The sequence below is a fragment of the Brevibacillus sp. MER 51 genome (assembly GCF_023714195.1).
Lineage (GTDB): Bacteria > Bacillota > Bacilli > Brevibacillales > Brevibacillaceae > Brevibacillus.
The window spans coordinates 173,015-384,568 of record NZ_JAMAUS010000006.1; the positions used below are offsets into that span (position 1 = coordinate 173,015).

Below are 211,554 nucleotides of genomic sequence, written 5' to 3' on the forward strand. Positions count from 1 at the left end.
AATATAGGTAAAATATCCGGTAAAGAGGGGGGCATTCCATGAACAAACGTGCAATGATGTCATGTCTACTAGCAGCTGTTCTCGCAATGGCAGGGCTTACTGGAGTAGCTGACAGTTCTAACGTACAGGCTGCTGCGTCAGCGAAGGATTACGCTTCACATACAGCAAAGGCAGCCATTGATTTCGGTGTACAGAAGAAATACTTATGGCTGGATAGCAAGGGGAACTTTTATCCGAATAGTCAAATCACGCAGGGGCAGTTTATTGCGAGTTTAGTAGCGATTCGCGGATTGAAGGAGGCAGAGCCCGTACCGCAGCTCCCAGCGGGGCACTGGGCGAAGATGAGCTATGAGAAGGCGCAGAAGGCGGGGATTTTGGCGGGAGTGAAAGTCGAGCCGAACAGACTGATGACGAAGGAAGAAACAGCAGCGCTGGTGTATGCTGCATGGAAGCCGATTCGGGGTGAAAAGAATCCGAATTTAACCAATACCGGGGCGCTGATCACGTGGGGATGGATGAAGCCTGCGCCTAGTGGACAGCCCAAATTTCGTGAGGATTTGCCTGTGACACGAGGGGAAGCGGCGGAGATTTTGCGTTATTTGTGGAAGGATAAGTGGCAGCTTGAGCAAGGGGCTAAATTTGCGGATGAGTTTCATAAGAGCTTGAAGGTTGTGAATGGGAAGATTAGTGGGAAGGTGCCTAAGGGTGGTAATAATTTCAGGATAATAACACAAATTAATAAAAAACAAGGTGGAAGAGATGGTTATTCAAACAACCAAATCTTTAGTATTTCAGTAAATAACGTAAGCTATATTGTATTTAAAGTAATAAATTTCAACGACTCAACCTCAGCAGGTACCTACTTGTATACAAAATTACCCGGTTTAGAACGAATAAATAACACCCCAAAATTCCATGAATAAGTGAAAGGGGAGAAATAAATGCGAATCTTTTTAACTAAGCATAGAAAATTATTTCTTTCTGCGCTTTCTTTTTTTCTCCTGCTTGGGTTATTAATGACTCAGCCAAATTTGGCGAAAGCCTCACCTAATGATCATGGTATTGTTCTCGCTACTGTTGATTCAAATAAAAAGCTTGCGCCAGAAAACGTATACGATATACTCCAAATCCAGGGGATTGATGCAGATCTAGGTGCAACAGTTTCGCACGTTGAAGTAGATCGAGTTATTGATAGTAATAGAGTGTTGCTCTTTGCTGATGTATTCCAAAAGGCGGATCGGGGTTGGTATTTTGTAGACGAGTCGGAAGCTATCTATTGGATCAAACGTTTTGGTGGAAATTTCAACTACATTCTCGGTGGAGTTGGTAATGTCTATAGTAAGGAGGTTACCAGTGACACTTCAATTAATTTTAAAAAGTACCAAGCCTACAACCTCGCAGAACTAGCCTCCGCTTCAGGCGGCGCAGGCTACACCAAAGGAGACAACCTCGTCCCAGACGGCAAAGGCGGATACATCTCAGTAGGCCACTTCCGAACAACCCCACAACCCAGCGGCAGCATAACCACCAACAAAACCAAATACAACCTCAACGAAACAGTTGAGATCCATGCAAATGCCACGGACTTTTCTTACTATGACCGCGGCATTTTTGTATGGTCTTTAAATGTGATCAACAAGACAACAGGACGTGGATACAAGAGCCTCTTGTCTAATCAAAAATTCAACGATCCAAGCACGGCTACACCCACAGTAAACGAGACAAGCAATCCCCCGGGCTACAAGTGGACCTATAAAAATACCGAATATAAGCCTACCGAGCCAGGAGTGTATGAAGTATCGTTAACAATCACTGACCTGCATCAAAGAAGCCGCCAAGGATCAAGCAGCATAAGCGTTTCCACACCTTATATAGCACAATTCACAGTAGGAGATGTAATCCCGCCGGAGAAGCCTGATCCCGAAAAGCCTGACCCGGGCCCAGCGTGTTTGATCGGATCAACAAAAACCAAACTGAACATTCAAGTCGTTGGCGACAAGGATATAAAAGACCACAATGCTGTTGCCAGCGGCGGCTCAGATATTGCCGTCGAAAAAAATGCCGATATCACTCTCTCTGCCAATAAACCGGGAAAATACACGATGAATGGTTATGACATGAAGCCTGGAGCGAATGGGAATCGGAAGGTCGCGACAGGTAGGGTGGGTAGCTCTGGACGGGTAAAAGTCGTTTACATCAGTGATGATGGAACAGAGTGCTGGGAGAAATATTTGAGAGTCGAGTCGCCAGATGGGGAAGACTCATGCCCCATCGTTACGCTATCGGCATCTGCAGTAAGAAACGGTGAAACGATTGAGATTATGCCGTTCGATACACTTGCGTTCCGAGCCAAATACACAACCAAATACGGAGATAGCTCGGAGGCATCTCTCAAGTGGGATGTATCGCTTCCAAACGGAAAAATCTATACCTTGCCAGTCAAAGAAAATGACAATGGCAGATGGGGACCCTATGATTCCTCCAGTTTAAAGCTTCCGGACGGAAATGTTCATAACCCGTACTATTTTCCATTCGAGCGAGGAAAAACGTACAAACTGAAGCTAAACTTCGATGGAACAAAGTGGGGGGAGCGACCTGAATGCAATTGGGAAATAACGATTGTGGTAAAAGATGCTTCCTGCTCAATCGCTGATCAAAAAAAGGTTGCGTTTTTGGTGCATAGCGAACCACCACTGCCATTTTCTCCCGAAGGGGAAAGCATGAACGGATCGGTCAGCTCAGGTTTTACACTGAAAGACCCCGTATACATCAAGTACTTTACAGAGGTTGGAGATCAATACGATACCAATCTATCGTTTTCTTCGAAGGTATCTGGTACTTGGTATTGGAAGAGCCCCGGTGGAAAAACAGCGTTAACCGACAAGCTTGCAGCGGGCGAGCCATTTAGGCTCATGTTGCCGGCAAACGTAGATGTTGGCGATGAAATTGTACTGCTGTTCGAGTCCGAGACGGGCTGTACAGGTGAGGTGCGATTCACCATTGAGTCTGACCAAAAATGCTGGGATATTCTAGCGTCAGTAGAAATTGATCGAAACAATCAGAAGTGGAGCAAGGATATCCAACGTGGGGAAACCATTGAAATAGCAGCAGATGAGATTCGAGACAAGTATCGGTTTCGGATGTTTTTGTCGGATGATAGTCACTTTTCAATGAGATGGTTTGATCCTGCGTCTGGCTCTTGGGAAAGAAAGCGAGACGGAAAGGCACTCGATAGCTCAAACAGCTCCACAAATAGCCACTGGGTGTATTTCCCGAGAGACGAAAATGGTCTTCTTTTAGAAGGGCTGTACAAGGTGCAATTTTATTCAACCCAGAGTGACGGCTGCGACGGTCATTTTTTTGTGCAAATCGGCAAAGGTGATCCAAAACCGGATGGAGAGAATTTACTCATTGTGAAATCGAGCTTTCAAATTGATCCGAAGAGCCCTCGAGCTGCAGGAACCGATGCGACGATTACATTTAACGTGAAGAATGCCGGGAAATTAACGCATGATACGAAATTGGCTGTTCGCTGGGGTAGCTCAGAAAAGGAAACTCGCTTGGACGTGAATGAATTCAAGCCGGGTGAGGTGCGCAAGATCACGGTTCCGACGAAGTATCCGCGAAAATCCGAGGATTTTATCGCCCATATCAATCCTGCGAAATCCATGCCGGAAAACGAGACGATCTGGACAGACAATCGTGCGGCTTGGCCAGTGAAGATTGTCGGTGGAGAAGTTCCGGAGCCGCCTGGCGGTGGGGGCGATTTTGATGGCGGTGAAATTGGCTTGGAGATTTATGACAGTGACGGTCGACAGCTACAAAAACTGCCATTACATGCTGACGGCGTGTGGGAACGTGAGCCCGCTACGATTCGCGTGGTCATAGATCAGACGAAAATAAACGAAGGCTTCCAAAAAACAGAGCAGGAGATCAATCAGAAAATCACGCAATTTAAAGCACAATTGGAGAGTGCAGTCAGCGGGGACAATATTAAAAACGTAACTGTCACTGCGAATCCGGGGTGGATTTCAGATGCCAAGAGTATGGCTGTCTATACGCCACCACAGCTCGATCTGAAGCTGACAGGCCCAGGAGTGCCGATGCAATGGCAGGTAAGCAGTGCATCTACAGGTACTGAGGTCGTGTACACAGGAACTACGGTCCCAACACAGACTACTTGGCGCCAAGTACTCCAATCGCAAAAGTACAAAGCAGAAATCAACGGCTTTGTCATCGTGATGGATTATCAGGTCGATTTTGAGCTGTCCTACGAGAGCTGTGCTATGAACGACGAAGATGAAGAGGTGTGTGAACCACAGAACCTATCCAAAACGATGGCAGGACGCTATATCATTACGGTAAAAGGGGGAGAGCGCTCCTTTGAGGTCTTTGAGCCCAATGCAACAGGCTCGATTCGCCATACAGCCGAATGGGAAGCGTATCATGCCAGAGACCGGTATCCAAACAGCCAGCCAAATGATTACTATGCGGGTGAGCGCATCTTGACACAAGTGGAGCTGCAGGATCGACACCGTCATCCTGTGAGTAACCAGTTTCCCGTCGTGACATCTGCGCAGGCGTGGATTTCAGAAACTGGCATACGCCAAACGCCGTTACAGTCGTTGTTAGCCTTGCAACAAGCGACTCCTCGGCTCTGGAGAGGCCCCTCCTATTCCGCATCCAAGCTAGGAGCTCGTGAAGTGGGCGTAGATACGCCTTTGATGGGGGATAAACAGCATGGCTTCCAAAAGGATGCGAGCTACGCAGTCTATTACTCTGTTTCCTTTCGTTTTGACGTGAACAAAGGCTTCCCCAATCAAAATAAAGCCTCCGGGCAAGGGCACGAGCTAAAAGATTATCAACTACCCTTCCGAATCATTGCAAATGCATGGGAACGACAAGGAATCCGCAACCATACGACTCAGTAAAAATATTTGCACCCCCTCTCTGTCTTTTTCTACAGTAAAGCTAGAAAAAGGATGAGGGGGATTTTTGTGGGAATAATCACGCGGCGCTTGCTATGTGTACTTCTCCTATTCGCTTTATGCTTGGGAAATATAGTAGAACAGGGCTGGGCAAAAGAACGGGAGATATTCATAGAGGAGGCGTGGGCATGGATCGACGAGGGAGAGGTGCGTTTTCAGGCACAATTATCGGGTACTCCGGATAAAGTAGAGCTGTCTGTCAATCAGGACAGCGACAGCAAAACTCGTTCTTTTCACAAGGAGTCTCAGATTTCCCTCGCTGTAATGCCTACAGATGATAGCCCTGTCCAAATAACGATGTTCATAGATGATTCCGAGGAGCCGTTACGTAGCTGGCAGATATCGTTGCCTGAAAATATAGAGCCGACCGTAGAAAAAATAAAAATCAAAAAGGCGCCTTGGGATGAAATGACTGCCGATCAGGGAGAGCCGTTAGAGTTGGTTGAACTAGAGATTGAAGACCAAAACGCAGCTCCGCCGGAAGAGGCAGAACAAGAACAGGAGCAGGATGCCACTGATGAAGAGCTTTCGCGGCTGGCAGAGGAATTTTATGCGGAATTTTCAGGTGAGAATAAGCCAGGAGAAGCGGAACTGCGCAGTCGAGAAGCTCGCTTTGAGGTAGAACCGAATGATACCTTGGGCAGCAAATCGGATTGGCTCTTTGATGGAAAGGACAGCCATGGAAAGATTAGCAGCAAGGATGATGTTGATTTTTGGAAAATCAGAGGAACAACAAATGGACAGATGAATATATCCCTCACAGATATTCGGGCAAACGAAGACTACAATTTGTATATGTATGATGAGGAGGAACGGGAGCTTGCCCGTTCAGAGCAGCATGGAAATGAGCCTGAGCTCATCGAGGGACTGGCACTTGAAAAAGACAAATGGTACTTCATCAAGGTCGTTGGAAAACAGGGCTCGTTTTCGAAAGATTACTACTACCGCTTGCGAGCTGATTTCTCCGCAGATCAAGGAGGGGGCAAGGCAGATGGATACGAGCCAAACGACACAATGGAAGAGGCCTACGAGCTGGATGCGTATAACCGAAATATCGTAGGGAATCTTCATTCAAAGACGGATGTGGATTTTTACAGCTTATCCATTAAGCTCTCCTCTACTGTGGAGGTCTCCCTCAAGGATATCCCTACTGGAATGGATATGGACGTATTTCTCCTCGACGAGGCCGGAAAAGTCGTCGCTAGGTCCGAGAAAGCGAAAAATTCGGATGAACATATTATCTTCAATGCCTATCCTGGAACCTACAAAGTCAAGGTCATGGCCAGCCAACGCTCGGGATTTACTGCTAACTCGTACAGTCTTTATATAGGAGACAGAACGATTCCGGTTATCTTAATCCCGGGAGTGGGTGGATCGCGCCTGGAAGTGGAGCAGAATGGAAAGAGATCGGAAATATGGTTGGGACTTGGCGATAGTCTCATTGGTATTAATGATCCTAAACACCGTCGGCTACTCTCGTTGGAGCCGATCAAGCCAAATAGTGTAGATGTGCAGCCAGTCGTCCGTGATGCGACGATCCACCCGGAAAAAGATGATTTTTATGCCATCGAGTATCTTTCCTATGCACCGTTTTTAAAAGAACTTACCGAACAGTATTACAGCATGGTAAAGGAACTGGAGAAGGCAGGATACAAAAAGCACCGCACCTTATTTGCACTGCCGTACGATTGGCGTTACAGCAGCACCAAAAATGCCAAACTTCTAAAAGAGAAAATCGACGCTGCACTGAAGGCAAGTGGGGCAAATCAGGTGCATTTGGTGGCACATAGCATGGGTGGGCTCTTGGTAAAAGAAACACTTCTATCCAATGTGTCCTACCAGCGCAAAGTGAATCGTGTCGTATACATGGGCACACCCTTCCTTGGCTCTCCACGGGCCTATCAGGCTCTTAAGCACGGATACAATTTTTCGATCCCTTGGCTGGATGAGGAAACAGGGAAAGTGATTTCCTCTTATGCACCTGCCGTTTACGAGCTGTTACCCTCTAAAAAATACTTTGAAACGGTTGGCTTCCTGAAAAGGAGTAACATTCAGTACTACACCTATGATGAATTTTTAAAGGACAAAAATATTCGCCTCGACTATGCGCCGCTCGTCAAACATGGCGGCAAAATGCATGAAAAGTGGGATAACAAAACGATCAATGTTCCCCAGTATTCCATCGTGGGTACAGGTCAAGTAACACTGCTCGGTTACTTTTACGATTCTTTTTATAACGAATGGTCCCCGATTCTCGATCCTGGCGTTGGGGATGGTACCGTTCCGTATATGAGTGCCAATTACGCCCAGAAGGATATGAAAAAACGATACTACGTGAAAGGCGAACACGCCAAACTGCCGACCATACCAGAAGTCATCGACCAAGTAACGCGATTGCTACAGGGAGATGAGGAATTACAATCAGGATTGCGCAATGCTCCGGACCAAAATGCTGACTACCTGTATTACATCATTGCACAAGATGACAAAAGCTTTCCTGAAGTGACGATAAACAAATCCGGTCAGACCTTTACGCTCGACGCCAATAAAAAAGAAGTGCGGGAAGACCTGTCAATTGAATATCACGATCGCATCGTTGTTATCCATGTTCGAGATGGTGAAAACTTGGAATTCCAGCCGCCTGTAGCTGTAGAGGGAGAGGAGCCAGCGCGCTTTCTGATCAAACGCTTTTCTTCAGATGATTCGGAGCGTTACAAAGAAACAGGAAGACGTTACGTGCTTGATGTGCGTGGACTGACAGAGGTAGAAGAATCTACGGATTCCAATGATGTGTAGTCATCAAAAACAAAGGGTGTAAGGCAATGGATGATAATTGGATAGTCTGGTTCATACTCGGTCCTTTCGTATTTTCATTGATGTTTGCGGGGCCTTTGATCGGTTTGCTCATCGCCGCTTCCATTCGCTTCACGCTAGGCTTTCGAGGCTGGTTGATCTTTCTAAGTGTTCTTTTTATCAGCTTTGTGTACTACCTGTTTATTGTTCCCTCTGACACGATGCTAGGTGAACTGTTAGTCATGAAGGTTGCCATGGCGGTCCATACAGCCGTCGTAACAATCCTGATCATGTGGGGCATCGAAAAAATGATCCAGCTCGTAAACAAAAAACGAAACACCCAATAGCCCATGGATAAATAACTGGGCACATAGGCAAATTGCGTCATCGCACGCTTTTCGAGTAGAATAAAGGAAGGAGAATGATTGTCTGGAGGTTATTCAAATGGATATTTTTGATAATAAAAAAGGCGGCTTTACCATCATGAGTGGAAAAACCGATGTACATGGCGGTTTTGGTCAAGGTGTACTCGACCTGAATGCTGTATCCTCGGTCATAATCGATGGGGACGAAGCGTACATTGACATGGGTGCCTTGCATGCCAAAAGTTCTGTAGAAAAGGGCATCAAATGGACGACAAATAAAGAAGAAGTACCAAATGGAAAGCCTTATTGGCTCGTTTGGGTAACAGTCGATCGCAATGAAGCTGGTCCTTACTATGCAGGGGCAACTGCGTGCTACATGGAAATTGATCGGGAAGCGCGTCGGGGATACAAAATTTTGGCAGATCACGTGAATCGCATGGATTACTCCATGAAGAGACGTATTATGCTGTCCGATCTATCCGATAAGGAAAAGGCCGCTTTGAAAAAGCTTTTGATTGAAAATAACGCAGCGATGTATGAGAATTCCACAGAGGAATTAAAGCAAAATTTGTCCTAAAGTTGGAAATCGTGAACGGTCTGTGAACAAATCGTGAAATCAATTGTTCACACAATTGAAGTCAGGTAAACTTATTTCCATATTGTGTACATGTACACTTGGTCAGCAAACAGGGAGAGAGCCGTCACTCTTTCCCTGTTTGTCTTATATATAATTATCATTGCTGATCATAGTTTTTGGGAAATCGCGGAACACTAATGGGGATTGAACCAAACTGTTTGAGGGAAGGGGCGGTACCCATTGGAAGAAGATCTCCGTGGTAATGAACAATCGCATGATCATTTTGTGAGGCACGGTGGTGTCCATTTCCGCACACACGTGACTCCGACCGAGATAAACAACTTTGTACGCAAGCTCCCTGCTGGAAAAAGGGACAGCTTGTTCGAAGTATTGGAACAGCTTGATCATGCCGGCCTGATTACGATCGTCAACGACCATGTTTTTGCCGATGGAGATGGAGTCGTGGGCGGCGGGGACAATCAGAGCACGCTAGGTTAATAGGCATATCAAAAAGGACGTACTCGATCAAGAGAAACGTCCTTTTTTCTTTATTGATTCGGTTTCCACCAACTGCCCATGCGCTGCCAAAAGGTCGAAGAATCTGGCGGCTTTAAAGGTGTCGGTGTCTCATTTGTCGGGATGTGATCCGTGCAGTAATCTTGAGGCTCTGTTCCGCTGGCGAAATAAAAGAGCTGTGGATTCGGACAATGCTCGGTCGCCAGTTTTCCAGAAGCGGGATCGATATAGACAGAAACAACACCAGCTGGCATGTCAAAGAGCGCAGGGGGCTGACCTTTGAGCGCACTTTCCATGAACTGAGCCCAGATTTTTTTGGACAGATAGCCTTCCTTTACATCATCGACCTTTTGATTTTTGTCGTAACCTACCCATACGGTCGAAACCAGCTGCGGAGTGAATCCGCTCAGCCAAGCATCATAATCTGTTGATCCTGTTTTCCCTGCTACCGGTCGGTTCATTTCGCCAGCTACGCGATATCCCGTACCGCCTTGTTCAAATACACTTTGCATCATATTCACTAAGAGAGCAGAGGCGACCGGATCAGCTACCTGTATTTTCTCAGGTTTTTCTTCAACCAAAATGTTGCCCTCGCTGTCCTCGATGGAGGTGATGGCAATGGGCTTCACTGCTTGTCCCTTGTTGACGATTGCTGCATAAGCTGCGTTTAACTCCAAGGGAGAGACAGGTGAAGTTCCTAGTGCGAGAGAGGGAACTGCTTGCATCGAGCTGGTGATACCTAATTGCTTTGCCTGATCAACCACTTTTTGTGGCCCGAGAAAATCAATGGTCTTGACGGCATAAATATTGTCGGAGGTTTTGATTGCTTCACGCATATTGATCAGTGCGTTTGCATATTTTCCACCAAAATTGCCGGGGATGTACTGCTTATTGTTATCGTAGGTAAAAACGGTCGGTTCGCTTTTCATCAACGTGAGCGGTGTATAGCCGTTTTGCAAGGCTGACAAATACATGATCGGCTTGAAGGAGGAACCGGGCTGACGCTTGCCAAGCACGCGATTGAACTGACTCACCTTGTAGTCACGTCCACCTACCATCGCTTTGATATAGCCAGTAGCAGGGTCCATGGCGACGAGGGCTACCTGCAAATTCGGATTATTTTTTGGTAAGACAGAAGCAACAATATCCTCGGCCTTTTTTTGTACAACTGGATCAAGGGTCGTGTGGATTTTCAGACCGCCATGAATAAATTTTTCTTCGTCAATGCCATATTTGTTTTTTACCAAATTGGCGATGTAATCGCGGAAATAAGGAGCTGGCTCGGTTACATTCTCGTTTGCTCGCTGTTTCAGCTTGATTGGCTCCGCGTAGGCTTGCTCTGCTTCCTTCGATGTCAGTAGATTGTCGCGCTCCATCGCATTCAAAATGAGCTTTTGTCTGGCTTTTGCGCGCTCCAAATCGACAAACGGTGAATAATAAGTAGGACCCTTCGGGATGCCTGCGAGCATGGCGCTCTCTGCTACCGTCAAATCTTTGGCGTCCTTGCCGAAATAGGTTTGGGCAGCAGCTTGTACGCCATAGGCTGAATGACCGTAATAAATCTGATTCACGTACATTTCTAATATTTCATCCTTGCTGTAATTCAGTTCAAGCTGAATCGCAAGAAGGGCTTCTTTGATTTTTCGCTCCCAGGTCTTGTCCAAGCTGAGGTACAAATTTCTCGCCAATTGTTGGGTGATGGTACTGGCACCTTGACGCATGTCCATGTTAACGACATCGACATAAGCAGCCATGGCTAACCGTTTCCAATCAAAACCAAAATGCTCGCGGAACGAACGATCTTCGATAGCGATGGTCGCATCAAGCAATGCTGGTGAAATCTCTGCAAGTGGCACAGAAATCCGGTTTTCGCCACGGTGCATCGTATCCAAAACCTCTCCATTGGAAGCGTAAATCGTCGTGGTTTGCTTCACAAACGTTTCCGGGAGTGGTTGTGAGCGTAAGTACAAAATGAGTAGCAAGATGGCAAAAGAGAAACATAATAGGCTGAGAATGGTAAATTTTACGAATTTCTTAGCCCAACGCAAATAGCGCAGTAATGGGGCTTCGCGAATGACTTCCATGTGTGCCTCTCCTCCTTTCTGCGGTTGAATCAATAAAATAGGACATACTACGTTACTAGTAGTATGTGTCGCTTGCAAGCTGGTTAAACTTTCCTTGCTAGAAAAATATCTTGCAATTTGGAAGACAGCTACTATAATTTTCTTGTTATATTGTATTTTCATGCGGTTAATTGAAGGAGGTTACATAGCCATGAACATGGAATTGTGGTACACCGAAAAACAGACGGAAAATCACGGGATAACAACGAAAATTACAGAAACCCTATACAGTGAGAAATCCGAGTTTCAACAAATCGACGTAATTAATACGAAGCAGTTTGGTCGCATGTTAGTGCTCGACGGCATGGTTATGACTACCGATGTCGATGAGTTTGTCTACCATGAAATGATTTCTCATATCGCGTTGAACACGCATCCGAACCCGAAAAAGGTTCTGGTTGTAGGCGGCGGCGATGGCGGTGCTATTCGTGAAATCGTAAAGCACGCGTCTGTAGAAAAAGCAGTTCTGGCTGAAATCGACGGTGGCGTCATTGAGTCTTGCAAAAAATACTTCCCTGAGATTGCGAGTGCATTGACAGGCAATCCACGTGTAGATGTACAAGTAATCGATGGCATTAAACATATTCACGACCACAAAGGTGAGTACGATGTGATCATGGTTGACTCTACAGAGCCAGTAGGACCAGCCGTAGGTCTGTTTGAAAAAGGTTTCTACCAAGGCATTCACGATGCTTTGAAACCAGACGGTATCATGGTTGCTCAAACAGAATCTCCTTGGTTCAACCGTGATCTGATCAAGCGTGTGTTCAAAGACCTGAAATCGATCTTCCCGGTTACTCGTCTCTACACTTGCAGCATCCCTACTTATCCATCCGGACTGTGGAGCTTCACCATCGCTTCCAAGCAACATGATCCGTTGGAAGTAGATCCAGCGAAAATCAAAGATTTGGGCACCAAATACTACAATGCGGAAGTTCACCACGCTGCTTTCAAACTGCCTAACTTTGTGGCTGAGCTGACCCGCGACTAATCGGGGGAGAACTACACCTATGCGTTTTGACGAAGCATACTCTGGAAATGTCTTTATCCGTAGTCACGGGAATTACGAAGAAAGCCAAGCGGTTATTTACGGTATGCCGATGGACTGGACAGTGAGCTTCCGTCCGGGCTCTCGTTTTGGCCCTGCCCGTATTCGTGAGGTTTCCATCGGACTGGAAGAGTACAGCCCGTACTTGGACAGGCTGTTGGAAGACATCAAATACTTTGATGCTGGCGATATTCCTCTTCCTTTTGGAAACGTGGAAGGTAGCCTGGACGCGATCCGTACATTCGTGGCAAAAGTATTGGCAGATGGCAAATTCCCATTGGGTCTGGGCGGAGAGCACTTGGTTTCCTGGCCAGTATTCCAAGCGGTTTATGAAAAGTACAAGGACATGGTCGTATTCCACTTTGACGCGCATACTGACCTGCGCGACAACTACGAGGGATACGAATACTCCCACTCCACCCCGATCAAAAAGGTATGCAACCTGATCGGCGGTAAAAATGTATACTCTTTCGGAATCCGCAGCGGGATGAAGGACGAGTTTGAGTGGGCAAAAGAAAACATGCACCTGTACAAATACGATGTACTGGAGCCAGTGAAGCAAGTGCTGCCTACCATCGGCAACCGTCCGATCTACCTGTCGATTGATATCGATGTATTGGACCCTGCGCACGCTCCAGGAACAGGTACAACAGAAGCAGGCGGCATCACGTCTCGTGAGCTGCTCGATACCATTCACTTCATGGCAAACAACGGTGCGAATGTCATCGGTTGTGACCTGGTGGAGGTTGCTCCTGTGTATGACCACAGTGAAATGACGCAAATCGCGGCATCCAAAATCGTTCGCGAGCTGCTCTTGAGCTTTGTAAAATAAGATATCCGCTTTAAATAAGCCTTCGGTTTGCAAAAGAACCGGGGGCTTTTCCTATTAGTTGGGACGTTAATTTCGATTAATAAACATTTTAGTTTACAAAGTATAAAATTGTCAGTACAATCATAATAGTAAGATGATTGAAAAGTCGACGGAGGGTTTCCTACAAAGGAGTTGTCTGCATGAAAGAGGTATTTGCCTACGCACCATTTCGAAAGCTGTTCTTTTCCAATTTGTTCTCCGGTTTTGGGCAAGGGATGACGATGATCGGGATTGCCTGGTTCCTCGTGGAAACGACAGGTTCTGCTCAACTTTTGGGCTCGACCATGTTTACTTCTGCGGTACTGATGTTTTTCATTGGGCCGTATATCGGGACGCTCATCGATCGTTACTCCCGCAAGAAGATGCTGCTGATAGAAAACTTGATCGGATTTAGCGTGCTTGGCATGCTTGCAATCTGGGGCTTTTTCGGAGAGTACACCGAGTGGATGCTGATTGTCATCTATTTGACGACGACTTTTATGTACCAAATTCATTACCCGACGCAGTCCGCGCTGGTACAGGAGACGTTTGAGCCCAAACACTACAACAGCATCAACAGTCTGCTCGAGATCGAAGGACAGACGGCATCCGTTCTTGCTGGCGCGTTTGCAGGGATTCTGCTTAGCTCCTATGGACTGCATATGGTGATTATTTTCAATGCGATTACGTACTTGTTCGCCTTTACCTTGCTGTCTACCATGACGTATACCTTCACGCTGGAAAAAGAAGCGAAGCAAAACCAGGGTGTCGCGTGGACGGGGCAGCTGATGGAAAGCTGGCGGTACATTCAGCAAAAGAAAGGATTCCTGCTGTTTGGCATATCCGCACTCATGCCCTTCATCGCTGTTATGGCGACGAACTTATTGAAGCCTGTTTACATAAGCCAAACGCTGCAGGAGGGTGTCTCGGTTTATTCGCTGGGAGAGGTCACATATGCACTGGGGGCTGTGGCGGCAGGTTTACTCGTTGCGATCGTCGTTCGCAAGATGGGACAACTGGCAGCCATGATCGGCAATACGTTGTTGTTCGCGATTGCCATTGTCGTCATGATTGCTATGCCGTATGGCTGGGCGCTGATTGCGGCGTACACGTTTTACGGGTGGAGTAACGCTTCTGTGCGCTTGATTCGGCAATCGCTCTATATGACAGTTGTACCGAAGCATCAGATGGGGCGGGTGATGAGCTTTTTCAACTCAATCGGCATGATGATGCGTCTGGTCCTGATCGGTTTGTTTACGGCTATGATTGATTACACGGGGGCAGGAGTCGGGTACTTGGTGTTGGCGGGTCTACTGCTGCTGGCGGCAATCGGGATTGCTGCTACCATGAGATACCTGCTGGCTGATGCCAAAGCAGAGGCTGCGGTTGCCACAGAAGAGCGATGAAGGGTAGAATGTAGGGATAAATGGGAAGCGAAAGAAAGTGGAGTGTGGAAGCAGCATGCAAGACATACAAGTGAAATTGACGGCACGGCATCATGTCGAAGGCAACTGGGAAGAAACAACCCACAGCTATGAGGGCAGGCGCGTACAAAAAGCATCCGCGTGGTACTTGACCTACAAAGAGCAGATGGAGGGCGTAGGCGAAGTAAGCACGACACTGAAGCTGACAGATACGTCCATAACGTTGGTTCGTCAGGGCGGAGTTTCAACCAGGCAGCAATTCGAAAAAGGTGCCAGCACTCATTCTACCTATCAAAGTCCCTATGGTCCGTTTGCAATGGAGACGCATACGAACAAGCTGCGAATCCGCTACGAAGCAGAGGTTCCTGTACAGGTAGAAATCGCGTACCAGCTATGGATGAATGAGCAGTACGCTGGTGAGCATGAGCTGAAAATAGAGCTAGGAAAATAAGCCGCCCTTTGCAAGGGCGGTTTTTTGCACGTACAATAGGAGTACTTGCGGCTGAAGTGGGAGGGGGATACAGCATGTTTGTACTCGCAAATGGACTAATAGCCGGTCTGGGTCTTGCTGCTTTTTTAGCGCTCGGGGATGGTTTGTTTGATACCAATACCTTTCCCGTTTTAATTGATGTCAGCTATGTACCGGGTATGGAAAACCTGCCCTCTATTGTAGAACTATTGATTCATCTGCTGATTAGTGTGATCGTCGCCTTTTTTCTCATGCACTTTTACCCGCGGGAACGAAAAGCCCGGTCGGTACGATATTTGCTGTACTGGATGCTCAGTTTTTCTGTTGCGTTTTTCCCATTTAGTGTGCTGAGTCAATCCCCGATGAGTATGACAGCGTTCCTCATCTGGATATTGGGACATTTACTGTATACCGCAATGCTTGCCATTCAGGTAGGGCGAAATCGATAAATGCATAAAAGTGCCGAATATTCGGCGAAGTGATGATTTTTTGGCAGTATGGATGAAAGGAAGGAGTGAAAGCCGGGATGCCGTTGTCAGATACGGTAGAAATGTTGCAGGCGATCTTGGGTGCTATCGATGAAGGAATTCACGTTGTGGATGCAAATGGCATTACGATTTTCTACAATCACGTCGCAGCCAAGCTCGATGGGTTGACCCCAGAAGAGGTGTTGGGAAAGCCATTGTTGGAGGTTTTTCCTTCGCTTGATCGACAGTCGAGTACCCTGCTGCGTGTTATCGATAGTGGCGAATCAATTTACAACCAGACACAGACATATAAGAACTGGAAGGGAATGCGTGTAGAGACAATCAACACGACACTCCCGGTAAGAGTAGGCAAAAGGTTAGTCGGCGCAGTCGAGGTGGCGAAGGATATCGGCAAGCTAAAAGAACTGTCGGAACGCTTAGTCGATCTTCAGGCCAAAATTAGCAAGCCGAAACGGACAAAACGCACGGTTGATGAAACGACTTTCCATTTCGAAGACATTTTGACGATGAGTGAAAAAATGAAGCGCCTCAAAGAGCGCGCTCGAAAGGCTGCCCGGACAACTTCTCCTGTATTGATATACGGCGAAACCGGGACGGGAAAAGAACTGTTTGTTCAATCCATTCACCACGCGTCTGTCCGCAGCAGTAAGCCATTCATCGCGCAAAATTGTGCCGCGCTGCCTGCCGCGCTGCTCGAAAGCTTGCTGTTTGGCACGACAAAAGGAAGCTTCACGGGAGCCGATGATCGCCCAGGATTATTCGAGCTGGCGGATGGCGGCACTCTATTTTTGGATGAACTGAACAGCATGCCGCTCGACCTGCAGGCAAAGCTGCTACGAGTCCTCCAGGACGGTCAGATCAGACGGATCGGTGGGAGCCATTCGACCAGAGTAGACGTGCGGGTAATCGCCGCAGTCAACGAAGCACCGCAGTCTCTCGTGGAGCGAGGAGTCATGCGTGCCGACCTGTACTACCGGATCAACGTCGTCTCTTTTGAACTGCCGCCATTGCGCGAGCGCAGAGAAGATGTGGAGATGCTGATCGATCATTTCTTGCAAAAGTTCAACGGGATCTTCGGTATGAATGTGCGTGGAATCAGCAGGGAAGTGGCTCAATTGTTTGCTGCGTATGAGTGGCCGGGGAATGTCCGTGAACTGGAACATGTCATAGAAGCAGCCATGAATATGGTGGAGTCAGACATGATTTTGCTGGATCATCTTCCGGCTCATTTGCTGGAACGCTCGCAGTCCGAGAAAAAAGAAGCGTCAATTTCGGCTCAACTCCTACCCAAGGAAGGCTGTACGCTGCCCGAAATTTTGCGTGAGGTAGAGGAAAAAGTGATCAAAGATGCGATGCAGCAAACGGATGGCAATGTACTTCGCGCCGCCAAGCTCTTGGGCATCCCAAGACAGACGCTGCAATACAAGCTATCGCAGCGGATGATCCCTCCCTGTTGATTGCCGAAAATTCGGCAGACTCGCGAAGGATTACAGGGAATAGAAGCGCTCACAAAACGCTCTATTCCCTATTTTCTAAATTTTTTGATTTGTTGGCATGGCACTTGCATCTCTTGTTGATTGAGTGAAGCGAAGAGGTTCACCATAAGACGAGAGGAGACGGGATGCACATGACAGTAGCGACAAAACGCGATTGGCGTTCGATAGAACTTTGGAAGGATGTCACGGACGAGCAATGGAATGACTGGATGTGGCAGCTTACGCACACGATCAAGACGGTCGATGATTTGAAGCAGGTGATCAACCTGACACCGGAAGAGGAAGAGGGCGTACGTATTTCTACGCAAACGATTCCACTCAACATCACACCGTACTATGCTAATTTGATGGATCCAGACGATCCAAGCGATCCCGTTCGCATGCAGTCTGTACCTTTGTCCTCTGAGATGGTTCGTACCAAATACGACATGGAAGACCCACTCCACGAGGATACCGATTCTCCTGTACCCGGTCTGACACATCGTTATCCAGATCGCGTGCTTTTCCTGGTGACGAACCAATGCTCCATGTATTGCCGTTACTGTACGCGCCGTCGCTTTTCCGGTCAGATCGGCATGGGCGTGCCAAAGAAACAACTGGATGCCTGTATCGATTACATTCGCTCAAGACCAGAAGTCCGCGATGTACTGCTCTCCGGTGGAGACGGTCTGTTGATCAATGACCGCGTACTGGAGTACATCATCAGCAGCCTGCGCGACATCCCGCATGTTGAAATTATTCGGATCGGTACGCGCGCACCCGTTGTATTCCCGCAGCGCATTACTGAAAACCTGTGCAATATCTTGAAAAAATACCATCCGGTTTGGCTCAATACACACTTCAACCATCCAAAAGAGATTACACCGGAAGCGAAGCTGGCTTGCGAAATGCTCGCCAATGCTGGTGTTCCGCTCGGCAACCAGGCAGTTATTTTGGCCGGTATCAACGATTGCGCGAATACGATGAAAAAGCTGGTGCAGGACCTGGTGAAAATCCGCGTTCGCCCGTATTACATCTATCAATGCGACCTGTCTGAGGGAATCGGACACTTCCGCGCGCCCGTCAGCAAAGGGATCGAAATCATTGAGCACCTGCGCGGCCATACTTCCGGCTATGCAGTTCCGACCTTTGTAGTAGACGCTCCACACGGCGGCGGTAAAATTCCAGTCAGTCCGAATTACATCATTTCGCAAGCGTCCGATAAAGTTGTCCTGCGTAATTTTGAAGGCGTTATCACGTCCTACCCAGAGCCGAAGCAATACCATGAGCATGATGAAGAAAACTGCGAATACTGCAAGGCTGCAAAAGGCAAAGCAGTTGGTATCGCAGCACTCATGCAAGACGAGGTAGACAATCTGGAGCCGACTGATCTGCCGCGCAACAAGCGTATCAAAGCAACCAAGGTCAAATCACTCGCAGATGTTCGCACGGAGCAAAAGGCCAAGAAAGAACAGACCACTGCCGAGACCAAAGAAGCTTCAGGAAAATAAGCATGTTGAACAGCTACCCGTATGAAGGTAGCTGTTTCTTTTTTCGTAAGAATATTTCCAACTCTTCGAAGAGGATGGATGATTCGCAACTTGTGTGTTAAGATCGAGTTATACCCATTATGAGCGGTCGCTCAGTATCGTTTCATTTTTCGAAAAAAATAAACAGACTGACTGAATACTCATTCATTTATTTCCATGATTCTGATAAGATAGAAAAAACGATTTCCACGTCCTAAGACAAACTCGCAATAGAGGGGAGTAGAAAACATGCTGGCACTCATTAATTTGATCGCCTTTTTCCTGGTTCTTGCTTACGGGCTGTATTTAGCTGGGCATGTCGTGTACAGCAGATACTTGTTTATCAAGCTGGGGAAAAAGCCGGATGTGAAAAATGACTTTGGGGCACGCATCAATCTGATGCTCGACAACGTCATTTTCCACAAGAAGCTGCTAAAGGACAAAAAGAGCGGCGTGATGCACGTTGTGATGTTTTACGGTTTTATCACCTTGCAATTCGGGGCCATCGAGCTGATTATCAAAGGGCTTTCGAAAGGCTACGAGCTTCCTTTTGGCAGCGCTCACAAATATTTCTCTGTCATGCAGGAGATCACCACGTTTCTCATTTTGGCTGCAGTCGGCTACGCTTTTTACCGCCGCTATATCGAAAAGCTCAAGCGTCTGAAGCGTGGCTTCAAGTCAGGGATTGTTCTCTTGCTGATTTCCTCCCTGATGGCGACTGTATTGCTCTCGCTCGCTTTTGAACAAATTTGGCTCGGACATGAGCCATCGGCGTTCGCTCCGATCTCTTCTGTTTTCGCGATGGCTCTCTCTGCGATTGGGGTAGGGACAACGGGTGCAGTGGTAGGCTTTTACGTTTTCTGGTGGCTGCATCTGATCATCTTGCTCGGCTTCGCGGTGTATGTGCCGCAGTCCAAGCACGCGCATCTGCTGTTTGCGCCAGTCAACGTGTGGTTCAAGAAGCTGGACCCGCCAGGCAAGCTGACGAGCATTAATTTCGAGGACGAGACGCAGGAAGAATTCGGTGTCGGCAAAATCGAGGATTTTACACAAACGCAGCTCATCGACCTGTACGCTTGTGTGGAGTGCGGTCGCTGCACGAATATGTGCCCGGCCTCTGGAACGGGAAAAATGCTCTCCCCGATGGATCTGATTACGAAAATGCGCGACCATTTGACGGAAAAAGGTGCGTCGGTGACGTCGCGTACACCATGGATGCCGAGCTTCGCTTTTTCGCAGACGACTGCCAATCAGATTGCGTTCCAAGCATCTGAAGTAGCGGCGACAGCGGAAGGAGCAACCGCGGTCTATGAGAAAAGCTTGATCGGCGATGTCATTACCGAGCAGGAGCTATGGGCTTGTACGACCTGTCGCAACTGTGAAGACCAATGCCCGGTAATGAACGAGCATGTCGATAAAATCATCGATATGCGCCGCTATTTGGTTATGACAGAAGGAAGCATGCCAGCAGAAGCGCAGCGCGCCTTGAACAATATCGAGCGTCAGGGCAACCCGTGGGGAATCAACCGCAAAGACCGGACGAAATGGATTGAAGGTCTGAACGGTGAGTACGAGGTGCCAACTGTGAAGCAGGTCGAGGAATTCGAGTACTTGTTCTGGGTAGGCTCGATGGGATCGTTTGACTTGCGCAGCCAAAAAATTTCGCAGGCATTTGTGAAGCTTATGCACGAAGCCGGCGTGAAGTTCGCCATTCTGGGCAACGAGGAAAAGAACTCTGGAGATACGGCCCGCCGCATTGGTAACGAGTTCTTGTTCCAGCAGCTTGCCCAAGAAAATATCGCCTTGTTTGAAGCCTATGAAGTCAAAAAAATCGTCACCTGCGATCCGCATGCGTTCAATACGTTCAAGAACGAATATCCGGAGTTTGGGTTGAAGGCAGAGGTGTACCACCACTCTGAGCTGTTGGCGGAGTGGGTGAAGGAAGGCAAATTGAAGCCAACCAAGGAAGTCAAAGAGCGCATCACCTACCACGATTCCTGCTACTTGGGTCGCTACAACGAAATTTACGACAAGCCACGAGTGATCCTCGAAGCCATTCCTGGCGTAGAGGTAGTCGAAATGAAGCGCAGCGGCTGCGACAGCATGTGCTGCGGAGCGGGCGGCGGCTTGATGTGGATGGAGGAACATGAAGGCTCTCGTGTCAATGTCACACGTACGGAGCAAGCTCTGGAGGTCAACCCGACGGAAATCGCGAGTGCATGCCCATACTGCCTGACGATGATGAACGACGGAATCAAGACCAAAGAGCAGGAAGACCACGTTAAAACACGCGACGTCGCGGAAATTCTCGCAGACGCCATCTAGGTTCATACCATGCGCAAGTCTCGGTGCTAATCAAAGCGACGAGGCCTGCGCATTATTTTTTTGCAAAAAACTGTAAGATAAAGGAGCCAGCTGAATCTAAAGGAGTGGGAAGGGAGTGAGGAAGCTGGAGCTTGCAGAGAAAAGTTTAACAAAAACAAAAGAAGCATTATTTGATCAATTAATCCGGCACTATTTAAAAAAGGTGCTGCGACTCGTGTATTTGATGGTCAAGGACCGTAGTCTTGCTGAGGATATTACCCAGGAAGTGTTCCTGTTAGCTTACAAAAACTTGGGGAAATTCCGCCAAGAGAGCTCGATGCAAACATGGGTGTACCGAATCGCCGTCAACGAAGCGAAAAAACATCTGCGCTCGTGGTCGTTTCGTCACCTGTTTTTCAAGCCGGAAGTGGACATAGAGGTAGTGGAGGGAGCAGAGTCGGCTGTTTTGCAAAATGACCTTCGCGCCCGTTTTGCCCATCTCGTTATGAAGCTGCCGCATAGCTATCGTCAATTGATTGTCCTTCACTACTACGAGGAGTTGTCCGTAGAGGAGATCGCGGTCATTTTGGACACGTCCGCAGGAGCCATTTATACGAAAATGCACCGCGCACGCCAGAAGCTCAAAGCGCTCCTGGAAAAGGAGGGGATCGAATGAATCTGGATAAATTGCTGGCGGAATTCAAGGAAACGGCTGACAGGACACTGTTGCGCGGAATGGACGATACGACTGGCTTGGAGGAGAGGATTCGCATGAATATCGAGAAGAAAGGCAAGAAAAGGTTTCGTTTCATCTACCCCGTAAGCGCAGCGCTTGTTGCGGTCGCGCTTGTCATCGTGCTTACCCCTTATCTACTACAGAAGGAAAGCACGACGAGTACACATACGCCGAAGGAAACGTCTGCCGAGCCAGGTACCCATCAAAAGCCCAATCCAAAAGCTCACCCGGCCTCTGATGATCAGGTAATTATGGAAACGGTAGATGGGATCGTCGAGGTCTTGCGTGTTGGGATGACACAAGACCAAATGAAAGAAAAGTTTTCGGTCCCTTACACAGTTGTAGACGATTATGGCGGAAGCGGGGACGATGGCACAGAAGAGTACTGGGGCTATTCGATTCTTGCAAAAGAAGGATATAAGCGAAAAGACTGGACATTGATTGAGACGGAGGCCCTGCTAAAAAGAGACGTGGGCTTGGAGATGTTAGTTGGATGGAAGGATAAAAAACTTCATTGGTACTCCGTGAGCTATGTCCAAGGCAAAGAAGTCCATTTTCTCAAGCTGAACAGCAACGGAACTGTCCAAGAAGAAATCGTTCAAGATGGTGCCGAGACACCTGCTCCTCCGTCTAAATTCGACTTAAAGCCAGGGGAAGAGGATCGTTATTACAATTACATGTATGAGAAAAAAGATGAGCTTTTGCGTGGATTATCTCCAATCGATGTATGGAAGCTGTATGTGAAAGCACAGCAAGAGGGTCAGCTCGAAATGCAGTACGCTTTGCATATCGAGGACGATGGATTCGAGAAGCCGACACTGGAGCAATATTTGGAAGATATGAAGAAAGATCCGGTTGGAGCACGAAATAGCTGGAAGCAGTTGAAAACGATGCGAGAATTGGCAAATGACTTAACGCTTGAACAAACGTCTGACAAGGAAGCGGTTGTCTGGGTGACCTTCAAGGACAACAGGGATAAGGTTGGATATAAAATGCAGAAAAACAAACAAGGCATCTGGAAACTAAGCTGGATGGCACGACAATAGCAGCAACAGCCTGGCTCTCACAAAAGTCAGGCTGTTCTTTTTTTCATTATAGATTGACTATTCGTACGGAAGACGGCAAAATAAAAGTAAGCAAAATGAACGAACGCTCGATCAATTTGGTTTTTATTGATGTGAAACACCATCCGAATGGAGGTCATTCGATGAAAACGGTCATTGCAGGGGCAGTACGTACCCCTTTTGGTAAGTTTGGTGGAGCTTTGAAAGCGCTATCGGCAGTAGAGCTCGGCTCCATTGTGATCAAGGAAGCGGTAGAGCGCGCTGGTATTTCCGGCGATCAGGTGGACGAAGTAATCATGGGTATGGTCTTGCAGGCAGGTGCGGGTCAGGTGCCCTCACGCCAGGCAGCTCGCAAAGCTGGTTTGCCGTGGAATGTAGCGAGTGAGACGATCAACAAAGTATGCGCGTCCGGGATGCGTGCAGTGACGATGGGGGACCAGATCATTCGGGCCGGAGACGGAGAAATCATCGTCGCTGGCGGCATGGAGAGTATGAGCAACGCACCGTATGCACTGCCAGATGCACGTAACGGAATGAGGATGGGAGATTCAACCGTTCGCGATCTCATGATGTACGACGGCCTCACTTGCCCGTTTCATCAAGTGGCGATGGCTGTTCACGGCAGCAATGTGGCGGAAGAGAACGGGATTACGCGAGAAGAGCAAGATGCGTGGGCGCTGCGCAGCCAGCAGAGAGCCGCACAAGCGATGGAAAAAGGACTTTTTGCCGACGAGCTTGTCTCGGTATCCATTCCGCAAAGAAAAGGGGAGCCGCTGCAAGTTACCGTCGATGAAGGACCACGTCCGGATACCACCGAGGAAGGATTGGCGAAGCTGCCACCCGTGTACAAAAAGGACGGAACAATCACGGCAGGCAATGCACCGGGCATCAACGACGGGGCGGCAGCAATGGTGCTGATGTCAGACGCGAAAGCACAACAGCTGGGCATCAAGCCGCTTGCGACGATACTGGGGCACGCCGCAGTCGGCGCAGAGGCTCCTTATATCGCAACAACTCCGGGACTTGCGATCAACAAGCTCTTGGAAAAGACAGGCGTCGCGCTTTCGGAGATCGATCTATTTGAGGTAAACGAAGCGTTTGCCGCGGTGATTTTGACAAGTGGCAAAATCGTTGGCTGGGACGCAGAGAAAGTGAATGTAAACGGGGGAGCGATTGCGTTCGGACACCCGATTGGCGCGAGTGGTGCTCGGATCATTATGCACCTCGCCTATGAATTGAAAAGACGAGGCGGCGGCTTAGGGATCGCGGCCATTTGCAGTGGTGCCGCACAGGGTGACGCCATCTTGATTAAAGTAGAGTAAGGGAGGCCTTTTTACATGAACGTACAAACGATTATGGTCATCGGGGCAGGACAGATGGGCAGCGGGATTGCCCAAGTAGCGGCGCAGGCTGGCTTTCGCGTTTTTCTGAACGACGTCCAGCAAACATTTGTAGAGCGCGGTCTGGCCACGATTACGAAAAACTTGTCGCGCAACGTGGAAAAAGGCAAGCTCAGCGAAGCAGATAAGGAAGCGATTCTCGGCCGTTTGACACTGTCTACTGATCTGGCAGATGCGTCTGAAGCAGATTTTGTGGTAGAAGCGGTGACAGAAAACATGGCGGTCAAAACGCAAATCTTTTCCAAGCTGGATGAAGTATGTCCGCCGCATACGGTGCTCGCGAGCAATACATCCTCGCTGCCGATTACTGAGATTGCGGCAGTTACAAAGCGGCCGGAAAAAGTAATCGGGATGCATTTTATGAACCCCGTTCCAGTGATGAAGCTGGTTGAGATCATCCGTGGGCTGCAAACGTCCGATGAGGTCTATCAGCTGACAGAAGATTTGTCCAAACAAATGAGCAAGGTACCCGTGAGCGTCAACGATTTCCCAGGTTTTGTGTCCAATCGGGTATTGATGCCAATGTTGAATGAAGCGATTTATTGCGTGTACGAAGGAGTTGCAACACCGGAAGCGATCGATGAAGTGATGAAGCTGGGCATGAACCATCCGATGGGACCGCTTCAACTGGCTGATTTCATCGGGCTGGATACTTGCCTCTACATTATGGAAGTACTGCACGAAGGGTTCGGTGATTCGAAATACCGCCCATGCCCATTGCTGCGCAAGTACGTAAAAGCAGGATGGCTAGGCAAAAAATCCGGTCGTGGTTTCTACGTGTACAGCTAGCCGAAGATTTCGCAGAAAGGTAGGACGGACATGGATTTCCGATTGAACGAAGAGCAAGAGATGATGCGCCGCATGGTGCGAGACTTTGCCCAGAAAGAGATCGCACCATTCGTCCCGGTGATGGAGGAGACGGACCAGTTCCCGCGTCAGATCCTCAAAAAGATGGGCGAAATGGGGCTCATGGGCATTCCAATCGCCGAAGAGTGGGGAGGAGCGGGAGCGGACTTTATTTCCTACATTTTGGCCATTCACGAGATTTCCAAGGTGAGTGCGACAGTAGGTGTCATTTTGTCCGTGCATACCTCCGTCGGGACGAACCCGATTCTCTACTTCGGTACCGAGGAGCAAAAACGCAAATACGTGACCAAGCTTGCGAGTGGGGAATACCTCGGGGCTTTTGCCTTGACCGAGCCGCATGCAGGTTCTGATGCGAGCAGTATCCGAACCACAGCCGTGAAAAAGGGCGATGAGTACATCCTGAACGGAAACAAGGTGTTCATCACGAACGGCGGGGAGGCAGATACGTATATCGCCTTTGCTGTTACTGACGCGACAAAAGGAACCAAGGGAATATCGGCCTTTATCGTAGACAAGGATACACCGGGCTTCATGGTTGGGAAAAAGGAAAAGAAGATGGGACTTCACGGTTCCTATACGACAGAGCTCGTATTCGACAATGCGCGTGTACCGGCTGCCAACCTGTTGGGGCAGGAAGGGGAAGGCTTCTGTATCGCGATGGCGAATCTGGATTCCGGTCGCATCGGGATTGCTGCACAAGCCCTTGGTATTTGCGAGGCCGCAGTCCAATACGCGACAGAGTACGCCCGGGAACGCAAGCAGTTCGGACAATCGATTGCCAAGCAGCAAGCCATCGCTTTCAAGCTGGCTGACATGGCGACAAAAGCAGAAGTAGCCCGATTGCTGGTATACCGAGCGGCGTGGTTGCGCAGTCAAGGAATTGCTTGTGGAATGGAAGCCTCGATGGCAAAACGCTTTGCCACAGACTCTGCTATGGAGCTCGCCACAGAAGCTGTACAAATCTTTGGCGGCTATGGCTACACCAGAGAATATCCGGTTGAGCGACTATTCCGGGATGCGAAAGTAACGCAAATCTATGAGGGCACTAATGAAATTCAGCAAATTGTTATCGCCAAGCATTTGCTTGCTGATTGATAGAAAAATGAAAAGCACATGGGGGAGTGAGCCATATGAATTTCCAACTGACGGAAGAACATGACATGATGCGCAAGATGATTCGCGACTTTGCAGAGAATCAAGTAGCTCCGACAGCAGCCGAGCGCGACGAAGAAGAGTGCTTTGATCGTTCCATTTTTGAGCAAATGGCTGAGCTTGGACTGACAGGGATTCCTTGGCCAGAACAATACGGTGGAGCAGGTGCAGATTACCTGAGCTACGTCATTGCAGTGGAAGAACTCTCCCGTGTGGATGCCTCTATTGGGGTGACACTGTCTGCCCATGTCTCCTTGGCGAGCTGGCCGATTTACAAATTCGGGACAGAGGAGCAAAAGCAAACGTTTTTGCGGCCATTGGCAGAAGGCAAGAAGATGGGCGCGTACTGTTTGACCGAGGCGGGATCTGGGTCCGATTCTGCTGGAATGCGCACGACAGCCGTACGTGATGGCGATCACTACATTTTAAATGGCACCAAAATCTTCATTACTAATGCAGGCGAAGCCGAAATCTACATCGTATTCGCGGTCACTCAACCAGAGCTGAAGCATAAGGGCATCACGGCTTTCATCGTTGAAAAAGGCATGGATGGCTTCACGATGGGGAAAAAGGAGAAAAAGCTGGGCATCCGTTCCTCGCCAACACTTGCGGTCAATTTTGAAGATGTGCGCGTGCCGGTAGAAAATAGACTGGGTGAAGAAGGTCAAGGCTTCAAGATCGCAATGATGACATTGGACGGTGGAAGAAACGGTATCGCTGCTCAAGCATTGGGAATTGCACAAGGTGCGTACGAGCATGCACGGAATTATGCCAAAGAACGCAGTCAGTTCGGCAAACCAATCGCTTCCTTGCAGGCAATCCAGTTCAAACTGGCAGACATGGCAACCAAGATCGAGGCATCCCGTTTGCTCACTTATCAAGCAGCGTGGCTGGAGGATCAAGGTCTACCATATGGCAAAGCATCTGCGATGTCCAAAGTATTTGCAGGGGATACAGCGATGGAAGTGACAACCGAGGCTGTTCAAGTTTTCGGAGGTTACGGCTACACGCGGGAGTATCCTGTGGAGCGCTTCATGCGTGATGCCAAAATTACACAAATCTATGAAGGAACAAATGAAATCCAACGTGTCGTGATCAGCAATTTCCTGCTAAAAGAGTAGGAAGCTGTCCCGTCTTCCAACACGATTACACACATAGAAAAGAAAAGTTTGGCTTTGTGCTCTTACTCGCGTATAATGATCTGCGATGATACAAAAGTAGAGTGTTTGCGCCTTCTTTTCTATGAGGCGTCTGACCAAACGCTCAGTCGGTTGGAAAGGTGGATTTTGGAGTGTCTGACAAGAGAAAAACGATACCGTCCCTGGTAAAGGACCCAAAACTGATCGAGAGAAGACGAGAGCAGATTATTGAGGCTGCCGTTCATCTCTTCATTAATAAAGGTTTTCATAAAACGACGACAAGGGAGATTGCCCGGGCGTCTGGATTTAGTATTGGTACGTTGTACGAGTATATCGAGTCAAAAGAAGACGTGCTTTATCTTGTTTGCGATGCCATTCATGCGGAGATGGAGACGCGCTTGCGTGAAGCGATCAACTTCAACGGAACTGGCTTGAAAACATTAAAGGTAGCACTAAAAAGTCTGATCCGCGTGATGGATCAGATGAGCGACCGCGTGTTGCTTATTTATCAGGAAGCCAAATCATTGCCAAAAGAAACACTCCGCTACGTATTGGGCCGTGAAGAAGCCATTTCGCATATTTTCGTCGAAATCCTGGAAAAAGGGATTGCCGATGGTTCGTTGCGCATTGACGAAAAGAACGTCAAGCTAATGGCGGACAATATCATGGTTTTGGGCGAAATGTGGGTCTTCCGCCGCTGGGCATTGAAAAAGCACTATACCATTGAGGAGTACACAGAGAAGCAAATTGCCCTGTTGCTTCGCGAAATCAGTGTCTCCGATTAAGAAGAGAGTTTAAAAAGTCTGGGAAACATAGGGTGCCAAGCATACTTCGCGTCTACCGCGCCTTGATCTGCTTGGCCCTGTTTTTCCGCCTTTTTAAACGTATAAAAAGGAGAGTGGAACGATGGAAACGGAAGTGTATCGTCCGCAAAACAAGGTTCGCTTTGTGACCGCAGCCAGTCTGTATGATGGTCACGACGCCTCGATTAATATCATGCGCCGTATTTTACAATCGTCGGGAGTAGAGGTTATCCATCTCGGACATAACCGCTCTGTTGACGATATTGTAACAGCCGCTGTCCAGGAGGATGTGCAAGGGATTGCCATCAGTTCCTATCAAGGCGGTCATGTGGAGTATTTCAAATACGTAATTGATCTATTACGCGAGCGGGGAGCAGAGCATATCCGTGTTTTTGGCGGCGGTGGCGGCGTTATCGTTCCACGCGAGATTCGGGAATTGGAAGAGTACGGAGTCTGTAAGATTTACTCGCCAGATGACGGCAGACGATTGGGTCTGCAGGGTATGATCAATGACATGATCAGACGCAGCGACTTCCCAACCGTCAAGCAGCTGGAGGAAGAAGTAGCAGGCTTGCGCGAGCAAAACCATCAGGCGATTGCCCGGCTTATTTCCGTTGCGGAGTATGCAGTGGACCAGCCCGAATGGGCAGAGCCTCTCCGTGAAAGTTTAGTGGAAGCCGATTCAACCATACCGGTATTAGGGATTACAGGTACGGGTGGAGCAGGAAAAAGCTCATTAACCGATGAGCTTGTTCGTCGATTTATTCGCGTTTATCCCGAGAAGACGGTTGCGATCTTGTCTGTCGATCCATCCAAGCAAAAATCAGGTGGAGCGTTACTTGGTGACCGCATCCGCATGAATGCCAACTCGACACCGCGCGTTTATATGCGCAGTCTCGCTACTCGCAAATCAGGCATGGAGCTGTCTGCTGCATTAAAAGACGCGATTCAAGTAACACGCTCTGCCCATTTTGATCTGATCATTGTGGAAACGAGCGGGATTGGTCAGGGGGATGCGCAGGTCACAGAAGTGTGCGACGTCTCCATGTACGTCATGACCAGTGAATTCGGGGCTCCATCTCAGCTGGAAAAGATTGATATGCTCGACTTCGCTGATGTGATCGCGATCAACAAATTTGAGCGCAAAGGCTCAGAGGACGCTCTTCGCGAGGTTCGCAAGCAATATCGACGCAATCATCAGCTTTTTGAGCTGCCGGATGAGAAAGTTCCTGTGTATGGTACGATTGCGAGCCAGTTTAACGACCCGGGAACGAATGTGTTGTTTGCTGCCCTGATGCATCGGATTGTAGAAAAGACTGGCGTTGACTGGTCTGTAGAGCATTTGGATACGACCCCCGTAAAGATTCATAAAACTTCGTTGATTCCGACAGAGAGAATCAATTATTTGCAAGACATTGCCAACACCGTTCGTCAATATCGTGCCTATACAGAAGAACAGTCAGCGATTGCACGCAAGCTTTTTCAGTTGCAGGGTGCGAAGGAAACGATTCTGGCTTCGGGAGATTCTGCGGCTTCCGAGCTGGTGGCGGTACTTGATAAACAAATCGTTCTCTTTGAAGAAAAGCTGCATCCGGAGTGCCGACGTATCCTCGAAAATTGGCCCAAGCTCAAGGAGGCCTATCGGAAGGATCAATTCGTCACGAAAATTCGCGACAAGGAATTGGTTACCAAGCTGTTCAGCGTATCTTTGTCGGGTACACGCATTTCAAAAGTAGCCGTCCCTGATTACGAGGATTGGGGCGAAATTTTAAAGTGGTCGTTAAAAGAAAATGTCCCGGGGGAATTCCCGTATACTGCAGGAGTATTTCCGTTTAAACGCGAGGGAGAAGACCCCAAGCGACAATTTGCAGGCGAAGGTACTCCAGAGCGGACGAACAGACGCTTTCACTTCCTGTCTCAAAATGATGAAGCGAAGCGACTCAGTACTGCTTTTGACTCGGTTACGCTGTATGGAGAGGACCCTGACTACCGCCCGGATATTTACGGGAAAATCGGTACGAGTGGGGTTAGCATTTGTACTTTGGATGACATGAAAAAGCTGTACGCCGGCTTTGATCTTTGTGCACCTAGCACCTCTGTGTCCATGACAATCAACGGTCCTGCTCCAATGATTTTGGCCATGTTCATGAATACGGCGATTGAGCAGCAGTTGGATGCCTTTGTTCAAAAAGAAGGGCGTCAGCCTACCGAAGAGGAAGCGAAGCAAATCAGAGCGTACACGCTGTCGACTGTTCGCGGAACCGTTCAGGCAGATATTTTGAAAGAGGATCAAGGGCAAAACACGTGTATCTTCTCGACAGAATTTGCCTTGCGGATGATGGGGGATATCCAGCAGTATTTTATCGACCATAAAGTGCGGAACTACTACTCCGTGTCCATTTCCGGCTATCATATTGCGGAGGCGGGGGCGAATCCGATTACGCAGCTTGCGTTTACGCTGTCTAACGGATTTACCTATGTCGAGTATTATTTGAGCCGTGGGATGAACATCGATGACTTTGCGCCGAACCTGTCCTTCTTCTTCTCCAATGGTCTCGATCCGGAATACACCGTGATTGGACGTGTGGCTCGCCGGATTTGGGCAACTGTGATGAAAAATCGTTATGGTGCAAATGACCGCAGTCAAAAGCTGAAGTACCACATTCAGACGTCCGGCCGTTCCTTGCACGCGCAGGAGATGGATTTCAACGATATCAGAACGACTTTGCAGGCCTTGATTGCGATTTACGACAACTGTAATTCTCTCCATACGAATGCATACGACGAAGCGATTACAACCCCGACTGAGAACTCTGTGCGACGGGCGATGGCGATTCAGATGATCATCAACAAGGAAATGGGACTCGCCAAAAACGAGAACCCGCTTCAAGGGGCATTCATCATCGATGAGCTGACAGATCTGGTAGAAGAGGCAGTTATGCAAGAGTTCGAGCGGATCAGTTCTCGCGGAGGCGTGCTGGGGGCAATGGAGACTCAATACCAGCGCGGCAAAATTCAAGACGAGTCCATGTATTACGAAATGAAAAAGCATACGGGTGAGCTGCCAATTATTGGGGTGAACACGTTCATTAACCCGAATGCATCTGAGGACGATTACGAGATTGAATTGGCTCGCGCGACCGAAGAGGAAAAAGAACAGCAAATCATAAATCTCCGTGCGTTCCAGGAGCGCCACAAGGATGTGTCTGCGGCTGCACTGCGGCGCCTGCAGGAAGTGGCTATGGCGGGAGAAAACATTTTTGCCGAGCTGATGGAGACGGTAAAAGTAGCATCGCTTGGTCAAATCAGTGCTGCCTTGTATGAAGTAGGCGGCCAATACCGCAGAAATATGTAAGACAAATCCCTCGGTAGCGATTGCCGAGGGATGTCTTTGGTTTTGGTGTCGACAAGAATTAGTCAGCCCCTGTTTGAAAGCCTTGCATTTTCGTCTAAAATAAGGAATACTGTATGATAGCCTTCTTATGTTGTACGTTGTACAATCGAAGAAATCGATATCATTTATGAATGACTTATACAGGCCTGCGTCCCCCGAACAGGGCACCGGGTCAGTATTCAAATCAATCGTTTTCATATGGAAAGGACGTGCCCTGAGTGAGTCAATTGTTTGCTCATATTGATTCCGAGAAACTGAGTGAGATGGCGTTAGTTGACATTGCGTATGAAATTTTGCGTGAAACTAACCGCACTTACAACTTCCGCGAGCTGATGAATGAACTGGTTGCAGTGCGCAAGCTAACTGATGAACAACTCATGGCAATCATCGCGCAAGTATACACAGAAATTAACATTGATGGCCGTTTCGTGTGCCTTGGTGACAATGTATGGGGATTGAAACGTTGGTACCCAACTGACACCGTAGAGGAAACTCAAGAGGGTGGCGGAACGAAGAAGAAGAAAATCGTCACGGAAGACGACTTCGACGATTACGATACCGAAGACGAAGGTGTCGAAGAATACGAAGACGACGATGTTGTCATCTTTGAGGACGAAGAGGAATTCGTCGACGAAGATTCTGATATCGAAGAAGAAGAAATCGATGGAGAAATCGACGAGGAAGAACTCGAAGACGAAGAAGATGAGATGTTCGAAGAGGACGAAGAGCTTGAGGAAGAGGAATCCGACGAAGAGCTCGACGACGAAGACGAGAAATAGATCCTTGACTTCCGCTTAAGGGACAGATAAAATACTCCTTGGGCTTCACATGAAGAAGGATCAAATATGGGAAACTATAAAACAAAAGTGCCCCTACCCCATTTCTTTACGGGATAGGACTCGCTTTTGTTTTTCTTTTTTTTTGGAGCCGTCTTCATTCGATTTTTATAACAACTTAAGGGTGAGGGAAAGAGGGGACGTTAACGATGACGAAGTATATTTTTGTGACAGGCGGGGTTGTATCCTCGTTGGGAAAAGGAATTACAGCGGCTTCTCTGGGCCGACTCTTGAAAAATAGGGGTCTGAAGGTAACCATTCAGAAGTGTGACCCATACATCAACGTTGACCCGGGAACGATGAGTCCATATCAACACGGGGAAGTTTTCGTAACGGACGATGGTGCGGAAACAGACCTGGACTTGGGCCACTATGAGCGCTTTATCGATATCAACCTGAGCGCTAACTCCAATATGACGACGGGTAGAATTTACTCGACTGTCATCGCCAAAGAACGCCGTGGCGACTATTTGGGAGGAACCGTTCAAGTAATTCCTCACATCACGAACGAAATCAAAGATCGCATTTTCCGTGCAGGTCGCGAAACCGGGGCAGATGTAGTGATTACCGAGATCGGTGGAACTGTTGGGGATATCGAGAGCTTGCCATTCCTTGAATCCATTCGCCAGATCAAAAGTGACATCGGTCGTGAAAACGTCATGTACATCCACGTAACCCTGGTACCATATATCAAGGCAGCAGGTGAAATGAAAACCAAACCTACGCAACACAGCGTGAAAGAACTGCGCAGCTTGGGTATTCAACCAAATGTGATCGTGACACGTACGGAGCAACCGATGACGCAAGAAATGAAAGACAAGTTGGCTCTGTTCTGTGATATCGATAAAAACGCGGTAGTGGAATGTGTAGACGCTGATAGCCTTTACGATGTGCCACTGCAATTGCAAGCACAAGGCTTGGACGATTACGTATGCCGCCACCTGGGGCTGACTTGCCAGGATGCGGATATGACAGAGTGGAAATCGCTCGTATCGAAAATCAAAAACCTGTCGAAAACGACTACCATTGCAATTGTTGGTAAATATGTAGAATTGCATGATGCTTACTTGTCCGTAGCAGAAGCGCTGTACCATGGTGGCTATGCGAACGACTCCAAAGTAGAAATCAAATGGGTGCACGCGGAAGAAGTTACGCCAGAAAATGTTGGCGAATTGCTCGGTGATGTAAATGGTATCCTCGTACCAGGCGGCTTTGGCGATCGTGGTATCGAAGGTAAAATCATCGCTACGCGCTATGCTCGTGAAAATAAAGTGCCATTCCTCGGAATTTGCCTGGGTATGCAAATCGCTGTGATCGAGTTCGCTCGCCACGTAGCGGGTATGGATGGAGCAAACAGCTCCGAGATCAACCCGAATACAGCGTATCCGGTGATTGACCTTTTGCCGGAGCAAAAAGATATCGAGGACAAGGGCGGTACAATGCGTCTGGGCCTCGGTCCAACCAAAGTGGAAGAAGGCACGCTGACTGAGGCTGCATACGGAAGCACTCTGGTTTATGAACGTCATCGTCATCGCTATGAAGTGAACAACGAATACCGTGATCAATTGGCGCAAATGGGCTTGCGTTTTGCGGGTACAACTCCAGATGGTCGTCTGGTTGAAATCGTGGAAGTTCCCGAACATCCATGGTATGTAGCGACACAGTTCCATCCAGAGTTCACATCCCGTCCGAACCGTCCACAGCCACTGTTCCGTGACTTCGTGAAGGCTTCCCTGAACAAATAACATAGATCGATAAATAGAAAGACGCACCCGCGATGTATTCGCAGGTGCGTCTTGTGCTTTTAGAAGCAGATCAATGGAACAAGGGGGATAGCCAGGCTACCCAGTAGGCGGCGGGAATGAGTAGGAATTGAGCCAAAATCGTTCCGATAAAACGTGAGATCATCAGCCACAGGTACATATCACGAATCGATTGCTGCGTGGTTTTCCCTTGCATTGCTTTTTCTGTCAAAAGGGCAATTTGCGGGTCTACCAGAATCGTCATGAAAATCGTGGCAAATCCGTTGATTAATCCGGAAGACATCAAAACGGTTGCTTTGTAATCGGGGGCTAGCAATGTCGCGTACAACACGGACAGTACGCTGCTTGTGTAGATGGCTGTCCCAAATGCATTTAATAACAGTAATCGTTTGGGAACGCCTTTGATTCGAAACCGAGAGATGGCTTGCCAGCTAGGAATCCGAACATGGTGGTGGACACGTCGGATGGTATCGACACTAACTGCCGTGCGAATCATTTGCGGAATCGAGCCAGCTATCTCCAAGTGCGAGATCATTCGTTTCGATATTTGGACAAAAGTGGGAAACAGTACAATAGCCGCCAAGGTTCCGAGCGAGGACGCAGCAATAATTACGTGCAAATGCGTGCTAGGATCAAAGTGTTCCATTGCAGCTTGATCCATCAATCCCCCAGTAAAGGGTCCTTGAATCAGGTTGGAAGTACGGGAGAGGAGCAATACGATCCCGACCAAAGACATCGCTACAGCAATCCTGCCCGTTTGTACCCCTGCAAAACGGATTCCGTAGGTAAGTGTCTCTGTCGTATGGATAATAAATGTTAACAAGCAAATCAGCCACAGAGCATCCATAGTAAGTATCTGGCTCCTTGTGTGTAGGGGAAATTGGTTTTTCCATTATACTCGAAATGAGGCCCATGGGAAATTTTAAGTTGACGTTTAGCAAAAAAGGTGAAGGAGTTTCCTGATTTTAGGCGAACCCATAATAATTAAGAAAACGCATTCGTCAGGGGGGAATCAGATTGTTCGACAAACAAGATAAAAAGGTACTGGTTGTGGATGACCAGTATGGGATTCGCATTTTACTGTATGAGGTGCTGGGAAAAGAAGGGTACAAGACCTTTCAAGCAGCAAACGGGAAAATGGCATTGGAAATCGTGGAAAAAGAATCACCAGATTTGGTTATCCTCGACATGAAGATCCCTGGGATGGATGGTATTGAGATCTTGAAACACATCAAGAAGATCAATCAGGAAATCAAAGTCATCATGATGACAGCTTACGGAGAGCTGGACATGATCAAAGAAGCAACACAACTGGGAGCATTGACTCATTTTACAAAGCCTTTTGATATCGATGAACTACGAATGGCAGTACATCAGCAATTAGCTTGTTAGAAAACAGACTGCAAAGGTCAGGGTACAAGCGTCCCTGTTAACAAATGCTTGTCTGTGGTATAATAAGCCACATGACTGAAGTCTGCTAGAGGAGGATTTACAAAATGCCACTGGTACCTATGACCGCTTTTACCGAAGACGTCAAAAAGCATAAATACGCCGTCGGACAATTTAACCTGAACAATCTGGAGTTTACTCAAGCGATTACGGAAGCTGCGATGGAAGAAAAATCGCCTGTGATCTTTGGTGTTTCTGAGGGTGCATTGAAATACATGGGGATCGATTATACAGTAGCGATTGCAAAAGTGGCTGCTGAACGAGCAGGAGTTCCTGTTGCTTTGCATCTTGACCATGGTAGCAATTTTGACATGGTAATGAAGTGCATTCGTGCTGGGTTCTCTTCTGTTATGTTCGATGGTTCCCATCATTCGTTTGAAGATAACCTTCGCCTGACCAAACAGGTTGTAGAGGCTGCTCACGCTGTTGGCGTATCGGTAGAAGGTGAACTCGGTACCATCGGCGGGGTGGAAGACGACTTGTCTGTTGACGAGGAAGATGCCACTCTGGCAAATCCTGAGGAAGCAATTCGCTTCTGGGAAGAAACAAAAGTAGACTACGTAGCGATTGCTGTAGGTACAGCACACGGTATGTACAAAGGAGTTCCAAAAATCCGCTACGACATTATCGAAAAAGTAGCGAGCAACATTGGAGCGCCGATCGTTCTTCACGGTGGTTCCGGCGTACCAGACGAAGCGATTATCGAATCCATCCGTTTGGGCGTAGGAAAAATCAATGTAAATACAGAAAGCCAAGTCGCATGCACGGAAACAGTTCGCAAAGTGCTGGCTGCCAAGCCGAATGAGATCGACCCACGCAAATACCTGGGCCCTGCTCGCGATGCGATCAAGGAAGTAGTCAAAGGAAAAATGCGCCTGTTCGGAAGCAGCAACCGCGCGTAACTGGGAGGATAATCATGCGTTTTTTGATCGATACAGCAAACGTTGAAGAAATTCGCGAGATTCACGAATGGGGAGTTCTGGCGGGCGTAACGACAAATCCGTCTCTGGTTGCCAAAGAAGGACGCGATTTTGTTGAAACCCTGAAAGAAATTCTCGATATTGTTGACGGTCCGATCAGTGCCGAAGTCATCAGTACCGATGCAAAAGGCATGATCGAAGAGGGAGAGAAGCTCGCTGCTCTCTCGAAAAACATCGTTATCAAGCTGCCAATGACCGCAGAAGGTTTGAAGGCGACCAAGTATTTTGCCAAGCGCAAAATCAGAACAAACGTAACACTGGTGTTCTCCGCGAATCAGGCACTTTTGGCTGCGCGCGCAGGTGCGAGCTTCGTGTCTCCGTTCCTGGGACGCTTGGATGATATTGGTCAAGATGGTATGCAATTGATCGAAGATATTGCAGAAATCTTTTCTGTTCACGGTATCGACACCGAAATCATTGCGGCATCTGTGCGCCACCCTGTTCACGTAACGGAGGCAGCCCGCCGTGGTTCTCACTTCGCTACCATTCCAGCGAAAGTCTTCAAACAACTCATTGCCCACCCACTGACAGACAGTGGCTTGGAGAAATTCCTCGCTGACTGGGCAAGCATGCAAAAATAAGGACACGTGTTGAAAGTCCAAGCACCTTTTCCATTGGGGAAGGTGCTTCTTTCCCGATTACGCCTGAGGAGAGCAAAGCATGGATAAGCTGATCATCAACGGTGGAAAACCGCTCGCGGGGACGGTGACCATCAGCGGAGCAAAAAACAGCGCGGTCGCACTCATTCCAGCAGCGTTGCTGGCAGATGGACCCGTTGTTATTGAGAATCTCCCCCGTATTCAGGATGTAGGTATTTATCACGAGCTCTTGCAGGAAATGGGAGCTGACGTGCTGTTCGAAGAAGATTGGATGGAAGTAGACGGACGCAGTATGAGGCTGATGCTCATGCCAAATGGTCGCATCAAAAAGCTTCGTGCCTCGTACTATTTGTGGGGAGCTTTGCTCGCCAAGTTCGGTGAAGCCCAGGTAGGCTTGCCAGGTGGCTGTGATTTGGGCCCGCGTCCAGTAGATTTGCATATCAAAGGCTTTGAAGCGATGGGCGCCGAAGTGGAGAACAAAAACGGCGTCATGACTATCCGTGCCCAAAATGGACGTTTGCAGGGTGCGCGAATTTATCTCGATCTGGTCAGTGTTGGTGCGACCATTAACATCATGCTGGCTGCTGCCAAAGCAGACGGTGTGACCATTATTGAAAACGCTGCCCGTGAGCCTGAAATCGTCGATGTAGCAACCTTGCTCAACAATATGGGAGCAAACATCAAAGGGGCAGGAACGGATATGATCCGCATTCAAGGCGTCGAACGCTTGCGCGGATGCCGTCATACGATTATCCCCGATCGAATCGAAGCGGGGACGTACATGATTGCGGCAGCGGCAACGAACGGCAATGTGATGGTGGAGAATGTTATTCCGAAACATTTGGAGTCTGTAACGGCCAAGCTGCGCGAAATTGGTGTGCACGTGGTAGAGCAGGATGACAGTATTCAAGTCATCGGACATGATTCTTATCGATCAATCGATGTGAAAACGAGTCCGTATCCGGGTTTTCCAACGGATCTCCAGCAGCCGATCACGACCTTGCTGACTCTTGCCAAAGGCTCAAGCATCGTGACGGACAATATTTACAGCTCACGTTTTCGACATGTAGATGAACTGCGCCGTATGGGAGCTTCCTTGAAGATTGAAGGAAGATCGGCTGTCATCGAAGGCGGAAGCAAACTGAATGGTGCCAAGGTGGTGGCTTCAGATTTGCGTGCGGGAGCAGCTTTGTTCATTGCCGGCCTGGCAACGAACGGCACGACAGAATTAGAAGGACTCGAACATATAGATCGTGGCTACGAAAACCTGGTGGGCAAGTTGCAAGCCTTGGGGGCCGACATTACTCGTGTGGGCCTGCAAAGCATGGAAAACCACCAGCGTTAACCAATCACCAGGAGAGGAGTCTTCCAGAATGGAACGCAGTTTAACACTTGAATTGGTACGTGTGACTGAAGCCGCTGCTTTGGCTTCTGCCAGTTGGATGGGTCTCGGAAAAAAAGATGAGGCTGATGATGCGGCAACGACCGCAATGCGCAATGAATTTATGAAAGTGCCGATGGATGGCGTCGTAGTAATTGGCGAGGGCGAAATGGACGAAGCGCCAATGCTTTACATCGGTGAGCGTCTGGGCCAGGGAGTGGCTCCAGCAGTCGATGTGGCTGTAGACCCTTTGGAGGGAACAAATATCCTTGCAAAAGGTACGTGGGGAGCGATTTCGGTCATTGCTATCGCAGACCGCGGAAATTTGTTGCATGCTCCTGACATGTATATGGAGAAAATGGCAGTAGGGCCTAAAGCAGTCGGCAAGGTCGATATCAACGCACCGGTTCGCGATAACCTGAAGGCGGTAGCACAGGCACAAGGGAAAGATATCAGCGATTTGGTCGCTATTGTACTTGACCGTGATCGCCACTCCAAGGTGATCCACGAGATTCGTGAGGCAGGGGCGCGTATTCGCCTCATCTCTGACGGAGACGTAGCGGCTGCGATCAATACCGCTTTCCCGGATACAGGTGTAGACATTTTGTTCGGTTCTGGAGGAGCTCCTGAAGGTGTTCTGGCAGCAGTTGCCTTGAAATGCCTCGGGGGAGAAATTCAGGGCAAGCTCTTGCCACAAAATGAAGATGAGATTAAACGCTGTGTCAAAATGGGATTGACGAACCCTCATCAAGTACTGTTCATGGATGATTTGGTCAAAGGTGATGACGCTATTTTTGCAGCGACAGGTGTAACGGATGGCGAGTTGCTCAAAGGGGTTCGCTTCCAGGGAACTCGTGCGACGACCAATTCCGTTGTTATGCGTGCAAAAACCGGAACGGTACGTTTCATTGAAGGGAACCACCGCTTGGAACGCAAGCCGATGAAAGGTTTGTAAGAAAATCATTTTCGCATCTATTTGTTGAGCTAGGTTTTTTCAAGAGTAAATAAAGAGTGGTGGATGTATGTTACTTTCTGAACTAGAAGAAAAGAAGCTGACCGACCTCTATAAGTTGGCCAAGGAATACCATATTCCGTACTACTCCCAGCTGAAGAAGAAGGAATTGATTTTCGCGATTCTTCGGGCACGAGCGGAGCGGGATGGTCTCATGTTTATGGAGGGGGTTCTCGAAATATTGCCGGAGGGATACGGCTTCCTCCGCCCCATTAACTATCTCCCCAGCTCAGAAGATATCTACATTTCCCAGTCGCAGATTCGCCGTTTTGATCTGCGGATGGGGGATGTGGTATCAGGAAAAGCAAGACCACCGAAGGAGAATGAACGTTATTTTGGGCTCCTTCAAGTAGAGGCAGTGAACGGAGAAGACCCTGAGACAGCCGCAGAGCGTCTTCATTTCCCCGCTTTGACACCGTTGTATCCTCAAACCAAGCTCGTACTGGAGACAGCCCCTACACGTGTTTCCACTCGCCTGATGGATCTTCTCTCTCCTGTTGGACTGGGTCAGCGTGGATTGATTGTGGCTCCGCCAAAAGCGGGGAAAACCATGCTGATCAAAGAAATTGCCAACAGCATTACCGAAAGCCGCCCGGATATCCACTTGTTTGTCTTGCTCATTGATGAGCGCCCGGAAGAGGTGACGGATATGCAGCGATCTGTCAAAGGAGAGGTAGTTGCCTCGACTTTTGACGAGTTGCCTGAGAATCACATCAAAGTTGCTGAGCTTGTCTTGGAGCGTGCAAAGCGACTGGTTGAGCACAAAAAAGACGTGGTGATCCTGCTGGATTCCATTACACGTCTCGCTCGTGCTTACAACTTGGTTATTCCTCCAAGTGGTCGAACGTTGTCCGGTGGTATTGATCCGGCAGCCTTCCATCGTCCGAAGCGCTTTTTTGGTTCAGCGCGCAATATTGAAGAAGGCGGCAGCTTGACCATTTTGGCGACTGCTTTGGTTGAGACCGGCTCCCGTATGGACGATGTGATTTACGAGGAGTTCAAAGGAACCGGAAACATGGAGCTTCATTTGGATCGCAAGCTGGCGGAGCGCAGGATTTTCCCGGCGATCGATATCCGCCGTTCGGGTACGCGCCGCGAAGAGCTTCTGCTCACCAAAGAAGAGCTGGATAAGCTGTGGATGATCCGGAAAAACATGAATGAAACAAATGAGTTTGTCGACTCCTTTATTAAAAAGTTGGCAGATACAAAAACAAACGAAGAATTTTTGCAAACCCTTGAGTCTAAGCAACAGGGAAGAGGGAAAGCAGCTAGCACGACGGTGAGTTCATGATGACTCACCGTCATTTTTTTTGTGGCGTTGGCATACCGTTAGGAAGGGAGCTGGAAAAGAAGGAGGAGATGCTTAGTGGAGTACGTGCAAGTTAGCGCTCCGGTGGAGTCACAGATGGAAGCGAAACAAGCAGTCGTGGAGCAAGCGCTATTTCAAGCGTTTAATCCCTATGCCAGTCTGACTTCACCTGCACCAGCAACGAAAGGAAATTCAGTGGTGTACGCTGTTCGGCAAGGAGATACGCTATCTGGTATTGCCCAGCGATACGGCCTTTCTCTAAAAAACCTGGTAGAAGCGAATAGCATTACGAATCCCCATCTGGTAAGCGTGGGCATGAAGCTGATCATCAAGCGTGATGAAGTCGGACATATGGTGAAAAAAGGAGAAACACTGGATTACATAGCAAGGCGGTACGGTGTGAGTCGGGAATCGTTAATCGAACGAAACCCGCTGCTAAAATGGCTGTCGGACAACCTGTATGTAGGACAGGTCGTGTATGTCCCTATCGCAAAAGGCAATCCGATGTTGGGCAACGACCCGGAGCAGAAGCGAAGTGCCGTTCATGCAGCAAGTCGGCAGGTCATCACGAGGATTCGCGGCGGTCTAAGTTGGCCTGTCAAAGAAGCAACGATTACAAGCGGATTTGGAGCACGTTGGGGAAAAACACACAAGGGTGTGGATTTGTGGAATGAACATGAATCAAAGACCCCAATTTTGGCAGCAAGGGCAGGAGTTGTTGTGGAGGCTGGCGCCAATCGGTCTGGGTATGGGCGGATGGTCGTGATTGATCACGGAGATGGCTTGCAAACCTTTTATGCCCATATGCGTCTGTTGTTGGTGTCACCTGGTCAAACCGTAGAAGCGGGTGAGATATTGGGATACATGGGTCAAACGGGTAATTCTACGGGCTATCATTTGCACTTTGAAGTGCGGCAGGATGATGTGCCGATCAATCCACTTCCCTATCTTGGCAGGTAACCCTATACAATTTACATTGCTTTTTCAATGCGATACAATGGGCAAAGCAAAGAAGCGAGGCGATTTTCCTATGTATTTAGTTTACGCAGATGAAAAAGGCAATGTATACGACCACCCAGGTCTTTTTGCAGTGGCTCGTAACGGAGATATATTGACAGAAATTCTGGAAGAAGAACTGATCCCGCTCCCGGAAGGATCGACGTTGGTCAGTTTGCCAGACACCGAGCCGATCGGAATGGACCCCGACACAGGTGAAATGGTCAAGTTGGATGGCTGTACAGCAGTAGGTGCACTTGTGCCACAAGGCATTACAAGGCTCTTGCTGCCAGGCTACGTGAAAACGAACAAGGAAAGCAAGCTGCCTTTGTTTGGTTACTCCGCAGTCGTCTGGAAGGATAACCGTTTTTGGGTAACGGGGCGCGCGAGTGACGATATTTACAAATGGGACCCGTTGAACTTCCCGATGGATGAACTGCGCCAGCGAGTGGCAAAGACGTTGGAGACGTTTCCGCAAAACCGCATTTTGAACCACTTGTCCCACTGTGCGTTGGAGTACGAATGCTTGACGGCCTCCAATAACTTTTTCAACCGCTGGGAAGGCAGCTTGCCTGTTTCCTATACCTGTAATGCGGGTTGTTACGGCTGTATTTCCGAGCAACCAGATGACAGTGGGTTCCCTTCTCCACAGACGCGGATGAACTTCAAACCGACAGAGGACGAGCTGGTGGAAGTCATGCTACACCACTTGAAGACACCGGAGAGCATCATCAGCTTTGGACAAGGCTGTGAGGGTGAGCCTTCTACGATGGCTTCGATCATTGTTCCTGCTATGCGTCGCGTACGGGAAACGACAGATATGGGCTTTATCAACATCAATACGAATGCAGGCTTGACGGATCATATCAAAGGCATTGTCGACGCCGGGCTTGATCTGATGCGTGTGAGTATTATCAGTGCGATTGACGAACACTATCATGCATACTACCGCCCGCGCAACTACACATTGGAAAATGTAGCACGTTCTGCTGAGTACGCGGCATCCAAGGGTGTGTATACGTCCATTAACTACTTGTGCTTCCCTGGTGTGTTTGACCGTGAAGAGGAAATGGAAGCGATGATCGAGTTCATCCGCAGAACAGGCATTAAGCTGATCCAGTTGCGAAATCTGAATATCGATCCAGAGAGCTACTTGGCGATGATTCCAAAAGCGCAAGGCGAAGTATTCGGCATGAAGCAAGCTATCGAAATTTATCAGCAGGAGCTGCCAGATGTCGTTATCGGTTCGTTTACACATATTCCTCCGGATCAGCTCCAGCGCAGGAAAAACATGGCGTAATCGGCCAACCAGTTGCATTTCAACAGTGTTTCATGCTACTATCTGATATGTGTTTATATAACTCTGTTTCGGCAAACGATTCAGGGCGGAAAGAGGTGTAGAAGAGATGAAACAAGACATTCATCCTAAGTACAACGTAGTAACAGTTAGCTGCGCATGCGGTAACGAATTTGAATCCGGTTCCGTGAAACAAGCGTTGAAAGTGGAGATTTGCTCCAACTGCCATCCTTTCTTCACAGGAAAACAAAAATTCGTTGATGCAGGCGGCCGTGTAGACCGTTTCAAACGCAAATACAATCTGTCCTAATCAGAATGTATGGGAACAACCAGGTAGAGCAATCTGCCTGGTTTTGTCTTTTTCTGGCACTGATTTTTTGGGGGAGGACAAGCGATGACTGCCATAGTCTGGTTCCGTCGGGATCTGCGCTTGCACGACCATGCTGCTCTGCACGCAGCCATGCTCACTGGTGATCCGATTGTTCCTGTTTATATAGTGGAGGATTCGCACTGTCTTACTGAGGCTGTAGGGGATAAGCGACTTCATGCGCATTTTTCCGCGATAGCTGCACTCGACGACGCTTTGGTTCAACTGGGAGGTCGTCTCTTGATTCGCCACGGCGAACCACAGCAAGTGCTTAGCCAATTAGCCGAAGAGACGAGTGCAAATAAGCTGTTTTTCAATCGGGATTATACGCTAGACGCTCGCAAGCGAGACGAGCTCGTGTCAGAAGTCTTGAGTAGTCAGGGCGTATTTGTGCATGCATGCAAGGATTTGGTTTTGCATGAGCCGGGGGAAATTATGACAAAGCAGCGTACACCATATGCGGTTTTTACGCCTTATCGCCGCGTTTGGCAGACGTTGCCCAAAGACCGTCCATTCCCTCAACCGACGAGCTGGAATCTATTTGATCGGTTGAAGGAGTTGCCGAGTGAGCCTGTTCCTACTGTGGAAGATTTCGGACGCAACCGACCCTTTGGCATTGAGTGGGAAATGAAGCAGTTCGGGGAGCGAGCCGCACGTCAACGATTGCAGCAATTTTTAGATGGTGACATTTATACGTATAAAGAACAACGTGACATGCCAGGGGTGAATGCGACCTCCCGGCTGTCTTTTGCCCTAAATGCAGGTACTTTGTCTATACGGACGGTGTATCATAGCGTACAGGAAGTGCTTTCCGATGCGCGGGGTGAGCAGGTTACCTCGATCGAAACTTTTCTGACGGAACTCATTTGGAGAGAATTTTATCAGCAGGTGCTTTTTTTCCATCCGCACACGACTGCCCATGCTTACCTGCCGCAATTTGAAGAGGTCGCTTGGGAAAACAGGAAGGATTTGTTTGCTCGCTGGTGTCAAGGGGAGACAGGTTACCCGATTGTGGATGCTGCCATGAAGCAGTTGAATGAAACGGGATGGATGCACAATCGGCTGCGGATGATTTCGGCTTCTTTTTTGACAAAGGATTTGCTTGTGGATTGGCGGTGGGGAATGGCCTATTTCGCACAGCAGTTGATCGATTTCGATGAAGCGGCAAACATCGGGGGCTGGCAATGGAGTGCTTCGACTGGTACCGACGCGCAACCGTATTTTCGGATTTTTAATCCTGTCACGCAAGGGGAAAAGTTTGATCCTGACGGTGTTTTCGTCAAAAAATATCTTCCCGTATTGCGTGAAGTACCTCTACAATATATTCATAAACCATGGGACATGCCGGAGCATATCCAAGAGCAAGCAGGCTGCAGGATTGGCTTCGACTACCCGCTTCCTTGTGTGGACCATGCACAAAGAAGAAAGCTGGCCATGGCCTTGTTTCAGGAGGCAAAAGACCGCCATGCAAAGACTGAGTAACGATTTTTAGGCAAAGGGAGACAGAGACGTGGCACAACTATATTTTCGGTATGGAGCGATGAATGCTTCCAAATCCATTCAATTATTGACCGTTGCCCACAACTACGAGCAATCGGGGAAAAAAGTAGTAGTGTTTACTCCAGCAGTTGATGATCGCTATGGCGTGGGAAAAGTGGCTTCGCGTGTTGGGATTAGCCGAGAAGCGATTCCGATAAGCGAAGAGACCGATTTGTACCAAATCGTAGAGGCAGAATCAGTCAAGCCGCATTGCGTGTTGGTTGACGAGGCTCAGTTCATCAGCCGCCACCATGTAGATCAGCTCGTCAGGATCGTAGATAAGCTGGGAATCCCCGTAATCGTCTATGGCTTGTTGAAAAACTTCAAGAATGAGCTCTTCCCTGGCAGCGCCGCCCTTTTATGCGAGGCAGACAAAGTAGAAGAAATTAAAACAGTTTGTGTGTACTGCAATAAAAAGGCGACACATATTCTCAAGTTCAAAAATGGACAACCCGTCTACTCTGGGGAGACGATTGAAATTGCTGGAAATGATACATACAGCAGCGTCTGTCGCAAGCATTACTATACCCCTCCAGTTGCCGAATAAAGAAAGCATAAGCCACCCCCTGTTTGTCCCGTGCATGAGCCCAAAAGGCGATGCGCAGACTAAGCAAAACAGGAGGTGGCTTTTTCATGTGGACACAGCCAAATTGGCTTTTGCGCAGCCCGCGTGTCGTTCTGGGCTTGGTTGTACTTACGACTGTCCTCACTGTCGGATGCGGGGGAAATACGGCTAAGCAACAGGGCTATAGTACGGATACGAGGAATACCCAGCACAATATGAAGATCAGAGGGGATCAAAGCGGCAATACACTTCAAGGCCGTGCGCCTGTTCCTGCGGATCGTGACCCGTTAATGGGGCGCAATCAGAATCCGAATATGGTTATCGGCCACTGGAACTCACGTAATACCCAAGTCGACGTGACCAATATGGAAAGAATGGCCATGTCGGTAAAAGGTGTGGAAAACGCTCGCATCACACTCAGCGATGCCAATGCATATGTTACTCTTGACCTTGTGCATAACATCACTGCGAATCAGGCGCGAACCATCGAACAGCAGGTGATTTCGCTTCTTCAGGAAAGACTCCCGCGTTACGATTTTCACTTAACCTCGCATGACGGTTACCATCGCTGACAGGTGAGCAGGACGTATGTAGCAAGGCTCGGCATCGCCGGGCCTGTTTGGCATCGGTAAAACATTTCCAGTTATAATGCACTTTGACTTCTTGCGCCATTCCTCCTATAATTTATCTGTTATAACCGTTTTTATGGTAGATAGCATTTTATCGCAATTCATATCTAACATACATGCTACCAAGGCTTCGCCTGCGCCAAAAGGCTATTATTCTTTGCGATGGGGTGAAATAAAAATGTTTACACGCTTATCTGCAGTCGAAGAGCGTTTTGAAGAAGTAACCAACCTCCTATGTGACCCCGACGTCATTAGTGATACAAAACGCTTGCGTGAACTGTCCAAGGAACAATCTTCGTTGGAAGAGACGGTAACGACATACCGTGAATATAAATCAGTGGTGAGTCAAATCGATGACGCCAAAGCGATGCTGGAAGAGAAGCTGGATGACGAGATGCGTGAGATGGTCAAGCTCGAACTCAACGAATTGTCAGCACGCAAGGAACAACTGGAAGATCGCTTGAAGATCCTGTTGCTTCCAAAAGACCCGAACGATGAGAAAAACGTGATTGTAGAAATCCGTGGTGCTGCGGGTGGCGATGAAGCTGCACTATTTGCAGCGGTACTGTTCCGTATGTACACACGTTTTGCTGAGCGCAACGCTTTTAAAATTGAAGTGCTGGAGGCAAGCCCAACCGATATCGGCGGATACAAGGAAATTGTCTTCTCGCTGTCTGGTCGCGGTGCCTACAGCAAAATGAAATTCGAAAGCGGCGCCCATCGTGTGCAACGTATCCCGGCTACTGAGTCCGGCGGACGCATCCATACTTCCACTGCGACCGTACTGGTTCTGCCAGAAGCAGAAGACGTGGAAGTGGAAGTACACGAAAAAGATATCCGCATCGATACGTTCTGCTCCAGTGGTGCGGGCGGTCAGAGCGTTAATACGACCAAGTCTGCGGTGCGCGTAACGCATATTCCTACAGGGATCATGGTTTCTTGTCAGGACGAGAAATCCCAGCATTCCAACAAAGACAAAGCGCTGCGTGTATTGCGCGCTCGTCTGTATGATTTCTATATGCAACAACAAAATGCGGAAGCAGATGCTACGCGCAAAAGCTTGGTGGGTACTGGTGACCGAAGCGAGCGCATCCGCACGTACAACTATCCACAAAGCCGCGTGACCGACCACCGCATCGGTCTTACCCTGCACCGATTGGAATCGGTATTGGAAGGCGAATTGGATGAAGTGATCGACAACCTGATCCTGCATGAACAAACGGAGCTTCTGAAAAGCCATGCACACTCAGCTTGATTGGTCTGATGTCACGACGATTCGAGAAGCCCTATTACGGGCTTCTTCCTTTTTGCGGGAAAAAGGGACAAAGGATCCTTTGTTCGAAGCGGAGCTAATGATTCGTCATTGTCTCGACTGGGATCGGACGCGCTTTTTAATGTCCATGGCGGATTCAATCGATGCAGAAACATTAGTGAAGCTGGACGGACTGTGCGTGCGCAGGGCGAATAACGAGCCATTGCAATACATGTTTGGCGAACAGGAGTTTTACGGGCGTCCTTTTACGGTGCGACCAGGGGTGCTGATCCCAAGGCCGGAAACGGAAATACTGGTGGAGCAAGTGCTGGCTGCCGCTACAAAGCTCTGGCCTGAGAGCGAAGAGCTAGCGGTGGTGGATATCGGCACAGGGAGTGGAGCCATCTGTATTACGCTAGCGCTAGAAAAACCGCAATGGCGTGTAACTACGGTGGACCTGTCTCCTGAGGCAACGGCAATTGCTCGGGAAAATGCAAGTCATCTTGGTGCGGATGTCCGCTTTCTACAAGGGGATTTGGTGCAGCCGCTTTTGGAAGCTGGCGAAAAGGTAGACATCCTCGTATCCAATCCACCTTATATCCCGAGTCGCGATGTCGAGGAGCTGGACGATGAGGTGCGCGTACATGAGCCTCGCTTGGCTTTGGATGGCGGCGAAGATGGTCTGGATTGCTATCGTCGCCTGTGTAACGCGCTGCCGAATCTATTGAAAGAAAGAGCGGTCGTAGCGTTTGAGGTAGGCATTTATCAGGCTGGGGATGTAGCGGCATTGATGAGGGCATCCGGCGTCATGAATGAGGTAGAGATTGTTCCAGACTTGGCGGGGATCGAGCGGGTTGTTATCGGAGTGAGACGATAGCACTGGCTCGTCTCGCCTTTTTTACATAGGAATGAATGTTTGAAATCGTGTGAATCCGTCCATACTGATTGCTAAAGAGAGAAGATCAGTAGAGAGGGAGACGGATAACGATGAAACGGATGTTGTTAATGGCATTTAGCCTGATTATGCTCATGATGAGCTGGGAGGGGCAGCTTACTTCGGCCAATGTGTTGGATAATGGGCCGATCCCTCAAGAATCCGTTCGTTTGCGCATTATTGCGAACAGCGATTCGGTCCAAGATCAATGGTTAAAGCGCGAAGTCAGAGATGCGATTATCGCTCAAATGAATACGTGGGCGGACGATATCGAGACTTTGGCGGAAGCAGAGCAAGTGATTCAATCACAATTGCCTGTCCTTCAACAAGTGGTAGACAAGACGATCGAGGAACGCGGTTTTTCATACAAAGCAGTAGTCGATTTCGGTGAAGTTCCTTTTCCAACGAAGCTGTACGGCTCCTATGTGTATCCTGCGGGTAATTACCGAGCAGTCCGTGTGCAAATTGGAGAGGCAAAAGGTCAAAACTGGTGGTGTGTCCTGTTCCCGCCGCTCTGCTTTATTGACATGTCCAATGGCGACGCTGTACAAGCCAAGCCAACTCCAGAGCCGGAACAATCTGAGCAAAAGACAGTAGCTGAATCCGAGGAAAAGGAAGTAGCGGTCTTCTCCCTGGAAGAGAACGAAGTAGGGTTGAAATCCGAAACAAATAAAGTGGATGCCGAGCAAACGAGAGTAGAGGTAGAAGAAACCGAAGAGGTAGAAAAAGAAGAAGAAGTAACGGCCTCTGCTCCTGAAGTAGAAGTGCGATTTTACTTATGGGAAAAAATCGAGGGCTGGCTCTCCTAGCCGGACATAAAAAAACGACACCCGCCGCACGTGCAGGTGTCGTTTTGAATTGCCACTATTACTTTTTGAACAAAGCCTCACGAATCTCAGGCTTCAACAGACTTTGGTAACGATGAGCAGGGATCGTGAACTCTGGCATTCCTGCTGCATAAGCGGCAATTTCATATTGACCAAAGTGGATCACCAGGTTGCCGTCTTTAAAGGAGAAGCCTTGATCCTCTCTGATGCCCTCGAATGCATCATAAGGGTTAAAGCCATCCGCCTGAGTCTCTGCTTTGATTTGTTGTGTAATGATTTGATTGAGAATAGTACGGTAGTCATAGCCAGGCTGGAACAGGTCAGCCAGCTTCAGTTGTTTTGCCTTGGCCTGATTATCGATAGTGTAATACGTAACATCCGTCATGCCATGTGCTCCGCCTGTATAAATGTATGTCTGTACGGAGAAAGAAACGAGCTTGCCAGCATTGTGTACCTCATAGGAGATGTCGAGTGCATGAGGGCGTAGCTCCCAGCCGTTCTTTTTCGCTTCTGCCGCATCTTCTTTGCCGGCTTTTTGTCCTTCTGCCAGGCCTGTTTGTGCTTCTTTCAGCAGCGTAGCGTTCAGTTTTGCTTCAAAAGCTTTATCCTTCATCCCGCTAATGACTGGGATGGATACTTTACCTTGAAATTCTTTCGTATCGACCGTAATGGTTTTTGGTGTGAACACGACACCGTTAGCTTGTGGCTTTGGTGCTTGCACAGCAGGCTTTGTGGAGGTTGCGGGTAAAGCGGGTGCTGCAAATACTGGAGCAGCAACGGCTGTTAACAATACAGCTGTGCCAAGCAGGCTGGAAGCTAAAGATTTAAAAGATGACATTTCATTCACGGTCCTTTCGATAAAGGGAAAGTTATTGTTTTGTTTTCGTGTTCATTCTACTACAAGGCTATGACGGATAAAGTTAAAAAAAGGTAACAATGCTCTTTTTTCCACGCTGTTCAGAAAAGTTATTCACAGGTTACCCACAGCCTGTTGAAAACTTTTTGGTGCACATCTATACTTAAGGCACTCCTTACAAAGAAACGAGCTAGAGAAAGGATTTTTTAACGATGGAAATGAATTTTGTGACAAAAGTCTGGTCTGTGGATAACGATGTGGAAAATCAGTATAGTTGTGCACAGATTGTGGATGCAGCCCGTTTTCTTCGAGAAGGGGCAGTTGTGGCGTTTCCCACGGAGACGGTTTACGGCTTGGGAGCGAATGCATTATCAAACGAAGCAGTGGAAAAAATATTTACAGCAAAAGGCAGACCCAGCGATAATCCGCTGATTGTACATATTGGAGCGTGGGACCAGTTGTCCACAGTAGCAAGTGAGGTTCCAGAGAAAGGGAAAAAGCTGATGGAGGCGTTTTGGCCTGGACCCTTGACGGTCATTTTGCCAAAAACCGATCAGGTAGCGTCGCTGGTAACGGCAGGGCTGGATTCAGTCGGGGTTCGCATGCCTGATCATCCGATTGCCTTGGCTTTGATCAAGGAAGCGGGTGTACCGATTGCAGCTCCGAGCGCCAATCGCTCCGGACGTCCGAGTCCAACGACTGCGGCTCATGTATTGGCTGACTTGAATGGACGCGTAGCAGGAGTGGTCGATGGTGGGGCAACAGGTGTTGGGGTAGAATCTACTGTTATTGATGTGACGCAGGACCCCCCGATGATTCTGCGCCCAGGCGGCATTACACGGGAGCAAATGGAACCAGTGATTGGCTATGTGGAGCTCGACCCTTCTTTTCAAGTGGGAGCAGCCGAGGCACCGCGCTCTCCGGGGATGAAATATACGCATTACGCTCCGGAAGGGGAAATGTGGCTAGTATCAGGAGAGAGTGAAAAAGTTCGGGCAAAAATGGAAGACATGCTGCAACAGGCTAAGCAGCACGGTCAAAAAACGGGTGTGCTGGCAACAGAAGAAACAGCGCCCTTTTGGCAAAGCCACGCGGCGGCAGATGTCGTTCTTGTGGTTGGATCACAAGCGGATCTCGAAGCGGTTGCCCAACAGCTATATGCAGTGCTGCGAGAATTCGACGATCAGGAAGTGCAGTATATTGTCGGCGAGACTTTCCCGCGAAACGGGTTGGGCATGGCCGTGATGAATCGCTTGGAAAAGGCTGCTGGAGGCCGCGTCTTGTCCGTGTAAACCTGTCCTAAACTCCCCCTTGTCCGCATAAGGTGAAGAGACGGGAGGGGAGCTGCTTGGATCAGGTGTTATTCCAATGGGGGCAATTTTTGACGTTGCTCATTATTGCTTTCGCCTTAAGTATGGATGCCTTTTCGTTGGGAATTGGCGTAGGGATGGTTGGGATTCGGTTACGAGAGATTATCAAAGTAAGTATCACCATCGGACTGTTTCACATTATGATGCCGATCATCGGGATTGTCGTTGGAGCGTACTTGTCCGATTTGATTGGAGATATAGCCGTGTTTATTGGCGGTGGGGTCCTGATGATCATCGGCTTGCATATGCTATGGAATGGCTTCGTTCAAGGGGATCAAAAAAGTGTGTTGAAGACAAAAGGGTTCGGACTTATGCTCTTCGCATTTAGTGTCAGCCTGGATGCTTTCACCGTCGGTTTCTCGTTCGGCTTGATCGAGGTCAATAGAATTTTGGCCATTGCCCTGTTTGGAGTAATGGGTGCCACGATGTCTTACTTCGGTTTAATGTTAGGCAGGAGTGTGGGAGGGTGGCTTGGGGATTACAGCGAATTAATAGGTGGACTTATTTTGTTTGGTTTTGGGTTAAAATTTATGATATAACCGGGCTTATTAACAGGAGAGGAGGAACCATACGTGAAACGGATACTTTTCGTCTGTACGGGAAATACGTGCCGAAGCCCAATGGCCGAAGCGATGTTCCGTGCGAAGACAGACGGGCAGGGGCTTGAAATACGATCAGCCGGCGTGGCGGCATTTGCTGGTCAGGATGCCTCCTTGCACGCCAAACAAGTATTAGAAGAGCGAGGAATTGCCCACGATCATAAGGCCAGCAAGGTAGATGATGGGTTGATTGAATGGTCTGATGTCATTTTGACGATGACGCACGGTCACAAGCGCGCGATCTTGACGTATTTCCCCTCAGCCGCTGAAAAGGTGCATACCCTACAAGAGTTCGTGGGGATAGAAGGTTTTAGTGATATTGCTGATCCGTATGGGGGATCACTGATGGATTATCGCAGGTGCGCCGAAGAAATCGAAGAGTCACTGGAAAGGCTTTCATTGATGCTCAAGGACCCAGGTCTTCGTAAATCAGTGGACGAATAGGGTGCTGGTGTATAGCCAGGACCTTGTTTTTTGTGAGAGTACGAACGATTTTTTAGTGACTTGATAAAAATGTTCACTTTTTACTTATTGTTTTTTGATGTATACTAGACGAAGATTATGAGACAAGCGAGGGATGACAGATGAAAGTAGCACTTGCTGCTGATCACGGTGGATACAAGCTAAAAGAGGAGATCAAGACTCTGCTGGCCTCCATGAACATCCAAACGGAAGACTTCGGCTGCACCTGCGAGGAATCGGTTGATTATCCCGATTATGCTTTGCCAGTAGCGGAAAAGGTGGCAGCGGGGGAATTTGATCGAGGCATTCTCGTTTGCGGAACAGGTATCGGCATGTCGATCGCAGCCAACAAGGTTCCAGGCATCCGTTGTGCACTTGTGCATGATACGTTTTCCGCACGCGCTACTCGTGAGCATAACAACACCAATGTGTTGGCGATGGGTGAGCGAGTTATTGGACCGGGTCTTGCGCTTGATATCGTGAAAATTTGGTTGGAAACAGAGTTTCAAGGTGGTCGCCACGAGCGCCGTGTAGAAAAGATTTCCCAAATTGAAGCGAAGCATGCGGGAGTGAAGTAAGTGGATTTATCCGCTATCGAAAAACAAATCAGTGAAATTGTCGAGGAAGTAGCCGATTTGGCAGAGCTTGCAGCAGGACAACTCATGGTGATTGGGTGCAGTACCAGCGAGGTGCTCGGGGAGCATATTGGAAAAGCTGGCAGCCAAGATGTAGCGAAGGCTCTGTATCGCGGGATCCAGTCTGTTGTAGAGAAGCGCGGCTTTGCTGTGGCCTTTCAATGTTGTGAACATTTGAACAGGGCTCTGGTCGTCGAGCGCGAGGTTGCATTGCGATACGGACTGGAAGAGGTCTCGGTTGTTCCCGTTCCGACTGCTGGAGGCTCTATGGCTGCGCATGCGTTTACACAGTTCACGGATGCAGCCGTTGTGGAGCAAATTCGCGCGCATGCAGGGATAGATATCGGTCATACGCTGATCGGTATGCATCTGAAGCATGTGGCAGTACCGGTACGTCCGAAGCAGCGTCTTGTTGGACAAGCACATGTTACAGCAGCGCGCACACGTCCCAAGCTGATTGGCGGACCGCGCGCCGTTTATGAGAAGACACCACCAAATGAAAGCTGCACATAAAAGAGGAGGAGAAACTACTATGCTAGATTTTTTGCGTAAACAAGACCCGCAAGTATTGGAAGCCATTCAACTGGAGCTCGGAAGACAACGCGACAAGATTGAGCTGATCGCTTCTGAAAACTTCGTAAGCCGCGCAGTCATGGAAGCAATGGGAACCGTTTTGACGAACAAATACGCAGAAGGTTACCCAGGCCGTCGCTATTACGGTGGTTGCGAGTATGTGGATATCGTGGAAAACATCGCGCGTGACCGCGTAAAAGAAATTTTTGGAGCAGAGCATGCAAACGTACAACCACACTCCGGCGCTCAGGCGAACATGGCTGTATACTTCACGATTCTTCAGCCAGGAGACACCGTATTGGGAATGAACCTGTCCCACGGTGGTCACTTGACGCATGGTAGCGCAGTAAACTTCTCCGGTACTCTGTACAATTTCGTTGATTACGGTGTAGATGAAGACACGCACCTGATCAACTATGAAGTTGTTCGTGCAAAAGCATTGGAGCATAAGCCAAAATTGATCGTTTGTGGGGCGAGTGCCTATCCGCGTACGATTGATTTTGCCAAGTTCCGTGAGATCGCGGATGAAGTGGGCGCGTACTTCATGGTGGATATGGCGCACATCGCTGGTCTGGTTGCGGCAGGTCTGCATCCAAACCCAGTACCGCATGCACATTTCGTTACTTCTACGACGCACAAGACTCTGCGTGGACCGCGTGGCGGATTGATTTTGTGCAAGGAAGAATTCGCGAAAGGCATCGACAAATCCGTATTCCCGGGCGTTCAAGGTGGTCCGTTGATGCATGTGATCGCAGCAAAAGCGGTTGCCTTCGGTGAAAACCTGCAACCAGAATTCAAGGATTATGCAAATCGCATCATCAAGAATGCGCGTGCGTTTGCTGAGGCACTGACTGCTGAAGGTCTGACGCTTGTTTCCGGCGGAACGGATAACCACCTCGTATTGGTTGATGTAAGCAAAATCGGCCTGACAGGTAAAGTGGCTGAGCATCTGCTGGACGAAGTAAGCATTACTACGAACAAAAATACGATTCCTTACGATACACAAAGCCCGTTTGTTACAAGCGGTGTGCGCATGGGTACGCCAGCAGTTACAAGCCGCGGTTTTGATGAGGAAGCAATGAAAGAAGTAGCAGCGATTATCGCTCTGACATTGAAAAATCCAGAGGATGCTGCGAAGCACGAGGAAGCACGCCAACGTGTGGCAGCTTTGTGCCAACGCTTCCCGATGTACGAAGGCATGAATATCTAAGCAAGGCAACGTGAAGCAGACCCGGTGGAAATTTTCCCATACGGGTCTGCTTTTTTTCCACTTCGCGGCTGTCGTTAGGGATCAAGGATGAGAAAAAGTACGAAGATTAGGCAAATTGACGGCACCACTCTCACCAGCTATTATAGAAAGGATGTATTGATAGGGAAACGGAGGAAATGACATGAGCCGTGTATATGTGTTTGACCATCCGCTGATTCAGCATAAAGTTACGTATATTCGTGACAAGAATACAGGGACCAAGGAATTTCGCGAACTGGTAGATGAAGTGACTACTCTGATGGGCTATGAAATTACCCGTGATATGCCGTTGGAGGAAACTACTATCGAAACGCCAGTGGCTACCTGTCAGTCGAACGTAATTGCTGGTAAAAAAGTAGGGCTGGTACCGATTCTGCGCGCTGGTCTTGGTATGGTGGATGGCCTGATGAGGCTGATCCCTGCTGCCAAAGTAGGACACGTAGGTCTTTACCGTGATCCGGAAACCCTGCAGCCTGTTGAGTATTATGTGAAGCTGCCATCCGATGTTGCTGAGCGTGAGTTGATCGTAACTGACCCAATGCTGGCGACTGGTGGCTCTGCTGTTGCCGCTCTTACTGCTTTGAAAAAACGTGGAGCGAAAAACTTGAAACTGATGTGCCTCATCGCTGCTCCAGAAGGCATCAAGCTGGTTCAGGACGAGCATCCTGATGTAGATATCTATGTAGCAGCTGTTGATGAATATTTAAACGACCATGGATACATCGTGCCAGGCTTGGGCGATGCGGGTGACCGCTTGTACGGCACGAAGTAGTCGGAGAGGGAAAAACGGATGAAAACTGTAAAAGTAATGACGGTATTCGGCACACGTCCGGAAGCGATCAAAATGGCACCGCTTGTCCATGAATTGAACAAGTACAGCGAGCAGATCGAATCTGTCGTTTGCGTGACGGCCCAACATCGTGAAATGCTCGATCAGGTTTTGGACATTTTTGATATTCAACCAGACATTGACTTGAACATCATGAAGGATCGCCAAACGCTGGTGGGTGTGACCACTCGCGCATTGGAGAGCCTGGATGAAACAATGAAGGAAGTAAAACCGGACATCGTCCTCGTACACGGGGATACGACAACCACTTTTGTGGCGAGTCTGGCTGCTTTTTACAACCAGGTAGCAATTGGTCACGTGGAAGCGGGCTTGCGCACATGGGACAAATACTCGCCGTTCCCGGAAGAGATGAATCGTCAGCTGACAGGTGTCATGGCTGACCTTCACTTCTCCCCGACCAATGGATCGGCTGACAACCTTCGTCGCGAAGCAAAGCCGGAAAAGAGCATCTACGTGACAGGAAACACAGCAATTGACGCGTTGAAAACGACCGTTCGCGAGGATTACACGCATCCGGTGCTTGATCGCGTAGCTGGTCAGAAGCTGGTGCTGATGACGGCACACCGCCGCGAAAATTTGGGCGAGCCGATGCGCCGTATTTTCCGTGCAGTTCGAAGACTGGTGGATGAGCATCCTGAGATTGCTGTTGTGTATCCGGTTCACTTGAATCCTGCTGTACAAGAAGTGGCGCAGGAGATTCTCGGGAATCACGATCGCATTTCGTTGATCGAACCATTGGATGCCCTTGATTTCCACAACTTCGCTCGTCGTGCCCATCTCATCCTGACCGATTCCGGCGGGGTGCAGGAGGAAGCGCCGTCTCTTGGCGTGCCAGTCCTGGTTCTGCGCGATACGACAGAACGTCCTGAGGGAATTGAAGCAGGCACGTTGAAGCTCGTGGGAACCGACGAAGAGCAAGTGTATGCAATGGCAAAAGAATTGCTGACCAACCAAGCGGCTTACGATGCAATGGCGCATGCTGTCAACCCATATGGGGATGGCGAGGCTTCCCGTCGTATCGTAGAAGCAATCCTCTATCATTTTGGTTTGCGGGCTGAACAACCAGAGCCTTTCCAACCAGGTCAGTAACATACAGCTAGGAAAACCCGCCAGGTACCGTTCGTCAAAACCGGGCGGGTTTCTTGTTGTAGAGCGATTTTTGGGGTTTCGATGACTGACGATTTGGTATGTTTTTCTAATAGAGAATCGAGAGAATTGGCGAAACTATCCATGACCTTTTGCGTCTAATATTTAGTTGCTTGGCTTAGATGGTAGAAAGACAGAGTTTGGAATACGGAGAGGAGTTACCAACATGAGAGCGCAAAGGATAGTGACGCTGCTCACGGCTACGACCATGGCCTGGGGAGCTTTTGTTCCGTTTGTGCCGTTTGCGACCAATGTCGCACACGCCAGAGCGGAGACAAGTGCATTGAATATGATGTGGCAAACCCCAATTGGTGAGGGGACCACTTTACAGAAATATACGAAATCATTTGCCAATCAAGTAGTCACGATCATGGTAACCAAGGTTGATCTGAATAATCCTTACGTTGAGGTCAAACCGGTATACGGAACGAAAGGCAAGCTGACAGACAGGCAGACGGTTACACAAATGGCGCGTGAAACCGGAGCTATAGCAGCGATCAATGCCGACTTTTTTAACATGTCCAAACGGGGAGCGCCGTTTGGTATCGTCATGAAAGACGATGAACTCATTTCGTCCATGGGTTTGGTCTCCTACTGGTACGCGTTGGGCTTGACTGGCGACAAGATGGCCATCGTCGACAAGTTTGGGTTTGGCGGCAAGGTTACGGCTCCTAATGGCGCTACCTATTCGATTCAGGGTGTCAACAAGGAAGAGTACAACCCGAGTGATTCACGAAAAAGTCACCAGAACCAACTGAACGTCTATACCCCTTCCTTTGGCAAAACCAGCTTGGGGACGATACCGGGCTACAAAGATGTCGTCGAGATTTTGTTTGTAGACAACGTAGCCAAAGAAGTTCGTGTGAATCAACCTGGCGTATACATACCTTATAACGGCTATGTCCTTTGGGGACATGGAGCAGCAGGAGCATTCCTCAAGCAAAACTTCCCTGTAGGCGCTACTGCAGCGGTTGAGTACCAAACAACACCACAGACACTCAACCTAAAGCAAGCGGTAGGCGGCAATGTGATTTTGGTTGATCAAGGGAAAGCCCTCACTTCCTTTCAAGCGGACAAGTCCATCATCAACAAGACGGCACGTACATCGGTCGGAGTTTCCCAGGACGGGAAGACCTTGTACATGGTTACGATCGATGCGAGCCAAGGCGTTTATTTGGACGAGCTGGCAAAAATCATGGCGGAGCTCGGCTCTTATCGGGCTGTAAACTTTGACGGTGGTGGCTCTACGACCATGGCAGCTCGCATGCTGGGTGAGACACACGCAAATCTGGCGAATAAGCCGAGCGGCGGTGCTGAGCGCCGAGTACCTACTGGACTGGCCGTATACAACACGGCACCTGCGGGAGAATTGAGAGGCTTCCAAATCGATGTACCGGCAGATGTGCTTATCGGACAATCTATCCCGCTCAGCGCATCCAAAGGTTATGACGTGCATTACCAGCCGTATGCGATCAATGCAGGCGATGTGAGCTGGGATGCTAGTCAGTCCGAAGCGGGCTCCGTAAATGGCAAGCACTTCACACCAGCTCGCTCTGGCAAGATCACTTTGACTGCGCGATTGGGCAATGTGACGCAAAATAAAGACATTCAAGTCATTTCCGGCAACGATGTTCAGCAAATCATCGTTTCCCCGAATCCGATCACGATTGCACCGGGACAATCCCTTACTCTCGATGTCAAAATCAAAACGAAAAAGGGCTCAACCGTACAAGCGACACCACTTAGCGTAAAAGCGAGTGTCGATTCTTCTGTAGCGACGATCAACGACAATCTGCAACTGGTAGCAGGCAATGAGCCGGGCAACGGAAACCTGACGATTACGTATGATGGCGTGGCGACAACCGTACCATTTGCCGTTGGACAATTTGAGCAGCCATGGCTCACCTTCGATAATCAAGCCGGCATGTACCATGCAGCAAATCCATCCAGCATCAGTTCGGCTGGTTCGTTTGCGCTCGTTTCCGATCAGACATTCCGCACGAAAAAGGCAGCGAAGCTGGTGTACAACTTCTCTGGAGCACCAGCGAACAACATGCGGATTTCGTACGGCGTTCTGGGGGCAAAACCTGTGACCATTCCTGGCAAGCCGCTCGGATTGGGCTTGTGGGTCAATGGTGACAACAGCGGACATTGGCTCCGTGCAGAAGCAGTCGATGCAAACGGGAAGCCGGTCTACGTCGATCTGGCTAAAGAGATCAATTGGACAGGCTGGAAGCAAGTGAAAGGCTACTTCCCGAGCAATGTTGCCTATCCATTGCAATTGAAGAGTGTGTATGTCGTTGACCAGGCCAATGATGGCATTACACACGACAAAGGAACACTGTACTTCGACGAATTCTCGCTCCTCTTGGGCAACCAGACAGGTCAGCCAAGCGATGCGGCGGTTGTCCCTGAACTGCCAGGAAGCATGTCACTCGGAGCAGAGCTCGATCTCCACTATTCCTTTGAAAATACCGCATCTTACCTGGATAGTGCGCTGATTGATGTGGAGTCGATCGTGACCCAGCCGATGCCAGGATATGTACCTGCTGATTATTCGTTTACGATTAAACCGGGCGAACTAAAAGCAGGGCAAGAGGACGCAATTTCCACTTCGTCTATTCAGTTGACCTTGGCACCGAAGCAATGGCTCGCTGGAAAAGGTGTTGGACTCTTGTACGTAAACCAAGTGAACAATACGTTGGATCCGCTTCTGGGAACCATGAATGCTCAAGGTCAGTGGGTATATGAAGTCAATAGCTACGGCAAGTACATTCCGTACTACCTGGACAATGCGGGCACGGGCAGCGCTGGATTTACAGATATCACGAAGCATCCAGCCAAGGCAGAAATCACCTACATGGCGGAAAAGGGCTATGTGAAGGGGTTGACGGAGACGACGTTCGGCCCAGAGGTTTCTTTGACAAGAGCACAATTCGTCACCCTGCTCGCGCGCACTTTTGAATGGGAGCTTCCTTCCTCGCCAAAGCTGAAATTCAAGGATAAGGTGCCTTCCTATGCGCAAGGTGCCGTACAGGTTGCCGTTTCCAAAGGTCTGGTGAAGGGGTATAACGATAATACCTTCCGTCCGGATCAGCCGGTGACTCGCGCAGAGGCCGCAGTCATTCTCGATCGTCTCGTGAATAAAAAGGGAGCGGCGAAAAAGCTCTCCGATAAAGGGACCTGGCCATCCTGGGCAACTACATCTATCAATAACATGGTCGGACTCGGTCTGATTGATTCAGTTGGAGGAAATTACCAACCGAATAAACCGACGACGAGAGCAGTGTGTGTCGTAGCGCTGTATCGCATCCTGCATCAAGATAAATAGAATCGGAATATAAAAGGTCAAGCTTCTCTAACGAGAGAAGCTTGACTTTTTTTGTAGGCTTCCTGAGTTTTAGAAGGTATCGATAAACTGACAAAGCTGGTGAGAAGAAAAAGCGCAGGGCTCGTAGACCTTGACAACGCCTACCCAGTCGGAGCTTCTAAAAGGGGACCACGCTTGTCGAACACTTCTTCCTTGAGAAGCTTCCGCCCGTAGGGTGGCTTTGGCTCGACGGTCCCCTTTTGGAAGTGGAGACGGACAGTAAATCCCCTTTGCAGGCGTGTCAGAGTCGAAGAGAACTGCGCTTTTTCTTCTCCTCCCCTATGCTGACTAAAACCAGAAAGTCTTTTTATTTTTCAAGATCGAAAAAAAGCTTTGTCAAAATGAGTTAACCATTTTAAAATAACAGTTAACAAATATATGTTAACCAAGGTTGTGATTTGGTTGTTAAATAGTTATGCAGAGCTCTCTGCCAAAAACAAGCGATACGTTTGGCATCCCTTCACCCAAATGAAAGACTACGTTGCACAGGAGCCATTGATTATTGCGAGAGGAGAAGGGATCAAGCTGTTCGATGTGAACGGCAAGGCTTATTACGACGGCTTTTCCTCCGTGTGGTTGAACGTCCATGGCCACAACGTTCCCGAGCTAAATCAGGCAATCACAGACCAGCTCGACCAGATTGCCCACTCTACCTTGCTCGGCATGGCAAACGTCCCATCCATTTTATTAGCGGAAAAACTGATCCAGCTCGCTCCAAAAGGATTGAGCAAGGTCTTTTACTCTGACAACGGGGCAACGGCGGTCGAAATCTCACTGAAAATGGCGTTCCAATACTGGCAAAATCGCGGTCAGACCGGCAAGCATTCGTTTATCACGATGAACAATGCCTATCACGGGGATACGATTGGAGCTACCAGCGTGGGAGCCATTCCTCTCTACCATCAAGTTTACAAACCACTGCTCTTTTCTCCACACGTCATTCCATACCCTTATCCATACCGGCAGGGAGGAGAAGAAGCAGCCGTTCAGGCCACGTTGAGCAGTCTGGAAAGCTTGCTTCGGGAAAGAGCTCATGAGATTGCGGCGATGATCGTAGAGCCTGTCGTGCAGGGAGCAAGTGGCATGATTATCATGCCAGACGGTTGCTTGAAAAAAATCGCGGAGCTGTTGCGCGCCCATGATGTATTGCTGATCGCAGACGAAGTAGCAACAGGATTTGGACGCACGGGCAAAATGTTCGCTTGTGAGCATGATGGGGTCGTGCCGGACATCATGGCGGTTGCGAAAGGGCTCACGGGCGGGTATTTGCCAGTAGCCGCTACCTTAGTAACCGAGCAGATTTATGATGCTTTTTTCGCCGACTATGAGGAACAGAAAACCTTCTTTCACGGACATTCGTTCACAGGAAATCCACTCGGCTGTGCAGTTGCTCTCGCCAACCTGCGGCTGATGGAGGAGCGTGGAGTCGTTCAACAAGTGGCAAAAAAAGCAATCGATCTGGATCAATTGCTAGGGCCGTTATACGACCTGCCTCATGTAGGAGAAATTCGGCAAAAAGGCCTGATGGCGGGAATCGAGCTGGTTCGGGATAAAGAGACCAAGGAGCCTTATCACTGGAATGAGCGGATCGGTGTACGTGTCTGTCAGGTAGCAAGAGAAAAAGGGCTTTTGACACGACCGTTGGGCAACGTCATCGTTTTTATCCCACCGCTTGTATCTACAACCGAAGAATTGGCTGACATGGTTCAGATTTTGGCGGAATCGATTCAGGACGTAACGACAGGCGATACGAGGAGTGATTGATATGGCTGATCGCCCCTTTTCCGGATTGTTCATCACAGGAACAGATACTGGGGTAGGCAAAACGATTGTGACTGCCGGAATCGCATCCGTGTTGCGTGAGACAGGAGTGGACATCGGGGTTTGGAAGCCGGTCCAGTCAGGAGCACGAGCACAGGATGAGGGCAGTGACGCAATGCGCTTGAGATCGTGGAGTGGAGTGCATGACGCGTGTGAGGAGATAGCTCCGCTCTGTTTTGCGGCACCGCTTACCCCTTATCTGGCTGCGGAAGCAGAGGGGAAAAGCTTGACTATGGAGCAAGTAATTGCTGGAGGGCACCCCCTGATGGAACGTTATCCGGCACTCCTAGTCGAAGGAGCCGGTGGTCTGATTGTGCCATTGACTCCAACCGAAACGATGGCGGATCTTGCTGCTCGACTGAACCTGCCAATGCTCATCGTGGCTCGGGCTGGGCTCGGCACGATTAACCATACGCTTTTGTCCGTTTGGTATGCACGGGAACTCGGGATCGAGGTTGTAGGTGTCATCCTGAATCAAAACAACTCAGCTGGTGTCATCGATGAGAGTGTCAAAACAAACGCGAGCATGATTGAGAGCTATGGGGGAGTTCCTGTATGGGGCGTACTTCCATGGATAGACCAACCGTTAGGGCGTCAGCAGTTGACACAGCTAATCCACGAATGTGTAGACATCGGACAGCTGTGCCAGTGGAGCCATAAATAAAATGAAGGGGAGACGAGAAAATGAAGCAAAGCACCTGTCTGGATTGGAAGGAATACGCCCATAAAGCGATTGCCAAAGAAGAGTTTACGCAGGAAGAGGCTATGAAGGTGTTGCAAGCGCCAGATGATGAGCTGCTGCTGGTCATGAACGAAGCTTTTCGCGTCAGAAAGCACTTTTTCGGAAAAAAGGTCAAACTGAACATGATTATCAACGCCAAGAGCGGCCTATGCCCGGAGGATTGTGGTTACTGCTCGCAGTCGATTGTTTCGAATGCTCCCGTATCCAAGTACACGATGCTGGATAAGGAGACATTGCTCGCAGGTGCGCGAGAAGCCATAAATCGAAAAGCAGGTACATACTGTATTGTCGCCTCAGGACGTGGTCCCACGGAAAAAGAGCTGGGGCAGGTCATCGAGGCAGTCAAAGAAATCCGCGAGACAATGCCACTGAAAATTTGCGCGTGCTTAGGGATACTAAGCGACGAACAAGCAACGCGACTAAAAGATTCAGGTGTTCACCGCTACAACCATAATCTCAACACGAGTCGCAACCATTACGAAGCGATTACGACAACGCACACGTACGATCAGCGTGTACAGACAGTCGATACCGTAAAAAGAGCAGGGATGTCGCCCTGCGCAGGAGTGATCATCGGCATGGGGGAGAGCGATAAAGAGATCGTTGAAATGGCATTTGCCCTGCGCAATCTCGACGCAGATTCCATCCCGATCAATTTTTTAAATGCGATTCCAGGAACCCCGCTTGAGGAAAAAGGACGCACCCCGGCAATGAAGGCTCTTCGTGTTCTCGCCTTGTTCCGATTTATTTGCCCGGATAAAGAAATTCGTGTTGCGGGTGGTCGCGAAGTGAATCTGCGCACCTTGCAGCCGCTTTCCTTGTATGCAGCCAACTCATTGTTTGTGGGTGACTATTTGACGACACCCGGGCAAGAAATCACGACAGACCATCAGATGATTGAAGACCTCGGGTTTGAAATCGAGCTGTGTGCGTTGTAGGACAAGTAGGTCAGTGATGAAGAAACGCTACACATGGCTGGAAGAAGAATACGATTCATTGCGCAAACAATCGTTGGCAAGAGAATGGAACACCGTAGAGTCAGCCAGTGATCGCGCTGGCACGTGGATTCAAGTCGAAGGGAGACCATTATTAAACCTGTCATCGAACAACTATTTGGGCTTGGCTCATGATCGACGAATCGTGGAAGCTGGCAAGATAGCGGCAGAGGAGTGGGGGGCAGGAGGAACTGCCTCTCGCCTCGTCCATGGTAACTACGCGTTATACGACGAGCTGGAACAACAATTGGCGGCGTGGAAAGAGAGAGAAGGGGCGCTTGTTTTTGCAAATGGCTATCAGGCAAATACAGGGGTACTTGCAGCGCTTGCTGGAAGAGGCGACGCTGTTTTTAGTGATCGGTTGAATCACGCCAGCATCGTAGATGGGATCGTGCTCAGTCGGGCGGAGCATTTTCGGTACAGACATAACGACATGGAGCATTTGGAATTTTTGCTGAGAAAGCATCAGGATGCCAAACGGAAGTGGATCGTCACGGACAGTATTTTCTCCATGGACGGTGACAAAGCTCCCCTTCTTGAATTGGTACAGCTGCGAGATCGTTACGATGCCATGCTGATGGTTGACGAAGCCCATGCAGGGGGAGTGCGTGGTGAAGAAGGGCAGGGCTTGTGCCACGAGCTAGGCATCGCCGGACAAGTCGATGTTTTGATGGGAACCTTCAGCAAGGCATTTGGTGTTTATGGCGCATACGTATGCGCAGATGAGATCATCATTCGTTATTTGATGACAAAAGCACGCTCGCTGGTCTATTCCACAGCTCTGCCTCCTGCTGTGATTGGTTCGAATCTGGCGGCGTTGTCTTTGGTACAAACAGACTCTTGGCGAAGAAAGGCAGTGAGGCAGAATGCGCTCATGTTTCGCCAATTGCTTCGCTCCCACGGGTTTACCGTAGACGAAGAAGATACGCCAATTATCCCGCTCACGTTAGGAGAGAATGAGTGGACTTTGCAATTCAGCAAAAGGCTTCGGCAGCGAGGGATTGCAGCAGTGGCGATTCGACCTCCTACTGTGCCAGCAGGAACCGCGCGTATCCGTTTTACGGTGATGGCTGACCATACGCGCGAAGAGCTGGAGTGGGCTTGTGAGCAAGTGAGCGAAATCAGAGACGAGCTTCACAAAGGAGGGGCGATATCGTGAGAAAAGTGATGCTGTGGCTAACCGGGTGGGGAATGCCAGATTGCAGCTGGGATGCAGTTCGCTCACAGTTTCCTTCCTGTCAGCATATCATCCCTACTTATTCGGACGTCACGGATTCCTCGCAATTTTACGAGAGAGTAGAGGAGGAAGTCCGCTCCCAATCGGCTCAGGAGCTGATTGTAGTGGGATGGTCTATGGGAGGAATGCTCGGATTACGCCTCGCTGCCCAGTACCCGGTCTCAGGACTAGTTTTGATCGGCACGACAGCACGCTTTACGAGCGAACAGCATGATCTTCGCAAAGGGTGGCATCCCGTTGTTTTGCAAAGAATGAAAAGGCAGCTTTCTGTTGCACGCGAGCGTGTGATGGACACTTTTGTCAAACAAATGCTAACACCAGGAGAGCGAGAACAAACAGGTCTGCAAGTGGGACTGGACAGCCAGAATTGGAGTACGGCGGCGTTGGTTGCGGGCTTGACCTATTTAGAAGAAGAGGATTGCCGCCCGTTTCTGTCTTCGCTGACTACTCCTGCTCTCGTCATTCATGGAATGGAGGATGCTATCTGTTCGTTCTCAGCGGGAGAAGAGCTGGCAAGTAGCCTTTCGGGTGCCCATTTTGTGCAAATTCCTGACTGTGGTCATGCCCCGCATGTATTTGTTCCAGAGGTTGTAGGAGATTCGCTAAAGAGGATGGTGGAGCAGCTTGCAGAAGAGGGCAATCAGCAGCCGATTTAGTGAGAAGGCTGTCTCATACGAAAAATACGCACTCGTGCAAAAGAAGATGGTCGATCATTTGAGTCAAATGATTATAGAGATAGCGAATGAGAATGATGTGGGAAACATCGTAGAGATTGGCTGTGGGACAGGGGGGTTAACCCGCGTCATTCGCAGCTATTTTTCTGCTGCCCATTACGAGGCGGTAGAGATTGCGTCAGGCATGTTGGAGCAGGCGAAGAACAATCTGGAGCAGCAACGCCTGATTTGCTCCTATTTTCAAGCTGATGCCGAAGAATGGGTTTGGGAACAACAGGCGGAGTCAAAGGATTTGATCGTTTCAGGAGCATGCTTTCAGTGGTTTGCCAAGCCAACGCATACGCTAAAAGGATTGGCAAGAATCCTGAAGCCCGGAGCACCTTTGGTTTTTTCAACATTTGGACCCGATACTTTTTGGGAGCTTCATGATTCGTTTGCGAATGCTCATGCGATTTTGGGGGAGAAGGGAGTGCGCCATGGCTTGGAGTTTCTCTCTGCACGTGATTGGCGTGAGCAATTGAAGCAAGCAGGGTTTACGGATATAGAGATCATTAGGAAATATGAGCGGCTAACGTACCCGGGTGTACGGGATTTTTTGCATGCCGTGAAAGCTGTGGGCGCCAGTGCAAGTATGGAGCAAGGGAGCGGTCTTGGCCGCAGAAAACTCCTTGCAGAAATGATTCAATACTATGAGCAGACGTATAAAAGAGAAACAGGCATCCCTGTCACCTACGAAGTTATTTACGTTCGCGCATTTTCATCGGTGTAGTGTGTTATCAATTGTTTTTGTTATGGAAATGAGAATGGTTATCAAATAGAATGAATAGAGGAACGATGGGAGGGCTATCAAGGAGTTGAATGTGGGACAATGAACGTAGATGATCATATTTTTTTATGGAATCAGGCAAGTGTACGATTACATGATGTACGGCATATCGTCATGCGAGCCGGAGAACAGCTGCGGTCCTATCAATTGCCGGCTAGTGCCTTTCTATTTTCGGTGAGAGGCAGTGGTCTGATTCGTCTTGACGGGAATGTGCATGCGATCAAGAATTGCTATATTGCCCATGCTGGCAAAGGTACTTACGTGGATATCGAGGAAATAAAGGATGAGTTGGAATACTATCTGATTATGTACAAAGCTCATTTGCCGTTGCCTTGCCGGCAGGAGCTGCTGCGTTTACTGGAGAAAACACAACCTTTTCACATCCAATACGGCTTTACTCCCATGCATCAGGCAAATGTATTTGTCGCAATATCACGTATGCAGCAAGCATGGAATCAGAGCGGCAATCTGGACAAGCTGCGAGCCAAGGCTCTGCTTTATCAACTCGTATGTGAGCTAATGGCACAGATGCAGTCACAAGGAATCGGAGTAACAGTACCGAACTTGGTCGAACAGGCCATCAGGCATATCGAGGAGCACTACGCAGAGACTTTCACACTCGATGATCTATCTGTGCTCTTAAACTGCAGCTCCCGATCCCTGCAACGCACCTTTAAAGCCCAGCTAGAGGTCGGCCCTATCGACTATCTGATCCAAGTGCGCATTCAAAAAGCGCAGGAACTGCTGCGTCAAACGAATTTGGGACTAAAAGAAGTAGCGGAATCAGTAGGTTATGCCGACAGTTATTATTTCAGTCGTATCTTCAAAAAATACACAGGTATATCTCCGTCTTCCTATAAAGAATATTCTCTGACACCGGAACAACGTCGCCAAAGTCCATCACTCTTGTCGCGATATTCCATTGCTGGTCAAAAGCTGCGGAAATATAATGATCACATTGAAAATGAAAATCAAAATCACCCGCATTCAAGAGATGGAGGAGCCGTACCGATGTATAAGAGTACAAAAGCGATGCTGGCGCTGAACCTGATGCTGAGCCTTACCTTGCTGCTGGGAGCTTGCTCGGCTGGAGGCATGAATTCTAGCAATTCGGGGAGTACAGCAACAGGCGCCTCGAAGCAGGTAGCGACGCAATCGAATACCACGCAACCTAGCGCGAATCAAGAAGTGAAGAAAAGCGAGACACGTACTATCAAACACATGAAAGGCGAGCTGACGCTTGATTTTAAACCAGTCAGAATCGCTGTGCTGGATACGCAGTACGCAGATCAAATGCTGGCCTTGGGCGAGCTGCCTGCAGGCAGTGTAATTACAACGGGGGACGGTACAAAGTTTCCTGAGTATCTCATGGACAAGCTAAAAGATGTACATGTACTCGGGACAAAGGACGAGCCCAATTCGGAAGCGGTCGTGGCCATGGAGCCTGACTTGATTATTTGCACGGAGTTCCAGGACAAAATCTATGATAACCTGTCCAAAATCGCACCAACCATCATGTTTGGCCGAAACGAAGACTGGCGGGATATACTGCTTACATTCGGGAAAATTCTCGAAAAAGAACAAGAAGCTGAGCAAATCGTAAAAGACTACAAAGAGAAAACGAACAAACTGAAAGCAGAACTCGCAACCAAGCTCAAGGGTGAGTCCGTCGCACTTATTCGTCCGCGTGATAATGCCATTCGACTGCACACAGTTGAACACCGTACGGCTGCTATCTTGTATTCCGATTTGGGACTGACTCCTCCCAAGCCAGCGATGGATAAATCTGATACAGCTGCGATGATTTCTCTGGAAGTGCTGCCAGAGGTAAATGCCGATCACATATTTGTCGTAACGGACAAAGCGAACCAAGCATTAACGGACGAATTCAAAAATAGCTCCATTTGGAAAGGGCTAAAAGCAGCCAAGGAAAATAAGGTGTACGAGGTAAACACAACTGTGTGGATTGCCTATTACGGCCCGATTGCCATCAACAATATCGTCGATGAAATTGCAGAGGCGCTTCTATAAATCATACAGACCGTCACTCTCTCCTAAGAGCTGTGACGTTTTTATATGAATTGGAAAAGAAAGCGATTTCCTGGCAGGAATTATCACAAAAAGATGGAATCTTAAGAAGGTTGCCTATCCTGTTTATTCGAGGGGTGTGTGGAAGATGAGTCAAAGAGAAATCGTCATTGCGAGTGCTGTGCGCACTGCTATAGGTAGCTTTCAAGGAACGCTTGCAGGTGTCAGCGCGACAAAGCTGGGCGGGATTGTACTGGAAGCAGCGCTAGAGCGTGCAGGTGTTTCCAAGGATGCGGTCGATGAAGTGATTATGGGGAACGTATTGTCAGCAGGCTTGGGTCAAAACCCGGCGCGCCAGGCTTCTATTCACGCGGGCCTTGCTCATGAAGTTCCCTCCCTGACAATCAACAAGGTTTGTGGTTCAGGTCTAAAAGCCGTTCATCTGGCCGTGCAGTCAATCCTTGCAGGTGAGGCAGAAGTTGTCTTGGCTGGCGGGATGGAGAATATGAGTCAGGCACCATATTTAATGGAAGGTGCGCGCTCAGGCTACCGCATGGGAGATCAGAAAGTAGTAGACTCCATGATTCGCGACGGACTGTGGTGTGCTTTCAACGACTACCACATGGGCATTACAGCAGAGAACCTCTGCACCAAATACGAAATCGGACGCGAAGAGCAGGATGAGTTTTCAGCGTGGAGCCAGGAAAAGGCTCAGCAAGCGCTCGCTAGCGGTCGTTTTCAGGAAGAAATCGTGCCGGTTCCAATCCCGCAACGCAAGGGTGATCCGGTGCTGTTTGCCGTAGACGAATTCCCGCGCGCTGGCGTGACGGCCGAAGCGCTAGGCAAATTAAAGCCTGCATTTAAAAAGGATGGAACCGTGACAGCCGGGAATGCATCTGGCATCAACGATGGAGCAGCAGCTCTCTTGATTATGACACGCGAAAAAGCAGAAGAGCTGGGCGTGAAGCCTCTCGCCCGTATTGTAGCCAATGCGAGTGCAGGTGTTGATCCAAGTATCATGGGGTACGGTCCAGTTCCTGCGACCAAACGCGTACTTGAAAAAGCGGGTCTGTCGATAGCTGACATCGACTTGATCGAAGCAAATGAAGCTTTTGCCGTCCAATCGCTGTCTGTAGGCAAAGCACTAGGCTTTGATCGTGAGAAGCTGAATGTCAACGGCGGAGCCATTGCTTTGGGGCATCCAATTGGTGCGAGTGGCGCGAGAATCCTGGTCACACTCGTGCATGAATTGCAAAAACGCGAAGGGGTAAAATATGGGTTAGCGACTCTTTGCATCGGCGGTGGACAAGGGGTCTCTACAATTGTCGAGAAAATTTAAATTTTAAATTGTGAACGCTTTGTGTACAGACTGAGCCGAACGTTGACAAAGGGAATAATTCTTCGTTAATATGAATGAGGGCAAAGGGGCACTTGACACCAGCCCTCTCCTTATGTATGAAAGGAGAATGTTACTCTGTGTCGAAATTGGATAATCCGTGGCGAGCGATCACGTTGGTCACCCTGATCGGTGTCGATATGGCCGTTTGCGTGATTTCGGGAGTCCTTCTGGGAAAATACTTGGATGGTCTTTTCTCTACCAATCCGCTTTTTTTGATGGTTGGGCTGCTCGCGGGATTAGGAATAGGCGTGTATAGCGTCTACCGCATCGTTCGCGGTTACCTCTAGGGAGATGGAACATGCAAACGTTTTCTTCGGCAATGCGATCCACGTTTCGCTATGCCTTTTTCTGTATGGCAATTGCCTCGATACTCTGGGCGGTGTTGCCATCGTATCGTTTCTTTTTGCAAAGCCTCCTGCTTGGGATGGTTTGCAGTTTGGTGAATGGCACGGTCCTCTTCAGCAAAACCTGGCGCATAGGTCAGATGGCTGTTGATTCAAATGTCCGGCCAAAAGGGACTGGTATGTTGCAGCGACTGGCTGTGGCAGGCTTTGCAGTCTTTTTGACAATGCGTTTTCCTCATTTGTTTGGAATCGGTGGCGTGTTGATAGGTTTATTCCTCTTTCAGATTCTCAGTTTCCTATTTGTGTATCGCTCCTTTAAATAGATAGTAGATATTTTTTCTTTACACGTACGTAAGCAATAGACTCGCGCGGAAGAAAGGGGTGAAATACATGCATTATTCTCTGCGGTTTGAATGGTTGGGCATGGTATTTGACATCTCCACTATTCTCATGATTTTGGTTACCTCTCTGGTGGTGCTTTTGCTGTGTATCGGGATGACCCGCAACCTGACCTCCGCAACTCCAAGCGGCGCGCAAAACGTGATGGAATGGATTGTGGACTTCGTTACCGGCATTACAAAAAGCTACATCACACCGAAGAAGGCTGCGGGCTTTGTCTCGCTGGCACTCACTTTGTTCCTTTACATTTTCCTTGGAAACCAACTGGGTCTCGTATTTAACGTAAACACGGCTCACCACAACGGTCCTGACCATCAAGTAAGTGAAAAGGTTAAAGACATGTTGACGGCTTCCACGAATGAACAAATGAAGCAACAAAAGATGGCCAAGCTTGAAGAAGAGTTGAACTCTACCGATCCGTCCTCGCATGGCGTTGTCATTGGCTGGTGGAAATCGCCAACAGCGACTCCAAGCGTAACTTTCGCTCTGGCGTTCATCGTTCTTCTCTACGCTCACTATCTGGGCATCAAGAAGAGCTTCGGCGGATGGTTGAAACATACATTCCTGAACCCGATTCACATTCTGGAGGAGTTCATCATCAAGCCGTTGACGCTGCCTTTGCGTCTATTCGGTAACATCTTTGCGGGTGAGGTTTTGATCGCCTTCCTGCTGGGTGTAGGGATCTTCGGAAGCATTCCGCTGTTCCTGTGGTTGGGCTACTCAGTGTTCGTTGGTTCCGTACAGGCATTCATTTTCACAACGCTGGCGATGGTTTACCTGTCACAGCAAGTGAATGAAGAACACTAATTTCGCTTACCCGATTTTATTTTCGTTTTTTAAACACTAAGGAGGTTTTTAAACAATGGAAGGTTTGGCTCTTGCAATTGGTATCGTATTTGGTCTGGCTGCTCTTGGCGCAGCGATTGGTAACTCTCTGGTAATCTCTCGTACAATTGAAGGCGTAGCTCGTCAACCAGAAGCACGTGGTAGCCTGATGGGTCTCATGTTCCTGGGTCTTGGTCTGGTAGAGGCAGTTCCGATCATCGCTGTAGCGATCGGTTTCATTCTCTTCGGTCGCCTGTAATCAGCGAGCATTTAGTAACAATAGGCGGGCACTTGATACCCGCCTATATTTTTGACAAAGACAATTAATAACCTTGATGATACATCTTTCTTTTCGCAGGAAGGAGTGAAACGAATGCTCGACTTTGGAGCGGTATCCCTGGAATGGGGAACGCTGTTAACCCAGGCAATTGTGTTCTTGTTGTTGTTGCTGCTTGTTCGTAAATTGGCTATGGGCCCGATCGTAGGGATCATGGAAAAACGTCGTCAGCATATCGAAAGTCAAATCTCCTCAGCTGAGAAGAACCGCACTGAAGCGGAAGCTCTTCTGGCTGAGCAACGTCGCGTGCTGGATGAAGCGCGTGCAGAATCGAAAGCAATCATTGACCGCGCTACAAAGCAAGCGTCTGATGAAGCAACCAAAATCGTGACAGAAGCACAAGCTGCATCCGAGCGTATGAAAGCGGAAGCAAGCGCTGAACTGGCACGTGAAGTGGAAAAAGCAAAACTCGAACTGCGTGAGCAAATGACCAGCCTGTCCGTGCTCTTGGCTTCCAAGATCATTGAGAAAGAACTGGACGAAGCAGCTCAAAAGTCTACTGTTGACAAATTTCTCGCACAAGTGGGAGATCGCCTATGAGTAGCGCAGTAGGAAAACGTTATGCTCGTGCGCTCTTTGAAGTAGCGAGTGAACGTAGCAAGATTGATCAGGTTGAGAGAGACCTGGGGGCGATCGTGGAAGCGGTTGAAGGCAATGAAGATCTGAAAAAGATCATGTTGCACCCGCACATCGCAGCAGATGCGAAAGCTACACTCGCTGACGAATTGTTCAAAAGCCATGTAGAGGAAGAAACCTTTAATTTTCTGAACGTCCTGATTGAGAACGGACGCGAAGTTGATCTGGTTGATATCTACCGTTCTTTTGTACAATTGGCGAACGAAGCACGTGGATTTGCAGATGCGATTGTGACTAGTGCAAAGCCGCTTTCTACTGAAGAGCAAAATGAGCTGGCTGAGAAGTTCGGTCAAACGCTGAATAAAAAGCTGCGTATGACAGCAGTCGTAGATCCAGCGATTCTCGGCGGCATTATTATCAAAATTGGCGACCGTCTGTACGATGGCAGCCTGAAAACGAAGTTGGAAACCTTTGCGCAAAAAGCGTAAAGTTCGATGGCTTTTAAGAAGTTGGATGAATGGGGTGAATTAAGTGAGTGCAATCAGACCAGAAGAGATTAGCTCCCTCATTAAAGAGCGGATCGCTAACTTTAAATCTGAAATCGAAGTTGTGGATGTTGGCACAGTCATCCAAGTAGGTGACGGTATTGCTCGTGTTCACGGTTTGGAAAAGGCCATGCAAGGGGAGCTTCTCGAGTTCCAAAATGGCGTAATGGGTATGGTACTCAACTTGGAAGAGGATAACGTGGGTGTCGTTATTATGGGACCTTTCCGCGACATTAAGGAAGGCGATACTGTAAAACGTACCGGCCGCGTTATGGAAGTTCCAGTAGGGGAAGCGCTGCTCGGCCGCGTTGTAAACCCACTGGGTCAACCAATCGATGGTCAAGGCCCTATCGCAAATAACGGTTTCCGTCCAATCGAGAGCCCAGCTCCTGGTGTTATGGCACGTAAATCCGTACACGAACCACTCCAAACAGGTATCAAAGCGATTGACGCGATGATCCCAGTTGGTCGTGGACAGCGTGAGTTGATCATTGGTGACCGCCAAACTGGTAAAACAGCAGTGGCGCTCGACACGATCATCAACCAAAAAGGTAAAGACATGATTTGTATCTACGTTGCAATCGGTCAAAAGCAATCTACCGTTGCAAACATCGTAGAAACTCTGCGTAAAGCAGGGGCTCTGGAATACACAATCATCGTTTCTGCTACTGCGTCTGACCCAGCTCCAATGTTGTACCTGGCTCCATATACAGGTGTAACAATGGCTGAGTACTTCATGTACAAAGGCGGACACGTTCTGTGCGTATACGATGACCTGTCCAAACAGGCTGCTGCATACCGCGAAATGTCCCTCTTGCTCCGCCGTCCTCCAGGTCGCGAAGCATATCCTGGTGACGTATTCTACTTGCACTCCCGCTTGCTGGAGCGCGCTGCGAAACTGTCTGATGATCTGGGCGCTGGTTCCATTACGGCTCTGCCATTCATCGAAACCCAAGCGGGTGACATTTCCGCATACATTCCAACGAACGTGATCTCCATCACGGACGGTCAGATCTTCCTGGAAACAGACTTGTTCAACGCAGGTCAACGTCCAGCGGTTAACACCGGTCTTTCCGTATCCCGTGTAGGTGGTTCCGCGCAAATCAAGGCGATGAAAAAGGTAGCAGGTCCACTCAAGCTCGAGTTGGCTCAATACCGTGAGTTGGCTGCGTTTGCTCAGTTCGGTTCCGATCTGGACAAAGCGACCCAAGCTCGTCTGACCCGTGGTGAGCGCTTGATGGAAATCATGAAACAAGGTCAGTTCGATCCAATGCCTGTTGAGAAGCAAGTTGCTTCTATCTATAGCGCTACAAGAGGTTACCTGGATGATATTCCAGTAGCAGAAGTGCGCCGCTTTGAGAAAGAGCTGTTGTCTTTCTTGGATTCCAACAAACCACAACTGTTGGAGCACATCCGCACAACGAAAGACCTTCCAGATGAAAAAGAATTCAACGCAGCGATCGAAGAGTTCAAAAAAGGCTTTTCGGTAACTCGCTAATCGTTAACCTGATAGACATCAGATGCATGCCGGGCGATTTGCCCGTGCATGCGTCCTCAAGGTGGTGAAAACGAGTGGCTAAAGGAATACGTGAGATTCGACGCAGTATCAAAAGTAAAAAAGATATGCGCCAAATCACGAAAGCGATGAAAATGGTGGCGGCTGCGAAGCTTCGCCGTAACCAGGATAAAGCTGAGGCGGCACGCCCGTATGCTGACAAGATCCAGGAAGTGATCGCAAGCATCGCGAGTGGGACCTCTGGTTCCAAGCATCCAATGTTGCAAAATCGTCCGGTGAAAAAGACTGGTTATATTGTCATCACTTCCGACCGTGGACTTGCTGGGGGTTACAATGCCAACATTCTCCGTAAAGTGGTAAATACCATTAACGAGAAGCACAAGTCCAAGGATGAATATGGTATTTTTGTGATTGGCCGCAAAGGTCGTGACTTCTTCAGCAAACGGAACTACCCGCTTTTGGAGGAAGTGACAGGTCTGCCAACCAGCCCAGCCTTTGCTGATATCAAGAAAATTGCCGGTGCAGCAGTCCAAATGTTCGAGAATGAGCAGATTGACGAACTGTACCTGTGCTACAACAAGTTCCAAAGTGCAATTTCGCAAATACCTACCGTAAAACAATTGCTGCCATTGGAAGCTCCCGAGAGCAACAATGCGCGCGCAATCAATTACGAGTATGAGCCGTCCTCGGAAGAAGTATTGGCGGACCTGTTGCCGAAATATGCGGAAACACTGGTTTACAGTGCACTTCTCGAAGCAAAAGCTTCTGAAGAAGGTTCCCGTATGACTGCAATGGGCAACGCGACAGACAATGCTACGGATATGATCAACCGTTTAACGTTGAGCTACAACCGTGCTCGTCAGGCAGCCATTACACAAGAGATTTCCGAGATCGTTGCAGGTGCAAACGCACAGGCTTAGTGGCAGCGAATAGCTCCCAATTTAGCTTTACAGGAGGGAAGAAGTAAGATGGCGAATGGACGTGTGGTTCAGGTAATGGGTCCGGTTGTTGACGTCGAGTTCGACCGCGGACACCTGCCTGCCATTTACAATGCGATCAAGATTCAACATAAAGCACAAAGTGCCGGTGAGCGCGACATCGACTTGACTGTTGAGGTTGCTACTCATTTGGGCGATAACTTGGTTCGTACCGTTGCAATGTCTTCCACTGACGGTTTGGTTCGTGGTATGGAAGCAGTTGATACCGGTGCAGCTATCTCCGTTCCAGTGGGTGCAATTACCCTCGGACGCGTATTTAACGTATTGGGTGAGCCGATCGACCTGCAAGAACTTGGTCAAGTAGATCGTCGTGACCCAATTCACCGTAAAGCTCCTGAGTTCGTAGACCAAGCAACGACTGTTGAGATCCTGGAAACAGGTATCAAAGTTATTGACCTCTTGGCTCCGTACATCAAGGGCGGTAAGATCGGTCTGTTTGGTGGTGCGGGTGTAGGTAAAACCGTTACTATTCAAGAGCTGATCAACAACATCGCGCAAGAGCACGGTGGTATTTCCGTATTCGCTGGTGTAGGTGAGCGTACCCGTGAAGGTAACGACCTGTACCACGAGATGAAAGACGCAGGCGTACTGCCGAAAACCGCGATGGTATTCGGTCAGATGAACGAACCGCCTGGTGCACGTCTTCGTGTAGCGTTGACTGGTCTGACTATGGCGGAATACTTCCGTGATGAAGAAGGCCGCGACGTTCTTCTCTTTGTTGATAACATTTTCCGCTTTACTCAAGCGGGTTCCGAAGTTTCCGCTCTCTTGGGCCGTATGCCATCTGCGGTAGGTTACCAACCAACATTGGCTACCGAAATGGGTCAGCTGCAAGAGCGTATTACTTCCACGAAAAAAGGTTCCGTAACGTCCATTCAAGCGATCTACGTACCAGCGGATGACTACACTGACCCGGCTCCTGCTACTACGTTTGCTCACTTGGACGCTACAACGAACTTGGAGCGTTCCATCGCTGAGTTGGGTATCTTCCCTGCGGTAGACCCACTCGCATCCACTTCCCGTGCTCTGGCTCCTGATATTGTAGGACAAGAACACTATGATGTGGCTCGTAGCGTTCAAAAAATCCTGCAACGTTACAAAGAACTGCAAGATATCATCGCGATTCTCGGTATGGACGAGTTGAGCGACGACGACAAGCAAGTAGTTGGACGCGCACGCCGCATTCAACGTTTCTTGTCCCAGTCCTTCCACGTTGCCGAGCAGTTCACTGGTAACCCAGGCCAATACGTGCCATTGAAGGAAACTGTTCGCAGCTTCAAGGAAATCCTCGAAGGTAAGCATGACCACTTGCCAGAGGGCGCGTTCCTGTACGTAGGTACAATTGAAGAAGCGGTAGAAAAAGCGAAGAAAATGGCGTAAGACACCCTGGAAAGGGGAGACGAGTAAGTGAGTAAGATGACAGTTGAAGTCGTAACTCCTGAACGGGTTGTCTACAGCGGTCAGGCTGAAATGGTGATTGCTCGCGGCTTGCAAGGGGAAATTGGTATTATGCCAAACCACATGCCGTTGGTAACCCCGCTGAAAACAGCGCCAGTTCGGATTAAGACAGAAGGCGATAAAGAAGTAAAGATGGCTGTAAGCGGCGGCTTCATGGAAGTGCGCGGCGATAAAGTGACCATCCTTGCTGAAACGGCTGAATTGCCGGGAGACATCGATGTTGAACGCGCGAAGGCTGCGAAAGAGCGTGCTGAAAAGCGTTTAGCTGAGAAATATGCCGAGCTCGACGTCAAGCGTGCAGAACGCGCGCTGCAACGTGCGATGGCACGTCTCGACGTATCGAAGTAAAGCGTAAGCTTGATATCCCCGCGCCCATGTGGCTGCGGGGATTTTTCGGTTATAGGCGATGAATGATGAACCATGGTAATCGGGCATGATATTTCCAGTTGGTAATTGCCTAATGTTTCTGTGTATAATAGACCTAATGCCCTGCCGACGAGCTACGTTATCATGATAAACAGCGGGAAAAAGCGGCATTGGCTATTGGGATTAAAGGAGAGTGTAATTGATGCAAACCGTTCGCGATATCCGCCACAATCAAGATGGCGTAGTGATTCCTAGCAGCTTTGCGGCAAATGGCTGGACAAGCGTGCTATCTCATGAAATGAATGTTCTTTTCCAAGCAATGTGCTATGTGGTAACGAAGCATGAGTCTAAAGAAGAGATGAGAAAAGCTCTGGACGAGTTCGATGCATTGAAAGGCACATTCACTGAGCCTGTTCAAGAAGGCTTTAAGTCTGAAGAGGATTTTAAAGGCTATGTAAACCTGTTGAACAGATTCAAAGCATTCATGAGTCGTTCCGAATATGCATATCCGACATCTCTTGACGAAGCAATTGAACTTTTCGTGAAGTGGGGTCTGGTAATCGATAATGAAGATGCCTGGGATGTACCGGTTTATCCATTCCCAGATGCATCTGAATTGTTCAAGCTGAGTGAAGCAGAATCTCTTGCGTTGGCTCATATTAAACTGGAAGCATTGGTGCATCCGATGTTTAGCCGCCTCGTAATGAAGCTGCACGAGCAAGAAGAAAATACGTTCAGCATGTCCAAAGCAGAAATGAAGCAATTGCTGAACACAAATGACCAAATGCTGGCAGAGGTTCTGATCAAGCTGACTCCATATATGGAAGATGCGATTGAAAATATGCTGGAAATCCCAGAAGACGAGAAGATGAACTTCACGATTGTATGGGAACGTATTTACGAGGACTTCCTTGGACAGCAATTTTCAAACAACGTTCAATAATTAAGAGAATAAGAGAGCCAGACGGGCATATTCGTTTGGTCATCATACTATGCTGGAAAAACTCAGGGGGAAATCTCTGAGTTTTTTCCCTTTATATGGCACAAAAGGAAGGCTTTCGTTAGACACCCTATTGGCAATTTGCTATAATGATAAAGGTATTTTTTTCTAGCAGCGACAGCGTTCATACCTACACCTTTGACGCTGCGAGCAGTACCCTTTTGAGGGAGTCTCGACTTCTTCTGGAGGACAGCGCAAGACGATTCATACCTTTCTCAAGAGCGGAGGGAACGTGGGTGAGTGACATCTATACCAACAATTATGTGATTGTCGCGATCTTTTTGATTCTTGGTGTGTTGTTGCCCGTGGCTACAGTCAGTTTTGTTGGTCCATTACTTCGTCCAAAGAAACCGACACGGGAGAAGCAAACTACTTATGAAAGCGGTAACATTCCTGTTGGTGACAGTTGGGTGCGTTTCAACGTGAAGTATTACATCTTTGCCCTCATGTTTGTCATCTTTGATGTAGAAACACTCTTTCTGTATCCGTGGGCCGTCGCTTACAAAGAACTGGGGCTCTTTGCCTTAGTCGAGATGGTCATCTTTATATCCTTGCTCGTCGTAGGATTGATTTACGCGTGGAGAAAGAAGGTGCTGGAATGGAACTAGACCTGACAAGCATTGCGCCTGAATTGCAAGAGGAATTGAATCGCAACGTCATGTTCACGACATTGGAAACAGTGAAGGGATGGGTTCGCAGCAACTCGCTGTGGCCATTAACTTTTGGCTTGGCCTGTTGCGCAATCGAGATGATGGGAACGGGTGGGGCGCGTTATGACCTCGACCGGTTTGGCGTTATTTTTCGAGCATCCCCAAGACAATCTGATGTCATGATCGTAGCCGGGACCGTCACGAAAAAGATGGCACCACTGCTTCGCAGGCTGTATGATCAAATGCCTGAACCAAAGTGGGTGATTGCCATGGGCTCCTGTGCGACAGCGGGAGGTCCGTACGTGCGCTCGTACAGCGTGGTAAAAGGTGTAGACCAGATTGTGCCTGTCGACGTATATATTCCGGGTTGTCCGCCTAACCCTGCCGCTTTGATCTACGGAATCAATAAGCTCCAAGAAAAAATCCGTTACGAAGCGAAGACTGGGAAGCAGGTGACCAATCTATGAGCGACGAGAAGCGCAAGCCGACGCCGGAGGAAAAGGCAGCGGCAGCGGCTGAAGCCCGTGCCAAGGCCGAAGCTTTGCGAAAATTAAGAGAACAGGAAGCACAAGCTTCCCAAGAGGCGAGCCCAGTGGAGGCATCTCAAGAGCCACAAGAGGAAATCTCTGCTCCGGAAGCAAAACCTGTGTCGGAAATGACGCCAGAGGAAAAAGCCGCAGCCAAGAAAGCAGCAGCGGCTGAAGCAATTGCCAAGGCAAAAGCGGCGAAGGAACAGGCAGAAGCTGCACCACCCCCAGCAAAACCTGTGTTGGAAATGACGCCGGAAGAAAAAGCCGCAGCGAAGAAAGCAGCAGCGGCTGAAGCAATTGCCAAGGCAAAAGCAGCGAAGGAACAGGCGGAAGCTGCGCCACCGCCAGCAAAGCCTGTGTCAGAAATGACACCTGAGGAAAAAGCCGCAGCTAAGAAAGCGGCAGCGGCTGAAGCGATTGCCAAGGCAAAAGCAGCGAAGGAACAGGCGGAAGCTACTCCACCGCCAACAAAGACCGTGTCGGAAATGACACCTGAGGAAAAAGCCGCAGCCAAGAAAGCAGCCGCCGCAGAAGCACTAGCCAAAGCAAAAGCAGCGAAGGAAGCAAAAGAAGCTGCGGAAAACGGAGCCGATACGGCAGAATCAGCTCCAGATGCGGATGCCAAGGCGAAAGCCGCAGCTGCCGCAAAAGCCAAGGCTGCCGCCGCAGCCGCTGCCAAGGCAAAAGCCGCACGTGAAGCAGGCGGCGATGAATCCGGTGATGACGACGCCAAGGCAAAGGCCGCAGCTGCCGCAAAAGCCAAAGCAGCCGCCGCAGCAGCAGCGAAGGCAAAAGCAACGCAAGCGACTGGGGATGTGGCCCCGGCAGAGGAAGCGCCAAAAGCACCTTCCAAAAACCAGCCCTATCTTGATAAATACGTGTCACGAATTTCCGAAGCATTTGGACAGGAAGTAATCGAGGCTTCGTATATTAACGAGCTGGCAAAGGAAGTTCCGACCCTCACCATTCAAAACGAACGTTGGCATCAAGTTGCCCAATTTTTAAGAGATGACGAGCAATTGAGTTTTGAATACCTGTCCGATCTTCACGGTGTCGATTATGAGGATCGCCTGGAGGTTTACTACCACTTTTATTCCTACAAAAATCGCCAAAGCTTGGCAGTAAAGGTCAAAACGAGCAGAGAAGAGTCTAAAGTTGCTTCCGTAATGGACCTCTGGCATGGCGCAAATTGGAATGAAAGAGAGACTTTTGACCTTTTGGGTATTCATTTCCCGGGACATAAGGATTTACGTCGAATCCTGTTGCCAGATGATTGGGTAGGTTATCCGCTGCGCAAAGATTATGTGCAATACGACGAGGAGGTTTAGCAGATGAACCATAACATCCTCACGACTCATGTTGATACCTCTTCTGAAACAGGACTTCGTACGGAAGAGATGTTATTAAACGTAGGTCCACAGCATCCGAGTACACACGGAGTATTTCGTTTGGTAGTAAAAATCGATGGGGAAACCATTAAAGAAGCGATTCCGGTGATGGGCTACCTGCATCGAGGTACAGAGAAGCTGGCAGAAAACTTGACCTACACGCAAATTATTCCGTATACAGACCGTATGGACTACGTGTCCGCCATGACGAACAACTACGTTCTCTGTCACGCAGTCGAAACGATGATGGGGTTGGAGATTCCAGAGCGAGCTCAGTTTTTGCGATTGATTGCGATGGAACTGAACCGGGTAGCGAGCCATTTGGTTTGGTGGGGAACGTATCTCCTGGACATTGGTGCGATGGGACCCTTCCTGTATGCATTCCGTGATCGGGAGACGATCCTGGATTTGTTCAATGAGCTATGCGGGGCGCGGATGACCTTTAACTACATGCGTGTAGGCGGAGTGAAATGGGATGCACCTCCAGGCTGGATCGACAAAGCCAAAGAATTTGTCCAGTACATGAAGAAAGAATTGAATAACTACCACCAGCTGGTGACCGGGAATGAGATTTTCATCAACCGTCTCAGAGGGATTGGCAAGTTCGATACAAAAACGGCATTGGATTACTCGCTATCAGGGGTCATGCTCCGCTCGACAGGTGTCAAGTGGGACCTGCGCAAGGACGAACCGTATTGCATTTACGATCGTTTTGAATTTGATGTGCCGATAGCAACTGAGGGAGATTGCATGGCCCGCTATCATCTGCGCATGGCAGAAATTGAACAATCTCTGCGAATTCTCGAGCAGGCATTGGAGCAATTTCCGAGTGAAGGCGAAGTCATGGGCAAAGTGCCACGTGTGATTCGCCCGCCTGCTGGGGAGACATATGTGCGCATCGAGTCACCGCGGGGAGAAATTGGCTGCTACATTGCCAGTCAAGGCAAGGATAAACCGTGGAGATTGAAGTTCAGACGGCCTTCGTTTACCAATCTGCAAATTCTGCCTAAGCTGTTGCAGGGGGAAAACCTCGCGAACATGGTTGCCATCCTGGGCAGTATCGACATCGTGCTCGGGGAGGTTGACTGTTAATGAATACTCTCTTGCAGCAAGCCCCCTCATGGGGGACCACGCTTTGGTTTATCATAGCGGCAGTTTTACTACTTGCTGTCGTGTTGGGGTTCGTTACGTACGCTATTTACTTTGAGCGAAAAGTGATTGGGTGGATGCAGCTGCGCATCGGGCCGAATCGAGTAGGTCCATTGGGACTTCTCCAGACGGTTGCGGATGTTGCCAAGCTGCTATTAAAGGAAGATGTTCGACCGCAACATGCTGACAAAGCATTGTTCACTCTGGCACCAATATTAGCCTATGCCCCTGCTTTTGCCGTATTGGCGGTCATGCCTTTTTCGGAAAGCATTCAGTTCGCTGATCTCGGAATAGGGCTGTTGTACTATATCGCCTTGTCTGGGATCACCGTATTAGGCGTAATCACGGCTGGCTGGGCCTCGAATAACAAGTACTCGCTGATCGGGGGTCTCCGCTCCGCTGCGCAGATGATCAGCTATGAAGTACCGCTGGTCATGTCCGTGGTGGGTATCGTTCTATTAACGGGCAGCATGAATCTCGAGGATATTGTCGAGGCGCAGCAGGATGTCTGGAATATTGTTCCGCAGTTTATCGGATTTGTTGTATTTATCATTGCTGCCCAGGCCGAGCTGAATCGTACGCCGTTTGACTTGCCGGAAGCAGAGTCAGAGCTCGTTGGCGGTTACCACGTCGAGTATTCGGGTTTCCGTTTTGCGATGTTCATGCTGGCGGAGTATGTATACATGTTCGGGATGGGTGCCTTGATCACGATTCTCTTTTTTGGTGGTTGGTTGCCGATTCATCCATCATTGGACTTCATTCCGGGAATCGTTTGGTTTATCCTTAAATTTTCTGTTTACGTCTTCCTCCAGTTTTGGATTCGCGCCACGATGCCGCGCTTACGTGTCGATCAACTGATGTCGTTTGCTTGGAAAGTGCTGTTGCCCGTGGCATTGTTCAACATCCTGCTCACAGCCGTAGTGGTTTCTTACCAAAATGGCATGTTCTAGTAGCGACTTGATCGAAAACGACTACGTCCCACTGTTTTCATAGCGCAGGCTTCGCCATAGGCTTGCTTCGTCAAAAGCTTGCTTTCGTCAAAAACGTGGTGCAGCCAAGTTCTCAAATTCTGAGGGGTGACACACATGCTAGGACTGGCCAAAGGCCTGGGGTATACATTTAAAAAGCTCACGGAGAAAAAAGTAACCCACTTCTATCCGGATGTGCCCTTTCCAATGCCGCCTCGCTTTCGCGGTATTCAGCACTTTTCTCCTGAAAAATGCATCGTCTGCAACCAATGCGCACGCATTTGTCCGACGGAGTGTATTCAACTGACAGGGAAGCCCCATCCTGATCCGGAGAAAAAGGGAAAGATTATCGATACGTACGATATCAATTTTGAGTTATGCATTTTATGCGATCTGTGTACAGAGGTTTGTCCTACGGAAGCAATTGTGATGACAAACAACTTCGAACTGGCTGCCTATAGCCGGGACGAATTGTACAAAAACTTGAAATGGCTCGACGACAACAATACGAACGTCAGGGAGGAGAATTAGTATGACAGGTGAATTCGTTGCCTTTTTTATCCTGTCCCTTCTGACGATCGGTGGCGCGGTGTTTATGATCAGCTTTACGCGCGTCGTCCACATGGTCATCTCATTGGGCGTTACGTTTATCAGCATTGCAGGTCTGTTTGTTTTGTTGGGAGCGGATTTCGTCGGGGTCGCACAAATTCTGGTTTATTCAGGGGCTATCTCCATTTTGATGCTCTTTGGAATCATGCTGACCAAGCACGATGCGAACGATGAGGGAACAGGCCGGACATGGAAAAACCGTTTTATCCTGCTCTTCGTAATCGTTCTGTTCGGATTATTGTTCTGGGGTGTGCAAAATACACCATGGCCTGCGCCACCGCCACCTGCAGATGCTCCTGTAGACAATGCCAAAGAAATCGGTATCGAAGTATTCACCAAATTCGTCATACCATTTGAGCTGTTGTCTGTTCTGTTGCTGGTCGCATTGGTCGGTGCGATCATCATGGCGAAAAAGGAGGGGGATAACGAATGACAGTAAGTATTTCCTCCTACTTAATGGTCGCTTTGATTCTCTTTTGTGTAGGCCTGTATGGCGCATTGACGAAACGAAATGCAGTCGTCGTCTTGTTATCAATCGAGCTGATGCTGAATGCTGTAAATATTAACCTGGTCGCCTTTTCCAAGTTCGGTCTGTATCCATCCGTGACGGGACAAATCTTTACCTTGTTCACGATGACGGTTGCAGCTGCCGAGGTTGCCGTAGGGTTAGCGATTCTGATTGCGCTGTACCGCAACAAGGAGACTGTGAATGTAGATGAAATGGACCAAATGAAACGATAAGAGGGAAACCTGAAAAGGAGGACAAAGATGGATACTCTAATGCACTACGCCTGGCTGATCCCTCTGTTTCCGCTTCTTGCTTTCATCGTGATCGTCTCATTTGGTCGCCAATTGAAAGAAGGAGCGGCCATAGTGGGCATTACCCTGACGGCTGTTTCTTTTGGAATTGCAGTGCTCATCTTCTGGGAGAGATTCCAGGGTGGGGGAACCGATTACAATTATGTGATAGATTGGCTGCATATTGGCGATATCGTGATCAACATGGGCTTCGAAGTGAATCCGCTGAATGCCATGATGCTCGTCATTGTGACATTAGTCAGTCTGTTGGTCCAAATCTACTCCAAAGGCTACATGCATGGGGATGAACGCTTTCCGGTGTTCTATCAATACCTGGCGCTGTTCACATTCTCCATGCTGGGATTAGTCATCTCGCCTAATTTGTTGCAAGTATATATTTTCTGGGAGCTGGTAGGGGTATGCTCCTTCCTGCTCGTTGGCTACTACTACTTCAAGAGAGAGGCAAAAGCAGCCGCTAAAAAGGCTTTTATCGTTACACGCATCGGGGATCTTGGTTTGTTCATCGGGATATGTCTGTTGTTCTGGTGGACCGGAAGCTTTGAGTACGGAGCAATTTTTGAGAGTATCGCACTCGGACGACTGGAACCATGGATGATTACGCTCGCGGCGATTCTCATTTTCGTTGGGGCCATGGGAAAATCAGGTCAATTTCCGCTTCATACGTGGTTGCCTGATGCCATGGAAGGCCCAACACCTGTGTCGGCATTAATTCACGCGGCAACGATGGTTGCGGCTGGTGTTTATTTGGTCGCTGCTACCTATCCGCTGTTTATCGCATCCGATACGGCTTTGACAGTTGTGGCGTATGTAGGAGGATTCACCGCCATATTTGCAGCTTCGATCGGCTTGACCCAACGGGATATCAAGCGTGTCTTGGCATATTCCACAGTCAGTCAGCTCGGGTACATGATGCTGGCATTGGGAGTAGCTGGTGCTGCTGGTTATGTAGCAGGGTCCTTCCATTTGATGACTCACGCCTTTTTCAAAGCACTGCTCTTCCTGGGAGCAGGTAGTGTCATCCATGCCGTACATACGCAGAATGTATTCGAAATGGGTGGCTTGTGGAAAAAGATGCCGATCACCGCTTTGACTTTCTTGATCGGTTGCTTGGCGATTGCGGGAATCTTTCCGTTCGCTGGTTTCTGGTCGAAAGAAGCGATTCTGGGGGCTGTTTACGGAGCACATCGCTACGATTTGCTGTTCATCGCGCTCTTAGCAGCATTCTTTACGGCATTCTATATGTTCCGTCTGTTCTTCCTGACATTCGCAGGGAAGGCACGTGGCAAGCACGAAGCTCACGAATCTCCAGGAGTCATGACTGGTCCGCTCTTGGTCTTGGCATTGCTTGCGGTTGTCGCGGGCTTTGTGAATACACCGTACGCGCCATTACTCTCTGATTGGTTGCTGTCAACGAAAACAGGTACGGCAATCACGAGCATTTTTGGGGAAGGCAGTGAGCACGCGGCCGCTTGGTTGCAGATTGTGGCACTGTTGATCTCTATTCTTGGAGTCGTGCTGGCTTACCTGATGTACGGCAAGAAATCCATCTCCTCGGACACGATTCCAGAAACAATGCCGTGGCTCTATCAGCTCTCATACAAGAAGTACTACATCGATGAGCTGTATCACAACGTCATTGTTCGTCCATTAGGCTGGCTTGGATTTGTCCTGGATGTATTTGATAAGTACATTGTGGACGGTTTGGTTGGATTGACAGCAAAAATCACCCAGGGAATCGGATCTTTGCACGCAAGAGTACAAAGTGGGCAGATTCAATCCTATGGAGCAATGGTCATATTCGGTCTGTTACTCTTGATCATCGCCATCAGTTTGACGGCCAAGGGAGGTGGACTCTTTGGGTAATATCCTTTTGTCATCACTGGTGTTCTCTCCGCTGCTGGCGATTCTCGTCATGGCTTTTATCCCCGGTCGACATGCAGGTGTGATCAAGCAGGTCGGGATTTTTGGAACGTTGCCGGCACTTATCCTGGCAGGTTGGATGTTCGGCATGTTTGATTACGAGACAGCCAATCTGCAGTTCGTAGAAAAGCACAGTTGGATTTCGATTCCGATTGGAATGGCTCAGGCAGGCACGGTCTTTGCTTTTGAGATCAACTATGAACTCGGTGTAGATGGTATTTCGATGCCATTGATTTTGCTGACGGCGATTATCGGTACCCTTGCAGCAATTGCTTCATGGCAGATCAAGAAGAGGCAGAAGGAGTATTTTATCCTGTTTCACCTGCTGCTGATCGGCATGTTGGGAGTCTTTGCTGCAGACAATCTTTTTCTGTTCTTCATTTTCTTCGAGCTGACACTCGTACCGATGTACTTCCTCATCGGGATTTGGGGATATGGGGAGCGCGAACAAGCAGCAAACAAATTCCTGTTGTATAACGGAATCGGTTCAGGGATCATGCTGCTGGCTTTCATCGTGATCTTTGTCATCATGCGGACGCTCAATATCGATGAAATCACGGCGATCCTGACGACACCAGGGCATCCGATAACCGAAATCCTTACGCCGGAAATGCGTTTTGGCATCTTCCTAGCACTGTTCATCGCTTTTGCGATCAAGCTGCCAGTATTTCCGTTCCACACGTGGATGCTACGCGTTCACGTACAGGCTCCACCTTCAATCGTCATGATTCACTCCGGTATTTTGCTGAAGATGGGGGCGTACGGCCTTTTGCGGATGGGAATCGGCTTCTTCCCGGAGCAGGCCTACGATTTCTCTACGTGGATGGCAGTTTTGGGGATTATCAACATTTTGTATGGGGCTGTGCTGGCCTTCGTACAAAAGGATTTAAAAATGGTGCTGGCTTACTCCAGTATCAGCCATATGGGTATCGTCTTGCTCGGTTTCGCTTCGATGAACACGATCGGGTTTCAGGGAGCGATGTTCCAGGTGATTTCCCACGGTTTTATCTCAGCTCTGCTCTTCTTCTTGATCGGTGTCATTTGGGATCGGACACAGACATCGTTGCTCGACGATTTGGGCGGTTTAGCCAAATCCATGCCGTTTGTCAGCGGCGTGTTGTTGGCAGGCGGGATGGCTTCACTCGGACTTCCGGGCATGTCCGGATTTATTAGTGAGTTCTTTGCCTTCCTCGGTCTGTTTGGTCGTTTGCCAGTAATGGCAGCAGTGGGAGCGATCGGGATTGTCCTCACCGCGGTGTATTTACTCAGAGCGATCTTGAAAACAACTTTTGGCCCTACTCCAGGCAGATGTACAGGACTTGCTGATGCACAGCCGATGGAAGTCATTCCGATGGTAGTTCTGTTGGGATGTATTATTCTCATCGGGGTTTATCCGGCAGTTCTGGGGAATCCGATGCAGCAGGCGCTGAAAACGATCGTACCTATCGTAACGGGAATAGGAGGGTAATCCATGGAGGTTAAAGATATTTTCTCATATGACTGGAGCTACCTTCTGCCCGAGTTTATCATTCTTGGCTTTGCTACCTTTTTATCACTGCTGGACCTTTTTGCGGGCAAGCGTCTTGGTAAGCAGGTCATCGGTTGGCTATCCTTCCTGGGCACGGTCATTGCGGCGATCTTTGTGATCATCAATATGAATGCTCTCGATAAGCCATATAGCTACATGATCGACATGATCCGGATCGATGATTACGGCAATGCGTTCAAGCTGATTTTCCTGGCAGGGACAGCTTTTGCCATTCTCATCTCGCTGTCCTATCTGAAATCGGGGGAAGTCCAGCACAGAGGCGAGTATTATTATTTGCTGCTGACCGGGCTTCTCGGGGCTATGGTCATGGCTTCTTCGGCTGACTTGATTACCTTGTTCGTGGGACTGGAGCTATTGTCTCTCTCGTCCTATGTACTGGTCGGATTGCGAAAAAAATCGCGGCTTTCCAACGAGTCGGCGTTCAAATACGTCGTTTCGGGAAGTATTGCAACCGCTGTGCTCCTGTTTGGGATGTCGTACGTGTACGGACTCACGGGAACCACACATATTTATGAAATCTCATTCCGGTTGGCAGAAGCGGGAATGGCGGGCTATCAGTTCCTTGTCTATACGGCGTTCGCGTTTCTCGCAGTAGGTCTTGCCTTCAAAATATCTGCAGCGCCTAACCACATGTGGGCGCCAGATGTCTATCAGGGTGCTCCTACCCCAGTCACTGCTTTTCTGGCAGTTGTGTCAAAAGCAGCAGGGTTCGCGCTGATCTTTCGAGTAATGATGATCTCGTTTTTCAACGTTTCCGATGGAACGGGATCAGGACGGTTCTTTTTCGAAGAGGGAAGTCTCTACCTGGGGCTGATGGCAGCGGCCTCGATGATTATCGGAAACACGATGGCGCTCAGGCAGACAAACGTCAAGCGTATGATGGCTTACTCCGGTATTGCGCAAGCGGGTTATTTGCTCGTGCCGTTTGTACCGCCGACCTCTCTCTTTTTCAGCGAAGTGATCTTCTATCTGTTCGGTTACCTGCTGGTCAGCTTTGGTGCTTTCGCTGTGATTATGGTTGTATCTCGTGAGCAAGAGACAGAGGATTTGAAAGGATTCGCCGGATTGTACCATCGCTCGCCTGTGATGGCAATCGCGATGAGCATCTTCCTCTTGTCCTTGGCAGGTATCCCGATTACGGTTGGCTTCTTCGGGAAGTTCTATCTGTTCATGGGTACATTAGTGGTAGAAAACTACTGGCTGGCGGCAATTATGATCATCACCAGCGTCATTTCCTACTACTACTACTTTGGGATTATTCGTCAGATGTACATGCGTCCTGGGACAACCGAAGCACCGATGGTTGTGCCAAAAGGCATTTGGACGTTTATTCTCATCATGGCAATCGCTACCGTATTCTTCGGGGCTTTCCCGGGTCTGGTCACCGACTATATCCAGATTCATTTCAATCCGTCCTTTGATTTTGGCAACATGCTCTCTCCCAGCTCTCAGTGATACTCGTAACTGAATAGCACTTCAGGTACAATAGAAGGGATGGCTCGTGATCGGGCCGTCCCTTTTTCTATGATTCTCGGTTGGGCAATGAGGAGGTAACTAGCATGTCACAAGAAGTATATGGCTTGTTGAGCATCATTTTATCGATTGCGTTTATTGGGCTCGCTTGGTGGGCGTTGCAATCCTTTCGCTTTGATAAAATTTTGAAAAAACCAAATGGTGCTCAGGCGAAGCTGTTGCAAATTTTTCTTTCCATTGTGATTGGATATGAACTGTCCCGCTTTTTCCTTGATTACTTGGGCTGGTCCCTGACGTTCGGGAATTTGTTCAACTAAATACCCAAAGACGACGATTCGCTGGTATATCCACCCAGCTACATGTACAAAATGAGAAGTACAAAGAGATACATGTAAGCATAGGGAGAGGATATCAATGGGGAAATGGTCTGGTTGGTGTGTGCTGGCTCTATTGCTCGTGATGGGGGCCGTGTATTGGATGCCTGCACAAGCAAAGGAAGAAAAGCCGGTTGTGACAGAAATGATGAAAGTACTAGAAGAAACAGGCGCAACGGGTGTATCGGTTCAGGTACGTATGCGTACGGCGATGGGAGAAGGCCTGCGTGCTGAACAAGTAAAAGAGTTGGCGATGAGATGGGCACAACAACTTGAGATTCCGTTTTCCCCAAGCGAACAATCGCGTAAACACAACATACTCGCATATGGGACTACATACACACAAAACGGCGTGGATCTGAGCTACGAGGTGACAGGAGTGCCTAAAAATGGAGCATTTTCTGTATATCTAGTACTTCAGTTATCTGGAAGCCGTGATTCGCTACTATATATTGGACAAGTACAGGAAACCTTCACGAATGCCCTGCAAAGCGCCGACTTTATTCCGCAAATTAGCACTTGTATTCGCGGATTGTACAATGTTAAGATGGGTGTTGACCAACAGGAGGGTAAAATATTGTCGATTTTTGGTACTCTCCAGGCAACAGAATTAGAACGTTTGCAAGATGAGACGGTTGTCAGCATTTCAGGGTATACCCCTATGTGGGAATCATTCATCGCGTTAAACGGTCAAAAGATGAATCTACAGGTGGCTACGCATCGTGACAGCCATTCTGGAACATGGATTACGGTAGGTACACCAATCATCACTGTGGAATATTAGCACGCGGAGGGGTACACATTGGATAAAATTATTGTCCGTGGTGGTAAGGCATTGGCTGGAAATGTAAAAGTATCTGGCGCCAAAAATGCCGTACTCCCTATTATTGCAGCATCTATCTTGGCAGAAGAAGGGACTTGCGTCATCTCAGACGTACCAGGCCTCGACGATGTCCGGACGATATGCGACCTTTTGAAATCGATGGGAATCTCCCTTACATATGATCATGAAGTGCTGACGATCGATGCTTCCAAGCTTACGAGTGTAGAAGCGTCCTATGAACTGGTCCGCAAAATGCGCGCATCTTTCCTCGTGATGGGGCCGCTTTTAGCCAGAAAAGGACAAGCTCGTGTCGCTCTTCCGGGTGGATGTGCCATTGGTACACGCCCGATCGACCAGCACCTAAAAGGGTTTGAGGCTATGGGAGCCAAAATCGAAATCGGACAAGGGTTTATTGAAGCGACGGTAGAAGGACGATTGAAGGGTGCGAAAATCTACCTGGATATTGCTAGCGTCGGTGCAACAGAAAATATTATGATGGCCGCTGCTTTGGCAGAGGGAACCACATTGATCGAAAATGCGGCAGAAGAGCCGGAAATCGTTGATTTGGCGAACTTCCTGAACAGAATGGGAGCAAAAATCCGCGGTGCGGGTACAGGTTCGATCCGCATCGAAGGCGTGGAAAAGATGAAGGGCTGCACACATTGTGTCATTCCTGACCGTATCGAAGCAGGAACTTTCATGGTGGCTGCAGCGATTACCGGTGGGGACGTCTTTGTGGAAGGTGCAATTTGCGATCATCTCAAATCCGTGACGGCCAAGCTTCGTGAAATGGGCGTGGACATTGAGGAGCAAGAAAACGGCATTCGTGTACGCCGCACTGGCCCACTGAAAGCAGTTGACCTCAAAACGCTGCCATACCCTGGCTTCCCGACAGATATGCAGTCGCAAATGATGGCGCTTTTGCTTGTTTCAGAAGGAACGAGCATTGTGACCGAAACAGTATTTGAGAACCGCTTCATGCACGTGGAAGAGTTCCGCCGCATGAATGCGAACATCAAGATCGAAGGCCGCAGTGCCATCGTCGAAGGCGGTTCCAAGCTGACAGGCAGCAAGGTAGCAGCAACTGACTTGCGTGCTGGTGCAGCACTTGTACTGGCTGGGCTCGTATCGGAAGGAGAGACTGAGGTCTCTGCTCTGCACCATATTGACCGTGGCTACGTGAACTTTACGGAAAAGCTGCTGGCTTTGGGAGCAGATGTAGAACGCGTGGTTCCAGAAGAAAAGGCTCGTGAAAAAGCCGTTTCCGAAACCATCAAAGTAAGCTTCTCTCCTAATTTTGCTTGATAAATGCGTCAACCATATGGCAAAACGAAAGATTCTCTGCGGATGCAGGGGGTCTTTTTTTCGTTCTCTCGACTCTCTCATTCTCTCGTTCTACCGCTCTGTTACTGAACATAGACTTTAGTAGGTTATTTAAGACTTTTCGTGTCTAGTACGTAACGGGGAGGATCTCTTGCATGAAACGCTATCTACTCATGTGCTTTATCGCTTTGCCGATCTTGCTCGTCCTGATGCCTGCTGCTCTGGTCTTTTGGTTTTCACCAGCAATAAGCCCTGTCAGTCAGCCTACTGTGGCCGTCTCGGAGCCTGCCATACCAGCGATGAAGGAATCCGCTTCCTCTCTGCCGGTAAAGGTGTACCGTACAGAAAAAAAGACTGTGGAAACATTGCCGCTAGAAACGTATATTACGGGAGTCGTAGCGGCAGAAATGCCAGCCGAGTTTGAGCTGGAGGCTTTAAAAGCACAGGCGTTGGCGGCCAGAACCTATATCGTGCGCCGATTAAAAGAGGGCAAGTTTGATGATGTTCCCTCAGGCGGGCAGGTCTTGGATACGGTGCAGCATCAAGTCTATATGGATGAAGTGCAACGGCGTGAGCGTTGGGGAGACCAGTACGAATGGAAAAACAAACGCATCCAGCAAGCAGTGATGGCAACAGCAGGGATTATCCTGACCTACCAGAACGAGCCCATTGACGCGACGTTCTTTTCCACCAGTAATGGATTTACAGAGAACTCGGATGAATACTGGGAAAAGCCCATTCCTTATTTGAAGAGCGTTGCGAGTCCGTGGGATATTCAATCTCCTCGCTATGAGGAAACGGTCGTCATGTCCACGGTGGAGCTAGAAAAGAATTTGGGCGTCAAGCTCACACAGGAGGCTTCTACCAATGGTTCCTGGTATCGGATCGAATCGCGTACAACCGGAAATCGCGTAGGAACCATCAGCATTGGCGGCAAGGAGTTTACAGGAAGAGAGTTTCGTGAAAAGCTCAATTTGAATTCTTCTTCCTTTACGTTGGACTTGCGCGGCAATCAGGTATTCATTACGACCAAAGGGTACGGTCATGGTGTCGGGATGAGCCAGTGGGGAGCAAATGGAATGGCCAAAAGCGGCAAAAGCGCGGAGCAAATCGTCAAACACTTCTATCAAGGAATTAGTCTGCAAGAGTATAAAAGGGTCATCCCAGCTTAAAAGCGATGCAAATTTTTACTTTTCCCTACTCTCTCAGGTTTATACGCCAAAATTCTGGCGATACTGAGGGATGAGGTGATGAATAAAATGGAAGATCAAAAAAATCAAAATCAACCGATTCCATTCAAGAAGGCAAGTTCTTGGAAAAAAGTTTTGGGCAAGAAATGGGCGTTTCCTGCAATCTACATCGGCACCGCAGCAATCATTCTCGCTTTTGTGATGTGGTATCAGGGCAATGTCATGGACACGGTATCCAAAATGACGAATGGCACAGATGGCGTGGCAGTGACAACTCCTGCAGCTCCTGAGGCGACTACACCACAAAACGAAGAAGCAGTACCTGCTACAAGTGGCGTACAACCACTCGCTTGGCCAGTTGGAAAAGGCGTACAGTACAATGTAGGCATGAACTACTACGATGAGAAAGCCTCCAAGGAGAGTCAGCAAAAAGCATTGGTGAGCTTTGACAACTCCTTCTATCCGCACACAGGTATTGACCTCGTATCCACGGATGGCAAGGGCTTTGATGTCGTCGCGGCTCTTGCGGGCAAAGTGGTAAAAGTGGTGAACGATCCACTTGTCGGCAACGAGATTGAGATTGAGCACGCAGACAAAATGATTACGGTCTATCAAAGTCTGGAGAGCGTAACAGTCAAACCAGGCGATGAAGTGACACAAGGTCAAGTAATCGGGTCTGCTGGACGCAACACCTTTGAAAAAGACGCTGGCGCACATCTTCACTTCGAAGTTCGCATCGATAAAAAGCCTGTCAATCCAGAGCAATACTTGATTCAGGCTGATACGGAAGTAAAAAATCAATAACCAATGAATGTAGAAAAACACCTGCAAAATACAACAATTGCGGGTGTTTTTTTGCGTGTAGTACAAACTGTTGAAAAAAGATGCGGCCGTGCTGGCTTGTCAGGCTTGGAAACGTAGAATATGTGTCCCTACGCACCCATATATTGTATCAGACAATGTAGATACAAGGAGGCGAGTAATGTGCACGACTACATCAAAGAGCGGACCATCAAAATTGGCCGATATATTGTAGAGACAAGAAATACGGTTCGGATGATCGCCAAAGAGTTCGGTGTTTCGAAAAGTACTGTGCACAAGGACTTGACTGAGCGGCTGCCTGAGATAAATCCAGAGTTGGCGAACCAGGTTAAGGAAATTTTGGAATATCACAAAGCCATCAGACATCTTCGGGGGGGCGAAGCGACCAAAATCAAGTACAAACGTCGTAGTAAAAAAGTACGAGTAGAACAGGAGGAGAGTGTGTAAGAAAGAATTTCCTTGTCCTCTCACGTAGAAGAGCCTATGATATTAGGTAGAAATGTAACTGGTAATCAGGGAGGACCTTTCATGTTTGGCAAAGATATCGGAATCGACTTGGGCACGGCCAATGTCTTGGTTTTTGTAAAAGGCAAGGGAATTGTCCTAGACGAACCATCTGTCGTGGCAATAGATAGTAAAACCAGAAAAGTTTTGGCCGTGGGAAATGAAGCCTATCGCATGGTAGGCCGCACCCCAGGGAATATCGTAGCGATCCGACCTTTGCGAGAAGGGGTTATCGCGGATTTTGAAATCACAGAGGCCATGCTGAAGCACTTCTTAAACAAAATTGGTGGGAAGAGCATGTTTGCCCGACCGCGAATTTTGATTTGCTGCCCAACCAACATCACCTCTGTTGAGCAAAAGGCCATTCGCGAAGCAGCTGAGCGCAGCGGTGGAGCAAGAGAAGTATTTATCGAAGAAGAGCCGAAAGTTGCCGCAGTTGGGGCAGGTATGGACATTTTTCAGCCGTCCGGAAATATGGTAGTGGACATCGGTGGGGGAACGACCGATGTAGCGGTATTGTCGATGGGCGACATTGTCACGTCTTCCTCCATTAAAATAGCAGGCGATACATTCGATGTGGCTATTATGCGTTACATAAAAAATAAATACAAATTGCTGATTGGAGAGCGTACGGCTGAAGATATCAAGGTTCAGATTGGAACCGTATCCGGCGGACGCCAGGACGAAATGGACATTCGGGGTCGAGACATGGTAAGCGGCTTGCCGCAAACGATTACCATTCGCTCCACGGAAGTCCAGGAAGCCCTGGCTGAGTCGGTGAGTGCGATTGTACAAGCTTCAAAATCTGTTTTAGAACGAACACCTCCGGAGCTTTCTGCCGATATAATTGATAAGGGTGTTTTCCTGACCGGTGGCGGCGCATTATTGCACGGTATTGACGAGATTCTGGCAGAGGAGCTGAAGGTTCCTGTGCTGGTAGCGGACGAGCCAATGATGTGTGTTGCAAAAGGAACAGGAATGATGCTGGACTATTTGGACAAGATGCCGGCTCACTCGAATAAGCGATTATTCAGGGGGTAAGATTTAAGTGATCAGAGGCTTGTATACGTCTGCATCTGGCATGCTGGCTTTGCAGAACAGGCAAGAATCGCTGGCGAACAATTTAGCAAATATCAATACACCCGGGTTCAAACAGGACGTGGGTGTCATGCGCGCATTTCCGGAGCAATTGCTCTCGCGCATGAATGATCATGAGGGACTGGATGTTCCGGGCATCCCTACTATGCCTGGGCAGCCTGCCATTATCGGGCGTCTGAACACAGGGGTATACATGGCGGAGGCGCTGCCGAATTTTGCGCAGGGGGATATTGAAGAGACACGCAATCCATATGATATTGCGTTGCTGGACAATATTCAGCCAGATCAGGATGGCAATGAGCGGCGATTGTTTTACAGTGTGGCGCGGATTGAACAAGCGGATTTGGCACAGCCAGTACAGCAAGAGGATGTCCGCTATACGAGAAATGGTAACTGGAGCGTGAATTCGGACGGGTACCTGGTGACAGCGGAAGGATATTATGTGCTGGATAGCTCTAATCAGGCGATTCGAATCAACCATGATCCCGCACTCGGAACCAATGTCGGTCAAAACCTGAAAATTTCCGAGCGTGGCGAATTGATGCAAGTTACCATTGATCCAATCACCAAAGCAGAACAGTATACGGCGCTTCCTACTCATGCTAGATTGGGACTTGCAGTGGTAACCGATCCGCTAAAGCTTGTACGTGAAGGAACGAATGTTTTCCGATTTGAAGGCGATATACCAGTGGAAGGGATCGATTTGGCAGAAGCCAACGATCAGGCTGCTATAGCAGCTGGTACGTACAATACCCCTATGGTCGCAGGACGTTTCGGTACACAACAGGGCTGGCGTGAACGGTCGAATGTAGACCCAGCTCAAACCATGACGAGTATGATGAGTGTGCTTCGCGCCTATGAAGCGAACCAACGGGTAATTACCACGATTGACGGTACGCTGGACAAGGCTGCTAATGAAATTGGTCGGGTTAATGGATAATAGGAGGTAGGAAGGATGCAGTCGCTTAATATTTCCACATCAGCTATGCGCGGTATTCAGCAAGCGTTGGACAATACAGCCAACAACCTGTCGAACATTGATACGATTGGGTACAAGCGCAGGGTAGCATCGTTTTCCGAGCTTCTCACAGACTCAATGAATGAGCAGCCGGCAGCGGATAACCAAAATCGCAATACACCAGTGGGGATAAGAATCGGTAGTGGAGCGCATCTTGCCATGACCAAGCTGGATCTCGGTCAAGGCAGTCTCAAGCAGACAGGTGTGCCAACAGATGTTTTGATTGAAGGAGATGGCTATTTTTTGGTCACTCGTAAAATCAAAGATGCGAGTAACACCACCGTGGATGAAGAAAGTCGCTTTACGCGTAATGGTTCTTTTAAGCTGTCTTATGATGATGATGACAAGGGATACGTACTGCACACCACGTCTGGCCATATTTTGACAGACGAAAATGGTGCGAATATCGTATTCCCGGAGCCAGTCAAAAACATCTCGATTTCCCCTGATGGTACTTTCAGTGCGGACGGAATGCCGGCACCTGTAAAAATTGGTGTATGGAATGTAGAGAACCCTGATCAGCTAAAGCAAGTCGGTGAGAATCTGTTTGATGCCGAATTGGCTTTCGGGGCAGGACCGCAAAGTAAATACACCAGTGCATATGATGATGGTGTAACATTGCGCCAAGGTGCTCTCGAGTCATCAAACGTCAGCATGACAGAAGAAATGTCCCAACTGGTGAACATCCAGCGTGCGTATCAATTGAACTCACGCGCAATTGGCATCAGTGATCAAATGATGGGTATTGCGAACCAATTGAGAAGCAGATAAAGCTATATAAATTCAACATGACGGAGGAGAGGAGCATGGAACAAGGGAAGAGCAAACGTTTCCCGCGTCAGACCGAAGAGGTTAAGTCAAAAGCAAGAGAGCGGGAACGGAGCGGCAAAAATTGGCGACTGAGAGTTGCCAAGATGGTGCTGGTCCCACTCCTGCTGTTTTTCTCTCTGGTCGTTGGTCTGATGATCGGATACGGTGGAGTTGGCAAGAAGCCAATGTCTGAAGTATTCGATCCAGGAACCTACAAACATATGTGGGATTTAATGTTTGAGGATACGTAAAAATGAAGCTGGACAAGCCCGAACCTTTGGTTGGGGCTCCTATTTTTTCGGGGACTTGTTGTGGTGTTTGTCCACAGAGTATAATAGGTCGAGTGGTTGAAAAAGGAAGTGACGATTTGAATACGGAGGGATGTCCGTGAATCTTCCTAATTTGCTTACGATCTTTCGCATCGTGCTCATCCCTTTGTACCTGTATGTCTTTTTTTCGGAGTTTCCGTATCATGTTGAAATCGCTTTAGGCATTTTGATTTTGGCGGGAGTGACCGATATTGCGGACGGGTACATCGCGCGGAAGCATAAGCTTGTGACCACCATCGGAATGATGTTAGATCCTCTGGCAGATAAATTAATGATGCTGGCGGTCATCGCCTCATTATTTTTGACGGATCGAATCAGTGTATGGGCCGCCTTGTTTTTCTTTGTGCGCGATCTGGCCATGATAGTAACAGGAGCTGTTTATCATTTCCGTGGCAAAAAAACTGTCCCGGCTAATGCCTATGGCAAGCTGACAACCGTTCTTTTGTATCTGGTCATTCCGCTCGTTATGTACCGTTACGAGTACAGTGAAGCGATACTTTGGTCGGTTATAGCGTTCTCATTTATTGCGAGTGCGATTTATCTGGCAAAGGCTCGACTGTTGAACCGCATGTAAGGGTTCAAGTTGAAAAAGAGCACTTCCGCTTTGGGGAGGAAGTGCCCCTTTTATCTTAACCCCGCTTGTCCGTTTTACTGGGGCGGGAGTTATGTATATTGTTTCGTTGGTTAAAGGGTATTCATGCATAGACAAGTCTAGTTAAGTATGGAAATGGAGCGATACATAATGGAAATCAAAGCGCCTTTGGATATTATGCAAATTCAGGAAATCATTCCACACCGTTACCCGTTTTTGTTGATAGACAAAATTGAAGAGCTGGAGTTAGGAAAAAGAGCAGTTGGAATTAAAAATGTCACGGTAAATGAACCGTTTTTCCAAGGGCATTTTCCTGGTTATCCAGTCATGCCTGGCGTCCTTATTGTGGAAGCATTGGCACAGGTTGGGGCAGTAGCGATGCTCAGCATGGAGGAACATCAAGGAAAAATCGGACTGTTTGCAGGCATTGATGAATTCCGTTTCAAAGATCAGGTGAAGCCGGGAGACACGCTGGTACTAGAGGTTGAGCTTACTCGTGTACGTGGAACCGTCGGCAAAGGGCATGGCAGAGCACTGGTAAATGGAAAAGTAGTAGCAGAGGGCGGATTAATGTTTGCCCTGACGGCAGGAAATAAGGCACATTCATGATCATCTTGAATGTGCCTTTCTTTTCGGGTAGAATGGCTAATGGGCAACTCCATCCATGAGAAGGTAGTTTAAAAAGCCGTCTTTTTAAACATTCATTTACTAACAAGCACTTGAAGGTGAAGAAATGACCAAACAGGTCGCAACCATATTAGATGTGCCATTTACGACTCGCGGTTTTCGTGAGACTGTCGATCATATAACAGAGCGCATACAAAGCGGTCAAAAGACCCACGTGGTGACAGCCAATCCGGAAATCGTCATGGTAGCGAGAGAGAATCGCGCTTTCCGTTCTATTGTAGAACAAGCCTATGTCGTTCCAGATGGAATTGGAATCGTGTACGCTGCCAAATGGACGAATCAGCCAATTTATGAGCGCGTTACCGGTGTGGAGCTTCTGGAAGCGCTCATGGCGAAAGCCGATCAACATCAGTGGGGCGTGTATTTACTCGGCGCCAAGCCGGATGTCATTCATTTGGCAAAAGACAAACTGAGTGCTCGTTATCCGAACGCCCGAATCGTCGGATGTCGGGATGGCTATTTTCGCCCAGAGGAAGAAACTCAAATTGTACAAGAAATTGCCGAAGCGAAACCACAGCTCCTGTTCGTCGCACTGGGTGCGCCCAGACAAGATGAATGGATGGCGAAGTATCGCGATCAGTTAAATGCCTCCCTGATGATGGGGGTAGGCGGCAGCTTTGACGTCATTTCCGGGAAAGTAAAGCGCGCTCCCGAGATTTGGCAAAAACTGCATTTGGAATGGTTTTATCGACTTGCTTCTGAGCCTTCACGCTGGAAGCGTCAACTGGCTATTCCTCGGTTTGTTCTAACCGTACTGAAAGAAAAATGGAGTAGCCGTTCCTAGATGCATCCGTAGAGAGGAGAACAGTCGATGTCTACACTAATCCTCGGATTTCTGACTTCGCTGATCATATCGTTTATTGCTACACCGTATGTAAAAAACCTGGCTGTAAAAGTAGGAGCTGTGGATGCTCCGAACCAGCGCAAAGTACACACGCGAATCATGCCACGTATGGGTGGCTTGGCGATTTATATCGGTTATCTGGTTGCGTTCTTCCTATTTGTCCCGCATACAACCATGTCAGAAATGCTGGGAATTTTCATCGGAAGTACGATTGTTATGGTCGTGGGCATGCTCGATGACAAATACCAACTCTCGCCAAAATGGAAGCTGCTTGGCCAGCTAGTCGCAACAGCGATTGTCGTCATTCCTTTTGGCTTGAAGATTGGCGTCGTGAATCTACCGTATAGCGGGAGCATTGATTTCAGCAGTGGCTGGCTTTTCTGGCTGGCGATTCCGATCACAATGTTTTGGATTGTCGGGGTAACGAATGCGGTGAACCTGATTGACGGTCTCGATGGACTGTCGGCAGGTGTATCAGCAATTGCTGCAGGGACAATGGGTGTCATGGCCTTGTTGATGGATGATTACAAGGTAGCGACCTACTGTTTCGTGCTCCTTGGAGCGATCCTGGGCTTTCTCTACTTTAATTTTCATCCGGCTCGTCTGTTTATGGGCGACACCGGTTCGCTTTTCTTGGGCTTCAACCTGGCTGCACTATCGATCATGGGCTTTAAAGAAGCGTTGTTCGTTTCCTTTATCATTCCAATCGTCGTGCTGGGTGTACCGCTCTGGGATACGTTCTTCGCCATCGTGCGCAGGATCGTGAACAAAAAGCCGATTTCGAGCCCAGACAAAGGGCATTTACATCACTGCTTGCTAAACATGGGTCTGTCGCACCGCTCGACTGTACTCACAATTTACTCGATCAGCATTTTCTTCGGGACGATGGCGATCCTGCTGACGAAGACGACGAAGTGGACTACGATTATTGTCATGGTCGCGCTGCTGATAGCCATTCATCTTGGAACGGAGATCGTTGGACTCGTTAGCCGCCGTCACCGTCCGTTGATTAACGCTTACAGACGGATCAAAATAAAACAGACCGAGCAACAGCGTCGGACGAATTAGAAATACAAAGAACCCTAGCATTTAATGGTGCTAGGGCTTTTTTTCGCCAAAATTTAGGGGGAAACACTTAAGTGAAGAATGGAATTGTCCGATAAAGATAGGGAGAATTACATTGTCCCATTACAAGTGTGGGACACATAAGAGGCTTCAAAAACAAACGGAGAGGTGAAAATATGAACAAGTCCTATCAACAATTCCGTCGTTGGCTGGTCATGTGCCTGACAATGATGCTGATTGTTACAGGTATGTTGCCAGCAGTGCCAGCTTCTGCGGCGCTGGGTTCCAACTGGGTAGGTTTCCAGACACTACCTGACTATGTTGTGACACCGACACCACCTAATGGCGATGGTAAAAGTTATAGCACGCCGATCAAGACCCTAAGCAAACTGGTCCATGGAGTCGAGCTTACTTACACCGATAGCACCAAAAATGGTCAAGGTGTAGACGTTTTAATTGATAATGTCGTGTTTCCGAATAATCAATTGTTCGTAGGCAACAAAATTACACTGCCAGATTTTTATTTGAACAGCAGTGGAGCAGTGACCAAAGTTACAGTGAGGCCAAAAGTAACGGCCAATACAACGAATGATACAGCAGAGATTTTCTTTCAGTACACACCAAAACCTTCTGCTCCAGGAGAAGGTCCGCTAAAATTTGATAACGGCGGAGCGGGTAAGCATCAAAGTACCCCTATAAAGGTAACAAATCGAACAGTAACGAATTTGAAATACGAATATACTGTTTCAGATAAATTGGATAAAACACGGGCTGTAGAGGTTCAAGTAAACGGCATAACCGTTAGAACTGTAACTGGTTCTTCTGGAGGTATCTTGCCAGATATCGATCTATCTCCTGGACTGAATGCAATTCAGTTGTTTGCGTCGAATACAGGAGAGCGTGCTATTGTTTATTACGAGTACAACTCGCAGAACAGCCCAATCTCCATTACTAACTTCTCTGGAGGAACGACAGCCTATACCCCAGTGATTTATGGAGACTCTACGATAACCTTGGTTGGGACGTATGGCAGTGGAGTAACTGGGAGCAGCTTGCGACTGAAGCTGATCACGAACAACGGCACTTCCATTCAAGACTTGGCCAATACTGCGCCAGCGATTAATGGCAGCAACTTTACATTTAGCAACATCGGCTTGAAACCAGGTCTGAATCAGATCGCTTTCTATGAAAAAGTAGGAAACGTAACAAAAGAGCACTACCAGTTCTATGTTCAATACAACAACACACCACTTGTCAGTGACTTGAAAGTAAATGACACACCGCTGAACGATCCGAATGTCAACACTAGTCCAACTTATATCACGGTTCCATCACTCAACCGTCTGAATTTGAATATGGACGGGAAAGCGCTCAATGCGGATACTGTTGAAGTGAAAAATATGCGTACAGGCGATGTGGTCAAAACGCAGGTAAACCGCACGGGATCTTTTGGATTGAGTGTTCCATCCCAACTTGGCGAAAATACCTTGGAGATCAGGGTCTTTAACCAAAATAAAGAGGTAGGGACTTTTGTCCGAAAGCTCTTGGTAACGACAACATCATCCGGAAGCTCTGATCAGTTTTACAAAGTAACGTTAGGGGGAGTAGCACTTCTGCCTAACCAGCAATCGACGATATCAGGTCCAGCTTCATCCCCAGAGATGGCGTTGAATGGCTCGGCGCTGTTGAAGTTTGTAGATATTACAAATGAGCAGAAGTTCCAAGAATTCAAGATTACGATTTCTGATGGCAGTAACAAATATGAGTACAAGTCTGCTGAGGGGGTAGGCTTCAAGGAGATCGGCAACCCGCAAAGCGGATTTACGGAATATGCGGTAGATATGGCGAAGGTACCTGCAGGAATCTTTAAGGACGGTAAAACGTATAAGTTATCCTTGAGCTATCAATACCTGTCAAAGGCTTCAGATAATACCGTATCGTCTCCATCGGGCTTTATAAATGTCGCGAACTACGAGTATGAATTCAAATACTTGGATAACTCCAAGCCAAACATTTCACAAGTGATAAATTTGGCAAACGCACAAGTATTGTCTCCGACGGCTACAAATATCATTGTGACTTCACCGTTGGAGTTGAAGGCGGTCACGCAAAATATTCCAACTCCTGATAATTCAACCATTACGTATAACGGGCAGAAGTTGACTTCTGGAGTTGACTATGTAATTACGTCAGCTACTGATGAATTTACACTTACTTTGAAAAAGCTGCCACAGGGTCAGGGTAAATTAGTAATTGGATATCCTGGTGGAACAGGTTCAGCTACTTACACCCTGGATATTCGCATTACTCCATTTGCTCAAATCACCTATGTAGATGCAACAGGACAGGTGCGTAGCTTTGAAGATGGATATCAAGTAAAAAGTGAGAATGATATCCGAAATCTCGACGGGAAAGTGTACAACTATGTTTTGAAGTCAAGTAACATTGAGGCAACCTTAAATGGTTCGAAAATCGATATTAGTGCTGGTATCGATACAACCAAGGGTACGTTCCTTATCCCTAAAAATCTGCTCGGTTACAAAAAAGGTAACAACGTCCTGAAAATTACCTTGAAAGACGATCCACAAACAGTATTCACCTATAATGTTTCTTACAACTCATCCAAGACGCCATCTGTAGAGGATGTGAAGCTGGAGATCATCTCCAATGGTGATACTGAAGAGTTGACCAAGAAAGCTGGAGATGCATCTTATAAGACAGGTGCCAACTTCTTGACCAACTTGAGCTTTACTGTAAATGATGCAACACATGTCTACATTGAAAAGAACGGAAAACGTATCAACGATTTCCGCTACAAGAGTGGAGATTGGGAACAAGATACGACAAACCAGGAATACGTAAAAGCGCGCCTGGAAGCATCGTTGAATAATGATTTGGAAGACTTGTTTGATGAGCACAACATTGATTCGCAGTCCCGTTCCCGATTTGAAGGGAAGATGACCACGAAGAAATACGGCGATCTTGTTGAAGAAGTGCAAGATGCTGTGACTGATGCCAAAGAACAAGAACAGAAACTGGCCCTTTTCCCTCTGACTTTGAAAAAGGGTGGAACAACGGTCTACACCATCGTAGCTGAAGATGACAATGGCACTGTCATTCGCTATGACATCAACATCGATCAGAAATATTCCAGCTGGGAAGTTTTGTCCCCAGTAAAAGCAAAAGAAAACGATCCATACGTTATCGTAAATAGCAACAGTGCAGTTGTGAAAGTGTTTGCGGAAAATGCGGACAAAGTATTGTTTGGCAAAACAGAGGCAAAAGTATCCAATACAAGCAACCCTGACTTCTATTACGATGACGATCAAGGGAAAACAATCCCTGAGACTTACTATGTATTTACATCTACAGTTCCACTTAAAAAAGGTCTAAACACAATTAAATTCTCGGTTGTGGTAGGCGATAGCACCTATAAAGACGAAATCAAGATTTACAATGCGAGTTCGACTGTAAATGGTGCAGAATATCGTGATGTATTAGGGAAGAAAACTACTTTCAGCGTATTTGATAAGCAATTTGAGTTGAAGTTCCCGAAAGGTACCGTATTGCTGTCACCAGATGACAGCCGTGCTGGTCAAGAAGTGAAGAATCCTAACGGAGATATTTTTGTCGATGTACCTCTATACTTCGGTATGGCAGACAGGACAACAGGACAAATAAACATCGACGAGGATAATCTGGAAGAACGACTGGTTCTGGAAGCTAACTTTAACTATGCAAGTCCTCTGTACTATGTAGATGCAGGTGATACAGAAGCCCCGGGTGGTCGTGATCCATACTTCGATGAAGGCGATGCGGAAGACTTCAAGAGTCGTTGGCAAGACAATCTGGTTCCTAGCCTTCGCGGTACAATTACCATCAAATACGATCCATCCATTGTAAACGCAGCGAATAACATCCTGACCGTTTTCTATCACAATGGGGATGAATGGAAAAATATTAGTGGCGTAGTGAGTACAAGCAAAAAGACTGTTACCGTACCGTTTGCTGGTTTTGGTTATTACATGGTCATGAAAACGAGAGAAACATACGATGATGTCATTGGACATGATTTCGCTCGTGATGCAATTGAGACGCTGTACGCCAAAGGCATCATGCCAGCATACAGTGGAAGCAGCTTTGGGGCAAACCGTGACATGACACGCGGCGAATTTGCGACGATGCTGGTCAAAGCGATGGATTTGCCAATTAACGCTGGACCATATCGGGATAGCAACGAGCGTGATCCGTTAGAACCGACCTTTACGGATGTTCGTCCGAATCGCGATTCGTGGGATTATGAGTACAAATACATTGAGACGGCTGCTCGGGCTGGAATTATTCGTGGAAAACAACCAGGGTACTTCCGTCCAGATGAAAATCTTACTCGCGAAGAAGCTGCAATCATGATCGCACGTGCGCTTAATCTCAAATTGGGCACACTCGATGCTTCCAAGCTGGCGTTGAACAAAATGTTCTCAGATGCCAAAGATGTTAGCTACTATGCAGCTCCATCCGTACTTGCTGTCAGTAAGGCGAAACTGATGAACGGCGAAATAGATAATCCAGGTGAGAAAAAGTCAACCTACAGCTTCAAACCAACAAACAACCTGACTCGTGCTGAGATGGCTGTCATCACTATTCGTGTGATGGTCCAACTCAAAAAACTGCCTAAGCAGTAAGCCGAGATATTTCGCCATATATAATAGAAGAAAAGCTGAAGAGGTCATCGCCTCTTCAGCTTTTTTCATGGAGAAACTACTCTTCTTCTACATCGCCAACCGCGTCTACAGGAACCTCCACATATTCCTTTTCCCCCAGCAAGATTTGAGCTTGTCCATTCGTCAAATCAACCATCCCTGCGACAAACTCATCCTGTTCACCCTCAGGGATCAGCACATGCGCAGTCACCTTGTCTGTAAAATCCGTACCACTCACGCGATGTTCGCCTAGGCGCAGCTCGTTTTCCACCTTGCCCCACCAGGTATAGTCCACGCTGACAGAGACCGTCTGATGCAGCGTGTGCACCACGATCTTCGCAGCCTTCAATGCAGTGACTGTTCCAGCTGTATAAGCCCGAACAAGTCCACCAGCCCCAAGCTTGATTCCGCCGAAATAGCGAGTGACGACCACGACCGTATCCTTCACGCCGTTTTTCTTGATGCACTCCAGGATCGGCTTGCCTGCCGTACCGCTAGGCTCTCCGTCATCACTCGAGCGCTGAATCTGATCGTTTTCGCCGATGACAAAAGCAGAACAGTTATGAGTAGCGTCCCAGTGCTTCTTTTTGATCATCGCGATAAATGCTGTCGCTTCTTCCTCAGTGGTAACCCGCTGGGCATATCCGATAAAACGGGAGCGCTCAATAACGATATAGTCCTCACCGTAGCCAGCGATGGTTTTGTATTGGGTAAGCATCGTACAATCACCTCAAGAAAAGGATAGCATGCCAAAGAAATGTTGGCGAACATTGAAATGTTTTTGACACATAATCGTAGTACTCTATGTGGTGCTTGTGGAATAAAAAAGGAAAGGGAGGAGTTCCTTATGATTCCCTTATGAAAATGCTGGTATGGCATAATTTTGCGTGTGAGAAGGATAACTCTGTGATATAGTGATCTTGGGACAAACCACATATTTAATGTGGTTAATAATTTTGTGCTCAATATAAAATAAAGGAGTGGAAGTCAGTGAATTTTCCATATTCGAAAAAGAAATGGATGTCTATCAGTTTGGCGGCATTATTAACAACAGCCCTTGGCGCAGGAACCTTGACGGCATCTGCGAATACAGGCTCCGATCAAGCAAAGGCACCTACGACTGTACAAGCATCAAACGATAAAGTAGCAGCTGAGGCAGGCAAAGAGAATACGACAACGCCTGATACTGCCGCAACAGAAGAGTTGACGTTGGATAAAGCGATTGAACAAGCTTTGAAAACCAACGTCACATTACAAAATGCTATTCTGGATGCGAAAAATGCAGATATTAACAACTCGATTACTTACAGAAGCACGGCACAAATGACAGCAGACATGCTGGAATCCTTGGATGCAGCGCAAGCAAAGTATGTAAGAAGCGCCCAAAGTGAAATGACTAAGAAGCTGAATGCGCTCGCTGTTAAGTCTACAGAAGGAAAAATCAAGTTAGGTGCACAAGATGCCTATTACAAACTGATTTTTGCTCAAGATGACGTGAATCTAAAAAAACAAAGCTTGGCTCGTGCAGAAGCACAACTGAAAGTAGCCAAGGCTGCATTTGATGTTGGAACGAACGCGAAGACTGATGTTCTTGAAGCAGAAATGGGCGTAGCTGGTGCAAAAGCTCAGTTGACGACTGCGGAAAACAACTTGGAAATTGCCCTGATGAATTTGAACGATTTCCTCGGTGTTGATCTGCAAAAAGAATGGAAAATCGTCTCTGCCAATAAGAAAATGGCTCCAATCTCGATTACCATGGAAGATGCCGAGAAGCAGGCCCTCTCTAAACGTTTGGAAATTACCAAAGCAGAAGAAGAGCTCAAGCTGGCAGAATTGAATGTGAAGCTGATCGCCGAGTATACAGCGGCGTCAACTCTTTCTGGTCAACAAGCTCGCAACAACGTCGAGAAATCGAAGCTTGCCATTGATGAGGCAAAACGTACCGTTTCGAAAGATGTTGCACAGGCATACCTCAACCTAAACGCAGCTCGCGAGGCGATTGATTTCCAAAAAGCGGCAAAAGATTCTGCTGCTGAGAGCTATCGTTTGAAAAATTTGCGTTTTGAAAATGGACTCGCGACGACTTTGGAAGTAATCCAATCGGAAGAAGCGCTGTCTACTCGTGAGAACGAGTACCAAAAAGCTGTCCTGTCTTACAACTTGGCTGTCGTAAACTTTGAAAATGCATTAGGAAATTAACCTAATTCAAGCAAGATTATGAGGTTTTGACCCAAATTGGAAAAAGGTTCAGTCGTGACAGCCCGCCATATGTCCCCTATAATACGGATTGTGGCGGATGTCACTTCGTACATAACGGACAGGTGAATAACGAACCACGAAAAAAACTTTAAATTTTTTTCGAAGGCGCCGCAACTTTTGATTCGCTCAGGCGTTTAATAGGATGTCACACGAAAAACGGGGAATTGTGTAAAAAAGATTCACGAATTCTAGCAGTTGTGTTACACTAGTGATTGTTGCATTTTACACAATACTGAATATACTAGAGATTTTTAACACAAAAAGCGAGGCTTTCCTGCGAAAGGAGGTGACACGCGCTTGCAGGATTCGGGCTTTAAAAAGAAAGATAGATTAACAACAAATATTCCCCAAGAACAATTTGTTTATACTAGAGGAGGAGAACACAAGGTTATGAAAAAGGTCGTTAACAGTGTATTGGCTAGTGCACTCGCACTTACTGTTGCTCCAATGGCTTTCGCAGCAGAAGAAGCAGCAACTACAGCTCCTAAAATGGATGCTGATATGGAAAAAACCGTAAAACGTCTGGAAGCTCTTGGCCTGGTAGCAGGTTATGGCAACGGCGAATACGGTGTAGACAAAACTATCACTCGTGCAGAGTTCGCTACTCTGGTTGTTCGCGCTCGCGGACTGGAGCAAGGTGCGAAATTGGCACAATTCAGCAATACTTACACAGATGTAAAATCTACTGATTGGTTTGCTGGTTTCGTAAACGTAGCTTCCGGCGAAGAAATCGTAAAAGGTTTCCCGGACAAATCTTTCAAACCACAAAACCAAGTTACTTATGCTGAAGCTGTAACTATGATCGTTCGTGCACTGGGTTATGAGCCATCCGTTAAGGGTGTATGGCCTAACAGCATGATCTCCAAAGCTTCCGAGCTGAACATTGCTAGAAGCATCACTTCTCCTAACAATGCAGCAACTCGTGGCGACATCTTCAAAATGCTCGACAACGCTCTTCGCGTAGACCTGATGGAGCAAGTTGAATTCGGTACTGACATTCGTCATGAAATCACGAAAGAAACTCTCCTGACTAAATACCTGAAAGTTACTGTTCGTGACATGGAATGGGCTCAAGAAGCTGGCAACGACAGCGAAGACCTGCCATTGGTAACTAACGTACCAGCTATCGGTCTGGGCAAAATCAAAGCTAACGAAGTTACTTTGAACGGTAAAGACGCTGGTATCGGCAACACTACTTACAAAGTAGCTGACGGTATCAACGCTAACGATTTCGATGGTCAACACGTACAAGTGTGGATCAAAGACGACCGTGAAGACGTAATCGTTTGGATGGAAGGTTCCACAGACCAAGAAGTTATCATGGACCGCGTTGGCGAGTTCACGCTGAAAGGCAAACTTCTGGAAGATCCAAAAGATCTGAGCAACTCTGATCTGGCTGATCTGAAATTGGAGCTGGACGCTAGCGAAAAAAGCTACCGCTTCAACAAAAACACTAAAGTAACTTACAACTTCACTCGCTTCAACGATCCAGTTGATGGTTTGAAAGAAATCATCAAGGACAACGCTGATGGCGGATTCACTTTCGGTGCAAAAGTTGTTCTGGACAACAATAACGAGATTGCTTACATCCACGTTATTGACGACCAATCCATGAACAAAGAAGACGAAGGCGTTAAATACGGTTCCGAAGTTATCTCCAAAATCGATGCTGATAAAAAGAAAATCACGAACCGTGATAACGACAAGTTCAACGACCTGGAAGACAAAGAAGAAGGTAAAGACTTCTTGGTATTCCTCAACGGTAAACCAGCTAAATTCAGCGATCTGAAAGAAGGCATGGTTTACAGCGTATACTACGCTGATGGCGACGAAGACAAATTGCTGGTATTCGCTACTGACACAGTAGTAGAAGGTAAAGTAGACAAAGTTGTTAGCCGTAACAACAACGACTACCGCCTGACTATCGGCGACAAAACATACCGCGTTTACGAAGGTGCTACTTTCTCCGATGACGGTAACAAAGATGTTCAAGACATCGACAAAGACCACTGGGATCTGGTTGACAGCTTGGACGACGAAACAGTAAAACTGTACCTGGATGCTTCTGGTCGTGTTCGTCACATCGAAACTAAGGATGCTATCGACGATCGCAAACAAAAAGCAATCATCACTCGTGCAGCTACTTTCAACACAAGCAAAGACACTTGGGATTTCACTGTGTTGACTCAAAAAGGTAAAAAAGTAACTGTTTCCCTCGAAGCTAAAGACATCTATGACTTCGATGGCAAAAACTTCTCCAGAGATGGCAAGTCCGAGTGGGATCTGGAAAACATTCTGGTACCTAGCAAAGACAAAGACACTCTGCTCGTAGAAGTAACTCTTGATGCAGATGGCAAACCAGACAAAGTTGAATTCTTGAAACCTGTTAAGGTTGAAGAAGAATCCGGCAAAGCTTGGGATGACCTCGCAGATGAAGACGACGATATGGTTGGCGACTACGAAGTTACTGACAAAACAGCTGTCTTCAACATGACTGGTGAGTTGGAAACAAACGGCAAACGTGCTGAACTGAAAAACGCTAAAACTGCGAAATTCAAAGACGTTGCTGATGAAAACGACCTGTCCGTAATCTACACTGTAAACGACAAAGACGAAGTAGAAGCAATCTTCGTTGTTGAAGGTGACGGTTTGTCTGGTGATGCTATCTACGGTCAAGTTATCGACTTCGGTCGCGCTGGCGGTAAAGACACCATCAAAGTATGGGTTAAAGAGAAAGATAGCAACAAAATCGTTGAGAAAGAATACAAACTGGATGGCGATCAAGACGATCTGAAAGATGACGACATCCGTCGTAACGACTTCATCGCATTCACAGTTGATTCCAACGACGAAGTTATCGTTGACGATGTAGTTGAAGTAGTTAACAAAAACGCTAAAGGCATGCTCGCAGAAGTAACTGACGAAAAAGGCCTGAGCGATGCAAACATCGACAAATTGACTGTTGGTTTGGTTGATGATGTAAGCAAAGACACCATCACTTACAAAGATGCTGACGGCAACAAGAAGAAAGCTAGCATCAAATCTGCTACAGTTTACTTCGATCTGTTCGATGACCTCGGTGAAGCAGATGGCGTTAACGAAGGCGACTACGTTGTAATGATCGACAGCGGTGACATCTCCGGTACTAAATACGACTTCGTTCTGATCGTTTCCGACGAGAAGACAGTTCGTAAAGAAGACCTGGAAGATGAAGCAGAAGCATTCTTGAAGCAAGAGCCAACTGAAACACCAAATCCAGACAAATGGGATGCTATTCCATCCAGCTTCACTGGTAAAGCAGTAAGCAGCGCTGGTCTGTATCAAGTAGTTGTTGAACTGAACAAAGACGTTACTCGTTCCGATGTTAAAGACTTCGCTCTCTACATCGAAGGCAAAAAAGTAGACAAATCTACTTACGACATGATCGAAGAAGGTAACGGTTGGAAAGTTCAATACTATGCTCAAGACGATGCTAAAGTAACTAAAGGCGAAATCAAAGTTACTAACGCTAAAGGTGAAACCGATACAGCTTCTGTTAAATTCGAAGAAGCTTAAGAGTAACACTTTTATCAAAGAAATATAGTAATGGGAACATAGAGGGGGCTATCCCCTCTATGTTCTAAATGCCCTATAAAAATAGAACTTCCTATCAAACTTACGGAGGGGTAGTACGTGAATAAAAAAGTAGTCCTTTCAGTTCTCTCGACTGCAGTAGTAGCTAGCATGGCTTCTTCCGCTTTTGCAGCACCTAAAGCGGGAATTTACATGGGTGGAAACGTAAAAAAATACTATTCTACTGATGTAGTATTGAACATGACAAAAGAAGCAAGAAAATCTTACTTGGAAAATGTTCGCCTTGCTGGTCCAAACGCGATTGTGCAAGTTGACAACCAAGGCCGCGGTGCTTTCCTTCAAGAGATTCTTGATGAAGGTCGCGCAAAAGCTTATGAAGAAAAACTGGTAAAAGAAGATTTCATTGACCTGTACGATGTAGTAACTCTCAACGGTACTACTTCCGGTACAGAAGATGCAAAATCTAAAGTTGATCCAGTTCCTACAGGTGAACTGAAAGTTGAATCTGTAAGTGCTATTTCCAAAACAACGCTTAAAGTCAACTTTAACAAAGCAGTTGACTCGGTAGCGAAAGAAAACTTCTCTATCGCTGGTGCTGTCGTTAATGCAGCAACCCTTAGCGAAGACAAGAAATCTGTAACACTGACTGTGAGTGGCCTGAACTACGAAACAGAATATACAGTGGTAGCAGCAAACATTCTTGTTGAAGGAAAACCAGTTACTCTGGAAGGCAAGAACTTCAAGATGCCTGCAGTAACAGAAGTGTACAACCTTGAGTTGACTACAGATGCACCTAACGATGCTATCTTGGCTGATGGTGCAGACAACATGGTTATCACTGCAAAATTGAAGGATAAAGCAACTGGTCAAGTTGACGTAAACGCTGACAACGTTGTCCTTTCCTTCGAATCTACGTATGGTAACTTTGGTAATAAACGTGTGGTCGTACAAGACGGTGTAGCTTCTGTAGTCTTGACTTCTGAATTTAGCAAACACGATTTGGTATCTAAAATTGATGTTCAAATCATTGAGGCATCTGGCGATTACAAGGATCTGATTGGTAAAGTTGTTGGTACTAAAAATGTTCACTTTAAACTGAAACTCGATCCAGGTACAAATCCAGTGAAACCTGTTTTGACAGGCGCTGAATCTAACCAGGCAGATCGTATCACTGTAACTTTCGACAAAGACGTTACTGTGAACGATTTTGTACAGTACGATGAAGTTACTAAGAAGTTTAAGGTTAAGGCAGACGGTACAGCTCTTTTTAAAGAAAATACAGAGTTCAAGATCACTCAAGATGAAGGGAAGACCTTCAAGAAAATTCTTGGCTTGAAACCAACAAGCAATCCAAGAGCTCTTGAGGTAGTTCTTGCCAACGAAGAAACAGCTCCAGGTCAATTTACTTTCTTAGAAGATAACAAAGTTGTGTCTGTAGAACTCAATCAGGCAAACGCTCAAAACGTAACGAAGAGCTTTATCTTGACAGATCCTCGTAAACCAGAGGCTACATCTGCAGTTGCAGAAGGATTGAAAAAAGTAGTTGTTAAATTCTCTGAACCTATCCGCAGTGCTAAGGTCCAATTGGACGCTGGTTTGTTGGATCACACGTTCTCTTACGGAGAATTTAATCCTGCTACTTTGGAAGATACCCGTGACACTATAACAATCGTTCCTAAGAACTATTTGACTGCTGGAACTCACTCCGTACAACTTGCAAGTATTAAGGACTTTGCAGGTGAGTCTGATGACAAGAACATCTCTACAACTCAAACCCTTGACTTTACAGTACCTGGTGATGTTTCTCTACCATCTGCAGAAGTGACAACCGAATCTGCTGAGCAATTCCGTGTTACTTTCAATAAACTTGTAGAAGGTTTTGATAACTCACTTCTTGAAACTAGAGATGCTGCAGGTAAGAGAAGTCTGAGACTCGAGATTCTCACCAAAGGTACAAATGGTGTGAACGAGTGGCAAGATGCTAACGACTCACTTAAAGTACCATTGGAAGTATCCCACGCAATTGATAATGAGTACGTTGTTGAGTTGAAGGATGACTGGACTAAGATTTTTGATACAAATTCTACTCGTCTGAACTATTACAACTATCAATTCCGTTTGGTGATTTCCAAAGACTCTATTACAAACCCTGCAAACGGTTTGAAGAACGCTGAAATTGTATTGCCACTTAGCCTAAGCGGTTCCAAGCTGAGCACACCAGATACAACGAGCCCAGTAATCAGTGGATTTACACAGATTAAAAAAGATCTCTTCGAAGTGAAGATGAACGAGCCAGTTAAACTTCCTGGAACTGCGGATAATGCTGGAGAAACTCCATCTCAACTTCAAGGACAACATGTACCAACACCTATCATTGAGTTCATCGGTAAAGATAAGGACGGTACTACTGTTACAATCAAAGGTAAAGTAGGAAACTACACGAATAAAAACGGTGCTGATACTAACTTTGAGGTATTCCCAGACATTGACACGACTAAAGGTGAAAAAACACCTCAAGATTATGTGAATGCTGGTGGAGATAAAAACTGGACACTCGTTGTACGTTCCATCTCCGACGATGTGGGTAACACAGCTAGCTCTCTGACTCATAACTTCACGCTTGATCCTGACCAACAAGCAGGCGAAGTATTTATGCTTAAAGGTCAGTTTGCAGATGGTAAATTGTATGATGGAGTTAAGGCTTATCTCAACGGCGATAAGGAAGATGTAATCGTCCTCGATTATACTGCCGATGTGGAATACACTGGTACAACCAATAATGCTACTAACCCTGGAATCTATACATTGGATGGGGAAGACCTTCCTAAGGGTGTAAGTATTTCGGTTAGTGATTCCGACACATTGCCAGGTGTGGACATCGTGACAATTACATTGCCAGATGGCACACTCTCTAAAACTGGTAATAACAACGTAATTACCGTAAATAAGAGCCTGAAATCTACAAAAGGTACGAAGCTTACTGGCGAATACCAAATCAGCTTCAAACCGGTAGATGCAGTAAATCCTGCTGTAGATGCTAAGGTTGTTAATGATCTGATCAAAGCATTGCCAGCAACCATTACTCTGGATGACGAAGCAAAAGTAAAAGCTGCACGTGATGCTTACAACGCTCTGTCTGATGACGCTAAAAAATTGGTAGTCAACTATGCTACCTTGGAAGCAGCAGAGAAGAAAATTGCTGATCTGAAGAAATCCGAAGGAGATGCAGCAGCTAATCTTAAAGCAGCACAAGATGCTGTAGCAGCTCTGGAAGCAGCAGCAGGCGCTGATCTGACTGTAGAGGCTAATCTGACTAAAGCTGAAGAAGCTGTAAAAGCTGCAGAAGCTGCAGTTGCTAAAGTAGTAGCTGGCACAGATAAAGATGTCCTTGCAGCAAAAGTAACTCTGGCTAAGAAAAAAGTTGCAGATGCTCGTGCAAAATTTGATGCTGACAATGCATCTAATTTGAAAGCAGCACAAGATGCTGTAGCAGCTCTGGAAACAGCGGCAGCAGCAGATCTGAAAGTAGAAGCAAACCTGACTACTGCAGAAAACGCTTTGTCTGACGCTAAAGCGAAAGTTGCTAAGGTTGCTGCAGGGGCTGAAAAAACAGCTCTTGAAGGCAAAGTAACTGCTGCAGAAAAAACAGTAACTGACGCTCGTAAAGCTTTTGACGATGCAAAAGCATTGGAAGCTGCTAAAACAGCTTTGAACGATGCAGTCGTGGCTGCTCAAGCGAAACATGATGCAGCAGCAGAAGGAAACGCTTCTGGTGAATATCCAGCGCCAGCAAAAGCTAACTTCCAAACAGCAATCAACACCGCTAAAGGTGTACACGACAATGCTGCATCCACAAAAGCAGATCTCGATCAAGCAAAAGCAGACCTTGCAAATGCAGTAACTACTTTTGAAGGTTTGGTAACTCCTTAACAAAATTAACGAAACGTTACTTCATAAACTCATTACCTGAGTGAAAGAAGTGGAGAACGACCCCTAGACAACTTTCATAGCGGTCTAGGGGTTTTCTCTAACTATCTTGTCAAATAGATTGGTGCAATTCCAATCCGTGAGAACAGCCTATGACTCATGTCCCTAATCCTCCTGCACGAAAAGCAGTCCTATACCAACTGCTTCCCGTGAAGTCAGGTGAAGTCGTACTTGTTGAGATGCAAGGCGGGGCTCCTTAAAAGTTGACTATGGTCAGGGGACGAATCCATGGTGACCCAATACGAGATAGCTGTTGTTAGGTAGTTAAGCGCTAGGGGTTTAACAACAGTCGATGCACGCGAGATCGTGCAGACGAAACAGGAACAATTCAGGCTGTTAAACCTGTTTTTCTCGGATTGTATAGTGGGGACCTAAGGTCAGCAAAACAAGGGATAGACAAGGTGGAACGTTTGAAGTCTTATCAGAAGAGGTGGGTTAGCACCAGTGAGGCTGATAAGATGGCGGCGGGTTCGTAGTAGTGTGGATGGCTTGCCGTTTGTACCCGTAGTGGTAACACAGGCGGGGAGGAGAAAACTGGCCGGAGCGAAGGAACCCAGTCAGCGGATAGGAAGGATACGAGAACTTACAATGGGCGTTGTAGTTTCTCAAGTCTACAAATGAACGATTTCCAAAAAGGATTGCAGAGAGATCATTTCTGCAGTCCTTTTTTGCGTTTTATCCTGCTTTAAGAGCGGCTGCCAGTATAGCTCCTTAAGATGATTACGTTTGTGAGAATTTTGTGAGAAGCATTTGATAGGATGAAGATGCCCATTGTAAGACGTAACATTCCCTTCTTCGCTGATGGAACGCCGTATGCGATGAAAGTCGCCTGTACGGTGTAGGCTCGTTATAACCCCAAATTTCAAACGGGATAAGACGAGAATAGCAAGATTGTCTGGAATGCGAAGGAAGTAGTAAAAGGTATGGCACCAACCGGTGGTAGAGAAGAGACGAATCAGTTGGAAATTTTAACAGGTGCAAGTAAAGACGGAAGGATTCAGGTAGTATTTGATGATGGTCAGATTCGAAAAGACATTATTCAGTCGGTGAACATGAATGACAGTGCTTCAACGATCTTTTTCCAGCTATATGATGCGATTTATCAAGAATTAAAAGCGGATTATAATATTACAGGAAGTGGTATGACTATTTATATTAACGAACCAACACAAGAGGCAGACAAAGACATTACCATCACGTTAGAAGATCTAGACGCGACGGGTGTCACTGGAGTAGGTTCAGAATGGAGAAAGGGAGTTGCTGGTACAGGCGGAGTAGCTGAGGTGAATGAACTTGAAATTTCTGATGCTGGTTCTGGCTCGAAGGATTTGAGTGTTAACTTTACAGATGGAAATCATTTGAATGAGACGGCGACTGTTATCCTTCAAGGTACAGAAACATCTGCTGAAATTGCAGACAAAATTGCATCTGCTTTTCAAGCACTCGACAATGGAAAAGGGATATTCCGTCAGAATATCACGGTTTCTGGCGCGAAAGTAACATTTACGTCTACGAAAACAGTAACAGACCAAAATATCACAATTACAGTTACCAGTAATTAGTGTTCAATCAGAAGCGTTTAAATTCTTATGGCTTCACAAGAGTCTGCCTCACAGAGGCAGGCTTTTTCTTTCGTTAACAAGGTAAGCGAAATGAGTGCCCAACTCCCCTGAGTACTTTAGGTCCAATGCCTCTCCCGCAGCAATACGCTATGCCATTATGATATAAAAATAAAAAGCCTTCCTATCCCGTAGCAAATCACAGGGATTAGAAGGCGATTTGACTTACACTTTCCCAATCAACGTACTAATTTCTCTCTCATACCCATATCGCTTGAAAAACTCAATCAATGCAACAGCGAATATATCTCTCTGACTAATATTTTTTTCCTTACTGTATTCGCGAACCATTTGATCGAGTGTATTTGTCATATGAACGGATTTCGTAACAAAGACTCCAGGTACGGCATATCGAGGAACTTTACCTGATTCCGAGCCAGGAACGATCAGATCGATTAGACGGCCCCTGTTACGCTCCAAAAGCTCAAGTAGGGAAAGATACTGATCCATCTGGTTCGAAGACGTAAGAGCAGATCTAGACGCTACAAAAGGCTCCTCAAGTTCTTCTAGCGGGATATCCGATTCTGCTTCCTTGTGGACCATTTCCTTATCGGTCAGTTTCCCATATTCCTTCACATAGTTCTTCGTATCAGAACACCACTTGTATCCTTTTGCCCTCATATATGTTGCCAGTTCCCGATGATCCTGAAAGCCCATACGTTTGGCAATCGTCTTCGCATCTGCTCCTTCTTTCTGAAAGAGCGAGAGAATCGTCGACTCCATTGAGGACTTCATTAAATCCTTGCTTGGATCCCACTTCTCTGTACTTGTATGTATAGGTACATAGGCTTGTTTATAACGATCCCACATAAAGTTCTTACGACGCATGTAAATATCTAACGTCTTGTAATTCTTATGTCCTAGTTCCTGCGCTATCTCATCTCTTGTTTTTCCCTCAACCATGCCTCGTAATATCTCATTGACTCGTTCGTCATAGATTGGTTTTTTCTCTGTCCGTATATCCACTCTCTACACTCCTATATATCTCTCTTTTAAAGTGTTTGGATATTTTATACACTCACTTACAAATGGTTGATCGCATCTCTCAGCTGATCTAGATTGGTGTGTGTATAAACACTGGTTACGTTCAAAGATGAATGTCCTAGAAGTTTTTGTATTTGTACCAGATTAACATCCTTTTTGACTAGTTGGCTTGCAAAGCTGTGGCGGAGGATATGCGCCGTCACTTTCTTGCTCCAGCCTAATCGCTTGACAGCTTCTGTAATTTCGCGATTAACGTAAACCGGAGAAAGTTTACCCGTTTTTTTTGTACAAAAAAAACGATTAGAATCAGAGTCAGGTCGATGATGGACTACATATTCTTTCAACATCGGTAGCAAACGAGGGGAGATGGGAATAAACCGATCCTTGTTCCCCTTACCCGCCACTACATGAATTACTTGTTGATCCCATTTCACTTCATCGACTTTCAGGTTTAGACACTCCGAAATTCGCATACCAGTCATGTATAGAACCATGACGACAAGTCTAATGAGTGGGTGATCAATCTCACTAACCAACTCGTCTACCTCTGCTTCTTCCAAATATGTTCTTTCTTTTTGCTGTACCTTTATTTTCTCAACTGACAATGCAATATTCCGGGGGACCCATTCCTTTTTCAGAGCATAAGCAAAGAATGAACGGAAAGTATGAAGGTTTCGTTGTCTGCTGGCAGGTGCATAGGCACGTTCTGTTTTAAGATATAGAAGAAAATCTTCAATATCCGTTACCAATACTTCATCGATATATGGTTCGCAGTTGTATTTGCTTTCCAGAAAACGGGTGAAGTATGACAAATCCTTTTTATATCCCGTAATCGTTTGTTCACTCCGGCCAATCGAAGACAAGTATTGCAAGAAAATATCTATCGCTTGAGTTAAGACCATTTGTCTCAAAACACCACCATAAATGCCAGTGTACTCAAGTAAAAAGAGTACCTGTAAGGTAAGGGTAATACTTTAAGTATAACCGTTTTTTGGATTTTTAAATACAATAAAACAAAGTGTTTTGTCATTGAAAATATTATCACTTTTCAGCCACATGCAATCAAAATGAAAGGGGCTAGCACATGACTGCAATAGTCCCTTCCAGCATTTGCAACGGATTACAAATATTTTTATAACGGTCAAAAAAAGACCCCGTACACATTTCTGCGTATGGGGTGCTTTTTCAACTTCCCTTGCTCTTTTGATAGAGCTTATGAAGTAATGTTTCGATTACTGAGTAACAACGATGTTAGCTGGAACGGACAAAGTGTTTCCTGCAGCATCTTTCAGATCGATCGAAGTCAATGCCTTCAGAGAGATACCTTTTTTGATTTTGTCTGCATCAACTTCTGCAATTGTTACTTTAGCAGTATTTGTTGCAGTTGCATCAACAGCAGCATCTACGTTCTCAGCTGTAGCTTGAGATTTACCTTCAATCAATACTTCGAAATCAACTTCTGCTCCACCCACAACAGCTTCAGAGAAGGTCAAAGTGATTTCTTTTGTTCCAGTCAACTTAGCAGAAGTTACAACTGGAGCAACGTTCTCTTTCAGTTCGACTGTGTTAATGTGGAATGGCTCCATCACTTTAGTAGAACCAAGAGCTTTTACATCAGAGATGTTGATGTTGCGAGTACCAGTGAATTCGTTAGAACCAGCTTTCAGGTTCAGTACAGCTACTTGAGTAGTTGCTCCATTTGCAGTTACTGCTGGCAACAATGTTACAGATTCAACAACAGCGCCGTCAATTTTGTAGTTAGCTGCATTCGTAGCAGAAGCTCCGTCTACTGCTTGGTCAAAAGTAACTTTTACTTTGTTGTTATCAGTACCTGGCTCAACAGCAGTTACTTTCACAACTGCATCACTAGCTGGCACACCATCTTTACCGCGGGTAAATGTCGCTTTAGCATCTTCTACAGCTACATCTGCAGCGCTAGTTACACCAGTGAATTTCAGGTCGAGGTTGTATGTAGCACCCTCAACATCAGTAGCTACGTCACCCAAGAGAGCATCGAGGTTTACGCGAACTACTTTCTTGTTAGTTGCATCTTGTTTAACATCTGTTTCAGTTGCAGTGATTGTGTTCGTGATATGGTCTTTTACGAAAGTACCAGTACCATTTACTTTACCAGTAGCAACTTTAACATCTTTATCAAATGTCAGTTCAAGATATTGCTTGCTATCAGTAGCATCAACCACTACATTAGAAGAAGCAACTTTTGGAGCTGCTGCATCTTTTGTGAACACTACAACTTTGCTAGTGTCTGCACCAACTTCACCGCTGAGGTCATTGAATTTTTTTACAGTGACTGTTTTAGCACCATCAAGTACAGCTGGAGCAGTTACAGTGTAGAGAGTAGCATCTGTTGCGTCTTTAACCACGTTAGCTGCATCAACGTCTGTTCCCTCGATGGAGATTGTTGGGTTTGTAGCAAGTTGCTCGGAGAACTTAACAGTGAAAGTAGTTGCTCCTGTTTGTGTGATTGCAGAAACTGTTGGAGCTACTCCGTCCAAAGCGCCTTTAACCATAGTTACAGTTGCAGGGTTCGGAGTGAGCAGGTTGCCCGCAGTGTCTTGTGCACCAATGATTGTCGCAACTACTGTTTTACCAGCTGCGATATCAGAAGTCATAGTGAAAGTCACTTTATCAGCGCCAGCGACATGATTGTTGGAAACACCAGCTGTAACTGGAGTACCGTCAGCATATTTGTATGTTACAGTACCGATTTGTTTAAGTGGCTCAGAGAATGTAACAGTGAAAGTGCTAGCGGAATCTTTTACAGTGGAAACGATAGCTGGAGCAGTAGTGTCAGCAGCGAATGTTACAACTTCATCGTATTTAGCGAAAGCAGAGCCATCTTTAGCTTTTATGCCATCGATAACTACGTTGTAACGCTTGGAAACTGCTTTTTCTGTAGTTACAGTCAAAGTTTTGCCGTCTTCGCTCAATTTACCGGACAAGTTACCAGCATCAACGTTATCAATTGTTTTAATAGCTACAACGTTAGCATCGAATGCACCGCTCTTGTCATCAGCAAACAAAGATGCAGCATCAACTTCTTTGTTGAATTTAACTTCAACAGTTGTACCGTTAATAGCACTAACCCTTACAATATTTTATAATTGTTCACCAATTCCAGCAAATCACGTCCTACCAATATTTTCATAGTGTCCATGTTACCCATCATTTGTAGAAAAAAGGAATATAGATGTAGCTGATTGCTAAGTAATGGAAATCCCCACAATATGGAAGTATAGCTTTGCCTTTGGAAGTTGATGTTTTGAAAAAATAGCAAAATAAAACTGGTAAAAATAAAAAGGACCATTCTATTAACGAATGGTCCTCTAAACTAGTAGTAAAAGCTTATCCTTGGGTAGGATAAGCTTTTTGTTTTTGTTGGTACGAAAAATACATATACAAAAAGGTATGGGGTGGGGGCAATAAACCATCCAAGAATTTGCAGGCGGAAGAGTCAGGAAGAATAGATCTCGGAAATTAGCTTACTTATAAGAAAGAGCCTGTCGCGTTCGTGATAGGCTCTTTCCTGTATTCACATAAAAAAGAACCAACTGCACAAGACAGTTGGCCAAAAAGAAATTCCCCAAGTTATTTGTTTAGACCCTTACATTTTATCAATAATAAACAACGTTGTAAACTTTAACTGATTATGGAAATGTTATACACAAAATCTCTGACATCTCGATAGCATAAAAATTTTTTCTTCATTAGATATGCAACGAAGACACGGTGAGCGCTCAAAGGTGTTGGCACGGTATATACGGACTAAGAAACGCTCCTAGAGGCTGCGAGCAAACCAGGCTCTCCGTTTTTGTCCCACCGCCCATCCTTCCATTCCTTGACATCCCCTGTTGCGTACGGGTATCCTAACATAACTAACAGTACGAATTAGGCAATGAAAAGGTTACAAAAGCCGTTTGTTTTCTGCTTGGAATGCCAAGTTTTCTATGTTGCAAAAGGATGTCACTATGCTATAGTGGATGACGAATGTAACTATATATAGATGTAGAGAAAAGTTGGGAGCGACGATATGTTATCCTTCTTGAAAAATTTAATGGGGAATAAACCAACAACCAACGAGGTGCGAGAGCAGGTTCAGGAGGAATCGATTCTTTCCGCTGCTGATACCGAACAGTCACATCAGGAAGAACAACAGGTACAGGTTGAATCAACTGGCGTCACAACAACACTCTCTCTGCATGAATCTTGGGAGAGCCAGCTTAGTGAGCAAGAAAAATATTCGCTCTCTTTCATGGCTCTGGAGCTGGAACCGCTACAGTCTGGGAATATTTCTTTGGCCGGAACTGCGCTTGTTCCACATGAAGACGGGATTGAAGTGACGGCATTTGTCCGGAACAGTACGGACAGACCGATTCGCCTGAATGAAATGACACTGGTGGTACTGTTTGGTGATCAGGAGCTGTTTACACGCCAATCCTTTGATTTAAGCGAGCTTGGTGAAATTCCGCCGTGCTCTGCAAGGCCATGGGTGTTTGTATTTGATAGAGAACATTTTTTACAGGTAGATGTTCTTTTGATGAATTGGAAAATCGCTTTTGAAATGGCGCAGAAGAAGATGGTCCTTCCACAGCAGCTGGAGTTGGAGGAATCCTGGATTAAGGCGCTGACTGATGAACAAAAAACGTCCTTAATTGAATTGGCGAAGAACCTCCCCGCTCTAAAAGAGGGAGAAGTAAATATACAGAGTGTGCAGATTCGTAGAACCGAAAATGGTGCTCTGAATGCGATGCTTTTGATTCGCAATGGCTCTACACAGTCACTGTCCTTCGAAACGTTGCCGCTGGCGCTGTATGATGCAAGCGGAGATAAAGTGGCAGAGGGTCTGTTTGAACTAGGAAGCCTGACTGTGAATGCCAATACGAGCAAGCCATGGCTGTTTATTTTCCCGCCTGAGAGCATTCAAAAGGAAGAGCTTGACTTGTCCCGTTGGAAAGTGAGCGTTCCCCAAGGAGCCTAATGCAAGAGAGCAAATTTGCATGGGCCAGTCAAAAAAGTTTATCATGATAAGAGAGCTTCGTTCGTGTCCGGACGTGTGAGGAGGTAGTCTATGTTTTCCTTTATGAAGAATTTATTAGGTAAGGATCAACAGGATCTGAAAAAAGATATTCAAGAAGAGTCTGCCATCGATGTTGCTGAATTGAAAAACACCGAGGTCGAAATGGAGAGCAACGAGCAACAGGAAGAGTCTGTAGGTGGGGTAGAAAAAATCCGTACGGAATTGTCTCTGAGCCCGATTTGGGAGAGCGAGCTGGATTCCGAGAAAAAGTATACGCTTCGCTTTTTGCAAGAAGAATTGCCAGAGATGCGTAAAGGCATGATTAGCGTAACGGGATTCAGTATGATTCCCCAGCCAAACGGCATGACGGTAGCGATGTTCTTCCGTAACTCCACGAATAAGCCAGTGCGGATTAAAAACGTTGGGTTAGCGATTTATCTTGATGACAAGGCGTTTGCAAGGATCAAGGTGGATTTGTCAGATATGGGCGCAATTCCGCCTCATACCAGCCGTCCGTGGGAGGTATTGTTCCCGGAAGAGAGCTATCTGCATGAAAACTTCACCTTTAAACGCTGGAAAGTGGTTATGAAGGCGGGGAGAAATTCGCATGTATGGCCTCGTAATCTGGAGCTCGATCCCGAAATGGAAAAGCGCATGACGGATCGCCAAAAGGATCGTCTGGAGGCGTTGACGCAGTCTTTGCCAGTGATTCCGATTGATACGGTACAGGTTACTGGTTTTGACATCGGTATGACAAAGGAAGGACATTTGGTAGCAGCGATGCTCTTCCGCAATGGGATGGCCCACGAATACCGTCCAGATGAAATCAAGCTGACAATTGCTGATGCAAATGGTGATCTGGTAGCAACAGGTGTACTGGACGCAAGCAGCATTAATGTGAAGCCGGGCCACAGCCGTCCGTGGATGATTGTATTCCCGCCAAATTTAGTGAAAAAGCCTGATGCCGACCTGAAAAGATGGACGCTTGAGGTAGAATAGAGCGCAATACTTTTGAGGTGTGGGAAAGAGGAGGTTGACTTATGAGTTGGTTATTGGAAAATTGGTTTGGTTCCAAGGAGAGCCTGGAACAAGTACGCGAAGATATTCATGAGAATCTTCATAGAGAGTTTTACTTGGGTGTATCTGGATTGGAGAATCCGCAACAATCTGCGAACCGTGTGGAATCCAAGGAACTGTTTTTGGTGCTGAACGGTCCGTGGGATGATCAATTGGACGAAGCGGAGCATGAGCTCTTGCAATACGCGCATGATGAAATGCCCCCGGTTGTTCGTAACGAATTAGGTATCATTCCTTTCTTCACACAGGTTACCAATGATGGTTACTTGGTTCTTACGTACGTTCGCAATGCGACTGACCGCAGCATTTTGCTGCAAAAGCTTCCGTTGTCTTTGGTGACGGAGGATGGAGAGGAAGTCGCGAGAAAGACTTTTGATCTGATTACATCTGGTCCAGTGATGGAAATGTCCAGCCGTCCGATGGAATTCATGTTCCGCTGGGATGAGTTCGACCGTATTCCTGAAAAAGAGGTTCCTCTGAAGCTGACCTATATCAAGCCGAAAAAGCACGAAGTAGAAGAGAACCAAAACTTTAATTTGGGTCTGAGTGCAGATGAGTCCAAGCAATACATGCAGCAGGCAGCAGAGAAGGCTCCGATTGTAGAGGGCGAAGTAGATTTGCAAGTTCTCGACATCAAGCCAGGTGAAGATAACGGCCTGAAAGTCATCGTTGCTTTCCGCAACGGTCTGGCAAAACGTCTGGAGTTTACCGAAGTGCCGATTATCGTTCATGATAAGGATGGCGATACCGTTGCACGTGTACACTTCACCTTGGAAAACATGAAGGTAGAAGCAAATAGCCATCGTGTATGGGCATTTGATATTCCGTTCTCCTCCATTAAAAAGGAAGAGGTAAATCTGGCGGAACTGACTGCTTTTATTCCAAAAGCTCAGCAAAGAAAAAAAGAAAAAGCTCAGGTAGCACCTGAAGTGGAAGACAATAAAGGTTTGTTACAGTAAGGAGAAAACCCTTTTTGCCCATGGTGAAAAGGGTTTTGTACTGTTATAACGTTCCAAATATTGGCTAATCAGGGTTGCGTGTCTCCCTTTTCATCCGCTATGCTAGGACGAGAAGATAAATACCTGAATTCCTTTTAGACTGCTGATTTTGCAGGGGAGAGAAGGAAGGACTGTTTTACATGAAAAAATCAGTGAACATGACAGTAGCGACTGCGATAAGTGTCGCGCTAATGATGGCAAACCACCAAACAATTTATGCTGCAGCACCACCAGCATCGAATGACTACTATTTGAGTAACCAGCTTCACTTGAATCAGATTAGAGCTCAGCAAGCCTGGTCAGTCGTAAATAGTAATGAACAGATTATCATCGCGGTGCTCGACTCTGGTGCAGATTATAAGCATCCTGATTTGAAGGACAACCTTCTGCCGGGTGTGAATCTGGTCAATCCCGGGAGATCGGCCCAGGACGATAACGGACATGGAACAGAAGTAACGGGTGTACTAGCTGCCAGTGGGAATAACAGCATTGGTGTATCTGGTGTCTTGTGGAATGCGAAGATTTTGCCGATTAAAGTTTTGGCCAAAAATGGAGATACTACGGTACAGACTCTTGCTAAGGGTATTAATACTGCCTTGGATCGTGGCGCCAAAGTTATTGTGATGTCTCTTAGCAGTATGTCCTACTCCAAGGAGCTGGCGAATGCTGTGCAACGAGCGGAAAGAAGCGGAGCTGTTCTGATTGCAGCTAGTGGCAATGAGAGTAGCCGAGTGGCTTTTCCGGCAGCCTATCCAACGGTGATAGCGGTAGGGGCTGTAAGGAGTAACAATGAAGTGCTGTATCAAAGCAATACGGGACCTGAGCTTAACCTGGTAGCGCCTGGTTTCAATGTTTATACGACCAAGCTTGGAGGAAAATACGGTTCTTTTAGCGGGACTTCAGCAGCGGCACCACAAGTTGCGGGGGCAGCGGCGCTCATACTAGCTCGTCATCCCAAACTAAGTCCATTTGATGTAAGACAATTGCTTTATCAAACGGCTACCGACTTAGGAGAAAAGGGATGGGACCGGAAAACGGGCTACGGGTTGTTAAATGTCGACAAGGCAGTTCGAACGCCTTTATCCTATGACTTTTTAGAGCCGAATAATCAGACGTACTCAGCGAAGGCGTTCCCGATCGAGTCTCAGATACGTGGAAATTTGGGACCAAAAGACACGATAGACTGGCTGAAGATGGACATCCCTTACGATGGGAAGGTCAGCTTCACAGCGTCAGTGACTTCCGGTATTTCTTCAGCGATGGCAGCTACTTTTTACCCAGAGAATCGTCCGCCGATTACGCAGTACTTCGGGAATGGGGATACGATAACGGTCCCGGTTAAAGCGGGAAAAATGAATATCCGGTTAATGCGTAACGGAGGGGTCAACAACGCTTTTACTTACGTGTTGACGAGTAAGTTTACCATCAATCCGGACCGTAACGAACCGAACGATACCCAAGAGACGGCAAGGCCGCTCGTAGGCAACCAAATCAGTGTAACAGGCAATTTTCACGATGAAGGGGATCAGGATTGGTTCTCCTACTATGTTCGTGAATACGGGCATTTGGATGTCTCCGTTAGTCCTGATAACAAGCGTGTCGATCTATTGCTGAGTATCGGTAAACAAGAGGTCGGAAAAAAGATGGTTGTCTGGGACCCTAACTACGATAATGGAACAAAAGACAATCCGACAGAGCGCGTTCAAAAAGAAGTGTCACCAGGCAAGTATTACATCCGTGTGAGTGAGTACAATCGCAATGCGGTGAATGGCGAATATCAGCTGGATCTGGGATACACGCCAGTAAAAAAAGATTTTAATGAGCCGAATGACACCTATCAAAAAGCGTCTCCGCTAAGCGGGGGGACAGTGATGTCAGGGACGATACCGACAGCTACTGATTCCGACTGGTTCCAATTTACTGTGAATAGTGAATCGTATGTAACGTTCCGAGCGCCATACATTCCTGTTGATAGCGGCTTTCGTTTCGCGCTCTACAGCGATCGAAACATGAACTATGCGATTGCTTCGACGAATGAGGTAGCGGAGCTGTCTAACCGAGGAAACGATATTATCGGTTTGCGTCTGCAGCCAGGAAAATATTATGTGCGCCTTAATAGCGGTACTTCGTTCAAATATGAATCGTACCGACTCACGGTGACGCAGCAAAAATTGATAGCCGGCTATCGCGATATTTCGGACCACTGGGCGCGCTCAGAGATCGTCAGACTCAGCTCACGCGATATTGTAAATGGATTTAATGACGCGTCGTTCAAGCCGAATCAGGCAGTGACCCGTGCAGAGTTTGCGACCATGCTGCTTAAATCGATGCGTGCGACCGGTTCCAAGGTAGCGACTACCTATACCGGAAAAACGACCTTCCGGGATATGCCAAAGCGGCACTGGGCGTATCACAATCTAGGTGTAGCCTACCAATTGGGAATTTTGAAAGGGTACCCGAGGAATGAAATGAAGCCGGATCAGCCGATATCGCGTGCAGAGATGGCGGTAATGATCGCGCGAGCACGTAATGTGTTGATGTATAACCGTGGTACCTCAAATTATCAGGATGTGCCAACGAGTCACTGGGCTTCTCCTGCTATTGAGGCTTTGACATCAAGAAATTGGGTTAATGGGTACGGTTCTTCTTTTAAACCGAATGGAAGGGCAACTCGTGCCGAGGTAGTAGTGGTACTTTCCAAGGCCTATCAACTATAAGTAAAATTTTTCCTATTGACATCTCTGAAAAAAACAATTATTCTATTATCCGTAATGGATACTCTTATCCAGAGCAGGCGGAGGGACTGGCCCTATGAAGCCCGGCAACCGATCTAGAGCGGTGCTAACCAGCAGAACGGACATCTGTTCTGGCCGATAAGAGGATGAAGGAAGCAAAAAACGCTCAAACCTTTTCCTCCTAAAAAACGGAAAAGGTTTTTTATTTGCGTTTACGTAGATAAAATCCTGACTCGGCTACCACACTATTTGTATGAGGTCAAAGGAGGTATTTTCTCATGGCTTTGCAAAAAGGTCGTCGTCTGTTTACATCCGAATCTGTAACTGAAGGACATCCGGATAAAATTTGTGACCAAATTTCCGACTCCATCTTGGATGCGATCCTGTCCAAAGATCCTAACGCTCGCGTAGCTTGCGAAACTTCCGTAACTACTGGTTTGGTTCTCGTAGCAGGTGAAATCACTACAAACACTTATGTGGATATCCAAAAGCTCGTTCGTGAAACCATTCGTGAAATCGGCTATGACCGTGCGAAATTCGGTTTTGACGCTGACACTTGCGGTGTTATTACTGCAATTGGCGAGCAGTCCGCTGACATTGCACTTGGTGTAGACCAAGCATTGGAAGCGCGCGAAGGCAAAATGACTGACGCTGAGATCGAAGCTATTGGTGCTGGTGACCAAGGTTTGATGTTTGGTTTTGCTTGCAATGAAACACCTGAGCTGATGCCACTTCCGATCAGCATGTCCCACCAATTGGCTCGTCGTCTGACTGAAGTGCGTAAAAACGGAACACTTGCTTACCTCCGTCCTGACGGAAAAACACAAGTAACCGTTGAGTACGATGGCGACAAACCAGTTCGCATCGATACAATCGTTATCTCTACCCAACATGCTCCTGAAACAACTCTGGAGCAAATCAAGCAAGATCTGGTTGAACACGTAATCAAACCAGTTGTTCCAGCTGAACTGTTGGACGCTGAAACCAAATACTTCATCAACCCAACTGGCCGTTTCGTAATTGGCGGACCACAAGGGGATGCTGGCTTGACTGGCCGCAAAATCATCGTAGATACTTACGGCGGTTATGCTCGTCATGGCGGCGGTGCGTTCTCCGGTAAAGATCCAACAAAAGTTGACCGTTCCGGTGCTTACGCAGCTCGTTATGTAGCGAAAAACATTGTGGCTGCTGGCCTCGCAGACAAATGCGAAGTACAAGTTGCTTACGCAATTGGTGTAGCACAGCCAGTTTCCATCGCAGTAGATACTTTCGGTACAGGTACCATTTCCGAAGAAGCTCTGGTGAAATTGGTTCGCAAACACTTCGACCTGCGTCCTGCTGGTATCATCAAGCAACTCGACCTGCGTCGTCCTATCTACAAACAAACAGCTGCATATGGCCACTTCGGACGCAATGACCTGAATGTTCCTTGGGAGCAAACAGACAAAGCAGAAGTTCTGAAGCAAGAGGCTGCTCAACTGTAATATTGCTGAATGACATAAAAAGAGCCTGGTATTGCTACTGGGCTCTTTTTCATGTTAGGTGCAAAGTCATCCAATTATTGGGTCAATTGTTGCACAGGAATTTGTAGGACTGTGTCGAATCTCCTAGTGAGGAAGTAGAGGAGGGGTTTTTTTGCCGAACAGAAGGCTCTTCCTGATCGTGTTTCTAACTTTTTTGTTTTTTGCAGTGGCTATTGGGTTGTTAGGCGAATCTTTTCTGGAAAAAAAGAATAAACAAGAAGTGCAACCTTTTCCCCAAGTGGATACGTCTATAAGCATAAGTGAGACAAAAAATGCTGAGCCAAACGTCACACCAATTGAAGAAGCAGCGGTTCAAACGAAAAAGTGGTATAACAATCAGGTTGTGGTTTTGACGTACCATCATGTCACGGATCAATCGAATCAGCGGTATGTCATAGCTCCTGATCAATTTGCCCGACACATGAAATTTTTGCATGATAACGACCTGAATCCGATTTCGCTGGAGGAGTTCCTGCGATTTATGGAGACGGGTACCTTACCGACTGAGAATGCTGTTTTGATTACGTTTGACGATGGGTATGAGAGTTACTACAAAGAAGCATTTCCGATCTTACGTACATACGGCTACCCTTCAGTGAACTTCGCGATTGCGGGGCGCTTAAGAGATGTAGCTGACCGAAAACGGGAGAATATGACGCCACCACTTACGCGTCAACAAGTTAACGAAATGATTCATTCGGGACTGGTTACGATCGGGTCCCATACGTACAGTCTGCATGAAGAGGAAGAACGAAATGAGTGGGGCGATCTTGGCCCAGAAACAGCTCCGGTCTATCTGAAGGACTTGCATCGTTTAGAGGACGAGAAAGAGTACAGAGACCGCCTCTATGTGGATTTTAGTATATCTCGCGTCAGTTTAAGCGAATGGATGAAGCAAGAGATCGAAGTTATCTCCTTGCCGTTTGGCTTCACAAGTCCAATCGTACTGGAGACAGCTCGTCAAGCTGGCTATCGCTATGTATTTACATCCAATCGTGGATTCGTTAAACAAGGAACAGATCCGTTTGCCATTCCGCGCAATGACATGGGACTGCGAGATGTAGAAGAAGAGCACCTCCAACAGTTGTTCACGAAGGCTAAAAAAGAGTTTGAAGGAGAGCAATCATGAACAAAGCGATAGACATCAGCGTGCTGGACGGGGTGATCAAGCGAACGATTGAAACCGTAGAAACGAGTAAAACCCAAATATTTGATATAGCTGAAAACGCCAGACAGCATGGCAACTCATTGAAGTTTGATTTACATGAACTTCGACAAGAGATTTCCAAAGTAATTCAAAAAGTCGATGCGCTTGAACTGGCGTATCGCAAATCGCGCAACAAGCTCGTGCTGGTCAGTCGTAATTTTCATATGTACACGGAGGAGGATATCCGGGTTGCGTATGAAGAGGCGAGCCGTATTCAGGTAGAATTGTCCATTTACCGCGAGCGGGAAAACAATTTGAAGCGCAGAAGAAATGATTTGGAGCGGCAGTTGCGTACCTTGGAAGAAACCATCGTCCGTGCAGAAAAGTTGGTTTCTCAAATGGGCGTCGTGCTTGGCTACTTGACAGGTGACTTAAGCAAGATAGGTGAGGCGCTGGAATCGGCTAAGCAGCATCAGTTGATGGGCCTAAAGGTCATCCAGGCTCAAGAAGAAGAGCGCAAGCGTGTCGCGCGCGAGATTCACGACGGTCCAGCTCAATCGATGGCGAATGTCGTGCTGCGTTCGGAAATTGTAGAGCGCATGTTGAAGAACGAGCGCATTTTGGAAGCGCAAATGGAACTTCACGAGTTGAAGGAAATGGTACGCTTGAGCTTGGCGGATGTTCGGCGTATTATTTTTGATTTGCGTCCAATGGCATTAGATGACTTAGGGCTAGTACCTACCTTGCAAAAATATATTCAAACATGCGAAGAGCGTATTCAGTCTTCTATCGATCTGGTAGTATTCGGTGTGGAGCCTCCTTTGCGCAGTTCGGTAAAGGCGGCGATCTTCCGGTTGGTTCAGGAATGTCTGAACAATGTGGAAAAGCACGCAGGCGCTACGACCGTACAAGTGAAGCTGGAATTTGTACAAGATTCGTTAAGCCTTGTCGTGAAAGACGATGGGGTCGGATTCGATCTGGAAAAACGCATGGCGAATGGCAACTCTTTTGGACTCTTGGGAATGCGTGAGCGTGTACAGCTCTTAGAGGGCAGTGTCGAGCTGCAATCCGCTCCGGGAGAGGGAACCAAGGTTATATTCCAAATACCGATAAAATTGTGACGTGATACGTAAATAAGTACTGGGGGATGAACCATGGATAAGAGACAGCAAGAACTCCGCATTGTGATTGTGGATGACCATCAATTATTTCGCGAAGGCGTAAAGCGAATATTGGAAATGGAAGAAGATTTCAAGGTCGTCGGGGAAGGTGCGGACGGAGGAGAAGCCACAGTATTGGCGGAAGAGCACAAGCCGGATGTCTTGTTGATGGATATTAACATGCCGAACATAAATGGCGTTTCTGCTGCGGAAAATGTGATTTCGGTAAGCCCTTCTACTCGTGTGATTATGCTCTCGATTCATGATGATGAGGGATATGTGTATCGTACACTCCGAGCTGGAGCGTCTGGCTACCTGCTGAAGGAAATGGGAACGTCAGACCTCGTTGACGCTGTGCGTGTAGTGGCGAGTGGTGGTGCTTACATACATCCAAAGGTGACGGGCAAGCTGATTGAAGAATTCCGTCGTCTGAGCGAGCAGGAAGGGACGGCAGAGCGTAGCTTCTCCGTAGATGAGTCGCAAGCCATCGATCCCAAAGTGATCGAATCGCTTACCCGTCGCGAGCGGGAAGTATTGCAGCTGATGGCAGAAGGGAAAAGCAATCGTGCCATTGGGGAATTCCTGTTTATTAGTGAAAAGACGGTTAAAAATCACGTCAGCAGCATTCTGCAAAAGCTCAATGTTCAAGACCGGACACAAGCGGTTGTCATCTCCATTAAAAACGGCTGGGTGAAATTGTAGGAAGCGCTTCCTATTTGCACGCTGTTCAAGCCGTGCGGCATACCTTGGTATAGGAGGAGGTATGACCGTGATGGAAGAGCTGATTGTATGGCTTTTGGCAGCATTTGGCTGCTCCTCTTTGCTGGTAATGATCGCAGAGCGCTGGACCAATCGGACAGATAGCGTGAGCGAGCTCCCGCATGAGCATTATCGGTTGCTGGTGCGCAATTCGGAACAGGTGCTGGAACGTGTAGTGAGGAGTCTGCTGTTTCGCTCGTATTGGAGTGGCAGACCGATCCGAATTACCTTGATAGATGATGGATCTGACGATGATACGAAACAGATGACAGCCGTCTTGAATCGTTATCCGTACGGCTATTGTTTAGGAGACGTACAGGAAGAGATGGCGGCAGGAACCATCGTCATTGATTTGCGGGAGAATAAAGAGGGAGCATAAAAGTTTGCTGAGCGTAAATATTATGAGCTGTCGACAATAGATCGGCGGCTTTTTTATTTTTTTACGACCTGATTTTGGCTCTGAAATTTATTTGCTGGACCAGTCTGTCTTTTTGCACACTAAGAGCAAGAAGGCGAGGAGTGAGCGTATGCGTGAGTATTTGCTGTATATCAAAGCTTGCGGCGGATCCATACCACAGGTGCAGACTTATGTTACGCCAAGCTTTTCTGTAGATCGGTCTTTTTGGCAGGAGAGAGAAGGGTGTGTTTTGCATGTCATCGGGAAGACCTCGTCGCTTGCTCTTGCTTTTTCCTTGCGAGCAAAGGTGAACGGGTATTTGACGGATCAAGTCGGTAAAGGACGGGTACTGACTGATGGATATGTAAAAGAGTTGAGAGCGCTGGCAGTAAGTAGCGTGTGCGAAGCGAGCAGCTTATATGGGCGGGAAGCAGTGAACATACAGGACCGCCGAGAGCATGGGTGGTTTTCTTGGGAGTCGGTTGAGGAGAGTGTGGAGGTTTCGTATCAAGGTGGCAATGAATCCGGAAAATTGCCGGGTGCTCTGTTAGGCTATTCGGGTGGTCGTGAACTTCTCCAAAGGAGCTCCGCGTACGAGAATTTACAAGAAGCTGTTTTGAGCGAGATTTTGGATGGGCGTGCGCTTCTATGGGATGAAGTGGAGTCCTTGCTGAAAAAGCGAGGGGTGGACGTGCATGATTTACCAGCCACTTTGCATTCATTCGTGCTTGCAAACAAAGCAGAGTGGCGACCTGGTATTCGTTTTACGGTCACAAGAGGATGGTGGCGCAATCGGCTAGAGTTGGTCTGTGAGCGCTGCGGAAGTGCAGGAATGAAGGTGGAGATTACTTATTGTCATACGTGTGAGCAAGGTTGTGCTTATTGCACAGCTTGTTTAGGGATGGGCAGGAGTAAGTGTTGTACGCCGTATTTTTTAATGGATGTAGGGTCATCGCTAATCCGTAGCGCAGACCACTTGCAAAACGTGGCGAGATTGGAGTGGGTGGGACAATATTCGGCAGATCAATCGCGGGCAGCTGAGCGAGCGCGTAGCTTTGTAGCCAATCCGAGACCAGGGCTGTCTGAGTATTTGATTTGGGCGGTTTGTGGATCAGGAAAAACTGAGCTATTATTCCCTTCTATTACGGAGGCACTTGCTGCTGGCGGTCGCGTTCTGATTGCGACACCTCGAAAGGACGTCGTGTTGGAGCTGGCTCCGCGCATTAAGCGAGTCTTTCCGGGGGCTAAAGTGATTGCCGTCCATGGTTCGAGCGCGGAAAAGTGGGAAGAGAGTGATATCACGATTGCGACCACGCATCAGGTCATGCGGTACCATCGACGTTTTTTGCTGGTGGTTCTCGACGAGGCCGACGCGTTCCCTTATCATAATGATCCCATTTTGTATCGCGCGCTATCCAGAGCAGTGAAAAAGAATGGGAAGCTCCTTTACTTAAGCGCGACACCTCCGGAATATTTGCAAAAGCGGCTCGTTAGAAAAGGGCGCTCAAGCCTAGGCTCCTCTGGTGCGATACCGCTATTCTCTGATACACATGTTCTGTTGCCTGGACGCTATCATGGTGCTGCGCTTCCTGTCCCCAAGATTCTCACGGTACAAGGCTTACATAAGCGCGTTCAGACGAATCGAGCAGTGGCACCGCTAATTGACACGGTCAACAACTCCTTGAATGAAGAGCGGCAAGTTTTTGTTTTTGTCCCGCGAGTTGATGAAATTGACAGGGTGCTATCATACCTTCAAAATTGGCTGCCTGCGCACGCAGGGGAGATGGCAGGAGTCCACGCGGCAGACCCCATGCGGGAGGAGAAGGTACTCGCATTTCGAAAAAAACGTTATACCGTCATGGTGACGACGACAATTCTGGAGCGGGGTGTGACCATACCGAAGAGTGACGTTGTAGTGGTAGGTGCGGAGGCACCCGTTTTTGACGAGGCGTCATTGGTTCAGATAGCAGGGCGAGTAGGACGATCCGTTGATGATACGTCGGGTAGCGTTCTATTTTTGCAAGCAGAACGATCTACTTCTCCAAAGCGGGCTGTCAGACAGATTTCACAGATGAACTGCTTGGCTCAAAAGCTCGCGGAACAAAGAGGCCTTTCATGACCAGTGGGATGTGTGCTCGTTGTGGTGGGCGTATCGTAGCATCCCTAAAGGAATCGGTCGCTCGAGAAAAAGCGCGACAGCTATCAGACCAGGCGGGCTATCCGATCACCTATTGCATGTTAAAAGGGATTATGTTATGTGGAGCTTGCCTTGATGCTTTGCCGTTGATTGGGCATGATATTTGCCAGCGGTGCGGGCGGGATAGGGAATTTCAGGATAATATCAGCCACGAAGGGTTGTGCAGGGATTGTATTCATGGAGAAGATGGTCAGAGTTTGGTCGCAAATCGGAGCCTGCTTCGCTACGAAAAGGGAGAGAGGGATTTGCTCGGATTGTTTAAATACCGCGGTGATGAGCGGCTAGCTTCATACTACGGTACACTTCTCGCCATTACCGTTCAGCGTTATTACAAGTCTAGGGGGTTTACCTGTATCACGACGGTTCCTCTGCATCCGCAGCGATTACGGGAACGCGGCTTTAATCAGGTTGATTTGCTGGCTCGTCATTTAGGAGCAGCAATCAAAATTCCTGTAAAACCGTTGCTGCTCCGGGCGAGGGACACCCCAAAGCTGAGTAAGCAAAAAGGGCGCGCTGCACGTCACGAAAGCATGCACGGAGCTTTTGTGTGGAATGGTCAGGATATGCCCTCTGCTGCTAAAATCCTGCTCCTTGACGATATTTATACAACTGGTTCGACGTTGCGTTCGTGCGCGAGGACAATCAGAGAACATTTGGGGCCAAGCTGCGAGATGTACTCCTTGACAATATACCGATAGCCAGTTTGGAAAAATTAAGCTATGATGTAGGCATACAACGGATGTGGAACCGTATGAACTTTCTGAACGGAAAAGGGGTTGTCCGATATGTCTATGGGCAAGTTGGCAAACTGCTCGCGGTGTGATGCTGTATTTGTACAAGCAGTCCGTGACATTTGCCCCAAATGCTATAAAGAAGTCGAACAAGAATATGAGGTATGCGCCCAGTATTTGCGTAAGCGCGAAAATCGCGGATCGAATATTCATCAAGTGAGCGAAGCCACCGGTGTGAGCGTGAAGCAAATCACGAAGTTTATTAAAGAAGGGCGTATTTCGGTTGCGGGAAATCCCAATCTTGGCTATCCATGTGAGCGCTGCGGTTTTTTAATTCGAGCAGGTAATATTTGCGAATCTTGTCTAAAAGGCTTGAAGCATGAAATTACGCAACAACTCGAGGTAGAGCAACGTTTAGACGAATTCCAACGCGCCGAACTGGCTAATGCAGCTTATCGAAGAAAGCAGAATAGTGACGAATAGTTTTGTGCAAAAAAACTAATCGTACATGATGAAATTGCCGATGATACTACTAAGAGGTGTCATCGGTTTTTTCTATGAAAAGACCGTTGGTATGAGAGGATGGTAATCAGATGCGGATTAATGAACCTAACCGTGTCGGGATGATCAATGCCTACAACAAGACAGGAAACAATCAGGTAGGCAAAAGCGGCAAAATCCCGATGGGCAAGGATGAAGTAAACATTTCCACAGAGGCGCTGGAAATGCAAAAGCAAGTAGAAGATGTCAACTCTCCACAACGTCGGGAAAAAGTGGAGCAGTTGAAGAAGCAATTGGAGGAAGGAAAATATCACGTCTCAAGTGAGCGGATCGCTGATAAGCTCCTGTCCTTTTGGAAAAAGTTGTAACACAGATCTGAAGAGGGCTCTTTGAATAGCCTCTTTGAATAGTTTCGATGGAAGATGAGGAGAAGCAAGGAATGAACAGACTCTACGATCTGCTCGACAACTTGATCCAGTTGCACAAAGCCTTGTACACCTTAGCCATGCACAAGAAAGAAGTGCTGGTAAAAGGAAATGTGGATGAACTTATAGCCATTACACGCCAGGAGCAAAAACTGATCAAGGGCGTCACAGAAGCTGAAGCAGCCCGCCAGCAAGTCGTAAAAGAACTGACAGCACAGAAGGGCTTTGCGCTGCAAGAAGGCACACTGGCTGAATTGATCAAGTTGACGACCAGTGCGGAAGAGAAGATGCGACTCACTTCCTGTCGTAATGAGCTAAGCCGGATTGTGACTGAACTGCGGGATGCTAACGACCTGAATCAGCAGTTACTGGAGCAATCCCTTTCTTTTGTTAACATGACGCTCGACCTGATCACAGATACGCCCGAGGACGACTACATCTACGGAAGGCCAACCTCGGATACTTATCGTCAGGCTAATCGAACATTTTTCAATAAAAAAGCGTAAAGAGGTGTCGAAATGCGCTCTACTTTTCATGGAATTGAAGTCAGCAAACGCGGCTTGTTCGCTCAACAGTCCGCGCTAAATACAACGGGACACAATATCTCCAATGCGAATACGGAAGGCTACAGTCGTCAGCGCGTGAACATGCAGGCTACGACGGGCTTGCCTTATGTGGGGATGCAAGCGAGTATTGAGCCTGGGTTGCTCGGGACAGGGGTTCAAGCTACTAGTATCCAGCGTCTACGGGAAGAGTTTCTGGATATTCAGTATCGGAATGAGTACAAACGCCAAGGTTACTGGGATGGGCGTTTGGAAACGTTGGAGAAATTGGAAGGCATCATGAATGAGCCGTCTGACACTGGCTTGCAAAAGGTTATGGACCAAATGTGGCAAGCATGGCAGGACTTGGCCAAAGATCCGACGGATACATCGGCTCGCGCAGTTGTTCGGGAACGAAGCAAGGCAGTAGCGGATACGTTTAATACGCTGACCAATCATATTAAGGAAGTACAAACTGATCTCAATAACGTGGTCAATGTAAAATCAATGGAGATCAACTCCTTGGGCCAACAGATTGCTAACTTGAACAATCAGATTGCAAACGTTGTCCCTCACGGCTATCAACCAAACGATCTCTATGACCAACGTGACGTGCTTTTGGACAAGCTCTCCAAGCTGGTGGAGGTCCGTGCGACTCAATCAACAGCGGGTATGGTTAATGTGACCATTGAAGGTCGGGATTTTGTTACTGGAATTACATCGCAGCCGGTAGCTACTGTACAGAATCCAGCTACGGGCATGAGTGACATGACGCTGGGCGGAGCGGCGTTTGTGCCGACAACCGGCTACATGGCAGGAACCCTCCAATCTCGTGATCAGATCGTGCCGAATATGCTAAAACGCTTGGATGTTTTGGCGGTGAATCTGACGAAAGAAATTAATGATCTGCATCGGGCAGGACGAAGCTTGAGTGATATTAACAATGGGACTGTGCAGGATCTGCCGTTCTTCGTGGATGCGAATTCTTTGGCTGCCAACCCAGCAACCAAAAATTATCCAACGAGTGCTTCTGGGATTGTCATTAATCCGGAAATTATGAAGAGCTTGGATGCGATTGCTGTGGCAAAACCTGAAACTGGAAGTACTCCAGTAGGGAACAATGAGAACGCATTGGCTATTGCTTCTATTAAGTTCAAAGTGCTCCAGGCAGGTGCTGGCCCCAATGATTTGGCGGAGAGCTCAACTTTGGATAACTACTATCGCTATACGATCAGTCAATTGGGCGTGGATGCTCAAGAAGCTGAACGTAATCGACTTAACTCCGAGATGCTTGTCGGAACTGTAGACAACCAGCGACAATCTGTATCAGGTGTATCCATTGACGATGAAATGGCGGAAATGGTGAAGTACCAACATGCGTACAGTGCATCTGCACGTGTCATGACAAGCATGGACGAGGTTTTGGATAAAGTCATCAACGGTATGGGCCGAGTGGGCCTGTAGTGGGAGGGATTAAATCATGGCGGTACGTGTAACACAGAACATGTTAAATAGTAATATGCTACGGAATTTGCATAATTCCATGCGCTCTATGGATAATCTGCAGCACCAGCTTTCATCTGGAAGCAAAATTGCCAAACCATCTGATGATCCGGTAGTGGCAGCACGGGGGATGTTTTATCGTTCTTCGTTGATGGAGAATGATCAGTATATAAGAAACATTGACGAAGCACAATCCTGGATGGATATGACAGATAGTACGATGGATGAAGTTGGAAACGTTATGAAGCGGATCAAAGAGCTTCTTGTTTATTCCGGTGATGGTGCCATTTCTCCCGCTGACCTGAACACAATGGCATCAGAAGTTCGGGAACTGAAAACTCACTTAGGTACACTAGCCAATCAGCAAATTAATGGTAAGTATATCTTTGCTGGTACAGATACAAACATACCTCCTTATGATCCCACTGCAAATGGGGGAAAAGGTGACTTCGTCAGTACAAATAGCTCTCCGATTAATTTGGAAGTGAGCCAGAATGTTTTTGTGACTTCAAACATTAACGCACAAAACTTATTTAACTATCCCAACAATGCCAACAATATGTTTAAGGTGTTAGATAATATTATTACTGAGTTGAGCAATGGTAGAAGTGCCGCACAATTTATCACGGGAATTGATCAGCAGTTTGATAAATTATTGGCCGAGCGGGCTTCCCTTGGAGCAAGTGTAAACCGTGTTGACCTTATTGCCGAGCGTTTAAAGGGTCAAGAAGTTAATATTACTGGGCTAATGTCAAAAAATGAAGATGCGGATATGGCGAAAGTCATGACAGAATTAAAAACACAGGAAAGTGTCCACAACGCAGCTTTAGGTTCAGGTGCCCGTATTATTCAGCCAACTTTGTTGGATTTCCTTCGCTAAGGAAAGATGAGGGTGAATAGCCAATGCAAATTCCCAAAATTCGAATGGAAAGCACGTTTGCTCAACTAGGATTAAACATAAATAAGCCTGTTCAAGAAATCAAGCAGCCAAAAGCAGAAATGAATTTGCGGCAGATCCCTGCCACACTTTCCGTGGAACAGGCCCGTACGATATTGCAGATCGATTCTAGTCAGGCCCGTGCTAATATTGGCATTATGACTTCGATGCAGTTTAGCGATAGTAGTGCTGCTTATGGAAAACAAAAGGCTATGCAGGCGATCGCAGAGAAAAGTCAAGAGGGCGATCGTCTCATGCGGATTTATACGAAGGAAAACGCAATTGCAGAAATTGGTCGGGAAAAAGGATTGCGCGTGCTGGAGGGAGGATATACTCCTCCAGCAGCTTCGTCAGATGATGGTGTAAATATAAGTGCGGAATTCAAGCCGGTTGCTATAGATGTACAGCGAAACGGGATGCGTATGGATCCAGTATTACGATCGCCTGAATTGTCCTATACGCCGGGCAAGGTTGAGCCGTATATGATACAATATAATAGTCTGAAAATAGATGTGGTTGGCAGTCAACTGGATCAAATGATGTGAGTGAGGGGAAAACATGAACATGAGTCAACAGGTTGAATTGGGCAAGCTATTTTTTGAAGATGGCATCCCTGGTTTTTCCCATTTGCAATTTTTTCAACTGTTACAGGAAGAGGAAAGTCCTTTTTTTATCATTCAGTCTACGGAAGAGAAGGAAGTAGGCTTTTGGGTAATCGATCCTTTTTCCTTTTTCCCCGATTACGAATTTGAGCTTTCAGATGTGGCCAAAAATGCCCTGCATGTAGATGAAGAATCCCAGTTAGGGGTGTTCTCCATTGTTACGCTTCGTGGTAACAATGAGGCAACAGTGAACCTAAAGGCCCCGATCGTGGTGAATCTGAGCAATCGTATGGGCAGACAAGTGATTCTGCAGGAAGATACATATTCCATTCGTCAGGCGTTGTTTAAACAACAAGCTGACGATCAAAAGTAGGTGGTGTTTATATGCTGGTCCTTTCTCGAAAGAAAAACGAATCGATCATGATAGGAGACACCATCGAAATCAAGATTATCTCAATTGATGGCGATCAGGTTAAAATAGGCATCGATGCCCCGCGTAATTTGGAAGTGTATCGGAAAGAAATTTTTGATGCGATTCAGGAAGAAAATCGACTGGCGACGCAGAATCAGAGAGATTGGGTAGCGGTGAAGCAGTTTTTTCTAAAGAACGATCATGAAAGTGATAAATAGTAATAACACGATTAGAGTGACAAGATGATTGTCGTAACCTATTAATGTTAGTTGCAAAAAGAGTTGTCGAAAACACATTCGACAACTCTTTTTGTCTAGTTTTTTAGGAATATAGCCATCCCGGCGATGGACGTGAATTCTTTTTTCTTTAGATAATCGAAGGCGAATTGAAGGTATCTTGGGTTATGCTCTATTGTTTTTGCTAAAGATTGAATCAATGTAAGTATATGATTTAAATTGAAATCAGATTTGTGGAAGCCAGCGATCCCAATCAAATGCATCTTGATCAAGCTGTAATGAAGAGCTAGCATAACATAATTATCCATGAGGCTTAAGCTGTTTCCGTAGAAGGGGAAGAGGTTTTTATACATTTGATTAACTAGATAGTTTTCTAAAATGTAAAAATGTTTTTCCATGAAAGGCTTATAGTACATATCGTGAGCATGCTGATATCGGGAGGCAATTGCTTCAATGTCATCTCTATCCGTATAATTTATTCCTGCCAAGAAAGCCTCGAAGCTGTTAAGATAACGACTGTTGGCGGCTCCTGAATGAATGCGAACGTCGATTAATTCTTTCAACAGACGAATTTGTGCAGATGCCTCAATAGGAATTTGAGCTAGGGATTGGCGTAATGTACCTGCTTGAATCAACTTTCTGTAGTTTTCGATTAACTGAGGGGTTTCAGTTGTGTTTCCAGCTGCAACGATGTCCTGTAAATTTTGATAAAACAACCCCAAAATTAAGAGTCGGTCCGTAATGTCGTAACTTCGGTTCTGTATGAGTCCAATAGAAAAAATACGCAAGTCCCAAAAGTAAGACATTATTTGATTATCGGTGTAATTATTCGGTTCAAGCTGTGAAAAGAACAGATGTTTCTGGTTTTTTTTTAGTTTTATTTCAAAAAATTCCATTGGATTCGGGTTAAGTAAAGCCAATCTTGCAGCCTCAGGACAGGATAAATTCGCGGACATTTCATAGTTGCGGTTCACGGTATTGGTTACACGAGGGTATGAAGCACACGTTGTTGACAAATAGTCTTCCCCTACATTTAACTGGATTTCGCAAAGGTTCTCAACTGAGAGCATAGGACAGCTTTTACACTCAGTCATCGTCATTATTGCATAGTTGTTATCTGTTGAACTCTTCTTGTTTCTTGTTACAACAGTATCTAACTTTTTTGCGAGAGCAGGATCTTTTACTTTTTTATATTTTTTATAGGTTGCTCTGTCTATGGTTACGCTCCATCCAGTGCAACAGGTATCTTCGCAGGAAGAACCAATGCATTGAAACTGATCCATATAGGCAGGGACGAGGATAATTGAATTGGATTGAGACAAGTTGAGTCCTCCTTTTTTGCGCTGCTTTTTATATAAATCGGTATTTCTAGCGATGCTCATAAGATTTCGAGAAAAAAATTAAAAAAAGAGAGTAAAAAGTACTAAAACGAATCAAGGAGACTTCCGATATAAATATTGTGAGGGCAAGCTGCAAGCGCGCGGTTGCAGTAAGTCCTGCCTATTAACCAACAGTCACAGGGACGTGACTGTCAAACTCAAGGAGGAATTGTACATGATTATCCAACACAATATGTCTGCAATGAATACTCACCGTCAACTGGGTGTAAACGGTGGCAACCTGTCTAAAAACGTTGAGAAATTGTCTTCCGGCTACCGCATCAACCGTGCTGCTGACGATGCTGCTGGTCTCTCCATCTCTGAGCGTATGCGTGCACAAATCCGTGGTATGGAGCAAGCTTCCCGTAACTCCCAAGACGGTATCTCCCTGATCCAAGTAGCTGAGGGTGCACTGCAAACTGTGAACAACATGCTCGTTCGTATTAAAGAACTGGCTACACAATCCGCTAACGGAACTTACGATGACGCTGCTGACCGTGCTCGTCTGGATGAAGAGTTGAAAGAGCTGTCCAAAGAGGTTACTAACATTAAAGACAACACCAAATTCAACGGAATTACTTTGTTGAATGGTTCCAAATCTGTTGACATCCAAATCGGTCAAGAAGCAGGTCAAAAATTGACTTTGGCAAAAGATAAGTTCTCTATCGCTGCAGTTGATACTGCTATTAAGGGATGGGGACTTGACACTGCAGCTAAAGCTTCTACTGTACTGGGTAGCATTGACACAGTGATTAACAAAGTATCTGCTGCTCGTTCCTACTTGGGTGCTAACCAAAACCGTTTGGAAAACACTATCAACAACCTGAACATTACTTCTGAAAACCTGACTGCAGCTGAATCCCGTATCCGCGATGTAGATATGGCGAAAGAGCAAATGGCTTTCACTAAGAACAACATCTTGACTCAAGCTTCCCAAGCTATGCTTGCTCAAGCTAACCAATTGCCACAAGGCGTTCTGCAACTTCTCCGTTAATCAAAGAATGAATAAAAAAGCATGGAAATCCGTAAGGATGCCCATGCTTTTTTTTATTTCCATGTTTATCATATAAACGGGGTAAATTGATTAGCCGATACTAGTAATGAACAATACGGAGGTGCAGATCATGAAACTGATAGCGGCTGGACAAGAATATATCATAGAAAATAATTCTGTAATGATTGAAACGGTTTTAAATATTGTTGATCAAGCGGTTAGAGACCATTCACTGGTATTTTGTGGATTTGAGGTCAATGGAGAAGAATTTTATGATGATTTAGCTCAACTCGTTGCAGATAGAGGAGAAACTATCGAAACAATTGTAGCGATTCTCCTGACACAGGAACAATGGAGACGGGAGACATTGCATTCTGTAGAAGAGTATTTGCAAAATTCCTTGCCGTTATTAGAGACTCTTTATCAAGATTTTTATGACAGTCCTTCAGAAAGAGCATGGCAGGAATTTGGTAAATTGATTGAGAGCATGGAATGGATTAGTAAGGTAGCTGAATATACAGATAGTCGGGCATTTTTGGACTACCGGGAAGAAGTCCGTAATCTTGAGATTGCTGTATCTCAAAAAGACGCTGGTCAAATTGGTGATATTATTCAATTTGAAATCATTCCTCGATTTGAAAAGGCAATCGAAACATTATCAGTAATAGATGGAGGGAAGACATTTGATATTAACTGAAAATATACAGTTACTGAAAACGTACTTTCCTCAAGTATGGCAGCAGATATCCGATAAAAAAGCCAATGACTCACTTGTACGTCTTGAGGAGACACGGAAGCAGGTAAGCACAGTTGCAGTCCATGTTGAATCCGGGTGGAACTATATTCATAGTAAATATGATCCGTTAGGGGAAGCGGAGAGATTTGTCAGTTCGATTCAGGAACTTGACCCCAGTCAGCATATTTTGTTTTATGGGGTTGGCTTAGGTTATCATATTCAAGAATTATTAAAACTTCATCCTTCCCTTAGCTTTTCGATTTATGAACCAAATCTTTCTATTCTCACAAAGTTTTTATCCGTCTTTGATTTAAACAAATGGCAACCGGGCACTCAACTAGCAAATATGATGACAGAAACGACTAGCGATGACTTGAAGGAAAATCTTCGCAAGTTCACTCATTTTTTAGATAAGGAAGTTAAGATTGTCATACTGAATAGCTATGATCGTATTTATCCAGAATCGACCCGAAAGTTTGTTGAAGTATTTCGGGAGTCCGTTTATGAAAATAAAGAAATCATCTCCACTCGATTGATTTTTTCAAAAAGGGAAGCGGTCAATGGACTCAAGAATCTCCCTTACATGTTAGAGACGCCAAATATTTTACATGGACACAATGAATTATTTAGAGATAAACCTGCGATTATTGTAGCAGCAGGTCCTTCTTTAAATGACGAATATGAAAATTTAAGAAAAATCAAGGAAGAGGGCTTAGCCTACATATTTTCAGTTGGTTCTGCCATTAACTCGTTAATTTCAAATGGAATTTATCCGGATGCAGCCTTTTCTTATGATGGTAGTGTCATGAATGCCAAGGTTTTTGAGAAAATCATTGATTCGAACATTACGGACATCCCATTGATCTTTGGTTCGACGATTGGCTATGAGACTGTAGAGAAATATCCAGGTAAACTCATTCACTTTTTTGTTCGTCATGACTCTATTGTAGATTTGTTAATAAAGTCCAAAAGCGAAGAACAGCTGTTGACAGCGGAACGATTAAGGACAATTTCGAGCATCGCGATGAGCGTATTACATCAGATTGGGTGCTCACCCATTATTCTGGTGGGGCAAAATTTCGGATATCGAGGAGAAGACTATTATGCTTCCGGAATCTCCTACATTGATTCGAGGACGACTGAAGAGCAAAAAGAGACTGCTTCTTCTGTTAAGGATGTTTACGGGAACATGATATTGAGCAGTCGTGGCCATACAGAAATGAGATTGGAGATGGAAGAGTTTATTGCTTCTATTCAACCAATTACAATATGGAATGCAACAAAGGGTGGAGCCCATATTGAAGGAACTACATTCATGCCACTCGAGGACTTGATCTCCAACAAATTAAGAGGGCATGGGGTCATTCATAAGGCATGGGTAGATAAACTAGAAGAAAGCCTTGATATTGATGAAACCTACCTTAGACAGAAATACCGCAATCTTAATGAGTCATGTCAAGAGTTGGGGAAAATATTCAAGCGTTTCGAAGAGCTATTAAATGAGATGAGAGCATTAACTGCTACGAAAAATGTATTATTGCTGGAAAAGGCATTTAACAAATTTGATAAACTATTTGATCGGTTGCAGCAAAATCACTTTAATCTATTCGTTATTCAAAGAATGAACAGTTTGGGATTTGCAATCGTCATGAAGTTGTTCGAGGAAGTACGCTATCATACGGAGCCTCTTGATAAAGCTGAAAAAGTTGTGAACCAGTTTACGAAGTACATGGAAAGCTGCTTGGATGATCTTGCCGCTATGAAAGAAGTTTTGAAAGAAGCAAGTGACCGCATCTTCGCTGAGAAAAAATAGTTTTTAAGAATGGTGGTAGTTGTTGATGAATCTTAAAGGGAAGAAAATATTGGTCACAGGCTCTGACGGATTTATCGGGTCGCATTTAACAGAGCGGCTTGTTCAGGAAGGATACGATGTGAGGGCATTTGTCAACTATAACTCTTTCAACTCTTGGGGTTGGTTGGATCATTCTCCTCAGGAGATTGTATCCCAAGTAGAAATTTTCTCGGGGGATATTCGCGATCCTCACGGTGTTAAGAAAGCGATGGAGAATTGCGATGTTGTTATGCATTTGGCTGCTCTGATTGCTATTCCATACTCCTACCATTCACCGGATACATATGTAGATACCAATATAAAAGGTACTTTAAACATCATGCAGGCTGCGAGAGAGTTAGGGGTTGAAAAAGTTATTCATACCTCTACGAGTGAAGTATACGGTACAGCAAAGTTCGTTCCCATAACTGAGAATCATCCACTTCAAGGACAATCACCATATTCAGCCAGTAAAATAGGTGCCGATCAGATGGCCTTGTCGTTTTATAATTCATTCGGTCTCCCAGTTTCAATCATTCGCCCATTTAATACGTATGGTCCAAGACAATCTGCTCGTGCCGTAATTCCAACGATTATTACCCAAATCGCTGCTGGGCAAAAGACTATCAAACTGGGATCCCTTCATCCAACACGAGACTTTAATTACGTAAAAGATACAGTCAGGGGCTTCATTTCGATGGCACAATCGGATCGTTCTGTTGGTGAAGTGATCAATATAGGCAGCAATTATGAGGTTTCGATTGGACAAACTGCTGAATTTATCGCTGAATTGATGGGACAAGACATTGAGATAGTGACAGAGGACAACCGCCTTCGTCCGGAAAAAAGTGAAGTAGAGCGTTTGTGGGCGGACAATTCGAAAGCAAAAGAATTACTTGGCTGGGAACCTGACTATAGCGGGACTGAGGGATTTAAAAGAGGTCTGGCTGAAACGATTGAATGGTTTTTAAATCCGTCTCATTTAAGCCAGTACAAAGCGGGGATATACAATCTATGAAGACGACAATCTCAGCTGAAAAAATCGTATCAATATTAAACGAAGTTATTTCTCCTGACAAAGATTTTATTGCTTTGCATGAGCCGAGTTTTCAAGGAAATGAATGGGTTTATGTAAAAGAATGTTTGGATACAGGGTGGGTTTCATCAGTTGGGAAATATGTGGATAAATTCGAGGAGATGCTTAAGGAATATACAGGGACAAAGCGTGCCGTTGCTGTTGTTAACGGTACAGCTGCCCTGCATATATGTCTAAAACTCGTAGGCGTAGAGCGGGATGATGAAGTAATAATTCCCGCCTTGTCTTTTATTGCAACCGCCAATGCTGTTGCCTACTGTGGTGCCATTCCTCATTTTGTTGATAGCTCTGAAGCAACACTTGGCTTGGACCCAGTGAAGCTGGATGAGTACCTCCAGGAGATTGCAGTTGTTCGTGATCAAGCATGCTATAACAAGCAAACTGGCCGAAGAATAAAAGCGGTTGTACCTATGCATACATTTGGGCATCCAGTTGAATTGGATAAGCTGGTAGACGTCTGTGAGAGATATCATTTAGAACTCATTGAAGATGCAGCGGAATCATTAGGTTCGTATTATAAAGGACGCCATACAGGTAATTGGGGGCGAGTCTCTGCTCTTAGTTTTAATGGGAATAAAATCATGACAACGGGTGGCGGAGGAGCAATCATAACAAATGATGAGTCGTTGGGGCAATTGGCCAAGCATTTGACAACAACAGCGAAACAGCCACATGCATGGGAGTTTGTCCACGACCAGGTTGGTTACAATTATCGGATGCCAAATATCAATGCTGCTCTGGGGTGTGCTCAACTAGAGCAACTACCTGCTTTTCTAGCTCAAAAAAGAGCTTTGGCACATGTCTATCAAGATAGGTTCTCGGATGTGGAAGGAGTTTCTTTTATAACCGAGCCTAACTACTGTACCAGCAACTATTGGCTCAATACGCTCCGATTGAAGCCGGAATGGAGCCATCTGCGTGATGATATCTTGAGATTAACTAACGAGCATGGTTTGATGACGAGGCCAGTATGGCGTCTACTGAGCAGCCTTCCTATGTATGAGCAGGCACCCAGAATGGATCTGACTGTAGCTCTGAATTTGGAATCTAGTATCGTGAATATCCCAAGCAGCTCAAATTTGGGGGCAGTGTATGTCGAGTCGTAAAATATGTGTCGTTACTGGTACACGAGCAGAATATGGCCTTCTCTATTGGTTAATGCGTGAGATTCAGGATGACCCCGATCTACATCTCCAAATAGTGGCTACGGGGATGCATTTGTCTCCAGAGTTTGGGCTTACGTATAAGATAATTGAGCAAGATGGCTTTGTTATAGATGAAAAAGTAGAAATGCTTCTCTCAAGTGATACTTCTGTGGGGGTTGCAACCTCCGTTGGATTGGGAGTGATCGGTTTTGCAGGGGCTTTTGAGAGACTCAAGCCGGATATCGTTGTTGTTTTAGGAGATCGATTTGAAATTTTAGCTGCTGCTCAGGCAGCAATGGTAGCTCGTATCCCGCTTGCCCATTTACATGGTGGAGAGACCACAGAAGGTGTCATTGACGAAGCAATCAGGCATTCCGTGACCAAGATGTCTCATTTACACTTCGTTTCAACGGAGGTATATAGACGGCGAGTCATTCAAATGGGAGAGCAACCTGACCGCGTATATACCGTCGGCGCAATTGGTCTGGATAATATCAGAAAGATGAATTTGATGGATCGCAAATCTTTCGAGGAATCGGTGCAGCTTCCATTAAGAGATCCAAGCTTTCTTTTGACCTATCATCCGGTAACGTTGAACCAAGGCCAATCCGAGAAAGCGATGAATGAATTGTTTCATGCGCTCGATGAGTTTCCCAATGCGACGTGTATTTTTACAAAACCAAACGCAGACATGGAGGGGCGCCTTATATCCAGAATGATCGATGAATACGTTGGGAAGCGTCCTTCCACGTGCAAAGCCTTTGTTTCGCTTGGCCAACTGAGGTATTTAAGTGCCATACAACACGTTGATGCAGTAATTGGAAATTCCTCTAGCGGTATACTTGAAGTTCCGTATTTCAAAAAACCAACCGTCAATATGGGAGATAGGCAAAAGGGAAGAATACAAGCTTCCTCCATTATTAATTGTATGGAGACAAAAGAATCGATTTGCGATGCAATAAAACAGGCGCTCTCTCCGGAGTTTAGAAGAGATATTACATTTATGAATTCCCCCTATGGAGAAGGAGAAGTGTCTGGCAAGATAAAGGGGCTTCTTAAACAAGTGAATCTTTCATCATTACTCAATAAAGGATTTTATGACCTTTCTTTGGAGGTGTAGTCATGTTCAGAACATTTATCATTGCAGAAGCAGGAGTCAATCATAATGGATCCTTGGACATGGCGAAGGAATTAATTTATCGGGCCGTAGAAGCAGGAGCCGATGCGGTGAAATTCCAGACATTTAAGGCTGAACATATTATCAGCAGGCATGCACAAAAAGCTGATTATCAAAAGAAAAGAACAGATAAAGAAGAGACTCAGCTCGAGATGGTTAAAAAGCTGGAATTGAGTCGAGAGATGCATGAAGAACTTGTCCATTGCTGCCGAAATAATAATATTAAATTCTTGTCCACCCCATTTGATGTAGAGAGTGTCGATTTACTTGCTCATGATATCCAGGTTGACCAGTTGAAAATTCCTTCAGGTGAAATTACTAACGCTCCATTACTATTAAAGATCGCTCGTTCAAATCTCCCTGTATTCCTGTCGACAGGGATGTCAAACTTAGGCGAAATTGAGCAAGCATTGGCTGTCCTTTCCTATGGTTATGTTGCGGATAAACAAGCTCCTTCTCTTTCTAGGTTTATGGAGGTTTATTCAAGTGAGGAAGGACAACAAGTGTTGCGGGAAAAAGTTACGCTTCTTCATTGTACAACAGAGTACCCCGCGCCTTTTGAGGATGTAAATTTAAGAGCGATGGATACACTAGCATCTGCATTTGGATTACGCGTAGGATTTTCGGATCATACCCGTGGCATCTCTGTTCCCATTGCGGCTGTAGCTCGAGGAGCCAAGGTTATCGAAAAGCATTTTACTCTTGATAGATCTTTACCTGGTCCCGATCACATGGCGTCCTTAGAGCCGGATGAATTGAAGCAGATGATTGATTCTATTCGTCAAGTTGAAATGGCTTTAGGAAAGCCTATGAAGCTTGCTACTCCAGTGGAACAAAAAAACAAATCTGTTGCACGTAAAAGCTTGGTCGCCGCAAAAACGATTAAGAAAGGTGACAAGTTTACAACAGAAAATGTAACCTCCAAACGCCCAGGGACAGGAATTTCTCCCATGTTGTACTGGGAGTGTATCGGGAAAGTGGCCGATCGAGATTACGAAGAAGATGACGCGATACAATTATGATGCCAATAATCGTATTGGGCGGCGGCGGTCATGCCAAGGTTGTTATAGAGATTTTACAATTTCAGGACGTGGAAGTGATAGGTTTTACAGATCCTCAACCTAAGTCCATGATTCTTGACATCCCTTGGATTGGGGACGACCAGATGGTAGAAAATTACTCCCCATCGAATGTACTGTTAGTAAATGGATTAGGATCTGTCGGGGACAACACGCGAAAACGAGAGGCTTTTCTTTTCTGGAAAGAGAAAGGCTTTTCCTTTTCCAAGGTTATTCATCCATCCGCGATTGTCTCACCTCATGCGGTACTGGAAGAGGGAGTGCAGGTCATGGCAGGAGCAGTTATCCAACCTGGCACACATATTGACAGCAATTCAATTATCAATACGCGAGCAGTCATTGAGCATGACACGAGTATAGGGAAACACGTACATATCGCTCCCGGAGCGGTATTATCAGGAAGTGTCACAGTAGAAGACGATGCGCATATAGGTACAGGTGCTGCTGTCATTCAGGGAATGATAATTGGCAGAAATAGTTTGGTAGGAGCAGGTGCCGTCGTTGTAAAACATGTACAAGCTAATACCAAAGTGTCAGGAGTTCCCGCAAGAGAAATGTAGGCACAAGTTCCAAGAAAGGTGTGACGAATAATGGACTGGAGAGAGCTGCTAGTATCACCACAAACGCCTATTCTTCATACTTTGGAAATTATTGACAAAAGCGCTAGGCAGATAGCGTTGGTGGCAGATGAAAACGATAGGTTGCTAGGGACAGTAACTGATGGTGATATACGTAGGGGCTTGCTAAAAGGAAGAGCTCTGCAAGACCCGATTTCTCTCATAATGAATTCATTTCCAACAGTGGCTTCTCCTTACGAAACACGTGAGAACATATTGGCACTTATGAAGATCAAAAAGATTCATCAAATTCCTATTGTTGACGAGGATGGGAAAATTGTTTATGTAGAAGTTTTAAATGAATTATTGCGTCCAACAAAGAAAGACAACTGGGTAGTTTTGATGGCAGGAGGGTTAGGAACAAGGCTCCATCCGCTCACACATGATTGTCCGAAGCCATTGCTCCCAGTAGGGAATAAGCCATTGTTGGAAACCATTCTGCAAAGTTTTATCGATCAAGGTTTCCATCGCTTTTACATATCAGTGAAATATAAAGCAGAGATGATTCAAGAGCATTTTGGAGATGGTTCAAATTGGGGTATCTCTATCCAATATTTGCAGGAAAAAGAATCATTGGGTACAGCCGGGGCACTCAGCTTGTTACCGGAAAAACCAAGTGAACCGTTTTTTGTCATGAATGGGGATCTATTAACCAAGGTGAATTTTGAACAGCTGCTTGATTTTCATAAAACTTATCAAGCTCAAGCGACGATGTGTGTCAGGGAATATGATCATCAAATTCCTTATGGTGTAGTCAGGTTGGACCAATATCGGCTTACTTCTATTGAAGAAAAACCAACTCAGCGCTTCTTTGTCAACGCGGGTATTTACGTACTAAGCCCTGACGCAGTTGAGAATATACCTCATAACCAATACTTCGACATGCCGAGCTTGTTTGATCATCTAGTGAAGAATCAACAGCAAACGATTGCATTTCCAATCCGGGAGTATTGGCTTGATATTGGTAGAATGGCTGACTTTGAGAGAGCAAATATGGAGTTTGCGGAGGTCTTTGGATGATCAACGACAGCAAAGTGCTTGCTATTATACCTGCACGTGGTGGATCCAAAGGTGTTCCCAGGAAAAACATTCGAGAGTTATCGGGCAAACCGTTGATCGCTTGGACGATAGAAGAGGCGAAAAAATCATTATACATTGATCGAGTGATTGTTTCGACAGATGATGAAGAAATTGCAGAAGTTGCAAGGGAATGGGGATGCGAGGTTCCTTTCTTGAGACCATCGGAGTTCGCGCAAGACCATACCCCAGGCATAGACCCCGTCCTCCATGCGATGGAAATGCTCCCCGGTTATGACTATGCGATGCTGCTTCAACCAACTTCACCACTGCGAATAGCAGAAGATATTGATGCGTGTCTTGAGCATTGTGTAAAACAAGGGGCAAACGCATGCGTATCTGTTTCCCTTACAGATAAATCCCCCTACTGGATGTACCATCTTTCAGAAACAAATGGACTCCTGCCCGTTCTTCATTCGGAGCAGCCTGTATTAAGAAGGCAAGATGCACCTGATGTTTATGTACTTAACGGTGCTGTATATATTGCAAGATCAACCTGGTTGCAGCAAACTCGTACATATTTACAAGCAGAGACGATTGGTTTTGTCATGCCAAAAGAACGTTCATTTGATATTGACACACAATTTGATTTTACTTTCGCTGAAACCATCATGAACGAAAAAAAGACGCGAGAAACGAAGTAAACTGTCCTAGGGTTTTTTCCGATACTTATGGTAAAGGGAACCATTAGGGGAGGTAAGGTTGTGAGTATCCAAGGGAGTAACATGGCTGGTAACGGAAAAATGCCATATGTAGAGAAGGTTGCAGGGGGAACTGGAAATCAACTTGGAGTGCAACAGAATGAAACAAAGACCCCAACCGAAACAGAAAAGCAGTTTTCTAAGGGTGATATGGAACGGCAAGTAGAGAGCTTGAACAAGTTTATGCAATCCAGCACAACCCATCTCAAATTTACATTACATGAGCAGTTAAATGAGTACTATGTTCAAGTTGTAAGTGACATCGATAATACAGTCGTGCGTGAAATTCCTTCAAAAAAAATGATGGATATGGTTGCGAAAATGCACGAAATGATCGGGTTACTAGTTGATGAGAAAAGATAGGGGGTAATAGTTATGGGTATACGTATGACTGGAATGGCGTCCGGAATGGACACGGAGAAAATGATTAAGGATTTAATGAAAGCACAGCGTGAGCCAGTTAATCGATTACAGCGAAATAAGTATTCTGTTGAGTGGAAACGGGACGCTTATCGTGATATGAATTCCCTTTTTGCTGATTTGCAAAATACAATGAAGAATCTCAGGATGTCAAGCACTTTTACCAAAAAAACAGTAGCTTCAGATAATGACAGTATTGCTTCGGCAAAGGTGGTTGGGACTCCATCGTTACCTTCTTATACAGTTGAAGTAGAATCATTGGCGAAAGCTAGCACACCTGCAAGAGCTGAGTTTTTGACAACTGTTACTGACCCTAAAGCAGCAGTTGGGGGCCCTGACTTTACAATAACAATCAAGAAAGATACAAATGGAGATGGCACAATGGAAGAGGTGCCTCTTACTTTTGCAGGTGCTACTGACTCTATTGAAAGTATTGTAAACAAAATAAACAGCTCGAAATCAGGAGTGAAAGCGAGTTTTTTCGATAAAAAGCTCGTTTTAACAGCTGAAGATGGGAAAGATTTTGATGTAGTCAGTACAAATAACAGCTTGAACTTAGATGCTAACAAAACCTATACATCAGGTACTGCAGGTGTCCCAGCGAAATTCAAAATTAATGGTGTGGAATATACGTCTGCAACTAACACATTTAAATATGACGGTATTGATTTTACACTAAAACAGACAAATGTGAATGCAGCCATTACGGTTAGTTCCAAAACAGACGAAGATTCAATATTCAACACAGTTAAAGATTTTGTAGACAAGTATAATGCCATTATTGAGACAATCAATAAGAAAATATCAGAGCCAAAATATAAGGGGTATCAACCGTTACTAGACGAGGAAAAAGAAGCCTTACCAGAAAAAACGGCTGAAAAAATGGAAACAATGGCGCGCAGTGGAATTCTTTTGCGTGATCCAATTCTGTCAAGCGGTTTAAATGAACTTAGACGAGCTCTCAGTACACCTGTACAAATAGCTGCGGACAAATCATTATCACTCTCTCAGATGGGAATTACGGGCCCACCAAATGGGAAAAATGCTTATCAGGAAAATGGAAAACTCTATATTAATGAAACAAAACTGCGTGAATCAATCCGAAATAACGGTGAAGATGTATTGAAACTGTTTACAAACTTTAGCAGTGCAGGTACCACTTCTGAAAAATACAAAGAAAGTGGTGTAGCTGAGCGGCTATATAGTGAACTGAATAAGGTGATGGAAAAGGTAACCAAAGAGGCAGGATCCGTTGGCAGTGGTTATGATGACAGCAGCTTGGGTAAAAAGCTTAAACAAACATCTGAAGAAATAGATCGCTGGGAAGATCGCTTAAAGCTAATCGAAGATCGCTACTGGAAGCAATTCACTGCTATGGAAAAGGCAATGTCCAAATCCCAGTCCCAAGGCTCATGGTTCGCACAAATGTTAGGGCAACGATAATAGGGAGTGATGCAGATGTTACAAAATGCTGCTCAGACATACCAATCTAATCAGGTAACGACCGCTACTCCTGCTGATTTGACATTGATGTTATACAATGGGGCACTTAAGTTTATTAAACAAGCCAAAGGCGCAATCGAGGATAAGGATGTAGCAAAAGCACACGAAGCATCTCTCAAAGTGCAAAATATTTTATATGAGCTGATGTCTACCTTGAATAGCGAATATACGATCTCTAAAGACTTCATTAAGCTCTATGAATATATGCTCCACCGTACGATTGAAGCAAATATGCGTAAAGATATAGAGATTCTGAGTGAAGTGGAAAGCTTATTCCTCCAGTTCCGCGATACATGGAAAGAGGCCATGCAGCTCGCGAAATCACAAGGGTAAGGAGCAAATGATGGAAAAGACAATTGAGGAACTCTTGGAACGTTTGCTTAGAGAGACCCTTCGTTTAGAAGAGATCGTGATGCAAGATGACTCGGAGCCAGAAGAGTGGTTGACGATTTTGGATGAGAGGGAAAAGCTTATTGAATTGCTGCAAGATAAAGGGCTGGGGGATAGGTTAACAGAATCCAATCGTCAACTACTCTCGCAAGTGTTTGCCATCAATCAAAGACTGTTTCCACTGATAGAGGGACACAAGCAAGAGATCCAAAAAAAATTGAACAATGTTCAACGTAGCAGGATGGTTACAAATTCTTATCAGGATGCTGGACCAAATGGTTACGGTGCGTTTTTTGACCGGAAAAAGTAGGAACCAGCGTTGCAATCTATGAGGCTTTACGAGGCATTATAAGCTTAAAGGTGCCTAAGCTTTCACAAAAACTAACGTGTATTGAGGGCGACAAGTATTACCTTTATACACGTTTGTTTTATAAAAGTGGTGTCTGTAGAATAATTGATGTCAAAAGAGTAGATCAAGGCTTCCTTCCCGAAAAGATTTTCTTTCTCTCCACCAACGAGTCAAGGGCTTGCTTCGCCTTAAGCCCTTGACTCTGTTGTCTTCGTAAAAGATTATTGAGTTATTTGTATAGTAAGGGAATACCGGAACTGTAATCGAAAAGATAGTTACGAGTTTTCGTTTGTAAATGAATAGGATTTAACTGTAACTCATCAGATTTTTCAAAGGATTTATTTTTCATCACATAATCAAAGAGAGCTAGAAAATCTGCGTCCAAACCATGATTTGTAGATTGAAAGGCGATCCCGTCAAGCCTTTCTTCAGAAATTTCATGGTATGAACAATTCTTTAGTGATTTGCAAAACTGCTGTTTATTAATGTGACTAATTATATTGTCAGTAGTACCATGGAAAGATTGTATCTCACAGAAATTATTAAACTTCTTATAAAGAGTAGGTAAGTGAAGGATTTCTGAATCGTAATCAATTGTAGATGCTGTGTATTTGAAAGTAATGTCTAATAGCATGTTACCAATTTTATGGCGTAAATGGCGTCCTTCATTCAAGTAATCGGGGAATAGCCATGATGAATTATCGATTAATAGATGAAAAAGATTAGGCGCAAATGCATTACATAAATAGCCTAGATAGGCGCCATGAGAGTGGCCATACATAATCGTTTTTTTAGGGTTAAACTTTAAGTTATTATCTTTAAGAATTTGGATGACGTAGCAAATAGCGGTAATGTTATCCAGGGCTTGCATTATTCCCATATCATTAAAATTTTCCTTACTTTCGTTTAGTTTTTCATATGCAGCCACTCCGATATGATATTTGCTTGCTATGTCTAAGAATAGCGATCGATTAAAACCTTCCTTATAGATCATTTTAATTTCATCTGGAGTAAACACCGGTTCCATATCTTGCGGAGTGAGGTTAAATTGTGGTGATTGAGAGCCTTGCATGAACTCATGGCCAAAATAATCACATTGTACTGTAACAAGGTTATATTGATCTGCAAACACTCTCCGCATTTTCTTATAGACATTCGAATTTGTATTACCACCAAATCCTGCTATCAGTAGCAATAAACCGGTTTCCGGATTTACTCCAGCCTCTGGTTCGGAAAAATAGAAATTAAACGTTCTTTCACTATAATTATTGTAGATGTTAGGGTGCGCAGACCAATTCACCTGGTAATCCTTTGCCAAAATGAACACTCCTATTTATAAAAATAAAGAAAGACCGGAATAATCCGGTCTTCAGGCTTAAGCTCTAATATCCAATACCTTCCCCAACGTTGGATGACTTGCCTGAGCCGCTTGAACATTTTGCTGCGTCTTAGCAAAACCCTCCAACATGATGGAAGCTTGCGCTTGCGCAGTCTCCTGCACTTGCTTCGTCAAGCTAATAGTAACAGCTTGCTTTAATTGTACGGCATTCACAGATGATCACCTCTTTACTAGAATTACTTTCTTTATCATTATCGACATTTTCTATACCAAGCTTCACTATAACCATGACTCTATTCTCTCATCTTTTTACCACCATCTGCTATACTTTAAGAACAACTTGTTGAAAAACTAGGAAGGTGAATCACTTTTGTCCACAAAACGCCGCTCACTCGTCTTAATCGGAGCCGTCCTCCTCATCTTCATACACGCGGTCTACCTAAACGGAACCTTATCGGACCTCCTCAACGTAACCGCCATCGAGCTAGTCGCGCTCTCCGTAGTCATGTCCTACGCAGTCAAACGCAAGCATCTCGACTTGAAAAAAATCTGGCGCCTGCTCATCCACGGCCGGCAAAGCAACGTAGAAGAAACAATCAAGCGCTTTTACTATTACGCGCTCGTCCAAAAGGAACAGGGCTATATCGCGCTCGAAAAGGAGCTCCAACAAGAACCCGATTCATTTGTCCAACGCGGATGCTTTCTGGCGATCGAGGGTGTTCCGGAAGAAGAGCTGCGTCTGATCCTGGAGAACGAGCTCAAGGGCGAGCAGTATCGTTACCAACAGTCAGCAGGGTTCTTCCGTCTCATTAGCTTGCTGGCACCAGGGATGGGGTTGGTCGGTACGCTCTTGGGGATGACGGGCGTACTGAAGTCGCTCGAAGACATGGCCTTGACCGGACACAGTCTGAGCGCAGCGGTCGTAGCGACGCTGTATGGCGCGCTCTTGGCGAACTTGTTCGCGCTGCCTTGCTACTACCGTCTGATGGATTTGTACGACCGGGAAATGTTTGAAAAGCGTCTTTTTATCGAAGGTTGTGTTGGTCTCCAGCGCATGGAGACACCACGCTTGTTGTTTGAAAAGCTGAACTCATTCTTGCCAGGTGACCAAAAGCTGGTGCTGATTAAAGAAGCAGGCAGCATGAAGGGCACGATTGAAAGGCAGGACCGCTATGCATGACGAACGGTTATACGACGAAAAAGAGCTAGAAAAAAGCTGGCTGCTTAGCTACAGTGACTTGATTACGCTGTTGTTCGTGATCGTGATTATTATTGCGGCGATGCAGACGAAGAGCATTCAGTCACAAAAGGAAGATGTCCAAAAGGAAAAAGCGAGCTTGAAGCAGGTGCATGAGAGTCTCGACCTGCTCAACCTGCAAAAGCTGGAGTTGCAGCGAGAGGTCTACCAATTGGAGGCTCGCCAGAAGGAGCTCAAGGGCGAAAAAGTAAAAGAAGGCTCCGAAGACACCGTAAACGTTCCGAAGCCGCCAATGGGCATGTCTGACTCGAGTGAGCGCGATATGGAGACGGTACGCAACCAGCTATCCTCCGCTTTGGCTGAGCTGAATCTCGACTACGAGGAGACCGAAGAAGGCTTGCGTATCCGTTTGCCGGAAACGATTTTGTTTACGAGTGGTTCGGCAGACCTACAGGCCCAAGGGAAGCAAGTCGTCGGGACGGTAGCAGGGGTGTTGAAGCGCTTTGAGCACAAGGTGCGAATCGAGGGCTATACAGATGATGTGCCGATCTCGCGCAGTTCCTTCCAATCCAACTGGGAGCTGTCTTCGGCGCGTGCGATCTCTGTCATGCGTGAAATGGTGGATGCAAACTCCTTACCGGCGTCTCGGTTTACTGTGGCTGGCTTGGGTGAATACAAACCGCTTGTGGACAACTCCAACGCGGAGAACCGTGCGAAAAATCGTCGGGTAGAGATCGTGATTTTGGGGGAAAAAGAATAATTCATTATTTTCAGATAAAAGCAGGATTTTTATATGCAGGATAGAACTATATCCCGTATATATGAATCCTGTTTTTTTGCTGCTAGATCCACTTATTCTCCCATTTCGTTCCCCTTACTTTCGTACTAAAGTGGCAGAATATACAGGAAAATAGTTATACCCAGCTTGTGCACAAGGGTATGTGGATAATGTGGATAACTCTGTGGAGAACGCAAAAAATCCGTAATTTCCATGTGGACATTGCTGGGGACAAAATGGGCAGATAGAGAGTCACAAGGGGGATTTCGAAATGCGTATCGGGACAAATTGGTTCAAATCGCTCGCGTTGGTCGTCGGTGTGGGGGTACTCCTCGCAGGCTGTGGATCGGGTGGTCAGCAAACGTCTGGCAGTGGCGGAGCGAGTGGTGGCTCGGGTGACAAGGTGTACGTAGTCGGTACAGATGCGGCATATCCACCGTTCCAAATGCTTGAGGCTGACAAGATTAGTGGCCACGACATCGATGTGATGAACGCGATCGCAGAAGCTGGCGGATTCAAGATTGAGTGGAAAAACACAGGGTGGGACCCGCTTTTTGATGGACTGGACAAAGGGACGGTTGATATTGGGATCTCGTCCATTACGATCACGGAGAAGCGCAAGGAGAAATACGATTTTTCGGACTCATACTTTGAAGCGAATCAACTCATTCTGGTAGCGGAAGATTCTCCAGTGACGAAGCTGGCAGATTTGAAAGGAAAGAAGATCGGGGTTCAAGCTGCGACCACGGGTGAAGAAGTGGTCAAAAAAGCGTTTGGAGATACGTATGAAGGCTTGAAGGGCTATGACGATATGCCATCTTCCGTCGATGACTTCTTTAATGGTCGAGTCGATGCAGTGATTGGCGACAATGGCGTTTTGTCATACTACGTGAATAAAGTAAAAGATAAGAAGTTTAAGCTGATAAAAGATGATTCCTTTGAAAAGGAATTTTACGGAATTATCGTGAAAAAGGGCAATGCCGATGCGATGAACAAAATCAACGACGGATTAAAAAAGATAAAAGAAAATGGAAAGCTGCAGGAAATTTACACCCAGTACTTTGGCAATAAGTAGGCAGCAAAAGGGCCGGGTGCGTCATTCGACGTAGCCGGCGTTTGTTCGCAGCTTGGCTTGCTGACATGAAGAAGGGAGGATTTTGCCATTGGACTGGAGTGTCATCTACGACTACCGTGAACTGTTTATCCGAGGCATTATTAATACGATTTTACTAACGGCAGTGGCTACGGTTTGCGGAACTTTTTTGGGGTTGTTCATCAGCTTGGGCAAAATGTCCTCCAAGCGAATCTTGCGTTGGACCTGTTCAATTTACGTAGAGCTGTTTCGGGGAACTCCGATGCTGGTCCAAATTTTGCTGATTCATTTTGCGGTGATTCCGTCGATTTGGGGTATTCTGTACCCAGGAGCGAGTAGCCCTGAAGCGATTTATTCAGGCTTCGTCGCGCTTTCACTCAATGCGGCTGCCTATATGGCGGAAATCTTTCGAGCTGGTATCCAATCGATTGATCCGGGGCAAATGGAAGCGGCACGATCACTTGGCATGAACAAGGGGCTTGCCATGCGCCAAATTATACTTCCGCAAGCGTTTACGCGAATGCTGCCCGCGATCGGAAATGAGTTTATTGCTCTTTTGAAAGATTCATCCCTTTTGGCAGTAATCGCGACACCGGAATTAAACTATGCAGCCATGAACGTGGCAAAAAGTACATTTGAGCGCTACCCCCCGTATTTAACGGAAGCGGCAGTTTACCTGGTACTTACGCTGTTCTTGTCCCGTGTAGTCGTGAGAGGACTAGAGAAAAAATATTCCACGCGGTAATGCTTGAGTAGAATGATTCGCCTGAATTGGGGAAAGCTAGGCTTGATTTTTATTTTCACAAAAGAAAGGGTTGTGCTGTTTCATGCAAGGCAAAGTAAAATGGTTTAATGCAGAAAAAGGGTTCGGATTTATTGAACGAGAAGACGGTGATGATGTATTTGTCCATTTTTCGGCGATTCAGTCTGATGGATTTCGTTCGTTAGATGAGGGACAGGCTGTAGAATTCGACATTGTGGAAGGGGACCGCGGTCCACAAGCGGCGAACGTCGTGAAGTTATAAACGAAACAATAGCAAAATCCCCCTGGTTCCTTGATCGGACAGGGGGATTCGTTTTTTCCACGTGTTTAACTGATCATTCTTTGAATGCGTAGGGAACGCTGGAGTCTCAGGTCTATAAAATCATTCCCACTACGAACGAGAGGCCGCATAGGCTCATCAGTATGAATCATAACGATTTCGACGTGGTCGCCATTGTTCAAAAGCGCATGGGAGCCGACGTAAAGCAAGATGATGTAATGGATAAAACGAGATACAATCATCGGATTTAATTGGCCTGTACAAGCTGACTCCCACAGAACATTCGCGGCTTCAAAGGGAGAGGTTCCCTTCCGATACACGCGGTCTGTGCATATCGCATCAAATGTGTCTGCGACACTGATGATTTGGCATTCAAAAGGGATGCCATCTTTTTTTTGTCCGAGAGGATATCCACTTCCATCCCAACGTTCGTGGTGCATCAGAGCGCATTGTGCCAGCAAGTCGTCGGCATCGTCCATGGTGCGCAGGAGCTCGTAGCCGTATACGGTATGCTTTTTCATAATCGTATACTCTTCGTCTGTCAGACGTTCTGGCTTGGACAGCACCTCATCGGGAATTTTCATCTTGCCGATGTCATGGAGAAGACCTGCAAGGCCCAAGAAATGAACATCACGTTGCGGCAATCCTATGATTTTTCCGATTAAGGCTGCCACGATACCTACATGCAGGGAGTGGCGATACGTATAACTTTCTGTTCCTTCATTCAAATAAATGAAGCGCAGAAACCTCATGTGATGAAGAACTTGGTCGAGCATCGGATGAACAGCGTCGCTAAATTGTTGCAGTCGGGGAGTATCCCCATTTGCGAGCTGGTTAAATAAATACTCGGTTTTTTGTACGGCTACCATATAGGCCTTTGCAGCCTCTGCCTCACTCCAATGAAGGAGAGGAAAAGGCATTTCGGGTGCTTCCGAGTCAGTCGTAACGTGTACGGCTTCCACTTGATGAGCCTCTAGCAGTCGGATATCACTAAGATGAAGGTTTGCACCAGCGGGTAATAAAAGCAGACCGTATTCATTGTAGACGTCTTGAGCGAGCGTTGTTCCGATAAGTGAATGGGAAGGTTTTACCTCGGCCATGAGGATTCCTCCAGTGCGATGTACGACCGCGATATAAGATAGAATGACTACCTCACCTATTATAGCATAGGGAATCTAGTAAGTATTGGTAAAATAATGTCGGATATTGATGGTTTGTAAAAGATTTGCAAAGATTTTTTTAAGCAGAGTGGAAGGATTATTTACAGAGGTGGCGAATAAGTATGTATAGACGGAAGGAGGTTGGAACCATGAAATTTAACATTCGTGGAGAAAACATTCAAGTCACCGCTGCACTTAGAGAATATGTCGAAAAGAAAGTCGGCCGTCTGGAAAAATATTTTGAAACACCACAGCCTACAGAAGTACAAGTCACCATGCATGTACATCGCGGGGAAGGCACGATCGAGGTAACTATCCCGCTGAGTGGGGTCATTATCCGAGCGGAGGAAACACACGAAGATATGTATGCTGCTATCGACCTGGTAGTAGAAAAGCTGGAACGTCAGATTCGCAAACACAAAACGAAGCTGATGAGGAAGCTTCGAGTGGATTCGACAGGAAGAATCGCACAGCGTGAGAGTCAGCCAGTAGCAGTCATGATCCCTGATGTGGATGAGGAAGATATCGACATAGACATCGATATCGTTCGAACCAAACGCTTCGATCTGAAGCCGATGGATGCACAGGAAGCGGTCATGCAGATGGATATGCTGGGACACAGCTTCTTCGTTTTCCAAAACAGTGACACCAATGACGTCAGTGTGGTATATCGCCGCAATGATGGGCGTTACGGATTGATTGAACCAAAATAACGAAACTTTACACATTCTCATTCGTATAAGACTAGGGAGTTGCTATTGGCAACTCCCTTTACTTGTGTAGAGGATGCTCTATTTGATAAAATATCTTTTTAGAAAGTATTATTTTCGTAGAATCGGTATCCTTTTTTATTATTGGACTCATGCCGGCTTGTGCATTTTTGTTTGGCAGTATATGGAAGGGGTGTCCTCATGCTAGGACTCGTTAAAAAGATATTCGGCGACAGCAATGAACGTGAAGTAAAGAAAATGTTTAAGCGTGTAGAAAGCATCAACGCGCTGGAACCAACGATTAAAGCACTCTCGGATGACCAATTGCGGGAGAAGACAGCTGAGTTTAAGGCGCGCTTGGCAAATGGAGAAGAACTGGACAAAATTTTGAATGAAGCGTTTGCTGTTGTACGTGAAGCATCGATCCGTGTACTGGGCATGCGTCACTTCGACGTCCAAATGATTGGTGGTATGGTGCTTCAGGAAGGCCGTATTTCCGAGATGAAGACGGGTGAAGGTAAAACGCTGGTTGCGACACTGGCGACATACCTGAATGCCCTGATGGGAAAAGGCGTCCACGTCGTTACTGTGAACGAATACTTGGCTGAGCGCGACTCGACTATCATGGGTAAGCTGTATAACTTCCTCGGACTGACAGTCGGCTTGAACAAGAATGGACTGAGCCCTGAAGAAAAACGCGAAGCATACGCGTGTGATATTACGTATGGTACGAACAATGAGTTCGGCTTCGATTACTTGCGTGACAATATGGTTCTGTACAAGGAACAAATGGTGCAACGTCCACTCTTCTTCGCTATCATCGACGAGGTGGACAGCATTTTGATCGACGAAGCACGTACGCCGTTGATCATCTCCGGTTCTGCTAACAAATCGACAGAGCTTTACTATATCTGCTCGCATTTTGTGAAGCGTCTGGAAGAAGAAAAAGATTTCACTATCGATGAGAAGCTGAAAATCGTCAGCCTTACAGATGATGGTGTGAGCAAGGTCGAACAGGCATTCAACATCGACAACCTGTACGATACGGCACATACCACGTTGAACCACCACATTACGGCGGCGTTGAAGGCTCAAGTGTTGTTCAAGCGCGATGTTGATTATGTGGTGCAGGAAGGCGAAGTTGTGATCGTCGACGAGTTCACCGGTCGTCTGATGGTTGGACGTCGTTACAGCGATGGCTTGCATCAAGCGATCGAAGCCAAAGAAGGTCTGCGTGTCCAAAGCGAGAGCATGACACTGGCGACCATTACTTTGCAAAATTACTTCCGTATGTACGAGAAGCTGGCGGGTATGACTGGTACAGCGAAGACGGAAGAAGAAGAGTTCAAAAAGATTTACGGTCTCGATGTTGTGGTTATTCCAACGAATAAGCCAGTACAGCGTATCGATTCACCTGACCTGGTTTTCAAAACAGAGGCAGCCAAATATCGTGCGGTTGTAAACGACATTGTCGAGCGCCATAAAAAGGGCCAACCGATCCTGGTAGGTACCATCTCCATCGAAAACTCGGAGCGCTTGTCCCAAATGCTGAAGCAAAAAGGCGTACCGCATAACGTATTGAACGCGAAGCAGCATGAGCGCGAAGCGGAAATCGTTGCACGTGCAGGTGTGTACGGAGCGGTTACCATTGCCACAAACATGGCAGGTCGCGGTACGGACATTCAGCTTGGCGAAGGTGTTGCGGAGCTGGGCGGTCTTCATATTATCGGTACAGAACGCCACGAGAGCCGTCGGATTGACAATCAGCTACGCGGTCGTGCCGGTCGTCAGGGGGACCCGGGTTCATCCCAGTTCTTCCTCTCGATGCAAGATGAGCTAATGCGTCGTTTCGGTGCGGACAATATCATGAATATGATGGATCGTTTGGGTATGGAAGAGGATATGCCGATCGAGAGCCGCCTGGTGACTCGTGCAGTAGAATCCGCGCAGAAGCGTGTAGAGGGATCGAACTTCGATGCACGTAAAGGCGTTCTCCAGTACGATGACGTCATGAATCAGCAGCGTCTGGTAGTCTACAAACAGCGTAAAGACATTCTGGAACAGGAAAACCTCAGCGAAGTTGCTTTGAATATGATCTATGCAGTGATGGAGCGTGCAGTGACTCTGCATTGTCCAAAAGAAGAGGTACCTGAGGATTGGGATCTGCAAGCATTGGCGGATGCTGCCAATAATGGATTCCTCCATGAAGAAACGATTACGGCTAAAATGCTGAAAGGCAAGGAAGCAGAAGAAATTCTCGAGCTGTTGAAAGCAGAAGTCGATAAGCAGTACAAACAGCGTGAAGAAGAAATCGGTGAATCGATTCGCGAGTTTGAAAAAGTCGTCATTCTGCGTGCTGTCGACAGCAAGTGGATGGATCACATCGATGCGATGGATCAGTTGCGTCAAGGTATTCACTTGCGCGCCTACGCACAAAACGACCCGCTTCGTGAGTACCAGTTCGAAGGATACGAAATGTATCAAGGTATGCTGGCTGCTGTTCAGGAAGAAGTTGCTATGTATATCATGAAGGCTGAAGTCAGCCAAAACCTGGAGCGCCAAGATGTCATTCGCGGTCAAGGAATCGATCCGAGTAGCTTGCAAACCTCCGGACCATCTGATCGTCCAGATCCGGAGACCTCCGGTGATGCTGATCCGAAAAACCGTGCACAGCGTCGCGCTCAGGAGCAAGAACGCAAACGCCAAAACAAGAAACACTAAACAATAACAGAGCATTCTTCTCGTATCGGCAAATTCGGTACGAGGGGAATGTTTTTTTCTTGCCCATTCCTAATGCCTTGACAGTATTCGTCCTGATCTATTCTTCCTCGTCTGATAAAAACAATCTATTTGTCTAACACTGGTAAATGTGATCGAACGATTCAGGTGGTAATTATCTGAAAAATAAATAGAATCGTAAGTACAACACTTTTACCAAAAATTCACGAAGACGGGGGAATGAACAAATGAGAACGTCAGTGAACGTGATGGGGATACAAACAAAAAATATAATGGAGCGCATTGCCGTTACTTTAAAAGCAGTCCTAAAGACAGGAAAAGAAAATAAAAAAGTACAGCTCATTGAAAAGGAGGAGGGAATCGAATTACCGAGAGTCATCTCAGCGCAAAACCCGGTCTTTGAGGACAAGCGACTGATGGAGGAAATTCCGGAGCCGAATTGGAATGAGGCTTTGATCGCACCGCCGAATGGAATGGTGGATCGAACGCGTGAAAGTCCGCTAGCCAAAAAATATCGAAAAACACACAACTGGAAGCGACAAGCTATCATCAAACGAGCATTCCAGCTAAAAGCAAGCGAGGCTCGGCGTACCCATCTCTATCTGGTTGCTGCACCGCAGGCGGAAAATAAACAACCACTTGAAATCCGAGACCTGAGATCCTCGCCATCACCACCAGTGGCAACGTGAAAAAGATAGCGGCAAAGTCCCTTTTCTAAACGTGACAAGCTGCCGTATTTGCGCATCCGTCAAATTACGTTACAATAAAACATAGCTTACGTAAAGAGAAGGTGATTCGCAACATGGCATTAATCGATATTGCGGACATCAAACAAGAGATGTCTAGCATGGCTAAGCGTTTAGCGGATATCAGGGGGTCTCTTTGACCTCCCAGTAAAACAGGAACGAATCGGTGAACTGGAAGAGCGTATGCTGGCACCCGATTTTTGGGATGACAACGATGCAGCGCAGAAGACAATCAGTGAACTGAATGCAATCAAAAGCCTCGTGGAAACGATGGCCAAGCTGGATTCCCAGTACGAGGATCTCCAGGTAATGTTGGAACTCGTCATCGAAGAAGGGGATTCCTCTCTCATTCAAGATCTGTATGACAGTACGCAGGAGCTGCGGAAATCATTTGAGAGCTTTGAGCTGGAATTGCTTTTGAGTGATGAATACGACAAAAACAACGCCATTCTGGAGCTGCATCCGGGAGCGGGCGGTACGGAGTCCCAGGATTGGGCGTCCATGCTTCTGCGTATGTATACACGTTGGGGGGATGCGAAGGGCTTCAAGGTCGAAACATTGGACTATTTGCCTGGCGATGAAGCCGGCGTAAAAAGTGTCACTCTCCTCATTAAGGGCTACAATGCGTATGGCTACCTCAAATCAGAAAAAGGGGTTCATCGTCTTGTGCGGATATCTCCGTTTGATGCCTCTGGACGTCGTCACACATCGTTTGTGTCTTGCAACGTCCTGCCGGAGATCGAAGACGATAATGCGGTAGACATACGTACTGAAGACCTGAAAATCGATACGTATCGTTCCAGTGGTGCGGGTGGTCAGCATATCAACACGACAGACTCCGCTGTACGTATTACTCACTTGCCTTCTGGAATTGTGGTGACGTGTCAAACAGAACGCTCCCAGATTAAAAACCGGGAGCGTGCGATGAAGATGCTGACGGCACGACTGTTTGAGAAAAAACGGGAAGAACAAGAGAAAACGTTGGCTGCTATTCAAGGGGAACAAAAGGATATTGCCTGGGGCAGCCAAATTCGTTCCTATGTCTTCCACCCATACAGTCTGGTAAAAGACCACCGGACGAATATGGAGGTAGGAAACGTTCAAGCAGTCATGGATGGTGAGATTGATTCGTTTATCGATGCTTATCTGCGCGCGCAGATTAATCGTTAAACGAAACAGTAGGTTTCAAGGCTTTTGGTATGGAGATCGATACGGTGGTTCCTTTGCCGACATCGCTTTCGATGTTGATTGTACCGCCGTGATCGCGAATAATTTTTGTGCTTACCATTAACCCGAGGCCAGTTCCTGTTTCTTTAGTGCTATAAAAAAGCTCTCCTAATCGGGGAAGTAGCTCAGCAGGGATACCTTGTCCTTGATCGCTGATTCGGATGATAACATCGGAAGAACGCTCTACAACCTTGATTGTGAGATTTCCACCTAACGGCATGGCTTCCATGCCGTTTTTTATGATGTTTATAAAGACTTGCTTGATTTGATATTCCTCACACAATATGAGGGACGTGACTTGTGGAAAATCAGTAAGAATGGATACATTTTTAAGAAGGGCTTGCGGTTCCAAGAGCTTAATGACAGACGAAAGCAATGGCAAAAGGCCGTTGGGAGCAAATCGCAACGCTTGCGGCTTCGCCATTATCAAAAGCTCACTGGTAATCGAAGTGATCCGGTCGATTTCGGATCGCATAATTTGCAAGTATTGCTGATTGGCGAATTGGTCCCCTTCCATGAGTTGAATAAATCCTTTCAAGGCCGTAAGTGGATTGCGAATTTCATGGGCAATACCCGCGGCAAGCTCTCCTAGAACGGACAGCTTGTCAGAGTAACGAAGCAATTCCTCTGATTGCCGACGTTCTGTAATATCACGTGCCACAAAAACCGTGCTGAGAATATGACCGTTTGAACAAATGTCAGGTGTCCCTTTCACATCGAACAGCAACATTCGACCGTCTGGGTGCAGGTAATGGTACTCGGCATCGAGTGTGATCTTCCGGTTCATCATTTGAGCAAAATCGCTCTTGGCGTTGGTTACTTGCTCAGGATGAACCAAGATCGAAAAATGCTGATTGATCACTTGATCAATCGTGAGACCAGTAACGGCCTGAACAGATGGGGACGCGTAGGTAATAATTCCATCCACATTTACTATAAAAATCAAATCCATAATGTTTTCGGATATTAACCGAAAGTTCTCTTGCATCTGGTGAAGAGCCTCTTCCACTTTCTTTTGCTGCGTGATGTTTTTGGCAATGGAATAGCGACTGATGATTTCGCCGTTTTGAAAAATGGGAAAGCTGGAAGCGATAATGTCCACAACCTGCCCGTTTTTATGTAGCAACTGATAATGCTTATCTTTTCTGATTCCTGCAGAGAGGATTTGTTGTTGTTTCTTATTGTCGAGACCCTCAGTAGAAGCGAGAATTTCCCAAATTTGCATGCGCAGCAATTCCTGAGAGGTGAATCCTACCAATGCTTCACCAGCAGCGTTTACGCCTGTGAATCTGCCCTGCATGTCGAACATGAAAACAGCGTCAGGATTGTTGTGGAAGAGAGATGTATATAACTGTATCTGCGTGTCCATACCTATCCGCCTCTCTGTTGCTACTTGCTACCTTTGAATCGTTCGCTGTAGAAAGGAAAAATCCTACCAGACCAAAGTCCGTATTCATAATTATGTTATACTTCATGAAAGAACAAGGTCATGAAAAAGGAGAGAAACCGTCCATGTTGTATGCCGCATTTTTGCCAATCGTGAATCAAGAGCTGAATGCTCAAGTAAGACCTGCGCATCTTACGTATATCAATGATTTGTACAAGCAAGGAAAAGTGTTCATGGCGGGACCCTTCACAGACAAGCTTGGCGGATTGGTCATTTACAAAGCGGATTCTCTGGAAGAAGCCCGCAAATTGGCTGAGGCTGATCCAGTTGTCGTGGAAGGCGCACGGACGTTGGAGTTACGTGAATGGAGCCCGTTGGAATTTCCTTTATCCTAAATGGCTGTAGTAAGAATGAGAAGTGGTAGTTGGAGGCATACTTAGCGAAGAAATCCGAATAAAGGAGGGAACAGCCTTGAAACGTATTCCACTCGTTTTAACAGCGGCTGTACTCGCATTCTCGCTAAGTGCCTGTGGTACCAGCAAGCAAACACAGCCGCCAGCACAACAACCAGCACAACAGCCATCCCAACAACCAGCGACAGAAACGCCGGCAACTGAAAAACCAGCGACAGAAACTCCTTCGACGACTCCATCCGGCAGCTATGATGCAGCAACTGCAGAAACCACGTTCAAAAATACTTGTTCAGCCTGCCACGGACAGACATTGGAAGGGGCAGTTGGACCGAACTTGCAAAAGATCGGTAGCGAGTTGAGCAAGGAACAGATATTGGCTATTTTGGAAAAAGGAAAAGGAGCAATGCCTCCGGGTCTCGTCAAAGGAAAAGATGCAGAAAACATCGCTGCATGGTTAGCGGACAAAAAATAAACAAGGCAACAAACAAGCGCTCGAGCAATTGGGCGCTTTTTTCTTTGGGCGTAAAAAAGTTTTTCTGTTGTATTCTATATGGATTTTTATTATTATTCATGTATAAAAATACAGAATAGGATAAAGGGGAGAGAGCATGGTTCGGGTCGGGATTGTTGGAGCAACGGGGTATGGTGGCGCGGAGTTGATCCGTCTTTTGGCTGGGCATCCGCATGTGGAGATTGCCAATTTGTATTCAAGTTCATCAGAAGGAGATAGCTTGGAAAAATCGTTTCCGCATGCAGCTGGGCTCGGCTTGCCCACATTGTCACCAATTGATGCAGACAGCATGAGCGGTGTGAACGATTTGATCTTCCTCGCTACGCCTGCGGGAGTAAGTAGCAGGCTGTCTCCGAAGCTGGTCGAAAAAGGCGTAAAGGTCATTGATTTATCCGGGGATTTTCGTCTGGAAAACGGTGCGGTCTACCAAACGTGGTACAAACATGAGCCTGCCCCTTCTCAATGGGTAGAAACAGCGGTTTACGGTTTAACCGAGTGGAATCAAGAGCAAGTGGCGGGTGCCAGTCTCATAGCAAATCCAGGCTGCTATCCCACTGCTACGCTCCTCGCCCTGCTTCCGCTGGTAAAGACAGGCTGGGTACAGCCTAACAGTTGGATCGTCGATGCCAAATCAGGTGTTTCCGGCGCTGGGCGTGGAGTATCGCTCGGTGTTCATTACAGCGAGATTAATGAAAGCATCCATGCTTATAAAGTTGCGAGTCATCAGCATACACCAGAGATTGAACAGGAGCTGCAAAAACAGAGCGGGGAAGAGACGCTTGTTCAATTTACGCCACATCTGGTTCCAATGACCCGAGGGATTTTAGTCACGGCTTACGGACAACTAACAACTGACGTCACCCAAGCGCAAATCCAGGAGCTATACGAAGCTGCTTATGCGGGTAAGCCTTTTGTGCGTGTACGTCCTGCAGGCAGTCATCCACGTACCAAAGAAGTTTATGGCTCCAATTACTGCGATATCGCCATCCATGTTGATCAGCGCACGAAGCGTGTCATCTTGCTGTCGGTAATCGATAACATGATGAAGGGCGCGGCTGGTCAAGCTGTACAAAACATGAATGTTATGTTTGATTTGCCTGAGAAAACGGGCTTGCCGCTCGTACCTGTATACCCGTAGAGGAGGAGAGCGGATGCAAGGAATTGTTGTGATCAAATGTGGTGGAAGTACCATGGATCAGTTGCCTGACTCCTTCTTTCAGGCCATTGCCGGACTGCAGGCGCAAGGAAAAGAGATCGTCATCGTCCATGGAGGCGGACCTGCCATTAACAGTATGCTCGATCGAGTTCAGATCACTCCGCAATTTGTCGATGGGCTGCGTGTTACTTGCGAGGACACGCTGCGTGTCGTAGAGATGGTTTTATGCGGCAGCATCAACAAGGCGCTGGTAAAAAGGCTGACGCAGGCAGGAGCCAAGGCTTGGGGAGTTAGTGGAATCGATGGTCAGACCCTTTTGGCAACAAAAACGTCAAAGCCACTCGGGTGGGTAGGAGAAATCAAGAAGGCTGATACGACTATTCCGAAAACGATTCTTGAGAGGGGCTACGTTCCGGTGATTGCTCCCCTTTCTGTTAGTGAAGATGGCACAGAGACATATAACGTCAATGCGGATGTAGCCGCAGGAGCGATTGCAGCAGCACTTAGCGCCGAAAAACTGATCATGGTGACAGATGTTCCGGGCATTATGCAGCCACAGCCAGACGGAACCAAGGCAGTAGTGCCAGCTACAAGTGCAGAAGAGATACAGGAAATGATTCGGACAGAGATTATTACTGGGGGAATGATTCCGAAGGTTCAGGCAGCTCTCGACGCTCTCGGACAGGGCGTAGAGCAGGTTGTCATCTGCCGGGGAACCGCTGAAGATTTGCTCGGTGTTTGTGCCGGGGAGGCAGTCGGGACAACAGTCCGTATGAAAATGCTCAATGAGGAGGGAAATGAATATGCATACAACAACAGCTCCTGTGCATCTCATGAATAACTATGCGAGATGGCCAATCAGTTTGGTAAAAGGACAAGGAAACCAGGTGTGGGATGATCAAGGCAAGCAATATCTCGATTTTACCTCAGGAATTGCCGTGACCTCGTTAGGGCATGTCCCGCCAAAAGTAACGGCAAAGCTGCACGAACAGCTCGATACGTTGTGGCATTGCTCGAATCTGGTGCATGTTCCTCAGCAAGAGATTTTGGCAGAAAAGCTGAGCCGTCTGTCTGGGCTGGATCAGGCTTTTTTCTGCAACAGTGGAGCAGAGGCGAATGAAGGCTTGATCAAGCTCGCCCGTCGCTATGCACAAAAAATAAAAGGGACCGACCGTTACGAAATCATCAGCTTTAAACAGTCTTTTCATGGGCGGACGTTGGCTACCCTGACGGCTACTGGACAGGAAAAGGTGAAGGACGGATTCGGACCACTGCCGCAGGGATTTGTCAGCGTTCCTTACAACGACCTTGATGCGGTCAAGTCAGCCATTACAGACAAGACATGCGCGATCATGCTGGAGCTGGTTCAGGGAGAAGGCGGCGTTCATCCAGCAGAAGAGGCGTGGGTGAAGGGGCTGCGTGAATTGTGCGATGCGCACGGATTGCTCCTGCTAATCGATGAGATACAGACCGGGATTGGCCGCACGGGTACATGGTTTGCCTTCCAGCACTATGACATGAAGCCAGATGCGATTTCATTAGCAAAAGGCTTGGGAAGTGGTTTCCCGATTGGAGCGGTCGTCGCGACCAAAGAAGCAGCAGAAGCGTTTGCTCCTGGTACGCATGGCACTACTTTTGGCGGGAATCCATTGGCAGCAACTGCTGGAATCGCTACGCTCGCGACGATGGAAGAGGAGCAGATTTTGGAGCGGGTAGCCCATATCCATGGCGTATTGATCAAAGAGCTGGAGAAACTCAAGGCAGAGCATCCAGACAAAGTGGTTACGGTTCGGGGAAAAGGGCTGCTTCTCGGTGTGGAGCTAACGATTCCTGCTGGTGAGCCAGTCGCGTATGCACGGGAGAAAGGTGTCATTCTGCTGATGGCTGGCCCACAAGTAGTGAGACTCTTGCCTTCGTTTGTAACGACTGACGATGAAGTAAAGCAGGCCATTACTGTATTAAGCGAGGCGTTGTCGCAGGTTTAGATGAAAAACAAAGAATGCAACGAGTGGAAGTGGTCAAAAAACTCGTTGCATTTTTATAATCCAAAATGTATATTAATACAAAAGGTTGCATAAATTTTCGGTAAGAGCGATCAGCCGGTGCCTATTGGAGAGGAGTGGCTTTATAGATGGATAGAGAGAATCAATCGTTAGGAACAGGATATTTAACGCTGGAGAGCGGCGAGGTTTTTACAGGGAAGCTGTATGGCGCCCCCATTAACGGATTCGGAGAAGTGGTTTTTCATACAGGAATGACGGGATACCAAGAGGTGATGACAGATCCCTCTTTTGCTGGGCAAATTGTTACCTTCACGTATCCCTTGATCGGAAACTACGGGATCAACGAAAAGGATTATGAGGCAGCCAAGCCAGCGTTGACAGGGATGATTGTCAGCGAGCTATGCACGGAGCCAAGCCATTACGAATCAAACATGACTTTGGCCCAAGCCGCAGAAGCATTTGGCTTCCCGATCCTTGCAGGGATTGATACGCGAACGATTACAAAGCGTGTCCGTCAAGACGGTACCGTATTCGGTGTCATTTCCGATCAGCCTATGCAGGTAGAGGAAGTGGTGTCACTGCGCTACAAGCACGCCAAGAAATCATTAGTTGCCAACGTATCCAGACAACAAGTGGAGCGTTATCCGGGAACAGGCGAGCATGTTGTCTTGATTGACCTCGGCATGAAGCAATCGATTTTGGATGCCCTTCTACAGCAGGGCTGCCGTGTTACAGTCGTTCCATTTGATACGAGTTTTGCTCAAATCAATGCTCTCGCACCAGACGGCTTGTTGTTTTCCAATGGGCCTGGCGATCCGGAGCACTTGCTTGCGTATTGCAGTGAATGGCGCAAAGCCGTGGAGCAGTACCCGACGTTGGGCATTTGTTTGGGGCATCAAGTATTGGCGCTGATGTACGGCGGCAAGACAGAAAAGCTCGCATACGGTCACCGCGGCAGCAATCATCCGGTCAAGGATCTGATGACTGGCAAAGTATATATGAGTTCACAAAATCACGGGTACGTGGTCAAGGAAGAGTCTTTGGATAAACGTCAATTAACGGTTTCCTACCGCAATGTCAATGACGGTTCAGTCGAAGGAATGCGTCACGTTAGTTTGCCTGTTTTCAGTGTGCAGTTCCATCCGGAGGCACATCCGGGCCCGAGTGATACATCCCACATTTTCCACCAATTCTTGCAGTCGATGCGCGTAGTAGGAGCGAAGAGATATGCCTAAATTGCCAAACATTCATAAAGTATTGGTCATCGGTTCTGGTCCGATCGTCATCGGGCAGGCAGCGGAGTTTGATTATGCAGGTGCACAGGCTTGCCTTTCCCTAAAAGAAGCCGGCGTGCAGGTCGTGCTGGTGAATAACAATCCGGCAACGATCATGACAGACGAACAAGTAGCGGACAAAGTATATTTGGAGCCGCTCACGGTGGAATCCGTGACAGCTATTATCGCAAAAGAGCGTCCCGATGGTCTCTTGCCTACGTTAGGCGGCCAAACGGGACTTAATCTTGCTGTTTCGCTGGCAGAAGCGGGGGTGCTGGAAAAGTACAGCGTCCAACTGTTGGGTACGCCGTTGGCTGCCATTCAAAACGGGGAAGACCGTGAGCTGTTCAAGCAATTGATGCAACAAATCGGAGAGCCTGTTCCAGAGAGCGATACAGTCGAATCTGTAGAAGCAGCCATCGAGTTTGCGAATACAATCGGCTATCCCGTGATTGTGCGCCCTGCTTATACGCTCGGAGGAGCAGGTGGCGGGATCGCGGGGGATGAAGCGTCCTTGCGAAAGGTTGCAGCAGGTGGTATTGCGGCTAGTCCAATCGGTCAGGTACTGATTGAGCGCAGTGTAAAAGGCTGGAAGGAAATCGAATACGAGGTCATGCGGGACGCAAATGATACCTGCATAATCGTGTGCAATATGGAAAATTTGGACCCGGTAGGTATTCATACGGGAGACAGTATTGTCGTTGCGCCTTCTCAGACCCTGACAGATCGTCAGTACCAAATGCTGCGCAGCGTATCAACGAAAGTGATTCGTTCGCTTGGGGTAGTGGGCGGTTGCAATATTCAATTTGCGCTCGATCCGAATTCCGATCGGTATGTGCTGATCGAGGTAAATCCTCGTGTAAGCCGTTCAAGTGCGTTGGCTTCCAAAGCAACCGGCTATCCAATCGCGCGGATCGCCGCCAAACTCGCATTGGGCTACGGGCTGGATGAGGTGTTAAATCCAATCACGGGCTATACGTACGCTAGCTTTGAACCAGCGTTGGACTACATCGTGGTCAAAATTCCACGCTTCCCGTTTGACAAATTCCCGCTGGCAGACCGCAAGCTGGGGACGCAAATGAAAGCGACTGGCGAGGTCATGTCGATCGCCCGCAATCTGGAAGCAGGGCTTTTGAAGGCAGTCCGCTCCCTGGAACAGGGCTGCACACATTTGACTCGACCAGAGCTGGCATCCTGGACGCGCGAGGAGCTTGCCCATTCCTTGCAGGAAGCGACTGATATCAGACTATTTGTTTTTGCTGAGGCGATCCGCAAAGGCTTTACAGAAAGTGAGCTGCATAATCTGACTGGTGTCGATCCGTTTTTCTTGCGGAGCTTGCGTAAAATCGTGGACTTGGAAGTAGAGCTGTCTTGCCACGATAGCAAAACATTGACCCCAGAGCTGTTGTTGGAAGCAAAGCGTCGCGGGTTTGCCGATGAAACCATCGCTTCACTGGTTGGCGCTACACCTGCCGAAATCAAATCACTTCGTCAAGAATCTGGCATTACGCCTACTTATAAAATTGTGGATACTTGTGCGGCAGAATTTGATGCCCAAACCCCTTACTACTATTCGGATTGGCAAGGAGTAGATGAGGTTGAGTCACTGTCTGGCCGCAAAGTACTGGTCCTTGGCTCAGGTCCCATTCGAATTGGTCAGGGAATCGAGTTTGACTATTGCTCCGTGCATGCAGCCAAAGCGCTTCAGGCAAGGGGTATTGCGGCAGTCGTTGTGAACAACAACCCAGAGACGGTCAGCACTGACTATGAAACAGCCGACCATCTGTATTTTGAACCGCTTCACGTAGAAGACGTGCTCCATATCGCAGAGCGCGAACAGGTAGAGGGCGTCATGGTTCAGTTCGGTGGTCAAACCGCGATCAATTTGGCAGCCAAGCTGGAGCATGCGGGGCTGAAAGTAATGGGGACATCGCTTACAGCCATCGAACGCGCGGAGGACCGCGAGCTGTTCTACGCCATGCTGCGCAAGCTGGACATTCCGCATATCCCCGGAAAAGGAGTATCGTCCTTGGAGGATGCAACCGCGATCGCGGAGGAAATCGGCTTCCCTGTTTTGATGCGACCTTCGTATGTCATCGGCGGGCAAGGTATGGTCGTTGTCCACAATATCGACGAGCTGCAGGCTACCATTCACGACTGGTTGAGCCATCCGGACATGAGCATGTTTTTCCCACTCCTCGTGGATAAATACGTTCCAGGCAAGGAAGCAGAAGTAGATGCGGTATGCGACGGACATTCTGTCATCATCCCAGGGATCTTCCAGCATGTGGAGAGAGCGGGTATCCACTCAGGCGACAGTGTAGCCTTGTTCCCGGCTCCTCAGCTGACGGATGACATCAAGCAAAAAATCGCGAGCTATACAGAAGCAATCGCGAAGGAAATGGAAGCGGTCGGGTTAATCAATATTCAGTTCGTCATTGATGGCGAAACGGTTTATGTACTGGAGGTAAATCCTCGTGCTTCACGGACAGTACCGATTACGAGCAAAGTGACTGGTATCCCGATGGTTCAATTGGCGGTTCGTGCACAATTGGGTGAGAAGCTGTCGGAGATGGGCTACGGTACAGGGCTTTTGCCAGAGATTCCGTTTGCCGTCGTCAAGGCGCCAGTTTTCTCCACGATCAAGTTGAACGGCGTAGACCCGGTACTAGGTCCAGATATGAAATCGACGGGCGAAGTTCTCGGCTTGGGTCATTCTTTTGAAGAGGCTGCAGGCAAAGCCTTTGCTTTCAAAGACAATTTGTACGGCGACTGGCAAAAAGGTCAGTTGGTCATGATTTCTTTGGCAGATGGAGATAAGCAGGGCGGCGTGAGAGAGTCAATCGGACAAATACAAGATGACGGTGCCAATCTGGCGGCGACTCCGGGAACGGCCGAGTGGCTGAAAAACGAAGGAATTGTCGTGAAGCATATCGTTGCAGATGAAGCAGCGTGGATCGATCTGTTGCAAGAGGAACAAGCGGCCTTTGCACTCGTTACTGCGACGAAAGGCAATCGTCATGGCCGGACCGGATTTGCTCTGCGAAGCCGGATGGTACAACAAGGTGTGCCATTGTTCTCCGCTGTCGATACGTTCGAGTTATACGTGAAGTCTATTATGAAGAAAAGAGGTGGCTCGCATGCAGCCAGTGAAGATATTGGAACACTTTCAAAACTTGCCGTTACAAAAGCATAAAGGAAAAGATTTCTTGCGCGTCGATGAATTCAATGGAGAAGAATTGATGGAGCTGCTCCATCTGTCTGCTCACGTCAAGCAATTGCAAAAGCTGGGACAGCCATTCCAGCCTTTGCAAGGCAAGACGTTGGGGATGATCTTTGACAAGGCTTCAACCCGCACCCGCGTCTCCTTTGAAGTAGGGATGCATCAGTTGGGCGGCTTGGGAATGTTCATGAGCGGAAAAGAGCTCCAGCTCGGACGTGGGGAGCCGATCAGCGACACAGCAAAAGTTCTCTCTCGGTACGTGGATGCCATCATGATTCGCACCTTTTCCCACTCCTATGTAGAAGAGCTTGCCGAGCACGCGTCGATCCCTATTATCAATGGCTTGACCGATCTGTACCATCCTTGTCAGGCTTTGGCTGATCTGCTGACGATCTGGGAACATAAAGGCAAGCTGAAAGGAGTCAAGCTCGCTTATGTAGGAGACGGCAACAACGTGGCGAATTCACTGGTGCTGGGCGCAGCTCTGCTAGGTCTGGATGTGCGGGTAGCAACTCCGGTAGGCTACGAAATGGATGCAACCATTGTCGCAAAAGCTACGGGGTACGCGAAACAAAGCGGTGGAAAAATGATGGTGACCACCGATCCGATAGAGGCTGTCATGGGGGCAGATGCTGTATACACGGACGTTTGGACTAGTATGGGTTTTGAAGAAGAAAATGAGGTACGATTGAAAGCATTTGCCGACTATCAAGTGAATGAAAAATTGGTAGCAGCGGCAGATCGTGATTATCTCTTCTTGCACTGCTTGCCGGCACATCGTGGGGAGGAAGTGACGACCGGGGTTATCGACGGATCGCGCTCTGTCATTTTTGATCAGGCTGAAAATAGATTGCACGCACAAAAGGCGATTTTGGCGGCGCTGGTGTGAACATAGTTCTAGTTAAATAGAACTAGCCGGAATTAAATCCAATAGACTATGAATCTATGATTGCCGAATTTTGTCACTTATGTGTAAAATAAAGGTAGGAAAGAAGCGAAGAAGTACGGACTGTATCTGGTCGCTTGGTCCGTATGGAGCCAGTAGCGAATCCAACCTTTTTCGTAATGGAAAAGGAAAGGGGAGCAGGGGCTGTACTTGGTCGCTTGGCCTCTGCATCACGGACAGTAGCGAAGCCAGCTTTCTCCACTATGCCTAAAGGGGGGAAAAGAAAATGAAAAAATGGTTCGCGGCAATTATGATGGTGGTAGCAATCGTAGCAGCTACTTCTGCAAACTTCCATATTGGATAAATAAGCGTATTGGAGAAACAAACACCGCTTGGCTGAGTGGTGTTTTTTCTTCAAGCTTGGAGGAAACAACATGCTATTGGATGTAATTGCCCTATCTTTTCTCGTAGCATTGCTGCGAGGGGGAAGAATCAAAGAATTACCTAAGTTCAACCAAAAGAAACTTCTTATCGTTACCATATTGCTGCAGGCTTGTGCAGCCTTCTTCCCTACGATCGGTGGCATTTTCATATCGATCGCGTATGTGTTTATTTTGGCCTTCCTCGTTTTTAATCGAGAATTTGAAGATATGCGGATTTTTTTAATCGGCTGGTTTCTGAATGCGATTGCAATTTGGTCTAACAATGGAAAAATGCCAATCGATTTAGTTCAAGCAGCAAAGCTTCCTTATGATTTAGAGCCAGTTATAAACGGAACGAATTTCAAGCATAGTGTATTGACGGAAAGTTCAAATTTTCCGTTTTTGACGGATGTCATTTACATGCCATCTTTCATTCCTCGGATTATTAGCATCGGCGATATTTTTATTATGTTAGGTGCCTTTTTACTTGTTCAGCGATTGATGAATAAACCGATTTCATTACTACAACTTCGCGAAGGTAAAAGTTATGCGACAAAAAACTGATTTTGCGGTTTGGATAAAAGGGATTGTTGTCCAGGTTGGATTTGTCATTGCAGCAATCTATATTTTTTACACATCTTCATCGGAATGGGCTGCTCGTGAGCATTGGGGGGTAATATCTACCTACACCCTCCTGACCATTTTTTCCTGTTTTGCTCCCGTGCGTATATCTAATACGATTTTAACAGTGAACAATGCTGTCATCTTTTCGGGTATCTTGTTGTACGGAGTCTGGGTCGGAGTATGGGCTGCTGTTATTGAATCTTTAATCATTGCTTTCCTGGTAAGGTTTAATCCGCTAAAAGCTATTATTAACATTGGGCAATTGTTAATGACTATATGGACAGTAGCGTTTTTGAAGGATTGGATCGAGGGCTTCGGAACTGTTTCTCCCATTATTAGCGATTTGTTTTTGGCTGTTGTGTATTGGTTTGTGAACCTGACTTTATGTGGATTGGGTATCTCCTATTTTCACCAAATGACCTGGGCGCGAACCGTAAAGATGATGGCAAAAGGCTTTACCTCGACTTACTTGTTGCTTTTGATTCTTGCCGGGGTAGGTTCACGATTAGTAGAGTTATATGGTCCGTTAACACTAATTCCTATGATGATTGCGTTTATTACGATCAGCTACGTATTTCATCATTACTATGACAATCTTCAAAGGCTTCAGCAAAAAGTAGAAGAGGTCAAATCATTCAATCACAACTTCTTAACGACGATGGCTGCTTCCATTGACGCACGAGATCGATACACAAGTGGACATTCTCAGCGTGTAGCTTACTGGGGAAGAGAAATTGCGAGAGATATTGGTTTGGCCGAACGAAAAGTGGAGGATGTTTATATCGGGGGAATCCTGCACGACATTGGAAAAATCGGTATCGAAGACGAAATCCTTAATAAAAAAGGAAAGCTCACTCCCGAAGAGTATGACAAGATCAAGCAGCACACGGTCATTGGCTACGAAATCATTTTGCAAGCAGGGATGTTCAATGAATTGCTTCCTGCGATTCGCTCCCATCATGAGCGTATAGATGGCAGGGGATATCCGGATGGTTTAGCCGGGGATGAGATTCCGCTGATGGCGAGAATTTTAGCCATTTCTGATGCTTTCGATGCGATGGTTGCGGACAGGCCTTATCGAAAAGGATTGCCCGTGGAGGAAGCGCTTCAAGAAATCAGACGGGGTTCTGGTACCCAATTTGATCCGATATTGGCGGAGCATTTTATCAGAATCGTTCAGCGACTGCCGTGCGAAGAATTACAGAGCATTATCGGAATAGAGTCCATCCCACAAAAACAGTTACAGGAGGCAATCAGATGAGCTGCCCCTTGTAACTGTTTTTATTCGTTTACGACCATATGCGGACGAGCTCTCTGGATTCTAAATGGCAGGTAAGCTTGAAGACATCTGGATTGCTTAATTTCTCCCAATCGTGAAAGCCAAAGCGGTCATCCATTGATTTCATGAGCAAGGCCAGCAGGCATCCGTGGCTGACTAGCACAATATCTTTATGCTCGTCTGCCAAAATCTCAGTGAGCAACGAATTTGCCCGATTTATAGCAGTAAGACTGGATTCGCCACCTTCGAATTCAAGAGTCAGATCATCGAACGTATCGCGCAGCCGCTCGAACCAATCCTCACGTGGTACTCCGCTAAGAACGCGCTCGACCAAACGGGTATCTTCTTCAATCACGATTCCGCGTTCCTGTGCAAGTGGCTGGATGGTGGCAACCGCCCGATGATACGGACTCGAAATGATTCGATCAACGGGGGAACCTGCGAAGAAGGTGGCAAGCTCCCGAGCTTGTACTTCTCCCTTTTCCGTGAGCAGTGCATCGGGTTCTTGGCCAGCAGCCTGACAATGACGGACCAAATAAATTGTTTTCATAATCCCTCCAAGAGCCTTCTCTTAATGGAATTCCTCCTTTCACTCATTCGCTACCCTGGATAAGTTTCCCTTTTAATCACGCAAACGTTTATGCATAAACAGATGATGAGCATGCATAAAAACAAGATAAGCTTTATACGAGAAGTGCATAATTTCTCTGCATCTCCGTTTTTGTCTGCGAATTCACAAGAAATATACAAGAAAAATGGTTGTATTTTTATTAGTTCGTTTGTATAATTACTCGCATAAGAGAAACTTCGAAACGGGGAGAGAGAATGATGGCAAAAGAAAAAATTGTGTTGGCCTATTCAGGCGGTTTAGATACATCGGTAGCAATTAAATGGTTGCAAGATACGTATAACTACGATGTCATTGCAGTTGCATTGGATGTAGGGGAAGGGAAAGACCTCGATTTCGTACAGAAAAAAGCATTGCAGGTAGGGGCATTGAAATCAATCGTAGTGGATGCCAAAGATGCATTCGCAGAGGAATTCGTATTGCCTGCCCTGAAGGCAAACGCGATGTACGAAGGCAAATATCCATTGGTGTCTGCACTGTCGCGTTACCTGATTTCGCGCGTGCTGGTTGAAATCGCGGAAAAAGAAGGCGCGGTAGCTGTCGCACACGGTTGCACAGGAAAAGGAAACGACCAAGTGCGCTTTGATGTTTCCTTCACAGCGCTGAACCCGGATATCAAAATCGTTGCGCCGGTTCGTGAATGGGGCTGGACGCGTGACGAAGAGATCGAATATGCGAAAAAGAACAATATCCCGATCCCAATCGATCTGGACAATCCATACAGCATTGACCAAAACCTGTGGGGCAGAAGCTGCGAGTGCGGTGTTCTGGAAGATCCTTGGGCTGCTCCTCCAGAAGGTGCATACGATCTGACGAAGTCGATCACGGATGCACCGGACGAAGCAGAAGAAATTGAAATCACTTTCGTACAAGGGAAGCCAACTGCATTGAACGGCGAAGAGCTCCCACTGGCTGAGTTGATTCTCAAGCTGAACAAAATCGCTGGAAATCATGGTGTAGGCCGTATCGACCATGTGGAAAACCGTTTGGTGGGCATCAAATCTCGTGAAGTTTACGAGACACCGGCGGCGACTACTTTGATTTTGGCGCACCGTGAGCTGGAATTCTTGACCCAGCCTCGTGAGGTCGCTCAATTCAAACCGATTGTCGAGCAAAAACTGGCGCAAGTGATTTACGAGGGTCTCTGGTATTCGCCAATTCGTAATGCTGTCCAGGCATTTATTGAAGAAACGCAAAAACACGTAACGGGTGTCGTACGCGTGAAGCTGCACAAAGGACATGCGATTGTTGTAGGCCGTACCTCTGCATCGTCTCTCTACAGCCATGAGCTGGCGACTTACAATGCAGGTGACCAATTCGACCACAAAGCAGCACTCGGTTTCATCAAGCTGTGGGGTCTTCCTACAAAGGTATATGCACAGGTGAACGAAGGTGTACTGCACGAAAATAAAAACACAGCCATTAAGATTTTGGATGAAAAGGATGCGATCAAGCAATGAAACTCTGGGGAGGACGCTTCACGAAGCCGACGAATCAACTCGTAGAAGAGTATACTGCTTCTATTTCTTTCGACCAGAAAATGTGGCGACAGGACATCGTCGGAAGCCTGGCTCATGTTGCCATGTTGGGCAAGTGCGGCATCCTGCCGATGGAGGAAGTAAGACAGATCATCGCTGGCTTGAAAAAAGTAAAAGAGAAAATTGAGCGCGGGCAAGCTGAGTTTCTCGTTGCGCACGAAGATGTGCATATGAATATTGAAAAGATGCTGATTGAAGAGATCGGTCCGGTGGGGGGCAAACTCCACACCGGCCGCAGCCGCAATGATCAGGTTGCGTTGGATATGCACCTGTACCTCAGAGAAAAGCTGATGGAGATTATCCAATTGGCGATGTATTTGCAAGAAGCATTGCTTGAGCAAGCCAGCCAGCATCTCGATACCGTCATGCCCGGGTATACACATTTGCAACGTGCGCAACCGGTATTGTTTGGTTATCACTTGATGGCGTATGTGTCCATGCTGCAACGCGATATCGAACGGATGACCGAGACTTGGAAGCGTGTGAATGTGCTGCCGCTTGGAGCAGGTGCCCTCGCAGGTACGACATTCCCGATCGACCGCAGATTTGTAGCGGAATTGCTGCAATTTGACGGAATCTATCAAAACAGCATGGATGCAGTGAGTGATCGCGATTTCATCGTCGAATTTTTGGCAGACGCTTCTTTGGTCATGACCCATCTTTCCCGTCTGTGCGAAGAACTCGTCATCTGGAGCAGTCAGGAATTCTCCTTTGTAGAGCTAGACGATGCATTTTGCACGGGGTCCAGTATCATGCCGCAAAAGAAAAATCCTGATGTAGCAGAGCTGGTTCGCGGAAAAACAGGACGTGTTTACGGCAATCTGTTTGGATTGTTGACCGTATTGAAAGGATTGCCGCTGGCTTACAACAAGGACATGCAAGAAGATAAAGAAGGCATGTTCGATACGGTAGCTACCATACATGGTGCACTAGCGTTGCTCACGCCGATGATGAAGACGATGCAAGTCAAAGCAGATCGCATGCGTCAAGCAGTTACCAACGATTTTTCCAATGCGACAGACTTGGCAGATTACTTGGTTCGCAAAGACATGCCGTTCCGTCAGGCGCATGAAGTCGTAGGAAGAACTGTCTTGTACTGCATCGAGCAGCAAAAATATCTTCTCGATTTGACCTTGGAAGAATTCCAGAGCTTCTCAGAGGCTATTGGGGCAGATGTGTATGACGCTCTAGCTGTTGAGACCGTCGTCAATGCACGCAACGTGCTGGGTGGGACCGCTCGTAATCAGGTGGAAGTCCAAATAGATTGGTACCGCAAGCAACTGGTAGAAACACATGCTTGGGTGGACAAAAACAGTCAAAAGGTCATGATCGAATCCTTGATCGATGTCGGTTCACCTGCATAAAAACGTACATGAATGAAGAACAAAAACCCCAAAGCTTTGGGGTTTTTTTGCGTTCTATCCTTATCTACCGACTATTTTCGAATCAAAGCCTACTGCGGTTGCGTATGCAAGAGGCAGCTCCATGCGGGCTGTCTTTAAGGGATCGACGACCTGACAGATACGCAAATCTCCCGCAGCGGAGAGCAGGAAGGTGGCTTCGGCCTTTTCTACGCCCAGCTCTTCGTGTAGAAATTGTACCATGTTGATGACCGCTCGATCCGCAGCCTTGTCCAGCTCTTTTTCCGACGCAATCGTGATCAGGTGCTCTTGGTTGACTGCCATCGGTAACGGCCACTGTTTTCCTTTTATCACATCCAGCTTTACGGTTACTTCCCCTGCGATTTCCACACCACATACAGCTACTTCACCGTCAGCCATTGCAGCATGGAGGTCACCCAGGGCAAATAATGCGCCGGGAACATTTACGGGTAAAAGCAATGTAGTACCTTCCCGCATTTGCTTGCAGTCCATGTTGCCGCCGTGATCGCCAGGCGTACCGCATGAAATGGTTTCTTTGGCAGGAGCTGTTCCAATTACGCCAATCATGGGATTGATCGGAACTTGAAGCTTGTCTGACAAGACAGCTTTTCCATCTTGTATCGGTATCATTTTGATCACATTTTCTTGCAGGGCGAATCCCATTACACCCAGTTCTGGCCCAGTAACCATTACGCCTCGATTTTTAATCTCAATTTTCTGAATATGAACAACCAAAATATCGCCTGGTTCTGTTCCTTCTATATAAATAGGGCCGGAAGCAGGGTTGATCCGATTCCAATCAAGCTCTTGAAACACGGTGTCAGCCGATTGGATTTGGTCCTCGAAGCAATCGCAGGTTTCAAACGTTACGGTACTGCCTGCTTCCACCTTCAAGACCGGCCGATTCTCAGGAGACATGGCATAAATCACATCCTGCTTTTTTACTCTATACATGGTTGCAGTCCTCCAGTCCAATTCGGAATTTACATATATTTCTTTATCATAGCATGAAATGCCTATGTGTTTAGCGCCGAATCATGGGGGAAATAATTGTACAAAAGGATCGAAGGCCTAAAGAGAGCAGGGAGCAATCATGCAAGAGAGCTATAAGATCAGTCCCCGTCAACTATTGATGCTCGTCACCCTTGTTACCATTGGGGACTCGGTTCTCGTCCTGCCTGGCATAACGGCTGCACTCGCTAAACAGGATGCGTGGATATCCGTCCTGATCGGGCTTTTGGTGGGACTTCTCAATATTATCTTACTCATAGCTGTGGGGAAGCTGTATCGGAATCAAAGCTTTTTCACCTTCGTTGATCAAACCGTCGGGAGAGTACTGGGAACCATCATTACACTCTCGTTTATTAGCTATACCTTGTTTTCAGCAGGGGCGCATGTCATGGAGATTGGGGACTTTGTTGGTACGCATCTATTAGTTTCGACTCCAAGATTCGCGATACAGCTATTGTTTGTCATTGTGATTATGTTTGGTGTGCGTTTGGGGCTGCAAACAGTCGCAGAATCGGCAGAAATCTATTTTGTCTGGTTCTTTTTCTTTTTTGGGTTACTCATGATTACCCTGCTGCCACAGGCGGAAATGTCGAGAATTCAACCTGTTTTTGAAAATGGGTGGAAGCCTATTTTGCAGGGATCTACTGCGGCATTCGCTTTTCCTTTTTCAGAGCTGGTCATTTTTATGGCAGTTCTTCCGTTTGTCTCGCCCATCCAAAAACGGATGAGAGCTTTTTTTCTGGGGACGTTGCTAGGGGGAATTGTGCTGTTAATCATCATGGTGATGTGCATCCTTGTTTTGGGGGCAGATCAGACTGCGCGGCATTTTTATCCGACCTATGTTCTCATCAAACAGCTGAAGCTCGGGGATTTCATTCAGCGGCTGGAGGCAATTATCGCGGTGATCTGGTTTATCGCGGTGAGCGTCAAAATTACGCTGTACTGCCTGTTTTTTCATTTGGGAATCCGTCATGTCTTTCGAATCGACAACTTCAAGGTTCTAATCCTTCCGTACATCGTTTTGCTCATGGTGATGTCTACGATTTTCTCGCCCAATATTGTCGTCTTTGGGGACATCATTGCGAAGTACTGGCCGTTCTATGATTTTACATATAGCATCGGTGTACCGTTGGTGCTGTTATGCGGAGATCTAATTCGGAAAAAATGGCTGAATCAAAACTGACCATCAAATTAACAAACGCCGTACTCCCATTTCTGGAAGGCGGCGTTTGTTTGTGTTTACAAAGACATGCGAAGAATCTGTGCCACATCATCGCTCGTCAACGTTTTAAACTGACCAATCGGGCCATAAGGAGTAGCTTTTTCGGCCATGAGCTGCAAATGCTCGTCGGTGATACCGTAATCAGCCAAGCGAGTAGGGGCACCGATGCGCTCAAAGAAAGCTTCTGTAGCGGCAATCCCTTCCAAAGCGATCTCATCGTCTGTCTTGCCGGAAGGATCGACATTCCATATCTCTGTCGCGAACCGCACAAAGCGAGCGACGTTTTCACGGTACACATAGCGCATCCATTTCGGGAAGATGATCGCCAGACCGCCACCATGCGGGATGTCGTAAACAGCACTCACAGCATGCTCAATGGAGTGGGTTGCCCAGTCTGTTGTGACACCAACCGGGAGAGTGCCGTTCAATGCCATTGTTCCGCAGTACATAATGTTGGCCCGCGCATCGTAGTCTTCCGGATTGGTGAGGACGCGTTCTGCATTTTCGATAACGGTCTTCATGATCGACTCGGCAAAACGTGTTTGCAATGGAATTTCGGTTGTATGCGTGAAGTACTGCTCGAATACATGGGACAAAATGTCGCTGATTCCGTAGATCGTTTGGTCTTGAGGCACGCTAAACGTATGCTCTGGATCCAAAATCGAAAACGCAGGAAACGTCGTGCCGGCCCCATGCTTTTCTTGTGTCTCCCAATTGGTGACGACACTTCCCCGGTTCATTTCAGAACCAGTAGCAGCAAGTGTCAGTACGGTACCGAGGGGCAAAGCCTCTTGTGCGACCGCTTTACGCGTATAAAAATCCCATACATCTCCCTCGTAAGGCACACCAATCGCGACTGCTTTGGCCGCGTCGATTACACTGCCACCACCTACAGCAAGTATCCAATTGACGCCCTCTTGACGACATAACTCAATTCCTTTGTTCACGGTACTCAGACGTGGATTTGGCTCCACCCCCGGCAAATCATGCACGCGGCAGCCCGCAGACTGCAGGAGAGAAATCACTTTGTCGTAGAGACCAGTTCGCTTTATACTGCCACCACCATATACCAAAAGAACAGTGGGACCTAGCTGTCTTGCTTTTTCCTCGAGCTGGGCCAATTGACCCCGTCCAAAAATCAGCTGTGTCGGGTTATGGTAAACAAAATTTTCCACGTTATAACCAGCTCCTTTTTTATGATGCCCTCTTGTCACACTCATTGTAGCCAACTGTTTTCCATGATGCTAGTTGGGAATGTGCAGTCTTATTTTCTCCCAAATTCGTGACAGTTGTTAACAATCGAAGCTGTTTCGACAAGAAATGAGAGATTTAGTGGATACCATCCGTGAATCGTGGTGGTATAATGGATAAGATGGGAAATCCCGCTGTTTTTCAACAAGGTATAGCAGCGGTTGCTAGAGGGTAGAGGGGTTTTGTCGATTTTTACTTTAAAATTCAGGATCAAGATACATAGACAAGGATCTGACGAAGTAGGATGTGATTGGCTTGATCGAAATGTTCGATGTATGGAAAACATACCCGAATGGAACGAATGCTTTGAAAGGTATCAACATTCGGATTGAGAAAGGTGAATTTGTGTACGTAGTAGGCCCCAGTGGTGCGGGTAAATCTACGTTTATCAAATTGATGTACCGTGAAGAGAAGCCGACGAAAGGACAAATCTTTTTGGGGGGCTTCAATGTCAGCAGAATCAAAGAGCGCCAAATTCCATTAGTCCGCCGCAGTATCGGTGTCGTGTTCCAAGACTTCAAGCTGCTGCCGACGTTAACCGTTTTCGAAAACGTCGCATTTGCGATGGAAGTAATCGAGAGCAATCCGAAACAAATCAAGCCGCGCGTGATGGATGTTTTGGGTCTCGTAAAGCTCAAGCATAAAGCCAAAATGCTGCCAAGCGAGCTGTCCGGTGGTGAGCAGCAACGTGTTGCCTTGGCGCGCGCATTGGTGAATAGTCCGGGAATTATAATCGCGGACGAGCCGACGGGGAACCTGGACCCAGAGACCTCTTGGGAAATCATGAAGCTGTTTGAAGAAATTAATCAACGTGGAACGACAGTCGTTATGGCTACCCACAATAGGGAAATTGTAAACACCATGAGAAAACGGGTGGTTGCGATCGAAGCAGGCCAAATTGCCCGTGATGAGCAGAGAGGGGAATATGGTTATGAAGATTAGGACGCTTGGGCGCCATGTCCGTGAAGGGGTCAAAAACCTCGGGCGGAACGGCTGGATGTCGTTCGCTTCAATTAGTGCCGTGACCATTACCCTCTTTATCTTGGGCGTTTTCCTCATTCTGGCGATGAACGTCAATTACTTTGCGCAGTCCGTGGAAAAGCAAGTAGAAATTCGGGTCTTCATGGACTTGCTGGCGACAAAAGAAAACATCACACAGGTTGAGAACAACATCAAGAAACTTCCGCAAGTAGAGTCTGTTTCATTTGTTCCGAAAGACGAAGGGCTGAAGCAATTTAAAGAGAGCCTTGGTGAAAAAGCGTATTTGTTCGAAGGATTGGAGGAAAGCAACCCTCTTCCGGATGCGTTTACCGTAAAAACGAAGCAACCGCAAGACACTGCTGCTGTTGCCGCTCAAATTAAAAATATCCAGTATGTCAAAAGCCTAACCTATGGGGAAGGCACTGTGGAAAAGCTGTTTTCCTTGACAGGAGCAGTCCGTAATGTCGGGATTGCCTTTATTATTGGACTTGGTTTTACAGCGATGTTCTTGATTGCCAACACGATTAAGCTGACAATTGTGGCACGTCGCAGAGAGATTGAAATCATGAAGCTGGTTGGTGCCACGAACTGGTTTATCCGTTGGCCATTCTTTGTGGAAGGGCTAATGATGGGTGTGGCAGGAGCATTGATTCCGACCATTATGCTAATGGTTGGCTATTACTACCTCCTGGATGCCATTCACTCCAGTTTTGAAGCTTCCCAACTGTTTAAACTGTTGCCGTTATTCCCGCTCGTGTATCAAGTGGCGTTGGCTTTGCTGGCGATTGGTGCATTCATCGGGATTTGGGGAAGCTTGGTGTCCGTACGTCGCTTCTTGCGAGTTTAATAATTTGAAGAGCGTGGGAGGAGTATCATGAGAAAGAGAATCCTGCTAGCACTCGTAATCACTGGGCTTGTAGTCGGTACTGTGCTCCCGACAAATGTGAGCTTGGCAGCGCCTAGTAAGGCCTCTTTGGACAAGATTAATCGAGAGCTAAAAGAGATCCAAAAGAAGAAGAAAAGCCAGCAGCAGCAAATGAAGAAGACAGAAGAACAGATCAATGTCGTGCAAAAAGAGAAAAAGGGCTTGGAAACGCAATTGATGCAAATCGATTTGCGTCGCAACGATACACAGAAAAAGCTGGACAAGCTTGAGCAGCAAATGGATGAAACCAAGGAAAAAGCAGCAAACGCGCAGGATAAACTGGATGAGGCAAAAGATCGCGTAGCGAAAAGGGATGCCTTGCTCAGAACACGTGTGACTTCCATGTATGAACGCGGTACGGTCTCCTATTTGGATGTCCTTCTCGGTTCCTCTGACTTTGGGGACTTTTTGACGCGTATGCAGGCCTTGCAGCTTATTTTAGAGCAGGACACGCGTATTTTAGAGGATAACATTCGCGATAAGGAAACCATCGAGACCAAAAAGAAAGAAATTGATCATCAACTGACTGTGTACGCCGGGATGTTCGATGAGGCTGAGGAGCTCAAAGTCGAATTGGACAAGCAGTACAAGCAAAGTATGGTGGTCAAGGCTGAATTGGAAAAGAAAGAATCTGCTCTTGAAGTGGATTTGGAGCAGTATGGGCAGGAGCTTTTGGCTATCACCAAACAAGAGTCAGCCAAATACGCGGAGCGAGTACGTGCGATGAGCGCATCCAGTACTGGCTACAAGGGTGGAAAGTTTGCCTTGCCAGTCGCAAGTGGACAATTTCGCTTCACTTCGGGCTTCGGAATGCGGTCAGACCCGTTTACAGGCCGCTCGGCTGGGCATAATGGTGTAGATATGGCAGCACGGAAGGGAACGCCAATTTTGGCTGCGGCTGACGGAATCGTTCTCTTTGCAGGATATAACGGCGGCTTCGGGAATACAGTAATGATCAAGCATAACGCGGAATATACCACTCTGTACGGTCATATTCGCGAGGGAGGTATCAAGGTTTCTGTTGGGCAATCCGTATCGAGAGGTCAAAAGATCGCAGAGGTAGGATCAACAGGTCGCTCAACCGGAAATCACGTACACTTTACCGTCTATAAAAACGACGTAGCAGTTAATCCAATGCCGTACTTGAAGTAGACCCTCGTGCGACCAGACAAATATTGTGATCGGAACATGCATACACTAGCAGCATATCTTTTTCCGGTAGCACAAAGGATGGTGACGTAACAGTGAGATGGAAAGGACGTACCGTAATCGCGCTTGTACTCATCTCGATGGTAGCCAGTAGTTTTATTACGATGGCGATCATGAAGACATCGGCTAGCGCAAGTTCGAGTCAAGGTGGTGCTTTAACAGCATCCAGCATGGCGCTGTTTTCTGGGAGCGGAGATTATCCGAAAGAGTTCCAGAAGCTGTACGAGGCGTTTTCAGCAATCAAGAAAGATTACATCCAAAATGTCACCAACGAGCAGTTAGTAGAGGGTGCAATTGGCGGAATGGTCGGGTCGCTTGAAGATCCGTACAGTGATTATATGGACCCTCGTTCTGCTGAGGAGTTCACATCTACCCTACACTCGACTTTCCAAGGGATCGGGACAGAGGTAACGATGCAAAATGGTCGGGTAACGGTTGTTTCGCCATTCAAAAACTCTCCAGCGGAGCGTGCAGGGCTGCGGCCAAACGACCAAATTTTGAGCGTAAATGATGAATCCCTTGAAGGATTGGACCTGCATCAGGCAGTGACGAAGATTCGTGGTCCAAAAGGAACGAAGGCGGTTCTCAAAGTAGTGAGAGCCGGGGTGCCAGAGCCTCTTACCATCGTGTGTGTGCGTGACGATATCCCGATTGAGACGGTAAACAGTCAGATCATCGAGAAGAACGGTGTTAAAGTAGGGATGATCAACATTACCCAATTCTCTACAGACACAGCTAAGCACTTCAAAGAACAGCTGGCTGCTCTCGAGCAGAAGGGGATTGGCGGTCTGGTAATTGACGTTCGAGGCAATCCAGGCGGATATTTGTTAGCTGTGAAAGAAATCGGAGAAATCCTCGTGCCGAAAAAAGGCAAGATCGTGCAGATCGAGTATGGAAATGGCGGACAGCAAAAAGAAGAGTATTTCTCGACTACAGAAGCTGGCAAGCCTTATCCAATCTCGGTACTGATTAATGGCGGAAGCGCCAGTGCATCGGAGATTCTGGCGGGTGCTCTGCGGGATAGCGGAAACTACAAGCTGGTTGGTGAGAAGACCTTTGGTAAAGGAACCGTTCAGAGCACTATGGAAATGAACGACAAGAGCCAATTGAAGCTGACGATTGCCAAGTGGGTCACACCGAGTGGTGAATGGGTCCATAAAAAAGGCATTAAGCCAGACTTTGAAGTCAAGCAACCAGACTATTTCAATGCAACTCTGTTGCCAGCAGATAAAGTATTGCAGCGCGACATGGCTGGTACTGATGTGAAAAACCTGCAGCTCATCCTGAAGGGCTTGAATCTGTCTCCAGGACGAGAAGATGGCTATTTTGATGAAAAGACAGAGGAAGCAATCAAGCAGTTCCAAACCTCCAACAAACTTGAGGTAACTGGCAAAGTAGATGCGAAGACACGCTCTTCGCTGGAAGAAAGTCTCCGTAAAACGATGACGAAGCCAGAGAATGACCTGCAATTGCAAAAAGCTCTGGATGTAGTCACGGGCAAGTAATGAATAATCAAGAAAATGGAAGCAGGTAAATACCTTCTATCCGTAGAAATGATAACCACGGCAAATCAAATGCCGTGGTTTTTCTTTCTTTTAGTTGAGGTGAGGCAATTGGCGATACAGGCAGATATGCTTACCATTGCATATGGCTTTGCCGCATTTTTTATCAATCCTGTCTTCTATCTCTTTCTGGTGTTTATTTATTTGCATTATCGCAGACAGATGAACCTGGAAAGACAGCTTTTTTCTGCACGCATTCAGTCCCCTTTGCTCTCGACGATACGGGCTGTAGGGATGGGCTTGGTGGGAGGCTTGCTGATTTCTCTTCTTAGTGCAGGACTCGGCGTGGTCGTGCAAGCACAGGATTTGTGGATACTATGGGGATTGGCGCTCCTCTTGGCGCTGATTCGTTTACGGTTTCTCTGTTTTGCATATGCTGCAGGGGTATTGGCGATTTTACACGCGATCACACTGATCATTCCACCGGTTACGGATGTTCCTGGATTGAGCTATGTCTGGGAATTGATTCATCAGGCGAAACCTTTGCCGTTGCTTGCGTTAGTTGCGGTTATGCATCTGATTGAAGCGATGCTCGTACGATGGAATGGCGGGCGGGATGCTTCTCCGCTGTTTGTAGAAGGGCAACGTGGTCGGATCGTGGGTGCCTATTTGCTTCATTCTTTTTGGCTGACGCCAGCCGTGCTGTTCGTACAGATGGAGCCAGGTGCTATCAGTGGCGCGTTGTATCCAGGGTGGCCGTTCTTTTCACCGGAAGTCGCTTCTTTCGGATTGATGCTTTTGCCGACAGTGACCGGATTCTCTGATATGACGCAAACGATGACTCCGTATAGAAAAGCAACGCAGGTTGCGAAAAATTTGACGCTGTATGCGATTATTTTGTTGGGGTTGTGTGCTCTGGTAGTATGGTTTTATCCGTTGATCTTGCTGGCTGCGATCTTTGCACTATTCGGTCATGAGGCGCTGTTTTTCTGGAGTCAGTATCAAGAAAGAAAGCGTTCGCCTTATTTCATCCAGTCTTCGCGTGGTGTAAAAGTGATGGGTGTCATTCCGGGTACGAGAGCAGAGGAGATCGGCATCACGCCTGGTGAGATTATCGTGAAAGTAAATGGCATTGCGGTGCGGGAAAAAGAAGATCTGTATCCAGCGCTACAAGCCAATCCTGCCTTTTGCAAAATGGAAGTACTCACGCGTGAAGGCGAGCTGAAGTTCGTACAGTGTGCGGTCTATGCGGGCAATCATCACCAACTGGGGATCATTGTGGTTCCGGATGCAAATACCCGTGCATTTGTTGATTTGAAACGCTCCAGTGTAGTCGAGCTGATCAAGCAAAAGCTGGAGAAACTGAATGTTGGAGCTTAAGGATAGTGGGGAGAAGGTATGCAGACAAACATGCATACCTTCTTTTTTTCGAGAAAAGCTTGTCCATTCGGAAACTTACTGGTGGCTGTTGCGTCTCAATGTAGGAGGAAAAAAGAGGGAGTGGGGTCGGTGTTCAAGGTAAAAAGAACGGTCTCGTGGTTTTTGTCGGGTACATTAGCTGCTGCCACGGTTTTTGCCGCACCCTTATCAGGAGCTGGCGCAACGACTTCTGTGACCGTAGCACAGGCACAATCAGTTGTGGCTGTGCCGATGCATGTGACCAAAGGTGTCCAAAAGCTAGTCAAGCTTTTACCGGAGTTGTCTTCGCGCTATGTCGTTTACGGTGGAGATGTGGATGGACCTGGTGTGAGCGGGGTGCGGGTCACGTTTGCGCTGTCTGCGGCTGAGGCTGAATCGTCCATGGATGATGCGATTTTTGACGGACAAACAGGGGAGCTGCTCAGACTGAATCTTACCCCGAAAGCAGCAACAAAGCCTGCCTACCCGATTGAGCAGCAGGCAAAAGCACGTGCGCTGGCTTTTGTCGCTGGATTGCAGGGAACTGCCACAGGAAATGCTTACCAAGCAAGAGAGGTTTATAAAAATAAGGACCTATTGACGGTTCGGTTGGTGCGAGTCCTGAATAATGTGGTGCTCGATGACGATTATGATTGTCTCGTCAGTTTTGATGCCTCGGGAAGAATCGTTTGGTTTTCTACGTTTGATGGCAGGCTATACGAAAAAGTAAGTCCCTCTTCACTCCCATCTCCGCAGCGCATCATCTCCCCCGAACAAGCTGTTCGAAAGTGGCAAGAAAGCCGTCCATTGGAGCTCGTTTATTTATTGCCCATTCATAATCAAAGCGATCAGGTAGAAGCAAAGCTCGCTTATGTCCTGAAAAATGGAATTATCACGCAACAACATACAGGTAGTGCATTGGATGCCTTTAGTGGCAAACGATTGGTCACAACGAATTCCCGAGCGACAACCAACCGTTCTCAGACCATCAATGTGACAGGAACAGGTGAGAGGTGGGTAGCGCAAACAGAGACGCAAGCGCGTGATTTGTTACGAATGTTGTTTAGAATCGAAACAGAAAAGCTGCCGCTGTCCATCTACGAAGCGAGTTACGGTGATGGTCCAGCCCTCCGTTATTTCATATGGGGAAATTTTGGTGAGGGGGTTCCCGATGCTGACAAGATATCTCGAATGGCTACCTTTCCTGAGGGAAGCAGTAACGGCGAGCAGCATCATCTACTCGTGACAGATGCGAAGACTGGCGAACTGCTTGAATTTTCCACAAAGGTGAACAATCCGCAATGGTCTAATGTGAAAACGGATAAGAAGCGGGATCGGATGGAAGCGGATAAGCTATTGAAAAGACTGGCTCCGTCTGGAAGCAATCAGATCCAAATAACGGAGGATGGAGATGAAAGGTACACCTCGATCATAGCTGATCCCCTTGTAAACGGCATTCCAGTTTATGGGGTCAATCAGAGTGCTGAGAACGGGATGTATACGATTCAGATCGATTCATGGACGGGTACATGGGAGCAGGTGAGCATAAACAAACCGGCCAGTGTCAAATACCCGGCCCGTTCCCAAGCACTTAAAGAACAAGTGGCCATGACCCGATTACTGCAAACCTATCCACTTGAGCTGACCTATATCCACCAGCCAGATTATAAGAAAGGCACGATTACATGGAAGCTCGGCTATGACCTTTCGTTTCGCCAAACTCGCTCGCATTGCTTCTGCGGGGGAGAATCTAAAATAGATGATACGTTTTATGTGGATGCGATAACCGGAAAAGTGATCGTAAACGAATAGGTATTTGTAAAAGAAAAAGCCGCCTTCTCCGATTTCGAAGATGTGCGGCTTTTTATATAGGTTCTAGGCAGTTGCTTCGAATCCTGTGATTTGATTGAGAGCAACTTTCTTATCATCCTGGAGGACGAATTCGACGACTCCGTTTTTCATGCTGACAGCCTTAACCACTCCGGTAAGAGGAGTATTGCTAGTGGTGCCGTCCGGATTCGTTTGAGACTGGTTGTACGTGATGTTGTAGCCGATCATTTGCGCGTAGGCGAGGGAGTTGCCCATTGTTCTGTTTTCAGGTTTCACCGTCATGCCTACGATTTCTTCGGCTTTTACGGTTGATCCATTATCCAGTTGGAATTGTGCGGTACCGTTTTTGGTGGTAAAACCAGTGATGACGCCATTCAAGATTTCATCAACTTTGGAAATGTCGTTTTTGGTATCTGGATTGCCATCCCGGTCGACTTCCTTTGTTACTTTATAGGAAATCTCACGACCGATCATTTCCATGTACTTCACGCTGTTGTCGAGTGTGTTGCCGGCCAGACCTTGCGATTCCAATCCGGAGACGTCTGCCAGCGGAATCGGCGTCGATTCGCCTGCAATACGGAAGTAGATTTTGCCTTGATCCATGTAGACGGCATCAAGTACGCCTTCTTTCTTCTCCGTCTTGGTTTCTCCCGTCATCTCGTCTTTTGTAGTAAGGGAATACGAGGCAGTACGACCTACCAGCTTTTCATACTTTTCCAAAGTGACCATGCTGTTGTTCGATTGCTCCATCAGCGTGGTCATTTTTGTGATTTTTTCTACCATGGTCAGCATACTTGTTTGCTGGATGAACTGAGAGTTGTCCATGGGGGACATAGGGTCTTGATGCTTTAACTGCTCCAGCATGAGCTTCATAAAGGCATTTTGGTCGAGCTCTGTGGAGAATTCTTTTTTGCCTTTATAGCTCATATGCGGTTGTATATAAGGGTTATTTTTGACGGTTGTTCCGGTATCTGACATGTCAATCCTCCCTGAAGGTGGCGAGTGTATCTGCGTATGTTTGTGCTTCCTTCATCTTATATCGGAAAAATTGGTGGAAAGATGAAGACAAACGTTTGTTCGAATTTTGGGCTTAAACTAGCCGGAATTGTGTTATAATGGAAGTAGAAACAGTCATGCTATGAGGAGATGAACGAGGGAATGGAGCGTTTTGAATTGGTATCGGAGTTTCAACCGTCCGGTGACCAGCCGACTGCCATTGCCGAGCTGGTGGCAGGGTTAAAGGCTGGCAAGCGACACCAGACATTGCTGGGTGCGACGGGAACGGGAAAGACTTATACGGCTGCCCAGGTAATTGCTCAGGTGAACAGGCCGACACTCGTGATGGCTCACAACAAAACTCTGGCCGCTCAGCTGTGTGCAGAGTTTAAGGAGTTTTTCCCGAACAACGCGGTGGAATACTTCGTCAGCTACTACGATTACTATCAACCCGAAGCATACATTCCCCAATCGGATACGTTTATTGAAAAAGACTCGAGCATCAACGAGGAGATCGACAAGCTCCGTCACTCGGCTACCAGTGCGCTGTTTGAACGCCGAGACGTGATCATCGTTGCCTCCGTCTCCTGCATTTACGGATTGGGTTCGCCGGAAGAGTATCGCGAACTGCTCTTGTCTTTGCGTGTTGGCATGGAAAAAGGACGGGACGAGATTTTGCATCGGCTGGTCGATATCCAGTACACACGCAACGATATCAACTTTACACGTGGTACGTTCCGCGTGCGGGGTGACGTGGTGGAGATTTTTCCTGCTTCACAGAGTGAGCAGGCGATTCGCGTAGAGTTTTTCGGAGATGAAATTGAGCGGATTACTTCGATTGACGTACTGACCGGGGAGATTTTGGGACAGCGTGATCACATTGCCATTTTCCCTGCCTCTCACTACGTGACGCGCGAGGAGAAAATGAAGCTGGCTATCCAAAGCATCGAGGCCGAACTGGAAGAAAGACTGAAAGAATTCCGTGATGCGGGCAAGCTTCTGGAAGCACAGCGACTGGAGCAACGCACACGGTACGATATTGAGATGATGATGGAGATGGGCTTTTGCTCCGGTATTGAAAACTACTCACGTCATCTGACGGGACTTCCTGCCGGGCATGCTCCGTATACCTTGCTGGATTACTTCCCAGAAGATTTTATCGTCATGATGGATGAGTCGCATATGACCTTGCCGCAGGTTCGGGGGATGTATAACGGTGACCGCGCACGAAAGGATGTACTCGTCGATCACGGATTCCGTCTGCCTTCTGCACGCGATAACCGCCCACTCAAGTTCGAAGAGTTTGAAGGAAAGCTGAAACAAGCGATTTACATTTCAGCTACGCCTGGTCCTTATGAGCTGGAGCACAGCCCGGAAATGGTGCAGCAGGTGATTCGTCCGACAGGCTTGATTGACCCAACGGTTACGGTACGTCCGATCAAAGGACAGATTGACGATTTGATTGGCGAGATTCAAGCTACGATTGCAAAAAATGAGCGAGTTCTCGTCACGACTCTTACGAAGAAAATGTCTGAGGATTTGACGGACTATCTGAAAGAAATCGGAATCAAGGTCCGCTATCTTCACTCGGATATTAAAACGATTGAGCGGATGCAGATTTTACGTTCGTTGCGTTTGGGCGAGTTTGACGTGCTTGTCGGGATCAACCTCTTGCGGGAAGGTCTAGACCTGCCGGAGGTATCGCTTGTGGCGATTTTGGATGCAGACAAGGAAGGGTTCCTGCGCAATGAGCGCTCGCTGATTCAGACGATCGGTCGGGCTGCGCGGAACGCAGAGGGACGCGTTATCATGTACGCGGACAAAATGACAGATTCGATGGCTTCTGCGATTCGAGAGACAGAACGTCGTCGTTCCATTCAGATGGCGTACAATGAAGAGCACGGCATCACGCCGCAAACCGTGAAAAAGTCCGTCCGCGACGTGATCGAGGCGACCAAGGTAGCGGAGGAAAAAGCGGATTATTTGCCACATGCAGACTTCAAAAAAATGCCGAAGAAGGATCGCGTAGCTGTCATAGAGCGTATGGAAGAAGAAATGAAGGAAGCGGCACGCAACCTCATGTTCGAGCGTGCGGCCGAATTGCGTGATTTGATTCTCGAGCTGAAGGCGGAACTCTAAGGAGAGGTTTTTTTCATGCCATTAGAACATATTGTCGTAAAGGGTGCACGTGCCCACAATTTAAAAAATGTTGATGTAGTCATTCCGAGGGACAAATTCGTCGTTCTGACGGGTTTGTCTGGCTCGGGTAAGTCCTCGCTTGCTTTTGACACAATTTACGCAGAGGGGCAACGACGCTATGTCGAGTCTCTGTCTGCATACGCCCGTCAATTTCTCGGGCAGATGGACAAGCCGGACGTGGACTCGATTGAGGGACTTTCCCCTGCGATCTCGATTGACCAGAAAACGACGAGCCGCAACCCTCGTTCCACGGTAGGGACGGTTACGGAAATCTACGACTATTTGCGCCTTTTGTATGCGCGTGTAGGTAGAGCGGTTTGCCCGGAGCATGGTATCGAGATCCAATCCCAGACCATCGAACAAATGGTCGATCGACTGATGGAGTATCCTGAGCGCACGAAAATGCAGATTCTAGCTCCCATGGTGCAAGGTCGCAAGGGAGAGCACGTCAAGCTGTTGGAGGACATCCGCAAGCAAGGCTTTGTCCGTGTGCGGGTCAATGGTGAAATTACCGATTTGTCCGAAGATATCAAGCTGGAAAAGAACAAGAAGCATAACATTGAGGTTGTCGTTGACCGGATCGTTGTGAAGCCGGATGTGCAGGCGCGTCTGGCAGACTCCTTGGAGACGGCACTTCGCTTAGCAGATGGCAAGGTCATCGTCGATGTGATGGAGCAAGAAGAGCTGCTGTTCAGTGAAAAACATGCTTGCCCGGTGTGCGGATTCTCCATCGGAGAGCTGGAGCCGCGGATTTTCTCTTTCAACAGCCCGTTTGGTGCCTGCTCGGAGTGCGACGGATTGGGTGTCAAACTGGAGGTAGACCCGGATATGGTCGTTCCTGATGCGACGAAGACGCTCAATGACGGGGCGATTGGCGCATGGGAGCCGAAGACTTCGACTTACTATCAACAATTATTGGAATCAGCTTGCCGCCACTTTAACATTCGGATGGATGTACCTTATGAAGAGCTTACGGCAGCGCACCGACAAATCTTGATGTACGGTAGTGAAGGCGAAAAAATTCACTTCCGCTATGAGAACGAGTTTGGGCAAGTGCGCGAGGCGGTCGTACCGTTCGAGGGTGTCGTCATCAACCTGCAACGACGTCATCTGGAGACCAGCTCGGATTACATCCGCGAGCAAATCGAAGGCTTCATGAGCCAGAAGGCGTGCCCTGTCTGCAAAGGTCAACGTTTGCGTCAGGAGAGCTTGGCGGTAAAGGTAGGGGAGCGCAGTATTTCCGAGCTGACTACGCTGTCGATTCTCGATGCGCATCAATTTGTCGATGGACTGGAACTGACAGAGCGGGAAACAAAGATCGCGAACCTGATCGTAAAAGAAATCAAGGCACGACTGAACTTCTTGATTGATGTCGGACTGGATTACTTGACGCTGAGCCGTGCGGCGGGAACACTGTCCGGGGGAGAAGCGCAGCGGATTCGACTGGCTACGCAGATCGGTTCTAGTCTGATGGGCGTTCTCTACATTTTGGATGAGCCGAGTATCGGACTGCATCAGCGGGATAACGCGCGTCTGATCAAGACGCTGGAGCATATGACCAAGCTGGGGAATACATTGATCGTCGTCGAGCATGACGAGGATACGATGATGGCCTGCGATTATATTATCGATATTGGACCAGGAGCTGGCATACATGGCGGTCAGATCGTAGCGGCAGGGACTCCGGAAGAAGTCATGAAGGACCCTAACTCTTTGACGGGTGCCTATTTGAGCGGACGCAAATTCATCCCTGTTCCGATGGAGCGTCGCAAGCCTTCGGACAAATGGATCAAGATTGAGGGCGCGAAGGAAAACAACCTGAAAAACGTCACTGCGAAGCTCCCTCTAGGCGTTTTTGTTGCCGTAACAGGTGTATCTGGCTCAGGAAAAAGTACGCTGATCAATGAAATTTTGCAAAAGACACTGGCTCGCGACTTAAATAAGGCAAAGGTGAAGCCTGGGGAGCATCGCCGCATCCTGGGACTAGAGCATCTGGATAAGGTGATCGACATCGACCAATCTCCAATTGGACGTACACCACGTTCCAATCCGGCGACATATACAGGTGTCTTTGACGATATTCGCGACCTGTTTGCTTCCACTAATGAAGCCAAAGTGCGCGGCTATAAAAAAGGTCGCTTCAGCTTTAACGTCAAGGGCGGCCGTTGTGAAGCATGCAGCGGTGACGGGATTATTAAAATCGAGATGCACTTTTTGCCGGATGTGTATGTGCCTTGCGAAGTTTGCCACGGCAAGCGTTACAACCGCGAGACGCTTGATGTGAAGTACAAAGGCAAGAGCATTGCGGATGTTTTGGAAATGACGATCGAGGATGGGGTAGAATTTTTCCGCAATCTGCCGAAGATCGAGCGCAAGCTGCAGACCATCGTAGACGTGGGGCTGGGATATATGAAGCTTGGGCAGCCTGCTACCACGCTCTCTGGCGGGGAAGCACAACGCGTCAAGCTAGCCTCTGAGCTATATCGACGCAGCACAGGACGTACCCTGTACATCTTGGATGAACCGACAACCGGTCTGCATACAGACGATATCGATCGTTTGCTAAAAGTACTGCAACGATTGGTGGATAACGGCGATACAGTGCTGGTCATCGAGCATAATCTGGATGTCATCAAAACGGTTGATTACATCGTAGATTTGGGGCCTGAGGGTGGTACCCGTGGCGGAGAAATTGTCGGTACGGGAACACCGGAAGAAGTGGCAAAAATGGAAGGCTCTTATACGGGTATCTATTTGAAGCCGATTTTGGAACGCGATAGAGAACGGACGAATGCCAAGCTAGAACAATTCGTTGCGAAGTAATCGAGAGGCTGCCTCCCTGAATCAGGGGGGCATCTTTGCTTGGTGAACGCAAAGGGGGAGGAAAAGATGGATTACGTGAAAGATTCTCTTGCCGCACTGCCTGCCGATCTGGTGGCAGAAGCACAGAAGCGCTTTGATGGACAAGATCCTGCACATGATTGGCAGCATAATTTGCGTGTGATGGCGATGTGTGAGCGGATTGGTAGCGAGGAAGGAGCGGATATGGAAGTGCTGCGCCTCGCTGCTTTGCTGCATGACATCGGGAGAGCAGAAGAACGGCAAACAGGAGAGTGCCATGCCGAAATTAGCGCAAGACTAGCAGGGGAATGGCTCTCCGAGCGCGGTATGACGGAAGCATTCATCTCGCGTGTACAGTCTGCAATTCTCGCCCATCGTTTTCGTAAAGAACGTCCTCCACATACCTTGGAAGAAAAGGTCTTGTTTGATGCAGACAAGCTGGATTCGATTGGGGCTATTGGAGTAGCTCGGGTTTTTGCTTATACTGGGGTTATTGGGCAACCCATACAATCGGATGACCCAAATCAGCATACACCTTATAAGGAATACACTTGGAAGCTGCAGCGCATCAAAGACAAGCTTTTCACCCAGACTGCCCAGAAAATCGCCGAAGACAGGCATCGATTCATGACAACGTTTTTTGAGCAATGGGAATGGGAAGTAACGGGGATTCGTTAATCGTTGCGCGAAGGCTAGACTGTACAGGGGGAATGCACCATGAGCCGTTGGATAATCAAAATGCTTTTAAATGGGGCTGCGCTGCTTCTGATCAGCAATTGGTTCCATTCCATTTATGTCGCGAATTTCACAGTAGCATTATGGGCTACGTTGATTTTGGGGATGGTGAACACAGTGATTCGGCCGATTCTGCTGTTTTTTACTTTTCCCTTGCAAGTATTGACGATCGGCTTGTTCTGGTTTGTCATTAATGCCGTGACGTTTGCGTTGACTGCCTACTTTATTGATGGATTTGAAGTGGGGCCATGGCCTGACAACATTGGCACTGTCATCGTGGCAGCAGCACTGATGAGTATTTTTGGCTACCTCATTGAGGTTGTGGTAGGGATGAAAAGAGAAAAGAGGTAGTATGTGCGAAAAAGCCCCGTATTCTCTCAAACGAGTCGCGGGGTTTTTGCCTAATAAGGATGCTCGGCCTTATTAGGTTGTCGTAAGCACAGAGGTTTCGATACAATAGAGACACAACCATAGGGACGGAAAATCCCATGTGAGGGGGAAGCTTCATGCGTAAGACGAATGTGAGCCATTTAGTGGACCATTTCAATATGACGATCTTGAGTGGGGAAGAGGGCTTGGGGCGTGAGATTACCGTTACGGATTTGAGTCGTCCGGGCCTGCAGTTAGCCGGTTACTATTCGTATTATGCGCAAGAGCGGATTCAATTGTTCGGCTTGACGGAAATCAACTTTTTTCAAACGCTGACTCCAGAGGAACGGCTGGAACGGATGAATTTTCTCATGCAAAGTCAGGTTCCCTGCTTCTGTGTGACCCGTAATCAAATGGTGCCGGAAGAGATGATTGACGTTTCCAATCGGTTGGGGGTACCTGTACTTCAGTCCCCGCTGGCAACGACTACGCTAGTCGGGAAAGTAACCAACTTCCTGGAGAATCGTCTTGCACCAACGACGACGATACATGGGGTACTCACAGACATTTACGGGGTCGGCGTTTTGATTATGGGATCGAGCGGGATCGGGAAGAGTGAGGCTGCACTTGAGCTAGTAAAGCGCGGACACCGACTCGTAGCAGATGACGCAGTAGAGATTAAGCAGACACAGGGCGGGCAGCTAAGCGGTAGCGCCCCTGAGCTAATTCAGCATCTTTTGGAGATCCGCGGCGTGGGAATTATCAACATTATGACGATGTTTGGGGCAGGTGCTGTGCGCAATGTGAAAAACATCGAGATGGTTGTTCAGCTAGAGCTGTGGGAGCCTCATAAAATGTACGAGCGGTTGGGGCTCGATGAGGAAACATTGAAGATCATGGATACCGAAATTCCGATTATTACCGTTCCTGTTCGACCAGGACGAAATTTGGCAGTCATCATTGAGGTTGCAGCGATGAATTTCCGTTTGAAACGGATGGGTTACAACGCAGCGATGCACTTCACACGGAAACAGTCGAATGCCATTTTAGAAGATGCCGATTCTGACTTGTAGGAGAAAGAGACGCATATGAGGAAGACAACACGTTATCCCGTAAATGGGGTAAACCCGCTTTGGCACATGTATCGAACGGTAAGCTTCTGGAAAGTCATGAAAAATTTTATTGTCATCCAACTCTCCAGGTATACGCCGATCGTTTCGTGGAAGAACTGGATGTACCGCACATTTTTGCGTATGGAAGTAGGACAGCATAGTGCGGTTGCGTTGATGGTGATGATGGATATCATGTTTCCCGAGAAAATCAAGATCGGTCGTAATTGCGTGATCGGGTACAATACGACCATACTTGCCCATGAATATTTAATTGATGAATACCGTTTGGGAGAAGTGATTATTGAAGATGCTGTCCTGGTGGGGGCCAACACTACCATTTTGCCGGGAGTAACGATTGGCAAAGGGGCCATTGTCGCCGCGGGAACGGTTGTTCATAAAGATGTCCCGCCTGGCGCCTTTGTAGGTGGGAATCCCATGCAACTCATTCGAACGAAAGCTTCAGAGGAAGAAGAAGGCATGTAGCGTCTCTTCCCTTGTGATCAGCCGTCAGGTGTTTATCCTGGCGGTTTTTTGTTTTGTGTTAAATTTTCCGACTATTCTTATCTTGGTTGACCTAAGATTCTCGACGTGGTAATCTTCTTCATAACACTTTAGTTTGTTACCATATTAGCATAGTAAAGCGAATGTGATGGAGGGAACAAGGATGGCAAAACCCTTGGGATTCGAAAAGCCGCTCGGGATGCGGGACATACTCCCGGAATCGCTGGCGAAACAACGGCACTTGGAGCGGGAGCTGCGGCAGTGTATCGAGAGGTGGGGCTATGACGAAATTTCCACGCCCTCTCTGGAATACTTCGATACGGTAGGAGCAGCAAGTGCGACACTGACAGACCGGATGTTTCGCCTCCTGGATAAACAAGGTCACACGGTAGTCCTGCGTCCGGATATGACAACGCCAATTGCAAGGGTTGTTTCCTCCCTTTATAAAGATGTTCCATTGCCAATACGGTTGTATTACCAGGCAAATGTGTTTCGGGCACAAGAAAAGGAAGCGGGGCGGAATGCAGAGTTTTCTCAAACCGGGATTGAACTGATCGGAGATACGTCTGTCGATGCGGATGCGGAAGCCATTGCACTTGCTGTCTTTTGCTTGCGGGCAGCGGGTGTGGAAACGTTTCGTATTGCCATTGGGCATGTCGATTTCGTAGACGGTCTTTTGGAGGAGGAGATTGAGGATGAGCCTATTCGCAATCAATTCCGCCAGTTTTTGTACGAGCGGGACTTCGTTGGCTTCCGGCAATTACTTGCGACAGTAGACATTCCGACAGAGGCAAAAAGCCGATTGGAAGCCTTGCTACGATTGCAAGGGGGAAAAGGGAAAATCGAGGTAGCCCGTGATTTGGCAGGCAACGGAAAAGCAGGGAAGGCAGTCGAGACGATTGCTTCCTTGTGGGAATCGTTAGAAGCCTACGGGGTGACGGAAGATTTGTTGATCGATTTCAATCTGATCATCAATTTGAACTACTATACAGGGGTCGTTTTTGAAGGATACGCGGCAGACTTGGGCTCCCCGCTGTTGGGCGGAGGACGCTACGATCAATTGCTCTCCCAATTTGGGCGGGCTGCATCCGCCACAGGCTTTGCGATCAAGATGGATCGGCTACTTCAGGTCACTCCTTCCGTAAAAAGGCAAGCACCTGCGCGCGTATTGCTCGTTTACACGGAAGATTGCCGCAGCGCCGCTTTGGCAGAGGCACAGCAATTGCGTGAGGACGGGCTCGTAGTAGTGACACGTCTCGTCTCCAAAATAGATGAGAAACAGGTTGGACAAGAAGCGGGATTTACCAAAGTCATTTGCATAACACAACAGGAGGAGTAGGAGATGGCACTCACGAGAAACGATCAAAAGCTGACGATCGCCATGCCAAAAGGGCGGATTTTTGAAGAGGCTGTCCACTTCCTCCAACAGGCTGGCTTGCAGGTCACTGCGGATCTACAAGATTCACGCAAACTGATCATCCCTGTGGAAAATGCCAAGCTTGAATTCATTATGGCGAAGCCTACCGATGTTCCTACTTATGTCGAGTATGGGGTGGCTGACGTTGGCGTGGTTGGCAAGGATGTTTTATTGGAAGAAGAACGAGATGTTTACGAGCTGTTAGATTTGCATATCGGCTACTGTCGCATGATGGTAGCGGGTCTGCCAGACTGGAAGCCGACGGAAGCTCCCCGTGTTGCGACGAAATATCCGAAGATTGCGTCACGTTATTTTCGTGAGCGGGGACAGCAGGTTGAGGTAATCAAGCTGAATGGCTCCGTAGAGCTTGCACCGATGATTGGGCTGGCTGATCGTATTGTGGATATTGTTTCGACAGGTAGGACATTGCGGGAAAATGGCTTGGTCGAGCTGGAGAGCATTTGTGAAATTACCACGAGGCTTATTGCAAATCGAGCCAGCTATCGGATGAAAAGTGAAGCAGTGGATGAGATCGCCGGAAAATTTTTAGAGGTCATTCCTCACGGGAACTAGAGAAAAAGGGGAGACAGCTATGCGTATCATGTCAGCCAGTCAGTATGACGGGAAACGATCAGTAGATGCAGGAACGAGAGAACAGCAAGAAGCGGTGAAGGCGATCCTCACCTCTGTTCGCCAGCAAGGGGACGAAGCGCTGCGCTATTATACGGAGCGATTTGATCGTGTGCTACTACAAAACTTCCGTGTGAGCGAGAGCGAGTTTGCTGAAGCAAGTGAGCTCGTGTCTCCACGAGTAAAGGCGGCATTGACGGAAGCAGCCGAAAATATTCGGGCGTTTCATGAGCGGCAAGTGCGTCAGTCCTGGTTTACCACCAAAGAAAGTGGCACATTGCTAGGCCAACTAATACGTCCATTGCAACGCGTAGGTCTGTATGTTCCAGGCGGAACGGCAGCTTATCCTTCCAGTGTTTTGATGAATGCTATCCCTGCCAAAATTGCAGGTGTTCCTGAAGTAGTCATTACAACACCTCCAGGAGCGGATGGGAAAATCAATCCGGCGATACTCGTTGCAGCTCAAATTGCAGGAGTAAGTGAGATATACAAGGTAGGCGGAGCGCAGGCGATTGCGGCATTGACCTATGGGACGGAGCAAATCAAAGCGGTTGATAAAATCGTTGGCCCCGGTAATATTTTCGTGGCGTTGGCGAAGCGAGAAGTTTTCGGATTGGTCAGTATCGACATGGTGGCAGGGCCCAGTGAAATTGCGGTGATCGCAGATGAGACGGCCAACCCGCGTTACGTCGCGGCAGACCTTCTTTCTCAAGCCGAGCATGATCCAATGTCAGCCGCTATATTGGTTACGACTTCGCAAGCGTTGGCGGAGCAGGTATCACAGGAAGTCGAGCGACAGCTTGCCGATCTTCCACGCAAATCAATTGCAGAAGCGGCGATACGCGACTACGGTGTTATTTTACTCGTCGACGATTTGGACGAAGGTTTTGCCGTAATCAACCGCATCGCCCCCGAGCATTTGGAAATCATGATAGCCGAGCCGTTTGAGCGTCTAGGAAAAGTGGAAAATGCAGGTGCAATTTTCCTCGGCCCATACAGCTCGGAGCCAGTCGGAGATTATTTTGCCGGAACCAATCATGTGATTCCTACGAATGGAACGGCGCGTTTTTCCTCGCCATTATCCGTCGATGATTTTATTAAGAAGTCGAGTGTTGTTTCCTACAGCAAACGAGATTTGCGGGAAAATGGACATAAAATTGTAGCGCTGGCAGAGCAGGAAGGGTTGTCTGGACACGGTCGAGCGATCCTTGCGCGATTGCAAGATTTTGAGACAGAAGAGCAGGAGAGTGAAAAGAGATGAGTGAAGGGAAACAACGTGCAGCACAGATCGAACGCAATACGAATGAGACGCAGATCGGGCTTTCTTTTGCTGTAGACGGCGCGGGTGAGAGCAAGCAAAACTCGGGTGTTCCATTTTTAGATCATATGCTTGACCTGTTTACCCGCCATGGACATTTTGACCTGACTGTAAAGGCAAAGGGAGATATCGAAATCGACTATCACCACACGGTGGAGGATATCGGGATTTGTCTTGGGCATGCTCTGCGGGAAGCGTTGGGAGACAAAAAAGGCATCAAGCGTTATGGAAATGCGTTTGTTCCGATGGATGACGCACTCGCGCAGGTCGTCATTGATATCAGTAACCGTCCTCATCTGGAATATCGCGCTACGTACCCTACGAATATGGTTGGTCAATTTCCGACGGAGCTGGTTCATGAATTTTTATGGAAGCTCGCACTGGAGGCGCGGATCAATCTACATGTGATCCTGCACTACGGTCACAATACGCACCACATGATCGAGGCGATTTTCAAAGGGCTGGGTCGTGCACTGGATGAAGCGACGACGATCGATCCTCGTGTCAAAGGGGTCCCGTCAACAAAAGGGGTTTTGTAACATGATCGGGATCATCGATTACGGCATGGGGAATCTGTACAGCCTGAGCAAGGCGTTGGAAAGATTGGGCTATTCGTACGAATTCGTCTCTCAAGCAGAGCGTCTGCAAGAATATAGCGGGTTGATTTTGCCGGGAGTCGGGGCGTTCGGGGATGCTATCGTCAACATACGTGAGCTTGGATTAGAGCAAGCGATCAAGGGATACGCAGCAACAGGTCGCCCGATCTTGGGCATTTGTCTCGGCATGCAGCTTTTATTTGAGAAAAGTGCAGAGCATGGCGAGCATACAGGCTTGGGATTACTTGGTGGTGAGGTCGTTCGTTTTCGCGGGGATTACAAGGTTCCGCACATGGGCTGGAATCAATTGATAATAAAGCAAAAGCAACCGTTACTAAACGGTGTGCAGGATGGCGATTACGTCTATTTTGTCCATTCGTATCATGTCTTGTGCCAGTCTGATGTCTTGCTCGCGACGAGTGACTATCACCAGGAGGTCACAGCCATTGTGAATCGTGACAACGTATACGGTATGCAGTTTCACCCGGAAAAGAGCGGAGAGACAGGAATGCTGCTGCTACGTAATTTTGCCGTTCAATGTGAGGGGGTTTTGACATGAGCTTTATCGTTTATCCGGCGATCGATATTCGCGGGGGCAAGTGTGTTCGACTTTTCCAAGGAGATTACGGTCAAGAGACAGTGTACGCTGATTCACCGCTCGCGATGGCGAAACGATGGGTAGAGCAAGGTGCGTCCTGGGTCCATCTCGTAGATTTGGATGGGGCAAAGGAAGGCAAGCCTGCCAATGCAGCGCTCATCAAGGAGATAGCGCGCTCGATCCCTGTACCCGTGCAGGTTGGAGGCGGCATTCGAACAGAAGAGCAGATTGCGGACTATTTGGAAGCAGGTGTCGCGCGAGTGATCGTCGGGACTGCTGCTATCGAAGATGAGCCTTTTACGAAGCGAATTCTTCAAAACGATGGAGACAAGATTGCGATAGGTCTGGACTGCCGGAATGGGCTGGTGGCTACCAGAGGTTGGTTGACCACGACAGATGTGCAAGCGACGGAGCTTGCCAAGCGGTTGGTTACGTATGGGGCGGAGACGTTTATTTACACCGATATCGCTCGTGATGGCACGATGACAGGACCCAATGTAGAAGAAATTGCAGCCTTGGCGATGGCTACAGGAAAATCGGTGATAGCTTCGGGAGGTGTCAGTCAACTGGACGACTTGTTGGCACTGGCTACCCATGCTTCGGACGGAGTCTCTGGCGCCATTGTTGGCAAAGCACTCTACACGGACGCTTTTACATTGGAAGAGGCGCTCCAGCGTATGGAGGGGCGTGAATCGCATGCTGGCTAAACGAATCATCCCGTGTCTCGATGTAAAAGACGGACGGGTAGTAAAAGGTGTGCAGTTCGTGGGACTGCGCGATGCAGGCGACCCGGTTGAACTGGCAAAAAAGTATAGCGACGAGAGAGCAGACGAGCTGATCTTTCTCGATATTTCTGCGTCACACGAAGGGCGCAAGACGATGGTAGATGTCATCGAAAAAACAGCCGCAAACATTACGATTCCTTTCACGGTTGGTGGCGGCATTAACAGCGTCGACGATATGAAAAGGATTTTGCGTGCAGGTGCGGACAAAATCTCGTTGAATACAGCGGCTGTTTTGCGTCCGGAATTAATCCGTGAGGGAGCGACGGTCTTTGGCTCACAATGTATCGTCGTGGCGATAGACGCAAGAAGTGTCGGGGAAGATCGCTGGGAAGTGTATACCCACGGTGGACGGAATGCGACGGGGAAGGACGTCATCCGCTGGGCGCAGGAAGCAGAAGCGCTCGGAGCGGGCGAAATCCTTTTGACCAGCATGGACGACGATGGAGAAAAGAAAGGCTTTGGACTCGGATTGACCAAGCGGGTATCAGAGGCGGTCGGAATTCCGGTCATTGCTTCTGGTGGAGCGGGCTCGAGGGAGCATTTTTACGATGTGCTGACGCAAGGAAAGGCAGACGCTGCGCTGGCCGCATCCATTTTTCACTATGACGAGACGTCGATACAATCGGTTAAGGAGTATTTGCAAACCAAAGGAGTTGTCGTACGACCATGACAGGAGCAGAAGCATTTGCAGTGGATAAATTGCGTTTTGACGAAAAGGGTTTGATCCCTGTCATCGTGCAGGATGCCGGAAGCAAGACCGTTTTGACGCTTGCCTATATGAATGAAGAATCGCTACAAAAGTCATTGGCTACCAAAGAAACATGGTTTTGGAGTCGTTCTCGACAACAGTTGTGGCACAAGGGTGAGACCTCGGGTCATACACAGCGGATCGTCTCTATGCGGTATGATTGCGACGGAGATGCACTGGTCGTGATGGTCGAGCCGAATGGGCCTGCTTGTCATACGGGAGCATACAGCTGTTTCTCGCAGGAAGTTCTCACCGAGACAGATGATGAGTCAGTACAAGCAGATCGATTTGCGATCTTAAGTGAGCTGGAGGAACTAATTGCTGCGCGGGAGGCAGAGCGCCCGGAAGGCTCCTACACCACCTACTTGTTCGAAAAAGGCGTAGACAAAATCCTGAAAAAGGTTGGGGAAGAGGCTGCCGAGGTCATTATTGCAGCGAAAAATCGAAGTCGTGAGGAGCTGCGATATGAGGCATCTGATCTGATCTTTCACTTGATGGTTCTGTTACGGGAGCAAAAGCTGCCATTAGACGAAGTGTTGACGGAGCTTCAGAGACGTCGTTAACCACTAAAGTAATAACCACCTCTGCTTCCAGAGCGTGGTTTTTTCTTGTTAGAATGATCGGTACCTTACTCGCGAAAGGGGTAGGAACCTATTGATCAAAGGCAATTTAGTAGAATTACGACCATTTACTGCTAAGGACGTGGTGAGACTGTTCCATTGGATATAGTAGAGATATTTAATAGAAAGAGCAGGATGTTTTTCTCGCTCTTTTTCCTTTCGTATCGCGATATTCTAGCTGTTTCTCGTTTTTTGATAAAAAAACTTTTAAAATCACCCTTGATTTAGAGTTTTATATGTGATAGATTATTCCTTGTCGCCAATAACGACGACAAAATACGAGAAAAGAAAACGAGATTCGATAAAAAACTTCTTGACTCGCAAATAGCGAACGTGATAAGATGTAAAACGTTCGACAAAAAATGCTCTTTGAAAACTGAACAGCGAAAGCGTTAATGAGTCTATCATTAAATGATTTGCCAGCTTTGAACCAGTAACAAACTTTATTGGAGAGTTTGATCCTGGCTCAGGACGAACGCTGGCGGCGTGCCTAATA

General features: G+C 47.3%; 190 protein-coding genes and 2 riboswitches (1 of these 192 running past the window's edge). Of the genes, 173 read left to right on the plus strand and 17 right to left on the minus strand.

Annotated features, from left to right (window positions below; genetic code table 11):
- The 7 genes from M3630_RS14900 to M3630_RS14930 form a co-directional block, all read left to right on the plus strand.
- Positions 1–2 carry a 2-nt sliver of a thioredoxin family protein gene (locus M3630_RS14900; RefSeq protein ID WP_251252603.1) on the plus strand. 388 nt of this gene lie to the left of the window's left edge, so only 2 of the gene's 390 nt are visible here; its start codon lies beyond the left edge, outside the window; its stop codon straddles the left edge of the window (only 2 of its three bases are visible, at positions 1–2).
- 36 nt (positions 3–38) lie between these two features.
- Positions 39–923: an S-layer homology domain-containing protein gene (locus M3630_RS14905; RefSeq protein ID WP_251252604.1), complete on the plus strand. Its 885-nt coding sequence runs from the start codon at positions 39–41 to the stop codon at positions 921–923.
- A gap of 18 nt (positions 924–941) precedes the next feature.
- Positions 942–4,931 carry an ABC transporter permease gene (locus tag M3630_RS14910; RefSeq protein ID WP_251252605.1) on the plus strand — a complete coding sequence of 1,330 codons (3,990 nt, stop codon included), beginning with the start codon at positions 942–944 and terminating at the stop codon, positions 4,929–4,931.
- A gap of 66 nt (positions 4,932–4,997) precedes the next feature.
- Positions 4,998–7,784 (plus strand): lipase/acyltransferase domain-containing protein, encoded by a 2,787-nt coding sequence (locus M3630_RS14915; protein ID WP_251252606.1) that lies wholly within the window; start codon positions 4,998–5,000, stop codon positions 7,782–7,784.
- A gap of 26 nt (positions 7,785–7,810) precedes the next feature.
- Positions 7,811–8,128: a hypothetical protein gene (locus M3630_RS14920; protein WP_237899547.1), complete on the plus strand. Its 318-nt coding sequence runs from the start codon at positions 7,811–7,813 to the stop codon at positions 8,126–8,128.
- A 97-nt stretch (positions 8,129–8,225) separates the two neighbouring features.
- A complete protein-coding gene (locus tag M3630_RS14925) occupies positions 8,226–8,723 on the plus strand; it encodes a YwhD family protein (RefSeq protein ID WP_173610426.1) in 498 nt (165 codons plus the stop codon).
- 240 nt (positions 8,724–8,963) lie between these two features.
- Positions 8,964–9,221 (plus strand): hypothetical protein, encoded by a 258-nt coding sequence (locus tag M3630_RS14930; RefSeq protein WP_015893678.1) that lies wholly within the window; start codon positions 8,964–8,966, stop codon positions 9,219–9,221.
- A gap of 50 nt (positions 9,222–9,271) precedes the next feature.
- Here the strand turns inward: M3630_RS14930 and M3630_RS14935 are convergent, their stop codons facing one another.
- Positions 9,272–11,323 carry a transglycosylase domain-containing protein gene (locus tag M3630_RS14935; RefSeq protein ID WP_251252607.1) on the minus strand — a complete coding sequence of 684 codons (2,052 nt, stop codon included), beginning with the start codon at positions 11,321–11,323 and terminating at the stop codon, positions 9,272–9,274.
- A 196-nt stretch (positions 11,324–11,519) separates the two neighbouring features.
- Here M3630_RS14935 and speE point away from each other — a divergent pair, with 196 nt between their 5' ends.
- The 18 genes from speE (at position 11,520) to M3630_RS15025 (ending at position 34,085) form a co-directional block, all read left to right on the plus strand.
- Positions 11,520–12,353 carry a polyamine aminopropyltransferase gene (gene speE, locus M3630_RS14940; protein WP_088911020.1) on the plus strand — a complete coding sequence of 278 codons (834 nt, stop codon included), beginning with the start codon at positions 11,520–11,522 and terminating at the stop codon, positions 12,351–12,353.
- 19 nt (positions 12,354–12,372) lie between these two features.
- Positions 12,373–13,242: an agmatinase gene (gene speB / locus M3630_RS14945; RefSeq protein WP_017252411.1), complete on the plus strand. Its 870-nt coding sequence runs from the start codon at positions 12,373–12,375 to the stop codon at positions 13,240–13,242.
- Positions 13,243–13,421: 179 nt separating this feature from the next.
- Positions 13,422–14,666: an MFS transporter gene (locus tag M3630_RS14950; protein WP_251252608.1), complete on the plus strand. Its 1,245-nt coding sequence runs from the start codon at positions 13,422–13,424 to the stop codon at positions 14,664–14,666.
- A gap of 55 nt (positions 14,667–14,721) precedes the next feature.
- A complete protein-coding gene (locus M3630_RS14955) occupies positions 14,722–15,135 on the plus strand; it encodes a YwiB family protein (protein WP_173610430.1) in 414 nt (137 codons plus the stop codon).
- A 74-nt stretch (positions 15,136–15,209) separates the two neighbouring features.
- The gene (locus M3630_RS14960; RefSeq protein ID WP_173610431.1) at positions 15,210–15,602 is read left to right on the plus strand and encodes a hypothetical protein; all 393 of its coding nucleotides are present in this window, start codon (positions 15,210–15,212) and stop codon (positions 15,600–15,602) included.
- A gap of 77 nt (positions 15,603–15,679) precedes the next feature.
- On the plus strand, positions 15,680–17,098 hold the full coding sequence (locus M3630_RS14965; protein WP_251252609.1) for a sigma-54 interaction domain-containing protein: 1,419 nt from the start codon (positions 15,680–15,682) through the stop codon (positions 17,096–17,098).
- A gap of 164 nt (positions 17,099–17,262) precedes the next feature.
- Positions 17,263–18,627 carry a lysine 2,3-aminomutase gene (kamA, locus tag M3630_RS14970; protein WP_173610433.1) on the plus strand — a complete coding sequence of 455 codons (1,365 nt, stop codon included), beginning with the start codon at positions 17,263–17,265 and terminating at the stop codon, positions 18,625–18,627.
- Positions 18,628–18,894: 267 nt separating this feature from the next.
- Complete coding sequence (locus M3630_RS14975; protein WP_173610434.1) at positions 18,895–20,970, plus strand: heterodisulfide reductase-related iron-sulfur binding cluster; 2,076 nt, start codon at positions 18,895–18,897, stop codon at positions 20,968–20,970.
- 115 nt (positions 20,971–21,085) lie between these two features.
- On the plus strand, positions 21,086–21,625 hold the full coding sequence (locus tag M3630_RS14980) for a sigma-70 family RNA polymerase sigma factor (protein ID WP_173610435.1): 540 nt from the start codon (positions 21,086–21,088) through the stop codon (positions 21,623–21,625).
- Entirely contained in the window at positions 21,622–22,731 is a 1,110-nt protein-coding gene (locus M3630_RS14985; protein ID WP_251252610.1) for a hypothetical protein, read from the plus strand. Before M3630_RS14980 ends, M3630_RS14985 begins: the two co-directional genes overlap by 4 nt.
- Before the next feature lie 161 nt (positions 22,732–22,892).
- Entirely contained in the window at positions 22,893–24,071 is a 1,179-nt protein-coding gene (locus tag M3630_RS14990) for an acetyl-CoA C-acetyltransferase (RefSeq protein ID WP_251252611.1), read from the plus strand.
- 15 nt (positions 24,072–24,086) lie between these two features.
- The gene (locus tag M3630_RS14995) at positions 24,087–24,938 is read left to right on the plus strand and encodes a 3-hydroxybutyryl-CoA dehydrogenase (protein ID WP_251252612.1); all 852 of its coding nucleotides are present in this window, start codon (positions 24,087–24,089) and stop codon (positions 24,936–24,938) included.
- 30 nt (positions 24,939–24,968) lie between these two features.
- A complete protein-coding gene (locus M3630_RS15000) occupies positions 24,969–26,111 on the plus strand; it encodes an acyl-CoA dehydrogenase (RefSeq protein WP_251252613.1) in 1,143 nt (380 codons plus the stop codon).
- 35 nt (positions 26,112–26,146) lie between these two features.
- Positions 26,147–27,289 (plus strand): acyl-CoA dehydrogenase, encoded by a 1,143-nt coding sequence (locus M3630_RS15005; protein WP_087341794.1) that lies wholly within the window; start codon positions 26,147–26,149, stop codon positions 27,287–27,289.
- Between the two features lie 170 nt (positions 27,290–27,459).
- Positions 27,460–28,092, plus strand: a complete 633-nt coding sequence (locus M3630_RS15010) for a TetR/AcrR family transcriptional regulator (RefSeq protein ID WP_007725542.1) — start codon at positions 27,460–27,462, stop codon at positions 28,090–28,092.
- A gap of 121 nt (positions 28,093–28,213) precedes the next feature.
- The gene (icmF, locus tag M3630_RS15015) at positions 28,214–31,465 is read left to right on the plus strand and encodes a fused isobutyryl-CoA mutase/GTPase IcmF (RefSeq protein WP_251252614.1); all 3,252 of its coding nucleotides are present in this window, start codon (positions 28,214–28,216) and stop codon (positions 31,463–31,465) included.
- A 257-nt stretch (positions 31,466–31,722) separates the two neighbouring features.
- Entirely contained in the window at positions 31,723–32,283 is a 561-nt protein-coding gene (rpoE, locus tag M3630_RS15020; RefSeq protein ID WP_173610442.1) for a DNA-directed RNA polymerase subunit delta, read from the plus strand.
- Between the two features lie 206 nt (positions 32,284–32,489).
- Positions 32,490–34,085 carry a CTP synthase gene (locus M3630_RS15025; protein ID WP_173610443.1) on the plus strand — a complete coding sequence of 532 codons (1,596 nt, stop codon included), beginning with the start codon at positions 32,490–32,492 and terminating at the stop codon, positions 34,083–34,085.
- A 70-nt stretch (positions 34,086–34,155) separates the two neighbouring features.
- On the opposite strand, the gene M3630_RS15030 is transcribed toward M3630_RS15025, so the two are convergent.
- On the minus strand, positions 34,156–34,950 hold the full coding sequence (locus tag M3630_RS15030) for a lipid II flippase Amj family protein (protein WP_173610444.1): 795 nt from the start codon (positions 34,948–34,950) through the stop codon (positions 34,156–34,158).
- Between the two features lie 170 nt (positions 34,951–35,120).
- Between M3630_RS15030 and M3630_RS15035 the strand changes: the two genes are divergently transcribed.
- The 15 genes from M3630_RS15035 (at position 35,121) to spoIIR (ending at position 49,221) form a co-directional block, all read left to right on the plus strand.
- The gene (locus M3630_RS15035) at positions 35,121–35,495 is read left to right on the plus strand and encodes a response regulator (protein ID WP_007725537.1); all 375 of its coding nucleotides are present in this window, start codon (positions 35,121–35,123) and stop codon (positions 35,493–35,495) included.
- Positions 35,496–35,599: 104 nt separating this feature from the next.
- The gene (fba, locus tag M3630_RS15040) at positions 35,600–36,454 is read left to right on the plus strand and encodes a class II fructose-1,6-bisphosphate aldolase (protein WP_016740164.1); all 855 of its coding nucleotides are present in this window, start codon (positions 35,600–35,602) and stop codon (positions 36,452–36,454) included.
- A 14-nt stretch (positions 36,455–36,468) separates the two neighbouring features.
- The gene (gene fsa, locus M3630_RS15045) at positions 36,469–37,113 is read left to right on the plus strand and encodes a fructose-6-phosphate aldolase (protein ID WP_015893657.1); all 645 of its coding nucleotides are present in this window, start codon (positions 36,469–36,471) and stop codon (positions 37,111–37,113) included.
- 79 nt (positions 37,114–37,192) lie between these two features.
- Complete coding sequence (locus M3630_RS15050) at positions 37,193–38,476, plus strand: UDP-N-acetylglucosamine 1-carboxyvinyltransferase (RefSeq protein ID WP_173610445.1); 1,284 nt, start codon at positions 37,193–37,195, stop codon at positions 38,474–38,476.
- A gap of 28 nt (positions 38,477–38,504) precedes the next feature.
- Positions 38,505–39,467: a class II fructose-bisphosphatase gene (glpX, locus tag M3630_RS15055; RefSeq protein WP_173610446.1), complete on the plus strand. Its 963-nt coding sequence runs from the start codon at positions 38,505–38,507 to the stop codon at positions 39,465–39,467.
- Positions 39,468–39,534: 67 nt separating this feature from the next.
- Positions 39,535–40,815 carry a transcription termination factor Rho gene (gene rho, locus M3630_RS15060; RefSeq protein WP_237899542.1) on the plus strand — a complete coding sequence of 427 codons (1,281 nt, stop codon included), beginning with the start codon at positions 39,535–39,537 and terminating at the stop codon, positions 40,813–40,815.
- Positions 40,816–40,890: 75 nt separating this feature from the next.
- Positions 40,891–41,793: a peptidoglycan DD-metalloendopeptidase family protein gene (locus M3630_RS15065; RefSeq protein ID WP_251252615.1), complete on the plus strand. Its 903-nt coding sequence runs from the start codon at positions 40,891–40,893 to the stop codon at positions 41,791–41,793.
- Positions 41,794–41,863: 70 nt separating this feature from the next.
- Positions 41,864–43,129, plus strand: a complete 1,266-nt coding sequence (locus M3630_RS15070; protein WP_173610449.1) for a radical SAM family protein — start codon at positions 41,864–41,866, stop codon at positions 43,127–43,129.
- 106 nt (positions 43,130–43,235) lie between these two features.
- On the plus strand, positions 43,236–43,436 hold the full coding sequence (gene rpmE / locus M3630_RS15075) for a 50S ribosomal protein L31 (protein ID WP_047069837.1): 201 nt from the start codon (positions 43,236–43,238) through the stop codon (positions 43,434–43,436).
- Positions 43,437–43,520: 84 nt separating this feature from the next.
- Positions 43,521–44,975: a cryptochrome/photolyase family protein gene (locus M3630_RS15080; protein ID WP_251252616.1), complete on the plus strand. Its 1,455-nt coding sequence runs from the start codon at positions 43,521–43,523 to the stop codon at positions 44,973–44,975.
- Positions 44,976–45,003: 28 nt separating this feature from the next.
- Entirely contained in the window at positions 45,004–45,579 is a 576-nt protein-coding gene (locus tag M3630_RS15085) for a thymidine kinase (RefSeq protein WP_007725515.1), read from the plus strand.
- Between the two features lie 86 nt (positions 45,580–45,665).
- A complete protein-coding gene (locus M3630_RS15090; RefSeq protein WP_173610451.1) occupies positions 45,666–46,169 on the plus strand; it encodes a sporulation protein in 504 nt (167 codons plus the stop codon).
- A 235-nt stretch (positions 46,170–46,404) separates the two neighbouring features.
- The gene (prfA, locus tag M3630_RS15095) at positions 46,405–47,481 is read left to right on the plus strand and encodes a peptide chain release factor 1 (protein ID WP_047069834.1); all 1,077 of its coding nucleotides are present in this window, start codon (positions 46,405–46,407) and stop codon (positions 47,479–47,481) included.
- Complete coding sequence (gene prmC, locus M3630_RS15100) at positions 47,465–48,355, plus strand: peptide chain release factor N(5)-glutamine methyltransferase (protein WP_251252617.1); 891 nt, start codon at positions 47,465–47,467, stop codon at positions 48,353–48,355. Before prfA ends, prmC begins: the two co-directional genes overlap by 17 nt.
- Before the next feature lie 110 nt (positions 48,356–48,465).
- Positions 48,466–49,221 carry a stage II sporulation protein R gene (gene spoIIR, locus M3630_RS15105; protein ID WP_251252618.1) on the plus strand — a complete coding sequence of 252 codons (756 nt, stop codon included), beginning with the start codon at positions 48,466–48,468 and terminating at the stop codon, positions 49,219–49,221.
- Positions 49,222–49,279: 58 nt separating this feature from the next.
- Here spoIIR and M3630_RS15110 read toward each other — a convergent pair whose 3' ends face one another.
- Complete coding sequence (locus M3630_RS15110; RefSeq protein WP_251252619.1) at positions 49,280–50,077, minus strand: DUF3298 and DUF4163 domain-containing protein; 798 nt, start codon at positions 50,075–50,077, stop codon at positions 49,280–49,282.
- Positions 50,078–50,307: 230 nt separating this feature from the next.
- Between M3630_RS15110 and M3630_RS15115 the strand changes: the two genes are divergently transcribed.
- The 54 genes from M3630_RS15115 to M3630_RS15380 all read left to right on the plus strand — a co-directional run bounded on the left by M3630_RS15115 (position 50,308) and on the right by M3630_RS15380 (position 105,651).
- The gene (locus M3630_RS15115) at positions 50,308–51,387 is read left to right on the plus strand and encodes an L-threonylcarbamoyladenylate synthase (RefSeq protein WP_251252620.1); all 1,080 of its coding nucleotides are present in this window, start codon (positions 50,308–50,310) and stop codon (positions 51,385–51,387) included.
- A gap of 56 nt (positions 51,388–51,443) precedes the next feature.
- The gene (locus M3630_RS15120) at positions 51,444–52,004 is read left to right on the plus strand and encodes a manganese efflux pump MntP (RefSeq protein ID WP_173610456.1); all 561 of its coding nucleotides are present in this window, start codon (positions 51,444–51,446) and stop codon (positions 52,002–52,004) included.
- 33 nt (positions 52,005–52,037) lie between these two features.
- Positions 52,038–52,508: a low molecular weight protein arginine phosphatase gene (locus M3630_RS15125; protein WP_088909763.1), complete on the plus strand. Its 471-nt coding sequence runs from the start codon at positions 52,038–52,040 to the stop codon at positions 52,506–52,508.
- A 140-nt stretch (positions 52,509–52,648) separates the two neighbouring features.
- Positions 52,649–53,104 carry a ribose 5-phosphate isomerase B gene (rpiB, locus tag M3630_RS15130; protein WP_007725502.1) on the plus strand — a complete coding sequence of 152 codons (456 nt, stop codon included), beginning with the start codon at positions 52,649–52,651 and terminating at the stop codon, positions 53,102–53,104.
- The gene (locus M3630_RS15135; RefSeq protein ID WP_251252621.1) at positions 53,105–53,674 is read left to right on the plus strand and encodes a TIGR01440 family protein; all 570 of its coding nucleotides are present in this window, start codon (positions 53,105–53,107) and stop codon (positions 53,672–53,674) included.
- Positions 53,675–53,693: 19 nt separating this feature from the next.
- Positions 53,694–54,944 carry a serine hydroxymethyltransferase gene (locus tag M3630_RS15140; RefSeq protein WP_251252622.1) on the plus strand — a complete coding sequence of 417 codons (1,251 nt, stop codon included), beginning with the start codon at positions 53,694–53,696 and terminating at the stop codon, positions 54,942–54,944.
- Positions 54,945–55,125: 181 nt separating this feature from the next.
- Positions 55,126–55,755 (plus strand): uracil phosphoribosyltransferase, encoded by a 630-nt coding sequence (gene upp / locus M3630_RS15145; RefSeq protein WP_047069825.1) that lies wholly within the window; start codon positions 55,126–55,128, stop codon positions 55,753–55,755.
- 18 nt (positions 55,756–55,773) lie between these two features.
- Positions 55,774–56,922 carry a non-hydrolyzing UDP-N-acetylglucosamine 2-epimerase gene (gene wecB, locus M3630_RS15150; protein ID WP_251252623.1) on the plus strand — a complete coding sequence of 383 codons (1,149 nt, stop codon included), beginning with the start codon at positions 55,774–55,776 and terminating at the stop codon, positions 56,920–56,922.
- A gap of 223 nt (positions 56,923–57,145) precedes the next feature.
- The gene (locus M3630_RS15155) at positions 57,146–60,310 is read left to right on the plus strand and encodes a phosphodiester glycosidase family protein (protein ID WP_251252624.1); all 3,165 of its coding nucleotides are present in this window, start codon (positions 57,146–57,148) and stop codon (positions 60,308–60,310) included.
- 417 nt (positions 60,311–60,727) lie between these two features.
- Entirely contained in the window at positions 60,728–62,113 is a 1,386-nt protein-coding gene (gene bioA, locus M3630_RS15160) for an adenosylmethionine--8-amino-7-oxononanoate transaminase (protein ID WP_251252625.1), read from the plus strand.
- Between the two features lies 1 nt (position 62,114).
- Positions 62,115–62,834, plus strand: a complete 720-nt coding sequence (gene bioD, locus M3630_RS15165; protein ID WP_251252626.1) for a dethiobiotin synthase — start codon at positions 62,115–62,117, stop codon at positions 62,832–62,834.
- A gap of 20 nt (positions 62,835–62,854) precedes the next feature.
- A complete protein-coding gene (gene bioB / locus M3630_RS15170) occupies positions 62,855–63,850 on the plus strand; it encodes a biotin synthase BioB (RefSeq protein ID WP_251252627.1) in 996 nt (331 codons plus the stop codon).
- A 16-nt stretch (positions 63,851–63,866) separates the two neighbouring features.
- Positions 63,867–65,066, plus strand: coding sequence for an 8-amino-7-oxononanoate synthase (gene bioF, locus M3630_RS15175; RefSeq protein ID WP_251252702.1), 1,200 nt, complete (start codon positions 63,867–63,869; stop codon positions 65,064–65,066).
- Positions 65,063–65,800, plus strand: coding sequence for an alpha/beta fold hydrolase (locus M3630_RS15180; RefSeq protein WP_251252628.1), 738 nt, complete (start codon positions 65,063–65,065; stop codon positions 65,798–65,800). Before bioF ends, M3630_RS15180 begins: the two co-directional genes overlap by 4 nt.
- On the plus strand, positions 65,769–66,587 hold the full coding sequence (gene bioC / locus M3630_RS15185) for a malonyl-ACP O-methyltransferase BioC (protein WP_251252629.1): 819 nt from the start codon (positions 65,769–65,771) through the stop codon (positions 66,585–66,587). Before M3630_RS15180 ends, bioC begins: the two co-directional genes overlap by 32 nt.
- Before the next feature lie 99 nt (positions 66,588–66,686).
- Positions 66,687–68,675, plus strand: a complete 1,989-nt coding sequence (locus tag M3630_RS15190) for an AraC family transcriptional regulator (RefSeq protein ID WP_251252630.1) — start codon at positions 66,687–66,689, stop codon at positions 68,673–68,675.
- A gap of 145 nt (positions 68,676–68,820) precedes the next feature.
- Positions 68,821–70,011 carry an acetyl-CoA C-acetyltransferase gene (locus M3630_RS15195; protein WP_047069815.1) on the plus strand — a complete coding sequence of 397 codons (1,191 nt, stop codon included), beginning with the start codon at positions 68,821–68,823 and terminating at the stop codon, positions 70,009–70,011.
- Positions 70,012–70,148: 137 nt separating this feature from the next.
- The gene (locus M3630_RS15200; RefSeq protein WP_026134010.1) at positions 70,149–70,358 is read left to right on the plus strand and encodes an AtpZ/AtpI family protein; all 210 of its coding nucleotides are present in this window, start codon (positions 70,149–70,151) and stop codon (positions 70,356–70,358) included.
- Positions 70,359–70,369: 11 nt separating this feature from the next.
- Positions 70,370–70,738, plus strand: a complete 369-nt coding sequence (locus M3630_RS15205; protein WP_173610468.1) for an ATP synthase subunit I — start codon at positions 70,370–70,372, stop codon at positions 70,736–70,738.
- A 67-nt stretch (positions 70,739–70,805) separates the two neighbouring features.
- Positions 70,806–71,621 carry a F0F1 ATP synthase subunit A gene (gene atpB / locus M3630_RS15210; RefSeq protein ID WP_106779513.1) on the plus strand — a complete coding sequence of 272 codons (816 nt, stop codon included), beginning with the start codon at positions 70,806–70,808 and terminating at the stop codon, positions 71,619–71,621.
- Between the two features lie 55 nt (positions 71,622–71,676).
- Complete coding sequence (atpE, locus tag M3630_RS15215; protein ID WP_015893623.1) at positions 71,677–71,898, plus strand: F0F1 ATP synthase subunit C; 222 nt, start codon at positions 71,677–71,679, stop codon at positions 71,896–71,898.
- A gap of 114 nt (positions 71,899–72,012) precedes the next feature.
- On the plus strand, positions 72,013–72,516 hold the full coding sequence (gene atpF, locus M3630_RS15220; protein ID WP_047069811.1) for a F0F1 ATP synthase subunit B: 504 nt from the start codon (positions 72,013–72,015) through the stop codon (positions 72,514–72,516).
- Positions 72,513–73,040: a F0F1 ATP synthase subunit delta gene (locus M3630_RS15225; RefSeq protein ID WP_251252631.1), complete on the plus strand. Its 528-nt coding sequence runs from the start codon at positions 72,513–72,515 to the stop codon at positions 73,038–73,040. The genes atpF and M3630_RS15225 overlap by 4 nt, the downstream gene beginning before the upstream one ends.
- A 43-nt stretch (positions 73,041–73,083) precedes the next feature.
- A complete protein-coding gene (gene atpA / locus M3630_RS15230; protein WP_106654764.1) occupies positions 73,084–74,595 on the plus strand; it encodes a F0F1 ATP synthase subunit alpha in 1,512 nt (503 codons plus the stop codon).
- 74 nt (positions 74,596–74,669) lie between these two features.
- Positions 74,670–75,533 carry an ATP synthase F1 subunit gamma gene (gene atpG, locus M3630_RS15235; protein ID WP_173610471.1) on the plus strand — a complete coding sequence of 288 codons (864 nt, stop codon included), beginning with the start codon at positions 74,670–74,672 and terminating at the stop codon, positions 75,531–75,533.
- Positions 75,534–75,581: 48 nt separating this feature from the next.
- Complete coding sequence (gene atpD, locus M3630_RS15240; protein ID WP_015893618.1) at positions 75,582–76,991, plus strand: F0F1 ATP synthase subunit beta; 1,410 nt, start codon at positions 75,582–75,584, stop codon at positions 76,989–76,991.
- A 27-nt stretch (positions 76,992–77,018) separates the two neighbouring features.
- A complete protein-coding gene (locus tag M3630_RS15245; RefSeq protein ID WP_137031981.1) occupies positions 77,019–77,417 on the plus strand; it encodes a F0F1 ATP synthase subunit epsilon in 399 nt (132 codons plus the stop codon).
- Positions 77,418–77,637: 220 nt separating this feature from the next.
- Entirely contained in the window at positions 77,638–78,378 is a 741-nt protein-coding gene (locus M3630_RS15250; RefSeq protein ID WP_173610472.1) for a DUF6042 family protein, read from the plus strand.
- A gap of 293 nt (positions 78,379–78,671) precedes the next feature.
- Positions 78,672–79,043, plus strand: coding sequence for an NADH-quinone oxidoreductase subunit A (locus tag M3630_RS15255; RefSeq protein ID WP_015893615.1), 372 nt, complete (start codon positions 78,672–78,674; stop codon positions 79,041–79,043).
- Positions 79,034–79,552 carry a NuoB/complex I 20 kDa subunit family protein gene (locus tag M3630_RS15260; protein ID WP_007725455.1) on the plus strand — a complete coding sequence of 173 codons (519 nt, stop codon included), beginning with the start codon at positions 79,034–79,036 and terminating at the stop codon, positions 79,550–79,552. The genes M3630_RS15255 and M3630_RS15260 overlap by 10 nt, the downstream gene beginning before the upstream one ends.
- Positions 79,549–80,943: an NADH-quinone oxidoreductase subunit C gene (locus M3630_RS15265; protein WP_251252632.1), complete on the plus strand. Its 1,395-nt coding sequence runs from the start codon at positions 79,549–79,551 to the stop codon at positions 80,941–80,943. The genes M3630_RS15260 and M3630_RS15265 overlap by 4 nt, the downstream gene beginning before the upstream one ends.
- A 3-nt stretch (positions 80,944–80,946) precedes the next feature.
- Positions 80,947–82,095: an NADH-quinone oxidoreductase subunit D gene (locus M3630_RS15270; RefSeq protein WP_251252633.1), complete on the plus strand. Its 1,149-nt coding sequence runs from the start codon at positions 80,947–80,949 to the stop codon at positions 82,093–82,095.
- A complete protein-coding gene (gene nuoH, locus M3630_RS15275; RefSeq protein WP_251252634.1) occupies positions 82,095–83,102 on the plus strand; it encodes an NADH-quinone oxidoreductase subunit NuoH in 1,008 nt (335 codons plus the stop codon). Before M3630_RS15270 ends, nuoH begins: the two co-directional genes overlap by 1 nt.
- 135 nt (positions 83,103–83,237) lie before the next feature.
- The gene (nuoI, locus tag M3630_RS15280; RefSeq protein ID WP_007722093.1) at positions 83,238–83,651 is read left to right on the plus strand and encodes an NADH-quinone oxidoreductase subunit NuoI; all 414 of its coding nucleotides are present in this window, start codon (positions 83,238–83,240) and stop codon (positions 83,649–83,651) included.
- A 1-nt stretch (position 83,652) separates the two neighbouring features.
- Entirely contained in the window at positions 83,653–84,162 is a 510-nt protein-coding gene (locus tag M3630_RS15285; protein ID WP_173610476.1) for an NADH-quinone oxidoreductase subunit J, read from the plus strand.
- Positions 84,159–84,470, plus strand: coding sequence for an NADH-quinone oxidoreductase subunit NuoK (gene nuoK, locus M3630_RS15290; RefSeq protein ID WP_007722089.1), 312 nt, complete (start codon positions 84,159–84,161; stop codon positions 84,468–84,470). The genes M3630_RS15285 and nuoK overlap by 4 nt, the downstream gene beginning before the upstream one ends.
- Positions 84,471–84,497: 27 nt before the next feature.
- Positions 84,498–86,411 carry an NADH-quinone oxidoreductase subunit L gene (gene nuoL / locus M3630_RS15295; RefSeq protein WP_251252635.1) on the plus strand — a complete coding sequence of 638 codons (1,914 nt, stop codon included), beginning with the start codon at positions 84,498–84,500 and terminating at the stop codon, positions 86,409–86,411.
- Positions 86,404–87,936, plus strand: a complete 1,533-nt coding sequence (locus M3630_RS15300) for a complex I subunit 4 family protein (RefSeq protein ID WP_251252636.1) — start codon at positions 86,404–86,406, stop codon at positions 87,934–87,936. The genes nuoL and M3630_RS15300 overlap by 8 nt, the downstream gene beginning before the upstream one ends.
- Positions 87,937–87,939: 3 nt before the next feature.
- Complete coding sequence (gene nuoN / locus M3630_RS15305; protein WP_173610479.1) at positions 87,940–89,472, plus strand: NADH-quinone oxidoreductase subunit NuoN; 1,533 nt, start codon at positions 87,940–87,942, stop codon at positions 89,470–89,472.
- A 104-nt stretch (positions 89,473–89,576) separates the two neighbouring features.
- On the plus strand, positions 89,577–89,807 hold the full coding sequence (locus M3630_RS15310) for a DUF1146 family protein (RefSeq protein WP_047069796.1): 231 nt from the start codon (positions 89,577–89,579) through the stop codon (positions 89,805–89,807).
- 97 nt (positions 89,808–89,904) lie between these two features.
- A complete protein-coding gene (locus M3630_RS15315) occupies positions 89,905–90,648 on the plus strand; it encodes a YwmB family TATA-box binding protein (protein ID WP_251252637.1) in 744 nt (247 codons plus the stop codon).
- An 18-nt stretch (positions 90,649–90,666) separates the two neighbouring features.
- Positions 90,667–91,992 (plus strand): UDP-N-acetylglucosamine 1-carboxyvinyltransferase, encoded by a 1,326-nt coding sequence (gene murA, locus M3630_RS15320; protein ID WP_016740202.1) that lies wholly within the window; start codon positions 90,667–90,669, stop codon positions 91,990–91,992.
- Positions 91,993–92,165: 173 nt separating this feature from the next.
- A complete protein-coding gene (gene spoIID / locus M3630_RS15325) occupies positions 92,166–93,182 on the plus strand; it encodes a stage II sporulation protein D (protein WP_251252638.1) in 1,017 nt (338 codons plus the stop codon).
- An 87-nt stretch (positions 93,183–93,269) separates the two neighbouring features.
- Positions 93,270–94,004 (plus strand): M23 family metallopeptidase, encoded by a 735-nt coding sequence (locus tag M3630_RS15330; protein WP_251252639.1) that lies wholly within the window; start codon positions 93,270–93,272, stop codon positions 94,002–94,004.
- A 180-nt stretch (positions 94,005–94,184) separates the two neighbouring features.
- The gene (spoIIID, locus tag M3630_RS15335) at positions 94,185–94,469 is read left to right on the plus strand and encodes a sporulation transcriptional regulator SpoIIID (protein WP_003388385.1); all 285 of its coding nucleotides are present in this window, start codon (positions 94,185–94,187) and stop codon (positions 94,467–94,469) included.
- Positions 94,470–94,550: 81 nt separating this feature from the next.
- Positions 94,551–95,567, plus strand: a complete 1,017-nt coding sequence (gene mreB, locus M3630_RS15340) for a rod shape-determining protein (RefSeq protein WP_069850976.1) — start codon at positions 94,551–94,553, stop codon at positions 95,565–95,567.
- 7 nt (positions 95,568–95,574) lie between these two features.
- Positions 95,575–96,564, plus strand: a complete 990-nt coding sequence (locus tag M3630_RS15345; RefSeq protein ID WP_251252640.1) for a flagellar hook-basal body protein — start codon at positions 95,575–95,577, stop codon at positions 96,562–96,564.
- A 15-nt stretch (positions 96,565–96,579) separates the two neighbouring features.
- Positions 96,580–97,413 (plus strand): flagellar hook-basal body protein, encoded by an 834-nt coding sequence (locus M3630_RS15350; RefSeq protein ID WP_251252641.1) that lies wholly within the window; start codon positions 96,580–96,582, stop codon positions 97,411–97,413.
- Between the two features lie 35 nt (positions 97,414–97,448).
- Entirely contained in the window at positions 97,449–97,703 is a 255-nt protein-coding gene (locus M3630_RS15355; RefSeq protein ID WP_173610485.1) for a DNA-directed RNA polymerase subunit beta, read from the plus strand.
- 130 nt (positions 97,704–97,833) lie between these two features.
- A complete protein-coding gene (locus tag M3630_RS15360; RefSeq protein WP_137032012.1) occupies positions 97,834–98,355 on the plus strand; it encodes a CDP-alcohol phosphatidyltransferase family protein in 522 nt (173 codons plus the stop codon).
- Positions 98,356–98,523: 168 nt separating this feature from the next.
- Positions 98,524–98,982 carry a 3-hydroxyacyl-ACP dehydratase FabZ gene (gene fabZ, locus M3630_RS15365; RefSeq protein ID WP_173605649.1) on the plus strand — a complete coding sequence of 153 codons (459 nt, stop codon included), beginning with the start codon at positions 98,524–98,526 and terminating at the stop codon, positions 98,980–98,982.
- Between the two features lie 124 nt (positions 98,983–99,106).
- Entirely contained in the window at positions 99,107–99,844 is a 738-nt protein-coding gene (locus M3630_RS15370; RefSeq protein ID WP_048035063.1) for a WecB/TagA/CpsF family glycosyltransferase, read from the plus strand.
- 27 nt (positions 99,845–99,871) lie between these two features.
- Positions 99,872–100,972, plus strand: coding sequence for a glycosyltransferase family 4 protein (locus M3630_RS15375; protein ID WP_173610486.1), 1,101 nt, complete (start codon positions 99,872–99,874; stop codon positions 100,970–100,972).
- Positions 100,973–101,145: 173 nt separating this feature from the next.
- Complete coding sequence (locus M3630_RS15380; RefSeq protein ID WP_251252642.1) at positions 101,146–105,651, plus strand: S-layer homology domain-containing protein; 4,506 nt, start codon at positions 101,146–101,148, stop codon at positions 105,649–105,651.
- Positions 105,652–105,727: 76 nt separating this feature from the next.
- Here the strand turns inward: M3630_RS15380 and M3630_RS15385 are convergent, their stop codons facing one another.
- Complete coding sequence (locus tag M3630_RS15385; RefSeq protein ID WP_251252643.1) at positions 105,728–106,387, minus strand: YigZ family protein; 660 nt, start codon at positions 106,385–106,387, stop codon at positions 105,728–105,730.
- 272 nt (positions 106,388–106,659) lie between these two features.
- On the opposite strand from M3630_RS15385, the gene M3630_RS15390 reads away from it, so the two are divergent.
- The 4 genes from M3630_RS15390 (at position 106,660) to M3630_RS15405 (ending at position 117,050) form a co-directional block, all read left to right on the plus strand.
- Positions 106,660–107,868, plus strand: coding sequence for a TolC family protein (locus tag M3630_RS15390; RefSeq protein WP_251252644.1), 1,209 nt, complete (start codon positions 106,660–106,662; stop codon positions 107,866–107,868).
- A 450-nt stretch (positions 107,869–108,318) separates the two neighbouring features.
- Positions 108,319–111,483: an S-layer homology domain-containing protein gene (locus M3630_RS15395; protein ID WP_251252703.1), complete on the plus strand. Its 3,165-nt coding sequence runs from the start codon at positions 108,319–108,321 to the stop codon at positions 111,481–111,483.
- 117 nt (positions 111,484–111,600) lie between these two features.
- Positions 111,601–115,431 carry a sugar-binding domain protein gene (locus M3630_RS15400; protein WP_251252645.1) on the plus strand — a complete coding sequence of 1,277 codons (3,831 nt, stop codon included), beginning with the start codon at positions 111,601–111,603 and terminating at the stop codon, positions 115,429–115,431.
- Positions 115,432–116,411: 980 nt separating this feature from the next.
- On the plus strand, positions 116,412–117,050 hold the full coding sequence (locus M3630_RS15405) for a hypothetical protein (protein WP_251252646.1): 639 nt from the start codon (positions 116,412–116,414) through the stop codon (positions 117,048–117,050).
- A 222-nt stretch (positions 117,051–117,272) separates the two neighbouring features.
- Here M3630_RS15405 and M3630_RS15410 read toward each other — a convergent pair whose 3' ends face one another.
- The 3 genes from M3630_RS15410 to M3630_RS15420 all read right to left on the minus strand — a co-directional run bounded on the left by M3630_RS15410 (position 117,273) and on the right by M3630_RS15420 (position 121,135).
- Entirely contained in the window at positions 117,273–118,073 is an 801-nt protein-coding gene (locus tag M3630_RS15410; RefSeq protein ID WP_251252647.1) for a hypothetical protein, read from the minus strand.
- A gap of 56 nt (positions 118,074–118,129) precedes the next feature.
- Positions 118,130–118,993, minus strand: coding sequence for a tyrosine-type recombinase/integrase (locus M3630_RS15415; protein ID WP_251252704.1), 864 nt, complete (start codon positions 118,991–118,993; stop codon positions 118,130–118,132).
- A gap of 330 nt (positions 118,994–119,323) precedes the next feature.
- Positions 119,324–121,135: an Ig-like domain-containing domain gene (locus M3630_RS15420; RefSeq protein ID WP_251252648.1), complete on the minus strand. Its 1,812-nt coding sequence runs from the start codon at positions 121,133–121,135 to the stop codon at positions 119,324–119,326.
- Positions 121,136–122,142: 1,007 nt separating this feature from the next.
- Here M3630_RS15420 and M3630_RS15425 point away from each other — a divergent pair.
- The 19 genes from M3630_RS15425 (at position 122,143) to csrA (ending at position 140,993) form a co-directional block, all read left to right on the plus strand.
- Positions 122,143–123,090, plus strand: a complete 948-nt coding sequence (locus tag M3630_RS15425) for an accessory Sec system S-layer assembly protein (RefSeq protein ID WP_251252649.1) — start codon at positions 122,143–122,145, stop codon at positions 123,088–123,090.
- A 90-nt stretch (positions 123,091–123,180) separates the two neighbouring features.
- Positions 123,181–124,128: an SLAP domain-containing protein gene (locus tag M3630_RS15430; protein ID WP_251252650.1), complete on the plus strand. Its 948-nt coding sequence runs from the start codon at positions 123,181–123,183 to the stop codon at positions 124,126–124,128.
- A 41-nt stretch (positions 124,129–124,169) separates the two neighbouring features.
- The gene (locus tag M3630_RS15435; RefSeq protein ID WP_173612174.1) at positions 124,170–125,165 is read left to right on the plus strand and encodes an SLAP domain-containing protein; all 996 of its coding nucleotides are present in this window, start codon (positions 124,170–124,172) and stop codon (positions 125,163–125,165) included.
- Between the two features lie 179 nt (positions 125,166–125,344).
- A complete protein-coding gene (locus M3630_RS15440) occupies positions 125,345–127,921 on the plus strand; it encodes a S8 family peptidase (RefSeq protein WP_251252651.1) in 2,577 nt (858 codons plus the stop codon).
- 61 nt (positions 127,922–127,982) lie between these two features.
- A riboswitch (SAM riboswitch) is annotated at positions 127,983–128,084 on the plus strand.
- A gap of 133 nt (positions 128,085–128,217) precedes the next feature.
- A complete protein-coding gene (metK, locus tag M3630_RS15445; protein ID WP_015893578.1) occupies positions 128,218–129,423 on the plus strand; it encodes a methionine adenosyltransferase in 1,206 nt (401 codons plus the stop codon).
- A 151-nt stretch (positions 129,424–129,574) separates the two neighbouring features.
- The gene (locus M3630_RS15450) at positions 129,575–130,591 is read left to right on the plus strand and encodes a polysaccharide deacetylase family protein (RefSeq protein WP_173612176.1); all 1,017 of its coding nucleotides are present in this window, start codon (positions 129,575–129,577) and stop codon (positions 130,589–130,591) included.
- Positions 130,588–131,730 (plus strand): sensor histidine kinase, encoded by a 1,143-nt coding sequence (locus tag M3630_RS15455; protein ID WP_047069765.1) that lies wholly within the window; start codon positions 130,588–130,590, stop codon positions 131,728–131,730. The genes M3630_RS15450 and M3630_RS15455 overlap by 4 nt, the downstream gene beginning before the upstream one ends.
- Before the next feature lie 33 nt (positions 131,731–131,763).
- Positions 131,764–132,471, plus strand: a complete 708-nt coding sequence (locus tag M3630_RS15460; RefSeq protein ID WP_015893575.1) for a response regulator — start codon at positions 131,764–131,766, stop codon at positions 132,469–132,471.
- A gap of 61 nt (positions 132,472–132,532) precedes the next feature.
- Positions 132,533–132,907, plus strand: coding sequence for a glycosyltransferase family A protein (locus M3630_RS15465; protein ID WP_251252652.1), 375 nt, complete (start codon positions 132,533–132,535; stop codon positions 132,905–132,907).
- Positions 132,908–133,055: 148 nt separating this feature from the next.
- Positions 133,056–135,044 (plus strand): ATP-dependent helicase ComFA, encoded by a 1,989-nt coding sequence (locus M3630_RS15470; protein WP_251252653.1) that lies wholly within the window; start codon positions 133,056–133,058, stop codon positions 135,042–135,044.
- Positions 135,041–135,820: a ComF family protein gene (locus M3630_RS15475; RefSeq protein WP_251252654.1), complete on the plus strand. Its 780-nt coding sequence runs from the start codon at positions 135,041–135,043 to the stop codon at positions 135,818–135,820. Before M3630_RS15470 ends, M3630_RS15475 begins: the two co-directional genes overlap by 4 nt.
- 87 nt (positions 135,821–135,907) lie before the next feature.
- Complete coding sequence (locus tag M3630_RS15480) at positions 135,908–136,336, plus strand: TIGR03826 family flagellar region protein (protein WP_251252655.1); 429 nt, start codon at positions 135,908–135,910, stop codon at positions 136,334–136,336.
- Between the two features lie 110 nt (positions 136,337–136,446).
- Positions 136,447–136,722 (plus strand): flagellar biosynthesis anti-sigma factor FlgM, encoded by a 276-nt coding sequence (flgM, locus tag M3630_RS15485; protein ID WP_251252656.1) that lies wholly within the window; start codon positions 136,447–136,449, stop codon positions 136,720–136,722.
- 71 nt (positions 136,723–136,793) lie between these two features.
- Positions 136,794–137,285, plus strand: a complete 492-nt coding sequence (locus M3630_RS15490; protein ID WP_142065939.1) for a flagellar protein FlgN — start codon at positions 136,794–136,796, stop codon at positions 137,283–137,285.
- Positions 137,286–137,297: 12 nt separating this feature from the next.
- Positions 137,298–138,785: a flagellar hook-associated protein FlgK gene (gene flgK, locus M3630_RS15495; RefSeq protein WP_251252657.1), complete on the plus strand. Its 1,488-nt coding sequence runs from the start codon at positions 137,298–137,300 to the stop codon at positions 138,783–138,785.
- A gap of 16 nt (positions 138,786–138,801) precedes the next feature.
- Positions 138,802–139,704: a flagellar hook-associated protein FlgL gene (flgL, locus tag M3630_RS15500; RefSeq protein ID WP_251252658.1), complete on the plus strand. Its 903-nt coding sequence runs from the start codon at positions 138,802–138,804 to the stop codon at positions 139,702–139,704.
- Between the two features lie 23 nt (positions 139,705–139,727).
- Entirely contained in the window at positions 139,728–140,306 is a 579-nt protein-coding gene (locus M3630_RS15505; RefSeq protein ID WP_251252659.1) for a DUF6470 family protein, read from the plus strand.
- A 19-nt stretch (positions 140,307–140,325) separates the two neighbouring features.
- Positions 140,326–140,736 carry a flagellar assembly protein FliW gene (gene fliW / locus M3630_RS15510; RefSeq protein ID WP_353057236.1) on the plus strand — a complete coding sequence of 137 codons (411 nt, stop codon included), beginning with the start codon at positions 140,326–140,328 and terminating at the stop codon, positions 140,734–140,736.
- Positions 140,737–140,747: 11 nt separating this feature from the next.
- On the plus strand, positions 140,748–140,993 hold the full coding sequence (gene csrA / locus M3630_RS15515; protein WP_251252661.1) for a carbon storage regulator CsrA: 246 nt from the start codon (positions 140,748–140,750) through the stop codon (positions 140,991–140,993).
- A 95-nt stretch (positions 140,994–141,088) separates the two neighbouring features.
- Here csrA and fliB read toward each other — a convergent pair whose 3' ends face one another.
- On the minus strand, positions 141,089–142,333 hold the full coding sequence (fliB, locus tag M3630_RS15520) for a flagellin lysine-N-methylase (RefSeq protein ID WP_251252662.1): 1,245 nt from the start codon (positions 142,331–142,333) through the stop codon (positions 141,089–141,091).
- A 232-nt stretch (positions 142,334–142,565) separates the two neighbouring features.
- On the opposite strand from fliB, the gene M3630_RS15525 reads away from it, so the two are divergent.
- The 14 genes from M3630_RS15525 (at position 142,566) to fliT (ending at position 155,466) form a co-directional block, all read left to right on the plus strand.
- The gene (locus tag M3630_RS15525) at positions 142,566–143,384 is read left to right on the plus strand and encodes a flagellin N-terminal helical domain-containing protein (RefSeq protein ID WP_251252663.1); all 819 of its coding nucleotides are present in this window, start codon (positions 142,566–142,568) and stop codon (positions 143,382–143,384) included.
- A 130-nt stretch (positions 143,385–143,514) separates the two neighbouring features.
- On the plus strand, positions 143,515–144,081 hold the full coding sequence (locus M3630_RS15530) for a hypothetical protein (protein ID WP_251252664.1): 567 nt from the start codon (positions 143,515–143,517) through the stop codon (positions 144,079–144,081).
- On the plus strand, positions 144,068–145,933 hold the full coding sequence (locus M3630_RS15535; protein ID WP_251252665.1) for a motility associated factor glycosyltransferase family protein: 1,866 nt from the start codon (positions 144,068–144,070) through the stop codon (positions 145,931–145,933). The genes M3630_RS15530 and M3630_RS15535 overlap by 14 nt, the downstream gene beginning before the upstream one ends.
- 25 nt (positions 145,934–145,958) lie before the next feature.
- Entirely contained in the window at positions 145,959–146,969 is a 1,011-nt protein-coding gene (locus tag M3630_RS15540) for an NAD-dependent 4,6-dehydratase LegB (RefSeq protein ID WP_251252666.1), read from the plus strand.
- Positions 146,966–148,153, plus strand: a complete 1,188-nt coding sequence (locus M3630_RS15545) for a LegC family aminotransferase (protein ID WP_251252667.1) — start codon at positions 146,966–146,968, stop codon at positions 148,151–148,153. The genes M3630_RS15540 and M3630_RS15545 overlap by 4 nt, the downstream gene beginning before the upstream one ends.
- Positions 148,140–149,312 (plus strand): UDP-N-acetylglucosamine 2-epimerase, encoded by a 1,173-nt coding sequence (neuC, locus tag M3630_RS15550; RefSeq protein WP_251252668.1) that lies wholly within the window; start codon positions 148,140–148,142, stop codon positions 149,310–149,312. The genes M3630_RS15545 and neuC overlap by 14 nt, the downstream gene beginning before the upstream one ends.
- 2 nt (positions 149,313–149,314) lie before the next feature.
- Complete coding sequence (gene neuB / locus M3630_RS15555; RefSeq protein ID WP_251252669.1) at positions 149,315–150,391, plus strand: N-acetylneuraminate synthase; 1,077 nt, start codon at positions 149,315–149,317, stop codon at positions 150,389–150,391.
- A complete protein-coding gene (locus M3630_RS15560; protein WP_251252670.1) occupies positions 150,388–151,008 on the plus strand; it encodes an acetyltransferase in 621 nt (206 codons plus the stop codon). Before neuB ends, M3630_RS15560 begins: the two co-directional genes overlap by 4 nt.
- A gap of 30 nt (positions 151,009–151,038) precedes the next feature.
- Entirely contained in the window at positions 151,039–152,085 is a 1,047-nt protein-coding gene (locus tag M3630_RS15565) for a nucleotidyltransferase family protein (protein ID WP_285860744.1), read from the plus strand.
- Positions 152,082–152,786, plus strand: a complete 705-nt coding sequence (locus M3630_RS15570; protein WP_251252671.1) for an acylneuraminate cytidylyltransferase family protein — start codon at positions 152,082–152,084, stop codon at positions 152,784–152,786. Before M3630_RS15565 ends, M3630_RS15570 begins: the two co-directional genes overlap by 4 nt.
- A gap of 60 nt (positions 152,787–152,846) precedes the next feature.
- The gene (gene flaG / locus M3630_RS15575; RefSeq protein ID WP_251252672.1) at positions 152,847–153,206 is read left to right on the plus strand and encodes a flagellar protein FlaG; all 360 of its coding nucleotides are present in this window, start codon (positions 152,847–152,849) and stop codon (positions 153,204–153,206) included.
- Positions 153,207–153,218: 12 nt separating this feature from the next.
- On the plus strand, positions 153,219–154,706 hold the full coding sequence (gene fliD / locus M3630_RS15580) for a flagellar filament capping protein FliD (protein WP_251252673.1): 1,488 nt from the start codon (positions 153,219–153,221) through the stop codon (positions 154,704–154,706).
- Positions 154,707–154,721: 15 nt separating this feature from the next.
- On the plus strand, positions 154,722–155,099 hold the full coding sequence (gene fliS / locus M3630_RS15585; RefSeq protein ID WP_251252674.1) for a flagellar export chaperone FliS: 378 nt from the start codon (positions 154,722–154,724) through the stop codon (positions 155,097–155,099).
- Positions 155,100–155,106: 7 nt separating this feature from the next.
- The gene (gene fliT, locus M3630_RS15590) at positions 155,107–155,466 is read left to right on the plus strand and encodes a flagellar protein FliT (RefSeq protein ID WP_251252675.1); all 360 of its coding nucleotides are present in this window, start codon (positions 155,107–155,109) and stop codon (positions 155,464–155,466) included.
- Between the two features lie 268 nt (positions 155,467–155,734).
- Here the strand turns inward: fliT and M3630_RS15595 are convergent, their stop codons facing one another.
- Together M3630_RS15595 and M3630_RS15600 are read right to left on the minus strand one after the other, a co-directional pair.
- Positions 155,735–156,823 carry a DUF2920 family protein gene (locus tag M3630_RS15595; RefSeq protein WP_251252676.1) on the minus strand — a complete coding sequence of 363 codons (1,089 nt, stop codon included), beginning with the start codon at positions 156,821–156,823 and terminating at the stop codon, positions 155,735–155,737.
- A gap of 57 nt (positions 156,824–156,880) precedes the next feature.
- Complete coding sequence (locus tag M3630_RS15600; protein ID WP_251252677.1) at positions 156,881–157,057, minus strand: putative motility protein; 177 nt, start codon at positions 157,055–157,057, stop codon at positions 156,881–156,883.
- A gap of 157 nt (positions 157,058–157,214) precedes the next feature.
- On the opposite strand from M3630_RS15600, the gene M3630_RS15605 reads away from it, so the two are divergent.
- The 5 genes from M3630_RS15605 (at position 157,215) to M3630_RS15625 (ending at position 160,938) form a co-directional block, all read left to right on the plus strand.
- Positions 157,215–158,024 (plus strand): motility protein A, encoded by an 810-nt coding sequence (locus M3630_RS15605; protein ID WP_047069749.1) that lies wholly within the window; start codon positions 157,215–157,217, stop codon positions 158,022–158,024.
- Complete coding sequence (locus tag M3630_RS15610) at positions 158,017–158,802, plus strand: OmpA family protein (RefSeq protein ID WP_251252678.1); 786 nt, start codon at positions 158,017–158,019, stop codon at positions 158,800–158,802. The genes M3630_RS15605 and M3630_RS15610 overlap by 8 nt, the downstream gene beginning before the upstream one ends.
- Before the next feature lie 289 nt (positions 158,803–159,091).
- Positions 159,092–159,895, plus strand: coding sequence for a basic amino acid ABC transporter substrate-binding protein (locus M3630_RS15615; protein ID WP_221867384.1), 804 nt, complete (start codon positions 159,092–159,094; stop codon positions 159,893–159,895).
- A gap of 88 nt (positions 159,896–159,983) precedes the next feature.
- Entirely contained in the window at positions 159,984–160,658 is a 675-nt protein-coding gene (locus M3630_RS15620; protein ID WP_047069746.1) for an amino acid ABC transporter permease, read from the plus strand.
- 82 nt (positions 160,659–160,740) lie between these two features.
- Positions 160,741–160,938, plus strand: coding sequence for a cold shock domain-containing protein (locus M3630_RS15625; protein WP_047070322.1), 198 nt, complete (start codon positions 160,741–160,743; stop codon positions 160,936–160,938).
- A 65-nt stretch (positions 160,939–161,003) separates the two neighbouring features.
- Here the strand turns inward: M3630_RS15625 and M3630_RS15630 are convergent, their stop codons facing one another.
- The gene (locus M3630_RS15630; protein WP_251252679.1) at positions 161,004–162,056 is read right to left on the minus strand and encodes an HD-GYP domain-containing protein; all 1,053 of its coding nucleotides are present in this window, start codon (positions 162,054–162,056) and stop codon (positions 161,004–161,006) included.
- Between the two features lie 209 nt (positions 162,057–162,265).
- Between M3630_RS15630 and hpf the strand changes: the two genes are divergently transcribed.
- From hpf to prfB, 4 genes are all read left to right on the plus strand, one after another.
- Entirely contained in the window at positions 162,266–162,829 is a 564-nt protein-coding gene (hpf, locus tag M3630_RS15635) for a ribosome hibernation-promoting factor, HPF/YfiA family (protein WP_106656821.1), read from the plus strand.
- 198 nt (positions 162,830–163,027) lie between these two features.
- Entirely contained in the window at positions 163,028–165,547 is a 2,520-nt protein-coding gene (gene secA, locus M3630_RS15640; RefSeq protein ID WP_251252680.1) for a preprotein translocase subunit SecA, read from the plus strand.
- A 245-nt stretch (positions 165,548–165,792) separates the two neighbouring features.
- Entirely contained in the window at positions 165,793–166,254 is a 462-nt protein-coding gene (locus M3630_RS15645; protein WP_251252681.1) for a hypothetical protein, read from the plus strand.
- A gap of 113 nt (positions 166,255–166,367) precedes the next feature.
- Positions 166,368–167,481, plus strand: a protein-coding gene (prfB, locus tag M3630_RS15650; protein WP_173612211.1) for a peptide chain release factor 2 whose coding sequence is annotated in 2 segments (ribosomal slippage) — positions 166,368–166,448 and positions 166,450–167,481 — 1,113 coding nt in all. Because the reading frame shifts where the segments join, the coding sequence is not laid out codon by codon here.
- Here the strand turns inward: prfB and M3630_RS15655 are convergent.
- Entirely contained in the window at positions 167,471–168,907 is a 1,437-nt protein-coding gene (locus M3630_RS15655; RefSeq protein ID WP_251252682.1) for a PAS domain-containing sensor histidine kinase, read from the minus strand. The genes prfB and M3630_RS15655 overlap by 11 nt on opposite strands.
- Before the next feature lie 143 nt (positions 168,908–169,050).
- Between M3630_RS15655 and M3630_RS15660 the strand changes: the two genes are divergently transcribed.
- The 10 genes from M3630_RS15660 to M3630_RS15705 all read left to right on the plus strand — a co-directional run bounded on the left by M3630_RS15660 (position 169,051) and on the right by M3630_RS15705 (position 180,698).
- Positions 169,051–169,320, plus strand: a complete 270-nt coding sequence (locus M3630_RS15660) for a YciI family protein (protein ID WP_047069739.1) — start codon at positions 169,051–169,053, stop codon at positions 169,318–169,320.
- Between the two features lie 76 nt (positions 169,321–169,396).
- A complete protein-coding gene (locus tag M3630_RS15665; protein ID WP_173612213.1) occupies positions 169,397–169,810 on the plus strand; it encodes a c-type cytochrome in 414 nt (137 codons plus the stop codon).
- Positions 169,811–169,946: 136 nt separating this feature from the next.
- Positions 169,947–170,987 (plus strand): N-acetyl-gamma-glutamyl-phosphate reductase, encoded by a 1,041-nt coding sequence (gene argC / locus M3630_RS15670; RefSeq protein WP_221867387.1) that lies wholly within the window; start codon positions 169,947–169,949, stop codon positions 170,985–170,987.
- 13 nt (positions 170,988–171,000) lie between these two features.
- The gene (argB, locus tag M3630_RS15675) at positions 171,001–171,846 is read left to right on the plus strand and encodes an acetylglutamate kinase (protein WP_173612215.1); all 846 of its coding nucleotides are present in this window, start codon (positions 171,001–171,003) and stop codon (positions 171,844–171,846) included.
- Positions 171,809–172,990, plus strand: a complete 1,182-nt coding sequence (locus M3630_RS15680; RefSeq protein WP_251252683.1) for an aspartate aminotransferase family protein — start codon at positions 171,809–171,811, stop codon at positions 172,988–172,990. The genes argB and M3630_RS15680 overlap by 38 nt, the downstream gene beginning before the upstream one ends.
- A 146-nt stretch (positions 172,991–173,136) precedes the next feature.
- On the plus strand, positions 173,137–174,243 hold the full coding sequence (locus tag M3630_RS15685; protein ID WP_173612217.1) for a carbamoyl phosphate synthase small subunit: 1,107 nt from the start codon (positions 173,137–173,139) through the stop codon (positions 174,241–174,243).
- On the plus strand, positions 174,236–177,478 hold the full coding sequence (gene carB / locus M3630_RS15690; RefSeq protein WP_251252684.1) for a carbamoyl-phosphate synthase (glutamine-hydrolyzing) large subunit: 3,243 nt from the start codon (positions 174,236–174,238) through the stop codon (positions 177,476–177,478). Before M3630_RS15685 ends, carB begins: the two co-directional genes overlap by 8 nt.
- A complete protein-coding gene (gene argF / locus M3630_RS15695; protein ID WP_173612219.1) occupies positions 177,423–178,394 on the plus strand; it encodes an ornithine carbamoyltransferase in 972 nt (323 codons plus the stop codon). The genes carB and argF overlap by 56 nt, the downstream gene beginning before the upstream one ends.
- 95 nt (positions 178,395–178,489) lie before the next feature.
- Positions 178,490–178,570: riboswitch (cyclic di-GMP riboswitch) on the plus strand.
- A 255-nt stretch (positions 178,571–178,825) separates the two neighbouring features.
- Positions 178,826–179,377: a DUF5317 domain-containing protein gene (locus tag M3630_RS15700; RefSeq protein ID WP_106785319.1), complete on the plus strand. Its 552-nt coding sequence runs from the start codon at positions 178,826–178,828 to the stop codon at positions 179,375–179,377.
- Positions 179,361–180,698, plus strand: a complete 1,338-nt coding sequence (locus tag M3630_RS15705; protein ID WP_106785320.1) for an HD-GYP domain-containing protein — start codon at positions 179,361–179,363, stop codon at positions 180,696–180,698. Before M3630_RS15700 ends, M3630_RS15705 begins: the two co-directional genes overlap by 17 nt.
- A gap of 28 nt (positions 180,699–180,726) precedes the next feature.
- Here the strand turns inward: M3630_RS15705 and M3630_RS15710 are convergent, their stop codons facing one another.
- Positions 180,727–181,266 (minus strand): histidine phosphatase family protein, encoded by a 540-nt coding sequence (locus M3630_RS15710; RefSeq protein WP_251252685.1) that lies wholly within the window; start codon positions 181,264–181,266, stop codon positions 180,727–180,729.
- Positions 181,267–181,544: 278 nt separating this feature from the next.
- Here M3630_RS15710 and M3630_RS15715 point away from each other — a divergent pair, with 278 nt between their 5' ends.
- On the plus strand, positions 181,545–182,804 hold the full coding sequence (locus tag M3630_RS15715; protein WP_056487125.1) for an argininosuccinate synthase: 1,260 nt from the start codon (positions 181,545–181,547) through the stop codon (positions 182,802–182,804).
- Positions 182,801–184,246 carry an argininosuccinate lyase gene (gene argH / locus M3630_RS15720; protein ID WP_251252686.1) on the plus strand — a complete coding sequence of 482 codons (1,446 nt, stop codon included), beginning with the start codon at positions 182,801–182,803 and terminating at the stop codon, positions 184,244–184,246. Before M3630_RS15715 ends, argH begins: the two co-directional genes overlap by 4 nt.
- A 60-nt stretch (positions 184,247–184,306) precedes the next feature.
- On the opposite strand, the gene M3630_RS15725 is transcribed toward argH, so the two are convergent.
- Positions 184,307–185,218 (minus strand): acetamidase/formamidase family protein, encoded by a 912-nt coding sequence (locus M3630_RS15725; protein WP_251252687.1) that lies wholly within the window; start codon positions 185,216–185,218, stop codon positions 184,307–184,309.
- 139 nt (positions 185,219–185,357) lie between these two features.
- Here M3630_RS15725 and M3630_RS15730 point away from each other — a divergent pair, with 139 nt between their 5' ends.
- A complete protein-coding gene (locus M3630_RS15730) occupies positions 185,358–186,458 on the plus strand; it encodes a GerAB/ArcD/ProY family transporter (protein WP_251252688.1) in 1,101 nt (366 codons plus the stop codon).
- Between the two features lie 56 nt (positions 186,459–186,514).
- On the opposite strand, the gene M3630_RS15735 is transcribed toward M3630_RS15730, so the two are convergent.
- Positions 186,515–187,672 (minus strand): iron-containing alcohol dehydrogenase, encoded by a 1,158-nt coding sequence (locus M3630_RS15735; protein ID WP_251252689.1) that lies wholly within the window; start codon positions 187,670–187,672, stop codon positions 186,515–186,517.
- A gap of 331 nt (positions 187,673–188,003) precedes the next feature.
- Between M3630_RS15735 and ftsE the strand changes: the two genes are divergently transcribed.
- The 6 genes from ftsE (at position 188,004) to M3630_RS15765 (ending at position 195,575) form a co-directional block, all read left to right on the plus strand.
- Positions 188,004–188,690: a cell division ATP-binding protein FtsE gene (ftsE, locus tag M3630_RS15740; protein WP_015893511.1), complete on the plus strand. Its 687-nt coding sequence runs from the start codon at positions 188,004–188,006 to the stop codon at positions 188,688–188,690.
- Entirely contained in the window at positions 188,680–189,576 is an 897-nt protein-coding gene (gene ftsX, locus M3630_RS15745; protein WP_047069723.1) for a permease-like cell division protein FtsX, read from the plus strand. The genes ftsE and ftsX overlap by 11 nt, the downstream gene beginning before the upstream one ends.
- Before the next feature lie 27 nt (positions 189,577–189,603).
- Complete coding sequence (locus M3630_RS15750; protein ID WP_251252690.1) at positions 189,604–190,806, plus strand: murein hydrolase activator EnvC family protein; 1,203 nt, start codon at positions 189,604–189,606, stop codon at positions 190,804–190,806.
- Positions 190,807–190,898: 92 nt separating this feature from the next.
- Entirely contained in the window at positions 190,899–192,368 is a 1,470-nt protein-coding gene (locus tag M3630_RS15755) for a S41 family peptidase (RefSeq protein WP_173612228.1), read from the plus strand.
- A gap of 15 nt (positions 192,369–192,383) precedes the next feature.
- A complete protein-coding gene (locus tag M3630_RS15760; RefSeq protein ID WP_353057237.1) occupies positions 192,384–193,745 on the plus strand; it encodes a PDZ domain-containing protein in 1,362 nt (453 codons plus the stop codon).
- 120 nt (positions 193,746–193,865) lie between these two features.
- Entirely contained in the window at positions 193,866–195,575 is a 1,710-nt protein-coding gene (locus M3630_RS15765) for a hypothetical protein (protein WP_353057238.1), read from the plus strand.
- Between the two features lie 63 nt (positions 195,576–195,638).
- Here M3630_RS15765 and M3630_RS15770 read toward each other — a convergent pair whose 3' ends face one another.
- Positions 195,639–196,571, minus strand: a complete 933-nt coding sequence (locus M3630_RS15770; RefSeq protein WP_251252692.1) for a flagellar hook assembly protein FlgD — start codon at positions 196,569–196,571, stop codon at positions 195,639–195,641.
- 180 nt (positions 196,572–196,751) lie between these two features.
- Here M3630_RS15770 and uvrB point away from each other — a divergent pair, with 180 nt between their 5' ends.
- From uvrB to hisIE, 14 genes are all read left to right on the plus strand, one after another.
- Complete coding sequence (gene uvrB, locus M3630_RS15775; protein WP_173612232.1) at positions 196,752–198,728, plus strand: excinuclease ABC subunit UvrB; 1,977 nt, start codon at positions 196,752–196,754, stop codon at positions 198,726–198,728.
- Between the two features lie 15 nt (positions 198,729–198,743).
- Positions 198,744–201,611, plus strand: a complete 2,868-nt coding sequence (gene uvrA, locus M3630_RS15780; protein WP_173612233.1) for an excinuclease ABC subunit UvrA — start codon at positions 198,744–198,746, stop codon at positions 201,609–201,611.
- 66 nt (positions 201,612–201,677) lie between these two features.
- Complete coding sequence (locus tag M3630_RS15785) at positions 201,678–202,307, plus strand: HD domain-containing protein (protein ID WP_173612234.1); 630 nt, start codon at positions 201,678–201,680, stop codon at positions 202,305–202,307.
- Positions 202,308–202,346: 39 nt separating this feature from the next.
- Entirely contained in the window at positions 202,347–202,715 is a 369-nt protein-coding gene (locus M3630_RS15790) for a phage holin family protein (RefSeq protein ID WP_173612235.1), read from the plus strand.
- A 155-nt stretch (positions 202,716–202,870) separates the two neighbouring features.
- Positions 202,871–203,806 (plus strand): HPr(Ser) kinase/phosphatase, encoded by a 936-nt coding sequence (hprK, locus tag M3630_RS15795; protein ID WP_106785335.1) that lies wholly within the window; start codon positions 202,871–202,873, stop codon positions 203,804–203,806.
- A 15-nt stretch (positions 203,807–203,821) separates the two neighbouring features.
- Positions 203,822–204,328 (plus strand): acyltransferase, encoded by a 507-nt coding sequence (locus M3630_RS15800; protein WP_173612236.1) that lies wholly within the window; start codon positions 203,822–203,824, stop codon positions 204,326–204,328.
- Between the two features lie 181 nt (positions 204,329–204,509).
- Positions 204,510–205,685: an ATP phosphoribosyltransferase regulatory subunit gene (locus M3630_RS15805; protein WP_251252693.1), complete on the plus strand. Its 1,176-nt coding sequence runs from the start codon at positions 204,510–204,512 to the stop codon at positions 205,683–205,685.
- Between the two features lie 3 nt (positions 205,686–205,688).
- On the plus strand, positions 205,689–206,336 hold the full coding sequence (hisG, locus tag M3630_RS15810; RefSeq protein WP_173612238.1) for an ATP phosphoribosyltransferase: 648 nt from the start codon (positions 205,689–205,691) through the stop codon (positions 206,334–206,336).
- A 19-nt stretch (positions 206,337–206,355) separates the two neighbouring features.
- Entirely contained in the window at positions 206,356–207,654 is a 1,299-nt protein-coding gene (gene hisD, locus M3630_RS15815) for a histidinol dehydrogenase (protein ID WP_251252694.1), read from the plus strand.
- Positions 207,651–208,250 carry an imidazoleglycerol-phosphate dehydratase HisB gene (gene hisB / locus M3630_RS15820; protein ID WP_251252695.1) on the plus strand — a complete coding sequence of 200 codons (600 nt, stop codon included), beginning with the start codon at positions 207,651–207,653 and terminating at the stop codon, positions 208,248–208,250. The genes hisD and hisB overlap by 4 nt, the downstream gene beginning before the upstream one ends.
- Before the next feature lies 1 nt (position 208,251).
- Positions 208,252–208,866 carry an imidazole glycerol phosphate synthase subunit HisH gene (gene hisH, locus M3630_RS15825; RefSeq protein ID WP_251252696.1) on the plus strand — a complete coding sequence of 205 codons (615 nt, stop codon included), beginning with the start codon at positions 208,252–208,254 and terminating at the stop codon, positions 208,864–208,866.
- Positions 208,863–209,612, plus strand: a complete 750-nt coding sequence (gene hisA, locus M3630_RS15830; protein ID WP_251252697.1) for a 1-(5-phosphoribosyl)-5-[(5-phosphoribosylamino)methylideneamino]imidazole-4-carboxamide isomerase — start codon at positions 208,863–208,865, stop codon at positions 209,610–209,612. Before hisH ends, hisA begins: the two co-directional genes overlap by 4 nt.
- Positions 209,602–210,360, plus strand: a complete 759-nt coding sequence (gene hisF, locus M3630_RS15835) for an imidazole glycerol phosphate synthase subunit HisF (protein WP_173612242.1) — start codon at positions 209,602–209,604, stop codon at positions 210,358–210,360. The genes hisA and hisF overlap by 11 nt, the downstream gene beginning before the upstream one ends.
- Positions 210,357–211,001, plus strand: coding sequence for a bifunctional phosphoribosyl-AMP cyclohydrolase/phosphoribosyl-ATP diphosphatase HisIE (hisIE, locus tag M3630_RS15840; RefSeq protein WP_251252698.1), 645 nt, complete (start codon positions 210,357–210,359; stop codon positions 210,999–211,001). Before hisF ends, hisIE begins: the two co-directional genes overlap by 4 nt.
- A 303-nt stretch (positions 211,002–211,304) precedes the next feature.
- On the opposite strand, the gene M3630_RS15845 is transcribed toward hisIE, so the two are convergent.
- Positions 211,305–211,554: hypothetical protein (locus tag M3630_RS15845; RefSeq protein WP_251252699.1), on the minus strand; the 250-nt coding region annotated here is incomplete at its 5' end.

What these genes read in the sequence shown, in the direction of transcription:
- M3630_RS14905 (WP_251252604.1), top strand. Translation starts at nt 39, where the DNA reads ATGAACAAACGTGCAATGATGTCATGTCTACTAGCAGCTGTTCTCGCA.
- M3630_RS14910 (WP_251252605.1), top strand. Translation starts at nt 942, where the DNA reads ATGCGAATCTTTTTAACTAAGCATAGAAAATTATTTCTTTCTGCGCTT.
- M3630_RS14920 (WP_237899547.1), top strand. Translation starts at nt 7,811, where the DNA reads ATGGATGATAATTGGATAGTCTGGTTCATACTCGGTCCTTTCGTATTT.
- M3630_RS14925 (WP_173610426.1), top strand. Translation starts at nt 8,226, where the DNA reads ATGGATATTTTTGATAATAAAAAAGGCGGCTTTACCATCATGAGTGGA.
- M3630_RS14935 (WP_251252607.1), bottom strand. Translation starts at nt 11,323, where the DNA reads ATGGAAGTCATTCGCGAAGCCCCATTACTGCGCTATTTGCGTTGGGCT.
- speE (WP_088911020.1), top strand. Translation starts at nt 11,520, where the DNA reads ATGGAATTGTGGTACACCGAAAAACAGACGGAAAATCACGGGATAACA.
- speB (WP_017252411.1), top strand. Translation starts at nt 12,373, where the DNA reads ATGCGTTTTGACGAAGCATACTCTGGAAATGTCTTTATCCGTAGTCAC.
- M3630_RS14950 (WP_251252608.1), top strand. Translation starts at nt 13,422, where the DNA reads ATGAAAGAGGTATTTGCCTACGCACCATTTCGAAAGCTGTTCTTTTCC.
- M3630_RS14955 (WP_173610430.1), top strand. Translation starts at nt 14,722, where the DNA reads ATGCAAGACATACAAGTGAAATTGACGGCACGGCATCATGTCGAAGGC.
- M3630_RS14960 (WP_173610431.1), top strand. Translation starts at nt 15,210, where the DNA reads ATGTTTGTACTCGCAAATGGACTAATAGCCGGTCTGGGTCTTGCTGCT.
- M3630_RS14965 (WP_251252609.1), top strand. Translation starts at nt 15,680, where the DNA reads ATGCCGTTGTCAGATACGGTAGAAATGTTGCAGGCGATCTTGGGTGCT.
- kamA (WP_173610433.1), top strand. Translation starts at nt 17,263, where the DNA reads ATGCACATGACAGTAGCGACAAAACGCGATTGGCGTTCGATAGAACTT.
- M3630_RS14975 (WP_173610434.1), top strand. Translation starts at nt 18,895, where the DNA reads ATGCTGGCACTCATTAATTTGATCGCCTTTTTCCTGGTTCTTGCTTAC.
- M3630_RS14985 (WP_251252610.1), top strand. Translation starts at nt 21,622, where the DNA reads ATGAATCTGGATAAATTGCTGGCGGAATTCAAGGAAACGGCTGACAGG.
- M3630_RS14990 (WP_251252611.1), top strand. Translation starts at nt 22,893, where the DNA reads ATGAAAACGGTCATTGCAGGGGCAGTACGTACCCCTTTTGGTAAGTTT.
- M3630_RS14995 (WP_251252612.1), top strand. Translation starts at nt 24,087, where the DNA reads ATGAACGTACAAACGATTATGGTCATCGGGGCAGGACAGATGGGCAGC.
- M3630_RS15000 (WP_251252613.1), top strand. Translation starts at nt 24,969, where the DNA reads ATGGATTTCCGATTGAACGAAGAGCAAGAGATGATGCGCCGCATGGTG.
- M3630_RS15005 (WP_087341794.1), top strand. Translation starts at nt 26,147, where the DNA reads ATGAATTTCCAACTGACGGAAGAACATGACATGATGCGCAAGATGATT.
- icmF (WP_251252614.1), top strand. Translation starts at nt 28,214, where the DNA reads ATGGAAACGGAAGTGTATCGTCCGCAAAACAAGGTTCGCTTTGTGACC.
- M3630_RS15025 (WP_173610443.1), top strand. Translation starts at nt 32,490, where the DNA reads ATGACGAAGTATATTTTTGTGACAGGCGGGGTTGTATCCTCGTTGGGA.
- M3630_RS15030 (WP_173610444.1), bottom strand. Translation starts at nt 34,950, where the DNA reads ATGGATGCTCTGTGGCTGATTTGCTTGTTAACATTTATTATCCATACG.
- fba (WP_016740164.1), top strand. Translation starts at nt 35,600, where the DNA reads ATGCCACTGGTACCTATGACCGCTTTTACCGAAGACGTCAAAAAGCAT.
- fsa (WP_015893657.1), top strand. Translation starts at nt 36,469, where the DNA reads ATGCGTTTTTTGATCGATACAGCAAACGTTGAAGAAATTCGCGAGATT.
- M3630_RS15050 (WP_173610445.1), top strand. Translation starts at nt 37,193, where the DNA reads ATGGATAAGCTGATCATCAACGGTGGAAAACCGCTCGCGGGGACGGTG.
- glpX (WP_173610446.1), top strand. Translation starts at nt 38,505, where the DNA reads ATGGAACGCAGTTTAACACTTGAATTGGTACGTGTGACTGAAGCCGCT.
- rho (WP_237899542.1), top strand. Translation starts at nt 39,535, where the DNA reads ATGTTACTTTCTGAACTAGAAGAAAAGAAGCTGACCGACCTCTATAAG.
- M3630_RS15070 (WP_173610449.1), top strand. Translation starts at nt 41,864, where the DNA reads ATGTATTTAGTTTACGCAGATGAAAAAGGCAATGTATACGACCACCCA.
- rpmE (WP_047069837.1), top strand. Translation starts at nt 43,236, where the DNA reads ATGAAACAAGACATTCATCCTAAGTACAACGTAGTAACAGTTAGCTGC.
- M3630_RS15080 (WP_251252616.1), top strand. Translation starts at nt 43,521, where the DNA reads ATGACTGCCATAGTCTGGTTCCGTCGGGATCTGCGCTTGCACGACCAT.
- M3630_RS15090 (WP_173610451.1), top strand. Translation starts at nt 45,666, where the DNA reads ATGTGGACACAGCCAAATTGGCTTTTGCGCAGCCCGCGTGTCGTTCTG.
- prfA (WP_047069834.1), top strand. Translation starts at nt 46,405, where the DNA reads ATGTTTACACGCTTATCTGCAGTCGAAGAGCGTTTTGAAGAAGTAACC.
- prmC (WP_251252617.1), top strand. Translation starts at nt 47,465, where the DNA reads ATGCACACTCAGCTTGATTGGTCTGATGTCACGACGATTCGAGAAGCC.
- spoIIR (WP_251252618.1), top strand. Translation starts at nt 48,466, where the DNA reads ATGAAACGGATGTTGTTAATGGCATTTAGCCTGATTATGCTCATGATG.
- M3630_RS15110 (WP_251252619.1), bottom strand. Translation starts at nt 50,077, where the DNA reads ATGTCATCTTTTAAATCTTTAGCTTCCAGCCTGCTTGGCACAGCTGTA.
- M3630_RS15115 (WP_251252620.1), top strand. Translation starts at nt 50,308, where the DNA reads ATGGAAATGAATTTTGTGACAAAAGTCTGGTCTGTGGATAACGATGTG.
- rpiB (WP_007725502.1), top strand. Translation starts at nt 52,649, where the DNA reads ATGAAAGTAGCACTTGCTGCTGATCACGGTGGATACAAGCTAAAAGAG.
- M3630_RS15140 (WP_251252622.1), top strand. Translation starts at nt 53,694, where the DNA reads ATGCTAGATTTTTTGCGTAAACAAGACCCGCAAGTATTGGAAGCCATT.
- upp (WP_047069825.1), top strand. Translation starts at nt 55,126, where the DNA reads ATGAGCCGTGTATATGTGTTTGACCATCCGCTGATTCAGCATAAAGTT.
- wecB (WP_251252623.1), top strand. Translation starts at nt 55,774, where the DNA reads ATGAAAACTGTAAAAGTAATGACGGTATTCGGCACACGTCCGGAAGCG.
- M3630_RS15155 (WP_251252624.1), top strand. Translation starts at nt 57,146, where the DNA reads ATGAGAGCGCAAAGGATAGTGACGCTGCTCACGGCTACGACCATGGCC.
- bioA (WP_251252625.1), top strand. Translation starts at nt 60,728, where the DNA reads ATGTTAACCAAGGTTGTGATTTGGTTGTTAAATAGTTATGCAGAGCTC.
- bioD (WP_251252626.1), top strand. Translation starts at nt 62,115, where the DNA reads ATGGCTGATCGCCCCTTTTCCGGATTGTTCATCACAGGAACAGATACT.
- bioB (WP_251252627.1), top strand. Translation starts at nt 62,855, where the DNA reads ATGAAGCAAAGCACCTGTCTGGATTGGAAGGAATACGCCCATAAAGCG.
- bioF (WP_251252702.1), top strand. Translation starts at nt 63,867, where the DNA reads ATGAAGAAACGCTACACATGGCTGGAAGAAGAATACGATTCATTGCGC.
- M3630_RS15190 (WP_251252630.1), top strand. Translation starts at nt 66,687, where the DNA reads ATGAACGTAGATGATCATATTTTTTTATGGAATCAGGCAAGTGTACGA.
- M3630_RS15195 (WP_047069815.1), top strand. Translation starts at nt 68,821, where the DNA reads ATGAGTCAAAGAGAAATCGTCATTGCGAGTGCTGTGCGCACTGCTATA.
- M3630_RS15205 (WP_173610468.1), top strand. Translation starts at nt 70,370, where the DNA reads ATGCAAACGTTTTCTTCGGCAATGCGATCCACGTTTCGCTATGCCTTT.
- atpB (WP_106779513.1), top strand. Translation starts at nt 70,806, where the DNA reads ATGCATTATTCTCTGCGGTTTGAATGGTTGGGCATGGTATTTGACATC.
- atpE (WP_015893623.1), top strand. Translation starts at nt 71,677, where the DNA reads ATGGAAGGTTTGGCTCTTGCAATTGGTATCGTATTTGGTCTGGCTGCT.
- atpF (WP_047069811.1), top strand. Translation starts at nt 72,013, where the DNA reads ATGCTCGACTTTGGAGCGGTATCCCTGGAATGGGGAACGCTGTTAACC.
- M3630_RS15225 (WP_251252631.1), top strand. Translation starts at nt 72,513, where the DNA reads ATGAGTAGCGCAGTAGGAAAACGTTATGCTCGTGCGCTCTTTGAAGTA.
- atpD (WP_015893618.1), top strand. Translation starts at nt 75,582, where the DNA reads ATGGCGAATGGACGTGTGGTTCAGGTAATGGGTCCGGTTGTTGACGTC.
- M3630_RS15250 (WP_173610472.1), top strand. Translation starts at nt 77,638, where the DNA reads ATGCAAACCGTTCGCGATATCCGCCACAATCAAGATGGCGTAGTGATT.
- M3630_RS15260 (WP_007725455.1), top strand. Translation starts at nt 79,034, where the DNA reads ATGGAACTAGACCTGACAAGCATTGCGCCTGAATTGCAAGAGGAATTG.
- M3630_RS15265 (WP_251252632.1), top strand. Translation starts at nt 79,549, where the DNA reads ATGAGCGACGAGAAGCGCAAGCCGACGCCGGAGGAAAAGGCAGCGGCA.
- M3630_RS15270 (WP_251252633.1), top strand. Translation starts at nt 80,947, where the DNA reads ATGAACCATAACATCCTCACGACTCATGTTGATACCTCTTCTGAAACA.
- nuoH (WP_251252634.1), top strand. Translation starts at nt 82,095, where the DNA reads ATGAATACTCTCTTGCAGCAAGCCCCCTCATGGGGGACCACGCTTTGG.
- nuoI (WP_007722093.1), top strand. Translation starts at nt 83,238, where the DNA reads ATGCTAGGACTGGCCAAAGGCCTGGGGTATACATTTAAAAAGCTCACG.
- M3630_RS15285 (WP_173610476.1), top strand. Translation starts at nt 83,653, where the DNA reads ATGACAGGTGAATTCGTTGCCTTTTTTATCCTGTCCCTTCTGACGATC.
- nuoK (WP_007722089.1), top strand. Translation starts at nt 84,159, where the DNA reads ATGACAGTAAGTATTTCCTCCTACTTAATGGTCGCTTTGATTCTCTTT.
- nuoL (WP_251252635.1), top strand. Translation starts at nt 84,498, where the DNA reads ATGGATACTCTAATGCACTACGCCTGGCTGATCCCTCTGTTTCCGCTT.
- nuoN (WP_173610479.1), top strand. Translation starts at nt 87,940, where the DNA reads ATGGAGGTTAAAGATATTTTCTCATATGACTGGAGCTACCTTCTGCCC.
- M3630_RS15310 (WP_047069796.1), top strand. Translation starts at nt 89,577, where the DNA reads ATGTCACAAGAAGTATATGGCTTGTTGAGCATCATTTTATCGATTGCG.
- M3630_RS15315 (WP_251252637.1), top strand. Translation starts at nt 89,905, where the DNA reads ATGGGGAAATGGTCTGGTTGGTGTGTGCTGGCTCTATTGCTCGTGATG.
- spoIID (WP_251252638.1), top strand. Translation starts at nt 92,166, where the DNA reads ATGAAACGCTATCTACTCATGTGCTTTATCGCTTTGCCGATCTTGCTC.
- M3630_RS15330 (WP_251252639.1), top strand. Translation starts at nt 93,270, where the DNA reads ATGGAAGATCAAAAAAATCAAAATCAACCGATTCCATTCAAGAAGGCA.
- mreB (WP_069850976.1), top strand. Translation starts at nt 94,551, where the DNA reads ATGTTTGGCAAAGATATCGGAATCGACTTGGGCACGGCCAATGTCTTG.
- M3630_RS15350 (WP_251252641.1), top strand. Translation starts at nt 96,580, where the DNA reads ATGCAGTCGCTTAATATTTCCACATCAGCTATGCGCGGTATTCAGCAA.
- M3630_RS15355 (WP_173610485.1), top strand. Translation starts at nt 97,449, where the DNA reads ATGGAACAAGGGAAGAGCAAACGTTTCCCGCGTCAGACCGAAGAGGTT.
- M3630_RS15360 (WP_137032012.1), top strand. Translation starts at nt 97,834, where the DNA reads ATGTCCGTGAATCTTCCTAATTTGCTTACGATCTTTCGCATCGTGCTC.
- fabZ (WP_173605649.1), top strand. Translation starts at nt 98,524, where the DNA reads ATGGAAATCAAAGCGCCTTTGGATATTATGCAAATTCAGGAAATCATT.
- M3630_RS15370 (WP_048035063.1), top strand. Translation starts at nt 99,107, where the DNA reads ATGACCAAACAGGTCGCAACCATATTAGATGTGCCATTTACGACTCGC.
- M3630_RS15375 (WP_173610486.1), top strand. Translation starts at nt 99,872, where the DNA reads ATGTCTACACTAATCCTCGGATTTCTGACTTCGCTGATCATATCGTTT.
- M3630_RS15380 (WP_251252642.1), top strand. Translation starts at nt 101,146, where the DNA reads ATGAACAAGTCCTATCAACAATTCCGTCGTTGGCTGGTCATGTGCCTG.
- M3630_RS15385 (WP_251252643.1), bottom strand. Translation starts at nt 106,387, where the DNA reads ATGCTTACCCAATACAAAACCATCGCTGGCTACGGTGAGGACTATATC.
- M3630_RS15395 (WP_251252703.1), top strand. Translation starts at nt 108,319, where the DNA reads ATGAAAAAGGTCGTTAACAGTGTATTGGCTAGTGCACTCGCACTTACT.
- M3630_RS15405 (WP_251252646.1), top strand. Translation starts at nt 116,412, where the DNA reads ATGGCACCAACCGGTGGTAGAGAAGAGACGAATCAGTTGGAAATTTTA.
- M3630_RS15415 (WP_251252704.1), bottom strand. Translation starts at nt 118,993, where the DNA reads ATGGTCTTAACTCAAGCGATAGATATTTTCTTGCAATACTTGTCTTCG.
- M3630_RS15425 (WP_251252649.1), top strand. Translation starts at nt 122,143, where the DNA reads ATGTTATCCTTCTTGAAAAATTTAATGGGGAATAAACCAACAACCAAC.
- M3630_RS15430 (WP_251252650.1), top strand. Translation starts at nt 123,181, where the DNA reads ATGTTTTCCTTTATGAAGAATTTATTAGGTAAGGATCAACAGGATCTG.
- M3630_RS15435 (WP_173612174.1), top strand. Translation starts at nt 124,170, where the DNA reads ATGAGTTGGTTATTGGAAAATTGGTTTGGTTCCAAGGAGAGCCTGGAA.
- M3630_RS15440 (WP_251252651.1), top strand. Translation starts at nt 125,345, where the DNA reads ATGAAAAAATCAGTGAACATGACAGTAGCGACTGCGATAAGTGTCGCG.
- metK (WP_015893578.1), top strand. Translation starts at nt 128,218, where the DNA reads ATGGCTTTGCAAAAAGGTCGTCGTCTGTTTACATCCGAATCTGTAACT.
- M3630_RS15455 (WP_047069765.1), top strand. Translation starts at nt 130,588, where the DNA reads ATGAACAAAGCGATAGACATCAGCGTGCTGGACGGGGTGATCAAGCGA.
- M3630_RS15460 (WP_015893575.1), top strand. Translation starts at nt 131,764, where the DNA reads ATGGATAAGAGACAGCAAGAACTCCGCATTGTGATTGTGGATGACCAT.
- M3630_RS15465 (WP_251252652.1), top strand. Translation starts at nt 132,533, where the DNA reads ATGACCGTGATGGAAGAGCTGATTGTATGGCTTTTGGCAGCATTTGGC.
- M3630_RS15470 (WP_251252653.1), top strand. Translation starts at nt 133,056, where the DNA reads ATGCGTGAGTATTTGCTGTATATCAAAGCTTGCGGCGGATCCATACCA.
- M3630_RS15475 (WP_251252654.1), top strand. Translation starts at nt 135,041, where the DNA reads ATGACCAGTGGGATGTGTGCTCGTTGTGGTGGGCGTATCGTAGCATCC.
- M3630_RS15480 (WP_251252655.1), top strand. Translation starts at nt 135,908, where the DNA reads ATGTCTATGGGCAAGTTGGCAAACTGCTCGCGGTGTGATGCTGTATTT.
- flgM (WP_251252656.1), top strand. Translation starts at nt 136,447, where the DNA reads ATGCGGATTAATGAACCTAACCGTGTCGGGATGATCAATGCCTACAAC.
- M3630_RS15490 (WP_142065939.1), top strand. Translation starts at nt 136,794, where the DNA reads ATGAACAGACTCTACGATCTGCTCGACAACTTGATCCAGTTGCACAAA.
- flgK (WP_251252657.1), top strand. Translation starts at nt 137,298, where the DNA reads ATGCGCTCTACTTTTCATGGAATTGAAGTCAGCAAACGCGGCTTGTTC.
- flgL (WP_251252658.1), top strand. Translation starts at nt 138,802, where the DNA reads ATGGCGGTACGTGTAACACAGAACATGTTAAATAGTAATATGCTACGG.
- M3630_RS15505 (WP_251252659.1), top strand. Translation starts at nt 139,728, where the DNA reads ATGCAAATTCCCAAAATTCGAATGGAAAGCACGTTTGCTCAACTAGGA.
- fliW (WP_353057236.1), top strand. Translation starts at nt 140,326, where the DNA reads ATGAGTCAACAGGTTGAATTGGGCAAGCTATTTTTTGAAGATGGCATC.
- csrA (WP_251252661.1), top strand. Translation starts at nt 140,748, where the DNA reads ATGCTGGTCCTTTCTCGAAAGAAAAACGAATCGATCATGATAGGAGAC.
- M3630_RS15525 (WP_251252663.1), top strand. Translation starts at nt 142,566, where the DNA reads ATGATTATCCAACACAATATGTCTGCAATGAATACTCACCGTCAACTG.
- M3630_RS15530 (WP_251252664.1), top strand. Translation starts at nt 143,515, where the DNA reads ATGAAACTGATAGCGGCTGGACAAGAATATATCATAGAAAATAATTCT.
- M3630_RS15540 (WP_251252666.1), top strand. Translation starts at nt 145,959, where the DNA reads ATGAATCTTAAAGGGAAGAAAATATTGGTCACAGGCTCTGACGGATTT.
- M3630_RS15545 (WP_251252667.1), top strand. Translation starts at nt 146,966, where the DNA reads ATGAAGACGACAATCTCAGCTGAAAAAATCGTATCAATATTAAACGAA.
- neuC (WP_251252668.1), top strand. Translation starts at nt 148,140, where the DNA reads ATGTCGAGTCGTAAAATATGTGTCGTTACTGGTACACGAGCAGAATAT.
- neuB (WP_251252669.1), top strand. Translation starts at nt 149,315, where the DNA reads ATGTTCAGAACATTTATCATTGCAGAAGCAGGAGTCAATCATAATGGA.
- M3630_RS15560 (WP_251252670.1), top strand. Translation starts at nt 150,388, where the DNA reads ATGATGCCAATAATCGTATTGGGCGGCGGCGGTCATGCCAAGGTTGTT.
- M3630_RS15565 (WP_285860744.1), top strand. Translation starts at nt 151,039, where the DNA reads ATGGACTGGAGAGAGCTGCTAGTATCACCACAAACGCCTATTCTTCAT.
- M3630_RS15570 (WP_251252671.1), top strand. Translation starts at nt 152,082, where the DNA reads ATGATCAACGACAGCAAAGTGCTTGCTATTATACCTGCACGTGGTGGA.
- fliD (WP_251252673.1), top strand. Translation starts at nt 153,219, where the DNA reads ATGGGTATACGTATGACTGGAATGGCGTCCGGAATGGACACGGAGAAA.
- fliS (WP_251252674.1), top strand. Translation starts at nt 154,722, where the DNA reads ATGTTACAAAATGCTGCTCAGACATACCAATCTAATCAGGTAACGACC.
- fliT (WP_251252675.1), top strand. Translation starts at nt 155,107, where the DNA reads ATGATGGAAAAGACAATTGAGGAACTCTTGGAACGTTTGCTTAGAGAG.
- M3630_RS15610 (WP_251252678.1), top strand. Translation starts at nt 158,017, where the DNA reads ATGCATGACGAACGGTTATACGACGAAAAAGAGCTAGAAAAAAGCTGG.
- M3630_RS15615 (WP_221867384.1), top strand. Translation starts at nt 159,092, where the DNA reads ATGCGTATCGGGACAAATTGGTTCAAATCGCTCGCGTTGGTCGTCGGT.
- M3630_RS15625 (WP_047070322.1), top strand. Translation starts at nt 160,741, where the DNA reads ATGCAAGGCAAAGTAAAATGGTTTAATGCAGAAAAAGGGTTCGGATTT.
- M3630_RS15630 (WP_251252679.1), bottom strand. Translation starts at nt 162,056, where the DNA reads ATGGCCGAGGTAAAACCTTCCCATTCACTTATCGGAACAACGCTCGCT.
- hpf (WP_106656821.1), top strand. Translation starts at nt 162,266, where the DNA reads ATGAAATTTAACATTCGTGGAGAAAACATTCAAGTCACCGCTGCACTT.
- secA (WP_251252680.1), top strand. Translation starts at nt 163,028, where the DNA reads ATGCTAGGACTCGTTAAAAAGATATTCGGCGACAGCAATGAACGTGAA.
- M3630_RS15645 (WP_251252681.1), top strand. Translation starts at nt 165,793, where the DNA reads ATGAGAACGTCAGTGAACGTGATGGGGATACAAACAAAAAATATAATG.
- M3630_RS15655 (WP_251252682.1), bottom strand. Translation starts at nt 168,907, where the DNA reads ATGGACACGCAGATACAGTTATATACATCTCTCTTCCACAACAATCCT.
- M3630_RS15660 (WP_047069739.1), top strand. Translation starts at nt 169,051, where the DNA reads ATGTTGTATGCCGCATTTTTGCCAATCGTGAATCAAGAGCTGAATGCT.
- argC (WP_221867387.1), top strand. Translation starts at nt 169,947, where the DNA reads ATGGTTCGGGTCGGGATTGTTGGAGCAACGGGGTATGGTGGCGCGGAG.
- argB (WP_173612215.1), top strand. Translation starts at nt 171,001, where the DNA reads ATGCAAGGAATTGTTGTGATCAAATGTGGTGGAAGTACCATGGATCAG.
- M3630_RS15680 (WP_251252683.1), top strand. Translation starts at nt 171,809, where the DNA reads ATGCATACAACAACAGCTCCTGTGCATCTCATGAATAACTATGCGAGA.
- M3630_RS15685 (WP_173612217.1), top strand. Translation starts at nt 173,137, where the DNA reads ATGGATAGAGAGAATCAATCGTTAGGAACAGGATATTTAACGCTGGAG.
- carB (WP_251252684.1), top strand. Translation starts at nt 174,236, where the DNA reads ATGCCTAAATTGCCAAACATTCATAAAGTATTGGTCATCGGTTCTGGT.
- argF (WP_173612219.1), top strand. Translation starts at nt 177,423, where the DNA reads ATGCAGCCAGTGAAGATATTGGAACACTTTCAAAACTTGCCGTTACAA.
- M3630_RS15700 (WP_106785319.1), top strand. Translation starts at nt 178,826, where the DNA reads ATGCTATTGGATGTAATTGCCCTATCTTTTCTCGTAGCATTGCTGCGA.
- M3630_RS15705 (WP_106785320.1), top strand. Translation starts at nt 179,361, where the DNA reads ATGCGACAAAAAACTGATTTTGCGGTTTGGATAAAAGGGATTGTTGTC.
- M3630_RS15710 (WP_251252685.1), bottom strand. Translation starts at nt 181,266, where the DNA reads ATGAAAACAATTTATTTGGTCCGTCATTGTCAGGCTGCTGGCCAAGAA.
- M3630_RS15715 (WP_056487125.1), top strand. Translation starts at nt 181,545, where the DNA reads ATGGCAAAAGAAAAAATTGTGTTGGCCTATTCAGGCGGTTTAGATACA.
- argH (WP_251252686.1), top strand. Translation starts at nt 182,801, where the DNA reads ATGAAACTCTGGGGAGGACGCTTCACGAAGCCGACGAATCAACTCGTA.
- M3630_RS15725 (WP_251252687.1), bottom strand. Translation starts at nt 185,218, where the DNA reads ATGTATAGAGTAAAAAAGCAGGATGTGATTTATGCCATGTCTCCTGAG.
- M3630_RS15730 (WP_251252688.1), top strand. Translation starts at nt 185,358, where the DNA reads ATGCAAGAGAGCTATAAGATCAGTCCCCGTCAACTATTGATGCTCGTC.
- ftsX (WP_047069723.1), top strand. Translation starts at nt 188,680, where the DNA reads ATGAAGATTAGGACGCTTGGGCGCCATGTCCGTGAAGGGGTCAAAAAC.
- M3630_RS15750 (WP_251252690.1), top strand. Translation starts at nt 189,604, where the DNA reads ATGAGAAAGAGAATCCTGCTAGCACTCGTAATCACTGGGCTTGTAGTC.
- M3630_RS15760 (WP_353057237.1), top strand. Translation starts at nt 192,384, where the DNA reads ATGGAAGCAGGTAAATACCTTCTATCCGTAGAAATGATAACCACGGCA.
- M3630_RS15770 (WP_251252692.1), bottom strand. Translation starts at nt 196,571, where the DNA reads ATGTCAGATACCGGAACAACCGTCAAAAATAACCCTTATATACAACCG.
- uvrB (WP_173612232.1), top strand. Translation starts at nt 196,752, where the DNA reads ATGGAGCGTTTTGAATTGGTATCGGAGTTTCAACCGTCCGGTGACCAG.
- uvrA (WP_173612233.1), top strand. Translation starts at nt 198,744, where the DNA reads ATGCCATTAGAACATATTGTCGTAAAGGGTGCACGTGCCCACAATTTA.
- M3630_RS15785 (WP_173612234.1), top strand. Translation starts at nt 201,678, where the DNA reads ATGGATTACGTGAAAGATTCTCTTGCCGCACTGCCTGCCGATCTGGTG.
- M3630_RS15790 (WP_173612235.1), top strand. Translation starts at nt 202,347, where the DNA reads ATGAGCCGTTGGATAATCAAAATGCTTTTAAATGGGGCTGCGCTGCTT.
- hprK (WP_106785335.1), top strand. Translation starts at nt 202,871, where the DNA reads ATGCGTAAGACGAATGTGAGCCATTTAGTGGACCATTTCAATATGACG.
- M3630_RS15800 (WP_173612236.1), top strand. Translation starts at nt 203,822, where the DNA reads ATGAGGAAGACAACACGTTATCCCGTAAATGGGGTAAACCCGCTTTGG.
- M3630_RS15805 (WP_251252693.1), top strand. Translation starts at nt 204,510, where the DNA reads ATGGCAAAACCCTTGGGATTCGAAAAGCCGCTCGGGATGCGGGACATA.
- hisG (WP_173612238.1), top strand. Translation starts at nt 205,689, where the DNA reads ATGGCACTCACGAGAAACGATCAAAAGCTGACGATCGCCATGCCAAAA.
- hisD (WP_251252694.1), top strand. Translation starts at nt 206,356, where the DNA reads ATGCGTATCATGTCAGCCAGTCAGTATGACGGGAAACGATCAGTAGAT.
- hisB (WP_251252695.1), top strand. Translation starts at nt 207,651, where the DNA reads ATGAGTGAAGGGAAACAACGTGCAGCACAGATCGAACGCAATACGAAT.
- hisH (WP_251252696.1), top strand. Translation starts at nt 208,252, where the DNA reads ATGATCGGGATCATCGATTACGGCATGGGGAATCTGTACAGCCTGAGC.
- hisA (WP_251252697.1), top strand. Translation starts at nt 208,863, where the DNA reads ATGAGCTTTATCGTTTATCCGGCGATCGATATTCGCGGGGGCAAGTGT.
- hisF (WP_173612242.1), top strand. Translation starts at nt 209,602, where the DNA reads ATGCTGGCTAAACGAATCATCCCGTGTCTCGATGTAAAAGACGGACGG.
- hisIE (WP_251252698.1), top strand. Translation starts at nt 210,357, where the DNA reads ATGACAGGAGCAGAAGCATTTGCAGTGGATAAATTGCGTTTTGACGAA.